The organism is Deinococcus hopiensis KR-140 (assembly GCF_900176165.1).
GTDB classification, from domain to species: domain Bacteria; phylum Deinococcota; class Deinococci; order Deinococcales; family Deinococcaceae; genus Deinococcus; species Deinococcus hopiensis.
Window position 1 is genome coordinate 206,596 of record NZ_FWWU01000009.1, and the last position, 218,236, is coordinate 424,831.

General features: G+C 65.8%; 233 protein-coding genes, 8 tRNA genes, 1 other RNA gene, 1 pseudogene and 1 riboswitch (2 of these 244 running past the window's edge). Of the genes and pseudogenes, 124 read left to right on the top strand and 119 right to left on the bottom strand.

The features are described 5' to 3' along the window. The 4 genes from cax to B9A95_RS14325 all read right to left on the bottom strand — a co-directional run. A protein-coding gene (gene cax / locus B9A95_RS14310; RefSeq protein WP_084047933.1) for a calcium/proton exchanger crosses the window boundary here: on the bottom strand, positions 1–69 show its start. The gene continues 1,086 nt to the left of window position 1, outside the view; only the first 69 of its 1,155 coding nucleotides appear in the window; it begins with the start codon at positions 67–69; its stop codon lies off the left edge, out of view. 68 nt (positions 70–137) lie between these two features. Further along, positions 138–1,505, bottom strand: a complete 1,368-nt coding sequence (locus tag B9A95_RS14315) for a TldD/PmbA family protein (protein WP_084047934.1) — start codon at positions 1,503–1,505, stop codon at positions 138–140. Next, the gene (locus tag B9A95_RS14320) at positions 1,502–2,896 is read right to left on the bottom strand and encodes a TldD/PmbA family protein (RefSeq protein ID WP_084047935.1); all 1,395 of its coding nucleotides are present in this window, start codon (positions 2,894–2,896) and stop codon (positions 1,502–1,504) included. The genes B9A95_RS14315 and B9A95_RS14320 overlap by 4 nt, the downstream gene beginning before the upstream one ends. A gap of 594 nt (positions 2,897–3,490) precedes the next feature. Next, complete coding sequence (locus tag B9A95_RS14325; RefSeq protein WP_084047936.1) at positions 3,491–4,036, bottom strand: GNAT family N-acetyltransferase; 546 nt, start codon at positions 4,034–4,036, stop codon at positions 3,491–3,493. A gap of 74 nt (positions 4,037–4,110) precedes the next feature. Between B9A95_RS14325 and B9A95_RS14330 the strand changes: the two genes are divergently transcribed. Next, positions 4,111–4,416, top strand: coding sequence for a DUF3006 domain-containing protein (locus B9A95_RS14330; protein ID WP_084050741.1), 306 nt, complete (start codon positions 4,111–4,113; stop codon positions 4,414–4,416). Beyond that, on the top strand, positions 4,413–5,444 hold the full coding sequence (locus B9A95_RS14335; protein ID WP_084047937.1) for a ComEC/Rec2 family competence protein: 1,032 nt from the start codon (positions 4,413–4,415) through the stop codon (positions 5,442–5,444). Before B9A95_RS14330 ends, B9A95_RS14335 begins: the two co-directional genes overlap by 4 nt. A 62-nt stretch (positions 5,445–5,506) precedes the next feature. Here B9A95_RS14335 and B9A95_RS14340 read toward each other — a convergent pair. After that, positions 5,507–5,581, bottom strand: a tRNA-Thr gene (locus tag B9A95_RS14340). A gap of 226 nt (positions 5,582–5,807) precedes the next feature. Here B9A95_RS14340 and rpsO point away from each other — a divergent pair. Then, complete coding sequence (rpsO, locus tag B9A95_RS14345) at positions 5,808–6,083, top strand: 30S ribosomal protein S15 (protein ID WP_084047938.1); 276 nt, start codon at positions 5,808–5,810, stop codon at positions 6,081–6,083. Between the two features lie 61 nt (positions 6,084–6,144). Here the strand turns inward: rpsO and B9A95_RS14350 are convergent, their stop codons facing one another. Beyond that, positions 6,145–7,533 carry a DUF2252 domain-containing protein gene (locus B9A95_RS14350; protein WP_212648331.1) on the bottom strand — a complete coding sequence of 463 codons (1,389 nt, stop codon included), beginning with the start codon at positions 7,531–7,533 and terminating at the stop codon, positions 6,145–6,147. A 45-nt stretch (positions 7,534–7,578) separates the two neighbouring features. Next, a complete protein-coding gene (locus B9A95_RS14355) occupies positions 7,579–8,031 on the bottom strand; it encodes a gamma-glutamylcyclotransferase family protein (protein WP_084047940.1) in 453 nt (150 codons plus the stop codon). Between the two features lie 141 nt (positions 8,032–8,172). On the opposite strand from B9A95_RS14355, the gene B9A95_RS14360 reads away from it, so the two are divergent. Further along, a complete protein-coding gene (locus B9A95_RS14360) occupies positions 8,173–9,330 on the top strand; it encodes a S1C family serine protease (protein ID WP_084047941.1) in 1,158 nt (385 codons plus the stop codon). 137 nt (positions 9,331–9,467) lie between these two features. Further along, the gene (locus tag B9A95_RS14365) at positions 9,468–9,956 is read left to right on the top strand and encodes a multidrug DMT transporter (protein ID WP_084047942.1); all 489 of its coding nucleotides are present in this window, start codon (positions 9,468–9,470) and stop codon (positions 9,954–9,956) included. 381 nt (positions 9,957–10,337) lie between these two features. Here the strand turns inward: B9A95_RS14365 and B9A95_RS14370 are convergent, their stop codons facing one another. Further along, complete coding sequence (locus B9A95_RS14370; RefSeq protein WP_084047943.1) at positions 10,338–11,063, bottom strand: GNAT family N-acetyltransferase; 726 nt, start codon at positions 11,061–11,063, stop codon at positions 10,338–10,340. 76 nt (positions 11,064–11,139) lie between these two features. Between B9A95_RS14370 and B9A95_RS14375 the strand changes: the two genes are divergently transcribed. Further along, entirely contained in the window at positions 11,140–13,599 is a 2,460-nt protein-coding gene (locus B9A95_RS14375; RefSeq protein WP_084047944.1) for a glutamine--tRNA ligase/YqeY domain fusion protein, read from the top strand. A 154-nt stretch (positions 13,600–13,753) separates the two neighbouring features. Here B9A95_RS14375 and B9A95_RS14380 read toward each other — a convergent pair whose 3' ends face one another. Together B9A95_RS14380 and B9A95_RS14385 are read right to left on the bottom strand one after the other, a co-directional pair. Beyond that, complete coding sequence (locus B9A95_RS14380) at positions 13,754–14,002, bottom strand: hypothetical protein (protein ID WP_084047945.1); 249 nt, start codon at positions 14,000–14,002, stop codon at positions 13,754–13,756. 328 nt (positions 14,003–14,330) lie between these two features. Beyond that, positions 14,331–15,731, bottom strand: a complete 1,401-nt coding sequence (locus B9A95_RS14385) for a tetratricopeptide repeat protein (protein WP_084047946.1) — start codon at positions 15,729–15,731, stop codon at positions 14,331–14,333. 186 nt (positions 15,732–15,917) lie between these two features. Between B9A95_RS14385 and ftsH the strand changes: the two genes are divergently transcribed. Further along, positions 15,918–17,783 (top strand): ATP-dependent zinc metalloprotease FtsH, encoded by a 1,866-nt coding sequence (gene ftsH / locus B9A95_RS14390; protein ID WP_084047947.1) that lies wholly within the window; start codon positions 15,918–15,920, stop codon positions 17,781–17,783. 57 nt (positions 17,784–17,840) lie between these two features. Here the strand turns inward: ftsH and B9A95_RS14395 are convergent, their stop codons facing one another. Then, a complete protein-coding gene (locus B9A95_RS14395; protein ID WP_084047948.1) occupies positions 17,841–18,359 on the bottom strand; it encodes a DinB family protein in 519 nt (172 codons plus the stop codon). A gap of 105 nt (positions 18,360–18,464) precedes the next feature. Further along, positions 18,465–18,995 (bottom strand): DinB family protein, encoded by a 531-nt coding sequence (locus B9A95_RS14400; protein ID WP_084047949.1) that lies wholly within the window; start codon positions 18,993–18,995, stop codon positions 18,465–18,467. Between the two features lie 129 nt (positions 18,996–19,124). Between B9A95_RS14400 and B9A95_RS14405 the strand changes: the two genes are divergently transcribed. The 5 genes from B9A95_RS14405 (at position 19,125) to B9A95_RS14425 (ending at position 23,190) form a co-directional block, all read left to right on the top strand. Beyond that, a complete protein-coding gene (locus B9A95_RS14405; protein ID WP_084047950.1) occupies positions 19,125–20,123 on the top strand; it encodes a helix-turn-helix transcriptional regulator in 999 nt (332 codons plus the stop codon). After that, the gene (locus tag B9A95_RS14410) at positions 20,086–20,640 is read left to right on the top strand and encodes a (4Fe-4S)-binding protein (RefSeq protein ID WP_084047951.1); all 555 of its coding nucleotides are present in this window, start codon (positions 20,086–20,088) and stop codon (positions 20,638–20,640) included. Before B9A95_RS14405 ends, B9A95_RS14410 begins: the two co-directional genes overlap by 38 nt. Before the next feature lie 167 nt (positions 20,641–20,807). Continuing rightward, complete coding sequence (locus B9A95_RS14415; RefSeq protein WP_084047952.1) at positions 20,808–21,065, top strand: hypothetical protein; 258 nt, start codon at positions 20,808–20,810, stop codon at positions 21,063–21,065. A gap of 37 nt (positions 21,066–21,102) precedes the next feature. Further along, positions 21,103–22,410: a thymidine phosphorylase gene (locus B9A95_RS14420; RefSeq protein WP_084047953.1), complete on the top strand. Its 1,308-nt coding sequence runs from the start codon at positions 21,103–21,105 to the stop codon at positions 22,408–22,410. Between the two features lie 327 nt (positions 22,411–22,737). Further along, positions 22,738–23,190, top strand: coding sequence for a LapA family protein (locus B9A95_RS14425; protein ID WP_084047954.1), 453 nt, complete (start codon positions 22,738–22,740; stop codon positions 23,188–23,190). 78 nt (positions 23,191–23,268) lie between these two features. Here the strand turns inward: B9A95_RS14425 and B9A95_RS14430 are convergent, their stop codons facing one another. Together B9A95_RS14430 and B9A95_RS14440 are read right to left on the bottom strand one after the other, a co-directional pair. Further along, on the bottom strand, positions 23,269–23,496 hold the full coding sequence (locus B9A95_RS14430) for a hypothetical protein (protein WP_084047955.1): 228 nt from the start codon (positions 23,494–23,496) through the stop codon (positions 23,269–23,271). 545 nt (positions 23,497–24,041) lie between these two features. Next, on the bottom strand, positions 24,042–24,224 hold the full coding sequence (locus tag B9A95_RS14440) for a hypothetical protein (RefSeq protein WP_084047957.1): 183 nt from the start codon (positions 24,222–24,224) through the stop codon (positions 24,042–24,044). 382 nt (positions 24,225–24,606) lie between these two features. Here B9A95_RS14440 and accD point away from each other — a divergent pair, with 382 nt between their 5' ends. The 3 genes from accD to B9A95_RS14455 all read left to right on the top strand — a co-directional run bounded on the left by accD (position 24,607) and on the right by B9A95_RS14455 (position 27,504). Beyond that, positions 24,607–25,464: an acetyl-CoA carboxylase, carboxyltransferase subunit beta gene (gene accD, locus B9A95_RS14445; RefSeq protein WP_084047958.1), complete on the top strand. Its 858-nt coding sequence runs from the start codon at positions 24,607–24,609 to the stop codon at positions 25,462–25,464. Further along, the gene (locus B9A95_RS14450) at positions 25,461–26,402 is read left to right on the top strand and encodes an acetyl-CoA carboxylase carboxyltransferase subunit alpha (protein ID WP_084047959.1); all 942 of its coding nucleotides are present in this window, start codon (positions 25,461–25,463) and stop codon (positions 26,400–26,402) included. Before accD ends, B9A95_RS14450 begins: the two co-directional genes overlap by 4 nt. A gap of 121 nt (positions 26,403–26,523) precedes the next feature. After that, positions 26,524–27,504: an aldo/keto reductase gene (locus B9A95_RS14455; protein ID WP_084047960.1), complete on the top strand. Its 981-nt coding sequence runs from the start codon at positions 26,524–26,526 to the stop codon at positions 27,502–27,504. Positions 27,505–27,708: 204 nt separating this feature from the next. Here the strand turns inward: B9A95_RS14455 and sugE are convergent, their stop codons facing one another. From sugE to B9A95_RS14475, 4 genes are all read right to left on the bottom strand, one after another. Then, a complete protein-coding gene (sugE, locus tag B9A95_RS14460; protein WP_084047961.1) occupies positions 27,709–28,026 on the bottom strand; it encodes a quaternary ammonium compound efflux SMR transporter SugE in 318 nt (105 codons plus the stop codon). 25 nt (positions 28,027–28,051) lie between these two features. Continuing rightward, a riboswitch (guanidine-III (ykkC-III) riboswitch) is annotated at positions 28,052–28,119 on the bottom strand. 100 nt (positions 28,120–28,219) lie between these two features. After that, positions 28,220–28,525 carry a hypothetical protein gene (locus tag B9A95_RS14465; RefSeq protein WP_084047962.1) on the bottom strand — a complete coding sequence of 102 codons (306 nt, stop codon included), beginning with the start codon at positions 28,523–28,525 and terminating at the stop codon, positions 28,220–28,222. A 537-nt stretch (positions 28,526–29,062) separates the two neighbouring features. After that, on the bottom strand, positions 29,063–29,572 hold the full coding sequence (locus B9A95_RS14470) for a transposase (protein WP_084047963.1): 510 nt from the start codon (positions 29,570–29,572) through the stop codon (positions 29,063–29,065). A gap of 53 nt (positions 29,573–29,625) precedes the next feature. Next, positions 29,626–30,042 (bottom strand): winged helix-turn-helix domain-containing protein, encoded by a 417-nt coding sequence (locus B9A95_RS14475; RefSeq protein WP_139806588.1) that lies wholly within the window; start codon positions 30,040–30,042, stop codon positions 29,626–29,628. A gap of 201 nt (positions 30,043–30,243) precedes the next feature. On the opposite strand from B9A95_RS14475, the pseudogene B9A95_RS14480 reads away from it, so the two are divergent. Further along, positions 30,244–31,089 (top strand): annotated as a pseudogene (locus tag B9A95_RS14480) (IS5 family transposase). Positions 31,090–31,437: 348 nt separating this feature from the next. Here B9A95_RS14480 and B9A95_RS14485 read toward each other — a convergent pair. From B9A95_RS14485 to B9A95_RS14510, 6 genes are all read right to left on the bottom strand, one after another. Then, positions 31,438–31,701 carry a cold-shock protein gene (locus tag B9A95_RS14485; protein WP_084047964.1) on the bottom strand — a complete coding sequence of 88 codons (264 nt, stop codon included), beginning with the start codon at positions 31,699–31,701 and terminating at the stop codon, positions 31,438–31,440. 184 nt (positions 31,702–31,885) lie between these two features. Beyond that, the gene (locus B9A95_RS14490; RefSeq protein ID WP_084047965.1) at positions 31,886–32,593 is read right to left on the bottom strand and encodes an ABC transporter ATP-binding protein; all 708 of its coding nucleotides are present in this window, start codon (positions 32,591–32,593) and stop codon (positions 31,886–31,888) included. After that, positions 32,586–33,401 (bottom strand): ABC transporter ATP-binding protein, encoded by an 816-nt coding sequence (locus tag B9A95_RS14495; RefSeq protein ID WP_084047966.1) that lies wholly within the window; start codon positions 33,399–33,401, stop codon positions 32,586–32,588. Before B9A95_RS14495 ends, B9A95_RS14490 begins: the two co-directional genes overlap by 8 nt. Beyond that, on the bottom strand, positions 33,394–34,377 hold the full coding sequence (locus B9A95_RS14500; protein ID WP_084047967.1) for a branched-chain amino acid ABC transporter permease: 984 nt from the start codon (positions 34,375–34,377) through the stop codon (positions 33,394–33,396). The genes B9A95_RS14495 and B9A95_RS14500 overlap by 8 nt, the downstream gene beginning before the upstream one ends. Beyond that, positions 34,374–35,240: a branched-chain amino acid ABC transporter permease gene (locus tag B9A95_RS14505; protein WP_084050742.1), complete on the bottom strand. Its 867-nt coding sequence runs from the start codon at positions 35,238–35,240 to the stop codon at positions 34,374–34,376. The genes B9A95_RS14500 and B9A95_RS14505 overlap by 4 nt, the downstream gene beginning before the upstream one ends. A 79-nt stretch (positions 35,241–35,319) precedes the next feature. Beyond that, positions 35,320–36,456 carry an ABC transporter substrate-binding protein gene (locus B9A95_RS14510; RefSeq protein WP_084047968.1) on the bottom strand — a complete coding sequence of 379 codons (1,137 nt, stop codon included), beginning with the start codon at positions 36,454–36,456 and terminating at the stop codon, positions 35,320–35,322. 612 nt (positions 36,457–37,068) lie between these two features. Between B9A95_RS14510 and B9A95_RS14515 the strand changes: the two genes are divergently transcribed. The 3 genes from B9A95_RS14515 to B9A95_RS14520 all read left to right on the top strand — a co-directional run bounded on the left by B9A95_RS14515 (position 37,069) and on the right by B9A95_RS14520 (position 38,584). After that, on the top strand, positions 37,069–37,860 hold the full coding sequence (locus B9A95_RS14515; RefSeq protein ID WP_084047969.1) for an ABC transporter substrate-binding protein: 792 nt from the start codon (positions 37,069–37,071) through the stop codon (positions 37,858–37,860). Positions 37,861–37,933: 73 nt separating this feature from the next. Next, complete coding sequence (locus tag B9A95_RS36310; protein WP_281255872.1) at positions 37,934–38,068, top strand: hypothetical protein; 135 nt, start codon at positions 37,934–37,936, stop codon at positions 38,066–38,068. Between the two features lie 75 nt (positions 38,069–38,143). Further along, positions 38,144–38,584 (top strand): acyl-CoA thioesterase, encoded by a 441-nt coding sequence (locus B9A95_RS14520; protein WP_084047970.1) that lies wholly within the window; start codon positions 38,144–38,146, stop codon positions 38,582–38,584. 39 nt (positions 38,585–38,623) lie between these two features. On the opposite strand, the gene B9A95_RS14525 is transcribed toward B9A95_RS14520, so the two are convergent. Beyond that, positions 38,624–39,052, bottom strand: coding sequence for a response regulator (locus B9A95_RS14525; RefSeq protein WP_084047971.1), 429 nt, complete (start codon positions 39,050–39,052; stop codon positions 38,624–38,626). 156 nt (positions 39,053–39,208) lie between these two features. On the opposite strand from B9A95_RS14525, the gene B9A95_RS14530 reads away from it, so the two are divergent. Then, positions 39,209–39,475: a hypothetical protein gene (locus B9A95_RS14530; RefSeq protein WP_084047972.1), complete on the top strand. Its 267-nt coding sequence runs from the start codon at positions 39,209–39,211 to the stop codon at positions 39,473–39,475. Between the two features lie 82 nt (positions 39,476–39,557). Here B9A95_RS14530 and B9A95_RS14535 read toward each other — a convergent pair whose 3' ends face one another. The 6 genes from B9A95_RS14535 to B9A95_RS14555 form a co-directional block, all read right to left on the bottom strand. Further along, positions 39,558–40,940: a recombinase family protein gene (locus tag B9A95_RS14535; protein WP_084047973.1), complete on the bottom strand. Its 1,383-nt coding sequence runs from the start codon at positions 40,938–40,940 to the stop codon at positions 39,558–39,560. Between the two features lie 137 nt (positions 40,941–41,077). Then, positions 41,078–42,796 carry a type I restriction endonuclease gene (locus tag B9A95_RS14540; RefSeq protein ID WP_212648332.1) on the bottom strand — a complete coding sequence of 573 codons (1,719 nt, stop codon included), beginning with the start codon at positions 42,794–42,796 and terminating at the stop codon, positions 41,078–41,080. Between the two features lie 142 nt (positions 42,797–42,938). Beyond that, complete coding sequence (locus tag B9A95_RS14545) at positions 42,939–43,451, bottom strand: hypothetical protein (RefSeq protein WP_084047974.1); 513 nt, start codon at positions 43,449–43,451, stop codon at positions 42,939–42,941. Between the two features lies 1 nt (position 43,452). Then, positions 43,453–44,085 (bottom strand): hypothetical protein, encoded by a 633-nt coding sequence (locus B9A95_RS32300; protein WP_139806797.1) that lies wholly within the window; start codon positions 44,083–44,085, stop codon positions 43,453–43,455. A 9-nt stretch (positions 44,086–44,094) separates the two neighbouring features. Next, entirely contained in the window at positions 44,095–44,742 is a 648-nt protein-coding gene (locus B9A95_RS14550; RefSeq protein WP_084047975.1) for an ImmA/IrrE family metallo-endopeptidase, read from the bottom strand. Positions 44,743–44,748: 6 nt separating this feature from the next. Further along, positions 44,749–45,297 (bottom strand): helix-turn-helix domain-containing protein, encoded by a 549-nt coding sequence (locus B9A95_RS14555; protein ID WP_139806798.1) that lies wholly within the window; start codon positions 45,295–45,297, stop codon positions 44,749–44,751. Positions 45,298–45,462: 165 nt separating this feature from the next. On the opposite strand from B9A95_RS14555, the gene B9A95_RS14560 reads away from it, so the two are divergent. From B9A95_RS14560 to B9A95_RS14605, 13 genes are all read left to right on the top strand, one after another. Further along, complete coding sequence (locus tag B9A95_RS14560; protein WP_084047977.1) at positions 45,463–45,687, top strand: hypothetical protein; 225 nt, start codon at positions 45,463–45,465, stop codon at positions 45,685–45,687. Next, a complete protein-coding gene (locus tag B9A95_RS33780; protein ID WP_170928653.1) occupies positions 45,684–45,854 on the top strand; it encodes a hypothetical protein in 171 nt (56 codons plus the stop codon). The genes B9A95_RS14560 and B9A95_RS33780 overlap by 4 nt, the downstream gene beginning before the upstream one ends. A gap of 59 nt (positions 45,855–45,913) precedes the next feature. Continuing rightward, the gene (locus B9A95_RS14565) at positions 45,914–46,138 is read left to right on the top strand and encodes a hypothetical protein (protein WP_139806799.1); all 225 of its coding nucleotides are present in this window, start codon (positions 45,914–45,916) and stop codon (positions 46,136–46,138) included. Beyond that, entirely contained in the window at positions 46,135–46,341 is a 207-nt protein-coding gene (locus B9A95_RS14570) for a hypothetical protein (RefSeq protein WP_084047979.1), read from the top strand. The genes B9A95_RS14565 and B9A95_RS14570 overlap by 4 nt, the downstream gene beginning before the upstream one ends. Beyond that, a complete protein-coding gene (locus B9A95_RS33785) occupies positions 46,338–46,481 on the top strand; it encodes a hypothetical protein (protein ID WP_170928654.1) in 144 nt (47 codons plus the stop codon). Before B9A95_RS14570 ends, B9A95_RS33785 begins: the two co-directional genes overlap by 4 nt. Continuing rightward, on the top strand, positions 46,478–46,648 hold the full coding sequence (locus tag B9A95_RS33790) for a hypothetical protein (protein WP_170928655.1): 171 nt from the start codon (positions 46,478–46,480) through the stop codon (positions 46,646–46,648). Before B9A95_RS33785 ends, B9A95_RS33790 begins: the two co-directional genes overlap by 4 nt. Further along, positions 46,648–46,842 (top strand): helix-turn-helix domain-containing protein, encoded by a 195-nt coding sequence (locus B9A95_RS14575; RefSeq protein ID WP_084047980.1) that lies wholly within the window; start codon positions 46,648–46,650, stop codon positions 46,840–46,842. The genes B9A95_RS33790 and B9A95_RS14575 overlap by 1 nt, the downstream gene beginning before the upstream one ends. A 103-nt stretch (positions 46,843–46,945) precedes the next feature. Beyond that, positions 46,946–48,106: a phage recombination protein Bet gene (bet, locus tag B9A95_RS14580; RefSeq protein ID WP_084047981.1), complete on the top strand. Its 1,161-nt coding sequence runs from the start codon at positions 46,946–46,948 to the stop codon at positions 48,104–48,106. Positions 48,107–48,117: 11 nt separating this feature from the next. Beyond that, complete coding sequence (locus B9A95_RS14585; protein WP_084047982.1) at positions 48,118–48,360, top strand: hypothetical protein; 243 nt, start codon at positions 48,118–48,120, stop codon at positions 48,358–48,360. Then, a complete protein-coding gene (locus B9A95_RS14590; protein ID WP_084047983.1) occupies positions 48,357–49,250 on the top strand; it encodes a hypothetical protein in 894 nt (297 codons plus the stop codon). The genes B9A95_RS14585 and B9A95_RS14590 overlap by 4 nt, the downstream gene beginning before the upstream one ends. Further along, positions 49,247–50,566, top strand: coding sequence for a replicative DNA helicase (locus tag B9A95_RS14595; protein ID WP_084047984.1), 1,320 nt, complete (start codon positions 49,247–49,249; stop codon positions 50,564–50,566). Before B9A95_RS14590 ends, B9A95_RS14595 begins: the two co-directional genes overlap by 4 nt. A gap of 17 nt (positions 50,567–50,583) precedes the next feature. Continuing rightward, on the top strand, positions 50,584–51,393 hold the full coding sequence (locus tag B9A95_RS14600) for a hypothetical protein (RefSeq protein ID WP_084047985.1): 810 nt from the start codon (positions 50,584–50,586) through the stop codon (positions 51,391–51,393). Positions 51,394–51,604: 211 nt separating this feature from the next. Continuing rightward, positions 51,605–52,441, top strand: a complete 837-nt coding sequence (locus tag B9A95_RS14605; protein WP_084047986.1) for a hypothetical protein — start codon at positions 51,605–51,607, stop codon at positions 52,439–52,441. A gap of 29 nt (positions 52,442–52,470) precedes the next feature. On the opposite strand, the gene B9A95_RS14610 is transcribed toward B9A95_RS14605, so the two are convergent. Continuing rightward, positions 52,471–52,743 (bottom strand): hypothetical protein, encoded by a 273-nt coding sequence (locus tag B9A95_RS14610; RefSeq protein WP_139806800.1) that lies wholly within the window; start codon positions 52,741–52,743, stop codon positions 52,471–52,473. Positions 52,744–52,823: 80 nt separating this feature from the next. Here B9A95_RS14610 and B9A95_RS14615 point away from each other — a divergent pair, with 80 nt between their 5' ends. After that, positions 52,824–53,459: a RusA family crossover junction endodeoxyribonuclease gene (locus B9A95_RS14615; RefSeq protein WP_084047988.1), complete on the top strand. Its 636-nt coding sequence runs from the start codon at positions 52,824–52,826 to the stop codon at positions 53,457–53,459. Then, positions 53,456–53,617 (top strand): hypothetical protein, encoded by a 162-nt coding sequence (locus tag B9A95_RS33795; RefSeq protein ID WP_170928656.1) that lies wholly within the window; start codon positions 53,456–53,458, stop codon positions 53,615–53,617. The genes B9A95_RS14615 and B9A95_RS33795 overlap by 4 nt, the downstream gene beginning before the upstream one ends. Positions 53,618–53,661: 44 nt before the next feature. On the opposite strand, the gene B9A95_RS14620 is transcribed toward B9A95_RS33795, so the two are convergent. Further along, positions 53,662–53,997, bottom strand: a complete 336-nt coding sequence (locus B9A95_RS14620) for a hypothetical protein (RefSeq protein ID WP_084047989.1) — start codon at positions 53,995–53,997, stop codon at positions 53,662–53,664. Between the two features lie 42 nt (positions 53,998–54,039). Here B9A95_RS14620 and B9A95_RS32305 point away from each other — a divergent pair, with 42 nt between their 5' ends. The 30 genes from B9A95_RS32305 (at position 54,040) to B9A95_RS14765 (ending at position 83,474) form a co-directional block, all read left to right on the top strand. After that, entirely contained in the window at positions 54,040–54,537 is a 498-nt protein-coding gene (locus tag B9A95_RS32305) for a hypothetical protein (RefSeq protein WP_139806801.1), read from the top strand. A gap of 97 nt (positions 54,538–54,634) precedes the next feature. Then, positions 54,635–54,892: a hypothetical protein gene (locus B9A95_RS32310; protein ID WP_139806802.1), complete on the top strand. Its 258-nt coding sequence runs from the start codon at positions 54,635–54,637 to the stop codon at positions 54,890–54,892. Between the two features lie 177 nt (positions 54,893–55,069). Then, positions 55,070–55,837, top strand: a complete 768-nt coding sequence (locus tag B9A95_RS14630; protein WP_139806803.1) for a hypothetical protein — start codon at positions 55,070–55,072, stop codon at positions 55,835–55,837. Beyond that, entirely contained in the window at positions 55,806–57,362 is a 1,557-nt protein-coding gene (locus B9A95_RS14635; protein ID WP_084047992.1) for a DEAD/DEAH box helicase family protein, read from the top strand. Before B9A95_RS14630 ends, B9A95_RS14635 begins: the two co-directional genes overlap by 32 nt. 3 nt (positions 57,363–57,365) lie before the next feature. Next, positions 57,366–58,826 (top strand): hypothetical protein, encoded by a 1,461-nt coding sequence (locus B9A95_RS14640; protein ID WP_084047993.1) that lies wholly within the window; start codon positions 57,366–57,368, stop codon positions 58,824–58,826. Further along, on the top strand, positions 58,795–60,327 hold the full coding sequence (locus B9A95_RS14645) for a S49 family peptidase (RefSeq protein ID WP_084047994.1): 1,533 nt from the start codon (positions 58,795–58,797) through the stop codon (positions 60,325–60,327). The genes B9A95_RS14640 and B9A95_RS14645 overlap by 32 nt, the downstream gene beginning before the upstream one ends. 50 nt (positions 60,328–60,377) lie before the next feature. Further along, the gene (locus tag B9A95_RS14650; RefSeq protein ID WP_084047995.1) at positions 60,378–60,773 is read left to right on the top strand and encodes a hypothetical protein; all 396 of its coding nucleotides are present in this window, start codon (positions 60,378–60,380) and stop codon (positions 60,771–60,773) included. Positions 60,774–60,849: 76 nt separating this feature from the next. Continuing rightward, positions 60,850–62,070, top strand: coding sequence for a phage major capsid protein (locus B9A95_RS14655; RefSeq protein ID WP_084047996.1), 1,221 nt, complete (start codon positions 60,850–60,852; stop codon positions 62,068–62,070). A 57-nt stretch (positions 62,071–62,127) separates the two neighbouring features. Then, on the top strand, positions 62,128–62,475 hold the full coding sequence (locus tag B9A95_RS14660; protein WP_084047997.1) for a hypothetical protein: 348 nt from the start codon (positions 62,128–62,130) through the stop codon (positions 62,473–62,475). Positions 62,476–62,478: 3 nt separating this feature from the next. Next, the gene (locus B9A95_RS14665; protein WP_084047998.1) at positions 62,479–62,889 is read left to right on the top strand and encodes a hypothetical protein; all 411 of its coding nucleotides are present in this window, start codon (positions 62,479–62,481) and stop codon (positions 62,887–62,889) included. Next, entirely contained in the window at positions 62,886–63,272 is a 387-nt protein-coding gene (locus B9A95_RS14670) for a hypothetical protein (protein ID WP_084047999.1), read from the top strand. The genes B9A95_RS14665 and B9A95_RS14670 overlap by 4 nt, the downstream gene beginning before the upstream one ends. Next, the gene (locus tag B9A95_RS14675; protein ID WP_084048000.1) at positions 63,269–63,646 is read left to right on the top strand and encodes a hypothetical protein; all 378 of its coding nucleotides are present in this window, start codon (positions 63,269–63,271) and stop codon (positions 63,644–63,646) included. Before B9A95_RS14670 ends, B9A95_RS14675 begins: the two co-directional genes overlap by 4 nt. Further along, positions 63,643–64,026 carry a hypothetical protein gene (locus B9A95_RS14680; RefSeq protein WP_084048001.1) on the top strand — a complete coding sequence of 128 codons (384 nt, stop codon included), beginning with the start codon at positions 63,643–63,645 and terminating at the stop codon, positions 64,024–64,026. Before B9A95_RS14675 ends, B9A95_RS14680 begins: the two co-directional genes overlap by 4 nt. A gap of 23 nt (positions 64,027–64,049) precedes the next feature. Then, positions 64,050–64,268 carry a hypothetical protein gene (locus B9A95_RS14685; RefSeq protein WP_084048002.1) on the top strand — a complete coding sequence of 73 codons (219 nt, stop codon included), beginning with the start codon at positions 64,050–64,052 and terminating at the stop codon, positions 64,266–64,268. Between the two features lie 2 nt (positions 64,269–64,270). Continuing rightward, positions 64,271–64,738 (top strand): hypothetical protein, encoded by a 468-nt coding sequence (locus B9A95_RS14690; RefSeq protein ID WP_084048003.1) that lies wholly within the window; start codon positions 64,271–64,273, stop codon positions 64,736–64,738. Positions 64,739–64,747: 9 nt separating this feature from the next. Then, positions 64,748–64,966: a hypothetical protein gene (locus B9A95_RS14695; protein ID WP_084048004.1), complete on the top strand. Its 219-nt coding sequence runs from the start codon at positions 64,748–64,750 to the stop codon at positions 64,964–64,966. After that, on the top strand, positions 64,963–65,292 hold the full coding sequence (locus tag B9A95_RS14700; RefSeq protein WP_084048005.1) for a hypothetical protein: 330 nt from the start codon (positions 64,963–64,965) through the stop codon (positions 65,290–65,292). The genes B9A95_RS14695 and B9A95_RS14700 overlap by 4 nt, the downstream gene beginning before the upstream one ends. After that, the gene (locus B9A95_RS14705; protein ID WP_084048006.1) at positions 65,267–65,752 is read left to right on the top strand and encodes a hypothetical protein; all 486 of its coding nucleotides are present in this window, start codon (positions 65,267–65,269) and stop codon (positions 65,750–65,752) included. The genes B9A95_RS14700 and B9A95_RS14705 overlap by 26 nt, the downstream gene beginning before the upstream one ends. A 51-nt stretch (positions 65,753–65,803) precedes the next feature. Beyond that, complete coding sequence (locus B9A95_RS32315) at positions 65,804–66,373, top strand: hypothetical protein (RefSeq protein WP_139806804.1); 570 nt, start codon at positions 65,804–65,806, stop codon at positions 66,371–66,373. A 111-nt stretch (positions 66,374–66,484) separates the two neighbouring features. Then, positions 66,485–74,659, top strand: a complete 8,175-nt coding sequence (locus B9A95_RS14710) for a phage tail tape measure protein (RefSeq protein WP_170928657.1) — start codon at positions 66,485–66,487, stop codon at positions 74,657–74,659. 13 nt (positions 74,660–74,672) lie between these two features. Continuing rightward, positions 74,673–76,109 (top strand): hypothetical protein, encoded by a 1,437-nt coding sequence (locus B9A95_RS14715; protein WP_084048008.1) that lies wholly within the window; start codon positions 74,673–74,675, stop codon positions 76,107–76,109. Continuing rightward, positions 76,106–76,957 (top strand): hypothetical protein, encoded by an 852-nt coding sequence (locus B9A95_RS14720; RefSeq protein WP_084048009.1) that lies wholly within the window; start codon positions 76,106–76,108, stop codon positions 76,955–76,957. The genes B9A95_RS14715 and B9A95_RS14720 overlap by 4 nt, the downstream gene beginning before the upstream one ends. Then, on the top strand, positions 76,957–78,423 hold the full coding sequence (locus B9A95_RS14725; protein ID WP_084048010.1) for an SGNH/GDSL hydrolase family protein: 1,467 nt from the start codon (positions 76,957–76,959) through the stop codon (positions 78,421–78,423). Before B9A95_RS14720 ends, B9A95_RS14725 begins: the two co-directional genes overlap by 1 nt. Positions 78,424–78,478: 55 nt before the next feature. After that, positions 78,479–78,850 carry a hypothetical protein gene (locus B9A95_RS32320; RefSeq protein WP_139806805.1) on the top strand — a complete coding sequence of 124 codons (372 nt, stop codon included), beginning with the start codon at positions 78,479–78,481 and terminating at the stop codon, positions 78,848–78,850. A 1,379-nt stretch (positions 78,851–80,229) separates the two neighbouring features. Then, positions 80,230–80,562, top strand: coding sequence for a hypothetical protein (locus B9A95_RS14740; RefSeq protein ID WP_084048013.1), 333 nt, complete (start codon positions 80,230–80,232; stop codon positions 80,560–80,562). After that, complete coding sequence (locus B9A95_RS14745; RefSeq protein ID WP_084048014.1) at positions 80,562–81,035, top strand: hypothetical protein; 474 nt, start codon at positions 80,562–80,564, stop codon at positions 81,033–81,035. The genes B9A95_RS14740 and B9A95_RS14745 overlap by 1 nt, the downstream gene beginning before the upstream one ends. Then, positions 81,028–81,429, top strand: a complete 402-nt coding sequence (locus B9A95_RS14750) for a hypothetical protein (protein ID WP_139806806.1) — start codon at positions 81,028–81,030, stop codon at positions 81,427–81,429. The genes B9A95_RS14745 and B9A95_RS14750 overlap by 8 nt, the downstream gene beginning before the upstream one ends. A 128-nt stretch (positions 81,430–81,557) precedes the next feature. Then, on the top strand, positions 81,558–82,178 hold the full coding sequence (locus tag B9A95_RS14755) for a glycoside hydrolase family 19 protein (RefSeq protein WP_245808314.1): 621 nt from the start codon (positions 81,558–81,560) through the stop codon (positions 82,176–82,178). A 111-nt stretch (positions 82,179–82,289) separates the two neighbouring features. Continuing rightward, entirely contained in the window at positions 82,290–82,811 is a 522-nt protein-coding gene (locus B9A95_RS14760) for a hypothetical protein (RefSeq protein ID WP_084048017.1), read from the top strand. Positions 82,812–83,261: 450 nt separating this feature from the next. After that, positions 83,262–83,474 (top strand): hypothetical protein, encoded by a 213-nt coding sequence (locus B9A95_RS14765; RefSeq protein ID WP_084048018.1) that lies wholly within the window; start codon positions 83,262–83,264, stop codon positions 83,472–83,474. Positions 83,475–83,479: 5 nt separating this feature from the next. Here B9A95_RS14765 and B9A95_RS33800 read toward each other — a convergent pair whose 3' ends face one another. Genes B9A95_RS33800 through B9A95_RS14775 form a run of 3 tightly spaced genes read right to left on the bottom strand, consistent with a single transcriptional unit; the run spans position 83,480 to position 84,275 of the window. Beyond that, a complete protein-coding gene (locus B9A95_RS33800; RefSeq protein WP_170928658.1) occupies positions 83,480–83,632 on the bottom strand; it encodes a hypothetical protein in 153 nt (50 codons plus the stop codon). Then, the gene (locus tag B9A95_RS14770) at positions 83,629–83,847 is read right to left on the bottom strand and encodes a hypothetical protein (protein ID WP_084048019.1); all 219 of its coding nucleotides are present in this window, start codon (positions 83,845–83,847) and stop codon (positions 83,629–83,631) included. The genes B9A95_RS33800 and B9A95_RS14770 overlap by 4 nt, the downstream gene beginning before the upstream one ends. Continuing rightward, positions 83,844–84,275: a hypothetical protein gene (locus tag B9A95_RS14775; protein WP_084048020.1), complete on the bottom strand. Its 432-nt coding sequence runs from the start codon at positions 84,273–84,275 to the stop codon at positions 83,844–83,846. Before B9A95_RS14775 ends, B9A95_RS14770 begins: the two co-directional genes overlap by 4 nt. Positions 84,276–84,411: 136 nt before the next feature. Between B9A95_RS14775 and B9A95_RS14780 the strand changes: the two genes are divergently transcribed. Further along, complete coding sequence (locus B9A95_RS14780) at positions 84,412–84,636, top strand: XRE family transcriptional regulator (protein WP_084048021.1); 225 nt, start codon at positions 84,412–84,414, stop codon at positions 84,634–84,636. Positions 84,637–85,126: 490 nt separating this feature from the next. Here the strand turns inward: B9A95_RS14780 and B9A95_RS14785 are convergent, their stop codons facing one another. After that, on the bottom strand, positions 85,127–85,432 hold the full coding sequence (locus tag B9A95_RS14785; protein WP_139806807.1) for a hypothetical protein: 306 nt from the start codon (positions 85,430–85,432) through the stop codon (positions 85,127–85,129). A gap of 46 nt (positions 85,433–85,478) precedes the next feature. Between B9A95_RS14785 and surE the strand changes: the two genes are divergently transcribed. Next, positions 85,479–86,252, top strand: coding sequence for a 5'/3'-nucleotidase SurE (surE, locus tag B9A95_RS14790; RefSeq protein ID WP_084048023.1), 774 nt, complete (start codon positions 85,479–85,481; stop codon positions 86,250–86,252). Between the two features lie 759 nt (positions 86,253–87,011). Here the strand turns inward: surE and B9A95_RS14800 are convergent. Next, positions 87,012–87,254: a hypothetical protein gene (locus B9A95_RS14800; RefSeq protein ID WP_084048025.1), complete on the bottom strand. Its 243-nt coding sequence runs from the start codon at positions 87,252–87,254 to the stop codon at positions 87,012–87,014. Positions 87,255–87,310: 56 nt separating this feature from the next. After that, positions 87,311–88,270: a LysM peptidoglycan-binding domain-containing M23 family metallopeptidase gene (locus B9A95_RS14805; RefSeq protein WP_245808315.1), complete on the bottom strand. Its 960-nt coding sequence runs from the start codon at positions 88,268–88,270 to the stop codon at positions 87,311–87,313. Between the two features lie 89 nt (positions 88,271–88,359). Here B9A95_RS14805 and truA point away from each other — a divergent pair, with 89 nt between their 5' ends. After that, entirely contained in the window at positions 88,360–89,175 is an 816-nt protein-coding gene (gene truA, locus B9A95_RS14810; protein WP_084048026.1) for a tRNA pseudouridine(38-40) synthase TruA, read from the top strand. A gap of 979 nt (positions 89,176–90,154) precedes the next feature. On the opposite strand, the gene aguB is transcribed toward truA, so the two are convergent. The 9 genes from aguB to B9A95_RS14850 form a co-directional block, all read right to left on the bottom strand. After that, positions 90,155–91,039 (bottom strand): N-carbamoylputrescine amidase, encoded by an 885-nt coding sequence (aguB, locus tag B9A95_RS14815; protein ID WP_084048027.1) that lies wholly within the window; start codon positions 91,037–91,039, stop codon positions 90,155–90,157. Continuing rightward, entirely contained in the window at positions 91,036–92,214 is a 1,179-nt protein-coding gene (locus B9A95_RS14820) for a GNAT family N-acetyltransferase (protein ID WP_084048028.1), read from the bottom strand. The genes aguB and B9A95_RS14820 overlap by 4 nt, the downstream gene beginning before the upstream one ends. Further along, on the bottom strand, positions 92,211–92,594 hold the full coding sequence (locus B9A95_RS14825; RefSeq protein WP_342744622.1) for an MBL fold metallo-hydrolase: 384 nt from the start codon (positions 92,592–92,594) through the stop codon (positions 92,211–92,213). Before B9A95_RS14825 ends, B9A95_RS14820 begins: the two co-directional genes overlap by 4 nt. A 10-nt stretch (positions 92,595–92,604) precedes the next feature. Further along, positions 92,605–92,967: an MBL fold metallo-hydrolase gene (locus B9A95_RS37175; protein WP_139806809.1), complete on the bottom strand. Its 363-nt coding sequence runs from the start codon at positions 92,965–92,967 to the stop codon at positions 92,605–92,607. Beyond that, positions 92,957–93,982, bottom strand: coding sequence for an agmatine deiminase family protein (locus tag B9A95_RS14830; protein WP_084050745.1), 1,026 nt, complete (start codon positions 93,980–93,982; stop codon positions 92,957–92,959). The genes B9A95_RS37175 and B9A95_RS14830 overlap by 11 nt, the downstream gene beginning before the upstream one ends. A gap of 76 nt (positions 93,983–94,058) precedes the next feature. Continuing rightward, the gene (locus B9A95_RS14835) at positions 94,059–94,532 is read right to left on the bottom strand and encodes a hypothetical protein (protein WP_084048030.1); all 474 of its coding nucleotides are present in this window, start codon (positions 94,530–94,532) and stop codon (positions 94,059–94,061) included. Positions 94,533–94,588: 56 nt separating this feature from the next. Then, a complete protein-coding gene (locus tag B9A95_RS14840; RefSeq protein WP_170928660.1) occupies positions 94,589–94,936 on the bottom strand; it encodes a hypothetical protein in 348 nt (115 codons plus the stop codon). 51 nt (positions 94,937–94,987) lie between these two features. Continuing rightward, positions 94,988–95,248, bottom strand: a complete 261-nt coding sequence (locus tag B9A95_RS14845) for a hypothetical protein (protein ID WP_084048031.1) — start codon at positions 95,246–95,248, stop codon at positions 94,988–94,990. Positions 95,249–95,401: 153 nt separating this feature from the next. Beyond that, entirely contained in the window at positions 95,402–96,796 is a 1,395-nt protein-coding gene (locus B9A95_RS14850; RefSeq protein WP_084048032.1) for an RNB domain-containing ribonuclease, read from the bottom strand. A gap of 192 nt (positions 96,797–96,988) precedes the next feature. Between B9A95_RS14850 and B9A95_RS14855 the strand changes: the two genes are divergently transcribed. The 3 genes from B9A95_RS14855 to B9A95_RS14865 all read left to right on the top strand — a co-directional run bounded on the left by B9A95_RS14855 (position 96,989) and on the right by B9A95_RS14865 (position 99,008). Beyond that, positions 96,989–97,855 (top strand): DUF4097 family beta strand repeat-containing protein, encoded by an 867-nt coding sequence (locus B9A95_RS14855; RefSeq protein ID WP_084048033.1) that lies wholly within the window; start codon positions 96,989–96,991, stop codon positions 97,853–97,855. Between the two features lie 40 nt (positions 97,856–97,895). Next, positions 97,896–98,570 carry a hypothetical protein gene (locus B9A95_RS14860; RefSeq protein WP_084048034.1) on the top strand — a complete coding sequence of 225 codons (675 nt, stop codon included), beginning with the start codon at positions 97,896–97,898 and terminating at the stop codon, positions 98,568–98,570. An 81-nt stretch (positions 98,571–98,651) separates the two neighbouring features. Continuing rightward, entirely contained in the window at positions 98,652–99,008 is a 357-nt protein-coding gene (locus B9A95_RS14865; protein WP_084048035.1) for a DUF2089 domain-containing protein, read from the top strand. On the opposite strand, the gene B9A95_RS32335 is transcribed toward B9A95_RS14865, so the two are convergent. Next, positions 99,005–99,415, bottom strand: coding sequence for a hypothetical protein (locus B9A95_RS32335; protein WP_139806810.1), 411 nt, complete (start codon positions 99,413–99,415; stop codon positions 99,005–99,007). The two genes, B9A95_RS14865 and B9A95_RS32335, sit on opposite strands and share 4 nt — an antisense overlap. Before the next feature lie 135 nt (positions 99,416–99,550). On the opposite strand from B9A95_RS32335, the gene B9A95_RS14870 reads away from it, so the two are divergent. Then, on the top strand, positions 99,551–100,642 hold the full coding sequence (locus B9A95_RS14870) for a GGDEF domain-containing protein (protein ID WP_084048036.1): 1,092 nt from the start codon (positions 99,551–99,553) through the stop codon (positions 100,640–100,642). Between the two features lie 56 nt (positions 100,643–100,698). Further along, positions 100,699–101,034, top strand: coding sequence for a COG3415 family protein (locus B9A95_RS14875; protein ID WP_281255900.1), 336 nt, complete (start codon positions 100,699–100,701; stop codon positions 101,032–101,034). Between the two features lie 585 nt (positions 101,035–101,619). On the opposite strand, the gene B9A95_RS14880 is transcribed toward B9A95_RS14875, so the two are convergent. Next, on the bottom strand, positions 101,620–102,291 hold the full coding sequence (locus tag B9A95_RS14880) for a flavin reductase family protein (protein WP_084048038.1): 672 nt from the start codon (positions 102,289–102,291) through the stop codon (positions 101,620–101,622). A 65-nt stretch (positions 102,292–102,356) separates the two neighbouring features. Between B9A95_RS14880 and xseB the strand changes: the two genes are divergently transcribed. From xseB to B9A95_RS14910, 6 genes are all read left to right on the top strand, one after another. Then, positions 102,357–102,602 carry an exodeoxyribonuclease VII small subunit gene (gene xseB, locus B9A95_RS14885; protein ID WP_084048039.1) on the top strand — a complete coding sequence of 82 codons (246 nt, stop codon included), beginning with the start codon at positions 102,357–102,359 and terminating at the stop codon, positions 102,600–102,602. A 102-nt stretch (positions 102,603–102,704) separates the two neighbouring features. Next, complete coding sequence (locus B9A95_RS14890; RefSeq protein WP_084048040.1) at positions 102,705–103,337, top strand: lysophospholipid acyltransferase family protein; 633 nt, start codon at positions 102,705–102,707, stop codon at positions 103,335–103,337. A gap of 15 nt (positions 103,338–103,352) precedes the next feature. Beyond that, the gene (locus B9A95_RS14895) at positions 103,353–103,997 is read left to right on the top strand and encodes an MBL fold metallo-hydrolase (RefSeq protein ID WP_245808316.1); all 645 of its coding nucleotides are present in this window, start codon (positions 103,353–103,355) and stop codon (positions 103,995–103,997) included. 320 nt (positions 103,998–104,317) lie between these two features. Then, positions 104,318–105,343 (top strand): FecCD family ABC transporter permease, encoded by a 1,026-nt coding sequence (locus B9A95_RS14900; RefSeq protein ID WP_084048041.1) that lies wholly within the window; start codon positions 104,318–104,320, stop codon positions 105,341–105,343. Next, positions 105,336–106,175, top strand: a complete 840-nt coding sequence (locus B9A95_RS14905) for an ABC transporter ATP-binding protein (RefSeq protein ID WP_425429949.1) — start codon at positions 105,336–105,338, stop codon at positions 106,173–106,175. The genes B9A95_RS14900 and B9A95_RS14905 overlap by 8 nt, the downstream gene beginning before the upstream one ends. A 176-nt stretch (positions 106,176–106,351) precedes the next feature. After that, the gene (locus tag B9A95_RS14910; protein ID WP_084048042.1) at positions 106,352–106,690 is read left to right on the top strand and encodes a (2Fe-2S) ferredoxin domain-containing protein; all 339 of its coding nucleotides are present in this window, start codon (positions 106,352–106,354) and stop codon (positions 106,688–106,690) included. Between the two features lie 51 nt (positions 106,691–106,741). Here the strand turns inward: B9A95_RS14910 and B9A95_RS14915 are convergent, their stop codons facing one another. From B9A95_RS14915 to mutY, 4 genes are all read right to left on the bottom strand, one after another. After that, complete coding sequence (locus tag B9A95_RS14915) at positions 106,742–107,329, bottom strand: M15 family metallopeptidase (RefSeq protein ID WP_084048043.1); 588 nt, start codon at positions 107,327–107,329, stop codon at positions 106,742–106,744. A gap of 79 nt (positions 107,330–107,408) precedes the next feature. After that, the gene (locus B9A95_RS14920; protein WP_084048044.1) at positions 107,409–109,091 is read right to left on the bottom strand and encodes an HRDC domain-containing protein; all 1,683 of its coding nucleotides are present in this window, start codon (positions 109,089–109,091) and stop codon (positions 107,409–107,411) included. Between the two features lie 242 nt (positions 109,092–109,333). Beyond that, on the bottom strand, positions 109,334–110,164 hold the full coding sequence (locus tag B9A95_RS14925) for an isoprenyl transferase (RefSeq protein ID WP_084048045.1): 831 nt from the start codon (positions 110,162–110,164) through the stop codon (positions 109,334–109,336). A gap of 373 nt (positions 110,165–110,537) precedes the next feature. Continuing rightward, positions 110,538–111,623, bottom strand: coding sequence for an A/G-specific adenine glycosylase (gene mutY, locus B9A95_RS14935; RefSeq protein ID WP_139807024.1), 1,086 nt, complete (start codon positions 111,621–111,623; stop codon positions 110,538–110,540). A 9-nt stretch (positions 111,624–111,632) separates the two neighbouring features. On the opposite strand from mutY, the gene B9A95_RS14940 reads away from it, so the two are divergent. Both B9A95_RS14940 and B9A95_RS14945 read left to right on the top strand, forming a co-directional pair. Then, entirely contained in the window at positions 111,633–112,514 is an 882-nt protein-coding gene (locus tag B9A95_RS14940; RefSeq protein WP_084048048.1) for an SMP-30/gluconolactonase/LRE family protein, read from the top strand. A 217-nt stretch (positions 112,515–112,731) separates the two neighbouring features. Continuing rightward, positions 112,732–114,738, top strand: coding sequence for a hypothetical protein (locus B9A95_RS14945; protein WP_084048049.1), 2,007 nt, complete (start codon positions 112,732–112,734; stop codon positions 114,736–114,738). A 176-nt stretch (positions 114,739–114,914) separates the two neighbouring features. Here the strand turns inward: B9A95_RS14945 and B9A95_RS14950 are convergent, their stop codons facing one another. Continuing rightward, entirely contained in the window at positions 114,915–115,121 is a 207-nt protein-coding gene (locus B9A95_RS14950) for a YwbE family protein (protein WP_084048050.1), read from the bottom strand. Between the two features lie 91 nt (positions 115,122–115,212). On the opposite strand from B9A95_RS14950, the gene B9A95_RS14955 reads away from it, so the two are divergent. Together B9A95_RS14955 and B9A95_RS14960 are read left to right on the top strand one after the other, a co-directional pair. Next, positions 115,213–115,455: a hypothetical protein gene (locus B9A95_RS14955; protein ID WP_084048051.1), complete on the top strand. Its 243-nt coding sequence runs from the start codon at positions 115,213–115,215 to the stop codon at positions 115,453–115,455. 98 nt (positions 115,456–115,553) lie between these two features. Continuing rightward, positions 115,554–116,159 carry a histidine phosphatase family protein gene (locus B9A95_RS14960; RefSeq protein WP_084048052.1) on the top strand — a complete coding sequence of 202 codons (606 nt, stop codon included), beginning with the start codon at positions 115,554–115,556 and terminating at the stop codon, positions 116,157–116,159. Positions 116,160–116,219: 60 nt separating this feature from the next. Here B9A95_RS14960 and purF read toward each other — a convergent pair whose 3' ends face one another. Next, entirely contained in the window at positions 116,220–117,653 is a 1,434-nt protein-coding gene (gene purF, locus B9A95_RS14965) for an amidophosphoribosyltransferase (RefSeq protein ID WP_084048053.1), read from the bottom strand. 106 nt (positions 117,654–117,759) lie between these two features. Between purF and B9A95_RS14970 the strand changes: the two genes are divergently transcribed. Next, positions 117,760–118,008 carry a DUF559 domain-containing protein gene (locus tag B9A95_RS14970; protein WP_170928663.1) on the top strand — a complete coding sequence of 83 codons (249 nt, stop codon included), beginning with the start codon at positions 117,760–117,762 and terminating at the stop codon, positions 118,006–118,008. A 119-nt stretch (positions 118,009–118,127) separates the two neighbouring features. Here B9A95_RS14970 and purL read toward each other — a convergent pair whose 3' ends face one another. From purL to purC, 5 genes are all read right to left on the bottom strand, one after another. Next, a complete protein-coding gene (gene purL, locus B9A95_RS14975) occupies positions 118,128–120,374 on the bottom strand; it encodes a phosphoribosylformylglycinamidine synthase subunit PurL (RefSeq protein WP_084048054.1) in 2,247 nt (748 codons plus the stop codon). Beyond that, the gene (locus B9A95_RS14980; RefSeq protein WP_084048055.1) at positions 120,371–120,841 is read right to left on the bottom strand and encodes a DinB family protein; all 471 of its coding nucleotides are present in this window, start codon (positions 120,839–120,841) and stop codon (positions 120,371–120,373) included. Before B9A95_RS14980 ends, purL begins: the two co-directional genes overlap by 4 nt. Continuing rightward, on the bottom strand, positions 120,838–121,506 hold the full coding sequence (purQ, locus tag B9A95_RS14985) for a phosphoribosylformylglycinamidine synthase subunit PurQ (protein ID WP_084048056.1): 669 nt from the start codon (positions 121,504–121,506) through the stop codon (positions 120,838–120,840). Before purQ ends, B9A95_RS14980 begins: the two co-directional genes overlap by 4 nt. Then, positions 121,503–121,754 carry a phosphoribosylformylglycinamidine synthase subunit PurS gene (gene purS, locus B9A95_RS14990; protein WP_084048057.1) on the bottom strand — a complete coding sequence of 84 codons (252 nt, stop codon included), beginning with the start codon at positions 121,752–121,754 and terminating at the stop codon, positions 121,503–121,505. Before purS ends, purQ begins: the two co-directional genes overlap by 4 nt. 95 nt (positions 121,755–121,849) lie before the next feature. Next, complete coding sequence (purC, locus tag B9A95_RS14995) at positions 121,850–122,566, bottom strand: phosphoribosylaminoimidazolesuccinocarboxamide synthase (protein ID WP_084048058.1); 717 nt, start codon at positions 122,564–122,566, stop codon at positions 121,850–121,852. A 468-nt stretch (positions 122,567–123,034) separates the two neighbouring features. On the opposite strand from purC, the gene B9A95_RS32345 reads away from it, so the two are divergent. Continuing rightward, a complete protein-coding gene (locus tag B9A95_RS32345; protein WP_139806813.1) occupies positions 123,035–123,526 on the top strand; it encodes a hypothetical protein in 492 nt (163 codons plus the stop codon). Positions 123,527–123,813: 287 nt separating this feature from the next. Here B9A95_RS32345 and ffs read toward each other — a convergent pair. The 11 genes from ffs to hflX form a co-directional block, all read right to left on the bottom strand. Then, positions 123,814–123,912, bottom strand: an RNA gene (gene ffs, locus B9A95_RS15005) — signal recognition particle sRNA small type. A 94-nt stretch (positions 123,913–124,006) separates the two neighbouring features. Continuing rightward, a tRNA-Leu gene (locus B9A95_RS15010) sits at positions 124,007–124,090 on the bottom strand. A 298-nt stretch (positions 124,091–124,388) separates the two neighbouring features. Beyond that, positions 124,389–124,475 (bottom strand) — tRNA-Leu (locus B9A95_RS15015). A 24-nt stretch (positions 124,476–124,499) separates the two neighbouring features. Then, on the bottom strand, positions 124,500–124,688 hold the full coding sequence (locus tag B9A95_RS15020; protein WP_084048060.1) for a hypothetical protein: 189 nt from the start codon (positions 124,686–124,688) through the stop codon (positions 124,500–124,502). Between the two features lie 891 nt (positions 124,689–125,579). Further along, complete coding sequence (locus B9A95_RS15030) at positions 125,580–126,287, bottom strand: PHP-associated domain-containing protein (RefSeq protein WP_139807025.1); 708 nt, start codon at positions 126,285–126,287, stop codon at positions 125,580–125,582. Between the two features lie 25 nt (positions 126,288–126,312). Further along, positions 126,313–127,278, bottom strand: coding sequence for a diacylglycerol/lipid kinase family protein (locus tag B9A95_RS15035; protein WP_084048062.1), 966 nt, complete (start codon positions 127,276–127,278; stop codon positions 126,313–126,315). A 230-nt stretch (positions 127,279–127,508) separates the two neighbouring features. Further along, complete coding sequence (gene rfbD / locus B9A95_RS15040) at positions 127,509–129,740, bottom strand: dTDP-4-dehydrorhamnose reductase (protein ID WP_084048063.1); 2,232 nt, start codon at positions 129,738–129,740, stop codon at positions 127,509–127,511. A 719-nt stretch (positions 129,741–130,459) separates the two neighbouring features. Continuing rightward, positions 130,460–130,588: a hypothetical protein gene (locus B9A95_RS36315; protein WP_281255873.1), complete on the bottom strand. Its 129-nt coding sequence runs from the start codon at positions 130,586–130,588 to the stop codon at positions 130,460–130,462. Between the two features lie 218 nt (positions 130,589–130,806). After that, positions 130,807–131,868, bottom strand: a complete 1,062-nt coding sequence (locus B9A95_RS15045) for a spore photoproduct lyase family protein (protein WP_084048064.1) — start codon at positions 131,866–131,868, stop codon at positions 130,807–130,809. A gap of 75 nt (positions 131,869–131,943) precedes the next feature. Further along, positions 131,944–132,747 carry a substrate-binding periplasmic protein gene (locus tag B9A95_RS15050; RefSeq protein ID WP_084048065.1) on the bottom strand — a complete coding sequence of 268 codons (804 nt, stop codon included), beginning with the start codon at positions 132,745–132,747 and terminating at the stop codon, positions 131,944–131,946. 266 nt (positions 132,748–133,013) lie between these two features. Then, a complete protein-coding gene (gene hflX, locus B9A95_RS15055) occupies positions 133,014–134,723 on the bottom strand; it encodes a GTPase HflX (protein WP_170928664.1) in 1,710 nt (569 codons plus the stop codon). A 436-nt stretch (positions 134,724–135,159) separates the two neighbouring features. Here hflX and queF point away from each other — a divergent pair, with 436 nt between their 5' ends. Together queF and B9A95_RS15065 are read left to right on the top strand one after the other, a co-directional pair. Beyond that, entirely contained in the window at positions 135,160–135,624 is a 465-nt protein-coding gene (queF, locus tag B9A95_RS15060; RefSeq protein ID WP_084048067.1) for a preQ(1) synthase, read from the top strand. Continuing rightward, positions 135,624–136,163 (top strand): VUT family protein, encoded by a 540-nt coding sequence (locus tag B9A95_RS15065; protein WP_084048068.1) that lies wholly within the window; start codon positions 135,624–135,626, stop codon positions 136,161–136,163. Before queF ends, B9A95_RS15065 begins: the two co-directional genes overlap by 1 nt. A gap of 53 nt (positions 136,164–136,216) precedes the next feature. On the opposite strand, the gene B9A95_RS15070 is transcribed toward B9A95_RS15065, so the two are convergent. Then, positions 136,217–136,306 (bottom strand) — tRNA-Ser (locus tag B9A95_RS15070). A 193-nt stretch (positions 136,307–136,499) separates the two neighbouring features. Here B9A95_RS15070 and murJ point away from each other — a divergent pair. Continuing rightward, entirely contained in the window at positions 136,500–138,047 is a 1,548-nt protein-coding gene (gene murJ, locus B9A95_RS15075) for a murein biosynthesis integral membrane protein MurJ (RefSeq protein ID WP_084048069.1), read from the top strand. Between the two features lie 518 nt (positions 138,048–138,565). Here murJ and B9A95_RS15080 read toward each other — a convergent pair. Continuing rightward, positions 138,566–139,150, bottom strand: coding sequence for a YdcF family protein (locus tag B9A95_RS15080; protein ID WP_084048070.1), 585 nt, complete (start codon positions 139,148–139,150; stop codon positions 138,566–138,568). 266 nt (positions 139,151–139,416) lie between these two features. Here B9A95_RS15080 and topA point away from each other — a divergent pair, with 266 nt between their 5' ends. The 3 genes from topA to B9A95_RS15095 all read left to right on the top strand — a co-directional run bounded on the left by topA (position 139,417) and on the right by B9A95_RS15095 (position 143,989). Beyond that, positions 139,417–142,338 carry a type I DNA topoisomerase gene (topA, locus tag B9A95_RS15085; RefSeq protein ID WP_084048071.1) on the top strand — a complete coding sequence of 974 codons (2,922 nt, stop codon included), beginning with the start codon at positions 139,417–139,419 and terminating at the stop codon, positions 142,336–142,338. 16 nt (positions 142,339–142,354) lie between these two features. After that, a complete protein-coding gene (locus tag B9A95_RS15090; protein ID WP_245808319.1) occupies positions 142,355–142,663 on the top strand; it encodes a hypothetical protein in 309 nt (102 codons plus the stop codon). A gap of 144 nt (positions 142,664–142,807) precedes the next feature. Beyond that, positions 142,808–143,989, top strand: a complete 1,182-nt coding sequence (locus B9A95_RS15095; RefSeq protein WP_084048073.1) for a CofH family radical SAM protein — start codon at positions 142,808–142,810, stop codon at positions 143,987–143,989. Positions 143,990–144,055: 66 nt separating this feature from the next. Here B9A95_RS15095 and B9A95_RS15100 read toward each other — a convergent pair whose 3' ends face one another. Further along, entirely contained in the window at positions 144,056–144,295 is a 240-nt protein-coding gene (locus B9A95_RS15100) for a hypothetical protein (RefSeq protein ID WP_084048074.1), read from the bottom strand. A 43-nt stretch (positions 144,296–144,338) separates the two neighbouring features. Between B9A95_RS15100 and B9A95_RS15105 the strand changes: the two genes are divergently transcribed. After that, the gene (locus B9A95_RS15105; protein ID WP_139806814.1) at positions 144,339–144,605 is read left to right on the top strand and encodes a hypothetical protein; all 267 of its coding nucleotides are present in this window, start codon (positions 144,339–144,341) and stop codon (positions 144,603–144,605) included. Positions 144,606–144,797: 192 nt separating this feature from the next. Here B9A95_RS15105 and B9A95_RS15110 read toward each other — a convergent pair whose 3' ends face one another. Beyond that, on the bottom strand, positions 144,798–144,980 hold the full coding sequence (locus B9A95_RS15110; protein WP_084048076.1) for a hypothetical protein: 183 nt from the start codon (positions 144,978–144,980) through the stop codon (positions 144,798–144,800). Between the two features lie 849 nt (positions 144,981–145,829). Between B9A95_RS15110 and B9A95_RS15115 the strand changes: the two genes are divergently transcribed. Further along, the gene (locus B9A95_RS15115) at positions 145,830–147,080 is read left to right on the top strand and encodes a glucose-1-phosphate adenylyltransferase family protein (protein WP_084050750.1); all 1,251 of its coding nucleotides are present in this window, start codon (positions 145,830–145,832) and stop codon (positions 147,078–147,080) included. A 43-nt stretch (positions 147,081–147,123) separates the two neighbouring features. After that, positions 147,124–148,194, top strand: coding sequence for a tRNA dihydrouridine(20/20a) synthase DusA (gene dusA, locus B9A95_RS15120; protein WP_084048077.1), 1,071 nt, complete (start codon positions 147,124–147,126; stop codon positions 148,192–148,194). Positions 148,195–149,041: 847 nt separating this feature from the next. Here the strand turns inward: dusA and B9A95_RS15125 are convergent. Further along, the gene (locus B9A95_RS15125; protein WP_084048078.1) at positions 149,042–150,274 is read right to left on the bottom strand and encodes a TCR/Tet family MFS transporter; all 1,233 of its coding nucleotides are present in this window, start codon (positions 150,272–150,274) and stop codon (positions 149,042–149,044) included. Positions 150,275–150,418: 144 nt separating this feature from the next. After that, positions 150,419–151,492: a M42 family metallopeptidase gene (locus B9A95_RS15130; protein ID WP_084048079.1), complete on the bottom strand. Its 1,074-nt coding sequence runs from the start codon at positions 151,490–151,492 to the stop codon at positions 150,419–150,421. Positions 151,493–151,523: 31 nt separating this feature from the next. Here B9A95_RS15130 and apaG point away from each other — a divergent pair, with 31 nt between their 5' ends. Further along, on the top strand, positions 151,524–151,916 hold the full coding sequence (apaG, locus tag B9A95_RS15135) for a Co2+/Mg2+ efflux protein ApaG (RefSeq protein ID WP_084050751.1): 393 nt from the start codon (positions 151,524–151,526) through the stop codon (positions 151,914–151,916). Between the two features lie 241 nt (positions 151,917–152,157). After that, complete coding sequence (locus B9A95_RS15140) at positions 152,158–154,167, top strand: M14 family zinc carboxypeptidase (RefSeq protein ID WP_084048080.1); 2,010 nt, start codon at positions 152,158–152,160, stop codon at positions 154,165–154,167. A 163-nt stretch (positions 154,168–154,330) separates the two neighbouring features. On the opposite strand, the gene B9A95_RS15145 is transcribed toward B9A95_RS15140, so the two are convergent. Continuing rightward, complete coding sequence (locus B9A95_RS15145; protein ID WP_084048081.1) at positions 154,331–156,079, bottom strand: sensor histidine kinase; 1,749 nt, start codon at positions 156,077–156,079, stop codon at positions 154,331–154,333. A 75-nt stretch (positions 156,080–156,154) separates the two neighbouring features. Between B9A95_RS15145 and B9A95_RS32350 the strand changes: the two genes are divergently transcribed. Together B9A95_RS32350 and B9A95_RS15150 are read left to right on the top strand one after the other, a co-directional pair. Further along, positions 156,155–156,499, top strand: a complete 345-nt coding sequence (locus tag B9A95_RS32350) for a hypothetical protein (RefSeq protein WP_139806815.1) — start codon at positions 156,155–156,157, stop codon at positions 156,497–156,499. Continuing rightward, on the top strand, positions 156,465–156,683 hold the full coding sequence (locus B9A95_RS15150; RefSeq protein ID WP_084048082.1) for a hypothetical protein: 219 nt from the start codon (positions 156,465–156,467) through the stop codon (positions 156,681–156,683). The genes B9A95_RS32350 and B9A95_RS15150 overlap by 35 nt, the downstream gene beginning before the upstream one ends. Before the next feature lie 412 nt (positions 156,684–157,095). Here B9A95_RS15150 and B9A95_RS15155 read toward each other — a convergent pair whose 3' ends face one another. From B9A95_RS15155 to B9A95_RS15165, 3 genes are read right to left on the bottom strand one after another with little or no spacing between them, the layout of a single operon-like run. Then, on the bottom strand, positions 157,096–157,848 hold the full coding sequence (locus B9A95_RS15155; protein ID WP_084048083.1) for an RNA methyltransferase: 753 nt from the start codon (positions 157,846–157,848) through the stop codon (positions 157,096–157,098). Between the two features lie 46 nt (positions 157,849–157,894). Further along, on the bottom strand, positions 157,895–158,584 hold the full coding sequence (locus B9A95_RS15160; RefSeq protein WP_084050752.1) for an aspartate/glutamate racemase family protein: 690 nt from the start codon (positions 158,582–158,584) through the stop codon (positions 157,895–157,897). A gap of 47 nt (positions 158,585–158,631) precedes the next feature. Next, positions 158,632–159,453 carry a hypothetical protein gene (locus B9A95_RS15165; RefSeq protein ID WP_084048084.1) on the bottom strand — a complete coding sequence of 274 codons (822 nt, stop codon included), beginning with the start codon at positions 159,451–159,453 and terminating at the stop codon, positions 158,632–158,634. A 719-nt stretch (positions 159,454–160,172) separates the two neighbouring features. On the opposite strand from B9A95_RS15165, the gene B9A95_RS15175 reads away from it, so the two are divergent. The 6 genes from B9A95_RS15175 to B9A95_RS15200 all read left to right on the top strand — a co-directional run bounded on the left by B9A95_RS15175 (position 160,173) and on the right by B9A95_RS15200 (position 167,289). Then, the gene (locus tag B9A95_RS15175; RefSeq protein WP_139806816.1) at positions 160,173–162,512 is read left to right on the top strand and encodes a PAS domain-containing sensor histidine kinase; all 2,340 of its coding nucleotides are present in this window, start codon (positions 160,173–160,175) and stop codon (positions 162,510–162,512) included. A 332-nt stretch (positions 162,513–162,844) separates the two neighbouring features. Continuing rightward, a complete protein-coding gene (locus B9A95_RS15180; RefSeq protein WP_084048087.1) occupies positions 162,845–163,618 on the top strand; it encodes an IS982 family transposase in 774 nt (257 codons plus the stop codon). Positions 163,619–164,377: 759 nt separating this feature from the next. Further along, complete coding sequence (locus B9A95_RS15185; protein WP_084048088.1) at positions 164,378–164,638, top strand: hypothetical protein; 261 nt, start codon at positions 164,378–164,380, stop codon at positions 164,636–164,638. A gap of 844 nt (positions 164,639–165,482) precedes the next feature. After that, positions 165,483–165,932, top strand: coding sequence for a hypothetical protein (locus B9A95_RS15190; RefSeq protein ID WP_139806817.1), 450 nt, complete (start codon positions 165,483–165,485; stop codon positions 165,930–165,932). Between the two features lie 536 nt (positions 165,933–166,468). Next, positions 166,469–167,014, top strand: a complete 546-nt coding sequence (locus B9A95_RS15195) for a hypothetical protein (protein ID WP_084048090.1) — start codon at positions 166,469–166,471, stop codon at positions 167,012–167,014. Positions 167,015–167,073: 59 nt separating this feature from the next. Then, positions 167,074–167,289: a hypothetical protein gene (locus tag B9A95_RS15200; RefSeq protein WP_084048091.1), complete on the top strand. Its 216-nt coding sequence runs from the start codon at positions 167,074–167,076 to the stop codon at positions 167,287–167,289. A 465-nt stretch (positions 167,290–167,754) separates the two neighbouring features. Here B9A95_RS15200 and B9A95_RS15205 read toward each other — a convergent pair. The 3 genes from B9A95_RS15205 to B9A95_RS15215 all read right to left on the bottom strand — a co-directional run bounded on the left by B9A95_RS15205 (position 167,755) and on the right by B9A95_RS15215 (position 168,682). Further along, positions 167,755–167,831, bottom strand: a tRNA-Met gene (locus B9A95_RS15205). Positions 167,832–167,894: 63 nt separating this feature from the next. Continuing rightward, a tRNA-Ala gene (locus tag B9A95_RS15210) sits at positions 167,895–167,970 on the bottom strand. Between the two features lie 37 nt (positions 167,971–168,007). Continuing rightward, complete coding sequence (locus B9A95_RS15215; RefSeq protein ID WP_084048092.1) at positions 168,008–168,682, bottom strand: TrmB family transcriptional regulator; 675 nt, start codon at positions 168,680–168,682, stop codon at positions 168,008–168,010. 221 nt (positions 168,683–168,903) lie between these two features. On the opposite strand from B9A95_RS15215, the gene B9A95_RS15220 reads away from it, so the two are divergent. Both B9A95_RS15220 and B9A95_RS15225 read left to right on the top strand, forming a co-directional pair. Continuing rightward, positions 168,904–169,665 (top strand): transporter substrate-binding domain-containing protein, encoded by a 762-nt coding sequence (locus B9A95_RS15220; protein WP_084048093.1) that lies wholly within the window; start codon positions 168,904–168,906, stop codon positions 169,663–169,665. A 126-nt stretch (positions 169,666–169,791) separates the two neighbouring features. Next, positions 169,792–170,463: an amino acid ABC transporter permease gene (locus B9A95_RS15225; RefSeq protein WP_084048094.1), complete on the top strand. Its 672-nt coding sequence runs from the start codon at positions 169,792–169,794 to the stop codon at positions 170,461–170,463. Between the two features lie 45 nt (positions 170,464–170,508). Here the strand turns inward: B9A95_RS15225 and B9A95_RS15230 are convergent. Next, positions 170,509–170,583, bottom strand: a tRNA-Val gene (locus tag B9A95_RS15230). 8 nt (positions 170,584–170,591) lie between these two features. Then, positions 170,592–170,667, bottom strand: a tRNA-Ile gene (locus tag B9A95_RS15235). A gap of 137 nt (positions 170,668–170,804) precedes the next feature. Here B9A95_RS15235 and B9A95_RS15240 point away from each other — a divergent pair. Continuing rightward, complete coding sequence (locus B9A95_RS15240) at positions 170,805–172,136, top strand: glycogen synthase (RefSeq protein ID WP_084048095.1); 1,332 nt, start codon at positions 170,805–170,807, stop codon at positions 172,134–172,136. 98 nt (positions 172,137–172,234) lie between these two features. After that, positions 172,235–172,549, top strand: coding sequence for a hypothetical protein (locus tag B9A95_RS15245; RefSeq protein WP_084048096.1), 315 nt, complete (start codon positions 172,235–172,237; stop codon positions 172,547–172,549). A 113-nt stretch (positions 172,550–172,662) separates the two neighbouring features. Here B9A95_RS15245 and B9A95_RS15250 read toward each other — a convergent pair whose 3' ends face one another. Together B9A95_RS15250 and B9A95_RS15255 are read right to left on the bottom strand one after the other, a co-directional pair. Continuing rightward, the gene (locus B9A95_RS15250; protein WP_084048097.1) at positions 172,663–173,373 is read right to left on the bottom strand and encodes an alpha/beta fold hydrolase; all 711 of its coding nucleotides are present in this window, start codon (positions 173,371–173,373) and stop codon (positions 172,663–172,665) included. 57 nt (positions 173,374–173,430) lie between these two features. Continuing rightward, a complete protein-coding gene (locus B9A95_RS15255) occupies positions 173,431–174,960 on the bottom strand; it encodes an alpha-amylase family glycosyl hydrolase (RefSeq protein WP_245808320.1) in 1,530 nt (509 codons plus the stop codon). 319 nt (positions 174,961–175,279) lie between these two features. Between B9A95_RS15255 and B9A95_RS15260 the strand changes: the two genes are divergently transcribed. Next, entirely contained in the window at positions 175,280–176,854 is a 1,575-nt protein-coding gene (locus B9A95_RS15260) for a catalase (RefSeq protein ID WP_170928665.1), read from the top strand. A 272-nt stretch (positions 176,855–177,126) separates the two neighbouring features. After that, positions 177,127–177,372 carry a hypothetical protein gene (locus tag B9A95_RS15265; protein ID WP_084048100.1) on the top strand — a complete coding sequence of 82 codons (246 nt, stop codon included), beginning with the start codon at positions 177,127–177,129 and terminating at the stop codon, positions 177,370–177,372. On the opposite strand, the gene B9A95_RS15270 is transcribed toward B9A95_RS15265, so the two are convergent. The 3 genes from B9A95_RS15270 to B9A95_RS15280 all read right to left on the bottom strand — a co-directional run bounded on the left by B9A95_RS15270 (position 177,359) and on the right by B9A95_RS15280 (position 180,803). Further along, positions 177,359–178,426 (bottom strand): bifunctional nicotinamide-nucleotide adenylyltransferase/Nudix hydroxylase, encoded by a 1,068-nt coding sequence (locus B9A95_RS15270; protein ID WP_084048101.1) that lies wholly within the window; start codon positions 178,424–178,426, stop codon positions 177,359–177,361. The two genes, B9A95_RS15265 and B9A95_RS15270, sit on opposite strands and share 14 nt — an antisense overlap. A gap of 110 nt (positions 178,427–178,536) precedes the next feature. After that, a complete protein-coding gene (locus B9A95_RS15275) occupies positions 178,537–179,334 on the bottom strand; it encodes a VC0807 family protein (RefSeq protein ID WP_084050753.1) in 798 nt (265 codons plus the stop codon). 56 nt (positions 179,335–179,390) lie between these two features. Beyond that, positions 179,391–180,803, bottom strand: coding sequence for a DR2241 family protein (locus B9A95_RS15280; RefSeq protein ID WP_084048102.1), 1,413 nt, complete (start codon positions 180,801–180,803; stop codon positions 179,391–179,393). A 213-nt stretch (positions 180,804–181,016) separates the two neighbouring features. On the opposite strand from B9A95_RS15280, the gene B9A95_RS15285 reads away from it, so the two are divergent. Beyond that, positions 181,017–181,442, top strand: a complete 426-nt coding sequence (locus B9A95_RS15285; RefSeq protein ID WP_084048103.1) for a hypothetical protein — start codon at positions 181,017–181,019, stop codon at positions 181,440–181,442. A gap of 128 nt (positions 181,443–181,570) precedes the next feature. Next, positions 181,571–182,656, top strand: coding sequence for a M20/M25/M40 family metallo-hydrolase (locus tag B9A95_RS15290; RefSeq protein WP_084048104.1), 1,086 nt, complete (start codon positions 181,571–181,573; stop codon positions 182,654–182,656). 65 nt (positions 182,657–182,721) lie between these two features. On the opposite strand, the gene csaB is transcribed toward B9A95_RS15290, so the two are convergent. The 4 genes from csaB to B9A95_RS15310 all read right to left on the bottom strand — a co-directional run bounded on the left by csaB (position 182,722) and on the right by B9A95_RS15310 (position 187,426). Beyond that, positions 182,722–183,693 (bottom strand): polysaccharide pyruvyl transferase CsaB, encoded by a 972-nt coding sequence (gene csaB, locus B9A95_RS15295; RefSeq protein ID WP_084048105.1) that lies wholly within the window; start codon positions 183,691–183,693, stop codon positions 182,722–182,724. After that, entirely contained in the window at positions 183,690–185,597 is a 1,908-nt protein-coding gene (locus B9A95_RS15300) for a DUF5693 family protein (RefSeq protein WP_245808321.1), read from the bottom strand. Before B9A95_RS15300 ends, csaB begins: the two co-directional genes overlap by 4 nt. A 118-nt stretch (positions 185,598–185,715) precedes the next feature. Then, a complete protein-coding gene (gene udk, locus B9A95_RS15305) occupies positions 185,716–186,330 on the bottom strand; it encodes a uridine kinase (RefSeq protein WP_084048106.1) in 615 nt (204 codons plus the stop codon). A 61-nt stretch (positions 186,331–186,391) separates the two neighbouring features. After that, positions 186,392–187,426 (bottom strand): Glu/Leu/Phe/Val dehydrogenase family protein, encoded by a 1,035-nt coding sequence (locus B9A95_RS15310; RefSeq protein ID WP_084048107.1) that lies wholly within the window; start codon positions 187,424–187,426, stop codon positions 186,392–186,394. A 271-nt stretch (positions 187,427–187,697) separates the two neighbouring features. On the opposite strand from B9A95_RS15310, the gene B9A95_RS15315 reads away from it, so the two are divergent. The 4 genes from B9A95_RS15315 (at position 187,698) to folE (ending at position 192,254) form a co-directional block, all read left to right on the top strand. Further along, positions 187,698–189,167, top strand: coding sequence for an E3 binding domain-containing protein (locus tag B9A95_RS15315; protein ID WP_084048108.1), 1,470 nt, complete (start codon positions 187,698–187,700; stop codon positions 189,165–189,167). A 113-nt stretch (positions 189,168–189,280) separates the two neighbouring features. Then, positions 189,281–189,886, top strand: coding sequence for a transposase (locus tag B9A95_RS15320; protein WP_212648333.1), 606 nt, complete (start codon positions 189,281–189,283; stop codon positions 189,884–189,886). Between the two features lie 414 nt (positions 189,887–190,300). Further along, on the top strand, positions 190,301–191,515 hold the full coding sequence (locus B9A95_RS15325; RefSeq protein WP_084048109.1) for an adenylosuccinate synthase: 1,215 nt from the start codon (positions 190,301–190,303) through the stop codon (positions 191,513–191,515). Positions 191,516–191,642: 127 nt separating this feature from the next. Further along, entirely contained in the window at positions 191,643–192,254 is a 612-nt protein-coding gene (gene folE, locus B9A95_RS15330; protein ID WP_084048110.1) for a GTP cyclohydrolase I FolE, read from the top strand. Positions 192,255–192,426: 172 nt separating this feature from the next. On the opposite strand, the gene B9A95_RS15335 is transcribed toward folE, so the two are convergent. From B9A95_RS15335 to B9A95_RS15355, 4 genes are all read right to left on the bottom strand, one after another. Continuing rightward, positions 192,427–192,714 (bottom strand): metal-sensitive transcriptional regulator, encoded by a 288-nt coding sequence (locus tag B9A95_RS15335; protein ID WP_342744624.1) that lies wholly within the window; start codon positions 192,712–192,714, stop codon positions 192,427–192,429. A 43-nt stretch (positions 192,715–192,757) separates the two neighbouring features. Beyond that, positions 192,758–192,967: a DUF305 domain-containing protein gene (locus B9A95_RS15340; RefSeq protein ID WP_170928666.1), complete on the bottom strand. Its 210-nt coding sequence runs from the start codon at positions 192,965–192,967 to the stop codon at positions 192,758–192,760. 258 nt (positions 192,968–193,225) lie between these two features. Next, positions 193,226–193,435, bottom strand: a complete 210-nt coding sequence (locus B9A95_RS15350; protein ID WP_084048114.1) for a CopZ family metallochaperone — start codon at positions 193,433–193,435, stop codon at positions 193,226–193,228. A 228-nt stretch (positions 193,436–193,663) separates the two neighbouring features. Beyond that, positions 193,664–193,873, bottom strand: a complete 210-nt coding sequence (locus tag B9A95_RS15355) for a hypothetical protein (protein WP_084048115.1) — start codon at positions 193,871–193,873, stop codon at positions 193,664–193,666. A 121-nt stretch (positions 193,874–193,994) separates the two neighbouring features. On the opposite strand from B9A95_RS15355, the gene B9A95_RS15360 reads away from it, so the two are divergent. Then, positions 193,995–195,173 (top strand): M20 family metallopeptidase, encoded by a 1,179-nt coding sequence (locus B9A95_RS15360; protein WP_084050755.1) that lies wholly within the window; start codon positions 193,995–193,997, stop codon positions 195,171–195,173. Positions 195,174–195,193: 20 nt separating this feature from the next. Here the strand turns inward: B9A95_RS15360 and B9A95_RS15365 are convergent, their stop codons facing one another. After that, positions 195,194–195,571, bottom strand: a complete 378-nt coding sequence (locus B9A95_RS15365) for a cupin domain-containing protein (RefSeq protein WP_084048116.1) — start codon at positions 195,569–195,571, stop codon at positions 195,194–195,196. A gap of 82 nt (positions 195,572–195,653) precedes the next feature. Here B9A95_RS15365 and B9A95_RS15370 point away from each other — a divergent pair, with 82 nt between their 5' ends. Beyond that, positions 195,654–196,124: a MarR family winged helix-turn-helix transcriptional regulator gene (locus B9A95_RS15370; protein ID WP_084048117.1), complete on the top strand. Its 471-nt coding sequence runs from the start codon at positions 195,654–195,656 to the stop codon at positions 196,122–196,124. 10 nt (positions 196,125–196,134) lie between these two features. Here the strand turns inward: B9A95_RS15370 and B9A95_RS15375 are convergent, their stop codons facing one another. The 4 genes from B9A95_RS15375 to B9A95_RS15390 form a co-directional block, all read right to left on the bottom strand. Further along, positions 196,135–196,599 carry an SRPBCC family protein gene (locus tag B9A95_RS15375; RefSeq protein ID WP_084048118.1) on the bottom strand — a complete coding sequence of 155 codons (465 nt, stop codon included), beginning with the start codon at positions 196,597–196,599 and terminating at the stop codon, positions 196,135–196,137. Between the two features lie 170 nt (positions 196,600–196,769). Next, on the bottom strand, positions 196,770–197,465 hold the full coding sequence (locus B9A95_RS15380; RefSeq protein ID WP_245808322.1) for a CHAD domain-containing protein: 696 nt from the start codon (positions 197,463–197,465) through the stop codon (positions 196,770–196,772). Between the two features lie 26 nt (positions 197,466–197,491). Beyond that, entirely contained in the window at positions 197,492–198,316 is an 825-nt protein-coding gene (locus B9A95_RS15385) for a metallophosphoesterase (protein ID WP_084048120.1), read from the bottom strand. Position 198,317: 1 nt separating this feature from the next. Beyond that, positions 198,318–198,599 (bottom strand): hypothetical protein, encoded by a 282-nt coding sequence (locus B9A95_RS15390; protein ID WP_084050756.1) that lies wholly within the window; start codon positions 198,597–198,599, stop codon positions 198,318–198,320. A gap of 133 nt (positions 198,600–198,732) precedes the next feature. Between B9A95_RS15390 and B9A95_RS15395 the strand changes: the two genes are divergently transcribed. Continuing rightward, positions 198,733–199,635: a metallophosphoesterase gene (locus B9A95_RS15395; protein ID WP_084048121.1), complete on the top strand. Its 903-nt coding sequence runs from the start codon at positions 198,733–198,735 to the stop codon at positions 199,633–199,635. Positions 199,636–199,756: 121 nt separating this feature from the next. On the opposite strand, the gene B9A95_RS35480 is transcribed toward B9A95_RS15395, so the two are convergent. The 6 genes from B9A95_RS35480 to B9A95_RS15415 all read right to left on the bottom strand — a co-directional run bounded on the left by B9A95_RS35480 (position 199,757) and on the right by B9A95_RS15415 (position 206,130). Further along, positions 199,757–199,975 (bottom strand): HD-GYP domain-containing protein, encoded by a 219-nt coding sequence (locus B9A95_RS35480; RefSeq protein ID WP_245808323.1) that lies wholly within the window; start codon positions 199,973–199,975, stop codon positions 199,757–199,759. 146 nt (positions 199,976–200,121) lie between these two features. Further along, on the bottom strand, positions 200,122–200,547 hold the full coding sequence (locus tag B9A95_RS35485; RefSeq protein ID WP_245808324.1) for a hypothetical protein: 426 nt from the start codon (positions 200,545–200,547) through the stop codon (positions 200,122–200,124). Between the two features lie 450 nt (positions 200,548–200,997). Continuing rightward, entirely contained in the window at positions 200,998–202,242 is a 1,245-nt protein-coding gene (gene glyA / locus B9A95_RS15405) for a serine hydroxymethyltransferase (protein ID WP_084048122.1), read from the bottom strand. Positions 202,243–202,326: 84 nt separating this feature from the next. After that, entirely contained in the window at positions 202,327–202,968 is a 642-nt protein-coding gene (locus tag B9A95_RS32355) for a hypothetical protein (RefSeq protein ID WP_139806819.1), read from the bottom strand. Positions 202,969–203,074: 106 nt separating this feature from the next. Beyond that, the gene (locus B9A95_RS15410; protein WP_084048123.1) at positions 203,075–204,532 is read right to left on the bottom strand and encodes a potassium/proton antiporter; all 1,458 of its coding nucleotides are present in this window, start codon (positions 204,530–204,532) and stop codon (positions 203,075–203,077) included. Between the two features lie 242 nt (positions 204,533–204,774). Beyond that, positions 204,775–206,130, bottom strand: coding sequence for a lamin tail domain-containing protein (locus B9A95_RS15415; RefSeq protein WP_084048124.1), 1,356 nt, complete (start codon positions 206,128–206,130; stop codon positions 204,775–204,777). On the opposite strand from B9A95_RS15415, the gene B9A95_RS36320 reads away from it, so the two are divergent. The 3 genes from B9A95_RS36320 (at position 206,129) to B9A95_RS15425 (ending at position 210,060) form a co-directional block, all read left to right on the top strand. Continuing rightward, positions 206,129–206,260 (top strand): hypothetical protein, encoded by a 132-nt coding sequence (locus B9A95_RS36320; protein WP_281255874.1) that lies wholly within the window; start codon positions 206,129–206,131, stop codon positions 206,258–206,260. The genes B9A95_RS15415 and B9A95_RS36320 overlap by 2 nt on opposite strands. Before the next feature lie 150 nt (positions 206,261–206,410). Beyond that, positions 206,411–207,430, top strand: coding sequence for a phenylalanine--tRNA ligase subunit alpha (pheS, locus tag B9A95_RS15420; RefSeq protein WP_084048125.1), 1,020 nt, complete (start codon positions 206,411–206,413; stop codon positions 207,428–207,430). A 170-nt stretch (positions 207,431–207,600) separates the two neighbouring features. Continuing rightward, on the top strand, positions 207,601–210,060 hold the full coding sequence (locus B9A95_RS15425) for a phenylalanine--tRNA ligase subunit beta (protein WP_084050757.1): 2,460 nt from the start codon (positions 207,601–207,603) through the stop codon (positions 210,058–210,060). Between the two features lie 64 nt (positions 210,061–210,124). On the opposite strand, the gene B9A95_RS15430 is transcribed toward B9A95_RS15425, so the two are convergent. Both B9A95_RS15430 and rocF read right to left on the bottom strand, forming a co-directional pair. Beyond that, positions 210,125–211,444, bottom strand: a complete 1,320-nt coding sequence (locus tag B9A95_RS15430; protein WP_084048126.1) for a S41 family peptidase — start codon at positions 211,442–211,444, stop codon at positions 210,125–210,127. A 144-nt stretch (positions 211,445–211,588) separates the two neighbouring features. Beyond that, the gene (rocF, locus tag B9A95_RS15435; protein ID WP_084048127.1) at positions 211,589–212,485 is read right to left on the bottom strand and encodes an arginase; all 897 of its coding nucleotides are present in this window, start codon (positions 212,483–212,485) and stop codon (positions 211,589–211,591) included. Between the two features lie 351 nt (positions 212,486–212,836). On the opposite strand from rocF, the gene B9A95_RS15440 reads away from it, so the two are divergent. Next, entirely contained in the window at positions 212,837–213,286 is a 450-nt protein-coding gene (locus tag B9A95_RS15440; RefSeq protein ID WP_084048128.1) for a pyrophosphohydrolase domain-containing protein, read from the top strand. Positions 213,287–213,531: 245 nt separating this feature from the next. Here B9A95_RS15440 and B9A95_RS15445 read toward each other — a convergent pair whose 3' ends face one another. The 6 genes from B9A95_RS15445 to B9A95_RS15470 all read right to left on the bottom strand — a co-directional run bounded on the left by B9A95_RS15445 (position 213,532) and on the right by B9A95_RS15470 (position 217,520). Beyond that, positions 213,532–214,077, bottom strand: coding sequence for a single-stranded DNA-binding protein (locus B9A95_RS15445; protein ID WP_084048129.1), 546 nt, complete (start codon positions 214,075–214,077; stop codon positions 213,532–213,534). Between the two features lie 127 nt (positions 214,078–214,204). Beyond that, on the bottom strand, positions 214,205–214,474 hold the full coding sequence (locus B9A95_RS15450; protein ID WP_084048130.1) for a hypothetical protein: 270 nt from the start codon (positions 214,472–214,474) through the stop codon (positions 214,205–214,207). An 81-nt stretch (positions 214,475–214,555) separates the two neighbouring features. Beyond that, entirely contained in the window at positions 214,556–215,173 is a 618-nt protein-coding gene (locus tag B9A95_RS32360; RefSeq protein WP_139806820.1) for a hypothetical protein, read from the bottom strand. Positions 215,174–215,445: 272 nt separating this feature from the next. Further along, positions 215,446–215,811, bottom strand: a complete 366-nt coding sequence (gene paaI, locus B9A95_RS15460; protein WP_084048132.1) for a hydroxyphenylacetyl-CoA thioesterase PaaI — start codon at positions 215,809–215,811, stop codon at positions 215,446–215,448. 9 nt (positions 215,812–215,820) lie between these two features. Further along, positions 215,821–216,660, bottom strand: coding sequence for a transglutaminase domain-containing protein (locus B9A95_RS15465; protein WP_084048133.1), 840 nt, complete (start codon positions 216,658–216,660; stop codon positions 215,821–215,823). Then, entirely contained in the window at positions 216,657–217,520 is an 864-nt protein-coding gene (locus tag B9A95_RS15470; protein ID WP_084048134.1) for a MerR family transcriptional regulator, read from the bottom strand. Before B9A95_RS15470 ends, B9A95_RS15465 begins: the two co-directional genes overlap by 4 nt. Before the next feature lie 102 nt (positions 217,521–217,622). Between B9A95_RS15470 and B9A95_RS15475 the strand changes: the two genes are divergently transcribed. Continuing rightward, positions 217,623–218,236: the 5' portion of a M42 family metallopeptidase gene (locus B9A95_RS15475; protein ID WP_084048135.1), read on the top strand. The gene runs 460 nt beyond the window's last position; the window shows 614 of its 1,074 coding nt (coding positions 1–614); it begins with the start codon at positions 217,623–217,625; the stop codon falls past the right edge of the window.

The following is a 218,236-nucleotide window of genomic DNA, read 5'->3' on the forward strand; positions in this document are numbered from 1 at the left end:
TGGTGCCTTGAAGACGTACTCCAGCAGCAGGCTGATCGGCAGGAAGATCAGCAGCAGGTTCATGATCATGGGTGGGAGTGTAATGGGACGGAGGGCAGATGGCGAAAGGCTGAAGGCCAACCGCCACCGCTCGCGGCCTACATTCCCCCGATGGCAAGCGCTCCCACCCGCACGTCGGGCGCGTTCACCGCGTATTGGGTCTCGCGCAACTCGCGCCCCACGGCCTCAATCCCCACGAGCAGATCGAGGATGTTGCCCGCCACCGTGAAGACCTCCAGCGGATGTGCCACCTCGCCGCCCTCCACCCAGAAGCCTTCGGCCTCCAGCGAGAAGTCGCCGGTGATGGGCTTCGCGCCCGCGTGGCCGCCCGACACGCCCGTCACCCGCACGCCGGTCAGTCCGGCGCTCAGGCGAGCGGCCTGCGCTCCGCCCGCGTGCAGGACGAGGTTGCTGGGAGCCACGCCCACAGTCCCCTGAATGCCCTGGCGGGAAGCGTGGCCGGTGCTGACCGTCCCCGCCCGTGCCGCCGTCGCCGCGTTGTGCAGAAAGGCCGAGAGTCGTCCCCCTTCGATCAGGGTCAGGGGCACGCTGGGGCAGCCCTCGGCGTCGAAGGCGCGGGACTGTAGGCCGCGCAGCAGGGTGGGGTCATCGGTCAGGGTGACGAGCGGGGAGGCAACGGCCTCACCGAGGCGTCCAGCCAGGGGGCTCTTGCCTTCCTCCACCATCTGTCCGCTGAACATGGGGGCGAAAAGGGCAAGCAGTTGCCCCAGGCACTCCCCCGAGAGGATGGCGGGAAAGGTGCCGCTCGGGGCGGCTTTCGCGCCCAGCAACGCCACGGCCTTTTCCACTGCCGAGAGGGCAGTGCGGGTGGGGTCCAGTTCCGTGAACTCGCGGGTAAACTGCCAGTCGCCCTGAATCTTGTGCTGTCCGCCTTCCGTGACCAGGGGGTAGGCGTAGCCCATGGCGTACAGTTCGCGGGCCTCGCGGCCGAGCCCGGCGGTGTTGCCCACCAGGCGCAGGGTGTCACCGTCCTCATAGCCGCCGTAGGGCACGCTCGCCACGCGTGGGTCAGCGTCCCGGGCGGCGCGGTCGAGTTCCAGTGCCACGTCCACCTTTTGCTCCACCGTCACGCCGCTCAGGCCCTCACCGTACAGGTCGAGTTCGGGTGGGGGCGGCCAGTGCTGCACGCCCGCCCCAGCCTCGGGCGCGACGAGTTCGGCGTTCTCCACAGCCATATCCAGCGCCCGGTCCAGCGCGGGCCGGGAAAGGTTTTCGGTGTAGCTGTGCCCCCACGCGCCGCCGACCACCACGCGCAGCGCCACGCCCTGCCGCGCCGAGAGCTTGAATTCGCTGACTTCGCCGCCAAAGGCCTGCACGCCCGTAGACGTACCGCGCTCGCCGTACACCTCCAGCGTCACGCCGCGCGCCCGCGCCCGGTCCAGCAGGTAGGCGCGGGCGCCTTCGAGGCTGAGCTGGGCGGTCTGGACTTCTGCACTCTTCGTCATGCGCGGCCTCCGACGGTAATTTCCGAAATTAGGATGTGCGGCTGCCCCACATCGGTGGGCAGTGAGCCGGACACGCTGCCGCACATGCCCTGACCAAGCGCGAGGTCACCCGCCACGCCCACGATGTGTTGCAGGTCCTGCGCGCCATTGCCCACCAGTGAGGCCCCCTTGAGCGGTTCGGCGATCTCGCCGTCCCGGATCAGGTACGCCTCGTTCACCGCGAAGTTGTAGTCGCCGGTGCCGGGCGTGACGCTGCCGCCGCCCATCGTGCGGGCGTAGATGCCGTGAGACACCTGGCGAATCAGGCGTTCTGGCGTTTCAAGGCCGTTGTCGATAAAGGTCGAGCGCATCCGGCTGGCGGGCGCGAAGGTGTAGTTCTGCCGCCGCCCGCTGCCCGTCCGGGCGTACCCTGTCTTGAGTTCGCCCACCCGGTCCACCAGAAAGGATTTCAGGACCCCGTTCTCGATCAGGACGGTGCGCTGTCCAGCCATGCCCTCGTCGTCAACATTCACCATGCCCCACGCACCCGGCAGGGTGCCGTCGTCGATGGCGGTTACGGATTCGTGCGCGATCTTCTGCCCCATCTTGTCGGCAAAGACGCTGGCGTTTTTCTCCACCGAAGTCGTTTCCAGAATATGCCCGCACGCCTCATGGAAGATCACGCCGCCGAAAGCGTTGCCTATGACCACGGGCAGCTTGCCGGCGGGTGCGTAGGAGGCGTGCAGCATCGCCCCCGCGATCTGGGCAGCCTCCGCGCCGATGCTCTCCGGCCTGAAGGTCTCGAAGAATTCCAGGCCCTGCCCCGCGCCAGGGCTGCAGGTGCCGGTTTCACGCAGGGTGCCGTCCTGGGCGATGGCGGTCACGCCCATACGGGTCCAGACGCGCTCATCCTCGGCCCACATGCCCTCGCTGTTCGCCACCAGCACGCGCTGCACGCGGTCCGAGTACGTTACGTCCACCGTTTTGATCTGGGGTGCTCCGGCGGCGGCTCTGTGGGCGCGGCGCATCAGGGCCAGTTTTTCCCGGCTGGAAGCGTGCAGGGGGTGTTCGCGGGCCACGTACAGGGGAGGGGCGTCTACCCGCCGGAAGTCCAGCCCGCCGGTTCCGGCGCGGTCCGTCTCGCCCGAGCCTGCCCGGGCGCGGGCCACCTGCCCCGCGAGGTCGCGCAGGCCCGTTGCCGTCACGTCGTTCGTGTAGGCGTACACCACACGGGAGCCGTACAGCAGGCGCAGCCCGGCTCCGAAGAGGTTGCCGCCGCCCGCGTCCTTTACCTCGCCCTGATGCAGGCGCAGACCTGTTGTCACGGTGTCTTCCACAAACAGTTCGGTAAAGTCTGCGCCGCCCGCACGCGCGAGCGAGAGCACTTCACCGGCCAGGGTTTCATTCAGCATGGATGGGCCTTTCGGGGTTTGCAGCGGTCCCGGTCAGCGGCGACGTGTTACCGGGATGGTGTTGATGAGAGCGGCCAGCAGGGAGGCGGACGAGGTCGCGCGGCGTGCCGGGCACGGCGAAAGAGGGCGGTGCCAGACCCTTCTGGCCAGGGCTGGACCAGTGCTCGGCCAGCGGAGGCCCGGCAGCGTCCAGAAAAGCGTTCCTCAGCGTTTCGGGAAAGGACTGAACCATCCTCGGCTGTGGCAGGGACTGCAACCCGGGAGCCACCAGGCGCACGACCACCGGCCGCAGCTGCCGAACGGGGTAGTGCGCGCAGCGGGCTGACCCAGCCTGCGCGCGGCCTCGCTCGCCCTGGCCCCATTCCCGAGCGGCGTGAGCAGGTGCCCGCCATACCGCCCGCGCAGCAGCGCCGTAAGCTGGTCCTCACGCTCGACCGCGGAGGTGGTGGATGGTGGAGCACCCCCCTACTGTGACGCTTCTTCCTTTCAAAGGAAAGCAGTCTTGTTGAAAGCGCTCGGCTTCACTGGACCGGACCGCCGAGCGGGTTCACCACCTGACTGCAGGCTTTTTTTGGCGGGAGGACAGTCTGACCTTTAGACGGTCAGACGCCTGCGTACCTCTGGCCACCCGCTCCGCGTGACCGCGTACATCACCGTGTCGCGCATGGTGCCGTCCGGGCGGCGCATATGCGAGCGCAGCACGCCCTCACGGGTCAGGCCCAGCTTCTCGATTGCACGCTGCGAGCGTGTGTTCAGGATGTCGGTTTTGATCTGCACCCTTTCCATGCCCATGACTTCAAAAGCGTGGGCCAGCAGCAACGCTTTCATCCGGCGGTTGACGCCGCTGCCGTGCCAGCGTGGATGAAGCCAGGTCCAGCCAATCTCCAGCCCGGCGTGGGCTGCCCGGATGTCGCCGTAGCGGGTGGTGCCCGCCACCTCCCGGCCCACATACACGGCGAAGGGCATGGCGTCGGGCGCGTCCAGGGCCAAGCGGTAGTACGCGGGGTGACTCGGCGGGGTACTCATGTGCTGCAACTCGGGCAGGCAGTCTTGCGCGAGCAGGCACAGCGGCAAGATGTCCGCCTCCCCCAGAGGCCGCAGGGTCAGGTCACCGCCGTTCAGCTGAAGGTCGTGGTGCATGGAGGCAGTGTAGGGCGGGTCCCCGGTCCAGTGGGGGGAGAGACAGAACGGGACAGGGACGCTACGCTGTGAGCGTGAAGGACAACGGGGGAGGCACACAGGGCGGGCGGCAGGAGCGCTGGACGGTGGACGGGCTGGAAGACACGCCGCGTGGCCCGGTGGCGCGGCTGGAGCGGGAGGACGGTTCCACCTTCGATCTGCCCAGGCAAGCGCTGCCGCCGGGTGTGCGTGAGGGTGACCTGCTGGGGGTAGAGGACGGCCCCGACGGTGCGGTGGTCCGCGTGCTGGAGGCTGAGACGCGGGCCCGGCGCGAGGAGGCCCAGCGCCGCCTGGACGTGCTGAACGCCGCAGCGGTGGGAGACGGGGAGATCAACCTATGAGCGACAAGAAACCCGCCTCCCGCAGAGCGTCGGCGCCCAAGACGACTTCGCCCAAAGCGCCTGCCAGAACCTCCAAGAGCGGTGGAACGAAAGGGGCGCGCGCCTCTTCCAAACGTGCTGGGGCAGGCCGGGGTGGCCTGCGTCCCAACGGACCCACGACTTCCGACAAGCTGGGCCTGCTGGTGCTGGCGCTCACCATCGGCCTGGCCGCCTGCACCGACCGGATGGGTCACGGCGGGGGCCAGCAGAAAGCACCAGATGGGCCCACTGGTCAGGTCACCATCCGTTTTCTGGATGTGGGGCAGGGCGACGCCGTGCTGATTCGGAGTCCAGAAGGCAAGACGCTGCTGTATGACGGGGGCCGCAGCAGCGAGCGGATGAAAGGTCACCTCCAGACCTACGGGGTGGACAAGCTCGACCTGATGGTGGCGAGCCACGCCGACGCCGATCACATCGCCGGACTGGTGGTGGCCGCCGAGCAGGCCAAGCCGACGCTCTTTATCAACAACGGCCTGGCGGGCACCACCCGGACGTGGGAGCGCCTCGTCTCGGTCCTGAAGGACGCGGGTACCACCTTTCAAAAGGCCAACGGGCAGCTCATCAACCTGGGCAGCGTGAAGGTGCGCGTCATCGCCCCGCCCCCCGGCATGGGTGACGATCAGAACGAGAACAGCGTGGGCCTGCGCGTGGAATTCGGCGACTTCCGGGCGCTGATGACCGGCGACAGCGAGAAGCCCGAGACCGCGGCCTGGTTGGCAGAGGACCGCGCTGAGGTCAAGGGTCCCTTCCAGGTTTACAAGAGCATTCATCACGGGGCGGCCAACGGGGACCACGCTGCCTGGCTCGCCGCCGTGCGCCCCGAAAACGTGGTGATCGGCGTGGGTGAGAACAGCTACGGCCATCCGACGAAGACGGCACTGGACCTGTACAAGCAAAATGGCATCCGGGTCTACCGCACGGACCGTCAGGGTACGGTGACGTTTACGGGCAACGCCGACGGGACGTACACGGCAACGACGGACCGCTGAGGAGAGGGGTTCCGCCTCTGCGAGCAACGAAAGACCTCCGCCTAGGCGGAGGTCTTTCGTTCTGGAGCCAGAGGTCGGATTTGAACCGACGACCTACTGATTACGAATCAGTTGCTCTACCCCTGAGCTACACTGGCGTTTGCCGGTCTACCGCAGCCCTGGGGCAAAAATGCTGCACGCACAAGGGTAGACGATGGGCCAGCACTTGTCAAACGCGGGTTGAGCGGGGGCCGCTGAGAGCAGTGGTTTCTGCAGGCGAGACGCAGTGCGGCCCAGTGTGTTACCCTGGCGTTTGCCGCCGCAAGTGGTCGAGGCCAACTTTGGCTGCTGCGCGCGGGACTTCACAACAGTAGAGGGTACAACGTGATCGACAAGCAAAAGACCATCCAGGCCCACGCCAAGAGCGCGAGCGACACCGGCAGCACCGCTGTGCAGATCGCCCTGCTCACCGAGCGCATCCAGAACCTCGCCCGTCACCTGACCGAGAACAAGAAGGACAAGCACGGCCAGCGCGGCCTGCAGCTGATGAACGGTCAGCGCCGCCGCCTGCTGAAGTACCTGGAGCGCACCAGCTACGACGAGTACATCGCCCTGACCGATCAGCTCGGCATTCGCCGCGGCCAGCGCATCGTCCGCTAAAGCTCACCGCACCTGCAGCGCCGCCCTCCTCGTGGGGGCGGCGCTGCAGGTGTCGGTCTGGTCAGTCCTCCGGGTGGGCCTCAGCCTCGATCTCGCCGCCACGAATTGCCTGCACCAGCTGAGCGTGGTCGCGCTCGGCCTGGTCAGCGTAGGCGGCGGCAAAGGCGGTCACGGCGCAGTCGAAGCGCTCGCCGCCGCCCATGTAGGCGCCCGTGACCGCCGCGTCGCCCGTGCGGGCGTGGGCCCGGGCCAGGGCCCAGCCGCACAGCTCGCCGATCTCCTCCAGGGTGCGGGAGCGTACGCGTTCCAGATCGAAGCGTCCCTTCATATCCCGCAGTTGCCGGACATAAAAGGTGTGCGGCCCGCACGTCGCCCAGCCCAGAAAGGGATCGGTGGCCGACTGCATCAGCTGCTGGCCGAACACCACGCGGTGTGCCGCACTGCGGGTCTCCGCCGCGCCGGCAAAGGGTTCAAGCACGCTGGAGCGGGCCTCCTTGGCCTGTAGGAATATCACGTCGTCGCCCTCTGCGGCCAGAAGCAGCACCAGCACGCGCCGTCCACAGCTGCCCACGCCCGTGACCTTCATCGCCCAGTCGGCGAGGTGGTAGCGCGCGAGCAGCGCCCGGCGGTCCGGAGGTACCGTGTCCAGATAGCAGCCGCGCACCTCGTCCAGCCAGCCGGAGACGTCCCAGCCCTCCAGGCGTGGGTCGTCGGTGTGGACCAGCAGCGGGGGATCATCCCGCAGCCGCCAGCCGTTTGGCGTCCGCTCGGCGAGCTTGCGCAGGGTATGCAAGTGGGTGCGCTCCCGCGCCCGGCTGAACATCTCGTGGCCGTGCCGGCGGGTGTCGGCCCCCATGTCCGCGAGCGCCTCGGAAGCGTCGATGCGGTCGTACCACACGTCGAGGTGCGGCAGCGTGGCGTAGGTGCGGGTGTGGAGGCGGTAGGCGCGCACGGCCCCCTGCGCCGATGCGCGGGCCTCGCGCTCGGTATGCCCAGCGGTGCGTCCGGCCAGGACCAGGCTGGCGGCCAGCCGCTTGATGTCCCATTCCCAGGGGGCCCGCAGCGTCTCGTCGAAGTCGTTGAGATCGAAGACCAGGTGGCGCTCGCCGGTGGCAAAGGCCCCGAAGTTGGCACAGTGGGCGTCGCCGCTCGCCTGCACCCGTTCCCCGGTGACGGGCGTGCGGGCGAGATCTGCGGCCATCCGCCCCGCTGTGCCCCGAAAAAAGGCGAAGGGCGAGGCGGCCATCCGCCCGAAGCGCAGCGGCACGAGGTGCGGTAGGCAGCCCTCGGTTCCGGCCCGCAGCGTGGCCAGTACGTTGCGGTCTTCCTCTGGCGGCAGCAGGACCTCATGGGCGCTGCGGGGCAGGACGTGGCGCAGGTGGCGGCCCCAGGCCGTACGTTCCTCACGGGAGGGCAGGGGGCGCGAGGGCAGGACATGGGACACGGTCACTTTTCCAGCGTGCCACACCAGCAAGGCGCGTGCCAGATGGGGCCCTCAGTGCTCGCTTGCCTGGGGCCAGTCCCTTTCTTTCCTCATTCGCCAGTCGCCTTCGGGCACCGGGCGCACCCCTGGGCGGGAAAGCCGCGCCGTGTCCGCATACACGTAGACCCAGGCCGAAAGTTCCCGTCCGCCCTCCAGCCCCACCGTTACCTGCTCGCGGATGTACAGGGGCGGGGTGTCGTTGACGCCCTCCAGTTCGTCGAGGAAGGGCAGGGCACGGTCCCAGTCAGCGGGCGCGTAGGTGAGCACCTCGCCCAGCACCGTGTCTTCGGGGGCACCGGGCACGACGCCCGGGTACGCCTCAGGCAGGAGGTGCAGCAGCCGGTAACCGGACAGGAGGGCAGACACCGCCGTAAATGTGCCGCCCCGCCGCGCCACCGCCGCGTTGCGTTCGCCGGGCCGCAGGGTGCCGTACACGAATACACGGGTCAGGAGGGCCGCCGTCATGGTCCTGATGCTAGCGCCCACTGCATTTCTACGGCTGACGTGTTGTCCCGCCAGGACGAACCCAAATGGTAAAGGCGGAGTCTGGTGAGAACGAAACGAACGGCACACATGTCTGGGGTTAAGCGGCACAGACTGGAGCGCATGAATGCCATTCGACTGGCCGCTTCGCGCGGCCTGGCGCTCACGCTGTCGCTGCTGCTCACGGCAGGGGCGCAGACGACGCCTTCCGCTGCCGCAACGCCCGGCCTGAAGAGCAAGATCCAGACGCAAGAACCTGCGAAGATCGCTCCCAAAGCCCTGAGTGCCGCCGAGGCCTCTGCCCTCCGCGCCCTGTTCCAAAAGCTGCGCCCAGCCACCCTACGTCTGGAAGATTGCCCACCCACCAATTGCAGTGATCCCGGCGGTGTGGGCACCGGCTTTCTCATTGGGGACGGTTACGCGCTGACGGCCTATCACGTCGTTGCCGGGTCCAAGACACTCAGCGCGCAGACCCTCGACAAGAAGCGTTACGCCGTGGAAGTCGTCGGCTATGACGAGCAGGCGGACATCGCCCTGCTGCGCGTCAACGTGCCGGGCGCAACGCCATTCATGCCGCTCGCGGCCCGGGGACCGGTTATCGGAGACCCCCTGCTGGGCATCGGCAACGGGGGCGGCGCATTCCTGACCTCCAAAACGGGCCGCCTCATTGGTCTGAACGCCGATGCGGGCCGCGCGGACTTTCCCCCTGGCACTCTGGAGATGAATGCTCCCCTCGTGCCGGGTGACAGCGGCGGCCCCATCCTCAACGCGCAGGGCGAGGTGGTGGGCGTGGTGAGCTATATCCGCGTCAGGGGCGAGGACAACACCCCCGATTCCTTCGCCGTGCCGATTACGCGCGAAGATGCCCGGATTGCCAGCTTCCGCCAGGGCGTCAAGCGCAACGCGCCGATGATCGGCATCGGTCTGAACCTGCCGGGTGAGTTGCAGGGCGTTAGCGCTCTGCCCGCCGAGCACTTCGCTGATTTCAGCAAGTACTTTGATTTGGGTGAGACTCCCGGAGCGTTTTTCACCGACGTGACCAAGAACAGCCCTGCCGCCCGCGCCGGGCTGCAACCCCTGAACTACGATGCAAATGGCAAGCGGCTCTCCGGCGACATCGTAACGGCGGTGAACGGTCAGCGGGTGACCAACTTCTCGGACTTCCAGTACGCGGTGCGCCGCTACCAGCCTGGCGATACGGTCACATTGACCGTCCTCCGGGAGGGCAAGGAAATTCAGATCAAGTTGACGCTCGTGCCCAGCACGCAGGTCCGCAGCTAAACGTCCGGACCAACCGGTTCGGAGGAGGGGGACTCCCCTCCTTTTTTTGCCGGGGTGTTCTGTTGTGGAAAGAATAAGCGAGAAGTATTAAGCCGATGCCCTCTTGACAATTCTGTCCAAAACAGAAAAATACAGACATGGAGAATCTGCTGAAAAAAGCCGGTGCGATGCTCGCGCACCTCGACATGTTCACCCACATGCTGCATCTGCGCGGGCTGCTGCAGCTGGCCGCCCATATGGAGGAGCGCGGTGACCGCGTAACCCTGATCTCGCCGGAGGCAATCACGCTGGTGGGCAACGACATGACCACCGATGCCAGCGTCACCACCACCAAGGGCGCGCTGATTGAGGCGGGCACGGCGTACAGCGTGCTCCGAACCCTCAAGGGGCACGACGCACCCGAGTACGCCGTTACGCGTGAGGAGCTCAAGGCGCTCAACGCCCGCGCCGTGTCCGAGCTGGAGGCGAGCGACGCCATGCGGGCCTTTGGGGACACGCTGGTCAAGATCGGTGTTCCGGCCTCGGCTCCTGCGCCTGCAGCTCCCGCCGACGCTGCTCCTGAGCGGCCTGCTCGTGGGCGGCGCACGGCAGAGCCGGATGGCGCGGGCGAGCAGCCTGCGGCGTAAAACGGGGAACGCTTCAGCATCACGCTTCCTTCGGGGGGCGTGATTGCTGTTGGAGGCAGGGTACCTTGCTCCGGCTTCCCCCACCGGGGCAGGGGGAGCTCATGGTGGGGCGCGTCATTTTGCTCGCCTCCACCATTCTTTTGAACGCGAGGCTGCGTTACCCAGTAGGAAGAGGCCTGTGCGCTGTGCCTAGGGGCGGTCTTCATGGGTTTTGTTCCGTGACGCTGCTGAGAAGCGGTGTGGTGGTTTTTGACCCTCTCCCCTCGTACAACCCGCGGCGCTGCGAAACGGACCCGTAGAGCTCCGCAGGAGGGAGGGCCTGGCGCGGCCAGGGGTGACCGGTACAGTTCGGAGAGGGGGGACCACCCCGCTGGCCCAACCTCACCTCCCCCGCCAGTACCCCGGCGTCTGCGTCGCAGGCAGCAGTGCGAGCACGCCTGTTCCCGCCCGCTCAGCCAGCGCTTCCGCTTCCCGTCCGGCGCGGCCCTTTCCCAGCCAGCCGCTCCAGTAGGCGCGCATCGTTTCGGCGACGAGGGCGGTGGCTACGGTGTTGCCGCCGTTCAGGGGGGCGTACAGCAGGTCCAGATCAGTCAGCGGACCGCCATTGGGACCGCCCACGGGCTGCCAGTAGGGCACGTCCACCGTGCGGTAGCCCAGGGCGTTCAGGGCGCGGCGGCGCACGAGCGGGTTCATGCCCACCTGGGCCTCGGCTTCGCGGTCCTCGGCGTCCTGGCGCTCGGGAAACACGCTGTCGGCAAACAGACCGGCGAGGCCGTGGGTCCGCACATCGTCCATTCGGGCGGTGTGAATCAGGCGGCTGATCCCCCGGCCCCTCGCTTCAGGGGCCACGGCCACGAAGGAGCTGAACGCGGCTTCAGGCAGCAGGTGGTAGATGCTGCCGCCCAGCACCTGCCCTGCTGGACCTTCGGCCACCACGATGCGGTTGCGCCTCCCACCCTGGCCTCCAGCGGAGACGAGGTGCCCGAAGGCTTCCGGCGGAATCAGCGTGTCGGGCGCGTAGTAGCTGCGCTCCTGAATACGCCCGAAGGCGGCGAGGGCTGGGTCATCTGGACCGGTCACGTGACGGACGGTTACGGGTGAGGTCACGAACGTACCGTACCCCTCGCCCCCACTCCCCGTCTGCCCCCTCTTCGTTTGCGGCCTGAACGGTATCCTGACCGTTATGACTGCCCCCGACTCTCCGGCCACCGCTGCGCGCGGGGACACTGCCTATGGTGGTACTGCCGCCGCTCGCGTGGCCCCCAACTTCATCACCGAGATCATCGAGCGGGATTTGAAGGGCGGCAAGTACCCGCAGGTGGTCACCCGCTTTCCGCCGGATCCCAGCGGGTACGCGCACCTCGGGCACGTGTTCGCTTCCTTTCTGGATTTTCAGATGGCCCTGCAGTACGGCGGGCGCTACCACCTGCGGATGGACGACACCAACCCCGAACTCACCCGGCAGGAATACGTGGACTCCATCGCTGACGATCTGCGCTGGCTGGGCTGGGACTGGGGCGAGCATTTGTACTATGCCTCAGACAACTTTGGGCGCTACTACGAGTACGCCGAGCAACTCATCCGAATGGGAAAGGCGTATGTGGAGTCCGTCAGCGGCGACGAGATGGCTCGCCTGCGCGGCAATCCCACCACGCCCGGCACACCGAGTCCCTACCGGGACCGATCGGTAGAGGAAAACCTGGACCTCTTCCGCCAAATGCGCGCGGGCGAATTCCCCGATGGTGCCCACGTTCTGCGCGCCAAGATCGACCTTGCCAGCTCCAACATGAAGCTGCGTGACCCGGTGCTGTACCGCATCGTCAACCACCCACACTACCGGCAGGGCGACGCGTGGCACATCTACCCCATGTATGACTTCCAGCACCCCCTGCAAGACGCGCTGGAGGGCGTAACGCACTCGCTGTGCAGCCTGGAATTCGTGGACAACCGCGCGATCTACGACTGGCTGATGGAGACGCTCGGCTTTTCTCCCCGTCCCCACCAGTATGAGTTCGGGCGGCGCAGTCTGGAGTACACCATCGTCTCCAAGCGCAAGTTGCGGCGGCTGGTGGAAGAAGGCGTGGTGACGGGCTGGGACGATCCCCGCATGCCCACCCTGCGCGCTCAGCGCCGCCTGGGCGTGACGCCCGAAGCGGTGCGCGCCTTCGCCTCACAGATCGGCGTGAGCCGCACCAACCGCACGGTGGACATCAGCGTGTACGAGAACGCGGTGCGCGGAGACCTCAACCACCGCGCTCCCCGGGTGATGGCGGTGACCGATCCCGTGCGCGTGGTGATCGCCAACCTGCCTGAAGGGGAGACGCAGACCTTAACGCTGTCCTACTGGCCCCACGACGTAATTCGGGACTCGCCGGACGGGCTGGTGCTGCTGCCCACGGGTGAGCGCGTCTCGCCGGAGCAGGCGGTGCGGGACGTGCCCCTCACGCGCGAGGTCTACATCGAGCGCGAGGACTTCGACGCCGATCCGCCGAAGGGCTACAAGCGGCTGACGGTGGGTGGGAATGTGCGCCTACGCGGTGCCGGAATTATCCGTGCGGATTCCTTCGAGACGGACCAGTCTGGGGCCGTCACCCTCATCCACGCCACCTTGCTGGAAGGTGACGCGAAGGCGGGTGGCGTGATTCACTGGGTCAGCGCCGAGCGAGCCGTGCCTGCCGAGTTCCGCCTGTATGACCGCCTGTTCCGCGTGGCCCACCCGGAGGGAGAGAACGAGGACGACATCGCTCCCGACTTCGATCCCGAACGCATGAGCCACGAAAGTGAAGCCGCGCCCCTCAAGGAGGACTTTTTCCGGTTTCTCAATCCCCACAGCCTGCGCGTGACGAGAGGCTTTGTGGAGCCGAGCGTGCTGGGCGCCCCCGCCGATACCCGCTATCAGTTCGAGCGTCAGGGCTATTTCTGGCGTGACCCGGTGGACAGCCGGGAAGGCGCTCTGGTGTTCGGGCGCATCATCACGCTGCGCGACACCTGGGCGAAGGAAGTGCAGCGGGCAGAGAAGGCAGAGGGCGCAGGGCCGAGCGCACAGGGCAAAGCGCCAAGGGCGGAAAAGCCCAGGGCCGCCACATCGCCTGCTGCCCAGCCTTTCCAGGTCCTGCCGCCCGAGCAGGAGGCCGAAGTTGTCCGCCTGACCGCTCAGGGCGTGCCCGAGGCCGACGCGCGCACACTCGCGCGTGACGGGGCGCTGGGGACGTTCTTCGCCTCCGCCGGGGCCGGGAAACACGCCGCGCAGGTGGCTGCCTGGACCGTCAACGATCTCGCGCCGGGCCTGCGTTCGGGCGAGAGCCGCCTCTCCGCCGCCCATCTGCCCGCCCTCGCCGCGCTGCTCGCGGGGGGGCAGATCAGCACCCGAATGGCCAAGGAGGTGCTGGCCCGCGCCGCCGCCAGCGGAGAAGCGCCCGCCGAAATCGTCGCGCGCGAGGGCCTGCGTGTAATGACGGATACCGGGGCCATCGAAACCGCCATCCGCGAGGTCATGGAGGCCAACCCCGACAAGGTGGAGGCGTACCAGGGCGGCAAGACCGGCCTGATGGGCTTCTTTACCGGGCAGGTCATGCGCGCGACGGGCGGCCAGGCAGACCCCAAAGTGGTCGCCGCCAAGCTGGGCGAATTGCTGAGGGGTTAGGGGATACAGAGGGCGGAGGGTGAAAAGGCGCTCCGCTCTCTGTATCCCCAGGTGGTCACGTACACCGCATTCCCCGCACCCGCGCTGGCCCACGGCACGCTGCTGTAAGCCAGCGCGGCGGTGAAGGCCATCACGAGGAGCGGTGCGTCGCCCGTCAGCTGCAGTCCAGCTTCTCGCCGCCCAGGCGTCCCTGCACACCGGAGACGGTGTGCGTCAGGGCCGCGTCGAAACCGTTCACGCGCCCGCCAGAGCGCCCCGCCACGCTGCGGGCGCCGGCCGTCAATTCCATCTCCATCCCAACGTGTTCCCCGACGAAGCGTCCGGTCCGCGTCTGCGCGTCGCCGCTCACCTTCACGCCGTAGCCCTGAGAACGTCTGCCGCTCCGTCCCGCGATGGTGGTCATGAACCAGCGTCTGCCAGAGCGGACGCCGAAGCGCGAACAGCGTTGCGCGGTAGCGCCGGTCCTATGTGGGCCTCGCCGGTTCTGTTGTTGACCCTCTCTCATAAACCCCTACAGGGACGGGTACAGCTCTCCGAGTCCACAGAAGGGAGGGCCTTGCGAAAGCCTGGAGTGGCTGGAACAGCTGCGGAGCGGAGGGGCCCCAGCGCACGGGGAGAATGGGGAGCCCTGAGGGATGCCCTTCCACGCGCGGTCCCCCATTCTCCCCCATGTGCATTCCAGTTCGCTCGCCGGGCCCAGTCAGAAAGGAGTCCTCTTCTCGGCACATGCTCTAATTCAGCATCCGCCCGCTGTTCGCGCCCATCAGCCCCTCGGCCTTTTTCAGGTGGTCTTGCAGTGTGCCGTGCCAGTCGTCGCTCTCAGGCGTGTGTTCCAGCGCCTGCTGCGCGTGGGCGTAGGCGGCGGCGGGGTCGCGGAAGCCCTGCTGGGCCATCACATCGGCGGCCATTTGGTGTGCCGTGATCCAGTCGCGGCTTTGCGGCGCGGCCTCGCGCACCACGCGCTCGTAATGCTCCAGCGCCTCGTCGAGATGATAGTAGTCCAGCGCCACGCTGCCCAGCACCAGGCTGGCGGGGACCACGGCGCCCTGCGCGAGCGCCTGCTCGGCTGAGGTCTGCGCCTCCTGCAGCCTGCCCAGGCGGTAGTCGCACTCTGCCAGGTCCGCCAGCACCTCCGGCGCGTAAGGGTACTCGGGGTCCGATAGGGCCGCCTCCAGCCGCTCGCGGGCTTCTACTGGCCGGTCCAGGTCCAGCAGGGCGACGCCAAGTTCGTGCTGCGCGTAGGGCTTGTCGCCCTCGCCCGCCAGCGTCAGCGCCCGCTCGAAGTGTCCCAGTGCCTCCTCAGTCTGGCCCAGGTGGGTCATGACCTGCCCCCACACCAGCGCCACCCCATAACTGGGATCGCCGTGAAGCCGTTCCAATCGGTCCGCCTCGCGGATGGCGGCCTGCGCGTCTTCAGGCTTGCCGAGGTTGAGCAGCGCCTGGGCGTGCAGGTAATTCCAGGTGGCCAGATTCAGTCCCTCTTCCGGGTCCTGGCCGGTGTACAGCCCCCGGGCCTGTTCCAGCAGTTGCGCGGCTTCGGCGGGTTGTCCGAGTTGCAGCCGCAGCGCCGCCTGTTCCTGAAGCATCACCGCGCGGTTGAGGCCCTGGGCGTGGTGCGCGGCTTCGGCGTACAGGTTGGCGGCTTCCAGCGGGTGCCCGAGTTGCTCCTCGGCGTCGGCCTGCCAGCTTCTCAGCCGCCACTTCAGGTGGGATGGCAGTTCGGAGGCGGGCAGATGCACCTCCAGCGCTTCCTGCGGGTGTCCGGCGAGGGCCAGCGCCGCCTGCGCGTGGAAGCGGGCCAGGGGCTCCGCAGCATTCACGGCGGCGGGCGGTGGCGGAGCAGCGTCGGGGCCGCGCAGCCGGGCGTCGAGTTCGGCGCTCAGGGCGAGGTACAGCGGGTCTTCGCGTAAGGCTGGGTCCAGCGTGCGGGCCTCGCGCAGCGCCGCGCCCGCCTCGGTGGTGGCCGCGTCGCCGTACAGGGCGTGAACGGAGGCGAGGTAGAGGGCCAGCCGGGCGCGCACAGACTTGTTCGCCTCGCGCATCGCCGCCTCCAGCACGACGAAGGCCGCGTCGTAGTCGTCTCCCGCGAGCGCTGTGCAGGTCTGTTGCCAGGTGGTGACGACGTCGATCATCACCCCCCAGAATAGCGTGACGGCAGCGGCCCGCGGGGTCCCGGCCCTGCGCGTGCGCTTTCTGGACGGACGGTGAAGGCGGCTCTGTAACCCCCCCCACGCCCCCCGAGGTTGAGTCTGGTACACTCAACTTCAGTGGGACGGTCTGCCGTCCCGATTCTTCTCGTCATTCTCGGAGGACCACACTTGAGACGGCTCAATCCCTGGCTGATCGTCCTGTTCGTACTGGCGCTCTTCCTGATGTTCTCTCAGACGCCGCGCAGCACCAGCGTCAACTACAACGTGTTCAAAGACCTGCTCTCTCAGGGCAAGGTCCAGCAGGTCGTCGTGCGGGAAGGCCAGGCCGAGGTGTTCCTCAAGGAGCCAACCCCCGTCGCTGTGGGCAACCCGGCTCCCAGCGTTCAGCCCAAGGCCATCCAGCGCTTCAATGTCCGCCTGCCCAACAGCCAGGCCGCGCCCGACAGCAGCCTGATCCAGCAGCTGCAGGCCCAGGGCGTGAACTACCGCTTCGAGCAGGCCAGCCAGTGGCTGGGCATTGTGCTGAACTTCCTGCCGATCATCTTGCTGTTTGGCATGATGTACTTCTTTTTCATGCGTGCCCAGGGCGGCCAGAGCGGCGTGATGCAGTTCGGCCAGTCGCGGGCCAAGAAGTACGGCAAGGAGAACCGCGTCCAGACCAAGTTTACCGACGTGGCGGGCCATGAGGAAGCCAAGCGCGAACTGATCGAGGTCGTGGACTTCCTGAAAAACCCCGGCAAGTACCACCAGATCGGCGCGGAAATTCCCAAAGGCGTGCTGCTTGTGGGTCCTCCCGGCACCGGTAAGACGCTGCTGGCCCGCGCCATTGCGGGTGAGGCGGACGTGCCCTTCTTCTCGGTCAGCGCGTCGGAGTTTATGGAGATGTTCGTGGGCGTCGGCGCGAGCCGTGTGCGTACCCTGTTCGAGGACGCCCGCAAGAGTGCCCCGGCGATTATGTTCATCGACGAGATTGACTCCATCGGCCGCAAGCGTGGTGCGGGAATCGGTGGTGGCCACGACGAGCGCGAGCAGACGCTGAACCAGATCCTGTCCGAGATGGACGGCTTCGACAAGGCCAGCAGCGTCATCGTGCTGGGCGCAACCAACCGCCCCGACGTGCTGGACCCCGCGTTGCTGCGCCCGGGCCGCTTTGACCGTCAGGTGACCATCGATCTGCCCAACCTCAAGGAGCGCGAGGCGATCCTGAAGGTCCACCTCCGCAACAAGCCGCTGGCGACGGGCGTGGATGTGCCCGAAGTCGCCAAGAGCACGCCTTACTTCAGCGGCGCGGACCTCAAGAATGTGACCAACGAGGCCGCCCTTGAAGCCGCCCGTCTGGGCAAGACGCAGATCGACATGAGCGACTTTTACCGCGCGCTCGACAAGATCACGCTGGGCCTGGAAAACGCTTCTCTCACCATCAGCCCTGAGGAGAAGAAGGCCATCGCCTACCACGAGGCCGGACACGCCGTAACCGCCGCCGTGATCCCGGGCAGCGACAAGCTCCAGAAAGTGTCTATCATTCCGCGTGGCCGCGCGCTGGGGGCCGCCTTCTACCTCCCCGAAGAGCGGGCGCTGATGAGCCGTGAACGGCTGGAAAACCAGCTCGTCGTGTCGCTGGGGGGCCGCGCCGCCGAGGAAGTCTTTATGGGCAGCGTGACCTCAGGGGCCGCAGATGACTTTCGTAAGGCCACCAACATCGCCCGCAAGATGGTGCTGGAGTGGGGCATGGGCGAGAACTTTAAGAACATGGCCCTGCACACCAGTGGCAACGGGCCGGTGTTCCTGGGCGAGGACATGGCGCAGCCCAAGGAGTTCAGCGAGCACACCTCGCAGCTCGTGGACGAAGACGTCAAGCGCATCCTGAGCCGCGCCTATGACCGCGCCAAGGGCCTGGTCAGCGAATACTCGCAGGCCATGCACGAGGTGGCCGACGCCCTGCTCACCCAGGAACTGATCACTGGCGACGTGGTGCGCGAGGCGGTGGCCCGCATTGGCGGCAGCCAGCAGCCCATGCCCCAAACGACGGCGTAAGTCAGAGGCAAGGACGAAGCCCCCGCTTTCCGGCGGGGGCTTCGTCCTTGCCTGCGGTCAGGGCTTCCAGACGTTGGGGAGATAGAAAACCAGATCCAGCGAGGGCGGCCGGACGCCCTGCGTGCGGAGGAGCGCGGCGATCTGCGCAGTGTGCCGGACCTCGTGCAGCAGGACGTGCCACAGCAGACCGTCCAGCTTGAAATGCTCCTGGGGCCCGTCTTCCACGGTGCGCTCCAAGTCCGCCTCGGTCAGCGTGGCAAGGTAAGTCAGGGTGCTCTGCTCCACCGCCCGCCAGTAGTCCAGCAATTCTGAAAGTGGGAACCGTGCGTAGACGGGGCCGTTTCCCGCCTCTTTCAGGGCAGGAAAGGCCTCCTCCACAGGCGCGTCTCGCAGGACCGTGAAGTGAATCCAGCCGTCCTCCACGTTGGCCGTGTGAAACGCGAGGTCCTTGATGGAGTGGAAGCGCTCGCCTTGCAGCAGTGGTCGGGACAAAATTTCGTCGGGCACAGCCTCTAGCGTGGCCCAGAGGTCCCGCCGGGCGCGGACGAGGTAGGCGTAGAGCTCGGAAATATGCATGGAGGCTCCTCCGGAGGGTCAAACCCGTCGCGCCGGTCTAACCGCTGGGGTGCAAAGAGCTTCTGGCAGTGAGGCCGGGGGCCCTTAAACGATCAGACGTGCCACCTATTCCCGCCAGATCGCCCAGTGGTCGTCGAGGCGGTCCATGTCTTCCTTGCTGTGGCCTCCCAGGCGCAGCAGGCTCAGAACCTGTCCCCGGTGGTGGCTGTCGTGAACAATGATGTGCTGGAGGAAGTGGGCCGGGTGGGAGCGGTAGGCCCCCTCGTTCCACGCATCCGCGAAGGGTTCCCCAGACGCCAGATGGGCCTGCACCGCTGCCAGGGCCGCCTCGTCGCCCGCCGTGAACGCGGCGCCTAATTCCGTCGGCAGGCTGTTTTGCCAGCGCCACATGGGGTCGCCGTCTTCATCTTTTTGCGTCGTGTCCAGCAGGGGCAGGGCGTGGTCGCGCGAGAGGTTCCACAGCCAGCCCACCCGGAAACCCGCCATGTGCCGCAGGTGCCGCTCAATGGGCCAGCCGCCCTGGCCGTCGCTCAGAGCAAAATCTTCGGGGGTCAGGGCATCCAGCAGAAACTGATTCACGCGCGCGTTGCGGCGAAAAGATTCGAGGGTCAGGTCGGTCAGGGCAGTGTAGGACATGGCTGGAAGTTCCTTTCCGCAGGGAGGCAAACCGTCCAACAGCGGTTAGACCGTCGGATGGATGACCTGCTCCCAGCCTAGCCCACATTCCCGTCAGGAACTGACGCTTTTGCGTGTCATGCTGTTCCCATGTATGACCCCTCCATGCGGGTGCTGACCGTGCTGGAACTGCTCCAGGCCCGCGAGTCGGTCACGGGTGCGGAGCTCGCCCGGCGGTTGGAGGTCAGTCCGCGCACCGTGCAGCGTTACGTGACGCGGTTGCAAGACCTCGGCATTCCGGTGGAAGGGCGGCGGGGTGTGGGCGGGGCGTACCGCCTCAAGCCTGGCTTTCGGCTACCGCCCCTGATGTTCACGGGCGAGGAGGCCCTGAGCCTCGCGCTGGGGCTGAGGGCGCTGCAACACCTCGGGCTCGCTGCGCTGGCCCCCGCTGCCCAGGCCGCCAGCGCCAAGCTCAGCCGGACCCTGCCCCAGACCCTGCGCGAGAACGTGAATGCCCTCGAAGACGCCGTGCAGCTCGACCCGTCTCCCTGGGTGGTGACGACGGACGCCGAGCTGCTGGCCGAGCTGCTGGGCGCGGTGCGGCGGGCACGAACGGTGGAGCTGGTCTACCGTTCGCTGACTGCTGACGAAACCATGCGGCGGGTGAATGTATACCGCGTGGTGCATCTGGCCGGGCGCTGGTACGCGGTGGGGCACTGCCATCTGCGCGGCGAGAAGCGCTGTTTTCGCCTGGACCGCATGGTGGGGCTCAACGTGCTGGAGGACGTGTTCACGCCGCCGGAAGCTTTCGACGCGCTGGCCTACCTGCGTTCCAGCATGCCGCACCTGCCCACCTCGCACAACATCAGCGTGTGGCTCGCCTGTCCGCCCGAGGACCTGCGGGGCGAGGTGTCCGCCTGGCGCACCGAGATTCGCCCTGAGAACGGCGGCACCCGGCTGCGCTGTCAGCGGGAGAACCTGGAGGGCTTCGCCGCCTTTCTGCTGGGTGTGGGGCGTCCATTCCGGGTAGACAGTCCGCCACAACTGCTGGACGCCTTTGCGGTTCTGAAGGAGCGCTGCGCCGAGGTGCAGGCGGCGCGTACCATACCGCATGACCCAGAATCCTCTTCCGTCAGACCGGGGGACTGACCCCGTGCTCGAAAGTGCTCTCCTGCGCGGCAAGGCGTACGCGGGAAGCGGCGTGACGGTGTACTACGACGCCCCGCGTTGCGTCCACGTCGCCAACTGCGTGCGCGGTCTGCCTGAGGTGTTTCGCCCCAGGGAGCGGCCCTGGATCCAGGCAGGGAGCGCCGCGGCGCAGGAGGTGGCCGCGGTGGTGCGGACCTGCCCGACGGGCGCGCTCCACTACGCGCTGGAAGGGGGAGAGGGCGAAGCGCCCGAGCGCCCCACCCGCATTGTCCCCGTTGTTGATGGCCCCGTCGGTCTTCGGGGGGATTTGGTGATCGAGACGGCTACAGGTGAAGTCCGGGAAGTCCGCGCCGCCCTGTGCCGCTGCGGGGCGAGCAGCAACAAACCCTTTTGCGACGGCACCCACGCCAAGATTGGGTGGAAGAGCGGTGGAGAGGCCCCATCCGAAAAACGTGGCGATGACCGGCACGGTGAGGGCCAGCGTGCGGATGGGGCCCAGGCATTGGACGAGAGGTAAAGCCCTGCTCAAGGGTGTGCCCCGAGGTTCGCCCACCGTCCCCACCCACGATCAGGAACAGGGGACGGAAGAAGAGTCAGGCCGACCAAAAGAGGGCTGACGCGGGAGGGCGTGGGCTGTCTCCACGCTTGCGCTGTACTCCGCCGTTTCTTGGGGGAGCACCATCTATGGAGATTTCGCAAGTCGCCGCCGCCCTCTTCGATGTGGGTGAACTGGTTGTGGAACTCCTCGCCCGCTTTGACGGCTGCGGAGAACGCTTGCGGCAGGGGGTGGAGGCGTGGAATATGGACACCACGTTTCGTGTGGTGGCGCCGTGGGGTGCGCGGCAGACCTCCTCGCCCGCCGTGCCCGTGTGCGTGGAGAACGCGCGGTGGCTCGCGGCCCTCGGCGCGTCCATCGGCGTGGACCGCTCTCCCCCCGCCTGAAGTTCGCCTCGCTCCACTTCCGGTCTAGACTGCCTCCATGACCTCTGCCTTCAATGTCCCGGATCTCATCCGTAAGAAGCGCGACGGCGAAGCGCACACGCGCGCCGAACTCGAACAGCTCGTGCTGGGATACACACGTGGCGACGTACCCGATTACCAGATTAGCGCCTGGCTGATGGCGGTGTACCTCCGGGGCATGACTGCCCAGGAAACGGCGGACCTGACCCTGGTGATGGCCACCAGCGGAGACGAGATGAACCTGGGGGACTTGCCCCGCACCGTGGACAAGCACTCCACCGGCGGCGTGGGCGACAAGACCAGCCTGATCCTGACGCCGATGCTGGCCGCCCTGGGCCTGACCGTCGCCAAGATGAGCGGGCGCGGCCTGGCCCACACGGGCGGCACCATCGACAAGCTCGAAAGCTTCCCGGGCTGGACGCCTGAGCTGCGCGAGGACCGCTTTCTGGCCCAGGCGCGCGACATTGGCCTTGCGCTGGTGGGGCAGAGCAAGGACCTCGCCCCCGCCGACGGCAAGCTCTACGCCCTGCGCGACGTGACGGCGACCGTGGACTGCCTGCCCCTGATCGCCTCTTCCATCATGAGCAAGAAACTCGCGTCCGGCGCGCACACCGTGGTGTTGGACGTGAAGGTGGGGGCCGGAGCCTTTATGCGGACGCTGGAGGATGGCCGGAGGCTGGCCCGCGCGATGGTGGACATCGGCACGCGGGCGTCTCGACTGGTGCGTGCCGTACTGACCGACATGGACACGCCCCTGGGCCACATGGCGGGCAACAGCCTGGAGGTGATCGAAGCGCTGGATACCCTGCGTGGCGAGGGCCCGCAGGACCTCACCGAACTGTGCGTGTCGCTGGCGGTGGAAGCTCTTGCCGCCTACGGCGAGGACGAAACCCAGGCCGAGGCCCGTGCCCGCGCCACCTTGACGGACGGTACCGCGCTGGCGAAGTTCCGCGCCTTCGTGGAGGCCCAGGGCGGCGACGCCTTGCTCGTGGACCACCCCGAGCGCCTGAACGTGGCCCCTGGACGCGAGGACGTGCTTGCCCCGGCGTCGGGCTTCGTGCAGAGTGTGGACGCCCTCGCGGTGGGCCGCGCCGTGCTGGCCCTCGGCGGCGGACGCGAACGCAAGGGCGAGGCCATTGATCACGGCGTCGGGGTCGAACTCCTCAAGAAACCCGGCGAGGCCGTGCAGGTGGGCCAGGCGGTACTGCGCCTGTACCACCGCGACGGACGTGGGCTGGACGCTGCCCGCACCTTGCTGGAAGAAGGCTTGAAAGTGGCGGAGGTGGCTCCGGCGGCCCAGCCCCTGATTCTGGACCGGGTGTTCTGAGCGCCGATACGGACTCCGATGAATTCGTTTGCAGAGCGATTGAACCCGGGCAGAGCGAGAAGGAGAGAAGCGGGTTCCGGGGGTGGAGTTGGCAAGCTGGTGGTCTTCCCGTTTGTTAACGAAACAGGCGAAACCCGGAGGAGAGGGCAGGAAGCCCTCTCCTCCGAGGAGGCATAGAGCTGCGCAGCAGCGAAGGGTGTGGGACGGCCACGCTGCTCGGACGCCCCCCACCCCAGACCCGGACCAAAGCGGTCCGACCGTCGACCGTTAGGCCTCACTCCCTTAACCCTCTCCCATCCCTGCCGGACGGTGCGTTACCCTCAGCCCATGCGCACCGCCTTGCTGATCGTCATTCTGGTGCTGGGCGGGTTGTTCGCCTTTCTCAACCGCCACGCGCTGATGTTTCCACACACCCTCAACCTGGGCTTCGTGACGTACACCGCCGTACCGCTGGGCCTGATCTTGCTCGTTGCGGCAGGCATCCTGGCCCTGATCTTCTACTTCTGGGCGGGGGTATCCAGCCTGCGGGCCCAGGCCGATACGGCGCGGCTCCTGCGCGACATGGAGACCCTGCGCGTCAGCCTCGACAGCCAGGAGGGCAGCCGCTTTGCCCAGCTTCAGACCCACCTCGACGAGCGTTTCCGCGTGCTTGGCAGCGGCACGCCGGACCGCAGCGGTGAGGAAGTGGCGGCGCTGACCGCCCGCATCGACGCGCTTCAGCGCGATATGAACGTACAACTCGCGCAGATCGATGATTACCTCAAGCGTCGGCTGGGGTAGGTTCGCGCTGAACAGCAGCTGGGCGGGCGGCTCCACCGTGGGCCGCCTCCCTTCGTCTCGGTTCCCTGGAAAGAAGCTCTATTGGCCACCGGTCCCGAGCCTGATGTTGACGCCGGTCCCCACACTGACGCCAACGGCACTGCCACCGCTACCGCCATTGCCCGGGGCCGTGGTGTTGCCCGCTCCCGCAGAAACGCCTCCGGAAGCGGCGCCTGTGTTCGGTGCGCCGCTGAGGGCGTTGCCCGTCTCCGCGCCGCTCGCCTGTCCCGAGGCGCTCAGGTTGCCGAGGAAGCCCACCAGCGCCACCGTGCCCCCCGCTCTGTACCGTCACGTTCCGTGCGCTGAGGGCGGAATTGACCATGCCGTTCCGAAAGGCGGACAGCTCCGGGCGCACCTGCTGGCCACTCCTGTGGGAGACCAGAACCTGGGTGGCCTGGCGCAAGTCGCCGCGGGCCTGAACGCTGCCGTCCCACCAAGCGGCCCCGGCGGTCCGCCAGCGTGACCGTCTTGCCGAGCAGGGCCGTCACCGTCCGATCACGATTCCTGTGAATCAGCGGTGAAATAACGGACCAACCCGAGCGGAGCGAGCAGGAAAAGCGGTGGCGAAGAGGCGTGGCATCACCGAAGCAACGTGGAGGGGATGTAGTGGATTCTCCGGTGACCGTATGAATGTCTGTCAGGAGGACCTGTCGCAATGAAGGGGCGGCGTTGCCGCTCCGCACGGTCAGCGTCTCGAGCGGGACCCCGGCACGGGACCTGCCCGGCGAGGGTGTAGGTTCGGCCGCCGGCCTATTGAAACAGGACGCGAATCTGCGTAGTGGCGCTTATGGTGCCGGAAGTCACGACCTGCCCTACGCTGAGCAGCGTACCGACGGTGTGGCCCTGGGCATCCCCAGGGTGGCGGAGCGCGGGGCAATCTGGGCCGCTGCCGAGGCGGCGGCGCTGCCTGTGGCTGAGGGCGTCTGGGGGCGGGTCACCTGCGCTCCACCCAGAAGCAGAACACCGAGGACGATGAGCCAAAAGTTTTTGTGCATGAAGCTCCTTTTGGAGTCGCCCGAAGGCAGAGAGCCGGAAATACGGGGGCAGCAGGTGCGAAGGTCACGGGCAAGTGCCCTTATTTGGAGGAGATGACGCGAAGTGGGTGACAGAGCGCTGAGGCGGGCGGGAAAGACCCTCACCCGGTGAGCAGCCCAGGGAAACGGGAGGAATCCTCTTTTGCCCGCCCCTGCGGCAAAGTGACGGGTGGGAGGCGCAAAAGAAGCACAAAAGGCTGCGCTCACGCGCGTGCCGTCTCCAGCGGAAAGGCTTGCACCGGGTACACGTGATGGGCTTGTGTTCCTTCATGCCCCCGTGTCTAGACTCATGCCTCTACAATGGCCCCCGGTGGAGTGAGCCACCCCAGGAGGAGCAGAGCGTATGGCGCTTGACCGTTTTTTCCGCAGACGACGTCCCCAGTCGCAGCCGGGGGCTGAGGATCTGCCGGACTTGTGGACCCAGTGCCCCCAGTGCAAGGCGGGGCTGTACAACCGTGATCTGGAGGCGGGCAGTTTCGTCTGCCCCAAGTGTGGGCATCATTTCCGGCTGGACGCCGGGCAGCGCCTGACCATGCTGTTGGACGAGGGCAGCTTCGCGCAGCGCTCTGGAAAGGTGCGGCCCACCGATCCGCTGGGCTTCCGAGACACAGAAACGTATCCTGAGCGGCTGAGCCGTGCCCAGCGCAAAACTGGGCGTCCGGACGCCATCTTGACCGGCACGGGGTCCATCCAGGGTATTCCCGTCATGGCCGCCGCGATGGACTTCGCCTTTAGTGGGGGCAGCATGGGCAGCGTGGTGGGCGAGGAGATTGCCCGGGCGGCCGAGGACGCGGCGGGGATGAACCTCCCCCTCGTTCTCGTTGCGGCCAGCGGTGGCGCCCGGATGCAGGAAAGTGCGCTGTCGCTGATGCAGATGGCGAAAACGACGGTGGCGCTGGAAGGGCTGACGGAAAAGGGACTCCCGTACATCTCCATCCTCAGTGATCCCACCACCGGCGGCGTCACAGCCTCGTTCGCCACCATCGCGGACGTGATCATTGCCGAACCTGGGGCCCTGATCGGCTTTGCCGGGCCGCGCGTGATTCAGCAGACCATCCGCCAGAGCCTGCCCGAGGGCTTTCAGCGGGCCGAATTCCTTCTGGAACACGGCATGGTAGACGATGTGGTGGACCGCCGCGAGCACCGCGCCTACCTGACCCGACTGCTCGGCGTGCTGACCCGCCGCGAGGTGCCTGCATGAGTGCCGAGGCCCTGCGCAAGCTCGAAGCCCGGGTGCGTGACCTGGAGGCCACAGCCCGGGAAACGGAACAGGACCTGGGGGCGGCGCTGGAACCGCTGCGGGCCGAGATCAAGCGCCTGCGTACCGAGTTGACGGCGAAGCTCACCCGTTGGGACCGGGTACAGCTCGCGCGCACCCCGGGCCGGCCCACCGCCCTCGATTACGTGGAGCGGCTGTGCAGCGACTTTACCGAGCTCCACGGGGACCGCAAGTACGGCGATGACCCCGCCCTCATCGGTGGGCCGGCCCGCTGGGGAGACGTGCCCGTCATGCTGCTCCTCCAGCAGAAAGGCCGCGACACCAAGGGCAAGATCAAGCGCCGCTTTGGTTCTGCCAATCCCGAGGGCTACCGCAAGGCGATCCGCCTGATGGACCTCGCTGACCGCTTTGGCCTGCCCATCGTGTCGCTGATCGACACCCAGGGCGCGTACCCTGGGATCGAGGCCGAGGAGCGCGGGCAGGGCTGGGCGATTGCCGAGAGCATTCAGCGGATGGTCCGCCTGAAAGTCCCCGCCGTCTGCGCCGTGATTGGTGAGGGCGGCTCGGGCGGCGCGCTCGCCATCGGCGTCGGCAACCGCGTGCTGATTCAGGAAAATGCCTGGTACTCGGTCATTTCGCCTGAGGGGGCTGCCAGCATCATCTGGAAAGACGCGGGCAAGGCTCCGGAAGCCGCCGAAGCCCTGAAGCTCACCGCGCCCGACCTGCTGGGCCTGGGCGTCGTGGAGGAAGTGGTGCCCGAGCCCCCCGGCGGCGCGCACCTCGACATGGACGAGGCCGCCCGTGCGCTGGGCGAGGCCGTGGGCCGTCACCTCAAGGCGTTGAGCGGGCGGGACGGCGAAACACTGCGGGCCGAGCGGGCCGCGCGATTCCGGCGGCTGGGAGCGTTCGCGGAAGGGTAGCAGAGGACGGACGGGAGGAGGGCCCAAGAAGAGGATGCCTCCTCCTTTCTCAACGTTCTCTCAAGGTCGGCCGTGTCTGCTGCTGAAGTTCGGGGCGCACGCTCGGGCGCAGGAGGCACCTATGGAACACCGCAATCTGCAAGACCTCACTGTATCCGCCCTTGGCCTGGGCTGCATGGGTATGAGCGAGTTCTACGGCGAGGCCGACGAAGCCGAGTCCATCCGCGTCATTCACCGGGCACTGGACCGGGGCGTGAACTTCCTGGACACCGCCGACATGTACCGTGTGGGCCGCAACGAGGAACTCGTCGGCCGGGCCATCCGGGATCGCCGGGACGATGTGGTCCTCGCCACCAAGTTCGGCAACGTGCGCGGCCCGAACGGGGAGCGCCTGGGCATCAATGGCCGTCCCGAGTACGTTCGGCAGGCGTGTGAGGCCAGCCTTCGTCGGTTGGGCGTGGACCACATCGACCTGTATTACCAGCACCGGGTGGACCCCGACACGCCCATCGAGGACACCGTGGGCGCGATGGGCGAACTCGTACAGGAGGGCAAGGTGCGCTTTCTGGGCCTCTCGGAGGCGTCCGCCGCCACCGTCCGCCGCGCGAACGCCGTGCATCCCATCGCTGCCCTCCAGACCGAATACTCGTTGTGGAGCCGTGATCCGGAAGCCGAGATTTTGCCCACCTGCCGCGAACTCGGCGTGGGCTTCGTGCCCTACAGCCCTCTTGGGCGCGGCTTCCTGAGCGGCCAGTTCAGGTCTCCGGACGATTTCGCCCCGGACGACTTTCGCCGCGTGAGCCCCCGCTTTCAGGGCGAGAACTTCACCCGGAATCTGGAGCTGGTGCGCGCCGTGGAGGACATGGCAGTGGGGAAAGGCTGCACGCCGTCGCAACTGGCCCTGGCGTGGTTGCTCGCGCAGGGGCAGGACATCGTGCCCATCCCCGGCACCAAGCGTGTGAAGTACCTCGAAGACAACCTCGGAGCAGTTGAGGTCCACCTGAGCGCGGACGACCTCGCCCAACTGGAGGCTGTGTTTCCAGTGGGCGCAGCGGCGGGCGAACGCTATCCGGCGGCAGCGATGGCGTCGCTCAACCGCTGAAGGGTTTTGCCGTCTAGCTGTCTATGGTCTGACTGTCGGATAAGGATTCGGCTTCATCGGTGATGAGATAACGGGTGAAGCCGAGTGGAGCGAGCAGGAAAAACGGTGACGGATGGGCATGGAATCACCGGAGCGGAGCGGAGGTGGCGGATGATCCGGAAACCGTATGACCGTCCCAGGGCGGTGAGGCGGGGCGCGGGCCCCTTATCCCCCTGTTGCCTTCAGCCCCACAATCGCCACCACCATCAGCACCAGGAAAAAGAGGCGGGCGGGAGTAGCGCTTTCTCCGAACAGCACGATGCCGAAGATGGCCGCGCCTACGGCGCCTATACCCACCCAGACGCCGTAAGCCGTGCCGATGGGCAGCGTCTTGGCGGCCAGGCCCAGCAGGCCCATGCTGCCCACCATGCTTAGCAGGGTCAGCGCCGTGGGCAGCGGGCGGGTAAAGCCCTCCGTGTATTTCAGGCCAACGGCCCAGCCGACTTCCAGCAGTCCCGCGACAAACAAGAAGATCCACGCCATGACGTACCCCCCCCTCCTCTGGGGCGGCGCGCCGTCTTGTCGTGACCGGGTACGGCGGTGCTCTCGTCCGGAGTGCTGCCCCTCCGTAGAGTCTTACGGAGGGCGAACTGCGCGAAGTCTAGCGGCGGCCTATGAGCATAGGGCGAGCGTCTTCAGCGCGTATAGACCCGGTAGCGCACAGCCAAATCGAAGGTCACGCAGTGCGTCTCCCCGCGCAGGACTGGGGAGACGCATGCGGCCATGCCTGCCGCCCACGCTGATCGTACCGGGCCTGGCTTCCGCCGCCACGCTGCTGGGTTTGCCCGGTCGCCCTGTCAGTTTCACGGCCCCGTACTCGCGCGAAGCTGCGGTGCGTGGGGTCCTCGCCCGGGCTGACGAGCGGCGTGAGGGGCAGCGACTGGCCCTCGTCGCGGTTGTCCTTGGCGTACAAGGTGGCCGAGGCGCGTGGAATGGAATAGAAGGTCTGCTCGCAGGAGAGCAGGAAGTTCTGCCGGGGCAACTGAAGTCGGTGCGGGTGTCGTCCGGGGCCTCACCCAGCCGTTCCAGCGTTTGCCGTCGGCGCTGAGTTGTCCCTCCACTTCCCGCAGGTCTGGAAACGTGAAGCCCTCACGCGCCAGCTGAAAGCGCCGGGTTGGCGGTGCCACTGCCCGTGTCGTCGGCTGGGGCGCCGCCGGGCCGCTACAGCGCCCCCTCCACCCCGGAGCCAAGCAGCCAACCATTGCCCGGACACCCACCACGGGCGGGACTGCAGCGCTGAACGCACCCTGCCGTAGGCGTGTGCGGCCAGCCGTTGACGGGCGCGTTCCTCTCCACCGGCTGCGGCGCGCGCTGCAGCCAGCTCCTCCGCCTCGAGGCGGCGCATCTCCTCGTCACTCGGCTTACTGAGCAGAGGAATAAGGCTTCCAGGTGACCAGTGAGGCAACGGCTGCTTCACCCGAGCGGAGCGAGCAGGAAAAACGGTGACGTAGAGGCGTGGAATCACCGGACCCGAGGGGATGGAACCGATAATCTGGAAGCCGTATCATACGGTCTCCGATTAATGACTTAACAGAGGCCACCAATGAAAGAGGGTGTGGTGCGAGAGAAGATCGGGCTGGGTCCCCAACCACGCACACTGTTGAGCGAGCGTCTGGGAGAAGTCGTGCAGCGTGTCAAAGTAGCGATTGGCGACGGTGCGATCGGTCAAGGCCCAAAGCCGTTCGGCGGGTTGCAGCTCTGGGGCATACAGTGGCAAGGTCAGGGGTTCAACACCCGGTGGATGTCCCTGCGGTGCAGGGACATGGAACCCCCCGCCGTCCTGAACGACGAGGACTTGGGGGTCCTCACCCGCTCCCACACTCTTGGCGAAGGCTGCCATCACGGCTTGGTAGGCCTCCTTGTTCAGGACCGGAACCAACCAGAACCGGCTTTCTCCGCTCTCGGGGTTGACGAACGCGTAGATGTAGCGCCGCTCATCGCGTGGATGGACGGGACGGACGAGGGGCTGCCCCGTCGGCGCCCAGACCGTACGGAGAATCGGTTGTAAGCCCAGACGATGTTCGTCCATGGCCCACAACGACACTCGGGGGTGGACAAGCTCCGCCGTGCGGAGCTTCTCGACTAACGCTTTGTTTTGGACGCCTCTTTGGCTTCCTCGTCGCCCTTGACGTGTCGTGGGCGTGGTTTCTGTGGTGAAAAACCGGCAGCACGCATGAACTCGTAGGTGCGGCTGAGGTAGACGTCTTTGCCGAATTCCTGCTTGACCCAGGCCTGCACCTGCTTGCCTTCCCACACGATGCCTTGCTCGAAATCCTTATGAATTTGAGCCGCCAGACGTTGCTGCTCCTCAGGGGTCAAGAGGGTCGGGGCACCGCGGTTGGTCTGTCGCCCGTCTCGTAACGCGGCGAGGCCGACTTCCCGATACCGCCCGAGGAGGTGGTAGGCCGTGACCCGGCTGTAGCGACTGATGGACAGCACTTCCTTCACGGGGCGCTGCTCTGCGAGCAGCGCGAAGAACTGGGCCCGGCGACGCTCCACCGCGCAGGTACTGACTTCAAAGATCTTCCAAAATTCTTCGGCGGAATGCTCCGGGGGATGGGTAAAAGCAGACTGTTTGATCCCTCTATTGTAAACGATTTATTCGGAGTCCGTATAAAGTGCGTCTGAAAAACGTGCTGGTGCATGTTTTTCAGACGTATGGGATGGAGGAATGATGGGGCGGAGGTGGTGCGCGAATGATTGGGGCGTCCGTACCCAAACGACCTCACCGATGCCGAGTGGAACGTCCTCCAACCGTTCCTCCCTCCTGAATCGCTTGTGGGTCGACCCCGCAAGTGGTCTTTGCGGGAAATTCTGGACAGCATCTTCTATGTCCTACGCGGAGGCCGTGGCCTGGCGGGGTACGGCCTCACGATCTTCCCCCCTGGCAAACGATCTACCACTATCACAGGATGTGGAGACTGCAAGGCGTCTGGGAGACGCTCCACACGACTTTGCGTGAACTGGTTCGGCTGCGAGAAGGACGAGAAGCTACACCAAGTGCTGGAATGATTGACAGCCAATCGGTCAAAACCACCGAGGCGGGTGGGCCACGTGGTTACGACGGCGGTAAGAAGGTCAATGGACGGAAGCGTCATCTGCTCGTGGATACGCCCTGCCTCGTCATGGCGATCAAAGTGCATGAAGCGGACATCCTTCCCCCGCGCGGGCGCGGTCCTCCTCTTGCGAGACCTGCCGAACGTCTTTCCCCGAATGAAGCACCTGTGGGCAGATGCGGGATACACCGGAAAATTGGCAGGAGAAATCAAAACGTTTCTCGGCTGGACGTTGGAAATCGTGAAGCATCCGTGGTCAGGCTGGCAGACTACTTGGGCACCAAAAGACGCACCTCCACGCCACGTGGAGGTGCCCGCGGGATTCGTGGTGTTGAAACGGCGTTGGGTCGTGGAGCGGACCTTTGCCTGGCTGGGAAAATCCAGGCGCATGGCCAAGGACTATGAAGCTCTGCCGGAGACAGCGGAGAACCTCGTCTACGAGGTGATGATCCGCTTGATGGTCCGCCGCTTGGCCAAGGGTCCACCCTGACCTTTTTCAGACGCACTTTAATGGTACTCCGTTGACTGGCGGGAACCTGATGGATGGCGCCCGTGTTTCTGGGGTCAGCGCGGTACGGAAAGGGTGGGAATCCCCCGTGTTCTTCGCCAGCACTTTCAGACCCAACGGAGTACCAATAAGAGGTTCAGGGCGAGCGGACGTCCGGCAAAGGTCGCAAGACGGGGTGCGCCGTTTCCCATATAGGAGTGCCGCCCCACGCGGAGCGCCCGTCCCAGCAGGTGGCAGAAAAAAGACGTCCCCATCTGCACGCCTTTTGGGAGGCGTGCAGAAAGGGACAAAAAAAAGAGCCCGGAGGCCCTTTTCCAATTCGGGTGATGCTTACCAGCGGTCGTCGCGGCGCTGGGGGCGGTCACCGTAGGCGGGGGCCGGAGCGGCCTTCGTCACAACGATGTTCTTGGCCTGCGGGCCCTTGCCGCGCTGGCCTTCTTCGACGTCGTACTCAACTTCATCGCCCTCATTGAGCTTTTTGAAGCCGCTGCCCGAGATCGCGCTGAAGTGCGCGAACACGTCCGGGCTTCCCGGCGTCTCGATAAATCCAAAGCCTTTTTCCGCGTTAAACCATTTCACTTTACCTGCAGCCATGTTCCACTCCTCATCTTCCCAGCACGAAAGCGCGCGCGGCCTCATTCACCACGCGCACCCTGTTCGTTGCGTCCTTGGAAAACTACACGTGTACAGTACACGCTCCTGGATTAGCCAATACCGGCCTGAACTACAGAGTTGTGAAGAAGGAGCTGCCAGCACGTCCGATCTGCGGGCCCTGCGCTTATACCCCCAGGTACGCGCTCCGCACCCGGTCATCGCCCAGGAGCTCGGCCTGGGTTCCGGTGAGCGACACCCGGCCGCCCTCCAGCACGTAGCCCCGGTGGGCAATGCCCAGGGCGGCGTAGGCGTTTTGCTCGGCCAGCAGCACGCACACACCTGCCCGGTTGACCTGCTGCACCGCCGCAAACACCTGCTCCACTACCAGCGGCGCGAGGCCCAGCGAGGGCTCGTCCAGCAGCAGCAGCTGGGGGCGGGCCATCAGGGCGCGGCCAATCGCCACCATCTGCTGTTGCCCGCCCGACAGGCTGCCCGCCGGGACATGGCGTTTTTCCATCAGGGCGGGAAAGAGGGTATACACCCGCTCCAGTTCGGTGGCCACCGCATTCCGGTCCCGGCGGTGGACGAAAGCCCCCAGCCGCAGGTTCTTCTCCACGCTGAGATCCGGAAACAGCAGGCGGCCCTCCGGGCACTGCGCCACGCCGCGCGCCACGTTGAATTCGGGCCGCCCGGCCGTCAGCGGCGTGCCGTTCCAGGTGGCCGAGCCGCCTGAGGGCCGTCCCAGACCGCTGAGCGTTCGGAAAAGGGTGCTCTTGCCCGCCCCGTTCGCGCCCAGCAGCACCACAATTTCGCCGGGTTGCACCGTCAGGCTCACGCCGTGCAGCGCGCGGAAGGAGCCGTAATTCACGCTCAGGTCGCGGACCTCAAGCATGGGCTGCGCCCTCCCCGCTCTGCCCCATCTGCCCGCCGTGCGCGTGGCCCCCCAGGTACGCCTCCACCACCGCCGGATCCCGGCTGATCTGCCCGGGTGTGCCCTGCGCGATCTTCTGGCCGTGGTGCAGCACCAGGATCTCGTCGGCCAGGCCCATCACCAGGCTCATCTTGTGCTCCACCAGGGCCACCGTCAGTCCACCCGCCACCAGTTCGCGGATCAGGGCCATCAAGCTGACGGTTTCTTCCGGGTTCATGCCCGCGGCGGGTTCGTCCAGCAGCAGCAGCCGGGGGTCACTGGCGAGGGCCATCGCTATTCCGACGCGCTTCTGGCCCTCCTGCGTCAGCGCTCCCGCGGGACGTCGGGCTTGAGGAGCGAGGCCTACCCGTTCCAGGGCGCGCATGGCTCCTTCGCGGCTGGCCGCCTCATCTCGGCGTTCGCGTCCCGTCCTCAGCAGGGCATCGAGCAGTCCCGCCCGCGTCCGCACCCGGTGCCCGATCATGACGCCTTCCAGCACGCTCAGTTCCCTGTAGATGGTGGTGGTCTGGAAAGTTCGGGCGATACCGCGCGCCACCACCTCGTGCGTTCGCAGCCGGGTGATGTCCTCGCCCAGAAAGCGAATCTGGCCGGATGTGGGCCGGTAGAAGCCCGAGATCAGGTTGAAGAAGGTGCTTTTGCCCGCTCCGTTCGGCCCGATGATGGCGGTGATCTGCCCGGGTCTGACGGTGGCAGTCACGTCCCGCACCGCGTGGAGGCCCCCGAACCGGATGCCGAGGTCCTGAACTTCGAGCAGCGGCGCTTCAGGCATGGTCCACCACCTTTTCCATGCGGGCGGTGGCGCGGCGCAGACTCCAGCGGTCCCACAGTCCGGCCAGCCCCTGCGGCGCGAACAACACCAGCAGCACCAGCAGCGGCCCGAACACGAGGTACTGCGAGTCCTGCAGCCCCTTCATAAATTGCAGCGCCACGAAGATCAGCGTGGTACCAACGAGCGGCCCGGCCAGCGTGCCCACGCCGCCCACCAGCAGGTACAGCAGCACGGTAAAGGTGGTGGTAGGCCCCGTCACCGCCGAACCCAGAAAGCCCACATAGGCGGCGTACAGCCCACCCGCGAAGCCCGCGATGGCCGTGGAGAGCATCAGCGCCCGCAGCTTGTGGGTGTAGACGTCGATCCCCGCGCTCCTCGCCAAGTCCTCGCCCCCGCGGATCGCGACGAGCGAGCGCCCGAATACGCTGCCCCGTGTGCGCGCCACCACCAGCAATGTGACGGCGAGGGCGGTCAGCGCGAGGTAATAGAAATTTGGCGCTTTGGAAAAGTCGATGCCCAGCACGCCCGACACGGGCGGCACTCCGTTCAGGCCGTCGTTGCCGCCAGTCAGTTCGTCCCACTTGTTGATTACCAGGGTGATGATCACGCCGACGCCCAGGGTAAAGATGCCGAAGGCGTCACCCTTTGTCCGAAAGGCCACCAGCCCGAGCAGGAGGCCGGCGAGGGCGCACAGGGCCACAGCTACCGGCCACGCCGCCCAGAAGTTCCACCCATGCTTGAGGGTGAGGATGCCCACCGTATACGCCCCAATACCGAAAAAGCCCGCGTGGGCGAGCGGCAACTGCCCAGTGTACCCCAGCATTACGTTTAAGCCGTAGGCCAGCATGGCCCACAGCATCGTGTTGATCGCCACGTCCAGCACGTACCCACTGGGCCGAAGCAGCGGAAAGAGGGCCGCCAGCGCGAACACCGCCAACCAGCCCAACAGCCCAGGGTGAAAACTGACCCGGTTCACGTCCCCCTCCGGAACAGCCCTTCGGGCCGGATCGCCAGCACGAGCACCAGCGCTGCGAAGCCGATGACGTCCGCAAAGTCCAGGTTGATGTAAAAGCCCCCGAACACCTCCGCGAAGGCCAGCAGGAAAGCCCCAACGATCGCGCCGGGAACGCTCCCCATGCCTCCCAGGATGATGATCGCAAAGACCTTGAGGTTCATCACCTCACCCATTGAGGGCGACACCGAGACCAGGGGCGCGATGAGGGCGGCGGCGGCGGCGGCGAGCGCCCCCGAGATGCCGAAGGTCAGCATTCCGACCCGGTTGACGTCGATGCCCACCAGCCGGGCACCCTCACGGTTCTGGCTCATTGCCTCGATGGTGGCTCCGGTGGTGGTGCGTTTCAGGAAGAAGTTCAGCCCCAACATCGCCAGCACGGAGGCCGCCAGCACAATCAAGCGCTGCTTGCTCAGAATGACTCCGCCCACGTTCAGCACGCCGGGCAGCGGCTCGGCAATCTGCTTGAAATCGGGGCCGAAGACGCGGGGGTGCGAGATCAGCGCCTCCAGAAAAAACAGTACGCCGATGGCCGCGATCATGGCGTGGACGTGCGGGGCGTTTCGCAGGGGATGAAACACCAGCCGCTCCAACAGCGCGGCGAGCAGGGCCACCCCCAGCGCCGCGAGCAGCAGCGCGGCAACGTAGGGTACGTGCAGGCGGTCCAGCGCTGCGAAGGTGAGGTATGCGCCGACCATGTACAGGCCACCGTGCGCGAAGTTGGGAATTCGCATCACGCCGTACACCAGCGTCAGCCCCAGGGCGACGAGGGCGTACACCCCGCCCAGCGCCAGCGCATTGAAGAGGTTTTGCAGAAAGAGGGTCAAGGGTGCGCCTCCGAGAAGGGAACGGGCGGGTAGGAAAAAGCCGCGCCCCATGACAGAGATGGGGCGCGGCGGGCAAGACTTACTTCAAGTTGGGCAGGCGCAGCCGGGTAAATTTGCCACCCTTGACGCTCGCGGCCACCACGTTGGCGTCGAGGTGCCCCGCCGCCGTGACGCCCTTGAGGCTGTAGATCGCCACCGATTTGGGCAGGGCCGCCACCGCCGCGCCGAGCTTGGCGCGAATCGCCTTGGGGTCCTCGGTGGTTCCCGCCAGGGCCATCGCGCGTGCGACGGCGTGCATCCCGACGTAGTTCAGCGCGGCCTCGCTGGTGGGAATCTTCTTGTATACGCGCTGGTACTTGGCGACGAAGACCAGGGCTGAGGGGTACTCGCGGGTGGGCAGCACGCCCACCGAACCGTCGAGGTAGCTCTGGGGCACCACAGTGTTCATCTGCTCGAACTTGGCCTGGTCCATCACGATAAAGCCGCCCTTGAAGCCCTGTTCGCGCGCGGCCTTCACCACCAGTGCGGTGGGCTGGCTGGGACCGCCGATAAACAGCACGTCGGGCTTTTCGGACAGGGCCTTGGTCACGGCGCTGGAATAGTCCACGGTGGTGTTGTAGTCCACCCCGTTGTTGCCGCCCACCGTGCCGCCCTGCTTTTTCCACTCGTCGGTGATCGCCTCGGTCCACTGCTTGCCGTAGGCGGTGGTGGTGCCCACCAGGCCCAGCTTCTTGCCAAAAGCCTTCATCTGCGTGCTGACGAAGGGGGCCACGTAGTTGTCGTAGCGGGGCGGCAGCATGAAGGTGAGCGGATTGTTGGCCTCCAGAATCTTGGGTTCGCTGGAGTAGGCCACGAGCAGGAAGTCCGGATCACGCGTGGTCAGCGGCTGCACCGTCAGGATGCCCCCGGCGTGCGGCACGAACACGACGTCGATGCCCTGACCGGTTAGGCGCCTGACGTTGGTGGCGGTCTCGTTGGGCAGGTAGCGGTCGTCGAGCGCCACGAGTTTGAAGGTGGTCTTCTCGCCGTTCACCATCACCCCCCCCGCCTTGTTGATCTCGTCGATGGCCATGTCCAGCCCCGTCTGCACGTCCTTGCCATAAAAGGCCGCGCCGCCCGACAGCGGGCCGCTGTAGCCGATCGAGACCACCTTGTCGGCCAGGGCCGAACCGGCCAACAGCGTGAGGGCGAGGGACATCAGGGTGCGTCGCTTCATAGAGACCTCCAGCCTTCTCGGTGGGGCCGGGCGGGTTCCCCAGACAGGGGCACCGCGCCGGGCCGTGAAAAACGCCTGATCGCCAGCTTCTGAAATGTGTACGTTCACGTAAATTCTACACGTGAAGGTACAGGAGTCAAATACCCGGCGCACAGTTTTATTGCTACCGGCCCAGGTGCGGGGCGTGCTGCAGGACAGGAGAGCTTGCTCGGGAGGGATATGGAACGGACACCGCGCCGGGCAGAGTTCAAGCGGGCCTTGAATTCGGCCTGTTCCTTTCAGCAGAAGTTACCGAGGACGCAGCCTTTGATGGAACTCCACGGAGCTCTACCGCTTGCCGAGCTGAATCCAGGAGCTTCCAGGGGCAGGTACCGTGCGGCGAGACGGTGTTGCTGCCGGGCGAAGACGCTTTGCGTCTTCGCCCGGTGAAGGTGGGCACCGTCCAGTACCGCAACGACGCCGGCATTCACGTATCGGAGGAGATGACGAAAGAATGGCAGGAGAATGTCCGGCCCCGCGAGGGAAACGCCTCTCAGCATTGGGTCTCAGACGCGCTTCCAGATGAAACATACCCTACCTATTGTCCTGAGCAAATAAATTGGTAGGAGAAACATGCGGCAGATTTCCAGCCTTACCCTTGTTCTGACCCTCGCCGCCTCCGCCATTGGCGTCACGCACCTGGGCGGTACCACCGCACTGAAAAACACACCGAAACGCATCGTCGTTCTCGAATTCGGCTTCATGGACGCCCTGACCAAGCTTGGTGTGAAACCTGTCGGGATCGCCGCCGACGGTGACGCGGCCGATGAGGTTCTCCCTCACCTCAAGAAATACTCCGGGCCGGACGTTTCCACCGTGGGGAACCGTCATGCGCCCAGCCTCGAAAAGATCATGGCCTTGAAGCCTGACCTGATCATTGCAGACGAGAATGACCACAAGCAGATCGACGCGCAGCTTAGCAACATCGCGCCCACACTGCTGTTTCGGTCCTACCACGCCACCTGTCAAGACCAGATCGACCAGTTCAGCGTCATCAGCAAGATCGTGGGGAAAGAAGCGGCCGGGAAGACGGCCCTCGCCGATTACACCCGTCTGTTCAACAAGGTCGAGGCGACCAGCAGCCCCAAAGCGGGAAAGATTGTGGTCGGGGTCCCGACCCCCGATGGCTTTTACGTTCACAGCGACAAGAGTTATATCGGCAGCCTGCCGAAAATGGCTGGCCGGAATAACCCCACCCCGTCAAGGACGGCCAGACGCAGTACCTGCTGTCTCTGGAAGGCCTCAGCCGGCATCAAGAGTGTCGCCACGGCCAGCAGGGAGACGCACACGCCGCTGTACTTGGGAGTGGGGGAGTACGCCGCAGTTCACGTTCTCCTGACGATCTCCATTCACCCTGGGGCATGAAGGTCACCAGGTACAGCGGCTGTGGCGTCAAGCTGGAGGTGGACGGAAAGACCCTGCGCGCGGGGCGCGGCAGATGGACCGGTATGGCAAACCGGGTGGCTGGTTGCGCCCCCAGGAGCACCTCGAAATCTGGGCGCTGGAAGATGGCCGTGAGGTGCGGCTGAGCCGGGCACGGGCCAGCGAACCCTGGACGGCACGCTGGCGGTAAGACCCACTCTGCCCCCGGGGCCTCTACACTCACGGCGGGCCCAGGCCCAGAGGCGGAGAGAAGGGGGGTACAAGGATGACGCAGACAGTGAATAAAGCCCCACGCAGTCGGGCGCGAATGCTGGAGCTGGTGTTTCCGAAAGATACCAATTATTTGGGCACGGCTTTCGGGGGCTTCGTGCTCTCGCTGATGGACAAGGCGGCCTCGGTGGCGGCGGTGCGGCACGCGGGGGGAGCGGTGGTCACGGCACGCATGGACGGTGTGGACTTTCATGTACCAATCCGGGTGGGCGACGCGGTGGCCCTGGACGCACGGGTGGTGCGCGCAGGCCGCACGAGCATGACCATTCAGGTGGACGTGTACCGCGAGAACATGGCGTCGGGTGAGCAGCAGCTCGCTACGACGGGCTGTTTCGTGTTTGTGGCGGTGGACGAGACGGGGAAGCCGCGGCCCGTGCCACCCGTGGTGGGCGAGGCTGACGCTGCGGCGCTGCCTGACCCCGAGGAGCGGCCCTGAGGGGGTGGGCGCGGGTTCCTTGCGGCTGGGCCCTTTTGCTCAGGAGGAGCCGGGCCAGTTTGTCAGGCGCGCGTTGCTCCAGAATTCCAGGAAGCCCTCGACCTGCGCCACAAAATCCTCGAAATTCACTGATTTGATCAGGTAGGAGCTGGCGTGCAGGGCGTAGGCCTGCGTCACGTCCTGCTCCTGACTGGATGTGGAGAGCATCACGACCGGAATGCGCTGAAGCTGCGGGTGGCTCTTCATGGTGTTCAGCACATCAAAGCCCGACAGGCCCGGCATATTGATGTCCAGCAGCACCACGTCTGGCAGCGTCGCGCCGGGCGTGAGCATGGTATCCAGCGCCGCGCGACCGCTGGCCGCCGTGGTCACGGTGCAGCGTTCCGGGTACTCGCCGAACACTTCCTCAGCCAACTGCCGGTCCATCGCGCTGTCGTCAATCACGAGGAGTCGCAAAGGACGTGTCATGACCGGCTCCCGATGGGGCAGGGGCTTGGCTGGAGGAGAAGGGGCCGTCGCGTCATGGTTCTGACCCCAGTGTAGCGGACTGGGCCCGCAGGACAAGGTGAATGCACGCCCGCCGGGCTTGCCTTCTCCCTGAGAAGAGCGGCGTGTGGCCGAGACATGCGGATTGTCTGGGGGATGGCCCTGCACCTCCTCGCCACGGTGCTGCTAAGCGCCCCTGACGCTTCTCCTGCCGCCACGCTCCGCGCAGCGTCCACCGCCCTGACGGACTTTCGGCAGCGGTGCCGTCGATTGGCGGTGGGCCTGGCCGAGCGCCAGGTATCGGCCCTGGCCCGCTTCAGCCGTTGGGCGCCGACAAGGCAAAGGACGGACGGCACGGCGGCGACCGGTGACATCTGGCGCGGCTCCTTCCTCGAGGGGCGCTAGCCTGAGGTATGACCGATAAGCCCCTGATCCTTGTCGCCAACGACACGAGAACAAGACTCTTCTTTTAAAAAATTCTCAGAAACTACCGTCCCAGCGGGCGGAACTGCACCAACTCCACTTCACCACCATGCGGCAACCGCAGCTTCACTTCCAGAAGGTCTAGCAGTTCAGCCAGTTGCTCGGAGGTGCTGGCCCGCACATCTTCCGCGAGTTCCAGCATGGCCGGAGGCAGGGTCACGTTCTGCGGCTTTGGCGCCAGCGCCCGCTCCCGCCCCTTCAACTCCTCGCGCAGGTTGAGGTAGTCCCGCTCCTCGATCTGTCCCATGACCCGCAGTCGGGTCAGGTTGCTCAGGGCCGAGGCGATCTCCTCCCGCTCTTGGGCGTGCAGGTCTGCCAGGGGGTCTGGTGGCGCGGTCAGCGCGCGCAGGGCAGCCGGGTCTGATGGGTCACTGAGCACGCGGGCCAGGAGGGCACGGGTTTGTGCTTCCAGCTCATCGGCCCGCCGCATGGTGCAGTTGCAGCCGTAGCTCTGTTTGAGCCGGGCCGTGACGTGGTAGGTGCGGAAACGGGCCACCACCTTGTGCTTCTCCCAGGTGATGGCCGTGGTGCCGTTCAGGGGTGCGCCGTGCTCACAGCGGAAGTGGCCGGTCAGCGGGTACTTCTCGGGTCTCGCGCCGCCGGCGTGTCCGGGGTCACGGCCCGCATGGATCAGCGCCCACTCCTCTCGCGTGAGCAGCGGCGGGCAGGGAATGATGATGCGCTCACCGTCGCTGGTGTACACGGCCTCCCCGATGTACGCGGTCTGGGCGGCCATGGAGAAGAGCCGCGTCGTAGACCAGGTGGGCTTGCCAGTGGGGGAGGGGAGTCCAATCTCCTGCAGGTGCTCTTTGGCCGCTTCGTAACTCCTGCCGATCAGGGCGCGCAGGGCCGTTCGGGCTGCCTCCATCGTCTCTGGGTTCAGTTCGAGGCGGCGCTCGGCGTTGCGGCGGTACCCATAGGGCACGCTGCCCTGAGGCCAGGCTCCCGACTTGGCGGCCTGAGTGCGGCCAATCAGGGAACGCTCCCGCGTTTGCTCCAGCTCGAATTCGGCGAACGTCGCGAGGATGGAGAGGACCACGCGGCCGAACGGCGTACTGGTGTCGAGGCTCTGATCGATCAGGATCAGTCGCCCGCCCCGGGCCTCGATGTCGCGGATGATGGTCAGGGTCTGGACGATGCCGCCGCGGGCAATGCGGGAGAGGTCCTTGGCCAGCACCGTGTCGCCCGGCTTGAAGGCAGCCATGAGGGCCGTCCAGGCGGGGCGCACGTCGCGCTTGCCGCTGATGGCGGGGTCTTCAAAGTGCAGTGGGGTGTCCCAGCCGTGGAACTGGGCGTAGGCGGCCAGGCGCTCGCGTTGGGCAGGTAGGGAGTAGCCGTCGACTTGATCACGGGTGCTGACGCGGCCATAGGAGAGAACGCGGGTCATGGGTTAGGGATGGAGAGGGGAGAGGTCATCAGTTCCAAACTTTCTTTCTGCCATCACTTTCGCTTTGCCCTTCACCCCACCCTTCACCCCCGGCGCGAATTGGGCTTTCTGCTGTAGGCAGGACGACTGTGGATGCCTCATCTCCCATCCAAAGTTTTTGCTGTTTGATGAAGACGGGCTGCATGCTTGAAAATGTCATCTAAGCTCTCAAGCGTTACACGAGACTCCTGACGATCTGTCTTTTCAAATAGACCGAGTTGAAGTCTCTTCTCAGTAAAGTAGAGACGCGCAACGGTCCGCCTGCGATTATTATCTAAAAGAATGGCGCAATAGGACTGATGCTTGCGAAGGTGGAGCCGAGCGTAGTTGATGTTTTCACGTAGGACCGAACGGATGATGTAGAAAGCCTGCCATTCCTCAGTCGTTATGAGCAGCCCAGCCTCATCTGAGTCTTGATCGTCTGGCTCTTGCGTTCCCATCTGGTTAGGTGAGGCCGCTGTGAAAGCGTCACGGAGTCGATCGCTGATCAGTTGGGCTACAAATTCGTTCAGTGCTTTTTTGGTGTAAAGGGCAAAGCGATTGCGTACGCTAGAAGTTAAGCGACCTTCAAACACACGTGCTGTTAGTAGTCTGATGAAGTCGTCGGAGGGTTCTGAAAACTCCTGTTCAAGGTGTTGCTTGATGGCCTTGACATATTTCATTTCACTGGCAAGGCTAAGGATGTTTTCCTGATCAAAGGCATGCTTTGCAAACTTCAACAGCTCTACTAACTCGTTCTCCTGGATCTTGAGGAGATCCACTTCAAGGAAGGGGCGGCCGTCCATAGTGTTGGGTTTCTCAAGATCAGTGTAGAAGCGGTATGTGACGCCATTGGTTAAGACGGCAAAGCGAGCTTCTGTAACACTGAAGTATCGGTAGAGCTGGGAGGCGTGCTCCAAGGTAGGGGAAAAAGCGTGGTGTTTGCATTCGACAAGAATGATTGGCTTTCCATCCTGCAGGATGGCGTAGTCAACCTTCTCACCCTTCTTCACCCCGACATCCGCCACCAGCTCAGGCATGACTTCAAGAGGGTTAAAGACGTCATATCCTAACGCCTGAATGAACGGCATCACCAAAGCATGTTTTGTAGCCTCTTCAGTCTGCAGCTGTGGAATCAAGGCAGGAATTCTACGGGTAAGTTCCAAAATCTTGGCAGAAATTTCCGCATCTTGGGGCTTCAGACGGCTAATGGGTATTGTGATAGTTTGCTCGACCTGGGATGGCGCTGGGGTAATAGGCGTAGGTGTTGCTGAGACAAACTCCTCTGCTTGAGTGGACTCTGCTGGAGCCGGTGCTTCATCTTCTGCCGCAGTGCCACCGAAGTGATGCAGCAGCCCCCCAAGGTCGTTGGCAAACGGTTCGCCCATAGGGCGAAGTTGCCAGCTTCCTGCAACTTGCGAGAATTCAGCTAAAAAGGCCGATGGTTCTTCTGTGTTAAATGGAATGTTGAAGGATGTCTTAAGCTCCTGATCTGCCCCAAAAATGCGAAGATCAATGCTCTCAAGCTTCTTTAAACAGTCGTCTGAAGACAAGGTAACGCTAATACGTCGTATATGTGATGGCAGCTCGGATAAGGCCAAAGAGAACTGTTTTTCTCCACCCTTTTGTTCTGGAAGAAGGCATAGTTCTTTCCTTGGACTTGCTTGCTGGTTGTAGAAGACAAAATAACCTTCGTCCTTGAGTTTGCGGCGTTCAGTGATACCAAAGAGGCTGACATCTACTTCAATGGGAGGATTTGTCTGGATGCTAAGGCTAATTACTCCAGCAACGTCATCAGAGGCGAGGGTAAAAGGGGCAGCGCTGGCCTGTTTGGTCATTGTTGGTCCGAATTCCTTTGTTGACTAGATGACGTTAACCAAATTCGATCTGGGCTGGCCCTTAATTTCAGCAGAAAGCATCGGCCCTGTCGCGCAACTTTAACCATCCCTCCGTCGTCACCCCCATCGTGGGAAAAACCTCTCAGTTCCAGACCTTCTTCGGCCCCTTGGCTTTCCCCTTGCCCTTCGGGGGCCGACGCTTCGGCCCGATCTGTGTACTCATCGCCCGTACCACCAACTTCGCACTGAACTGTGGATGCGGCCGGCCCAAGCTGATCAGCCAACCAATCAACATCGCCCGAACCGGCTCCTCAGGCGTCCCCTGCTCAATCAGCTCATAGCACTGCTGATACGTCGGCTCCATCAAGGTGCTGGGCAGCAACAGCAATTCCTGAAGGGGTTCCAGCAACTCAAACGTCAGCCAGGCCATCAGCTCCTGGAGTTCAGCTTGTGCCGCGTCCAACTCCACCTTCTTGGCGGGAGGGTGACCAACACTGGACATGCCGCAGAGGACGAGGGGGACCAATATCTCTCGTCGATCAGCCATGAGTTCGATCAGGTAGTCGAGTTTGCCGAGTTCCTGGGCACGCAGCAGCAGGCGCGATTGCAGATTCTCAGCGGGGTTGCGGTCAGGTTTGCTTGGGATGTCAGTCATTTCAGAACTTGTTCAATTGATTGGAATCAACCACAAAAGTTTCTATGCCGCTGCCTGCGCTCACGATTGCTGCTAAACTCGTCCCTTTCAAAATCTTGGCCTTTACAGCAGCAGGAATTTTCGACGTATCAAAAATATAGACATTGCTGCCTGTCCATACACATACACTGGAAGAACAGTTGGTTCTCCAGTAAGAAGAATCTCCTTCTATCTGGGTTGAAGGTGTGAGCCGCGCTAACTCTTTCCCTCTAATGTCACGAATGCTTAGAACGGCAGCCCAATCTTTCACCCCACTTATTCGGTCTGAATCTGTAGAACCTGCAAGGATGACGGCAATCTGTTTAGGCAAAGTGTTTGGATTAGGCTTCGCTTCAAGGTTTCTTGCTCTTTTGTTACAGGTACTAATTACACTTCCTTGAACGTTTTGCAAGCTGTAGCCATTGTCAAGCGTTCCTTTGAGAAGGTATATGTAAGGGGCAATCGAGACCTCAAAACCACCTTGGGCATACAGGTATCCATCATCACAGGCGCGTTGTAGATCTGTCGCTGTAGGTGCGAGAAGAGCAGAAGGCTTGACGGGCGCAGCCAAAGCCGTGAAGAAAAATAGGCCTAGCAGGGAAATTAACTTCTTCATGGCATCTCCTTAAACCACAGTCCCCATCACGCGCCCGTCGCCCAAGTACACGAGATTCACGTCGGGGTGAACGATGTGAATCTCGGGCACCCGATCTCCCCGTTTGAAGGGCAGGCGAGCGCGGCAGCGCACAGCATCTTGGATGTAATTGCCCTGGGCGGTGAACGCAGCCCGATACTCGTGAATGTCCTGCCACGACCAGCGGCGCATGGCTGCCGCCTCACTGGCCCCGCTGACCTCCATCAATCGCAGGATGACGTTGGGGCTATCCCCGAACTCGCGTGTTGCCTCGTACAAGTCCTGAGCTGTCATTAGTAACCGGCCACCGCCGTAATTCACGATCAGCTCAATGTGCTTCCGCATATCCGGGACGCTGGCGTGGTAGTACCGGATTAGCTTGATATACCCTCCGCGCCGCGCAAGCACATGCACGAACTCGTGCGAGACAGAGAAGAGGTGGCGGCTACCGTACTCTTCTTCGGTCACGCAGATCAGGTCATTTCGCATGTCATAGTCGCGGCTGCGAGCCAGGTAGCGCGGGCCGACCTCGTACCGGATGCCCCACGCCTCAGCCAGCTTCACCGGGTCACGTTCGTAGTTGGTCGCGGCGTGCTGCTCCTCGATGTAATCCAACAGGTCAGAGATCAGGAGGTCCACGGCGGCCTACTTCGGGTCTATCAACTTCGAGAGGCGGACGTAGAGGGCAAGCCAGTCTTCCGGCGTTTCTGGTTCCTCTCGAAAGTCGAGGTCGGCCAGTTCGAGCAGCCACCGTTTTTCAGCGAGCGGCGCATTCTTCCCGTGGCCGTACATCTCGGCAGCCTCGCGTAGAGCGTCAGGAATCTCGATCTCTGGCTCTTCTTCGGGCAGCACCCAACCCCGGCGCTCAGCATCCGTAAGGGGGCGTAAAGGCGTTGTGGGGGCGGTCGGCTCTACCGGAGTGCCCGTGTATAGGCCGGTCTCTGTGTGCCACTCTTCGAGGCTGATGCCCAGCACCTTGCGTAGCGCTTCCCTGACGGGGAGGGTGGCCTTTGCCAAGGGGTTGTGCCCTCTTTTGATTTTTGAGAGGTAGTCCGCTGTGACCTTTACCCCGTAGTGAAGCTCCATCTGTCGGGCTACTTCAGGCCATTTCAGCCCTTTGTCTGCACGCCGCTCATCGATGAACGCGCCGTGCTTCTGGGCTACTTCAGTTTCACTCTGTGTGACGGATGCCATGAGTACCCCTAGGGGAAAACTCGGCGAGCGATGCGGACTGATCATGTCGCCTGTACGCATACGGTAGCGTTTTGGTTCCATATCGCTACATTTTCCGCACCTGTCACAGACTAATCGTGTATTGATATTGACACACTATCTTTACCGGACTAGAATCGGATTCAGATGAACAAGGCGGAGAAGATCGTGCAAATCCAGAAGGAAGTCGAGCGCTTGAGTCTGTCTGCGCGCGGCATTGCACGCGGTACGGCACTCACGCCCAACACCGTTCTGGGCGTGCTTCGCGGGGAGGAGAAGGTGCAGGAAGCAACCGTCAATCTTATTTGGTTTTTTCTCGGACTGGATCACGACTGCACACCTACCAAAGTCGGACAATCGGTGCCCGCATGACCTCGCGTCCTCCCCTCCGCTCCTATCCCTCGCGGCTTGCCTGGGCGGCTGATCTGTTCGCTCGGATGCATGCCTCTCGGCTGGAGCGCGAGGCCAACGCCACCCCAATTACTCAGCCCGCACCCCAGGTGCGTGAAGAGCAGGCCGAAGCGAAACGCCCGGCCTGAGACCAAAAAAGAGGACGCGGGTGCCACCGCGTCCTCACTCCTCGGAAGGAATGCCTGCCATGAGTGTACACCTGACCCCCGCGCACATCGCCTCACCCCCCCCGACGATCAAGACCGCAGACGGCCTGACCTGGACTTACGAGAAGCAGGATTTCGAGGGCCAGTTCACCCGGCGCTACCGCTGCGGCGCGCGCGTCGCCAACCTGACCAGCCACCGGGGCAGCGAAGTGGTGCGCTTCGTGACCGCCAGTGGTAAGCGCCTGGAAGTGCAGGCGGCGGCGTGAAAGCGAACGCCTTCTCGATCAAGGCCAACGTGTACACCGACGGCGCGCACGTCAAGTTGGCCTTTGAGCGCACCTTCGCCTTCTCGCGCCCAATGAATCAAACCGAGCAGGAGGCCGTCGTAGCCCGCGTGGCACTGGTCACCACGCGGCTGCGGGAAGAACTGGCAGCGGAGATTGCACGACTGCTGGAAGGCCCTCAGTGAAGCGCCCCTACCTCCCTGCCGATGCACTCGCCCGCCACATCTGGCAGTGCGCCCTGACCACCGCCTTCTGTCAACCGGTGGTTGGCGTCCTCCTGTGGACCGCTGCTGCCCTCGCCCTGCTACTGGAGGTGCTGTCGTGATCCGTACCCTGCTGATCCTGTGGCCGCTGCTGGCCGCCGCCTCATTGCTCCTGTTCTGGGCCTGCTGCCGTGTGGGCGCACTGGCCGATGGGCGCAGCTGCACCGACTGTGGGCGCACGACTGAAGAAGGCATCTGCGACGGGTGCCTGAACCGGGAGCTGAACTGATGCGCCGGGCCCTGATCATCCACAAGATCCGCGCCCTGCTGGCCTCCGGCTTGGCCTTCACGGTGCCCGAGATTGCCCAGCGGGTCTCGTGCCACCGCACCGCCGCTTACAACTGCCTTGCCGTCATGCAGCGGCACGGTGAGGTGCGGCGGCAGCGGCAAGAGAAGTTCTACGTGTACCGGCGGGCCGCATGAAGCCCGAGCCCGACTTCAGCCTGCCCGTGTGGCTGCTGGCCCTGCTGTTCCTCGCGGGGCCCGTGGCCCTGCTCGCCCTCGCCGACTGGATTGGAGCCCTGCTGTGACTGCCCTCGAATACGCCCGCCCCGAGTCCATGCCCCTCGTGCAGCACAGCGATTACAACCGGGAACAGATCGCCCTGATCAGGAACATGCTGGCGCCCGAAACGAATGACCAGGAATTCCAGCTGTACATGGAAGTGGCACGCGCATTAGGCCTCAGCCCCCTACAACGCCAGATCCACGCGGTCATGCGGTGGGACGCTGCTAGCAAGCGGAAGAAGATGGTCATTCAGACGGGTATCGACGGCTACCGCTTGATCGCTGCCCGCACTGGCGCACATGTCGGCACCACCGACGCCGTGTATGGCCCCACGAACAAAGACGGGTACCCTGCCTGGGCGCAGGTGACGGTGAAGAAGCTGGTTCACGGCCACATCGCCGAATACCCCGCGACGGCCTTCTGGGATGAGTACGTGCAGACCACGAAGGAAAACAAGCCGAACAGCATGTGGGCCAGCCGTCCCAAGGGGCAACTCAGCAAGTGCGCGGAAGCGCTGGCGCTCCGGAAGGCATTCCCGGCTGAACTCTCCGGCGTCTACACCGACACCGAAATGGAGCAAGCGGACAGCCCAGCCCCCGCAGCTGCTGCCCCTGCTCCCCAGACCCGCCGCGCCGACATCACCCGCGAGGTGGCCGAGCAGGCAGGCGTGCCCGCCAAGACCCTGCCCGATCCTCACCAGGAAGAAGCCCTGAAGGCGTGGGCCAGCAAGATCGGGGACCTGGCCGCGCGCGTCCGCAAAGTGTCACCGGCTGACGACGTGCAGCACATCCTCGAAACCTACGAGTGGCGTACCAGCATCGACGGCGCGCGGGCCTGCTACGACAACCTCAAAGAGCTGGGCCTGAAGCACGCGCAGCCCGCACAGCAACCCCAGGAAGCGGCCCCCGCACAACCTGCCGAGGTGACGCTCAGTGACGCCCAGCGCAAGGCCCTGTGTGCCCACGCAAACCGCGCGAACGCTAAGACCAGCGATGACCGTGCCGCCCTGTGGGGCTACGTCCTGAACGCAGGGCAGCCCCTCGGTACGAAGAGCCTGACCGAGCAGCAAGCCAGCGTCCTGCTTGACACTTTCAGCGCCTGGTCGAACGAAGAAGCCGCCCGCGCCCTCACCGAAGCGTGGGGCGTATTCCCTCCTGTTGAAGAAGACCTTCCCTTCTGAGGCTGCTGACCATGACTGCCCCTGACTACCTGGAACCCACCGCATGGACCGTCTACCCGGACGATGTGGCCGAGTTCCGCGCCACCTACCAGATGCCCAACACGCGCGCCCCCGAAGGGCGTGCGGAGGGCCTGGCGAAGATGACTGACGACGAAGTGCTCAAGCTCGCTGAAGCCCTGCGCCTCGCGCTGCTGCGCCGTCCCTCCGAGATCCCGCGCTTGTGGGGCCTCGTCTGTGATCGGAGCTTCTCGTGAACGCCGCCGTCATCAAGTTCCCCGCCCCTGCTCAACAGCAACAGAAACGCCGTGAAGCAGGCACCTTCACCACCACCGACAGCGCCGTCGTCGAATTCCAGAAGAAGAACGGAAGCGCCGCCTCCCGCACCCTCACTGCCCTGGCCGAGCGCTCCAACTACACCCACAAGCCGCCCATGAGTGTCGCGGAGTTGCAACAGGAAACGGACCTGGGGCAGCGCGCCGTTGAGAAAGCCTTGGCTGCTCTGTCCTCTCAGGGGTTCTGCGCTCAGGTGGGGAAGCTCTGGAAATACACGAATCCGAACGCAGATGCGAACGGAAATGCGAACAGCCGTTCGCACGAGCGTTCGCAAAACGAGCAGGAAAACATCGTTCTGGACAGGGAAAAAGAGCCCCTGAAGGAAGTAGAAGGAAGTAGAAGAATAATGAACAACAACACCCCAGAGAAGGAACCCAGTTACGGGGACGCCCTGCGGGCTGTTGATGGTGCTGGGCTCTTGGAACTTTGGCGGAACTGGGTGGCCCTGCAGGGCATTCGGAAACCCACCCAAGACACGCAGATCAAGACCTGGGCGGCTTGGGTGGAGGAAGGCAGAGCTGACGCTCTGCGCGCTGCCGCGCAAAACATCATCGGCATGGGTTCGTACGCTCACCCCTTCTCAGCGCTCAAAAAACACATGACTGCGGGGGCAGGAAACGTCAACGCCCCAGGCACTGAAACAGGTTCCGGCCCGGCGCGGCCGGCGCTGAGCGTGGGCCAGTTCGTGCGGCACTCAGACGGGGTGGAAGCCCAGATCGTTCACGTCGGCTCACGTTGCGTGACAACCACGCATCCGGATTTTCCCGACGTGCCGCTGGCCCAGGTCAAGACGCTGACGGTGCTCGAATGACCGCTCGCCCGCTGCCCCAGAACCACGACCTGGAGCGTCAGGCCCTCGCTTGCGTCCTGATCGACACCAACGCCTGGACGCACCTTGCAGACCTCGCCCCCGCCGCTTGGCACAACCCCGCCACCCGGGAACTCGCAGGCCTGATGCACGAGCTGCACGCCGCCGGGCAGCCCCTCGACGACCTGGGCCTGATCCTCCAACGTGCGGCCGACAGCAAGCGCGGCCAGACTGTGAACACCGCGTTCCTGCAGGCCGTGATGGGCATGGAAGTCAGCGCGTTCTACGCCGAGCGGTACGCCGCCGAGCTGCGCCACTTGCACGGGCGGCGCGAGGCCATCCGGCGCGCTCACCAGCTGGTGCATCACGCCAGCGAGGGAGACCTCAGCCCTGACGAACTGGCGACCATGGCCAGCCAGGTGGGCGGGGCCCTCGATGTCCGCTCCCGGTCCGGGTTCACCAGTCACGCCCAGGCCATCGACGAAGCCCTGGCTGACATGGAAAGTGAAGCGCCGAACGCCATCAGCACGGGCTTCGTGGACCTGGACGCGCAGCTGCTCGGCTGGGAACCCGGGGCGATGTACGTGCTGGCCGCCCGGCCCGCGATGGGCAAGAGCGCCCTGGGGTACAGCTTCGTGACCCTCGCCGCGCAGAACGGGATGCACGCCGCCGTCGGCAGTCTGGAGATGCCCGCCAAGGCGCTGACCACCCGGTCCATTGCTACCGCGGCTTCGGTGGACCTGAACCGGATCCGGCAACGCATCCTGACGCCTGCCGAGAAGCAGCGGTGCCGCAACGCCGCCGCCCGCCTGCGCGGTCTACCCATCACCTTCATGGACGCGCCGGACCAGACGGGCAGCAGCATCGCGCGGGACGCCCGCAAGTTGCGCGCCGCCGGGAAGCTCGACTTCCTGATGATCGATTACCTGCAACTCATCGAGACCGGCAACGCCGACAGCGGGAACCGTGTGCAGGAAGTCAGCCAGATCAGCCGGACCCTCAAGAAGCTGGCCATGGAACTCCAGATCCCCATCGTGGTGCTGAGCCAGCTGAGCCGCGCGGTGGAAGCCCGCCCGAACAAGCGGCCCGTGCTGTCTGACCTCCGGGAGTCCGGGGCCATTGAGCAGGACGCCGACACGGTGATGTTCATTTACCGAGACGAGTACTACAACCCGAACACCGATCAGCAGGGCATTGCCGAGGTCATCGTCGGCAAGCAACGAAACGGCCCCGTGGGCAGCGTGAAGCTCGCCTACAACAGCGAGTTTGTGCGGTTCGCCAATCTCTCCCGTCAACCCGACTTGTACGGCGCCGCGTGAGCGCAAAGGAGACCATCATGGAAGAGCGTACCTACGGCATCTACAGCCTGGAATTCAAAGGGTTCACCACGAAGGAAATCCGGGAGATCGGATTCGTCCATGACGTGAAGTGGGTCTTCAACCGCAACGCGAAGCCAGACTGGAAATTCGAACTGGACCACACGCATGTGCTGTTTGGTGCGGCCGAGACAGACGGCCTCAAGCTGGAAATTCGCCCGCGCGTCAATGGGGAGCACCTGCCCGGCATCCTGCTGCCGACCACGCTGCAGGGGAACCTGACCACGGTGCCGGAGGGCGTTACGCGGTTCGTGACGCGGATAGCGGATGAGACCTTGACGGCAGCGGGTCTGTCCTGTGCGGCGTTCCTGAATTGCAGTTTTGCCCTGGAATGCACGGTGGGCGATATGCCGACGCTGGAAGAAAGCATGATCCAGCAGGAACTGCAGGCCGAGAAGCAGGTGCAGCAGGACGTGCAGGACCTGGTGGGCCAGATCGACGGCAGCCCGATCTTCGGAGGGCAAGAGGCACCCGACGCCCATGAGCAGAACAGCGGGCCCGAGACCCCTGAGCAGTTCCTGGCCCGGGCGCAGTTCGGGCAGCTGAGCACGCTGCTGCAAGCCATCGGGCGGGATCCCGGCGAGTGGTCAGACCCGAAGCAGACTGATGACGAGGCCGCTGCCGAGTGGCGGGCACTGCTGTTCGAGCACTGGCCGCAGCTGGTGGAGAGCGGCGCGTTGGAAGGCATGTACGAAGTGGCCGAGCCCGAGGAAGAGGACATGCCCTTCCCACCCAGCCAGCCCGACAGCGGCACGCAGCCCAGCGCCTAAGAGAGAGGGGGCGGGTGCAGGCCCGCCCCACTGGTGAACCCATGACGATTCAGCTACGACAAAAACGACAGCAGTTTCACGAGCCGATCAACGAACAGCCCAAAGAGGTCAGGCAGAAGATTCCGCAACCTCTTCCTACGGCTCTCTTTCTTCTGGACTGCCTGAGCAGTGTCTTTGGGTTTCGTCATGTGGCCACTGTACTGGGAGCCGCATGACTGCCAAGGTGCAGGTGCGTGAGATTCAGCCCTTAGCTCCCGAGGAACGCGCAGACCTCGTTACCTTGGAGTCCCGCATCAAGGCAGGCTGGCAAGAGTTCGTGGCCGTGGGAGAAGCCCTGCTGACCATCCGAGAGCGCCGCCTGTACCGCGCCGAGCACAAGACCTTCGGCGATTACTGCGAGCACGTGTGGGGCTGGTCTCGGCAGCGTGCCCAGCAACTGATCGACGCGGCGGCAACCTCGCAGGTGCTGACAACCGTTGGTTTACAACCCGAGAACGAACGGCAAGCGCGTGAGCTGCGGGAAGCGGCGAAGATCGTTGAGACGTTGGAGCCTGAGAAAGTCATCGCGGTGGCGCAGTATCTGAAGACGGCCACCGGCAGCGAGCGGCCCAGCACCTCGCAGGTGAAGGCCGCGGCTGAGGTGGCAGCGAGCATCGATGCGCACGGGACGGTAGCGCACCCGGAGACTGGGGCAGAGGTGCCCCTGCACGAACTCACGGGCGAGCAGCGGGCCACGGTCCTTGTCGAGAACGTCACCACCGGCACTTACGAACGGCTGCAGCGGCAGCAGCAGCACATCGCGGAGAGCGTGGCCCAGAGCAGCACCACGGGGCGGGGTGGGTGGACGGACTGGTGCATGACCTACGCGGCCCAGCACCTGACGCCCACCCAGGAACTGCGCATCGTGGTGAAGCAGGACGAATCCGGCAACCCCTACGCCGAGGCGAAGATCGTGGACACCGAGAGTCACGCGACCATCGCCTTTGGTGACCGCGCGCCGTACTTGAAGAAGGCTGTGCTGAACCTGGTGGAAGAGGTGAAGGGGTGAACTATTCCTTCCCGTCCTATCAGCCTCTGCTAGCTGGGCCCCCATTTGGTCAGGACGTTAAAGGTAATAGCCAACATCAGGACCCATCCAAAAGCACGACGCCAGACAGGGGACTTGTGGTGCCTCGCATATGCCTCCATGTACCAGGTGTACCCCAACACGCCCATCAGGCTCATGACGGTGCCAATCCCTTTCCTCATGGTCTGACCGGATACATCGTCTTTGGGCCACCAATCTGTCTCGATGGTACCTGTGAGCAGCCAACCGGCAAGCAGAAGCAGCAGGCTGATGATTTGCACCATAGTCATCCTGGGTGTCTGTTCAAACCATCCGCGGCTCATGGCCTCGTCATATCACTTCGCCTACGACGTTTGGAGCGAATGTGAGCGGCTCGGAACCATGGCGAAGCGGATGGAGTAGTCGGGCAGCGGCTGAGGCGTACTGCTCGCGCATCGCAGACCCGGCCTTGCGCGAGTCCACCCGAGCGCGGCTGGGACTGGTGGACCAAACGGCGAAACCTGCTGAAACTAGTCCACCTGCACAGCCCTTCCAGCACGCAATGTCTGCACCAATGGGACTAGCGCTGCCTAAACCGGTCGAATTCGACCCAATTAGAACCCTGACCTTCACGCTGCCCTACCCACCGTCCCTGAACAGCATCTGGCGGGCCATCATCATCAAGACCGCCAAAGGCCCCCAGGCCCGCATCCTGCTCAGCCTACAGGGCCGCGCCTACCGCCGCACCGTCAAGGACCGCGTGCGCGACATGGGCCACCCCAGCACGCCGCCCGGCGCTCGCCTCGCGCTGACCCTGACCGCCTGCCCGCCGGACAAGCGGCACCGCGACCTGAGCAACATCCCGAAGGCCTTGGAAGACGCCTTGACCCACGCCAAGGTCTGGGCCGATGACTCGCTGATCGACGAGCTGCGGGTGATCCGGGGCGAGGTGTGCCCGGGCGGCCGCGTCGTGGTGCAGATCACGCCCCTCACCAACACACTTTTCGAGGTGACCTCGTGAACAAGCCCGTTGACCCCATCGTCCGCAAGGTGCTCGACGATCTCTACCCCTCGGGGGCAGTGAAGGTAGCGCGCGACTTGCAAGTTGCCTTCACTGGCATGACCACCAGCATGAAGTCCGCCGGTGAAGTCCTGCGCCGCCTGGGGAAGCACCGATGACCCTCGCCCTCTCGCGCCCGGAGGTGGCCGAGTTGTCCGAACCGTCAGAACGCTTTAAAGACCAGGCTCAAGAGCACAACGCCAAAGAGGATCACCAAGAACAGGGTCCACCCAATTTGAAAGTCCTGTTGCCAATTGCGCGTCCAGATGGAGTCGCCTCGCGTCCTCTGGGCCTCTTGAATCAACGGGAGCCGTTCGAGAACGCCCCTGACCAAGAAGCCAGCAATGACGCTCACGATAACCAACAGCTGATCCAAGGGGTTGGGCAGCAGATTTCGGTAGGGCCAGATGGTGAAGATTCCACCCACGGCAATGAGGTAACCGGCCAGACCCGGCAGCATGATCAGAAGCCACTTCCGAAAGGTCAAGCGCTCTTGCATGCTCCCGAGTCTAGGGGAGTCCAGGGAGAATCTCCCGCAAAGATGCGCACCCGCCCCACCAACTGGCGCACCCTCCGCACGCCGGACGGCACGCGTGGCCCCCGCGAGCAGCAGCGTGAGGCACGCACCTACGCTGAAGCGTGGCTTCAAGCCATACGCGACTGGGACACAGTGACGCGCAGCGACCTTGTGCTCCCTAGTCATTCAGGAGGAAGTGGAAGCCGTCTGCGTCCTGTTGGGTTAGGGATGAGCAGCAACGGCAGCATGGTGGGGTTCGTCACCTACACCCGCGTCAGGACCCCAATGGGTGACGTGTCCGCCTCGGCCCTGGGCAGCGCGATTACAGCAATGGCAGACATCCGACTGGACCGCACCCGGGCCGGGACAGGCCTCGCCAGCCTCATTGATGAACGGGGCGGATGGGCCAGCCCGAAAGACCGCGCTTTGGACTATGCCGTCGCGGTCTTGACTCTGGCCACCCGATTGGGGGACACAAAGGCAGAGAATTACCTTTCCCAGTTGCAGAAATCCGGGGATTGACCTACCATTTCTGTAGGTTGGCCGTTCCTTCGGGGGCGGCCTTTTCCGTTGGGCAAAGTGGCAACCGCTGGTTTACACGAAGGGGTAGGCTGAGGGCATGGCAATGCCTGATGACATGATCTTCTTTGCCGAAAAACAGCCTTCAACTGCCGATGAGAGGACCGAAACACTTCTTGTGGTTCTCCCCCCCGCCGTCTGGGCTCTCTTTGCGGACGTAAACGCTGGAACATACAACGTGAAATACGTTGATGAAGCTGGAAAGGTGCAGGGAGAGTCCTTTCGACGGCCAAGTCGCGCAAGGTATGTTCAGCGAGGCGGCTTAAGAGACATAGTCGAAGTTGAATTCGATCTGTAAACCGTGCCCCACCATCACCCCGCTTCGGCGGGGTTTTTCATTGCCCGCGTATAACTTTTTTCCCGACTTGCACAGTTGCGTATAAGGGAAAAAAGAACGCCTTCCCCTTACCTCCAGGAGGTGACCCACGATGCCCACCCCACTACCCCATGGACGATGCAGGTCGTGGGGAACCCCATGAAGGATGCACCGAAGCGCAAGCCCGCCCACCAAGGCACCACCAAGGCCGAGCGCGCCAAGCTCCCCACCTGCGGCGCCAAGACCCGGAGCGGGAAGCCCTGCAAGAAGCCCGCCGGACATGGCACAGACCACCCAGGGGAAGGCAAGTGCCGCAACCACGGCGGCGTCGGTCAGAAGCCCAGCACCCGCTACCAGTTGACCAACGCCAGCCCCACGCTCCGGCAAGCCATCGAGGCCCAGCAGGCAGACCCAGACCCACTCAACCTCCTGCCGGACCTGCTGCTCGCCCGCTCCCTCCTGCAGGAAGGCATCCAGCGGCACAGCGAAGTCACCGCCGCCATCATCGCCTGGCACGCCAGCCACACGAGCGGGTACGAGGAAGCGGTGAAGCTTTGGCGCGAGCAGCTGGCGAAGTACCTGGAAGCCGCGGCGCAGAGTGGCAGCGAACCCACCGAGCCGCCTCCACCGCCGCCCATCCCCGAGGCGTTCGAGAACAAGCCCCGACAGATGCCAGACCTCTCGGGCTTCATCACCCTGATTGACCGGGTGACCGGCATCGTGGAACGCATCCAGAAGCGCGAGGGCGAGCGCAGCATCACGCTCAACGAAGTGGATCGGGTGTTAGGCGAGCTCGGGTTGAAGACCGTTCTGGCCTTGAGGGAGGTGATCGCAGATGACGCAGACCTATCGACGTACACACCAGCGGAGCTGCGGTCTGAACTTGCAGGCGCTATTGAACGACACTCCCGCAGCGTCCGTTACTGAACCCGTAGACGACCTCTCGCCCTACGCGCGCGGCCTCAGGCAAGGCGTGCAGCAGGCTGCTCCCAGGGTGATCCGTACTGACGAGAACCCGTTCGCCAAGTACCGTGACGACCCGGTGGGCTTCGCCAAAGAGGTGCTGGGCCTGCAGGTCTGGGCCGCCATGGAACGCATCCTCCTGGCCATTCGAGACCACCGCAAAGTGGCCGTGCGCTCCGGCCACAAGGTCTCCAAGTCCACGACGGCCGCCATCATCGCCCTGTGGCGCTGCCTGAGCCGGGAAGGCAGCCGCACGGTCCTTAGCGCCCCCACCGCGCGTCAGGTCAAGGCCATCATCTGGAAGGAACTCAGCAAGCGGCACCGGGAAGCCAAACTCCCGGGTGACCTCTTCCTCGACCCCGCCAGCGGCCTGCGGTACCGGGACAGTGAAGTGTTCGGGTTCAGCACTGCCGACGCTGAGAAGATGGCCGGCATCTCCGGTGCGGACCTGGTGTTCATCATCGACGAGGCGTCCGGGGTGGACGAAGAAATCTTCGAAGCCATCGAAGGGAACATGGCGGGCGGCGCAAGCATCCTGCTCATCAGCAACCCGACGCAAACCAGCGGCACCTTCTACGACGCCTTCACCACCAAGCGTCACCTCTGGCACACCATCCACGTCAGCAGTGAGGACACACCGAACGTCCAGACCGGCGAGATGCTCATTCCCGGACTGGCCACGCGGGCATGGGTGCAGGAGAAGCTCAGCGAGTGGGGAGAGGACAGCCCGCTCTTCCAGGTGCGTGTGCGCGGGAACTTTCCCGATCAGGCCGAGAACTCCGTCATCGGTCTGGGCCTCGTCGAAGCTGCGAGGGCACGGCATCAGAACGAACAGGAGACCCTCACCGGTCCATTCACCCTCGGGGTGGACGTGGCCCGGTTCGGTGACGACCTCACGGTGCTGTTGCCCGTCTTCGGTTCCCGCCCTGGCCCAATCAAGACCCATCGAAAGCAGGACAACGTAGAGGTGGCTGGGCACGTCATGGATTACGTGGAGGAACTGCGCCGCAAGCATGACTACCCAGTCAGCGCTGGACGCGTCCGGGTGAAGATCGATGACCTGGGCAACGGCGGCGGCGTGACGGACCACCTCAAGCACAGCGAGCGGGCCCGCAAGCTCGGCATCATGGTCATTCCCGTGAAGGTCAGCGAGAACGCCACCACCGAGGGATACCACCGCTTGCGCGATCAGTTGTGGTTCGCCATGCGCGACTGGTTGAAGGAAGGGGGACAACTTCCTGCAGACAGTCACCTGGAAGGGGAACTGGTGGCCGTGCGGTACAGCTTCGACACGCAAGGCCGGGCGAAGGTGGAAAAGAAAGAGGAGTTGAAGAAGCGGTTGGGCCGCAGTTGTGACCGTGCGGACGCCCTCGCCCTGGCCATCTACGATCCACCGCCTGAAGAGAAGAAACCCACCGCCACCGGCCAGCTCGCCGCAGCCCGCGCCGCTGCAGCCGTGGCGGCCCGACTTCAGCAGGCCAGGAGGTAACCCTTGGACAGTCCCCTACAGCGCGTCCTCGCCGAGAAGTACGCGGGCAACGCGCCACCCCTTCAGGCGGCCACGCCCACCGTGCGCCGCGCCCGCGCGTCCCCCGTCCTCAGCTCCCAGCAGCAGATCACCCGCGCTCTCAAGGAACTGCCGAAAGGCCGCACCTCCCGCGTGCCCAGTGACGGCAACGGCGCATGGTGGACGCTCGCCACCTACGAGAACCGAGACCGCCTCGACACCATCGCCTCCTGCCGACGCCTCTGCATTGAGGACGCCGACGCGGGCGGCGCGCTGGCTGACCTGGTGGCCCTCGCTATTCCACCGCTCCCCGATGGTTCCCCCGGCATCCGCGTGGAATTCGAGGGCAGCCAGAGTGCCATCAGCCGGGCAGAGCGCGAGATCGATGCCCTGATCGAACGCCTGCACCTCCCGCTGCATGAGCTGGCCGCGAACGGCATGCGCGAGGTGTACCAGGGCGGCGGCTTCGGAGCCGAGTGGTACCCGAACCCGGGCCGCACCGGCGTCCTTGGCATGGAGATCGTCCCCGCTGAGGAACTCATCCCCCGGCGGCGCGACAACGAACGGTTCTGGCAGCAAATCAACAACCCCACGCCCCTCAGCCCGCAGACCTTCTGTTACACCTCCTACGGCACGCGGGGCCGTGACGAGTTCGGTACGCCCGCCATGATCGCGGCGCTGCGCGAGTTGGAGCGCAAGGCCAACATCACGCTGGGCATCGACAAGGTGATTCGCCTGCTGGCTCAGGGCGTGTTCCTCACCGTCGGGATTCCAACGAAGAGCCCCCAGGACCTGAACTTCGAGGACGAGAACGACCCGGGGTACGCGGAAGCCTTGGCCGCCCACTACGAGGCTTACGTGCAGATGGCAGCCACCGCCCGAGACCTCGGCATCGGTGCCTTCGAGGACGGCACCGAGATGAAGGCCGTGCCGCTGACCGGCAACGTGGGCGGGCTCAGCGATCTCGAAGAGATGAACGCCCTCAAGGTCTGGTCCGGTCTGCTCACGCTGCCCTTCATGCGCGGGAAGATGGACAGCACCACGCAGGCGCTGGCCCAGGTCGTGTACCCGATCCTGCTCGCTCATGCTATGGGCCTGCGTCAGGCTGTGACGCGCACCATCGAGTTCGGCCTGAACTTGCACCTGAGATTGGCAGGCGTTCCCGCCCGGGCCATCCTCGCCTTCCAGGAACCGCCCAATCCTTTCCGGAAAGATCACGCCGCCGCCGCGCTCTCGCAGGTGGAGGTGGACGAACGCTACACCGCGCTGTACGGCGAGGAATACGTGCGCTGGGCAGCGGAGCGTGACGGCTTCGACGCCGACAAGGTGGTGGCTGCCTGGAAGAAACGTCAGGCGCAGCCAGCACTACCCCCACCGCAACCCAACCCCAATCCACCGCAAGGAGGTGAACCGAATGCCCCAACCGAGAACGACCCGGAACCTTGACCACATCGCGGCCATCGTCTTCGGACGGCCCTGGGCCATCCTGCCCGCCGACATGGACATCGTGATCGGTGTTGTGAGCATGTACATGGAAGGGGTCAAGCCCACAGCCCAGGAAGCCGAGACAGCCGCAGCCAGCCGCCCCTACGGTGCTGAGCGGACAGGCGAGAGCACCGACACCCCGCAGACCGTGCGCGTCATCCCCCTGCACGGCACCATCAACAACCGGGCAGACGAGATGGACCGCATGTCCGGCGGGGGCGGCACCAGCCCCCAGGCCTTCGCTCGCAAAGTCCGCGCCGCTGCTGACGATCCGAACGTCGTGGAACTGATCATCGACGTGGACAGCGGTGGCGGAACTGTGGACGGTACCCGGTCCATGTACGAGGCGGTTCAGTACGCGGCCAGCAAGAAGCCCGTGACTGCCGTTGCGAATGGGTCAACGGCCAGCGCCGCTTACTGGGCGATTGCTCCCGCCTCGCGCATCGTGGCCGCTCACACGTCCACCGTGGGCAGCATCGGGATCATCGCGGCGTGGCGGGACGTGAGCCAGGCCATGGAGCGGGACGGCATCAAGGCCCATTACTACCGCTCCGGCGAGCGGAAGGCGGTGGGCGGCCCCGGCGAGGCGATGGGCGAGCAGCTGGACGCCACCCTGCGCGAGATGGTCGACGACATGTTCGAGGTGTTCATCGGTGACGTGGCGGCAGCGCGCGGCGTGAGTCCAGCGGTGGCCCGGGACAAGTGGGGCAGCGGCCGAACGTGGATCGGGCAGCAGGCCGTGACCGTCGGGTTGGCTGACGCGGTGAGCACCCTCCAAGAGGAGATCGACCGCGCCACCTCCGGGCAGCGCCCACCCCAACGGGGGCGCATGGCCGCGCAGGCCCCGCCCGGTGACTACCTCATGGCTGCTGCGACTGCTGCCGCTGCGCCACCCTCTCCCGCTGCCCAGGCCGCCCTTCAGGACCTGGGCCTTCAACTGCCCGCCCAACCTGCCGCCCTCTCACCCTCACAGGAGGCATCCACCGTGAAGATCCGACTCCAAGCCGCTGACGGCACCTTCCACGAGTTCGACCCCAGCGATACGGCTGGCCTTCAGGCCTTTGTGCGCACCCAGATGCAGGCCGCTTCCACCCAGGTGATCCTCAGCGCTTACACCGCCTTGGGCGTCGCCGTCGAAGCGGGTACCACGCCCAGCGCACTCGACACCAAGGCCCTTCAGGATCTGCGCCTGCGCGCCGCTGATGGGGCGGCCTACCGCACGGGCCTGATCGAGCAGATCGCCTCCCTCACCATCACCACCCAGGGCAACGACGAAGCCGGGCAGAAGGCCGCCGAACGTCAGAAGCGCGTGTGGGCCAACGCCGAGGTCGACGACTTGAAGGCGGAAGTGGAGCGTCTGCAGGGCGTGCGCGACGGCATGTTCCCCGGCGGCCCCCTCGGCAAGCCTGGGGGCGGCGACAAGCCCAAGACGGCCCCCCGGGCCTTCTACGGACGCCGGTAAGCGCAGCAGCCCGGACACCTCGCCTCACTCTCTGACCTCGGAGGTCACCCATGCCCAGCAAGGAAAACATCAAGGTTGGCAGCAAAGGCATTCGTTATGGCGGGCAGGACCCCAAAATGGGGATCACCTACGCCACCACTGACACCGTCGAGCTTGGGGACATCGTGGCCCCGAGCGGCGTGGCGGGCACGGTCTCCCGTCCCGCGGACGGCGGCAAGATCCTCGGCCTGGTCATCAGCAAAGAGCGCGACGCCGTGTGCGGTGTTCGGACGGGACTGGTCCACATCGCGCGGGCCACCGGCGCGGTAACGCCCGGCTTCACTGATCTCGCCGGCGATGGTGCTGGCGGCGTGAAGGCCGTGGCGGCTGGCTCCGGCACCCCTTGCCACGTCCTGGGGACTGAGGTGGACACCGGCCAGACCTACGTTGCGTTCCACGTCCTTTAAGCCCTCCAGTCCGCCCACAACTGACGCCCGGCGCGCACCCCTGAGGTGACGCGCCCTTCTTCTGGAGGAATCCCGCATGATTCGAAGCCTCAACCAGCTCACCGCTGAACTGATCCAGGACGCCACCCGCACCGGCCCCGGAGGCCGCGCCTTCGTGGACGTGAACGCCCACCTGATGGACCTCTACCTCGGTGGAGACATCGGCGACGGCCTGATGCGCGAGGAAGCCACCCGCGCGGGCATCAGTCCCGTGCAGCAGATCCTGGCCCACAGCGGTATCCGCCTCTCCGGCCTGAACGCGCACACCCTGGACGTGTTCGCTGACGACAGCAACCGCGATGCAACGTTCGCAGGTGCCAGCGTCCTCTTCCCGGCCCTCGCGCAGGAATGGTTGTTCAGCGGCCTGGGCATTCGCGCCGCCGACGGCTTCGTGAGTAACCCGTCGCAGCCCGGCGACACGGTGTTCCCTACCGACACCCGCGTCATGGTTGACCAGCGTGTGCCGCTGCCCAACCGCGTCCTGACGCTGGACGAGATGGTCAGCATCGTGTTCGGCATCGACTCGGACCAATTCAAGACGGCCACCATCAAGCGGGCCGAGCGTGACAAGGACCGCGAGGCCAGCCGCGTGGCGGAAGGCACTGAACCGCCCCTATACACCATCGAAACTGCGGACCGGGCGGTGGCCATCTTCAAGTACGGCACGCGTATCAAGGCCACTTACGAAGTCATGCGCCGCATGCGCATCGATAAGGTGCAGCTGCTGATCGGCGAACTGAATGAAGCCGAGCGCCGGCGCCTGATCAAGGAAGCCTTGAAGACCCTGTTCAACGGCGACGGCAACGGGAACGGCATCATCCTGTCCGCCAACGTGCCCGCGGACTGGACCGTCCAGGCGCTCGACGAATGGATCATGGAAGTGGCCTACAACCAGAGCCTGGACCTGAACCGCTTCGTGGGTGACCTGACCGAAGTGAAGCGCGTGCGGGCCCTACGGTACCCGGCCAACGGCAATCAGCTGACGCCGGACCAACTGGCGATGTATGGCGCGGGTGACTACGTGATGCCTGACGGTTCGCCCCTGCGGCTGGGTCTGAAGGGCAGCGTGCTGGATGGCAGCAAGACCATCATGGGCTGGAACGCGGCGCGTGCGCTCGAGCAGGTGATCGAGAACGGCTCGCAGATCAATGAAACCCAACGGTGGATCACGAACCAGACGCAGGAGTGGGTGCAGACGGTCAACACCGGTTTCGGCAAGCCCTACGAGGACAGCGCGCAGGGCATCGCCCGCCAGTAAGCAGCCTTCCCATCATCACCCCCACCCGGCCGCCAGCTGCGGCCTGAGGAGCGCACCATGGCAAAAGCAGACACGATCAAGGACATCAAGACCGCGAATGGTCAGGATGTCCCCGACTCCCTGACCCAAAAGCAGCTTGGCGAGCTGCTTACCCTCGCTGAGAGGGGAGATGAGGGCCGTTCGGCGTTCGACGCCAAGCTGACCGAATTCACTAGCGCGGAAGCGGAAGAGGACACTTCCAGCAAGATCCGCGTGCGGGTCACCGACGGGAAGGGCAGCGGCAGTTACATCCACCCGGAGAGCAAGCAACTGCTGCGCCGTGGCGGTGAGCCGGTCTTGGTGCCGAACGATGACTGGACCGACACGATGATTCGCAACAAGTACCTCACCGAAATCCGGCGGTGAGGCGTGGCCCTCTCCGTGTCCCCGGATGATGTGGCTGAGTACGCCCCGGACGCGCCGGAGGTGACTGATCTGCAGGTGGAGGAAGCGTTGGACTGGGCAGAACCTCTGCTGGAGCGGGCGGGCATCGTGTTGGTGGCGAACTCGCGGCAGGAGCGGGAGGCGCGGCGTGCGGTGTGCGCCTACGCGCTTTCGGTGGCGACGGGCATCAACGCCAGCACCAAACGCACCAGTACGGCGAAAGCAGCGGCGAAGCGCATCAAGGTGGGCACCATCGAATTGGAGAAGCCTGCAATAGATGTGCAGACGCAGGCGGCGGGGTTTGTGGTCAGTGCTGGCGAATACCGCACGCGGGCGTGGCGGCATCTGCGCGCAGCTGGCGTCATCGTGCCTCTCGCGGTGGGGGCCTCCCGATGACCGGCACCGTGACTTTGGAAATCCAGGAACTCACCCGGCCCGAGCTGGAAGAGATCTTCGAGGATCTGGGCCATGATCTCGTGATCGTGCAGCCTGCTGCCCCCGCCAACCAGTGGGGGGAGTCAGGTAGCAGCAACACCACTGACGTCCGGGGCATCCTCATGCCCGCCAGCGAGTACACCCAGCGCTCCGCCGCCGGTGCTGGCCTCCCCATCCCGTCCTACGAGGCCTACCTGCCCTTCGACGCGCCCGTCAACACGCCCGGCTGGCACCTCACGCACGAGGGCACCCCGTACCACCCGACAGCGGATGCGCGAGACGAAGGCGGGCAGGGCGTGGTGTGGATCGTGCCCCTGCGCGCTCCTGGACAGGTGACCTCGTGAGGATCGAGACCAACGAAAGGGCCCTCGATGCTGACCTCGAACGTCTGGCCACCGTTGCGGGCAACGCCGCCACCGAGGCCTTGCGCGCCAGCCTGGACGATGAGGGGACGGGCCGCCACTACCCGCACCTGCCCCACCAGAGTTCACGGGAAGGCGAGTACCCGAGCTACCAGTTCGGGGACCTGCTGGAATCCGTGGCCTTCGAGGTGGACGGCACCACCGCCCACGTCGGTGCCATTCAAGACCCGCCCGATCACGCCTTCTGGCTGCACGTGGTGGAAGAGAGCGCAGGTGGGCGCCCCTTCTGCCTCTACGCCATGCACGACCGGCAGCACCGGCAAGACATCGAAACGGCGTTGAGGGAGGGCCGATGAACCTGCCCGATTACCTCAATGACCTCTTGCCCGGCCGCGCCTTTGCCGCCGCCCCGAGCCCGCTGCCGTCTCAGGCTTACGTGGTCTGGGAGCAAGGCCCCAGCAGTGACTCACAGCCCCTCTACGCCGAGGAAGGGCGCAAGAAGGCGGTCAAGGCGCTGACCCTCTCCGCTTACCTGCACTTCCCCGGTACCGACGGCTTCAAGCCCGCCGACGCGCTCACCAGGCAGATCGTCGAGGCCGAGAACACCGTGACCGAACACCCAGGCCTGAGCGTGATCAGCCTGGACGAATCCAGCACCGTGGGCCCCATCTGGAACGACGTGACCAAGCGTTGGGTCAGCACGGTGCGCTTCACCCTTCTGTACTTCAAGACGTAAATCCACTCCCCCGGAGGTTTGTCATGACCACGAAGAAAGACACCGAGCAGAGCACCACCGAGGCCGCCCCGAAGAAGGTGGCCTCAACTCCTGAGCCCATGGAGTTCGAGAGCACCCCGGAAGGTGACGGCGTTCGCGTGAGCACCGTCTACCAGGGTGTGCGCGCGAACGCCTATGGCAAGACGGAAGAAGAAGCCCAGGCGGCCCTTCGCAAGGCTCTCATTCCTGAAACGGAGAAATAACCATGCCCGATCCCACCTTCCAGGCCAACACGCCCGAGAGCGCTTCGCAGGACAAGCTGGAACTGGCCTTCCGTGAGGCCCCCACCGCCTTCCTGACCGTCCCCACGAAGGGCGAGCAGACCCTCACCATCAGCCCCAACACGGCCACCTACGACGCCTACGCCGAAGGGACGGACGATGCGTGGCAGTTCGCCGTGAAGACCGGTGCGAGCGGCACGCTGACGGTGCGCACCGCGGCGCCCGCCACGAACGCTGTGGTGAACAAGATGCTGGCCACTTCCTACAAGCTGGGAAGCGCGGGCAACGTGCTGTTCAAGTACACCCGCAAGGACGGCATGGTCTTTCAGGGTGAGCTCGTGCTCGGCCATGGCAACCCTGTGAGCGCGGCGCGTGGTATCGCCGAGTACACGTTCGCTGGCACCACGACGGGCCCTGTGACGCCGGTGCTGCCCACCGTTCCCACCCCCTAAGGACGTCCCATGATCCCGGAACTGCACCTGCGCCGAACGAAACGCGGTGAGCCCATCGTGACCGTGTTCGGCGCGGTCATCCGGGACGGCGTGCTGACCGGGGAGGCCCTTTTCGTCGCCTCCCCGGTCAGACCTCGAACCCGACTCCAACACGATGGAACCAAATACGAGATGCCCCGTCTGGAACGGGGATTTTTCCTGGGCAAACTTCAAGTGGAGGCCGTGTGACCGCGAAGAAGAAGTACACCTGGCAGGAAGTCACCAACGAACCCCGAGGCCAGTTTCGCGTGGGGGACCGCGAGTTCAACGACCAGGACTTCACGCGCCGCGAACGGGCGGACCTCTACAAGGCGTTGCCTGGTGACCCGCCCCTCGAGGAGTTGCTGCTGGCCATCCTGAATGCGCGGAAGATTGACCCGCTGCACAAGGACGTGGATCAGGAGTGGTTAGACGCGAACCTCAGCGACAAAGCCGTGATGCGCGTGCTAGAGCGCGTGGCCCCGTTGATTGGGCTGAAGTTGACGACGAATGAGCAAGCCGCCGAATCCTCTTGAGTTCACCCCGGCGCGCACGTTCGCCATCATCTGCGCGTTTTACCCGGGGATCGTCGAACGGTTCCTGGATGGCAAGCTGACGGATAAACAGATCAGCATGTTGATGGAAGAGTTCGGCTTTGTCCGGTACTTCAGGGATCAGCAGGGCCTGCGGTATGCCTTCAGCAAGATGCAGCCGGAGGACCGGGAGCGCTTGGCGGCTGGGCCGAAGCCGGAAGAGCAGCAGAATCCCATCGACTTGCTGGCGTGGCAGGAGTTTGCGTACCGGCCTTATGGGTTGCTGGGGGGCGAGGGGGAGACGGCCAGCACGGCCGCGCCTATTCCTGGCCTGAGTCCGGAGGCCGCGCAAGCCATCTGCACCTGGTGGGGACGGGGCGACTGTCCGGAGGATGTGTGGGTGACCATGGTGCCCTACTACGAACGGATCGTGGCGACGGCAGCAGCAGATGCCCCGGGCTGACAACCGCTGGTTTACGCCGTCCTGGGAAGCCGGGACGGTGTACTTTGGGATATGCAACGTCTTGTGCTCGGCTGCCTGTTCACTCTGGCTTCAAGCGCTCTCGCTTCTGGATTTCTAGGCACGTCAGAAAATAATGTGAGTAAGTTGCTATGTCAGAAATACGGCTGTAAACAGCTATTCACCTCTTCGTATGATTCTATTTCTATGGGAATATTGAAAGAAACGGGCTATCAGCTCTTAAAAATCAATGCAAAGGTCATAATTTCTTCAAGCGAGAGTGGCCATGTAGTTATAGCTGAAACACTAACCCCTCAAAGCCCTCCTGATGAGCAGAGCCTAAACTATTTCATTCAATTCGTTGAATCGGCTATGGGTTCTAAATATAGAAGGGATTTGTATTACAAGTGCTTTGATAATCTTGATATAGATAGAGCCTTGAAGGAGGATGAGGAAATACGGCAGATGCGTTCGCGTGGCGGCGTAGAAGAGAATCCTAAGAACCCAGCAATTGGGGAGGATAGGAGAAACATCGCTTCTTCGCAAGAGATTGCCGTTGACTGCTTCTTGAGGCCTTACCGTAACTCAGGAGTGACAGGAATTAGGGTGTATTTCCCTGACTAAGGTCGCTTTAAAATGTTTCGCCGCCCCTTCCCGGGCGGCTTTTTCATTACCCAGGGGAGGTGTCACATGGCTGACGGGATTCGAGTAGGGGGCGTCTTTTATGATGTCGGTTTGCGGCTGGAAGATAACGCGCTTCCGAATATTCGCGCACAGCTTGCCAAGCTTGACCAGAACACTACCCTCACCGTCAAACTGCGCGCGGAAGGGTCAGATCAGGCCACTAAAAGCGTCAAAGAAGCCCTGAAGCAGACCGAGCAGGCCGCGTCCGACATGCAGCGTCAGGTCAGCAGCATGTTTAAGGAGGCCGGGAGCAGTGCCCGTGCGTCTGCCGAGAGCATAAAGCAGGCGTGGCGTGAACAGGCGGAAGAGGGCAAGCGGACCGCACGCGAACAGGCAGCAGCCCAGCAGATTCAACTCTCTGTTGCCCGTGCCCTGGGGACCGAGGTCAACGAATTGCGCCGCCAGTGGCGTGCGGGGAAGATTGACGCTGACCAGCTGGAAGCGGGGATGCGCCCCCTCGTAGTCCGAGCCGAGCAGCAGAAGGCCGCCTTCCGCGCTCTCGGCCTGGAAGTGGACCACAACCGGAAGGTGTTCGAGGCGTACGGAGTGGCAGCGGACCGGGCCGTGAACACGGTGAACACCGCTCAGGGCCGGATGACACCGGGCGGCTTCAGTGCTGGGATTGCCCAGGGCCTGAACTCCTCTCTGAGTCAGTTCGGGCTGGCTGGTGACCTGATCGGGGGACTCGCTCAACTGATAGCAGCGAAGCGTGCCGCCAGCGCCAACGCGGCACAGGATCTGGGTCGCAGCACCTTCGAGGGCCTAGTCCAGGGCATGAAGAGCGAGCAGGTCACGGTCAAACGGGTGGCAACGGACACGGCCAACAGTGTGGAGGCTGCGGTTAAGGCCGAGCTGGACATTCACAGCCCGAGCCGGGTCATGGACTATCTCGGCAAGATGTCAGGGGCTGGGTTCGCGTCCGGCATTCGTTCGCAGGGCGATGAGGCCCGCGCGGCAGCTAAAAGCCTGGCTGATGCAGCTCAGGCGGGGGTAAGTGGCACCCGCCTCAATGTTGCTGGGGCTGGCATAAGCGGTGGAGGAATTGGAGGTTCTCTGGCTGGGGTGGGCGCAGGGGTCCTCTCAGAAGCGCTGGACGCTGGACGTTTGACCGGTACCTCACAAGCCCTGGGTGACCTGAACAAGCAGCTCAAGGAAAACGCGAAGGCAAGCCAAGACGCGGCCACTGCTGGGGCAAGCACCGAGGTTGCCACAGAGGCCCTGGGCGGGGCGGTGGAAGGTGCTGCTGAGCAGGTGCAGGCGTTCACAGAGGCCCGACGCGAGGGTGACGAGGAAGCCCGGCAGCAGGCCCTAAACGAGGCCAAGACAGCCCTGGCCTTCACTGCTGTTGCTGCTGGTGTGACCGCTGTTACTGCTGCACTGGTAGTCAATTTCAACGCGGCGGCCGACTACGAAGCCGCGATGAGTAAGGCCGGTGCGACAACCCAGGCCACGGCTGGGCAGATGGAGCAGTTGAAAACAGCCACCCAGAGCAATGATCTGGTGAAGCTCGGCATCGACGCCACAACGGCGGCGGGCGGTGTCGAAGAGTTGGGCGGCGCAGGGCTGAGCACTGCTCAGATCGTGGGAGGGGGCCTGATCAGCAGCCTCACGCTCGCAAAGGCCGTCAGCACCGACGTAGCCACGGCCGCTTCGGTGGCTGCTGCCTCAGTGAAGGCCTTCGGTCTGGACGCCAAGGACCTTGCCAAAGTGGCCGACATCGTGACTAACGCGGTGAACGGCACTTCGATCAAAATCGACAACTTCACCGATGCCATCGCCGCTGGTGGTTCCACGGCGAAGAGTCAGGGTGTCAACCTGCTGACCTTCACGGCCGCTGTCAGCCTGATGACCGACAAGGCCATTGGCGCGGCAGACGCGGGCACCTCGCTGAAGACATTCCTTATGTCGCTGACGCCCAACAGCAAGGAGGCCACGGCTGCCCTGCATGATCTGGGGTTCTCGGCGTTCGACGCCCAAGGCAACTTCAAGCCATTGGGCCAGGTCATCGGCGAGCTGCGCGAGAAGTTCGCCAAGCTCACCCCCGAGCAACGTGCCATGACGGCAGAGACCGTGTTCGGCTCAGATGGGATCAGGGCCTTCAACATCCTGGTAGATGCTGGAAGTCAGGGGCTCGAAGAGCGCATTCGGTTGCTGGATGAAAACGGCAGTGCCACCAAGGCGGCAGGTGACAAGCTGAACGGCACGCGCGGCGCGCAGGAACAGTTCAACGCCGCACTGAAGAATTTCGAGATCACAGCAGGCCAGTCGTTTCTTCCCACGGCGGCGAAGATGCTCAACTGGTCCACGTCGTTCCTGCAAAACCTCCAGAGCATCAACAAGGAATACGGCGCACTGGCCCACAACAAGCCCGCCTTCGGTGCCGAGACGTTTAACCTCGGCATCTGGCTCAATCAGGTGGGTCTACGGAAGGCAGACTTGACGCCCGAAGAAGTGAAGGCCGCCCGCGAGATCCTGGGCCACATGCAGTACGCGGCCAACGTGGGTGCGAAAAACGCCGAGCAGTGGCGCAAGCTGGGCCGTAACGACGTTGCGGATGCCCGGGACCGCACCACGGCTCAGGAGATCGGCCGTCTCGGCGTGATGCTCACCGAGATTCAGCGCGAGGCCAGTACGCGGGCGCGGCCTATTGGTCCACAGAAGGATGGGACGGGCGCAGCGGTACGGGTTGAGATCGTGGATGGAAAGAACCTTGTGGACCTGCTGGGCATGTCGGGGCGAAAGGTCCTGAACGACTTCGGCGTGTCGGGTAAGGATTACCACCATGACGGTGCTGTACGTGCTGATGCTGTCCACAACGGGATCGACTATGCAGCGCCACGCGGTGCCCCCATTCTCGCCCCCTTCTCGGGCACGCTGAGCGTCCGCGAGAACAAGACCAGCGGCAAGATTTTCGAGCTGATGGACGCCGCCGGCAACAAGCTGGTAGGTATCCACCTGGACCAGTTTGACGCGGGCATCCTGCGCGCACTGGAGGAGGGCGGCAAGAAGGCCATCACCATCGGCCAGGGCACACGGATCGGCGGTGTCGGCAACAGCGGCACCACGGCGGGCAGCGCAACCCACCTGCATCTGATGGGCTACCAGAAGGGCGATACCAAGCCCCGAAACCCCACCAGCATTCAATATCAGGGCATCGATAGTCCTGCCTGGGGCGTGAACGGGGCCTCAGCGCTGCCGGGGGCAGCCCCCCTGATCCCCGAGAAGACCTGGCAACAGTACGAGAAGGAAGCGCGCCGCCTCGTGGCTCTCGTGGAGAAGTACGCTCCTGGTGGCGCGGCACCCAGTGGGGAAGAATGGGGCAAGGCAAGCGTGAACCTCGACAAATTCCGGGACAGCAGCACCATGGCCGGTCAGGCGGTGGCTTACGTGCAGCTCGAAACGAAGAAGGCTGGACAGGAGGCCAGCAAGCTGGGGGCGGACTACGATCAGCTGAAAGGCAAGCTCAACATCGCCGAGAGCCTGGACGACGCTAAGCGTCCAGCGTCCGAGGTGATCGGCATCCTCGAAAAAGTGCGTACCAGCGCGCAGGCCGCTGCAGATGCTGAAAAGCGGCTACACGGCGAGACGGACCGCTACACAGGCCTCCTCAACCTGGTAGGTGAGGCCACCAAACGGGTTGATCAGATCCGCAGCCGCAAGCCCGAGCAGACCGAACTTCAACGTGATCAGGCTGTTCAGCGTGAGCGCGTGGCGATGGAAGGCCTTGAAAAGAGCATCCGTAGCGCGGGGAAGGCCCGACTGGAAAGCATCGTGCAGGGCGGTGTGACGGCCGAAGTTAGCCTCGCCAAGTGGGAGGCCGCTCGAAAGGAATTGGAGCGCCGCGCTGATCTGGAGAAGAATCCGAAGCTCTCGAACCTCGACCGTGAGCAGCAGGCCCAACGCGAGGCGGCGGCTCAGGAGAAGCTGGAAAAGAGTATCCGCGGGGCGAGTGCCGCTCGCCTCAAGGACATCGTGGCGGCCGGGGTTCAGCAAGTGGGTGACCTGGCCCGCTGGAAGGCTGCCGACGCCGAGCTGAAGCGACGTGAGGGGCTGCAACAGACGGCAGACCGTCAGCGGAAAACGAATCAGCAGGAGGCGAACCAGCAGGAACTGGCCCTCGCCCTAGCGTTGCGGGAAGGGCGCGTGAAGGATGCCGAGCGCCTGGTGTCCGAGTTGAAGCGGTTGCAGGGCGAGGAACTTGATGCGGCGGGCGAGAATCTCACCCAACGTCAGCGCATCGTCGAACAACGGGGCACAGCCATCGTGAACGCCGAGAAGACCCTTGCGGCCCGTTCCCGCAACGCTGCCATCGAAGCGGCCCGGGTTTGGGCAGAGGGTGAGGACACGAAGGCGAAGGCTACCCTCAAAGGTCAGGCCCTCCAGGACCGTTTGGCCGAGATCGAACGCCTGCGGGTGGATAAGGTGCATGACGCTTACGCAGACGAGGCCGAGGCAGTTGCCCGCAGTGAGTCCACCCAGACCCAGGCGGTCACAAAGGGGCATGCAGACCGCTCGAAGGTGCTGGAAGGCTTGGTACAGAAGTACGCTGATGCGCGGCGGGAACTGGCGAAGAGGGTCGATACGGGCACGCTCACGGCTCAGGACATGGTCGAATATGCCCGAACCCTCGCTGGATATTGGAAGGAGGCTGGGAAGGCGGGGATGACAGCCCGGCCCGAAATCCAGGCGGCCCATTCGGCAGCCGTAGCCTTCGGGACCACTGCCCGACGGACCTCAGACCACCTGGCAGCCCTGAATCAGAACCTGGAAAGCAGCGGCGCGGCGAACAAAGCGGCAGCTGAAGGTGTTTCTGATCTGGCGGACGAACTGGTGAAGGCAGGGGACCCTCTGACGGCCCTTCAGATGCTGGAGACCACCCTTGATGACCTGATGGACGCTGCTGCGCGGGGGGAGTCGGTGGGCGAGGGCATCAGCATCGTGCAGGCCAAGATCAAAAAGATCAAAGAGGACATGAGCGAAGAGGATGTCGCCACGATGCAGGCGTGGCTGAAGACGTACCGCGACATTCAAAATGCTGTCCAAGGCAATGAGACCTCCTTCGACCAAGGCAACGAAGAGGTCAAGACACAACAGGGACAGGAGACTCAGATCCGCAAGCTGTTCCAGGGCGGCCCGAAGGATGTGGCGCAGTTCCTCTTGGGTACAGACGGAAAGACGTTCGCAGAGTCGTTCTGGTTTGACTTCAGCGAGAAGAGCCAGCAGGAGTTCATGCAGCGCCTGAACGGGCTGGATAACGAGCAGCTGGCAGGCCTGGGCACTGACATGCTTCAACGCCTGTTGGACGGCATGGGGGATGACGAAGCCTGGGATGACTGGCGCACGCGTATCACCCAGACCCTCAAGGGTTTGAAGCAGGATGTGCTCGACACGCAGGGCAAGCTGTTCGAGGGTCTGGCGGATGACGCCATTCAGACGGCGCGTGACCTAGCTGAAACGGGGGACTATGGGGCCGCATTCGACTGGCTGAACAGCACCCGTGCTGACATGGAGGAATTGGGCGCGGCCGGTGCGAACGCGGGTGGGGGCGTCCTCAAGCTGGCTGCTGCCATTACGGAACTGAAGAAGCAGCGTGACGCCCTGGCCGGGGACGCTGCTGCTCGGGCGGCCTGGACGGAGCTGACAGGGGCACAGCGGCGGGGTGAGGCGGTGGACGTACCCACGAGTGGGCCCATTGCCTCAACTGGCCCCCGTCCGAAAGTGAAAGACCCCTACCACCCGGAGCCCGAACCGGAAGGGGAGCCAGGGCGGCGCACTGATCCTGTCTTGAAAGCGGACAGAGGTTATGCCCGGGGGGACAGTCCCGAGAAACAGCAAGCGCGGGACAGCATCGCGGCAACGAAAGCGATGGACGTGTACCGGATCAGTCTGGAAGCTATGACCCTCTCCCAGCTCCAAGCGGCTGAGGCGACGGCGGCAGCGAATGGGAACGTTGAGAAGCAGAAGCTGTTGGCGGCTCAGATCGCCAAAGTCCTCGACGAGGAAGGCAAGAAGGCAGACGCCCAACTGGCCCTAGGCCTCCTCGATCAGTCCCTCACCGATCAAGTCACCGCTGTTCTCAAGCTCACCGACGCCTACCAGGCGGGGACGTTGGGAGCAAAGGACTACACGGAGCAAGCCTTCGCCCTGGTCGACATACTGGAAAGGCAGGCAAAAGCGGCAGAGGCCGCGCATCATCCCGAAGCCGCTGCTGCCTTTCGAGAGCAGGCAGCCCTACTGCGGGACCTCGTTCCACCTGCTGCGGCTGCCGCCTACTCACAGGAGAAGCTACGCGCGGCCAGCGATGAGATGGCGACCGCTCAGGGCAAGACGAAGGCTCCTTTTGCCGACACCATCAAGAGCTTGGAAGCCTTGCGAGGTGCAGCAGGGTTGGATCAGAAGGCCCTGGAAGGCCTCATTGCCAAATTCAAGGAACTGAGCCGCCAAGAGGCGACAAAGCAGGAACTGGCAAAGCTGGGTTCCGAGTTCGACAAGCTGGCCGGGTACATCGACCACGCCGGATCCATCTTTCGGAAGTTCACCGATGATCAGGCGAACTACGCCAGCATTGCCACCGATTACATATCAATGAACCTGAAAGCGACGTCGCAGGCGATGCAGGGGGACATCGCGGGGGCCGTGTTCACCAGCATCGAGGGCATCCTGAACATCGGGGAGAACATTGCGTCTCTGTCCCCTGGCCTGAAAGCCTGGAAGAAGGGCTTGTTGGAAGTGGCCGAGGCAGAGAAGAAAGTCGCGCAGGAGAGCGTGGGGATGTTCAAAAACCCATACGCAACCGCACTCAATCAGGACGCCATCAACCGTCAGAAGCTCGCTGACAGCAGGTGGTATCAGCGTCTGGGCTGGGACCTGTTCGGTGGAGCGCCCCAGGTGCTGGAAGATGAAGCAGCCAAGCTCAAGACCCGTGCCGCCGAGATCTTCAACGACCTGGCCGGCACGATCAGCAACACCTTCACTTCGGCCCTGATGGATGCCTTTGGCTCTGGGGACTGGACCGGGGTGCAGAAAGCGATGGACAAGAGCCTGAATGAATTCGTGGCCCATGCGGCCATCGAAGCCATGGTGAAGGCTTCCAAACTTCAGGACCTGATCAAGGCCTACGCAGATGCGCGGGCAGCCGGTGGGGACGGGGCCTCGCAACTCGCGGCCCTGCGCCTGGAACTCGGACGGCTTAGGGCTGAAGCTCGGGGCGTGCTCTCCGGACTCCCCGGTTACGGTGAGGGTCTGGCTGAGAAGGCTCGGAATGACGCGGAAAAAGCCCTGGATCTCCAGTACAAGGCCGGGCTGTTGAGTACAGCCAAGTACGAGGGCGAGAAACTCAAAATCACACTGGCCCGCATCAAAGCTGAACTGGAGGCCGAGCTTGCTGTGAGCGGTTTGACTGAGGAGGAAAAGGCCAAAATTCGCGCACGGTACAACTTGGAAGGGCTGGCGGCACAGGCGGAGTTTGACCGCGCCGAGGCCGAGCGTGCCCGGACCCTGGCCAGCACCCAAGCCGATGTGGCCCAGGCCGCCCTAGAAGGCCAGTACCGCAACGGCACCGTGCTGACTCAGGCGTACCAGGCGCAGCTCCTGCAGATGACGTTGGACCGCCTCAAGCGGGAGAAGGAAACGGCGCTCGCTGTGGCAGGTCTGACGGCTGAAGAGATCGCAGCCATCAACGCGAAATTTAGTCAGCAGGAAGCCGATGCGAAGAACAAGCAGCGGGATGAGTTGCTGGGGAACTGGGCCGATGCGGCGGGGCGTGGCCTACTGGACGGCTTGAAGAACGGGGACCTGTCAGGGTTCGGGGCAAACCTACAGAAGCAGGTGTTCGAGTCCACCGTCACTGGCCTCGTGATGGGGCTGGCTTCGGACATCGTGCGGGCGGAGCTGAAGCCGCTGGCAGACAGCGTGGCGGCGGCCTTCCTGACCCCGGACAAGGCGGATGACCTGCTGGCGCTGGGCAACCTGAAGGGGGGTTTTGAGCTGGCACTTCCGCAGCTGATGGACCTTGGACAGACCTTCCTGCCCTTCTTCCAGCAGTTCGGCTTCGTGAAGGAGGCGCTGGACAAGAATGCGGCGGCTACTGAGAAAAACACGACGGCCACGCAGCAGAACAGCGAACAACTGGCGACGAAGTTGGACGTCATCGTCACACAAGTGGGACTGCCCAGCGGGTTGTCTCTGGCGGGCTCGGGCAACGCTTACACCGATGGATTCGATTGAGAGGGGGTGAGAGATGGACGTGGACAGCTGGCAACTCGTGATCTATCAGGCCCGCACCCAGGTGGTGCGGGATTCGCTTTCCAGCGACGCGCGCGCCTCCCGGCTTAAGGCCCTGGACTTTGAGTTGCGGGCCAGCCCGTTCGGCCCAACGTGCTGGGGCATGAACTTCACGACCGTGCGCGGCCCGGATGTGCCGCCGTTCAGCGCGGCGTTGCTGGATACGGTGGCGCTGTACCTGAACGGTGCAGCGGACCCGGTGTACACCGGCCGCGTGAGCAAGCTGCCCGGGCTGGGCAGCGCCGAGGATGCCTTCGAGGTGCAGGGGCATTACCGGCTGGCGAAGGTGGTGTTCCCAACGGTGCCGATCAGCAACTACAGCGGGCAGTTCTGGCCGAAGGTAAAGGAGGTGCTGGAAACGAAGTTGGGTGCGGGCAACGTCCTGGTGCCTGACGATCCCAGCGTCACCGTGCAGGACTGGACGGTGGAAGAAACGAACGTGAAGCTTGACGCCCTGGCCCGGCGGTTCTCGGATCTGTTGGGCGGCGGCATCGCGTTTGGCTTCCGGGCAGACGGCAAGTTTGTCATGGGCAGGCGTCCATTGGACCCGGTGCGGACCCTGGGCCTCGGGGCCTTCGAGCCGCGAGAGGCGCAGCTGGCGAACCGTCTCTTCGTCACCACGGGCTTCGAGCGCGCGCCCCAGGTGATCTACGAAGAGGCGGCCAGCCTCGCCCGGGATGGGCCGCTGGAAGAGACAGAGGACCTGTCCGGGCTGACCCAGCGCATCCCCATCACCCTCACGCCAGACGGGTCCATGCCGGGCCTGTTCGCCCTGGGTGGCACGCCCTATGGGCAGGACGATTACCCCGAGTTCCTGTATGTGCTTCCGCCCGATGCAGGGGCGGCCGGCTCAGCCCCTGTTCTGTATGAGTTCTACGCCACGACGCCGGGCGGCGCACCCACGCTGATTCGCAACGCCTACCTCACGGCCTCCACTACGGATGAGGTGCGCCTCGTGATTGAGAACCCGCTGCCGGTGGACACCACCCACATCCAGGTCCGCAACGCCTACCAGGTCAACACGCCGAAGCAGGGGACGTGGCAGGTGGATGGGAGCACCTACCAGCCTGGAACGCTGACCGGCACTGTCACGCGACTCAATGCACTGCGCGAGGCTGCGCAGAACCTGTTCCTCGAAAAATACGGGCCCACCCTTAGGGCCACCGCGACACTCCCTGACGCATTCGTGCCGGTGGGCGGGCGAGGCCGGTACCGGTACGGCGACGGAGAGGACGTGCTGCTGATCGATTACAGCGGGAAGTACACGCTCTCGGATGGCCGGTTTCAGACCGTCATCACGGGGGGCAGCAAGAGCCGGTACAACGCCGCGCAGCAGTCACGGCTGACAGCGGAGGACTTGAACCGACGGCTGAGTCGACTGGAGGCATCATGACCGCTCCCCCTGTGCCCACCTTCGGACTGGACAACGGCCGCCCCCTGGTCTTCGGACTCCCCAGCGGGCGGTACGAGTTGGTCAGCAGCACCGGCGCCTTCCCACTCCCGGCCTTCATCGCGCAGGAGGATGAATCATTGGAGAGTGGGGACGCCCTGCACCAAGCCCCAGCGAGTCCCGGTGGGGTACGGGCAGGGTTTGGGATGTGGAAGCCGCTGGTGTTGAACTTCGGGACGGAAGCGGCCAGCATCAACGGTTTGTTGGAGTTCGGCACGGAAGCGCTAGCGGTGGCCTGGAAGCGGGCTTTTCTGGCCGCTGCTCGAAACTCTCTCCCTTTCCAGCGCATTCGTGACACGGTGACCAGCGAGGAATACGACGGCTGGGTCAGTAAGGCTGTCGTGAAGCGGCAGAGGTTGGGAAGCCTGCTCAAGCTGTCTTTTACCTTCTCGGCTCTCGACTCGCACGCCTGGCTCTCCACGTTGCGTGTCATCAACGGCAACCCAGCGGTGTGCCCGAACGGCGCCGCCGAGCCTGCCTATCCCTACATCACCTGCACGGCCACTGGCCCGGTAGTGACGATCAGCGACGGCACGCGCACCCTCACGATCAACACCACCGCCGGGCACGTCATCACGGCAGACAGTGGCCGTGCGGACGGCGAGACGAAGGACAATGGCGAGCTTGCAGACGTGCGGGGCCGTTACCCACGGATCGCACCTGGCGGCTCAACGATCACGGTGACCGGCGCGAGTGGCGTGCAGGTCCGGTACCGGGAACCTGCGTTCGGTACGCCCGACATTGAGCCGCCAGAGGGCGCTGGCCTCGTGTGGCAGGAAAAGGAGTGGTAATGCAGGCCGTCAAGTTCTTTGCAGTAACCGAGCTGCCCAGCGTTCTGGTGGCGAACGCCCTCTACTTCGTGCAGGCCGCGTCTGGGGAGCCGGTGACCCTGTACGTCACCAGCAACACCACGCCAACCATTACCAGCCCAGTAGGGCAGGTGAGCGACATTCAGGCAGGCGCGGGCATCACGCTGGAAGAGGACCCGGACATGGGCAAGCTGGTCATCAGTTCCACCCCCGGCTCATGGAGCGGCAGCGCGGAGGCCAGGGGGCTGGGAGACAGCCTCATGTACGGGGACCAGGTGGGCGGCCCTGCTAATTCCTGGCTCGCCAAATTCGCAGCGTTGCGCGGCTACACCGTGGCAGCAAATGCCGGTATCAACGGCTCAACGCTTGCCAACGGGACAGGCAGCAGTAACCCGATGGTGGACCGCTGGCCGGCGGCCGTCCCACTCGGTTTCAGCGGCCACGTCCCGCTGATGGGCAGCACCAACGATTACACGCTGTCCCTTCCCCTGGGGGCACCCGGCAGCACGGACCCCGGTACGATTTACGGCGCACTGCTGACCATCGGGCGTGGCGTGTTGGAGCGTGGCCCTTGCTTCCTGCACCTCCTCACGCCGAGCTGGCGTGGCGACATTGCCGAGGGGACGCGAAACAGCGCTGGGTACACGATGGAACAGGCGCGGCAGGCCGTGCGCGACGTGGCCGCCCAGCTCGCTCGGGAGTATCCCGGCCGGGCGGAACTGATCGACGTCGGGCGGGATTTGGCAGACGGACTCCGGGCTGCAGGGATGATGGGGGCAGACCAGTTGCACCCCACGCTCGCCGGGCACACGCTGATGGGGCAGTACGTGGCCATGCATGCCGCTGGGACCGTTGGGACTGTGCTGCCCCCACCAGCTCCCAACTACAGCCGCACGTTCAGCACGCTTACGCCGGGCAACCTCTCCGGGCAGGATGGGTGGGTTGTGTACGGCGAATCGGGGACGGTGACCGCCTCCGGGTTGGACGTGGCTGCGCCGTTCGATACGCAACCCAGAGGCGTCCTGCACCCTCTTCCAGTGGGCGTGACGCGAGTGGCCATGCGGCTCACCACTGCCAACTTCCTTGCGGCGGCGGGCAACGGCATCATGCTGCGGGCCTTCCACCAGCTCTCCGACAACCGGGCGATCTGCGCCTGGCTCTACAAAGCGTCGGCGAACCCCGTCGCTCGCCTGGATTGCGGCATCGTTCAAGGCTCCAACGTCGCGTTCTGGATCGGTTCGAACGGCCCGGACATCCCCAGCGATGACGTGTGGCTGGAGGTGCTGCGCGCTGGGGGACAGATCGAGGTGCGGATGTGGGATGCAAGCGGCATCCGCCCTGCTGCGGCGACGTACACGCACACGGACGATTCCCTCGTCGCTGATGCTTTCGGCGTCTCCACCATCGGGCCGGGCACACGCCTGGTCAAGGCCGTCAACGCCCAGTAACCCCGTCCCTTCTCTCTGCCTCAGTCCTCACCGGCTGGGGCTTTTGCGAGGTGCCATGCTCGAACTCACCCTGACCCCCGCACACGGCCTGCACCAGAGCGTGGACTATCCGCTGCAGGTCACCTACCCCGCAGACCGGGCCATTCAGCCCACTCACACCGCCCGCATGGAGCTGCGTTATGCCCTCGACGATCCCGAGCCAGTGGACATCCTGACCACCGAGAACGGCCGCCTGGTCCTGAACGCCTCGGGGGACGGCAGCGCGAACGTCTGGATGACCAGTGCGTGGTCTGACGGTGCCCACTGGGCTGACGTATGGGCTTCCTCTACCTGCGTTCAGCGTGACGGTCTGACACCAGAACGTATCGGCCAGCTATTTCCAGCGGAGAGTCCAGGGTTGAGAAGAATGCACACGGCTCAACCGTAACTGCCGTCCATTTGCCATCTCCCAAATCTCAACTTCTTCGCGTGGTCTGAGCCAGGATTTGGGCTTGACGTACCGGTCGATACGGTAGGTGCTCCATAAAACTTCCCCGTCCACCTCCAATTCCACCCCAGCGTCATTCGCGCGAACCAGTCTCATGTCTCAACATAATGTGCAACTTGTCACATTAATGTGACACGCCTTTTCACCCGCTTAGGCCCCGGCCCTGGGCGGGTTCTCTCTTCGCGTCGGGAGAGGAGGTGTAAGAAAAGCGATAGGGGATTAAGGTATTATTAATACACCAATGGAATACATCTCCTCCAGCCTGATGGCTTGGGGTGGATTCAATGCACTCGTTCTCGCTGTCCTGGGACTGGCTGCATTCCTCCGCCGCTCTGAGCCCCTGATCGTCGAAGACGAGTAATCCCACTGCCCCTGCCTCACGCGGGGGTTTTTCATCCCCGCCCAGGTGCCTACCCTGGGGGATTTACCGTTTTCCTACTTATAAAGGTGTTCCGCGCGCGTTTTGCGATTTTTTTATATTTGGGCTGTCAACCTGAAGCCATGATTCAGTTCCCCAACCCCTTCCAGCGGTTAGCGATGGCAGTCCACCGCCCGGTTCCCGCTGCGCCTGCTGTTCAAGCAAGCGTGGTGGTTCGGGAACAGGCACACCAGCCTGTGAGACCTCTTCAGGCGCAACGTCCCATTGACTTTGACGATGTGATGCGCGCCTTTGGCTGCGAAGGCTAAATCACCTCAAACATCCACTGCCCCCGCCCTGCGCGGGGGTTTTTCATTCCCCACCGTCCCCGGCGCGGTGGGGTTCCCGTTGGCCGCGAGCGAGAAGGGGACACGCTACCCCAATGTTCAGCCCCAAAGGTTCGCGTGCCAAGAACTCCCTGGTCCCTTGCGAACGCTGAGACGGTATGCCACACCGGCCGCTGTTTCCCAGATTTCCACGTGTTCCTCTACAGGCCACGTCTTGTAGTTCGCTATGTGGGTATACCGATCTACGCAACGAACGAGGCGAACCTCCTGCTCGCCTTCTTCTAGAACGACTTGGTCTCCGTGGTAGAACACATTCACTTCCTAAATCTAAACGGGGTGCCTACATTGAATTGGTTTACGTATCTTTAAATATGAAGGATATATTTATGTAAAAGTAAGATTTACTAAACTAAGGCTGTGAAGTGTATTGCTTTCTGGCTGCTTCGGCGAATTGAGCAGAGCGAAGGCTTTGCCCTCTCCCTTGTAATCCTTGTCGCCTTCCTCATTACCTTGGCAATGCTGCCTTTCCTTCTGCGATAGTCCAACCCCATTTATCCCGCCCGCTCAGGCCCCGGCCCTGGGCGGGTTCTCGTTTGCCGGGAGAAGAGGTGCCCATGCTCCGATCCCTGCTCCTCGCTCTCCTACTCATCGGGGGCACCCTTGCTCTTCCCCTCGCCGCCCTACCGCTCAAGCCTCCACAGGCGCTTTACTGCACACCCACCGTTTACCGCGATCAGGTGACACCCATCGGTTATCAGGCAGTCATCTGGCCCGCTCCCGGCTGCACACGCCCGGCCAAAGTCCGCAAGGAGAATCGCCGTACTGGCAGCGTCATCGGTGAGCCCAGCACCATCCCTGTGGGACAGATTGTCCGGGTCTGGGTCTTCACGCACCGCCTGAGCTACACCCTGGACGGCCGCACGTGGCAGCGACTGGGGGTGCGCTGATGCCGATCCTGCTCGGACGTTGGGACCCCCTGCACCCCACCAACATCACTGCGGCCGTTCAACTCGGCTGGGCCTTCACCGTCTATCACCGGCCTCACCTCCCGGAACTGCTGCCCAGTTACAGCCGATTCACCGCCATCTGCCCCTGGCCCGTCTGGGGCTGGGTGGCCTTCCTCGTGACCTTGGGGCTCCTGTTCACTTCCCGTTCTAGCGGCTGGCGGATGTTGGCACACGCCGTCAGCGGCATCTACTTCGCAGCGGCGGGGACAGCTTTCGCGGCAGGTGTAGGCCTAACCACTGCTGTCACGACCCATTTCATCCTTGCCGCCATCAGCACCGTGTTGTGGGCCCGCACGGTCGTGTATTGGCAAAGTGAGCGGGTGTGGTGGCGGCGGCTGGTCTCACGCCCTCCCAGGTGGCTGCGCTGGCTGGCCAAAGTCGGCGAGTACGGCCGGGAGCGGGAGGATGGATAGCGTGGACCTGGGTCAACTGGTCAGCATCGTAACCAAGGGCGGTCCGGCCGCCATGATCCTCGCTTTCTTCTACGGGCTGGCCATGCTGGTGCGCGAGGTGCGCAGCGGCAAAGTAGGCGACGCGGAAAAAGCCAACCTCGCGGGGGAAGTCGCCAAGCTCAAAGCCCAAGTGGAAACCCTGACCGAGGGAATGGAGCGCATGGAGTCCGAGTTGGAACGGGCGCTCGACCTGGTGCATTCAATGCGTTACCAGCGCGATCAGGCGCGCATCCGGGTGGAGTTTCTGGAGCAAGCCCACAACGTGGACCCCCGAACCGTCTGGCCGCCCGAACCGGGTGGATTGGCCCCTGTCCCTTACAGCACGCCGCCGGAGGGCGGCGGAGGTCCTACATGATCACGGCACAACTTCTGAACACACTCTGCCCCCGTCTTGCTCCTGCCCGTGCTACCGAGATTGCCCAAGGCCTTCAGACGGCAGCTATCCCTGCAGGGATTACTACCCCGGCACGTGCCGCTGCTTTCGTGGCGCAGCTCGCCCACGAGTCCTGCGCTTTCCAGTACAGCGAGGAGATCTGGGGACCCACGGACGCGCAGCGGCGGTACGAAGGCCGGGCGGACCTGGGGAACACCCAGAAGGGCGACGGGTACCGCTACCGGGGCCGTGGCTGGATTCAGCTCACCGGGCGCCATAACTACCGCAGATTTGGGCAGAAGTTGGGTCTGGACCTGGAAGGGAATCCGGACCTTGCTGCGCGTGCAGATGTGGCAGCGAAACTCGCGGCAGCCTACTGGACGGACCGGGGCCTGAACGCTTACGCCGATCAGGGCGACTTCCGGGAAATCACGCGGCGGATCAACGGCGGGTACAACGGCCTAGCGGACCGGGAGCGGTATTACGGCCTCGCCAGCACCTTCCTGGCCTCCCAGCCCGCCCAAGCGGGGCGCGTGTTCCTGATCGACGGGGGCGGGAAGGAAGTGCTGTGGAACGGCCAGCCCACGAAGTACGGCGGGGTAGACCTGAACAAAGAACTGGTCGAGCAACTGCGCCTCGTGTATCCCGCGCCGGGTGGACCCTGGACCTACGAAGGTCTGAAGGTCTGGCGTCGGCAGAACGGGGACCTGGTGCTCGAGCGCGCGAAGTAAGGCGCGGCGCGCAACAGCGTTACAAGTTCCTGGATCCTCTTCCGCAATTCCGTTGCCCCCTTCTCGCCAGCCCCTGCCCACCGCGGGGCTGTGTCCTTTTAGGAGCACCTCATGACCCCTCCTGCTGGCTCTGACCTCGTGAAAGCCATCCTCGAAGCCCGCCGCAAGGCGGGCACTGTCATTCTCTCCGCACCCCCTGCGCCGATCACGCCTCAGCGGACCCCTGAGGGCATCCCAACCCTGCCCAAACTCGTGCCGCCACCCACACCTCTCCCGCCTGCACCGCTCGGGGACTCAGACCTGGCCGCGCTGCTCACGCGCCTGCTGCCCCAGGTGGTGGGTGGCATTGATCAGATCAAGGCCGCGCTCGGTGACCGAAAGCTGAGCTTCCCCGAGGCCCTGTCCCTCGCCACCACGGTGGCCGGAGTGGTGAGCCTGGCCGTGCGCGACGGTGCGCCGCTGGTCAAAGGCAAGAGCGCCGACGCCCTGGTGGTTCTGATCTTCGGCGTGGTGTTCGACCGGTACGCGGTGCCCCTGCTGCCCGGCTGGGTCCGCCCGTTCGCACCGGCGCTCAAGGCTGGCGCTGTTGCAGGACTCGAGGCGCTGTATCGGGCAGTGATGAAGAAGCGGTAGGTGTCGGACAACTCACGTTGTCGTGAGCACCTTCATACCCCCATCGGGGGTATGCGCATGTGCGGCAACGGAAACGTGAACTTCTTCATACAGTGACTTCGAGTTCACCTCAGGAGGTACAGCATGAAGAAACTGATTCTGACCGTCTTCGCTCTCACCCTGGTAGGCACTGCCGCCGCTGTTGAGCAACAGAACAACCCGAGCACCAACATGGCTGTCATCCGCAACCTCGCCTAAGCAAGACCAAAGCGCCCCACCTTGCCTCGCGGCGGGTGGGGCTTGTTTTACTGCCTTCAGTTAAGACATAACCAAGGGTATATTTTTTGTCCACAACCTTATCCACAGCCTGTGCACAACTTCAGGTCCACAGCCCCTGAAATAGAACCCCATCCCTGCAAGTCGGCGGGGTAGGGCCTTTTTTAATGAAGCGAGGGCCTGCCGGAGAATTAGATGAACGGGCGTCAATACCGGACAGAAATACTGGTTGGTCACAATTTTCACACTGAGCCGATGTCCGTCCCCGTGCTGCTCCTAGGCGCGTTGGCCTTGGCTTTCTTCCTTCTGGGCCTGGCGTTGTTCCTTCGCGGTTCCATGGTCCGGTATGCCCTCTGGGGATTGTCCCTGCTGTCGGGCCTGTGTTTTTTCGTGGCCTTCCTGCTTTGAACCCTTCACGCCAGCCCGCCCCAAGTTCCACGTGCCGCGCGGTAGGTAGGGGAGACGCGGCACAGGTCTCGCTGGTACTGGACCGCATCCCAGGCGATCAGGAAGGCACCGGTCCGGCCCGCCCAGCACCGCCCGCTCATGTCCCGCGCCTGGCTCACGCGGTCACCTCGGCATTCACGTTCACGAAGATCACGCTCCCGTCGGTGGCCCAGCACGGTGCCACCTCCACCGTCATGCCCTTCAACTCGAGCAGCGCCGCGAGGAGGGAGGCGCGCACCTCCGCATCCACTCCATCGACGGCCGCCGCGAGGTGAACCATGCCTCCGGCCTTCCAGCCGGAGAGGGTCATGCCCATCAACTCAAGCTGCTTCACGCCGCCACCTCCGTCGCCAGGCCGAGCTGCCCGAAGGCGTAGCTGCGCACCGTAGCCGCATCCTCCGCCGTCAGGGCGGCCAAGCTGGTCACCGTGCGGCCCAGGACCTCACTGGCCAGCGCGTAGTGGTTGCGGTAGCCCAGGCCGCCGAGGGTGCGGTGCAGCTGGTGAGCCGCGGGGTTCCCGATGGGAGCCGGAACGGGGAGGATGACTTCCTCAATCTTCTCGACCTGGGAAGCGCGGTCAAGCAGGCGGGAGGCCTCCACGAAGTCCATGTTCTCGCCGTCCACAATCGCGCTCAGGTTGCCGCTGTGGTCCCGGGTCAGCGTCACGAAGTGGGTAGTGACGCTGCGGATCACGCCGTACTCAACGTCGGCAACGCGGGCCTTGTAGGTGATGGTCTTGGCGCGCGGGGTGGTAATGTTCATGGTGCTCCTTGTGCTAGGTGCTAGGGAGTCAGGAAGGGCGCTTCTCTTAGCGGGGTTGGCGCCCTTCTCTGCTAAAGTAATAATAGGCAATGTGCCGATAGTTGTCAATAGGCGAAACGCCGATTAAACTAAAGCCATGGATGACCTAACCCCCACTGATCACGAAATTCGGGCCGCCATCCGAAAGGCGATCCAAGCACAAAAGGTCACGCAAAATGAACTCGCACAGAGACTTGGCGTGAAGCAGCCCAGCGTGGCAGACCTCCTCAGCGGACGCCGGGGGCGCGTACCCCAAAGCTTGGTGGACTTGCTAGAAGTTCTAGGCCTAGAGCTCATGGTGCAGCCCAAGGGCCGGCAATGACTGACTCTCTCTCACCATCCCAGCAAGAACTACTGGAAGCCATTCGGGCAGGCGGGGTACTTGAACTTGTCTTCCCCACATCCATCAAGAAATCCGCTTATTACACGCTGAACGGTTCCAAGATTCGCGACGCTGCACCCAAGGCACTTATTAGCCTCGGATTGATTCGGCGCGACCCTGGCAAAACGGTTTTCTATATCCCCGAGTAAGCTCCATGAAGCCTTCTCTGCGTGAGTTATAGACCCAGCTGGCGGAATGAAAAACGCCCCCTCGTCGCAGGGGGCTTCTTTTATCGCGTCCGCACGTGTTGGAGGCTTGCTCCGCATCCGCGTGATGAAAGTTTACGGGAGGGCGAGTCGTAGGGCTGTGAGGATTTGAGCGAAACAGGAGAAAAGAAACGAAGACTAATCCTTCACCCAGCTAAAGGACTTCTAAGGATCCACAAAGGACCGTGGTTCTCCACAGCCTATGGATGGTGTTGTGGACAACCTCAGTCTTCCAAGTACTCTTCCGCCTCGATCCCTTCCATCACGTTCCCCATCATCTCGCCGATGGCCTTGCGCACGTCGCCCGGCTTCTCCGGCTTCCACCCATCGAACCGGATCTCCTGGGCCCGGGCCTCTACTACCTCGAACTCCACATCCGGGTACGCCTCGCCCATCATCGGTTCCAGTCCCTCCTGCAGGAAGCCGATTAGCTTGTCCACCTTCCAGGTCCGTAGCCGCGTGCTCTTCGGACCGTTGGGAACCTTAATCGGTGCGGGTGGAACAAAGCGTATGAGGATTCTTTTGTTCATGACGTAATTGTAACGAGAGACTGAAGGGCAGGGGTAGGCTGAGGGGATGACGAAGAAAAAGAGTCTCATTCTCGTGGCCAACGACGACGGTATTTTCTCCCCCGGTATCAAGGCGTTGGCCCTGGCGATGGCTGCGGTGGGCGACGTGGTGGTGGCCGCCCCAGATGTCGAGCAGTCGGCGGTCGGTCACGGCATCACCATCCGGCGGCCCCTGCGTTTCAAGCACACGGCCTCGGCGGGCTTTGGGGACGTGCCTGCTTACCGGGTGGACGGCACCCCCGCCGACTGCGTGGTGTTGGGCGTTCACCTGCTCGGGCGGCCCGATCTGGTGGTCAGCGGCATCAACCTCGGCCCCAACCTGGGCGACGACCTGACGCACTCGGGCACCGTCGCGGCGGCGATTGAGGGGCTGGCGCTGGGCATCCCATCCATCGCCTTCAGCCAGCAGGGCGCACCCGGAGGCGAATACGACTTTGGCCCCGGCGCGACTTACGCCGCCCGACTGGCCCGCGAGGTCTTGCGCCAGGGCCTGCCGCCCAGGGTGCTGCTCAACGTCAACTTTCCTGCTGGAGCGGCCCAGGGCGTGCGCGTCACGCGGGTGGGCGAGCACCGCTGGGAAGACAGCATCGTGACCCGCGAGGATCCCGAGGGCCGCGAGTACCACTGGGTTGCGGGCACCAGCCAGGCCCCCGACGCGCATGACCTGGAGACCGACTACGGCGCAGTAAACGCAAGTTACATCAGCGTGACGCCCGTGCGCCTGGACCTGACAGCCCGCGACCTACTGGAAACGGTCGCAGGCTATGTGCCGGAGGTGTAGGGCTGGGGATGCAGCTCACGGCTTGGCCGTCACAGTACGGGTTTTGGAATGAGCAGAATGATGGGGTGAAGCGGCGTGGCTGCCCCAGCGATGTAGACGGCGACACGTACCGGCTTTCGGTTGCCCTACCTGCTCCTGAGCCCTGAGGATGCTCGGCAGCGGAACTACCCCATCCGGGATGTTTTAAACGCCCTGATGTGGAAGGCACGGACGGGAGCGCAGTGGGCGTAGCTCCCCCATGATTTCCCAGCCCCGGAGACAGTGCGCCAACAGGCACACCGTTGGTTTACCGCCGAGTATCTCCTGTTGGACAGCACACGGGCTGCGCCTGTTTTCCCGTGTAGAACGCGGAAAAACCAGTGGACTTGCCGCTCTTGTGATCGGTGGCCGTGGTACTCCGTTGACTGGCAGGAACCTGATGGATGGCGCCCGTGTTTCTGGGGTCAGCGCGGTACGGAAAGAGTGGGAATCCACTGTGTTCCTCGCCAGCACTTTCAGACCCAACGGCGTACCAATAAGACCTTTTGAGTCCTTGTCCAAATTGCGCTGTGAGTGCAAGGGCGCCCCTCACGGCTTCATTCTCCCAGGGCGCATTTCGCTTGCTGGACTCGGTCAAAAAGAAGTCCGCACTTTGACGCATGCTCCAGGGCGGGATCTCGAACGACTTCCAACCGCGCTGATCGGATTTTATTTCCTCACGGCTTGCGTTTTGTTCTCCAACAAACTTCGCCCACTTTTGCATCGTGTTCTTGGCAGCTTCTAGCGGGCCTCGCGGACCTTGAAGGTCCAGGCCCGCGCATCTGTGGGCAGGGGCAAGGGCGGCACTTCCCCCGCCCAGCGGCTGGCGACGAGGGCCAGGTCCGGCTGGTCAGGGCTCACGAGCAACGCTGCTCCGAGAAAGCCGGGCAGGATGGGGAGGGCATCAAGAAAGGCACGCAGCGCTGTCTCCGCCGCCACCCCCCTGACCTCGGCGTAGTGGATGGTGGTGGGATGAGGCGTCATGCCCTCAGGCTACCGCCCTGTCCCAGGCCCCTCTGACCGCCGATGCTGGCTGCCCCTCAGTACAGCGCCAGCGGGTCTCTGGGGTTCCACCGCAGGTAGGTCCCAAAGTGCAGGTGCGCGCCAGTGCTGCGGCCGGTGCTGCCCACGCGCCCGACGGTCTGGCCCCGGGTCACGTACTCGCCCGCCCGCACCAAGTTCTGGCTGAGGTGCGCGTAGCGGGTGATCCAGCCGCCCTCGTGCTCCATTACCACGGTCCAGCCCCAGCCGCGCGCGAAGTCAGCGCGGGATTCCAGCACCCGGCCTGCGCGTGCGGCGCGCACAGGGGTGCCCTCGGGGGCCACGATGTCCACCCCGTAGTGCATCTCGTGCTCGCCCTCCAGCGTCCGGTCCCCGAAGCCGCTGCTGATGTAGGCGTGCCCCGCCACGGGCCACAGCCACCCGGAGGCGGCGGGACCCACCGAGACGCGGATAGATGCGGGCCGGACCGTTGCGCCTCTTCCCCGTGCCGGGCGGCTGGCCTGCACCTCGGGCCGCTCGCCCCCCTGACCATTCCCTATCCGCGCCGCGACGGTGCGCCCCGGAATCTGAAGGACGGCTCCCGCGCGCAGCAGCCGCCCGCCCTGGAGCTGAGGATTGGCACGCAGCAACTGCCCCACCGTCATGCCGCTTCGGTGGGCGATCACGGTCAGGTTTTCTCCGCTTCTGACGCGGTAGGTCTTGCCGGGAAGCTGGCGGTTGGGCACCATCAGCGTCACTCCGGCGCGCACCTGATCGGCATTTCGTAGGGACGGATTGGCGGCCCGCAAAGCCGAGACGCTCACTCCCGCTCGCCCCGCGATGGAGGACAGGTTGTCGCCCGGCTGCACCCGGTAGGATGTGGCGGCGCTTCCCCAACTCCCGAGGAGCGAACCGGCCAGCACCAGGGCCGCTGTTGCCAGCTCCTTTCGCAGACCCTGCTTCAGGAAGGCAGATCGTGCCCAGGACTCGGAGGAGCGCCGGATGAGGACGGAATTCACGCGCCTTAGCTTAAAGGTGTAAGCATTTCTTTTTATGTGAAGCCGTCTTCATCGAGTGAGGCCGTTCTTCCCCCCGCTACCCTGAGGAGATGACGGCTCCGCTCCGCTTCGCTCCGCCCCCCGGCTTCCTTCGCCTTCGCCTGCTGCTTGCCTGGGACGGCACGGACTATGCGGGCTGGCAGGCCCAGCAGAACGCGCCCAGTGTGCAGGACACCCTACGCGCCGCCTTCCTGCGCCTGGGCGCTGAGGACGCGGCAAGGGCCGTGGCGGCTGGCCGGACGGACGCGGGCGTTCACGCTGCGGCGATGCCCGCCCATGTGGACGTGCCGGAAACGTTCCGCGTGCCGTTGCCCCGGCTGGCCCGTGCCCTGAACGCACACCTGCCTCCCAGCGTGTCGGTGCTGGAGGCCGTACCCGCCCCGCCCGGCTTTCATGCCCGCTTTTCCTGCACCGAGCGGCGCTACGCCTACCAGCTGCTCTGCGCGCCCCAGCGCCATCCCCTCTGGACCGGGCGGGCGCTGCATCTTCCCGGCCCCCTGGACGTGCCCGCCATGAACGCGGCGGCGGTGTGGCTGCTCGGCACCCACGACTTCGCCGCTTTCGCCACCCAGGAAGACCGGCAGACCGTGCGTGAGGTCAGGGTGCTGGAGGTGGTGCCCACCGACCCCGTTCCATGCGGGCAGCTGTACGAGGTCCGCGTGGCGGGCGAGAGCTTCCTGCGCCACATGGTGCGCGGGCTGGTGGGCACGCTGCTCCTCGTGGGGCAGGGTAGGCTGAGGCCGGAGGAAGTTTCGAACATCCTCGCCGGACGCAAGCGGGCGCGGGCTGGAGCGAATGTGCCTGCCCACGGCCTGACCTTCACGGGCGCGACCTACGGGGGCTTTGACGAGACGGCCAGCAGGTGAGCGCTGACGCCGAAGAGGGAAGGGTCCTCCTCAGTTCGGCGCACCGACTCCAGCAGGCGCTCCCACCGCCCGGGATCGTTCCAGCATTCCTCGAAGTCGGGGACGGTGCTGCCCTGGCCCTCCACCGCGTACGCACGGGCTGAAACCCGCCTCCTCCACCTCCTGCCGCAGCTCTTCGGGCGGTGGAAGTACGCGCTCCGTCCGGTGGGTCATGCAGGCCGCCCTCCAGCGTCCGGTCCCGCATCTGCCGAAAGCGTTCGTCAGCGTCTATTCGGGTCAGCAGGCCCCGTCAGCGTGCTCGCCGTGCGGGTGATGCGGCGAGCAGCATCCCGCCCGGTCGCAGGCCCCGCCGGCATCTCCCTCAGCGCCCGCAGCCGGTCCTCACGCCCGGTCAGGTGGTACGTCAGGCTCCCTCCTGCAGCCGGGTGGCATCGGCGCAGGCGTCTGTGGAGAGCGGGGCGCGGGCATCCCCACCCGCACAGAGGCCAACGCGTTTAGAGCATCTGTCAAAGTGCAGACTTCTTTTTGAGCGAGCCCGCCATTCTCCCCAATGCTCTGGTGTGGGGCAGCACGGACCCGCCCGATGTGCAGGGGCATCGCGCCGAGCAGATGGCGGAGCGAGCCGCGCGAGAGTAGGGCCCGGCGCCACCGCCCACATCCAGCACCGTGGCGGGAGGGGCAGGCAAAAAGCGGGTGGCGAGTTCTTGCACCCAAATTCCAGTTGGCTGCTGCCCCGGCTAAGCCGCAGGTGTTTACGGTCCTGCCCCGTGGTCACCCGCAACCTCGTCCGTGGCGCAGGGTAGGGGAGGACAGGGCAGGAAGGCGTCGGCCAGATCGCCCATACGGTTTCCGGGCAGTCCGTTACAGTCTTTCCACTTCCACTCCTATCCGTTACCGTTGTTCCTGCTCGCTCCGCTTGGGTTCAGCAGCGACGCAACAACTGAAGAACCGAACGTCTTATCAGCCGTGCTTTTTCCACTCAGATGCGCCGCGTCACCCCGTCTGTCGTCAGCAAGGTGCCGTACAGCTCAGGGCGTCGGTCACGGAAAAAGCCCATGCCCGCGCGGAACTTTCTGGCCTCGGTCAGGTTCAGCGTGTGCGAGATGGCTCCTTCCTCCGTTTCGCCGAACTCGGCCACGATCTCGCCGGTGTAGTCGGTGATGAAGGAGTGGCCGTAGTACGTCTGGGTCAGGTCCCCCACCCGCTCCACGCCGACGCGGTTGCACGAGCCGACATAGGTGGAGTTGCTGACCGCGTGGCCCTGCATGGCCCGCTGCCACATCTGGTAGTTGTTGGGCGTCTCCACCTCGGCCGGCTCGGTGCCGATGGCGGTGGGATACAGCAGGAAGTCCGCGCCGAGCAGCATGAGGGAACGCGCCGTTTCCGGATACCACTGGTCCCAGCAGATGCCCACGCCCACCTGCCCGAAGCGCGTCGGCCACACCTTGAAGCCGGTGTCGCCGGTGGCGAAGTAATACTTTTCCTCGTACCCAGGGCCGTCGGGGATGTGCGTCTTGCGGTAGTTGCCCAGCACGGAGCCGTCCGCGTCGATGCACACCAGCGAGTTGTAGTGCGCCTGCCCCGCACGCTCGAAGTACGACAGGGGCAGCACCACACCGAGTTCGCGGGCGAGGTTCTGAAAACGGCCCACGAAGGGGTGCTCTGTCAGGGGGTGCGCGAGTTCGAAGTATTCCTCGCGCTCCACCTGACAGAAATACAGGTTTTCGAACAGTTCGGGCAGCAGCACCACCTGCGCGCCCTGCCGCGCGGCCTCGCGCACATGGACCTCGGCGCGGGTCACGTTGTCTTCGAGCTGGTCAGTCATGTGCATCTGGACCACGGCGAGATTCACGGTCTGGGTCATGCCTCATCCTCGCTCAAATGGAGCCCGATGCGGCGGGCCGCCTCACCTTTGGGACGGGTCAGGCCGCTGCGAAGGTCCATGTAGTCCTGGTAAACCGGGTCGAAGGCGCGAATCAGGACCGCCATCACCCCGTGATCGTCCACCTCGAGCCCTTGCAGGCAAAAGCCCGCGCGCAGCTTGGGAAGGATGACCGCATTGTTGGTGGCGTGGTGGTGGCTGCGGACAAGCCGGTAACCCTGGGTCTCCAGCGTCCCCAGCACGAGGGGCAGCAGCCGGGTGTAGAGGCCCTGCCTCCGGTGCGCGGGCAGAAACGCCGTGTTGACCATATAGGCCGTCCGCGCGTCCCATCGCCGGGAGAAGTGCCAGCCCACCACCTCGCCCGCGTGCGCGACGAGCCAGGTGTAACGCGGGACCTCGGGTGCGGGGAACGGGGTGGGGGCCTGCCAATCGAAGGACACCGAGGTGTAGGCGGCGCCTGCAAGCTGGTGATAGACGCCCAGATAAGTCTCGTAGGGAACCCGGTGCAGGCTGTACCCGCCGCCCAGGTCCTGCCCTTTGCCGGCTTCTTCCGGCAGGGGCAGGGAAACAGAGGGAATCGCCGCCTCTGTCCCTTCTCTCCCCGCCATCAGTGAGAGGCCCAGTCGCCTCGCCGCCTCGCCGCTCGCCTGTTTTAGCCCGCTGCGGACGTGCATGGACTCACGGTAGGTCTCGTCCAGGCTGAGGGTCAGGGCCACATTCAGGCCGCCCTCGTACAGGTTCAGACCCTGAATGGAGAAGCCCACACGCAGCTTGGGCACGACGACGCGGTTGTTGGTGGCGCGGTGGTGGCTGTGCACCAGTGTGTAGCCCGCTTCCCGGTAGGTCTCCAGCACCAGGGGCAACAGGCGGGTATACAGGCCGTGCCCCTGGTGCTCCGGCAAAATCCCCGTGTCGGCCATATACACCGTGCGCCCGTCCCGCGCGTGGGCGTGGTGCCAGCCGATCAACTCCTCTCCGCGGTATAGCCCCCATTGAAACGTCTCCCCGAGGGGTGGGGGAGGCTTGGTGGCCGGGCCAAAGGCATACAGCCAGTTGCCGCCGAAGATGCGGTCCTCCAGCCGGGCGCAGGCGTCATGGTACGTCTCAAACGAGATGGAGCGGGCCTCGTAGACGCCGCCGAGAGGCAGCGTGCTCACGCCTTCAAGCCCTTCGGGGACAGGGTTTCACCCGGTTGCGCGTGAACCTGCAGGTTTGGAAGCTTCCGCGTGGCCTCGCGCAGCGCTTCCGGGGTACCCGTCAGCGTGGGCATCAGACCGGAGTGGAACGGCAGGGCGCGGGGCACACCCAGCAAGCGAATGGCGTGGGCGGCGTCTCCCGGTCCTATCGTGTGGTGGTCCCCGAGGGGCAGCGCCGCCAGGTCCGGACGGTAGATCTCGCGGATCAGCGCCATAACCCCGAATATCCCGGTATCGCCCGTGAAGGAGAGGGTGGGGCCGCCCGGCCTCCGGACCACGTAGCCGGAGGCTTCGTGCGGCCACGTCGGGCCCGTAGGCGTCTGAATGTGCGAGTGGTGCAGGGCGCGTGGATCATGGTGACCTGCACGCCCGCCACCTCAATGGTGCCGCCCTTGTTGATGGGCCCGATCGCGCCGGGCCGGATGCCCCGCTCCAGCAGATAGAAGCGCATGGGGGTGGGCACGGCGACTTTGGCCCCGCGCTCCGCCGCCCGAAGGCGGCGCCGAAGTGGTCCTCATGCCCGTGCGTCACGAGGATCAGGTCCACCCGGGGAGAGTCCTTCAGGGCGGACGCAGTGGGTTCTCGGCGAGCCAGGGGCCAATCAGGATGATTTCGCTGGCCGGCAGAGCGAGCTGAAAACTGGCGTGGCCGAGGAGCGTGAGGGAAGGCTTGACCGCCCGGTTGTAACACGGGCCTGCCCCGCTCAGCCCTCACCCCGCCACCCCTCTCCCGCCGGTTGCTGCTGCGTCATGCAGTGAAAGGACCCGCCGCCCTCGATGATCGCGCGGCTCATCAGGCCGATCACCTCTCGGTCCGGGAACAGGGGCCGCAGCACCTCCAGCGCCCGCTCATCGTTGGGGTCGCCGTACAGGGGCACGGCCACGAAGCCGTTGCCGATGTAGAAGTTGGCGTAGGTGGGCGGCAACCGGCCCTCCGCGCCCTCCAGCCTGTTCGCGGGCAGCGGCAGCTCCACGGTGCGGAAGGGCTGGCCGTGCACGTCTGCCATGCCGCGCAACTCGGCCAGGTTCTTCGCCATGACGGAGAAGTTGGCGTCGGCCTCGTCCTGCGCCACGCTCGTGACGAGGGTCCGCCCGTCCACGAAGCGGGTGATGGTGTCGATGTGGCCGTCGGTATGGTCGTTTTCCAGGCCACCGTCCAGCCACAGCAGTTTCTGGATGCCCAGCGTCTTCCGCAGCAGTTCGGCGTACCCCTCCTCGTCCAGCCCCGGGTTGCGCGTCGGCGTCAGTAAGCACGAGCGGGTGGTCAGGCCCACGCCCGCGCCATTCACCTCCAGCCCACCGCCCTCCAACACCTCGGGGCGGTCCCAGTGGGGAAGACCCAGCGTTTCTGCGACGTACTCGGGCACCCGGTCATCGTTCTGCCACTCGAACTTGCCTCCCCAGGCGTTGAAGCGCCAGTTGACGAGCGACACCCGCCCCGCCGCGTCGCGGATGAAGAGGGGGCCGTTGTCCCGAATCCACACGTCGTCGAGGGGAACGCGGTGCAGGGTGATCGGGAAGGGAGACGCAGTGCTGCCGGGAAGCGCTGCCCGCGCCGTGGACCCGCTTTCCTCGTCCCGGACAAGCAGGTGGACCGGCTCAAAGCGGGCGATGGTCCGTACGAGTTCGGCGTATTCCGCCCGCACGCCCGCGAGGTGGCCGAACCACAGGTCATCGTCACTCGGCCAACTCATCCAGGTGGCGGCGTGCTCGGCCCACTCGGGGGGCATGGCAAAGCCCAGGCTCTGCGGGGTGGGGTCAGCAGGAGAGAGGTGACGCACGAGGCGTATTAGACCAGACCTGGCCTCAGCGGAAGTTGAGGCCCACGCGCAGGCCAGGGGAGAGAAAGCCCACGGCGTCGTAGCTGCTGTTGAGCAGCGCGTAGCCCACGCTCGCCTCGCCGAACACCGAGAAGAAGCGGGCCAGGCGGTACTCCCCGTTTAGGAGGACGTGGGGCCGCACCACCGTCAGCGCGCCATTGTGCCGCTCCACGTCCACCCCGGCGCCGACCAGCACGCGGCCCGCCGTTTCGGTATTGCCGGAAAGCGGAAAGAGGGCTGCCACATCGCCCCCAAAGCCCAGCGTGAAGCCCAGGATGCTCTTGGCGTTCAGCCCCAGGCGCACGGCGTAGCTCCCCACATCGTAGGTGACCTGCGCCCCCACCCCCACATTTACTGGCGACTCGGCCATCGCCCGCACGCCGAGGTAGACGCTGGGGGCCGCCTGTGCTGCAGAGGACAGACCGAGGCTGAGGGTCAGCGCGAACAGAGCCTTTTTCACATTTCGCAGGATAGGCGGAATGGGAACTGTTTCGGGTCACAGATGCGCCCTCAGCTTCAGGGGTGCTCGTCGGTCAGGGTCAGCCGAAGGGGCGCCTTCTTGCCGATCTCGACTTCGGTGGCTGACGCGAGGCGGAGCCCGGCCCAGGCCGTCCCCGGCTTCTCGGGCAGCGTCAGCGTCAGCAGGCGGCTCCTGCTGGTCTTGCCCTGGATGACGAGCACGCTCGCCTTGAGTTCACCCGCCTGGATGCACCGGGCGTTGATGGGGCAGCGGCTGTCTTGCACCCGCAGCACAGTGACGGTCTGGTTACCGAGTTGGGCCGTTTGCCCGGGAACCAGGATGACGCGGGCCGCTCCCGCCACGGAAAGGAGCGTCAGCAGGAGGGCCGAAAAAAGGGAGCGCATGGCCGTACTGTGCCCGCGTTCCCTGAAGGAAAGCTGATGGTTTTCCGGTGGTCAGCCCAACAGCGGCAGGTCGCCGGAACAGGCCAGGGCCCGGAACTGCGCGGCTTTGTCGTGAAAGCCCATCTTCTCGTAGCAGCCTGCGAGCTTCAGGGCAAAGAACTCGATGGCGCGAATGTCCTCGCGGCGCTCGGCCGCTTCAAGGCACTCGCGGTAGTGAAGGACAGCCAGGTGGTACTGGGCTCCCAGGGCGGCGTGTTCGGCTCGGCAGTGGCTCATCCGGAGGGACACGATGTCGGTTCGCACGCCGTTCATGGCCCTGAGTGTAAACATGCCCCCCGGGACATGAATGAAAGGTGAACCGGATTTTGAACGTGGTACAGCCAGATCTGTACGCCCACAGCAGCAAAAATTTGTTCTGTCCTGCCAGGCACGTACTTCTGGCCCTTCTCCCTGCCACAGCGGCTCTTACACCGTTCTTGCACGCAGGCTTAAGGCGGGGAGGTTCACGTCCGTCAGGCGGACCCTCAGGGCAGTCCCTGGGGCTGCTGGGGTGCTCAGGGGCAGATCCAGCGCCAGGTCTGGAATCAGCAGGGTGGCCTGCGGGCCGCGGCGGTCCACAACTACGGCGTCCCATTCGCGCTCCGGTTGAGCGGCCACATAACGCAGGGTGTGGTGTTTGCGGCTGAGGCGCTCGGCCTGGCGGGTCGCGTCGGCGTTCATCCCGGCTTCGGCCACGCGGGCGGCGACTTCCTTGCCGGTCAGCGGCTCCTTGCCGGTCAGCTGCGCGCGAAGTTGCTGGTGGACCACCAGGTCCAGATACCGCCGCATGGGACTGGTGGCCTGAGCGTACAGGTCCAGGCCCATGCCGTGGTGCGGCCCCGGCGAGGGCTGAAAGCGGGTGCGGGCCAGCGTCTTGCGGCGCGCCCAGTGGGCGGGCAGTGTTTCGCCACGCACGTCGCGGGTCGGCGCGTCCTGCGTGGCAAAGGGCAGGGGCAGCCCGTGATCGTCGGCGTAGATGGCGGCGGCCCAGCCCGCCAGCGTCATGCATTCCTGCACCACGAAACGCATCTCTGGCTTGGGGAGCGGCAGCACAGTCGCGCCAGAGTCGTCCGCCTTCACGCGCACCTCGGGGAGGTCGATGCTCAGCGCTCCCTCGGACTCACGCAGCGCGCGGCTCGCGTGGGCGAGGCGGGACAGGGTCACGAACGATTCCTCACCTGCCTCCAGCCTCGCTTGGGCCTCGCCGTAGGTCAGGCGCGTTACGCGCACCCGAGTCAATGCCACATCCACCGCGTCGGCGTTGCCGTCCGCGTCCAGATCGAGCGAAATGGAAAGGGCAGGCGTGGTTTCGCTGAGTCCCAGTCCGGTCCGTTCCACCAGGGCGTCAGGCAGCATTCCGATGGTGCGGTCCGGCAAGTAAAGCGTCGCGCCGCGCGCCCGCGCTTCCCCGTCCAGAGGGCTGTTCGGCGGCACCAGGGCCGCCACGTCGGCGACATGTACCCACAGCCGGGTGCGTCCACTGCCCAGATCCTCGGTGCCCACCGCGTCGTCAGGGTCCCGGTTGCCCTCGTCGTCGATGGCGTAGGTGGCCAGGTGCGTCAGGTCCAGACGGGGCTCGTCACCAAAGTCGGGCATCTCCAGCGTCACGGGCGTGAGGGCCGCGCCCAAGCGGTCCGCGTAGGGGGTCCGGGCCTCGGTCCACAACTCCAGGCGTAGCAGCAGGGTGTGGGCAGCTTCCGGCGTCTCGGCCTGGCCCAGGTCCCGCAAGGTCCGGCTCTTGTCCTGCTTGCCCCGCGCGACGAGTTCTACCTCGGTCCGCTGGACGGGCGTGAGTTCGGGAAGGGGAGAGGAGGCAGTCATACCCCGAGAATACGCGGCCAGAGCGTGGTTCGGGAATGTAAAGAGTGACTTTATATTTTTCTCCCCATCCTGCGGCAAGTGCGGATTCTGCTCGGTTAAACTGGCCGAGTTTACCTGCGCGCGGGACCAAATAGAAACCCATACTTGACAAAATTAGAAATTGATGTTTCCATGGTGCCAAAGGAGGAGCACATGAATGAACACGCGAATGAGGGTTTCCGCGCCCAGGTCGAGCGTCTGGTGGCCGAAGGCAAACTCACCGCCGAGGAGGCCGCCGGCCTGCTGGAGGGCACCCATGCAGAAGTGGGCCCAGCGGGACTGTTTCTCACGTCCACCTCGGCGGGCGGAGAGGACGTGCCGCCGGACCTGGACCTGCACGTCAGCGGCTACAACCTGACGGTGCTGTACGACGCCGGGGTGTCCCAGCCGCAGCTCAGCGCCAACCGCGAGGGCGAACTCTCGCTAACGGCCACCCCGGAAGGCTGGCGGGTGACGCGCATCGGCCGCAGCCATTACCACGGCGAAACCCTGCGGGCGATCCTGACAGTCCCCTTTGCTCCCCGCCATGCCCGCACGAAAGTGGAGGGCGGCAACTTGACGCTGCCGGACCTGGGCGGCGGGGTGGTGGCTGAGGTCAACGGTGGCAACGTGCGGATGGGCCGGGCCGCAAGCCTGGAGGCCAACGTCAACGGCGGTAACCTCAACGCGGCCGAGATGGGCGGTCCCACCCACCTGACCGTGAACGGGGGCAACCTGACGCTGGAGGGCGCGCGGGCGCTGATCGCGAGCGTGAACGGCGGCAATCTGCGCTGGACCGGTCAACTGGTTGGCGGCGAGCACCGCCTGGAGGTCAACGCGGGCAACGCCACCCTGCACCTGCTGCCAGGCTCCAGCCTCAATGTGCAGGCCGAGGTCACCGTGGGGGCGTTCAAGGCGGACTTTCCCACACACAAGAGCGGCGGCTTCCTCAACAACCGCTACACCGGGCAACTCGGGGGCGGCGAGGCGCAACTCTCATGCCAGGTGGCGGCCGGGCAAATCAAGGTGGTAACGGCATGAAGGCCGGGTCGCCCTTCCCCAGAAAGGCCGGTGACGGCAGATGAAAGAAAAAGTCAAACGGCTCTTGGACCTCGTGCGCGCGGGGAGGCTGAGCCTGGAAGATGCCGCGCCTCTGCTCGCCGCCCTTAGCCCCCGGCTGGCGCTGACAGACAGTGACCGCGAACTGATCGCCTCGCTGCTGGGTCGGGAGGACCTCGATACTGGGCAGGTTGCCGAACACTTGCTGCTGCTGCGCGGTGTGAAGGACATCCCCGTGCCGCCACAACCTCCCCGACCTGTGCAGCCGCCCCGGCCCCCACGTGTGGTGGTGGGAGGCCGTACGGTGGGCGGACTCGACGAACTGATGGACCGCGTGACGGGCAACATCGACGGCTTCGTGGACCACCTAACGGGCGCAGTGGAGGGTGCCTTTCACGGCGGGCCGCCCTGGGGACGCCCGGCACCCGGACCCCACTTCGGTGCGGGCATGGGCACCGCCCGCATCCTGAACGTGCAGGTGGAGTCGAGCGCAGGCGACGAGTACAACGCCAATCTGCCCGTCAGCCTCGCCCCGCATCTGAACAAGCTCATTCCCGCACACGGGCAGCAGGCCCTGGAACGCGCGGGGTTGAGCATCGAGGCGCTGCAACTCCTGATTGAATCGTCCCCACCCCCCGGTGAGCTGATCAACGCCGAGGACAGCGCGGGCAACAGCGTGCGGATCTCACTGAAGTGAGGCCGAGGGTGGAAGGCGGCGAGAGCTTAAGCTTCAGGTTCGCGATGCTCCGGCCCTTCGCCCTCTGCCTAGAGTAGAGCCATGTCCAGACCCCTTCCCCTGCCCTTTCCCGACGAAACCGAGTCGCCCCTTGTCACCGAGTTGCGCTTTCCCACCAGCGGCGTTACCGTGCGGGGCGTCTTCGAACTCAACGAATTCGCCACCCTGACGCCAGAGAACCTGGAGTTTCTGCGCCTGTACATTCGGGTGCGCGGCAACCTCAAGGAAGTCGAGCGGGTGCTGGGCCTGAGTTACCCTACCGTACGCGCCCGCTTCGATACCCTGCTGCGCGCCATTGGCTACGAGCCCGAACTGGCAGATCCCCAGGCCGAGGTCCTCGCCAGCCTGGAACGCGGCGAAATCACGCCAGACGAGGCGGCGCGCAAGCTGCGGCGCTAACAACCCTCTGCCAGCAGCGGCCCCAGATGGCTCCAGACCAGCTGGGCCTCGTGTGGCCCGCCGCCACTGGAAAGGGGGACCCGGGTTTTTCCCACCTCATGGCTCCTGGAGCTACCACGCCCCGGTGTGCCTGGCCGCCGAGACCTACAGGGCCAGCGACTGGACTTCCCCGACCGGTGCCCCCTTGCGTACAGCCCCCGTACCACGCCGCGCAGCAGCGCGCCGGTACCCTGCCCGTGAGCGGCTTTCGGGGCGTACAACGTGTACGGCTCGGCCCCCACCTCCAGGTGGGTGGGGGCCGAGCCGTTTTGCATGCAGCGGGCCGCGCCGGTCATGTCCTCCAGAAAGTCGGGCGGCATTAGAGCGGGGTAGGTTTCCCGCCAGCTCACCGTGTGGATGTGGGCCAAGGCGGGATATCCCCCACGGCAGCACCCCAAAGAATGAAGGCGGACTTGACGAATTGTAAAGCTACAATTTGAATCATGAATCAGCGGGTACGGACGTGGCGGGCAACCTGGCCCTGTCGACCGGGGTAAGGCAGTATGCCGTGGCGAGATCGCCGGGACGTGACATCCTCGCCGGAGTTTCAGTTCCGGCGAAATTCACTGCTCGTCATCCTCGCGTGTGTGCTGATCGCGTCCATCGTCACGCTGGGCTTCAGTAACCGCTGGCTGTTTTCCCCGTCCGATCAGGGAGCGCTCGCTTTTATCGTGGTCAAGAACGCCGTGCTGTTCACCTGGCTGTGGTTCCGGCCCCGGGCGCTGGCGGTGGTGGGCGTCGCCGAACTGCTGTTCGAGGGGGTGGGCGGTGTGGCGCGGCTGGGCGAGACCCTGCTCGTTCGTGGCGGTGGCGGCGCTGCTGGGCTGGACGGATACGCGTTCTGGCTGGCGCTGAACTACTTCGTCGCGGCGCTGGTGTTTCGGCGCTCGGTGGCGCTGGGCGTTTCGCTGGGGTGGTTCGCCCTGCTGCTGGCGGTGGGGGCGGGTTTCTGGTTCTCGGCTGCGATTCCAGCCTTCATCAAGGAAGAGCATGGCAACGCCCTGATGCAGATGTACCTCACCCACGCCACCTTCATCGCGTTTCTGTACCTGCAGGGCGGTTTGCTCCGACAGTACCTGTACGCCATCGTGCGGGCCGAGCGGGCGGCGCGGCTCGCGCATGTGGACGGCCTGACTGGGCTCGCCAACCGGCGTCAGCTGGAGACCTGGCTGCACGCTCAGCACGAACGGGCCGCGCGGACGGGCGAGCCGTGGAGCGTGATTCTGTTCGATCTGGACCACTTTAAGGAGGTCAACGACACCCACGGGCACGCGGTGGGCGATCAGGTGCTGCAGGCTGTCGCCAGCATCTCGCGCCAGACGGTGCGCGAGGAAGACCTGCTGGGGCGCTGGGGCGGCGAGGAATTCCTGGTGATCTTGCCCAACACGGACCGTACCAGCGCGGGCGCGGTGGCGACGAGGTTGCAGGTGGCCGTCGCCGGGTCGCGTCACCCCACCGCCGGGCACGTCACCACCAGTTGTGGCGTGGCCCAGGCCCGGCCTGCCGAGACGGTGGAGGCCGCGCTGGAACGGGCCGACGAGGCGCTGTACGCCGCCAAACGTCAGGGCCGGGCGCGCGTGAAGTTGGCGCACTAGAGCATTTGTCATAATAAGAGCATGAAACCAGTTGGGGGCGAGGGTACAGTCTGGATCTGCGGGAACGCGTGGTGGCGGCGGTCGAAGGCGGACAGCCTCGGAAAGAGGCCGCCCGGTTGTACCGAATGCGCATCGAAACCGTAGACACCTATCTGGAAAAGCAGCGCCTCGGAACGTTGCATGAGGTCGGTCTTCTGGACGTCCCCCACGGGTCACACTCCTGCACGAACAGCAACTGCTCAAACAACTCGAAGCGCATCAGGACGCGACGTTGGTCGAGCATGCTCGAAGAAGCGACAGGGTTGAAGGTCAGCTTTAAGACTGTCGACCGGGTGTTCCGCAAGCACCACATTACGCGTAAAAAAAACGCTGGTCGCGTGCGAACGAAGTGAAGAAAGGCGACGGCAGTCTCTCAATGACCTGAGTCCGGAGCGCACTTATCCAGAACAGCTGGTCTTCTCGGACGAAAGTGGCCTGAACACGGCCACGACACGTGGATATGCGCGTGCTCACAGGACTGGGTGAACCCATGTTCCCAGGAATCAGGGACGCAACCAGACACTGATCTGTGCCCTACAGCTCACGGGACCGGTGGTCCCCTTCGTCTTGACTGGGGCTGTCAACGGTTCGTCGTTCGAGTGATACATCTGCCATTTGCTCTGTCCTGCCTTACACCCAGGATGAATCGTTGGCATGGACAATCTGTCGGTTCATCATGGAGCGTCTATTCAAACGCCCATTGAGGCACAGGGTTGTCGGCTCTTGCTCCTTTCATCCTGCGGCCTGGACTTTAATCCTATTGAGCTGATGTTCTCTGAGGTTTGAAGCCGTAAGGGCAGGGTCTTGTCGAGCAGTCGACGGCCTTATCTGTGCCATACGAACCGCTTTGCAAAGCGGTTCATGCGCAGGACATCAACGCCTGGTTCCGACATGCTCAGCCTTCAATATCTTTAGGACAAATGCGCTAAGGGAGCGGTTCAGTCCTGCGGACCTTCCCTTTCCTGGGCCTGCTGCCACTGTGCATAGGGGATGCGGTCCAGCACGAAGGTGTCGCGCGTGCGGGTGTATGTTCCCCGCCCTCCCATCCGGCCCACCAGATCAAGGGCTGTGGTATCCACATAGAGCTTCGCCGGGTCTGTCAGGGCGTCCGCGCGCAGCAGCAGGCCCAGCACCTCGCCCAGAATGACGCGGGTGCGGCCGATCGTTACGGTGCGCGCTTCGCGGCATTCCAGCGCGGCGGGGCTCGCGGCTACGCGCGGCACGCGCACATACGTGCCGGGCGCGAGCGGGATGCCCAGCACCCCCGCCTCGTCCGTGCCGTGGGGAAACTCGGTGGCCGTGGCGTTCATGGTGGCGGCGAGTTCGTCACTTACCAGGTTGACGGTGAACTCGCCGCCGGAACCGATGTTCAGCGCCGTGTCTTTTGGGGTGCCGTCCGGGCGGTCTCCGGGAGCGAAGGCCACCACGGCGGGGTCCGAGCCCATCAACCCGAAAAAGGAATACGGCGCCAGGTTCACCGCTCTGCCCACGCCCAGCGTGCTGACCCAGGCAATGGGCCGGGGCACCACCACGCCCGTGACGAGCTTGTAGCGCTCGGCGGCCGAGAGGGCGGCGAAGTCGAAAGAATGAATCTCGGAGGCGTTGGACATGCCCCCAGGGTAGGGTCAGGCGGCGCTATCTTCGCCGGGTGTCTCCTTCCCGCGTCCCCGAGCCCATGACCTACCGCGAGGCCTACGCGCGCCTCTCGCGCATCGCTGCCGAGCTGGAGGGCGGCGAGGCAGACCTGGACCGCGTGCTGCCGCTGCTCGAAGAGGCCCGCGCCGCGTACGCCGCCTGTCGGGAGCGCATCGAGGCCGTGCGTGCCGTGCTGGCCGGCGAGTGGGCGGAGGAGGAAGAGGCGGACGCGGCTGCGCCTGCACTGGAGCAAGCTGCCACGGACGAGGGAGACAGTCCATTCTGATGAATGGGTATGGAAGGCGGTCCGGCAGGCTGGCGTAACCCCCGCAGCGTTCAGGAGGGCTTCCCGGCTGCAACGCGGCGAACGTGGGCGTATCCTCGCCCCATGAGTGAAGTCCGTTCTTCCGCGTCCCATGCTCCGGCCACGGAAGGGGTGAACGTGCCCCGGGTGAGTCTGCCGGTGTACCGCCTGGTGGTGTTCGTGATGACGCTGCCGGTGTTTCTGCGCGGCATGCGGTTGGAGGTGCATGGCCGCGAACATGTGCCGCCGCCCGGTACCCCCTTGGTCGTGGCGGGCAACCACCGCACCAGCCTGGACCCCTTCCTGATCGCCCGCGCCCTCCCGCCGGGCCGCGCCCTGCAGTTCATGGCCAAAAAGGAACTGTTTGTGCCGGTGATTGGCGACATCATCCGCGCCGGGGGCTCCTTTCCGGTGGACCGTCAGGGTAATGATCTGGGTGCGGTGCGGACCAGCCTGCGCATTCTGCAGTCGGGCGGCACGCTGGGCATCTTCCCGGAGGGCACGCGCGGCGGCGGTGAGCTGCAGGGCGGCGTGGCGCTGCTGGCCCTCAAGGGCAAGGCGCCAGTCCTTCCGGTGGGCCTCAGCCGTGAAGGAAGACGCTGGATCATCCGCTTCGGGCCGCCCATCCCCGCATCGGGCGGCATCAAGGCCCTGACCGCCACCATCGGTGAGCGCATCGAGGAACTGGCCGGAGCGGTGGGAAACCGGGTGGGGTAGCCTGACGCCATCCGGATGAGCGAGCACGTCTCCGCCGTGCCCGCCGACGCCATGATGGGAACGCCCACCGTGGTTGTTCCGGCCCTGATTCTGGATCCGGCGCACGGGGCAACCCTGGTGGTCACCGGCCTTCCCGGCATGGCGGACATCCTCGGGCGGCGCTGGCTGAGCTGGCATTGGCCTGGCCGCGTCGGGGCGGAGGTGCCCTGCATGCAGGGGGAAGGGCAAAAGCAGCCGGCGCCCGAGATGCTCGCGGCTTTGCCGTCGGAGCGGCACGGCCCGCTCATCGCCCTCTTCTCCGACCCACCGCGCGCCGCCGTCACCCGGGTCTTGCAAGGCGGCGAGGTAATGGACTCGGCGGGCGGCGTGCTCGTGGTCGCCACGCCGGGACGCCCGGTGGGTCGCCTGAGTCTGCTGGGGGAGGGCGTATTGATCGCGGGCGACGCCCTCACTGCCCAGGAGGGACAGCCGGGCGGACCGCTGGAGCGCGCCACGGTGAACCTCCCCGAAGCCCTGCGCAGCCTACAGAAGCTGGCGGCCCTCCCTGTAACGACCGTGCTGGCCTACCACGGTTGGGTGGTGCGGGAAGACACGCCGCCGGACAGCTCGCCCGGCTGGCAGAGGGCACCCTGGCCTGAGCGGGAGGGCCGGGCGGTATAGTCGGCGAGGCGGGCGCGGGGAAAGACCGGTGAGAATCCGGCACTGTCGCGCAACGGTTACGGCCCCGGGCAAACGGGGCCGAAGTCCGAACACCGGTTCCCGCCCCGGCCCTTCCCAGACTGGCGGGGGGTTCGGCGGCCTGACTTCCCGCGGAGTGGAGGGATGCGCCCCGCCTCACGCCCTTCCGGTCGGAGGCCCAGGACGCTCTCCCCAGCCGCCCCCACCCGGGCGGCGCTTTCCGTGTGGACCGGAGGTGCCTTCCCTATGCCCCAATCCCGTTTCCTCCCTTCCCCGCCCCTCGCCGTCCCCACCCGCCTCCCATGAGCCTGGAGCGGGTGGCAGCCGAGGCCGTCCGTCCGGCCCGGCAGTTGGGGCGCACGGGCCTGCTCGCGCTGCTGCTCGCCGCCATCGTCGTGCTGGCAGTGGCGCTGGGCAGCGTGAACATCCCGCCGGGTGAAGTGCTGGGGGCGTTGTGGCGCGGGCTGCTGTCGCTGGGAGGAGGGCGCGCGGAACTCGCGGGCAATGACGTGATCGTCTGGCAGATTCGCCTGCCCCGCGTGGTGATGGGGCTTGTGGTGGGCGGGTGCCTGGGGCTGTGTGGCGGCGCCTTTCAGGGGGTGTTTCGCAATCCACTGGCCGATCCCTACCTGCTCGGCGTGGCGAGCGGTGCAGGGCTGGGAGCCACGGTGGGCATCGTGGCGGGGTGGCCGCGCGTGATCATTCCCCTCGTCTCACTCGTCACGGCGCTGGGAGCGGTGGCGGCCACGCTGGCCCTGGCGCGCGAGGGGCGGCGCTTCCCCACCACGCGCCTGATCCTGTCGGGCGTGGTGGTGGGCAGTGTGCTGAGCGCCACGTCCACCTTCCTGATTTTGCGCGGGGAGGACCGGGCCCGGCAGGTGCTGGCCTACACGCTGGGCGACCTGGGCTTCAGCGGCTGGCACGATGTTGGCACGGTGCTGCCCTACGCGCTGGTGGGCTGTGGAGTCCTCGTGGCCCTGGGGCGCGCGCTGGACACCCTGCAACTTGGAGACCTCACCGCCCGCAGCCTCGGCGTGCCCGTCGAGAGGTTGCGCCTGCTGGTGGTGATCGCCGCGAGCGTTGCCACCGCCGCCGCCGTCGCCTATGTGGGCATCATCGGCTTCGTGGGCCTGATGGTGCCGCACCTCGTCCGGCGAGGCTGGGGCGCGGGGCACCGCGTCTTGCTGCCTGTCTCAGCGCTGGCGGGCGCAGCGCTGCTCGTGCTCGCAGATCTTGTGGCGCGCACCACCATCCTGTCGCAGGTGGGCGTGGTCACGACGCTGATCGGAGGGCCATTTTTTCTGTGGCGGATGAGGCGGGGTGAATAGGGCGGTCGGTCGCCAGTCGCCAGTCGCCAGTGGAGGCACGCTGGAGGCGCTGGACGTGCACGTTCGGGCGGGGGATTTTCCGGCGGTGCGGGGGGTGAGCGTCTCATTCAAAGAGGGTGAATTTGCCGCCATCGTCGGGCCAAACGGAGCGGGCAAGAGTACGCTGTTGCGGGCGCTGCTGGGGTTAAATGGAGTGGATTCGGGCGAGGTGCGGCTGCTGGACCGGTCACTGCGGGGCTGGGCCCGGCCCGAGCGGGCGCGGACGGTCGCCTACCTCGCGCAGGACGAGGCGCTGCCCGGTGACGCCCGGGTGCGCGACGTGGTGGCGCTGGGGCGCGGGGCCGGGGAGTGGCGCTGGGGCCTGATCCCGATGCGGCCCTGGACCCAGGTGGACGAGGAGGCGGTGGCGGACGCCCTGAAGCGCACCGACACCCTGCGCTTCGCCGGGCGGCGGGTGGCCGAACTCAGCGGCGGTGAGCGCCAGCGCGTCTCGCTGGCCCGGGCGCTGGCCGCGCAGCCGCGCTTTCTGCTGCTGGATGAGCCCACCAATCACCTCGACCTCGCCTATGGTCTGGACGTGATTCGCCACGTTCGCGCCGAGGCCGCCCGGGGGCTGGGTGTGGTGGCCGTGCTGCATGATCTGAACCTGGCTGCCCGGGCAAACCGCTTGGTGCTGCTGAACGCCGGGCAGGTGGTGGCGCAGGGTGCGCCGGACGAGGTGCTGACCCCCGGGAACCTGCTCACCGCTTACGGCGTCCGGGTCCGTATCCTGTGGGACGCCGGACGCCCCCTCGTGGTCCCTGAAGATGAGGCAGAGGGACCGACCGGCTGACACGGTTGCCGGACCATCCGTTCCCTGGTTCCTCCGCTCCGGTGCTTCCACGCCTCTGTGTCACCGTTTTTCCCGCTTGCTCCGCTCGTGTGAACCAGCTCTATTGCACAACGGATAAACCGGAATCCTTCTTCAACCGCGCTCCGCCCCTCGCTCACCGAAAGTTTGCCCTGTCCATGCCCCCCAAATACTTTTCCACACGCGGTCACCTCCTCGTCTGCCAGGGCCCCAACTGCCAGGCGCGCGGCTCGGTGCTGCTGCAAAAAGCCCTCTGGAACCACCTGGAGCGCTCGTCACTGGCCTATTACAAGAGGGGTGGCAGCGTCCGCCTGACCGAGAGCGGCTGCCTGGGGGCCTGTTCTTTCGGCCCCACCCTCTGCGTGTACCGTCACCGAAACGGGGCCCTGGAGGAGGGCTGGTATGCGGCGGTGGATTTTCCCCTCGCCGTCCAGATCGCCGGAGCCCTCCACGAGGAGGCCGCGTTGCCGGGCGAGGGGAAATACGGGCCGGAGTAGGGCCCGGGGAGCGGGCCACCTCCCTGCTTTCGCGCGGCGCCTGGCCCTGCCTCACCGGCACTGCCACGCCCCGGTCAGTTCTGGGCGGTACTCGAAGTGCACCGCGTCATGGTGGTACCAGCGCCCGCCCCAGATCCACCCGTGGCGCTCGAACACATACACGGGGGCGGGGGGCATCCGGTTGCGGTCGCGGATCCCGCGCTGGCCTTCCCGATCGCCCTTCCAGAGCCAGGAGTCCGAGAAACGCAGGTTCAGGTCGGTGGCCGCTCCGTAGGCGTGCACGCTGCGGCGAGCGTAGGGCCGCAGCCCAGGCTGCCGGGCAAGGTCCGCCGCCACCGCCCGCAGCAAGGCCGCCGCGCCGTTCACCCGCAGCGGCTGCCCGAACCAGTTTATGGTGTCCAGTCGCGGCGCCACCTGCGCCGGAGAGTCCCCGTACATCCGGCTGAAGAAGGCCTCGGCGCGTCCCCGGCCTGGGTCCTCTTTCCAGGCGGGGACGTGCAGGGGCTGACAGGCGGGATACCGCGCGGCAAGTTGATCAAGCAGGCCGGGGTGGTCCAGCAGCGCGGGGTAGCTCGCGGCCTGGGCATGCTGCAGCGGGGTTCGCGTTCCACCGCGCCAAACCAGCGCGGCGCCGTCCACCGGGATCAGAAATGATGGATAGGCCCGCGCCAGGAAGCAGCAGCCCGGCGGCGAGGAGCGAGAGTGCCCGGCGCAGCGCCTATCCCCGCACCACTTCCAGAATCTTCTCGCCGTACTTCTTGAGGCGCTCGGGCCCCATCCCGCGCACGGCGCGCAGGTCTTCCAGGGTGTAGGGGACCCGCCGGGCGATCTCGGCCAGGGTGGCGTTGCTGGCGATGATGAAGCGGCTGACCTCCTGGCGTTTGGACTCGGCGTTGCGCCACTCGCGCAGCCGGGCAAAGACGGCGGCCTGCTCGTCGGTAAGGTCGGCGGTGGGGTCGGGTGCGCCGCTGCTCGCCGCCGGCAGGTCCGGAGCCAGTTCGGGCCCGGGGGTGGGCCCGGCGACTCCGGCCTGCGCATCTTCCGGTTCCGGGGCTTGCGCTGCGTTCTGGGGATCAAAGGCGGGATCCTCGGCTTCTTCCTCCCCGCTGGTCTCTTGCGGTTGCGGAGCGGAGGCCAGGGGAGGCGTTAATTCCAGCTCGGGTGCGTCGGGCCCCGCACTCACCGGCATGGGCAGGGGAGCGGGCGCATCGGGCACGTCGCCGCTGAACACGATTTCGGGGGTCCAGGTTTCCTCGCTGGCCGGTTCCTCGGCCGCTGGGTCGCGCTCTTCCACCTGGGTCTGTTCTGCCGGTTCCTCCCGCTGCTGCGGCGCGCGGTCTACCGGTACGGGAGCCTCAAAGGTCATGCGGCCCAGCGCGCCAGATTCGGCGGCGTCGGGAACAGGCACATCGGTACTGGGCACATCAGTGCGGGGGAGGGCAGGCTGGGAACGCTGGAACCCGCTGCGGCCGAACTGGGCGCGCTCAGGTGCGGGACGCGGGTCCGGAGAGGCCAGGGGCGTTTCCTCCTGGCGTGGGGCGAGGGCGGGGGCCGCCTCCACCTCTTCCGCATGGGGTGCGGAGCTGGGGCGTGTGGAGTCGTCTCGCCCGCCGTGCAGCAGGGCGAGGGCCGCGTCCACGTCCTGTAGGCCGGGGGCAAGCACCACGCCGCCGTCCACGCTGCGGGTGGCGGCCAGCACGCCGCCGGGGAGTTGGGGCGTGTCGGGGGCGGCGTCGGGCGGCAGCAGCAGGGCGGTGGGCCCGAGGGGCAGCGCGCGGCCCCCCAGGCGCTCGGCCAGCAGACCGGTCGTGCGGGCGGCCCGCGCCAGACGCAGAGGCAACGTGGCGACGTCGCGCAGGGCCAGCGCCACGGTGATGTCGGCGGGGGCGGGGGCGGCGGGGGCGGGGGCCGCGCCGTGGCCGAACAGCAGCGCCAGGCGGGGTTCGGCGAAGCCAGTCAGGGTGACGCCGCTGCGGTAGGTCACGTAAGCCGCGCCCTGCGTGAACCACTGGCCACCCGGGGCGAGGGTGCCGTCCACAATCACCGGCACGCCCGCCCGTTCTGCGCGGCGCAGCGTGCGCTCGTCGGGTTCGGCCAACCACACGGCCCGCGCGCCGGTCCAATCGGCCTCCAGTCCGGCGGCGGCCAGCCCCTGCTCGGCCAGGGCGGCCCGGTCCACGCCGAGGCGCTCATCCACGCGCAGCACGCCGCTGCCCAGCAGCGCGGCCAGTTGCCGGGCCAGCGCTGCCTCGCCGGCCAGGGTTAGTCCCCAGTCCGCGCCCTCCAGGTCGGCCAGGGCCTCGGCCAGTCGTGCGTGGGGATCGCCGCGCTCGGCGTGCAGGGTCACCATCCGGGCGTCTGGGCGCAGGGCGGAGCGGGAAGGGATGCGGTTGCCAGTCATGCCCCCATTGTGCCGCACGGGGCCCCCGGGCTGGGGTAGGACTCTCTTGGGGAACGTGTCCGTGGGGAGGGGGAGCCCTGGGAAAGAGGAGCTGTTCGGCATGTTCCCGGAGCAGGCGCTCCCTCAGAAAGTGTTTTGCCAGCGGGACGCTTCGCCGGCGTGCAGCCACCCGTTGACCGTCCTTGGTGACGGGCTGGACGTCCGGCGTCGTTCCTGTCCCCGCCCTGTTCCTCTGCCCGCGCTCACTTCCCGAAACGGCGGTCCCGGCCCTGAAAGTCGCGCAGGGCACGCAGAAAGTCCACCCGGCGAAAGCCCGGCCAGTACACGTCGCAGAAGTAATACTCCGAATACACGCTCTGCCACAGCAGGAAGCCGCTCAGGCGGATTTCGCCGCTCGTGCGGATGATGAAGTCGGGGTCCGGGGTGCCCGCCGTGTACAGGTGCGCGCTGACGTGCTCAGGCTTCAGCGCGGCCGCCACCTCCTCCAGCGTGCGCCCCGCCGCCGCCTCGCCGCTCAGGAAGCGCTTCACCGCGTCCACGATTTCCTCGCGGCCCCCGTAGCCCACGGCGATATTAAGCTGCATCCCGTCGTAACCGGCGGTCTTGCGTTCCAGTTCTTCCAGGGCGTCGAGCACATGGCCGGGGAAGTTCTCGTGCTGTCCAATGGCGCGCACCCGCACCCGGTTGGCGTGGATGCGCGGATCGGTGGCGAGGTTTCTCGCCTCGCGCTCCAGCAGCTTGAGGATGTGCGCGATCTCTTCCGCGTCCCGGCTGGTGTTGTCGGTCGACAGCACCCAGATGGTCACCGCCGGAATGCCGAGTTCCAGACACCACTGCAACACCTCGTGCGCCTTGTCGGCCCCGAAGGAGTGGCCGAGTTCGCGTTGCAAGCCGCTGGCACGGGCATAACGGCGGTTGCCGTCCAGAATCAGGCCGAGGTGGCGGGGGAGTTTGCCGTGGGCCTTTACGTCGCGGGCGAGACGCTGCTCGTAGCCCCACAGCAGCGCGCCGCGCACCGCGTCCCGCGTTTTTTGTACGGTGCGGAGGGCGAGCTTGAGGGGGGGGGTTGGCATGACGGGGGTCAGTTTAACGTGTGGGGTTGAGGGAGGCTTCAACCGAAAGGGGCAGGAGGGAGGGTTGCGTTGTCTGGGGTTGGAAAGGTGGGGCTGGAGGGGCAGGGAGAGGCAGCGCTCTGCTCCGCAGCTCTACAGGCCCGCGAGCCAGGTTGTGGGCGCCTCCTTTTGCCCCGGCTCAGCCGCGCTCCTGAAGGCGTATGCGGCTGTCCCGTTCCGTCGGAAGAGGTCCGTGCAGTTCGCGTAGGGGCGGCCTTGGTGGGCTTTGGCCAGTGAAGTGGGCAGCGCGGTGGAGGCGGTGTTGCCCCTCTCCCGCGGAGGGCCTCGCACAGCCAGGGGTGACCGGGACAGCCCGCAGAGAGGGGGTCACCCCTCAATGCGTCCCGAACAGCGAAGCCTCCCGCCGTGTCCACAACTCCAGCGCCTTGTGGTCCAGGCGGGGCAGAGGCTCATCCGCCACTTGGCTTCTGCCTGGGCCGCCCACGCCCGTAAAGACAGTCAAGGTCACGTGGCGGTGCGTCATGGTGTGGGTGACGGTGCCCAGTTCGCCGGTGACCCGCGCGCCAAGGCGGGTGACCAGGCGGGCGAGGGCCTGGTCGGGGGTTTCCCCCTCGTCCACGACTTCCGTGGGCAGGCCCATCAGGCCGCCGAGGAGGGTGCCTTCGCGGCGTTCGAGGACCGCTTCCCGGGCATCCCCGAGCAGCAGCGCCACGGCCCGCATCTCACGCACGGCGGAACGCACCTTGGGTGCAGGGTAGGCCGCCGGCTGGCCGGACTGGAAGGCCGCGCACCACAGGGACACCGGGCAGTCGGGGCACTTCGGCACTTTGGGGGTGCAGACTGTGGCCCCCAGGTCCATCACCGCCTCGTTGAAGGCCCCAGGCCGCTCGGGGTCCAGCAGGTCGTCGGCGCGGGCCTGCACCCAGGGGTCGGTGGGTTGTTTCTCGCCGTGGAGGCGGGCCAGCACCCGGCGCACGTTGCCGTCGTTCACGGCCCGCGCTTCCCCCAGTGTCAGGCTCACCACCGCCGCCGCCGTGTAAGGGCCCACGCCGGGGAGGGCCAGCCAGCCCTCATAGGTCGTCGGCAGCCCCTCCCCCACGACCTTACCTGCCGCGCGGTGCAGGTTGCGGGCGCGCGCGTAGTAGCCGCAGCCCTCCCAGGCTTTCAGCACGGCCTCTATGGGCGCGGCGGCCAGGGCCTGCACCGTCGGGAACGCCGTCATGAAGCGCTCGAAGTACACCTGCCCGCGCACCACCTGCGTCTGCTGCAGCAGCACTTCCGACACCCATACGCGGTACGGATCGCGCCGTCCTTCCGGTCCCACGCGCCACGGCAGCGCACGGCCTGAGCGGTCAAACCACGCCAGCAGCGCCGCACGGACGGCGGGGAGGTGAGGGGAGGAGGGCGTCACCGCGCGAGTGTAGCCGGAGCATGCCGCGAGGACCGTGGGGGGAAGCATCATGGTCCCGTGACCGCCATCCTCGCCACACGTCCCGAAGTCCTCAATTTGTTCGCGCCCGGTGCTGTCCTGACCCACCTCGGCAGTGGCCTGACCTGGGCCGAGGGTCCCGTCTATCTGCCGGGCCGACAGGCCGTCTTGTTCAGCGACGTGCGCGAAAACCGTACCTGGCGCTGGACCCAGGAGGGCGGCATGGAGGTGGAGATGCACCCCAGCCACCACCAGAACGGGCACACACTGGACCGGGAGGGCCGGTTGATCGCCTGTTCTCACGGCCTGCGCGCCCTGATGCGGCAGGAACCGGACGGCACCTGGACCACATTGGCTGACCGCTTCGAGGGCCGCCGCCTGAGCAGTCCCAACGACGTGGCGCTGCACCCGGACGGCAGCCTGTGGTTTACCGATCCCACCTACGGCATAGACCAGCCTGAGGAAGGGTACGGTGGCGAGAAGGAGCAGCCCGGCAACTTCGTCTACCGCCTCGCGCCAGACGGGACCCTGACCGCGCCCATCCGGGAGCGTGTACAGCCCAACGGCCTGGCCTTCCCCTCGGCGGACCGCCTGTTGCTGGCCGATACCGGGGACGGCGAGGGCCACATCTACGCCTACCGCGTGACGCCCGGAGGGACAGCAGAGCTGCAGGGCCGCTGGGCCACTGTGCGCCCCGGCCTGACCGACGGCCTGCGGGTGGACGAGGCTGGGCACGTCTGGAGCAGCGCGGGCGACGGCGTGCACATCCTGTCGCCGGACGGGGAAGAGCTGGGGCGCGTACCGGTGCCCGAAACTGTCTCCAATCTGTGCTTCGGCGGACGGGACGGTACGGACCTCTTCATCACGGCCACGGGCAGCCTGTACCACATTCCCACGCGGGTGCGGGAACGCCGTTTCTGATTGGAGGGGTTCCCGCTGGCCCTCCTTCTGATCCGGTCTGTGACAGAAGGAGACAGGGCTGTCCATGAAGGACTTCACTTCCTTTTGTGTCAGCTGCCCATCAAGTTTTAAAGCTCTGGCGGGGCATCTTCAAATGAATTTGTGCTGAATAGCAGCCTGGAGGGAATGGGTCTAAGTTGGTGTTACCGCAACCAACGCCTCCCGAAAGGAAACGAAGATGAAAAATGTGCTTTTCATTTCTGCTGCCCTCTGCCTCGTGTCCCACGCCTTTGCCGGTGGAGCCGGTCCCCAGGTTCAGGCCCCAGCGACGGCCACAGCTCCCATCCGCACCGCCGCCCCTATGGCGAACGTTGTCGTCAGCGCCGAGGACCTGGTGCGTGAGGGGCGCGCGCCCGTGCTCCTGAGCGGTCAGGGAACACGCCTGGCCCAACTGAGCGGTCCGGTTGTGACGCTGCCCGCCGGCAGTGCTCCGGGCACCGCCCTGCTCGTGACCCGGGGCGGCCAGACCCTGCGCTATCCCCTGCGCCAGCCTGTGATGGCGGGCCGGACCATGATGCTGCGCGACGTGCTGGTGGTTCCGGGTGCGGTGGCCGTAGTCCAGGGCATGGCGGGCACGCCGCCCGACACAGCGGTTGTCATGACCGCGGGCGAAGTGCTGCAAAACCTGTCCCCCTCGGTCATGGCCGCGCTGCTGGACTGGAAGATGCGCCCGGTGGCCACCTATCGGGGCGGCCTCTTCGTCCCTGTCGCCGGCGCTTCCGGTCCCGCCGCCTACCTGGTCCATGTGGAAAACGGGCGCACCACCCGCTACAGCCTGGCCCGGCCGGGGGGCGTGCCCGCACCCATGCCGGTCGGAAACGTGCGCCTGCTCCGCGGCTCCGCGCAACTCGTGCCGCCCCAGCCCCAGGTCGCGCGAGCCGTCATGGCCCAACCTGGGGCCCAGCCCGGGCTCACGTCCACGGCTCCCGGGAAGCCTTCCGCCGCAGTGATCCGGGACGACCACGACCGGGTCACCCTGTGCCACCGGACGGCGAGCGAATCCAATCCCTACGTGAGCGTGACGATCAGCCGAAATGCCCTGGACACCCACACCGGACACGGCGACATCATTCCCGTTCCGGCTGGGGGATGCCCCACCGACACGCGTTTTGCAACGGGCGCCACGAATGGGGGGAACGCGGCTCTTCCCGCCACCACGGTCCCCGCTCTTCCCGCGAAGGCCGTCCGGGCAGGCACTCCGCAGGACGGAGCGGCCCCGCCGGAGAATGGCAACGAGAACGACAAGGTCACCCTGTGCCACCGGACGGCGAGCGAATCCAATCCCTACGTGAGCGTGACGGTCAGCCGAAGTGCCCTGGACACCCACACCGGACACGGCGACATCATTCCCGTTCCGGCTGGGGGATGCCCTACCGGGGCAAACGCCACGACGGGAGACGCCGCGCTGACACCCGCAAACGGCAATGTAACGGCTTCCCCGGCCCAGCGGGGCGAGGGCAACACCAACGAGAACGACAAGGTCACCCTGTGCCACCGGACGGCGAGCGAATCCAACCCCTACGTGAGCGTGACGGTCAGCCGAAATGCCCTGGACACCCACAGTGGGCACGGCGATATCATTCCTGCGCCCGCGGGAGGATGCCCAGCGGGGACCGACGCTGGGAATGGCGGTGGAGCGGGCAACGGGAACGCTGGCGGCAACGGCAATGTCTCTGCGCCGCCCGCCGGGACGACTCCCCCGGTCCAGCGGGGCGAGGGCAACACCAACGAGAACGACAAGGTCACCCTGTGCCACCGGACGGCGAGCGAATCCAACCCCTACGTGAGCGTGACGATCAGCCGAAATGCCCTGGACACCCACAGTGGGCACGGTGACATCATTCCTGCGCCTGAGGAAGGCTGCCCCACAGGCGGCAACCCCGGAAACGGCAATGGTGGAACGCCGCCTGCCCAGCCTGGAAACGGGAATGGAAACGGCGCAACGCCACCCGTCCAGCCGGGCACACCACCCGCGACACCGCCCGCGCAGCCTGGAAACGGGAATGGGGGAGGCAATGGTGGAACGCCGCCTGCCCAGCCTGGAAACGGGAATGGAAACGGCGCAACGCCACCCGTCCAGCCGGGTACATCACCCGCGACACCGCCCGCGCAGCCTGGAAACGGGAATGGGGGAGGCAATGGTGGAACGCCGCCTGCCCAGCCTGGAAACGGCAATGGACGGTAGAGGGTCCCTGGGCATCTGAGCTGGGCAATGCAGGGGACCGCGGCTGAAGGCGGAGTGACCTGACGTTTCCCAGCTCAGGCAGAGTGCAGGCGCCACACAAGAAACAGGTGCGTAGGGAAAGCTCGCCCGAAAAGGAGCTTTCCCCGCGCACTTGGCCTGTTTTGGCCAGGACCGCTCTACGCCCCCAGGTCATCAGGAGCGGTGGCCTGCACCCGGCCCACCTGCCCGGTGGTCAGCCTCACTTTGATGCCGTGCGGATGCGTGGGCGATTTGGTGAGCAGGGCCGCCACCACGCCGCGCGTGAGCTTGCCGCTGGGCTGGTCCTGCTTCTGCACGATGTCCACGGTGATTCCGGGGCGAATTTGGGCACGGGTGGGAGGCATGGGGTCAGCTTGCCATGCGCTTCGCTCCACGTCCCTCAACGCCTAACGAACGGGAAACGTGGCGCTTCCCGCATCCTCCTATGCTGACGCCATGCAAGTCCTCTCGCGCGTGGTGGTCATTCTGGGCGTGCTCGTCACGCTTGGGGCGGTGTTTTTGCTGTTTAAGAACGTCATCGACATTAACCAGCTTCACGCGGTCGCCAACGCCAACCGCGGTCAGGACTACCCCAGCCCCACCAACAACGTTCTGTTGATGACGGCCCTGGCCCTGGTGGGCGGCTTTCTGGCCGGGTTGGGTGTGAGGCTGGCCCCTCGGCGCTCTGCGCCTCATTGACCCTCTCACCTCGAGGGAGAGGACCCGGCGAAGCCAGGGGTGCGGGGGCCACCCAGCCAACCCCATCTCCCCCTACCCCGAACGCTCTACACTCCCCCGTGTCCCCCGCTCCCCTGCGCCTGACCTTGGTTCGCCACGCCGCCACCGCCTGGAACGAGGGGGGCCGCTGGCAGGGCCTGACTGACAACCCCATCGGCCCGAATGGCGAAGCCCAGGCCCGCGCCCTGGCTGCCCACCTCACCCCGCCCTACGATCTGGCCTTCAGCAGCGACCTGTCCCGCGCCGTGCAAACCGCCGAACTGGCCCTGCCCGGCCACCCGCTGATTCTGGACCCCCGCCTGCGCGAGTACCACCTCGGTGAGCTGGAAGGGCTGAGCGCCGCCGAGATGCAGGCCCACCCCGGTTTTGCCGCGTGGCAGGCGGACCCGTGGCGTACGCCCGCGCCGGGGGGCAACAGCCTGCACGCCCTGGCTGCTTCTGTCCGCGGCTGGGCCGAGGACTTGCCGGACGGTGCGCGGGTGATCGCCTTCTCGCACTCCATCGCCGTCCGCACCCTGCTGGTGGATCTGTTTGGCCTGCCGCTGGTGCCGCAGCCCAATTACCCCATTCCCTACAGCTTGAGGGTGGGGCATACGGAGAGGGTGGAGTTGGAAAGGGAAGGCCAGGTATGGCGGAAAGCAGAGAGCGGCGGCGGAACGGCTTAATAAGCGAAAAGAAAGCTGCCTGTGAGGAGGGCAGCTTCTTTCGAGGTTGGAGAACTCGCCTCAAACCTCCAGCGCCAGCTTGTCCACATCGTTTAGCAGCGGCGTCCCCGCCGGGTATTCCCCCGTAAAGCAGGCGCCGCACAGCCCCTGCCCGCCGATGGCCTGCCTCAGCCCGCGCTCGCTGATAAAGGCGAGGGTATCCGCGCCGATCAATTCGCGGATTTCCTCCACACTGTGCGTGCTTGCCACCAGTTCCTTGCGGGCGGCGGTGTCGATGCCGTAAAAGCATGGGTGCGTGATGGGTGGGCTGGACACCCGGAAATGCACCTCCGTGGCCCCCGCGTCGCGCAGCAAGTTCACGATCTGACGGCTGGTGGTGCCGCGAACAATGGAGTCATCCACCAGAATGACCCGGCGGCCCCGCACGGCGCTGGTGGGCGAGAGCTTCATCTTGACCTTCAGCTCTCGCGCCTCCTGCGTGGGAGCGATAAAGGTCCGGCCCGCGTAGGGGTTTTTGTACAGGCCGTAGTCAAACGGAATCCCGCTCTGGCGGGCGTACCCGATGGCCGCGCCGATACCGCTGTCCGGCACGGGCACCACGATGTCGGCCTCGACCGGCTTCTCGCGCGCCAACTGCTCGCCCATGCGGATGCGGCTCTCGTGAATGTCCACCCCGTCCAGCGCCCCGTCGCTGCGGGCAAAATAGATCCACTCGAACGAGCAGGGTGTGGGCCGCTTCGGCTCCACCATCAGCGAGTGCATGCCGTCCCGGTCCATCCACACCAGCTCGCCCGGCTGCACGTCGCGCACCAGCCGCGCGCCCACGGCGTACAGCGCACACGGCTCGGAGGCCAGCACCCACGCGCCCACGTGTCCGTCCGCTCCGGGCCGCTGCCCGATCACCAGGGGCCGCACGCCGTGCGGATCGCGGAAGCCCAGCAGTTGCGTGCGGCTCATCAGCACGCAGGCGTAGCCGCCCTTCAGCTCCTTCATGGCGCTGGCGGTGGCCTCCACGAGATCCATGTGCGACTCGCGCGCGATCAGGTTCAGCATAACCTCGCTGTCGTTGGTGGTCTGAAACAGCGCGCCTTCCATCAGCATGCCGTTGCGGACCTCGCGAGCATTCACGAAATTGCCGTTGTGCGCCAGTCCCAGAATGCCCTTGTTTGTGCGGGTGGTCAGCGGCTGCGAGTTGAAGCGCAGATTGGAGCCGGTGGTGGAGTAGCGCACGTGGCCGATGCTCACGCGGGCATTGGGCAGGCGCAGGCCGTCCAGCCGCCGCTCGTCGAACACCTGCGTGACGAGGCCCAGGTCCTTGTCCACGTGGAAGCGCTCGCCGTCGCTGACGCACATGCCCGCTGCCTCCTGCCCCCGGTGTTGCAGGGCAAACAGGCCCAGGTAGGTCAGCCACGCAAGATCGGCGGGTTCGGGGGAATACAGGCCGAACACGCCGCACTCATCCTGGGGCTTGTCGGTGATGGGGTCAAAGATCATGGGTGGCTCCTGGGGAGGGGTGGCGAGAATGGAGTGGGTCACACGCCCCCTCACCCCCGGCCCCTCTCCCAACAGGGGAGAGGGGCGCAAGGCGGTACGTTCTGCTATGGCGACCCGGAACGGGACGAGAGGGACGCAGCAGGCGCGCGAGTTGCGTCGCCCCCAAACGTCCGAAGAGACGATGTTCTGGCGCGTCTTGCGAAGCCGTTCTCATACCGTCAAGGTCCGCCGCCAGCGACCTGTCGGCCTCTACATCGTTGGTTTCGTCTGTCACGAAGCGAGGCTGGCCATTGAATTGGACGGCAGCCAACACGCCGAGGAAGCCGTCCGAGCCTATGACGCCATTCGGACGTAATTTCTGAAAGCAGCTGGTTGAGAGGCAATCCGCTTTTGGAACAACGCGGTGAGGGCGAAGCTGGAAGGCGCCGTGCAGGCCGTTCAGACTCACCTCCCCCGGCGCTCCAGTCCCCACCATCACCCCAGAATCTCCTTCAGGGGCGTCTCGTAGGCAACTTTGAGCGTATCGAGGTTCACACTTAACTGTACGTTCGCCCCTGTCACAGAAATGGCAACCCTGTCACCCCCGGGCACGCTGTCCCCCAGAACGGTATAGGGGACTTGCAGGCCGTCGAGTACCGCCTGCGCTTGCTGTTCGTGGCCCAGCGGCACGGCCACCACCACGCGGCTGTGTGCCTCCCCGAACAACAGCGCGTCTGGGCGTACACCTTCCGGTGCTTCCAGCATCACCTTCAGGCCCTGCCGCCCGGCAATCGCCATTTCGGCCAGCGCCACGGCGAGGCCACCTTCCGAGCAGTCGTGCGCGGTGTCGGTCAGGCCCGCGCGAATCAAGGCCAGCGTGCCGTTGATCACCCGTTGTTCCAACCCCAGGTCCAGTTCCGGTACCTGTCCGGCTTCCAGCCCATGCACCGTTTCCAGATACTGCGAAGCCCCGATGGTGGTAGCGTGCTGGCCCAGCAGGTAGAGGGTATGCGGCCCGGGCTTCAGGTTCATGGTGGCGCGCTGGGCGATGTCGGGCAGCACCCCCACCATGCCGATGGTTGGGGTGGGGTGGATGGCGACTTTGCGATCGCCCTCAGTGTACTGGTTGTAGAGGCTGACGTTCCCGCCCGTGACCGGCGTATTCAGCGCCCGGCAGGCGTCCGCGATGCCCTGCACCGATTGCTGAAGCTGGTAGTACACGTCGAGGTTATGCGGGTTCCCGAAGTTCAGATTGTCGGTGATCGCCAGTGGCGTCGCCCCCACGCAGGCGAGGTTGCGGGCGGCCTCAGCCACGGCGGCGGCGGCTCCAGCGTAGGGGTCCAGATACACAAAACGTGGGTTGCAGTCGCTCGTCGCGGCCACCCCCATCCCGCTGCCCTTCACGCGCAGCACGGCGGCGTCGGCGGCTCCGGGAACCACCACGGTGTTCGTCATGACCTGATGGTCATAGCGCTCGAAGATGGGCCGCTTGGAGGCAATCGTGGGGTGCGAGAGCAGGTCCACCAGCACCGCGCCCAGGTCACCGGGCACCGGCACGCCGCTCAGGTCACGCTGACGCCGGGCCTGGATGTCCTCCGACTCCACGCCCTCGCGGGTGTATTTGGGGGCCTCGTTCAGCAGGGCCACCGGCAGGTCACACACCACCTCGCCCTTCCAGGTTAGGCGGTAGTTGTTGTGGGCTTCCACCTCGCCAATCGTCACCACGTCCAGTTCCCACTTGGCGAGCAGGTCCAGCAGTTCCTGTTCGCGCCCCGGCACAGGTACCAGAATCATGCGCTCCTGCGACTCGCTCAGGCACAGTTCCATCGGCACCATGCCGCTCTCACGGGTGGGCACGAGGTCGAGGTTCATGGTGATGCCCAGTTCGGCGCGGTACGCCATCTCGCACGTTGAGGACACCAAGCCCGCCGCGCCCATGTCCTGTACGCCCGCCACCACACCCGCCTGGATGGCTTCCAGCGTGGCTTCCAGCAGCAGTTTTTCCATGAAGGGATCGCCCACCTGCACCGCCGGGCGGTCTGCCTGTGAGGCGTCGCTGAGGTCCGCCGACGCAAATACCGCGCCGCCCAACCCGTCGCGCCCGGTCTTGGAGCCGACATACACGATCTGGTTGCCCACTTCGCCCATCGTCCCTTTTGCCAGGTCCTCGTGCCGCAGCAGGCCCAGGGCCATCACGTTGACAAGGGGGTTTTCCTGATAGCTGGGGTGGAAGGTGACCTCGCCGCCCACCGTGGGCACGCCAATCGCGTTGCCATAGTGGGAGATGCCCTCCACCACGCCGTTGAGCAAGAAGCGGGTGCGGGGGCTGTCGGGGTTGCCGAAGCGCAGGGAGTCGAGCACGGCAAAGGGCCGCGCACCCATCGCAAAGATGTCGCGCAGGATGCCGCCCACACCCGTGGCCGCGCCCTGTACGGGTTCCACAGCCGAGGGGTGGTTGTGGCTTTCCATCTTGAAGGCCACGCCCCAGCCTTCCCCGATGTCCACCACACCCGCGTTCTCGCCGGGGCCTTGCAGCACCTGGGGCCCGGTGGTGGGAAAGGCGCGGAACAGGGGCCGCGAGTTCTTGTAGCCGCAGTGCTCGGACCACATCGCGCCGACGATGGCGGCTTCCAGCGCATTCGGCTCGCGCCCAATGGAGGAGACGAGCAGGTCGAATTCTTCGGTGGTCAGGCCGAACGTGGCGGCGCGGTCACGGAGGGATGGGGCAGCGTTGGTGGTCATGCGTTGTCCTTCAGCGAAAGCTTGAGTTGTCCCCGGTGGTAGGCAATGTGCCGAAGCTGCATGCCCAGGCCCGTCAGTCGGGCACGTTCTCCGGTGGGGGCGGCAGGCGCGCGGAGCATGTCGCCCAGCTGGTCGTCTTGCAGTTCTCGGATGTGGGCGACAACCTGGGCACCGATACGGTCCAGTTCAGCCAGTACGGCGGCCTTGCCGTCCGTTTCGCTCACGGGCGGAGTGCCGCGCAGGGCGGTCATCCAGTCGGCGTTTTCCCAGCCGAGGTGCGTATAAGTCGCGCTGAAGTCCTGCAGGGCGAAGAAACGCAGCCATTCGGCGATGTGCAGCGCGTGCCAGGCGGGGCTATGGCCCAGGCGCGGCGCGGCGAACGTCTCTTCCAGTACGCTGCCCAGTCCGGTGCGGAACATGCCCAGCTCCTGCTCAAAGGCTTCCGCCAGGAAAGTCTGGGCGTTCATTTCGCGCCGCCCGTCTTCAGCGACTCAAACAGGCCCAGGCCGTCCCCACTGCCCAGCAGCATCTCCACTGCCCGTTCGGGGTGGGGCATCATGCCCAGCACGTTGCCCCGGCCGTTCACGATTCCGGCGATGTCGTTCAACGAGCCGTTGGGATTGTCCACGTAGCGGAACACCACCCGGCCCTCGCCCTCCAACCGCGCGATGGTTTCGGGGTCCGCGTAGTAGTTGCCCTCACCGTGCGCGATGGGGATTTCGATGACCTGACCCTGCTCGTAAGCGCCCGTATACGCCGTCTTGTTGTTCTCCACCTGCAGGTGAGCAGGGGCGCAGTGGAAGTGCAGGTCACGGTTGCGTGATAAGGCTCCGGGCAGCAGTCCCGATTCAGTCAGCACCTGAAAGCCGTTACACACGCCCAGCACAAAACCGCCACGTTCGGCATGGGCCTTCACCGCAGCCATGATGGGGCTGCGGGCGGCAATCGCGCCGGAACGCAGGTGGTCGCCGTAGGAAAAGCCACCGGGCAGGAACACCAGTTCTGTGCCCTGGGGCAGCCCGGCCTCGGTGTGCCACACGAACTGGGCGTCTGGGTCCAGGATCAACCGCGCCGCGTGCAGGGCGTCGGCGTCACAGTTGGAACCGGGAAACTGGATGACGGCAGTTTTCATGCCTCGGCCAGCTCCCAGCGCGCGTCCTCCATCACGGGATTGCTCAGCACGTTGGTCGTGATGTCGGCCAGCTGCGCCTCCACTTCCGCGCGCTCGCCGCTGAGCGTCAGTTCGATGTACTTGCCCACGCGCACGCCGGACACATTGCTGTGGTCCAGGTGCGACAGCGCCCGCTCCACGGTGCGCCCCTGTGGGTCGAGGATAGAAGGCTTGAGGGTGACGAAGACTTTGGCTTGGTAGGTGGGCATTGTGGCTCCTTCGGAGAGGCAGATGGTCGCGGGGAGGTGCAGAGAGCGAAAAGCGTAAAGGGCAGAGGCGTCCAATAGCCCTCTGCCCCGCGGTCTCAGCCCTGTGCCGGCGTGGTCACGCGCCGCAGCATCTCCGCGTAGGCGTCCTCAACGCCCCCCAGGTCGCGGCGGAAGCGGTCTTTGTCCAGCTTCTCGTTCGTCTCGGCGTCCCAGAAGCGGCAGGTGTCGGGGCTGATTTCGTCGGCCAGAATTACGGTCCCGTCAAGGGTTTTGCCAAATTCCAGCTTGAAGTCGATCAGGCGCGTGCTCCGCGCAGCGAAAAAGGGCACCAGGAAATCGCGGACTTTGAGGCTCAGTTCGCGGATGCGGCTCAGCTCTTCGTTGGTGGCCCAGCCCAGGGCGATGGCCGTGTCGGTGTTGATCAGGGGATCACCCAGCGCGTCGCTCTTGTAGCAGTATTCGACGACAGGGCGGGACAGGGCGGTGCCCTCCTCGATCCCCAGACGCTTGCAAAAGCTCCCGGCCGCCACGTTCCGCACGATCACTTCGACGGGAATGATGGTCACGGCCCGCACGCGCTGCTCGCGCTCCGACAGCTTCTCGATGAAGTGCGTAGGAACTCCGGCCCTCTCCAGCAGGGGAAAGAGGTGCGCCGTAATCGCATTGTTGATCTCGCCCTTCCCGCCGATCTGGGCCTTTTTTACGCCGTTGAAGGCGGTGGCGTCGTCTTTGTATTCCACGATGTATTCGGCGGGGTTTTCGGTGGCGTAGACCTTCTTGGCCTTGCCTTCGTAACGTTGTTCAAGCTTCATAAGACCTCCCGGTTCATCTCCTGATGAACCCGAGTGGAGAAGGAGAAAATGGAGACGGGCAGAAGTGTGAAGGGTCATTCACAAATATGGGCCCGAACGCTGGACCCTGTCTCCACAGGCATGCTCCTTGCGGGAAAAAGTAGGGCGAGCGCCATCCCAGTCAAAGAGGGAAGGCGCTCGTTGGACGCTTTGGTGGTCATGTGGGCCTCCATCGCCGCCTCTCGGGCGGACTTACCGCGCATGGGGCGCGGGGCGTCTCTCAGGACACGGGTGGAAGTGCTGTTTAGAGAAGGGGGTGGGGTGCGGATGTACCCGGTGCCGGATGTACCCGGATCAGGCCGAGGCCGCCGTAACCCACCTTAACATCCCCTAAAGAGGCCTGCGTGAAGTCGTTCAGGCGGCGAGGACATGGCCTGGCCCTGACCCTACGCGCCCCCCACCCTGACGGAGGGTGGCGACGCTGCGGACATGAAGGTTTCCCTGCCCGAATGGTTCTCGCCCGTCGCCGGACACGCGGCCGTGCCCACCACAATCCACGCCGAAAACAGCTCGGCCTGGTGGCACGCGGGGGAATACGTCACGCCCCGGGGACACATCCTGACCGAGCGGGAGGTGCGTCTGGGGCGCAGTTGTCGTCCCAGCCCGAGCTGGAGCGCTTCACCCGCTGAGGCCCTGCGCCGCCTTACCCAGCAAGACCTCCACCGTGATCACATCGCGCTACACGCCGTCCAGACGGGCGCGCCCCAGGTAAACGCACACCTCTCGAAAACTGCGGCGGATGTGCAGGTGACGGCGGGCGACGTTCTCCACAAAAACGCGGCGGCTCAGCGTGTGCAGCCTCGTCCGCTCGGCCGCCAGTCGTCCGCGCAGCGCCGCTTCCCCATGGCCCTTCCCCCGGGCCTCGCGCGCCACATACACGTCACGGTCCCCGATGCCCACGTCTACTCGCGGTGGCTGTAGGGACTGCTCCAGGCAAAGGCCACCACCTTGCCCGCCCCATCCAGGACCACTACGGTGGGGGAACGCCGCGCGGCCACTCTTCAATTTCAAGCACCGGGTGATCACGCGTCTCGAAAGTGACGGTGCGGTCTGCGGTTCCCACTTGTCGGTACGGGTGACGGCGGGAAGGTCTCCGGGAGTGGCAGGCCGCATGTGGGGCATGGCTTAAGGGTCCGCGTCACTGGAATGTCAGAGAAGGCGAGGGCGGTCAGACCTTTGAGCGGTCAGACACCCAGCCCAATAAAAAAGCATTGCCGGGAAGCAACGGCACCCGCAGATCATCCCTTATGGCTGCTGCCTTCCGGCCCTGACCAGGTTCAGGCGTCTACGCTGCGCTGCACCAGCAATGCAAGGGGGACTATAGCACTCCCCGCCATGTCCGTCGAGACGGGCCCACAACGAAAAACCGCCGGTGGTCACGGTGGACTCCGGCGGCTCTCATGGTGCTCGGGATGGGACTTGAACCCACACAGGAAACCTACACGCCCCTCAAACGTGCGCGTCTACCAATTCCGCCACCCGAGCAGGGTGAAGGGCGTGTAGGATGTTACGGGCCGGGGCGAGATTTGTCAAGGCATGGGGGAGAATCCGGCGCTCGGCGTGACCGGCAGGAGGCGCCCCAAGGTGGCGTTTCCGCCCGAAGGAGCCTCCGCTTCTCAGCCCGGCTGCAGAGGGAAAGGTTTAGCAGCGGGAAGCTTAGGGCCAGCCCCCTGAGCAGCGTGCGCGTCGCCTCTGCGCAGAGGCGCAGGGGTGGCAACCCGCATCCGTCTGGCAGTGGAAAGGGGAAGCACAAAAGCCTCGTCTCAGACGAGGCTTTTTCCTTTGGTGCCGAGAACGGGACTTGAACCCGTACGCCTTTTGGGGCGTTCGATTTTAAGTCGAATGCGTCTACCGATTCCGCCATCCCGGCACGGGCTGGAGTATAGCAGGCGCTCTAAGCGACGAAGGAAACGGTGGAGATGGCCTGGGGTCCTGCGCCCGCCGCTTTCAGGGCGTGCACCTCGGCCAGCAGGCGGCGGATAGTGGCGGCGTGGACCTCCGGCGAGTGCCGTCCCTCCGCGAAGTCGTTCAAGGTGTCCACAAAGGTCTTGAGCACCTGCTGCAGCCGTTCTTCTCGCGACATGGCCGAGTGTAGGCTGCTTGCACCTACAGCAATGGCACGCCTATAGGGTGAAATAGATATGAGAAGAGCGTCATCTTCCTTTATTCTGTTGAGAGCCATAACAACCCCCACCACCCTGGGCAGGTGGTGGAGGTGGGCCGAGTCGAACCGGTGTCCAAAAGTCCTCTCGGCGTGCGTCTCTCTTTGATTGTCGGGCCACGGCTCACCTGGGGGCGGGTTCTCCCGGACCTCCTCCACATTTGGTTTCGCCTTCAGCCATAAGGTGTCGCCAGCGCGAGTTATCTGCCCATTGGCGCGCGTAACGCCAATGGCCGGACTTCACGGTTGCTGTCTCACTTGAGCGGCGAGAGCGAGGGTGGTGTTGAGGTCGTCATACGGTCTCCGGATACGTCCCCTCCGACGCGCTGATTCCGCGCCTCTCCGTCACCGTTTTCCTGCTTGCTCCGCTCGGGTTGGCCCCTGGTTTCATCACGGATGAACCGGGATCCTTCCCGGTGACGGGCTTTGCCGTTTTTGAACGAGGCCAGCAGCGCCTGGGCACGCAACATCACCTTCGGTTCCCCTGTCGAAACCGGGTCTCCCCAGTTCGGACCACATTCCGGCACAGAGGCGTGGGCCAAAAGGCGTCACAGAGTATCTTGACCTTCGCCACAATCCTCGCTCACGTTCTACGCTGCCGTTCATGCACTCCCGAATCAGCGAACTCGCCCAGCGTTTTCCCCATCCGGCAATCTGGCGCCGGATGGGGACCTGCTGCTTGCCGCGCGGAAGGGAGCGTATTCGGGAGCATGTGCCCGGGGCGCGCTTGCTCCCCACCCGGATTTGCGGGCGGCCTGGGCCGGCTACAGGGTGGAGGGCATTGATTCCCCACGATGGGGAAACGCACGGTCCCTAACCTTCCCGCCGAAACCGTCCATTGAGGTTTCGCCACTGCTTTAGGCCGTAGGCGTGCAGGGGGTGGGTCCAGCGGCCCTGTACGGTGCCCTCGTGCAGGGCCGCGAGGAGGTCCGCTGGCGTGCGGATCAGGCGAAAGGGCGTTTCCACCCACGCCTCCCCGATGTCGCGCATCGTATGCGCGTCGCTGCCCGCGCAGGTGGGGAGGTGACGCTCTGCGGCCCAGGTGGCGGCCACCCGGTTCCAGCGCTGACGCGAGAGGCGGGAATTGAAGGTCTCAACAATGTCGATCTGCTCGGCGATGCGGCGGGTGGCCTCCGGCTTCAGCCGGTAGCGTTTGAGGGGATCGAAGCCGTGCTGCAGCATGACCAGGCCGCCCTGGGCCTTGATCTGGACCACAGTTTCCTCAGGCGAGAGGTCGGGGGCGATGCGCTCTTGCAGAAAGAGGCCGATCAGCTCGCCCTCGCGGGTGGTGATTTCCTCGCCGGGAATGATGCTCAGGCGGTCACTGAGCCCCAGGTCCGCCACGATGCGGGTGAGTTCGGGCCCGCCACGATGCTGGTCGTGGTCGGTCACGGCGATCACCCGGGTGTTCGTCCGCAGCATCCAGGCGGGAATGTCTCGGAGGCGGGTGTGACAGTCGTGGCTGACTTCGGTGTGGGTGTGCAGGTCCATCCGCATAACCTGCACGCCTTCCCGGAACATGAGGTTGTTGGGCAGGGGCACGGCTTCAGCCCTCCTGCTGGCCCTGGGCGGGAAGCAGCACGCGCAGGGCACCAGCCCAGACTTCAATCTGTACCTTGCCGGAAACGCCGGGTTGGGGCGGCCGGACCTCGCCGTCCACGTGGAACGCCTGCCCCACGTAGGGAATGCCTGCGCGGGTCACGGTATCGTTTTGCACGCTGGGCAGGGCGTCAAACTCGCCCCGCGCGAGGGCCGAGAGGTACGCGAGGATTCCGTCGCGTTCTTCCGCATCTACCCGGACCAGGTTCAGCTGGCCGTCGCAGGGGCTGGCGTTCGGCGCGAGGCGCAGTCGGGGGCCGGTCGCGTGGGTGTTCATCACCTCCAGCACGGCGTGGTGGCGCAGGGGCTGCGCCTGGCCATCAATCGTGAGGGCGAGGGCGGGGGGGGCCAGGTCCCGCAGGGTGGACACCAGTGCGCCCGCTGCCCGCAGCGGGCTCTTGCCTTCTTCCGGGTCGTACTCGGCCAGCACGTCCGCGAACGCGCCGCAGCCGCAGGCCTCCAGAAAGAGGTCCTCGCCCCAGGGCGCTGTGACGCGGCCCAGGTCGAGGGGCGCTGTCTTCCCCCCGGCGTAGGCCGCTATCACCTCCAGCGGATCACCGGTAATTCCGAGGGTCCGCGCGATGTTGTTGGCCGTGCCCATCGGGATCAGGCCCAGGCACACCCCGCTGCGCCCGGCGAGATGCAGGGCCGTTGCCCGGATCGTTCCGTCGCCGCCCGCCACGAAGACGGCGCCGGACACGTCTTGCAGCGCGGCTTCGATGTCCGCTTCGTCGTCAGTGGCGCGGTAGACCGGGTGGTAGCCCAGGGCGTGCAGCCCCTCGACCAGCATGTCGGGGCTAAAGCGCTCGCTGCCGCCCGCCCGGCCGTTAAAGATCAGTGTGGCGTTTCTGGGCGCCGCGTTCTCCGCGGACGGTGCTTCCTGCGCGTAGGCCGCCTGCAAGTCGAGGGTCATGGCTCCAGGGTAGCCCAGGAGTTCCGCACACCGCTTCCCCCGGTGTGTGGAGGGCGTTTCAAGACGGAGGCGGGAGGGTGAAGTCAAATCTGGCCCAGGTCCAGTTTATCCGCGCCTGTTGGGGAGGGGGAAGCGGTGTTCCCCGGGCTTTGCCAGACCCCGTCTCCTGCGGAGCTTTGCAAGTTCCGCCAATGGAGAGGGTCAGAACAGCGCACGCCTGCTTCCCATTCTCAGTCGGCGGCCAGTTCCTCCTCGTCCGGGACGTGTGCGTGGTGACTCCAGTGCAGCAGGGCGCTGACGAAGGTGGGCATCAGCGCGCCGCGCTCGCTGCTCAGCACGCTGTAGGCAGGACGGGCGGCCCGCTGCCCGAGTTCCGCGCCGGGTACAGCCTCCACCAGCCCCGGATCGAGGTCCAGCACCTGCGCCACCTGCCGGGCGAAGTCGGCCCAGCTCACAGCTCCGTCGTTGGCGAGGTGCCACACCCCCGATTCGCCGTCGATCAGCAGTTCCAGCACTCCCCGGGTCAGGTCCGGCACATAGGTGGGCGATACCACCTGATCGGCCGCCACGCGCACCCGGCGGTCCGCCAGCAGTTCACGGCGGACGAAGGCGGCGAAATTGTGCGGATCCCAGGGACCGAAAAAGGCGCTCGTGCGGATCACCAGGGCCTCCGGCATCCGCGAGAGCACCTCGCGCTCGGCGGCGAGTTTGCTGCGGCCGTAGGCGTTCAGCGGGTGAGGTGCGTCGGACTCCACGTAGGGGCGGCCCAGCGTGCCGTCAAATACCAGGTCCGACGAAAAGGTCACCAGCCGGACACCCGTTTCCGCGCAGGCTTGCGCCAACAGTCGCGGTCCGTCCATGTTCTCGTGCCCGTTGCGGGGATCGTCCTCGGCCTCGTCCACCCGCACGTACCCGGCGGTGTTCACGACGGCCCAGGGGTCATGCTGCTCCAGCGCCCGGGCCACCGCCCCCGGATCGGTGATATCGAGTTCCTGCCGCGACAGCAGGCGGTAGGGCAGGCCACGCAACTCGCAGGCGTGGGCCATCGCCATGCCCAGCGTGCCGGTCTTGCCGGTGATCAGCAGCGGTCTGCCAACTGGCGTCTCGGCCTGCACTGGGCCGTAGGGCGTGAACAGCAGCCGCTCCGAGCGCCGCCACCAGCCAGGCCCGGCCAGGACAGGGTGTGAGGGCGTCTGCCCGGTCGCCAGTTCGCGCGCCAGCGTCGCCAGCGCGGTGGGCCGCGGTGTGACGGGCTGCCCAGGGTGGATCTGCGCCTGGGGGGCCCGCACGTCCCACAGGCCGCTCTCGTAGTGACCCTGGCGGCGGGTCAGTAGGCTGTTCCACTCGTAGGCCCCGAAGGCCGCCCAGGTGGTAATGGCGCGCACGTCTGCGCCTTCTTTCCGCACCCGCTCGGCTCCGCGCCAGGTTTCCAGCAGCCAGCGCAGCTGCTCCTCGCGGGTGCAGCCCAGGTGGACTTCCGTGATGGCCATGGGCAGGCCGTAGCGGGCGTGGGCCTCACGCAGCCGCGTTTCGGCCCCGCCGATAAAGTCGCCGCGCGCCCGCACCGCCTCTACGTCGGCGTAGCGCTGGCGTCCGTTGCCCCCATGGGTGTGGGGCGGGTAGCGGTGGACGTGCCCGTCCAGAAAGCGCTCGCTCGTCACGTACACGTTCAGGCCCAAGAGGTCCGGGGGACAGGGATTCTCGGCGAACCACCCCACCTCTTCTTCCGTGGCCCCGGCCCACAGCAGGTAACTCCAGACCGGGTGGGTGTGGTCCACCCGTCCCAGCAGCAGGTCGTAGGTCAGCCAGCGGCGCTCGTTCTCAAAGTCGGCCTGGTGCTGCAACTCCGGCGTGGCCGATACGCGCCCCAGGTCCTCGGTCTGGATGAGGCGGGCAGCTGGGTTCACCGCGCGAATCTCACGCATGGCGAGAACCGTGGCCTGCAGCTGGTGCATCAGTGCCTTCCAGAAGCTGCGCTCGTCACGGGCGTGCGGATACCAGTGGCCGTACAGCGCGGAAAAGCGGGCGGTGGTGAGCGGTTCGTTGATCGGGGTGTAGGCCGTGAGGTGAGGGTAGCGCTCGGCCACGGCGCGGGCGTAGGCTGCCACGCCTGCCGGAAAGCCGGGGTCCAGCAGGTGCGTGGAGAAGGGCCCGCTGCCGTGGTGAACGAGGCCCAGGATCGGCTCGACGCCGAGCTCTTCCAGCCGCTTGAGACGCGTCTCCGCCCAGGACCATTGGGCCTGCTCCAGGCCGTCCGGGGCGGTGCGTTCCCACAGCAGGGGAAACCGCAGGGCGGTGATCCCCAGGGATGCCAGGCGGTCCAGATCGTCCAGACGTTCGTGAAAGCCGCCCAGCACCAGCTGGTCCATCGTCTCGTCGCCCACCCGGCTGACGGTGGGCTCCACCCCCGCCCACAGTTCCAGTCGGTCTGATGCGGCCCTACTCTGTTCCGGTCTGCTCATGTCACCTCCGCGGCGGCTCTTCGTTCGAGCTGTCGTGCCCTTATGGCCCACCGCCAAACGGAGGGCAAAGCACACGGGCACGCCGCCCCCGGCCAGGACGCGGCCAGCGGCGGAATCTCGTGCATTCTGAGGGGCCTCCCGGCCGAAAGGGCCCAGAAAGAGGGACGGGAAACTTAATGTTTGTTGGGGGCTGCCATGAGAGGAAGCGGGTGGGCACCTATGAAAAGGGTCACGATCAGCCGCTGCCTGGGGAGAAGCACCGCGGCGCGCTGTGCCTGCAGGCTCCGCGAGAGCCGGTGACCGTTCCGCAAATACAGCTGTGGAAAGGTGCAGCCTGCATCCCGTCCCGACACCCATGAGGCGGCGGTAGAGCGCTCCACGCGGCGTTGTGTTGAGGTCACCGCCGGTCAGCCGGCACAGCGGGCCCACCTGCCATACCCGCGTCCGGTTGGTGCGGTGCAGGGCGGCACCGTCACCCCCGCAAGGGGCCTTCCGTCCCGCGCACCGCTGCCTCCAGGACCGTAGGGGAATGGGGCATGCTCTCGGCTCTCCAGCCCCGGGAGGCGCGAGAGGGTCATCACCGCAGGGCGGCGAGGAGGACGGCGCGGTCCCCGGCGGAGATAAGGTTGGTCTTATGCGGCAGCACGCACGTGCAGCAGACCTGCGCCGAAGGCTGCCAGCAGCGTTGCGGCCAGGGCCTCCGCAAGGCCGCGCCGCCGTCACAGCGTACGGCCCGGGACCAGTGGCGCGGGAAGAAGCCACATCACGGCGGGCAGGTACGTGAGCAGCAGCAGCAGCGGTAGGATGGTGCGTTCGCCCACTCCGGGACCCAGCGGCCCAGCGACCATACGGCCGCCACGAGGGCCAGCTGTCTCCAGGCCACCCTCAAGCGAAACGTGAAGGGGAACCTTCCGGGGGCAGGAAACGTCGCCCATCGGAAGGAGGCGTGGGTCGTAGCCTCTGCTTGCGCTTCCCCCATCCTTGCGAATCCTGGAGGTATCTGCTGGGTCCCCGGCACCCTGTTGCGTTGCGGCGGTTCATCTCGGCACAAGGGCCTTCACGGCCTTCAGAACGCATAGCGCACCGGGCATTCCGGTAACTCGCGGGCGAGGAGTTCCGTGAAGCGGGCCACCGCCTTGCCCTTGAAACCGTAACGGTAGCGCAGATTCTGGCCGCCGTACTGCGAACGCTTGGCTTCCTGCCACTCGGGCCGCCACAGCAGACGCTCAGCGCGTGGGTGCCAGCCCAGATTGACCTCGTGCAGGGCCTCGTTGTGGGTCAGAAAGATCACCTCGGCGGCCAGCTGGCGGCGGGCGCGTTCGGGCACGGCGTCGCGGACCTCGCGCAGCAGTTCCGTGTAGTCCGCCGTCCAGCCCTCGTAGATCACCACGGGCGAGAAATTGAGGTGAACCTCGTACCCCGCCTCCACAAAGTCCCCGATGGCGGCGATGCGCTCCCGCATGGGCGAGGTCCGTACGTCCAGGACCCGCGCCACCCGCTGCGGCATCAGCGAGAAGCGAACGCGCGTTTTGCCCGCCGGGTCGTAGCCCAGCAGGTCGCGGTTGACGTACTTGGTGGCGAAAGACGCCTTGGCGTTCGGCAACTCGCGGTAGAGGGCCACCAGGTCGCGCACATTGCCCGAAAGCAGTGCGTCCACGCTGAGGTCGCTGTTCTCCCCGATGTCGTACACCCACCGTTCCGGATCCACTTGGTTGGGTTCGGGCTTGGGGCCCAGCTTTTCGGCGTGGCGACGCAGGGCCCGCAGCGCGTCCCCGGTATTCACGAAGGTGGTGATCGGATTGGCGAAGCCCTTGTGCCGTGGCACGTAGCAGTACGCGCAGGCCAGCGCGCAGCCGTTGGCGAGCCCTGGGGCGATCCAGTCTGCGCTGCGTCCGTTCTCACGCAGGGCGAAGGTCTTGCGCACGCCCAGCACCAGCACCTGCCGCTTGATCCGTACCCACTCCTTGACCAGTCCCGCGTTGCCGTGCAGCCCGGGGATGTTCTGGTGTGAGCGCACCTCGGTGCGCTGGGCATCTGGAAAGCGCGCCAGAATTTCCTGCCCGCGTGCATACGCCTCCACCCCGGGTTCGAGGTAGATGTGCCGGATGTCGAGCAGAGGCGGGGACATGCCCGCAGTCAAGCGCAGGGCGGGGAGGGTGTCTGTGACTTTTGCGCCCTGCTTTCCCTTCCGTTGCCCGCTGTGTCAGCGCCAGCCCGCGCAGCGCACGTCCTGAGCGAAGTGCTTCTTGCTGAGTTTGGCGTAGGTGCCGTTCTCCTGCAGCTTGGTGAAGGCCTGGTTGATGGCTGCCTGCAGAGCGCTGTCGCGGCGCGCGGTGCCGGGAATCGTCACCTGCAGGTACTGGTTCCACAGCAGCGGGCTGACCTGGAGCTTGCTGGCACCCACGCGGTTGTACATCTTCAGGGCATCGAAGCGGTCGAGCACCAGCGCATCGATGGAACCCGACAGAAAGGCGAGCAGCGCCTGGTCTGGGGTAGCGAACACGTGAACCTTCTTCTCGAAGGGCAGGTTCCGGACATAGTAGAAGTAGGGGCTGTTCGTCGCCACGGCCACGCTCTTGCCCTTGATGTCCTCCTCGAACTCAGGGCCACCGGGACGACTGAGCAGCACGCCGCCCGTGCAGGTGAAGGGGGCCGTGCGGCCCACATCGGTGAGTTGGAGGGGCAGCTTAACGTCGAAAATAGCGTCGAGTTTGCCATCACGCATGTTCTTGATCAGCAGGTCCGCGTTCTCCACCTTCTGCCAAGTGACCCCCTTGACCTTGATCTCCCGGGCCAGCATATCCATCAGCTCGACCGCAAAGCCGGCCACCTTGCCGTTTTGCTGCTCGATCAAGCCGGGGGTATCGGTGGAAAAACCGATCCTGAACCTGCCACTGCTCTGAATTTTCTGCAGGTCGCCCGCCTGCGCCTGCGCTGAGGGGAACGCCGCCCCCAGAAGGGTGGTCAGCAGGAGGAGGGAGCGGCGGGACACACGGGGAATAGACATGATCAACCTCTTCTGAAGAGAAGAACTGGCCCCTGGGCCGCACTCTGTCAGGGTGAAACGTTTGCCAGGACGAGAACGGGGCAAACGGGATTGGGGAATGTTTCTGGCTTAAATAATAGAAACACCCTCTGTCTGATTTATGACAGTCCACTTCTGGACCAAGCGGACCACGCAGAAGATACGTAAAGCGGCGTAAACCACAATAGGAAAGACACCCAGTTTTCTCGACTGGGTGTCCTGAAGGCGGAGCCTGACGCGGCCTGGTTCTACCGGTACTCGGTGGCCCTTTCCCGAGCCTCTTCCCGCTGGGCGAGCTCCTGCCGCTGCACCTGTGAGGTGGCGTCGGCCAGGGCTTCTTTGAGCTCTTGCAGCCCCATATTCTGCAGAGCGCTGACCGCAATGCCGCCGGTACGCTCCACCTCGCGCGCCAGGGCCTCGGGGTCCGCCGCGTCGGCCTTGTTCAGCGCCACGACGGTGGGCATGTTGCGAAAGCCCAGATCCTCCAGAATGCGGTTGACGGCGTCGAGGCGGGTGTCCGCGCCGGGAGTGGCCGCGTCCACCACGTGCAGCAGCACGTCGGCGTCCCCGATTTCCTCCAGCGTGGCGCGGAAGGCGCGCGACAGGTCCTTGGGCAGGTCACGGATAAAGCCCACCGTGTCGGTCAGCACCACCGGGCCGATGCCCTCCAGGTACCCCTGACGGCTGGTGGGGCGCAGGGTGGCGAACAGCTTGTTCTCGGCCAGCACCCGGCGCGGTTCCTCCGCCGCGTGCGTAAAGGCGTTGAGCAGGGTGGACTTGCCGGCGTTGGTGTATCCGACGATGGAGATGACGGGCACGTCGTTGCGGGAGCGGCCCTTGCGGCGTTCCTCGCGCCGGACCGCGACACCTTCAAGCTGCTTTTCCAGAAAGGAAATGCGGTCGTTGATGCGGCGGCGGTCCAGCTCCAGCTTCGTTTCGCCCGGCCCGCGCGTGCCGATTGCACCGCCCGCCGCGCTGCCCGCCGAGCCGCCGATGCGCGAGAGTTGTGCGCCCGCGCCCAGCAGCCGGGGCTTCATGTAACGCAGCTGCGCGAGTTCCACCTGCAGCCGCGACTCGACGCCCTGCGCGTGCAGCGCGAAGATGTCGAGGATGAGCTGGGTTCGGTCCAGCACCTGTAGGCCCGTGGCAGCCTCGATCTCGCGCGCCTGGGCCGGGCCGAGTTCCTGCCCGAAAATGAGGAGGTCGGCGTCGAGGTGGTACGCCTTGCTCGTCAGTTCTTCGAGTTTGCCGGCGCCGATCAGGGTACCGGGCTTGAGGTGACGGCGGAAGATCAGCTCCTGGTAGACGACTTCCGCGCCTGCCGTGCGGGCGAGTTCCGAGAGTTCCGAGAGCCGCTCCTCGGCGTCGAATTCCCCCTGGTCAATCTGGACCAGCAGGGCACGCTGGCGGTCTTTTTTCGCTTCACGGGTGCGGGCGGCGCGGGCGATTTCTTCCTCAAGCGCCGAAACCTGTGCGCCGAGGTCGAACTCGTCGATCTGGAAAGACGGCGCGGGATCGAGCAGGCGCCAGTCTTCTTCCTCGCCCACCGTGCCGGGCGGGGTCAGGTGCGCGGTGTGGACCAGACCGGGCTGTCCCTGGTCCCGCACTTCTATGGCCGAGACCGCGTCCAGCCGCCTCAGGAACAGCGTGGAGAGGTCACCCTTGCTCAGCGCTCCGCCCCGCGGGTGGGTGTGCAGCAGGTGGAAGCCCGAGAGGCGGTTTTCGCCGAGGCGCAGGTCCGGCAGTTCCGCGCCCTTCGCGTCGGCCACGGACACGCTGATCACGCGCCCCCGGCGGTCAATCAGCACGCTGACCTCACGTCGAATGTCATGTGAAAGCTCGGCGAGGTTGCGCGCGAGTTCGGGCGAGCCTACCCGTCCCGGCTCGATACGGCGGCGGTACAGGTTGCTCAGGGATTTGAGTTGGGCCGGGCGCAGGCCCGAGGTGTTGCCATGCACTTTATCTATGGTGGGTCACTTCCTTACGTGGAAAGGGGCAGGGCTCGAGATGCACTCCGCGCCACCCGGACAGCGTCCGCGCGGCGGGGTGGAGGCACGTTCCGGCATCACCCCAGGGTACGGCGGGGGAGCAGCGGAGAACGTGTGCCTTTACTTGAGGTTCTTCAGCATCGTGTCGCCATTTTGCCACACGGGCGGATGAGGAACATTGGCCGTGTGGCGTACGTAGCTGCCGGGTGATGCCCTGGCCATCCTCGCAAGCGAGGCGAGCAGGCGAAAGTGGTGGGTGGTGGAACGCCTCCCGCTGCCGTTTTCGGGAAGAGTGGAATTGAAACGGACCCGCCGCTTGGAGGGTGCGCTACCCTGTGGACGGACCGACCTGTGCTGTCGGTCCGTTTCGCCGCAGCGTGACGGCGGCGAGGCAGAGGAGGACCACATGAAGACGACCGCTGAGAAGCCCGCACAGCAGGGCTTTGACCGCCGCTACGACGTTCAGGGCCTGGACGCCATCGACGTCGCCGTGCTCGACACCTTCGCGTATGTGCGCGAAGATGACCTCGCCGCCTACCCCGGTGAGCCGATGGAGATCGAGATCACCACGGACGAGTTCAGCCCGGTGTGCCCCTGGAGCGGCCTGCCGGACTTCGGGCAACTGCATATCCGCTACCTGCCGCGCGACCGTTGCGTGGAACTCAAGAGCCTGAAGTACTACCTGACGAGCTACCGCTTCGTGGGCATCTACCACGAGCACGCCACCCGCCGCCTGCTCGCGGACCTGGTGAAGTTGCTCGATCCACTGAAGATGGAGGTTCGCTGCGACTACGGCATGCGGGGCGGACTGAACACCGTCTGCACCGTGCGTTACGCCGCGCCCGCTCCGGACGCTGTGCAGGAGGGCTGATGCAGGCCTCTTCGCAGACGGCCCTGAACCGCTCCGGCGGCGTTCAGGCGGCGGTCCTGACCGCCGCCTACCTGGCTGCCATCGTGAGTGCGAACCTCGTCATCGCCGCGTTCGGGCCCGGCCTCGCGCCGCTCGTCGCCTTCCTGTTCATCGGGCTGAACCTCGCCGCACGTGACCGCCTGCACGACCTGTGGGGCGCGGCGGTGGGGCGCAACATGCTGGCCCTGATCGCCGCCGGTGGGGTCCTCTCGTACCTGTTGAACGCGGGGGCCGCGCGGGTGGCCCTGGCGAGCGTGGCGGCGTTTGCCCTCAGCGAGACGGCCGACGCGCTGCTGTACCACGCCCGCCGCCACCGGCCCTATTTGGAGCGCAGCAACACCTCCAACGTGCTGGGCGCGGCCGTCGACAGCGTGATCTTTCCCGTACTGGCCTTCGGCGGCTTTCCCCTGGCGATCATCGCGCTGCAGTTCGTCGCCAAGACGGCGGGCGGCCTGGTTTGGAGCCTCGCGCTGCACGCGCTGCGCCGCCGCTCGGCCTGATCGGTAGCGAAAAAGCGCCGCCCCCAACTGAAGTGGTGGGGGCGGCGCTCTGCTGGCGAAGAGGGTGGGATTCGAACCCACGGTAGCCTTGCGACTACTTCGGTTTTCGAGACCGACCCATTCAACCACTCTGGCACCTCTCCGCGCGTGGTTGCTTGACGGCCTGGGGCCGGTGGGCGACAAAGAATATAGCACACCCCAGGGAGAAAAGGAGGGCGGGGGCGCTTCCGGGACTGCCGCTCCCCGGCCCATTGCACTACAGTGGGCCGCGTGACCGTTCCGCGCCCCGGCCCGCCGTCCGATTCTCCCGAGCGCAGCTCCCCCCTGACGCTCGATATGGACTTTCCGGCGGTGGACTCGGGCCCTCCGCCTGCCGGGCGCAGGTCATTGCGGGCCAACACCCTGATCGTGATGGCCGGGACGCTGGGCTCGCGGCTCTCGGGGATCGTGCGCCAGCAGATCATCAACCTGTTCGGCAACACGCTGCTCGAAGCCTTTCTGGTGGCGGTGCGCATTCCCAGCCTGCTGCGCGAACTGCTGGCGGAAGGCGCGCTCGTCAACTCCTTTATTCCGGTGTACAAGTCGTTGCCCGTGGCAGAGCGTCACAGCCTGGCCTCGGCCTTCAGCGGGGTTTTGATCGCCGTCAACCTGTTGTTGATGGCGCTGGGCATCCTGGCCGCGCCGTGGCTGGTGGACCTGCTGCTCGCCGGGCACTCCAACGTGGACCGGGGCCTGGCCGTGTACATGACGCAGCTCGTCATGCCCTTTCTGATGCTGATCAGCCTGTCCTCGGTGGCGATGGGGCTTCTGAACGCCGACGAGCATTTCCGGGAAAGCAGCTTCGCGCCCGTCGCCTTCAATATCGCCTCCATCGCCGCGCTGCTGTTGCTGCCCGACACGGCCACCTGGCTCGGCTTCGGCTGGCTGGTGGGCGGGGTGGCGCAACTGCTGGTGCAACTGCCCGCGTTGCGGCGGTTCGGTTTGCTGCCCACGCCCGCCTTGGTGCGGCACCCGGCGCTGGGGCGCGTGCTGCGGCAGATGGCGCCCTTCACGCTGACGGCAGGGGCGCGGCAGATTCTGAACGTGTATGTGCAGCGCCTCTTGACCAACGCGCAGATGTTTCCCCAGGGCACCCAGGGCGGCTACAGCAACGCTGAAGCCCTCTTTACGATGGTCAATGGGCTCTTTGTCGTCTCGCCCGCGCTGGCGCTGTTTCCGCGCTTCTCGCAGTACGCGGCGGAGGAAAACTGGCCGGAGTTCCGCACGCTGACCGGGCAGGCCATCCGCACCACCACCTTTCTCGCCGCGCCCATGAGTGCGCTGCTGGTGGCCCTTGCCCCCTACGCCGTCAGCATGATGAATCTGCGCGCCAACTACGACGTACCGCGCTTCCACGCCGGTGCGCAGATCCTCACTGGCTGGGCCCTGGCCCTCGTCCCCTGGGCGGTCGTGACCATCCTGCTGCGGACCTTCTATGCCCGCGAGCGCACCCGGATTGCCGTCATGGTCAGCGCTGTCGGCTTCGTCCTGGAGGTGCTGCTCTACCGCCTGCTGGTGCCCTGGCTGGGCCTGATCGGCTTCGGGCTGAGCACCACCGTCAGCGGTCTCCTGATGGCGATAACGCTCGCCTGGCTGTACCAGCTCAAGCTGGGTTTTCCCACGCGGACGGTGGGCACCCATCTGGCGAAGGTCCTGCCACTCGCGGTGCTAGCGGGATTGGTGGCGTGGTTCGTCTCCCGCCCGCTGCCCACGCCCGGTTTTATCGTGCCCGGTGTGCTGGGCCTCGCCGTGGCCGGGGGAGCGGGTTTGAGCGTGTACCTCGTGGGCGCGGCGGTGTTGCGGATGCCCGAGATGGGAGGCGTGCTGCGGCGGCTGCGGCGGTAGACAAGGGAGCGTTACGCGTGGGGAAAGCACTCGCCCATCGGATCGCTCCTTTTCCGGCTCCCCCAAACCGCTCCCCCTCTGCTTCGCCGCTTTGCCAGTCCTCCCAGACAGCGCAGGGACAAAAACTGTGCAATCTGAAGCCGTATGGCCCATCTCGCGTCCGCTTCCCCTGCGGTCCACACTCCACTGAAATGGAGGAGGCGCGTCCCGCAAAAGGCCAGCGGTCCGAATGGCATCCTCTGGTCCAGAAGAGCCGACTGCCGAGAAGGGCAGCGGTAGAAAACGCCGGGAGGGCAGAGGCGGGGATCCGGTGCAGCTTGGCGTTCTGGTAAACCAGAACGGCCCAGGGCCGAACCGACCAGGTTGGCCAGGCCGTGACCCGCACCGAGGAGAACAGCCCCCTCTGGATGGACACCAGCCACAGCAAGACCGAGAGAACCACGGTGCCAATGCTGTGCCTGCTGAATCCGTGCAGGAAGGAGCGCGGCGTCTTCGCCTGCCCAGCGGGGAGGCAGGCTCTACCGCCTCACTCCAATCACCGCATACGCCAGCAGCGCCAGCCGTTCGCGCAGCAGGTAGCGTCGGTCCGGCCTCGCACTCAGGGGGCTGGGATTGGCCGTGGCAGTCAGGCCCAGGGCGTGGGCGAGGCTCAGGGCGCGCGGCGCGTGGGCCTCATCGGTCACCAGGGTCAGCGGCGTGCCGGGGGGGAGCATCACGCGGGCGCCGCGCAGGTTCTCGATGGTGGTGCGGCTGCGGGTCTCGGCGAGCAGGTTCTGCCGGGGGACGCCCCGCAGCCGCAGGTACTCCACCCCCACCTCGCCCTCGCTGTGGGGATCATCGGGGCGGCGGCCTCCCGTGACCACCACCGTTTCCACACCGCCCGCCCGGTACAGCGCGAGGGCGTGATCGAGTCGCCGCCGAAAGGCCGGACTGGGGTGTCCGGCGTACTGGGCAGCGCCCAGCACCACCAGGGTGGGGTAGGGATGAACGGCCCGGGGGGCGCGCGGCGCGGGCAGCAGCACCAGGCCCAGGGCCAGCGCGGCCAGGATCACCAGGGGCAGCGTGACGGTGGACCCCCGAACGGTGCATCTGCGGGCGCGCATCGGCGAGCAGGGTAGCATGGAACAGGAGAGGAAAGCTGTCCTGGACGCCGTTGGGGCCCACGGTCCAACGCCAGCTTTGCCTGGGAAAGTTGGAACGTGGTGAGCAACCCGACGAACCGCGGCGTGCAGATGCCTTAACCTGACGCTTCCTGATCCCGCAGGTATTGCCCACCTTGAGGTGAACCTCATGGGGCCGGCAGGGGAAAGCGGCCATGCTACGCTCACCGTCACTTCCCACCGGGCGAGAACCACCGGAGCGTATACCTATGTCCAAGACCCTCGTGATCGTCGAGTCGCCCGCCAAGGCCAAAACCATCGAGAAATACCTCGGAAAGGGGTACGCGGTGGAGTCCTCCATTGGGCATATCCGCGACCTGCCGAGGAGCGCCGCCGACATCCCCGAGAAGTACAAGGGCAAGGCCTGGGCCAGGTTGGGCCTGGACATCGAGGACGGCTTCAAGCCGCTCTACGTGGTGTCTCCGGAGAAGCGTCAGCACGTCGCCCGTCTCAAGAAGCTCGCGGCCGACGCCGACGAGATCATCCTCGCCACCGACGACGACCGCGAGGGCGAGAGCATCGCCTGGCACCTGTACCAGGAGCTCAAGCCCAAGGTGCCCGTCAAGCGCATGGTCTTTCACGAGATCACCAAGGACGCCATCCAGCAGGCCATTACCCACCCGCGTGAGATCGACACCAACCTCGTGGAAGCGCAGGAGGCCCGCCGGGCACTCGACCGCCTGTACGGCTACGAGGTCAGCCCGGTGCTGTGGAAGAAGGTGGCCCCCAAGCTCAGCGCGGGCCGCGTCCAATCGGTGGCCACCCGGATGCTCGTGGAGCGCGAGCGCGAGCGGATGCGTTTTGTCAGCGCGACGTGGTGGGACCTGCTGGCCACAGCCCAGACAGCGGGGCAGGTCACCTTCCCCGCCCGCCTCACCGATGTGGCGGGGCAGCGCCTGGCGACCGGCAAGGACTTCGACCCGCTGACCGGCAAGATCAAGGGGGGCACCGAGGTCCGCCTCCTGACCGAAGCCGAGGCGCGCTCACTCGCCGAGGGGCTGACTGGAGAGCCGCTCACCGTTACCTCGGCCGAGGAAAAACCCTTCACGCAGCGTCCCTACGCGCCCTTCATCACCTCCACCCTTCAGCAGGAGGGCAGCCGCAAACTGGGCTTTGCCGCCACCCGAACCATGCGCGCGGCGCAGCGGTTGTACGAGCAGGGCTACATCACCTATATGCGCACCGACTCCACCAACCTCTCGCAAGAGGCGATCAATGCGGCCCGGACGCAGGTGAAGGCGATGTACGGCGGGGACTACCTCAGCCCGCAGCCGCGCGTGTACGCGAAGAAGGCCAAAAATGCCCAGGAAGCCCACGAGGCGATTCGCCCGGCTGGATCGAGCTTCCGCACGCCTGACTCCCTGCGCGGCGAACTGAGCGGCGACGAGTGGCGACTCTATGACCTGATCTGGAAGCGTACCGTGGCCTGTCAGATGGCCGACGCGCGGGGCCGCAGCCTGCGCGTCCGCCTGGCAGGACAGGCCAAGACGGGCGGGACAGTGGGCTTGAGCGCGTCTGGGCGAACCATCGATTTCCCGGGCTTCCTGCGTGCCTACGTAGAGGGCAGCGACGATCCGGCTGCGGCTCTGGAAGACCGCGAGACGCCCCTGCCTCCCCTGAAGGAAGGCGAGCGGGTCACGGCAGAGGCTGTCAAACCCGAGGGCCACGAGACGCAACCGCCCGCCCGCTACACGGAGGCTTCGCTGGTGCAGGCGCTGGAGGGGGCGGGCATTGGGCGGCCCTCCACCTACGCCTCCATCCTGGGGACCATTCAGGACCGGGGCTACGCGATCAAGAAGGGGCAGGCGCTGGTCCCCACCTGGACGGCCTTCGCCACTTCCGCCCTGCTGGAGCACCACTTCGGGCGGCTGGTGGACTACGACTTCACCGCCCGGATGGAAGAAGACCTTGACGACATCGCGGGGGGACGGGCGCAGAGGGTGCCCTACCTTCGCCGCTTCTACCTCGGCGAGGACGGCGAGGGCATGGCCCTGCGGCCCCTGATCGACTCCAAGATGGGCGAGATCGACGCGCGCGGCATTGCCACCATCTACGTCCCCAAGCTGGACGGCACTGGCATCGAGGTGCGGGTGGGCCGCTACGGGCCGTACATGCAGCGCGGTGAGGACAAGGCCAACTTGCCCGAAGACCTCGTGCCCGACGAGCTGACCAGCGAGAAAGCCAATGAAATCATGAGCCGCCCCACGGGGGACCGCGTGATTGGTGTGGACGAGTCCACCGGTCATCCAGTCGTGGCCCGCGCTGGGCGGTACGGCCCCTACGTGACCCTGGGTGACGGCAACCCACCCATTCGCTCCGCCAGCCTGTTTCCGGGCGACGAGCTGAACACGCTGACGCTGGAGCGGGCGATGCGCCTGCTGAGTCTGCCCCGGCTCGTGGGCGTGTCCGAGGGCGAGGAAGTCTGGGCGCAGAACGGCAAGTTTGGTCCCTACCTCAAGCGCGGGAACGACTCGCGCAGCCTCTCCACGCACGAGCAACTGTTTACGGTGACGCTTCCCGAGGCCGAGGCGCTGTTCATGCAGCCCCGTTTCCGGGCGAAGGGGGCCGCCGCCCCACCCCTGAAATCATTCGAGTACGAGGGGCGAGCGCCGATTGTGCTGAAGTCGGGCCGTTTCGGACCTTACCTGACGGACGGCGAGCGCAACGCCACGCTGCGCAAGGGCGAGGAAGAAGGCAACCTGAGCGCCGAGCGTGCCCTCGAAATTCTGGAGGAGCGCGGCAAGGTGCCCCAGAAGAAGCCCGGGCAGAAGTCCGGCCGTAAAGCGGCGGCGGGAACAGCCAAGGCGGGGAGCAAGGCCCCCACAAAGAAGGCAGCGGGACGCACGACCACCGGAACCGCGACGAAAAAAGCCGCTCCTTCCAAGAAAGTTCCGGTCAAGAAGGCGGTGGGTCAGGCCCCAGCGGTGGCCAAGACAGCCCTGACCTGGGCGGACCTCAAGCCCCACCTCGGCGTGCTGAGCGACCAGGAGCGCGCCCTCGTCACCGCCACCCGGGATCAGGGCCGCAAGGTGGAGGACGTGGCCCCGGGCCTCGGTCTGGACGTGAAAAAGGCCAAGGGGATGGCGCTCCAGGCAAACAAGAAGCTCAACCAGGCGGCGCGCGGCGGGTAAGGAGGTGCTGCCCCGCGTGCCCCGGCCTGAGCCGCCGCAAGCCCTGCACCTCGTCCGGCTGGCGCTGGGCACACCGGGAGAATGGGTGATCCTGCCGGGCGGCGGCCTGCGGGTGTTGGCGCTGGCCGGGAAGGTGGGCGGCCTCCCCGGTTCCGGTTGGCTCGTCTGCCTGAGCGGTGAGGCGATCGTGGACCTGCCCCAGCGGGACTTTGTGCGCCTGCGTCCGGGCGAAGGGTACGCCGTCAGCGCCGGGCAGCCGTGGGAGGCGCTGCCGGTGAAGGCGGGGACAGTGGTACTGCTGGTGGGATGGGGGGGGGCAAGCTGAGGCGGTTGCCTTCCTCCTGGGTCCTCCGAAGGGCGACGCGGCGGGAGGACCAAACACACAGGGCCAAACCGGAGCAAGATGCCCCACCACGGTGAAGCGTCTGGCCGGGACGCATGCTGCCCCCACGGGTGCTAGCGTGAATCCATGACGGCGAGCGCCCAACCGACGGGAACCGAACTGCTCCAGAAGGCCGCTTCCGGCGAGCGCCTGAACGCTGCCGAGATCGAGGCCCTGTACCACCTGCCCCTCCCCGACGTGGCGGCGGTGGCCCACGGCCTGCGGCTGCAGCGCTCCAATCCCGACGTGGTGACGTTCCTGATTGACCGCAACATCAACTACACCAACGTCTGCAACGTGGGCTGCAACTTCTGCGCCTTTTACCGTACGAGGCGGCAAGCCGACAGTTACACCCACGACTACGCCACCATCAGCGCCAAGATCACGGAGCTGGAGGCGGTGGGCGGCACCCGCATCCTGATGCAGGGCGGCGTGAACCCCGAACTGCCGCTGAACTACTACACCGGCCTGCTGCGCCACATCAAGGCGCACCACCCCTCCATCCGCATTGACGCGTTCTCCCCCGAAGAAGTGCTGTTCATGGAAAAGGCCTTTGGGCTGGCCCTTGATCCCCTGCTCGATACGCTGATTGAGGCGGGGTTGGACGGCTTACCGGGTGCGGGCGGCGAGATTCTGGAAGACGACGTTCGGAAAAAGGCCGCTCCGGCCCGCATCCGCTCCGCCGACTGGTTTCGCATTCTGGACGCGGCGCAGCGCAAGGGGCTGTACACCATTTCCACGATGGTGATCGGCTTTGGCGAGAGCTATGCCCAGCGCACCCGCCACCTCCTGCAAATCCGCGAGCAGCAGGACCGGGCGGGGCAGCTGTACGGTGGCAACGGCTTTTCGGGCTTCGCCATGTGGACCCTGCAAACCGAGCACACCCGCCTGCACGGCAAGGCTCCCGGCGCAACGGCCCACGAGTATTTGCAGCAACTCGCCATCGCCCGCATCGCCTTGGACAACGTGCCCAACATCCAGGCGTCGTGGCCGGGGCAGGGGTTCAAGGTGGCGCAGGCATCGCTGTACTACGGGGCGAATGACCTGGGCTCCACGATGATGGAGGAGAACGTGGTGAGCGCAGCGGGCGGGCACGGGCGGCACAAGACCACCGTGCGCGAACTGATTCGCAGCGCCGTGGACGCGGGGTTTACCCCCGCCATCCGCAACAGCCGCTTTCAGATCATCGAGTGGCCGGACGTGGACGCGCACCTGAACCGCACCGAGGCCAACCCGGAAGCCGAGCGGGCGGTGGGAGCGGCAGGCTAAAAGACTCCGCTGCGTGGCAAAGAGGGCCGGACGCTGCACGCTCCGGCCCCTTCTGGTCTGTCCCCCTTACGCCGCGCCGTCGAAGTGCGCCTGACGTTCCAGGTCTGCTACGGCCTGCTCATAGAGTCGCTGGGGCACGTTCGATACGGCGGCCAGAAACGTCGCGGCGTCTTCCAATGTCGCGTGGACACTCTCATGGTGCCAGCCCGGGCCCTCGGCCACCAGCCACACCTGACCGCTGCCGAGAAGAAACCGGACGCGGCCCTCTCCGGTTCGGGTGTCGCTGAAGTGGCGGGTCACGTTCATGGACCCAGCATAGACAATGGGAGCCGCCGGGCCATCCGCCAAAATGATGATCGGCCTGGAGGTCACGCGCGGCAGAATCGAGGAGACGAGCTCCGAACCGATCACCATCCTGCAGCCCATCATCCCTGACGGGCGCTCCACCGTGCTGGAAGAGCGCCCGACGCCCGAACAGGTGGTCTTTGCCGGAAAGATGCCCGCCCTCGAGGCCGACGCCCAGGGGGTGCCCATGTGCGTCCTCGGCGGGGACGAGGTGGTGGGTTGTTTCCGGCTCGATTCCACGCCCAGTGGGACTACGGACCGGGTGGCGTAGGCCTACGCGCTTTTTTTATCATTGGCGGTGGACGGGCCCCCGGGAACGGCGGCCCTTCTGAATGGGTCAACATCGCCCGGACGCGCGGCGGGTTTAAAGGTTGGCTTTACGTTGGACGGCGGGACCGTACCTGGGCGGCTCTGCCGGACCCCAGGACCCGATGGGATTGAAGTTGCGAGGTGGGCGCAGCCTTTAGGAAGGGCGCGCCACCCGGACCGGGACAGGCACGTAGGCCGGTTCGAGGACGGGCCCAGGCAGAGGGGGAGCCTCGCCGAGCAGGCGCTCTTCCAGCAGGGTGTCGCGACGCACCTGACGGGCAGCGAAAAAGGTCAGCACAGCCAGGGCAAGGGCGGCGATCAGAAAGAGCAGGACCATGGGGGCCTCCTTCCCCGTAGCCTACGCGCCGGGGTCTTGCCGCTGTCTTTCAGCGCCTTGAGGAAACCTGCCGGAAAACGGGGTTTCCCGAGACGCTCAACTTCTTCGCGAACAGTGTCCCCCGGCGGCGCGGACGGGCAGGCGGGTCAGGCGAACGCGCAGGGTGACGTGCGGGTTCCTCGTCTCTTCTGGGTGTGTCTGGGCATGCGCCCGGGGAGATCCCACACCGAAAAGCGGCGCACCTGATGCCAGCGCCGTCACGATGTGCAGTTCGCGCTGCGCGCCCGACCTCCGGTTGCATCCCCAGCAGCCGCGTGGCCCGGCCAACAGCCCGCGTTCTGCCGCGCCTGCCACCGTTGCCCCGACAGCGGCGCATCAGGAGCGCGCGCCGGCCCAATACCCACCACCTCCACGCCCAGCAGGGGTGGCACGGAACCAAAATGATTCCTGTATATGGCTAGCTGGCTGATGAGGATACAGACCGCGTCTAAGACGACTTGAATAGATATGATTCTCATAAGCGAATGAGCGAGAATCATTATTATTCCGTATGATACGGCTTCCGGATCATCCGTTCCGTCCCCTCTGCTGCGCAGCTTGCAGGTCCGCTCCGCTTGGCTCCGGTGATTCCACGCCTCTCCGTCACCGTCTTTCCTGCTCGCTCCGCTCGGCCCCTTATTGCATCACCGATGAAGCCGGAATCCTGATGGGACGTGCGGGAGGCGTGCTTGCGGCGTTCGCCAGCAGTGAGTCGGGGAGAAGGCGCGGGGTTATTGCCGTTTTGCAAGATGAAGCGCCCCGCAGTCTCCCCTCATATGCCTGCCTGTGTTCCCCGGCACACTCGCAGGCGTGGCCTACCGTATTGCCGGTCAGAAGGTGCTCGCCATTGTCCTCGCGGGGGGCAAGGGCAGCCGCCTTGCTCCGCTGACCACCGAGCGTGCCAAACCCGCCGTGCCGTTTCTGGGGACGTACCGGCTGATTGACTTCACCCTGTCCAACCTCGTCAATAGCGGGGTGCAAGACGTGTGGGTGATTGAGCAGTACCTGCCGCACGGGCTGAACGATCACCTCTCGGGCGGACGGCCCTGGGACCTGGACCGCACACGCGGCGGCCTGTTGGTGATGCCGCCCTTTTCCAGTCCTGACAACGAGGAGGGCGAGTTTGCCCACGGCAACGCCGAGGCCCTCGCGCAGCACGCGGGCCTGATTCGTGAATTCGGCGCAGAGGTGGTGCTGGTGCTGAGCGCGGATCACATCTACAAGTTCGACCACGCGGCAGCCATTCACGCCCATGTGGAACGGGGCGCGAGCGTCACGATGGTGACAACGGAAGTAGGGGAAGCCGAGGCCACGCGCTTCGGCAATGTGCGCGTGGACGGGGAAGGCCGCGTGAGCGAGTTCGCCTACAAGCCTGATGAGGCGCTGGGCCGCACCGTGACCGCAGAGATCTTCGTCTACAGCGCGGGCGTCCTGCTTTCCACGCTTGAACAGCTGGCGCAGCAGGGCGGACTGGGCGACTACGGCGAGCAACTTCTCCCGGCCCTGGTGGCGCGTGGCGACGCCTACGTGCACCCCCTGGGCGGCTATTGGAAGGACGTGGGCACGCTGGAGGCGTACCTGACCGCCCACCGCGATTTTCTGGAGGGCCGGGGCTTCGCGCTGAACACGCCCGACTGGCCCTTCATCACGTCGTCCGTCTCGCGCCCGCCCACGCGGGTGGAGGCCAGCGCACGGCTGGACACCGCCTTCGTCTGCGGAGGAGCGGTGATTGCGGGCGAGGTGCGGCGTAGCGTGGTGGGTCCCGGCGCGGTGGTGGAGGTGGGGGCCGCCGTCGTGGACAGCGTGATTCAACCGGGAGCCGTCGTGAGGGCCGGAGCACGGGTGCAAAACGCCATCGTGGATACAGACGCGGTGGTGGAGGCGAGCGCGGAAGTGGGGGCCTCGGAAGGCCCGCCCGCCGTGGTGGGGGCCAGGGCGACGGTGGGGGCTCAGGCCCGGGTGGAGGGCGGCCTGCTCGTGCCTCCTCGCCAGACAGTGCGGGCAGGCGAGGAAGGGCAGACGGTGCAGGCCCCGGAAACGGACGATAAAGCAGGAAAGTAACCGCACCTTTTGGCCCACCGTCGCCCCGTACACTGGTGGGCTGATGACGGCCTCTGCCCGCCTCCCCCACACCCTGCCACCCCATCGGCTCAGCGTCGCGCCCATGATGGACTGGACGGACCGGCACTGCCGCGCCTTTCACCGCACGTTGAGCCGCCGGACCCTGCTGTATACCGAAATGGTCACGACAGGCGCGCTGCTTCATGGGGACCGCGAGCGGCACTTGGGCTTTTCGGCGGTGGAGCACCCGGTCGCCCTGCAACTCGGCGGGAGTGACCCGGCGGCACTCGCCGAGTGCGCCCGAATTGCGCAGGACTGGGGCTACGACGAAGTGAACCTGAACTGCGGCTGTCCCAGTGACCGGGTGCAGAGTGGTGCGTTCGGGGCCTGTCTCATGGGCACGCCGGATGTGGTGGCCCGCGCGGTGGAGGCGATGCGAGGGGCAACGCATCTCCCCGTCACCGTGAAGCACCGCATCGGCATCGACGATCTGGACAGCTACGAACACCTCTCCCACTTTGTACGGACGGTGGAAGCGGCAGGCTGCGAAACGTTGATCGTGCATGCCCGTAAGGCGTGGCTCTCGGGCCTCTCCCCGAAAGAAAATCGCGAGATTCCACCTCTCCGCTACGAGGTGGTGCGGCAACTGAAGGCGGACTTCCCGCACCTGACCCTCGTTCTGAATGGCGGCGTGCTGTCACTCGAAGACGCGCAGGAACACCTGACCTGGGCCGACGGCGTGATGATCGGGCGAGCAGCCTACAGCGGTCCTTACATCCTGGCGACGGCAGACCGCGACGTGTTCGGTGAGGACGTGACGCCGCCCACCCGCCGTGAAGCCATCGAGGCATATCTGCCCTACGTGGCGGCGAGGCTGGAGGAGGGCCAGCCCCTGAACCGCATGATGAAACACACGCTGGGCCTCTTTGCCGGGCAGCCCGGCGCGCGCCACTGGAAGCGGACGGTCAGCGAGCAGGGCCACCGACCCGGCGCCGGGCTGGAAGTGGTGCGGGAAGCGTTGGCGGGGGTACCGGAAAGTGTCCTGGACGCGGGGCCGGGGGGGGGAGAGAAGCGGCCGGCACCGGATGGACCTTCGCAGGGGTCGCAACTCTAGTTATCCCATCACGTATTTTATATGTCACTTTTAAGATTTGAATTTTAAGAAGAGCGCTGCAGGGCCTGTTTTCTAGAGCGGCGTATTCTTTTGGTGCTCTTTCCACCTGTCCCATTTGAAATGGACTCCAAGATGCGGGTTTCTTGTCCTTAGGCCGGTGAGATGCTTTTACATCACCTCGTGAGAAGGCAGGAGGTGGTGGATGGTAGAGACAGAACACAGTCGGACAAATCTTCCTGGAGGAGCGTGCTGGAGACTTCTGTCAGCCAGGAAGAATAACGTCTGGCCATATTTTTAGGCAACTGTATTTGGCTATTTTAAGAAGGCATATTTAACATCATCGCCTGTGATAAGTTTATGTGGATAACTTAAAACCGATTAAGAACTCTTTAAAGAATCTCATGCCCCTCCTGAGTGAAATAAGCCATTGAATCTTATGAGATTATAAAAATATCATTGATAGAACAAGAGGGAGCTGGGGTATTCTTCTGTGTCATTTTTCTTGACGGCTTATATATCTTGCCTCTTCCGTTATGTACCGCCTGGAAAAATCTAAAACAATAGAACCACAGAGACAAAAAAACTTCCTCAAGGATAGAGGAGGCGTGATGTCATATTCCTGTCTGAACCTAAAAAGATTTCGAAACTTGTTATTATTTGACGAGTTTAAAGCTTGAAATTCATCTTTTCCCTAAGCTCATTGGTCATGGCCATGTGGATGACGTGCTGGGGCTGACTTTCGCTCCTCACATCCACATCGCTACCCTCACACTCTTTCCCGCACTCTTTTCTCAGTGGACTGGGGGTACGTTGATCTTCTGAGAGGCGACATCGATGACATTTGACTTCAGGTCTGCTTCCCCGCCCTGCGGAGCACCACGCCCGCCACGACGGTGCCGGCGAGGCTGAACAGCGCTCCCATGTAAAAGGCCGCTCCGGGCTCGTGAACAGGTGCATCCGCGCGGGTGAAATAGGCGAAGACGGCGGTGGCGGCCAGCGGTCCGAAGATCCCCACCAGGCTGTTGATGCTGGTCAGGGCTCCCTGAATGCGTCCCTGCTCGGTGGAGTCCACGGTGCGGCTGATCAGCCCCTGGATGGCGGGTCCGGCAATCCCTGCCAGGGAGCCGAACACGATGGAGGCGTACAGCACCGTGCCTGAGCGGGCCGCGCCCAGCAGCACGTACTGCACGGTACCCAGAATCAGTCCGGTCAGGATGGCTCCGCGTTCCCCCAGCGCTTTCATGGCGACGCCCACCAGCCCGCCCTGCACGACGGCGGAGAGCACGCCTACCACCGCCAGTGCCACCCCGTTTTGCGCCGGGGACCAGCCCAGCACCTTCTGCGTGAACAGCACCCAGGTATTGAAGATGACCTGTTGCGCCAGCCCAATCAGGAGAAATGCTGCCGCCAGGTTCCGCACCAGTGGGTAGCGCCCCAGGTCTCGCAGCGGCAGCAGCGGATTGAGGACGCTGCTGCCCACCGCCGCGCCCCGTTTCTCCAGTGGCAGCGATTCGGGCAGCACGAACAGGCCGTACAGGGCGTTGAGCAGGGCCAGCCCGGAAGCCGCCAGAAAAGGCAGCCGCAAGTCGATGTTTCCCAGCACGCCGCCCAGCACAGGCCCGAGGATAAAGCCCACCCCGAACGTGGCCCCCAGCATCCCGAAGCTTTTGGCCCGGCCCTCGGGCGGCGTCACGTCCGCGAGGTAGGCGTTCGCCACCGTGATGCTCGCGCCCGTCATTCCCGCGATGAGGCGGCCCACAAACAGCCACCACAGGTTCGGCGCGAAAAACTGCAAGAGGTAGTCCAGCCCCATTCCCGTGAGGCTGGCAAGCAGCACCGGACGGCGACCATAGCGGTCCGACAGCGCCCCCAGAATCGGCGCGAACACGAACTGCATCAGCGCATAGATGGCGGTAAAGACGCCGACGAGCTGTGCCCCCTGCGCCGCTGACGGGGCCAGCTTCGTGATGAGCAGCGGAAACACTGGAATGATTAGCCCCACCCCCATCACGTCCAGCAGCACGGTCAGCAGGATGAAGGTCAGGGCGGCGGGCCGCCTGTGGGGGGAGGGCGCGGTCATCTGCGGGCAGTGTAAGCGGGCCACGCCGTCAGGGACTGTTCCCATTTGTGCTGTACGGCAAGGGACGCGCTCCCGCCCAGCCGGAGCCGAGAGGGCTTTGCAAAAGCTTGGGGTGACGGGAACAGCCCGCAGCGAGGGGCCCGCTTACCGCGTAAAATCCAGCTCTCCCTCCAGCCCCCGAATCCACGCTGCGATGATGTCGATACACGCCTGCACGTCACGGGCGTCCACCATCTCGCTGGGCGAGTGCATGTAGCGGTTGGGAATGCTGACCACGGCCGTAGGCACGCCGCCGCGCGTTAGCGTCAGGCCGTCGGCATCGGTGCCTGTGTAGCGTCCGCTGGCGCTGAGGGTGTAGGGAATTCCTCCCGCCTGCGCCGCTGCCGTTATTTGACGCAAAATCACCGGGCTTTGCATCGGACCCACGCTCAGGTTCGCACCTGAGCCGAAGGGCACAACGCCGTACTTCTTCTCGCTCACGCCGGGCTGTTTTGTCTCGTGGGTCACGTCTACGGCGACGCCCGACACCGGATTGAGCGTGTGGCCGCTGACCTGTGCCCCGAACACGCCAATTTCCTCCTGGCTGGTGCCCACGGCGACGACGCGGTGCTTGAGCTCGGCACCTTGCAGGGCCCGCAACGCCTCAAGCACGATAAACGCCCCCACCCGGTTGTCCAGCGCGCGGCTGACGATCTTGTCGCCGACGCGAATGGGGCCCTGCTCGATCACCGCATATGTCCCCACCGGCACCTGGGCCTGCACTTCTTCCTTGCTCAGGCCCAGGTCAATCCACAGGTCCTCGATCTTGCTGGCCTTGGTGCGCTCCTCGGCTTCCATCACGTGAATGGCCTTTTTGCCAATCACGCCAATGAGATCACCACCAGGGGCAAGGACGCGGATGCGCTGACCCACGAGCACCTGCGGGTCCCAGCCGCCCACGGGGAGCACGGCGAGAAAGCCCTCGTCCCCGACGTGAGAAACGATCAGGCCGATCTCGTCGAGGTGACCCATCAGGGCAATGGCAGGGGCATCTTCAGGGCCGAGTTCGGCGTACACGTTGCCGTAGTGGTCCTCAGAGACGCGGGCAAAGGAAGCGGCTTCGCGCTTCCATACGTCAGCGGGGCGACGTTCAAGGCCGCTGGGGCCTGCCTCGCGCAGAAGGGCGAACAGGAAGTCCTCGTTGAGAGAGGCCGTTTTGGCGGGGTCAGGTTGGGTCATGGCGGAAAGTCTACGCGGCTATCCTGCTGCCATGAACCGTTTCGCCCCTCTTCCAACTCCCGACGTTCGCGTGGAGGTGGACGCGTCCCACCTGTCCGGCCACTCGGTCCCCGGACGGCAGGTGTTCGCTTACGTCATCCGCATCGAGAACCGCAGCGATCAGACCTGGCAACTGCTTGCGCGGCACTGGCACATCGTAGACGCTGGGGGCCGCGAGACGGTGGTGGACGGCGAGGGCGTGGTGGGCGAGCAGCCCGTCATCCCGCCGGGCGGAAGTTTCATGTATGACTCCTTCGTTACGGTGGAAGACACGCCGGGGCGGATGGTCGGACACTACGTGATGCAAGACGCCTGGGGCGCCCGGACCGAGGTGCCCATTCCGCCATTCATGCTGGAAGTCCCGGGCGAACGAACACTGAATTGAAAAGTAAAGTTCAGATAAAGATGGGAGGCTGTTGTGCTCCTTTCTCGCCCTCTTCCTTGCAGACAGGAGAAGAAAGGAGAGTGCGGCCTCTCAAGCGGCAGGTGGCGCCGCAAGGAGAGGCCTGCCTGGAGGTTTCTCCCTGCTCCGGTGTGAGAAATTCCCCAATTTCCTCACAGCTCCATCACAGGCTGGGCTTCAAGCTGAGGCGATCCAAATTCACCTGCGTTGCCCCGGAGGAAATGTGAAGAAGTCGCCGTCTCTGGCCCTGCCCCTGAGCGCCCTGCTGCTGCTCAGCGCCTGCTCCACCTCACCCACTCCCGCGGCCCAGGCACCTGTGCCTGCCGTCTCGGCCACCGCAAGCCCCTCCGAGTGCGCGACCTTCGCGGCGAACGACATCGTGATCACGCGGATTGACTTCAACACGGACCGCGACTTCATCGACATCGCCAAGACCTTCGAGCCTGTGGGTGGCGGCAAGGCGCAGCGTTACGTGCTGGTGGACGTGAGCAAGGACGACTTTGAGCGGCTGAGGGTGACGGCCCTGACGCGCGGCTGGAAAGTGCAGATCGACGAGACCGAGACGGCAAAACAAAACGCCGCGCTGCGTCAGGTGAACGCGGGCGGCGTGACGTCCCAGAGCATCAGCGGCTACGCGTGCTACCGCACGGTGGAGGAGACCTACGCCTCGGCGCAAAGCCTCGTGACCCAGTACCCCAATCTGGCGAGCTGGAGCCCTATCGGTCAAAGCTGGCTCAAGACGCAGGGGCGCGGCGGCTACGACATGAACGTGCTGCGCCTGACCAACAGGAACACGGGCGGCACCAAGCCCAAGATGGTGGTCACGGCGGCCATCCACGGGCGCGAATACACCACCGCCGAGCTCGTGACGCGCTTCGGGGAATACCTGCTTGCCAACTACGGCAAGGACGCCGACGTGACCTGGATGCTCGATACCCAGGAAGTCGATCTGATCCTGCAGACCAACCCCGACGGGCGCAAAAAGGCCGAAGCGGGCGCGCTGTGGCGCAAGAACGTGAACCCTTACGGCTGCTCGACGGCCAGCAAGCAGGGCACGGACCTCAACCGCAATTTCTCGTTTGCCTGGGGCGGCGGCGGCGCGAGCACAGATCCTTGCAACGAGACCTTTCGGGGTGTCTCCGGCGGCTCCGAGCCCGAGGTGCAGACCGTCCAGAACTTCCTCAAGGCCACCTTCGCAGACCAGCGTGGGCCGGGCCGCACGGACGCTGCGCCCGCAGGCACGCCCGGGATCTATCTTGATATCCACAGCTACTCGGACCTCGTGCTGTGGCCTTGGGGGGATACCAGTACCGTCGCGCCCAACGGCACGGCCCTGCAGTCGCTGGGACGCAAGCTGGCGTACTTCAACGGCTATACGCCTGAGCAGGCCGTGGGCCTGTACCCCACCAGCGGTACCACCGACGACTTCGCCTACGGTGAACTGGGCGTGGCCGCCTACACCATCGAGCTGGGCAGCGCCTTTTTCGAGTCGTGCTCCAGCTTCACGAGCGACGTGCTGCCGAAAAACCAGGCCGCCCTGCTGTACGCGCTGCGCACGGCCCGCGCGCCCTACCAACTGGGCAGTGGCCCGGACGCGCTGAACGTCTCGGCCCCTGCCAGCGTGGCGACGGGCGCGAGCTTTACCCTGACCGGCACCATCGACAGCACCCGCTTCAACAACTCCAACGGCAGCGAGCCCTCGCGCCCGGTGTCGGGCGCCGAGTATTTCGTAGACACCGCGCCCTGGGCAGGTGGCACCGCGCAGGCCATGACTGCCAGCGACGGGGCGTTCGGGGGCACCCAGGAGGGCGTGCGCGCCACCGTGGGTACCTCGGCCCTCGGTGCGGGCCGCCACACCATCTACGTGCGCGGCAAGAACAGTAGCGGCACGTATGGCCCAGTCTCGGCCCTGTTCGTGACGGTGGGCGGCACCACGCCGACCACGACGACGTACACGGGCAGCCTGGGCTCCGGAGCGAGCGCGTACCAGCCGAACGCGTCCGGCTTCTCCTACGCGGGCGGTACGCTGAAGGGCAGCCTGACGGGACCGGGCACCGCCGACTTCGACCTGTACCTCCAGAAGCTGAGTGGCAGCACCTGGAGCAATGTGGCCGCCAGTGAGGGCAGTACGAGCACGGAGAGCGTCTCCTACGCGGCGGCGAGCGGGACGTACCGCTGGAACGTGCTGGCCTACTCGGGGAGCGGGGCGTATACGCTGACGGAAACGCGTTAAAGCTGGTAGAGGGGTGGGGCGAGGGAGGCCGTAAGGAGCGCTTCCTCGCTCCGCTTCATTTGGGATGGAGGGGCAAGGGGGGGCTTGATGCGGTTTACTCCTCCCCTCAGGGGGACGGCAAGCGCCGCTCGCCCTCTGCTTTCAGCGCTCTGCGGCGCAGCCCTTACGCCTGCGGCATCTCCGCCTCCACCACCGTGCCGTGGCCAGGTGCGCTCAGCACGCGGTACTGGCCGCCCCGGCTTTCCACGCGCTCGCGCATCTGCATCAGGCCGAGGCCGCCCGCGCTGCTCACGCGTCCGGTGGTCTGGGCAAGGTCGAAGCCCTGGCCGTCGTCCTGTACGCGCAGGGTGACGTGGGTGCCGCCGTGGAGGGTCACCGTTACCTCACGGGCACGGGCGTGCTTGGCGACGTTGTTCAGGCTTTCTTGCAGGATGCGGAACACCACCGCCTCGTCTCCGGGAGCGAGGTGAATGTCGCCCGTCACGTTCAGCACGGTGCGGAGGTTGTTCTGCTCGCCGAAGTCCTCCACGTAGCGCCTCACGGTTTCCAGCAGGCCGTAGCGTTCGAGGTCGATGGGGCGCAGCGCGAAGATCGAGCGCCGCACCTCGCGGATCTGCTCGCGCAGCAGGGCGGTGGCGGCCTTGACCTCGGCCTCGGCCTTCTCTGGCTCGGCGTGCAGTTGCCGGGCCACGATGTCGAGCTTCAGGGCGCAGAAGGCCAGCGACTGGGCCACACCGTCGTGAATCTCGCGGGCGATGCGGGCGCGTTCGTCGCTGATGGCGAGTTCTTCCGAGTACAGGTAAGCGCGGGCGTTGCGGACCGCCAGTGTGGCCTGCCCGGCAAGCAGGGCCAGCAGCGGAAGCCGCGCGTCCTCGAAAGTGTCGGGGCGGGTGTCGCCCAGCACGAGCACCCCCACCAGCCCCTCCTCGTCACGCATGGGAAAGCCCAGCGCGCTCGCGGCTTCCGGGCCCGCCTCTGCGGGAAAGGCTTCGGCAGCCTCCTCCCGGGTCGCCACCAGGGGTGTTCCCGCCTGCGCCACCCGCGCGGCGAAGGCCGGGGCCAGGGTGCCGCTGCCGCTGATTTCACCCCCCAGGTCTCCGGCGTATTCCAGCCGCAGGGTGCCGTCCTGATCACTCAGGTACGCGGCCCGCGCGCTCGCCCGCACGCGCTCGGCCATGTTGCGGGTGATGCGGCCCAGCAACCGGCGCATGTTGCGCTCGGCGCGGATGGACTGGTCCACCGAGTACAGCGTCATCAGGTCCAGGGTCCGCTGCCGCGCCGCCTCCACGCCGGTCGCGACCTCGGCGGCGAGGGCCTGGGCGAGGGCGGCGGTTTCGGGGGTGGGCGGCGTGTCGAAGTGCAGGGCGAGCGCGCCGCCGCCCGGAATGGGCACGCGCAGGGGAAAGCGCCCGGCGTCCGCCTCGGCGGCCTGCGTTACCTCGCCCGAAGCGGACGCGCTCAGGCCGCCGGGGACGGTCAGGGTGGCCTGCACCGCGCCCGTCGCCCGCACCGCGCCCCGCGCCGCCACCTCCACCACCGCGCCCATATCGGGAGCCTCGGTCAGGTCGCGCATGAGTTCCTGCACGGCGCTGAGGCGTGCGTGTGAGGCGCTGAGCTGGGCGTAGGTCAGGCGCAGTTCGTGCTCGGTGCGCTCGCGGGCGCGGGTGCCTTCCGCGATCCACTCCACGCTGAAAAAGGTCACGGCGGGGCCGACGAGGCCGTAAAACAGCAGGTGCGCCCACTGCTCTCCGGTGGCCGTTCCCAGCTGCCCGATGGCAAATTCCACCACCGCCACCACGAGCACGATCAGGGGCGGCAAGACGTTACGCACCAGCCGCACCCGGTCCGACAGCGGAACCCCGCTCGGTTCGGGCGGTGGTGGTGAGGGCAGGGCGGCGGGCGGGTCCATCATGGGCCACAGTCTAGGGAGGGGTGGGGAAAAGCGCCGTGACGTTCGGCCCCCTCAGCGCGCGGCCTGCACTGGAGCATGACCGCACGCATCTGGCGGAGCACCACGTCCGCGGAACATGCGGAGGACGACCTGCGGCTGATGTGGGCGGTGGCCCTCCCGGACGACCGAGCCGCACCAGGCAACCGGGGTGCCTTTGCCCTGTACCGTTTGGAGGGCGACACGGCCCACTTCCTCACGCTGACCCACTGGGAGTTGCTGGAGGCCATCGGTGCCTTTGCCGCAGGCAGCGTAGAGGCCGCTACTACGGTTTCGACGGCGGGTATCCGGTCATTCGTGGGCCCGTCGTTGAGCTTTTCAAGCCGTTTTCGGAGTAGAGGGAGGTCGCATGCGGCAATCCACCGAACTTGCCCGTCGCCGTGAACTGTTGCGCCGCCTGGAAGGCACCTGGACCGGAGAAGAAACCCTGGCCCCCTCGCCCTGGGCCGCCACCGGAACGGCAACGGGTCACATGATCTTCGCCCCTGCCCTCGGCGGCGTCATCCTGACGCAGCAGTATGCCAGGAACGTCCGGGACAGACCGGCTTCGCCCTTCAAGGCGTCCTGACCGTGGACCCGGAAGGCGGAGACGTGCTGCCACCTTCGATACCTTCGGCGTTCTCCCGCTGGACCCAGCGCGCGGCGTTTGGGCAGTGAAAGGTGGGGCGGGCGATACCCTGCGGCTGAGCAAACGTATCCCACGCGGGGAGGACCGGCACACCTTCGTCTGCTCCGGGGACCGCCTGCCGAACAGGGTGGAGAATTGGCCGCCAGGTCAGGCAGAGTTCACGCCCTTCCTCAAAGCCACCTATTTCCGCCGGCCCTAGCGCATCTGTCTGAATGGCGCCCCATTCTCCCCATGCGCATGCAGGTTTGCTCGCCGGGCCGGTCAAAAAGAAGTCCGCACTTTGACGCATGCGCTAAGTCTTTGGCCCCGCTCTCCTGGAGGGACCCTAGAGCGGTGAAGGGGCCCCCAGCCCTCAGTCCTCGGCCGTCTCCCTCTCCGTCCCTACCGGAAGGGCCTCTGCCCCCCGCCTCGCCCCGTCCTCCACCTTCCACTTCACCTGACGCAGAAAGCCCCGAAACAGGCGACTTTCCGCGCTGCTCATCAGCGAGCGGTCCAGCATCGCGCGCCACAGTCGCAGCGTATGGCGCGCGCGCACAGCGTCTGTGTAGCCGATGAGGTGCATGGTGTCGTGCAGGTGGCCGTACATCGCCTCCATCTCCTCGCGGGTGGCGGTTTTGCGAGTAGGATCGGGCACGTCGTCCTGCGCTTGCAAGAACTCGTAACACACCAGCAGCACGGCCTGCGCGAGATTGAGGCTGGCGTAGTCGCCGGTGGGGACCCGCACCGTTACCTGGCACTGTTCCAGATCGCTGTTCACCAGCCCCGTCTCCTCCGGCCCGAACACGAGGGCGGGCGCAGCGGCGGCGCGCACGAGGGGCCGTACCTGCGCCGGATGCCGGGGCGCGGGCAGGTCCGCGCGGAGGCGTGCCGAGGTGCCCACGCTGAGGTCCCGGTCCGCCAGTGCCTCGCGCAGGGTGGGATAGATGCGCGCTCCGCGCAGCAGGTCCGCCGCGTGGACGGCCATCGCCACCGCACTGCTGTCGAGATAATCGCAACGCGGCGCGACGATACGCAGGTCCCGCGCGTCCATGTTGAGCATCGCGCGGGCCGCCGAGCCGATGTTGCCCGGCGTTTTCGGAGAGACGAGGACGACGGCGAGGTTCACGCCCCGATGCTAGCGCGGGAGGCGGCAGAAGGCGGATCGCTGACCGCTACTCCAACAGCCACCGCGCCGCCGCCTCCACGTGCAGCCGCGTCGTATCGAACACGGGCACGGTGGTGTCCTCCCTTCCGACGAGCAGCATGATCTCTGTGCAGCCCAGGATGATGCCCTCGGCCCCCCGCTCCACCAGATCGGCCATAATTCGGCGGTAGGTGTCCCGCGAGCCGTTCAGCACGGCGTTCTGACACAGCTCTCCGAAGATGACGCGGTGGACCTCGGAGCGGTCCTCGGCCTCCGGCACCAGCACTTCCAGGCCGTAGCGCTCCAGCCGCTCCCGGTAGAAGGGCTGCTCCATGGTGAAGGCAGTGGCGAGCAGGCCGACACGCTTCAGGCCCGCCGCCTGTATGGCCGCCCCCGTGGCGTCGGCGATGTGCAGCAGCGGAATCCCTACAGCGGCCTGAATCTGGTCTGCCACCTTGTGCATGGTGTTTGTGGCGACGATCACGGCTCCGGCCCCGGTCTGTTCCAGCCCGCGGGCCGCATTCGCCAGCAGCGTGGCCGCGTCGTCCCACCGGTCCTCGCGCTGCATCCGGGCCACCTCGGCAAAGTCGACGCTGTGCAGCAGCAGGGGCGCGGAGTGCAGCCCACCGCGCCGAGCGGCGACTTCCTCGTTCAGCAGGCGGTAATACTCCGCCGTACTCGTCCAGCTCATGCCGCCCAGCACGCCCAAGGTCTTCATGGGGGCCATCGTATCCGGCCCGGTGGGAGCGCGTCCCGGCAGGGCGATCAGGGCGCGGCGTAGATCGGATTCTCGATCTCCACGCCCAGCCCGAGCGCGAGGTCCGCGGCCAGTTCCTCCGGTGTATCGCCCCATCCCTCCACGCTGACATGTTCCAGGGCGCGCCCACGCACCCGGGCGCAAACGCCCAGCAGCAGGGCAGCGCGCAGGCCAGAAGTCCGCAGGTCCGGGCGCACCCCCGGCGCATCGATTCGCGCGTAACCGTCTTCCACCGCTGCGCGGCAGATTCCGGCGGCCTGTCCCTGCGCGTCCAGGGCGAGCAGGCTGAGTTCCCCGTCGAAGCCCCCAGCGCCTTCTGCCGCCGCTTCGGGCGTGACCGCGTGGTGCCCGATCCGGTCCTCGTAGGTGGCGAGGGCGTCCAGACGCAGGGCGGGGTCCAGCACCTCGGTGAGGGGCAGAAGCTGGAACCCTGCGGGAAGGGGAACTGTACCGGTGGGCGTCGGCCCCGCGAGCAGGCGGTAGGCCGCCACCTCCCGGAAGCCCGCCGCTTCCAGCGCTCGCGTTGGAAAGAGGGTGCCGTCCGCGAAGGCGTAGGCGCGCCCTGCCGCCCCGCGCGCGGTCTGGGCGAGTGCCGCCGCCGCTTCCAGATATTCGGGTCCCGGCAGCGCCCCACCCACCAGCTCCGAACCGTGTGCCGGGCTGGGGCGCAGGCCCACCGCTCCCTGCACTTCACCGTCCTCGTCATGGGCGGTCCACGCTCCGGTCAGGGTCCCGGCCATCCACGCCACAGCTTCCTCCGGCGCGCCATACAACGCGGCGAGGAGGGGCGGCAGATCGGCAGGCCGGGTGGGGAAGACGGTCACGGGCATGGGGAGGAGGGTAGAGCATCCGCAGGAGGGCCAAAGCGAAAACCCTACCCGGAGGGGAGGGGCGATGCCCGGACCTGAACCGGGGACCTGACGATGAGGTGTACGGAGGCCCATGTCGGCCTCTCCTGCCTCAATTCGGGTATTCCCGTCTCCTTTTTTCTGAAACACTGTTTTTCAGCCTCAAGCAAGGCGGCATGGTCCGGGACCAGTCGGACCATGCCGCCTTTCCCGTGGGGGTTGGGCACGCGTTGGGCACGTTTGAACTTCTGGCCCGCCCAGAGGCTGCCCGAGTTCTGCAAGCGCCAGAGCAGTACTGCTTTTCTTTCCCGTTTCGGACATCGCGACTCAACCAAGTGCTGCAGGCCACGCAGTGGGCCGGGTCATCGGGGTTGCCAATGATTTGAGAAACCTGCCTCGTGCGCGCGGCCGCAGGGAGCAGCCTCAACCAGCCCGGCTTCCTGCCCTCGGGATGCCGAACTTGGGAGAGTTCGTGCTGGCTTGCGCGGCCCTGTCTGCCTGCGGCTGCGGTCCTGAACGGCAACTGCCCCACAGGAAGGGGGTTGGCGGAAAATTTTAAGTTTCCATTCTGAACCTGTCGCTTCATCGCCCTTGCGCCTGCTCTTGCGCTCTCCCCGCGCCCCTGAACAATCTCCTGTGGGCACCTTTACGCCCCGGTGCTTTGAAGGGATTGCGAAAGACCTGGTCTTCTACAGTGAAGTGTGACGAGGCCAGTGTGGGAGACGCCAGAGAGCGGCGCGGACGGTCCCTTCAAGCAGCTGTTTGCCGGGATGCCGATTGCCAGCGCCATTGCCCGTGCCGAAGATGGGTGTCTCCTGGACGCAAATAATGCCTGGCTTACCCTCCTTGGCTTTTCCAGGGATGAAGCCGTCGGCACGCCGACACCCCGCCTGAACTTATGGGTGAACCCAGCGGACCGGGAGCGCGTGGGTCATCTGCTCAAAGCAAATGGACGGGTGCAGGACCTCGAAGTCCCAGTTCGCTGCCGGGATGGAAATACCGTCGAAGTGCTTCTGTCCATTGAAGCCATGTCGTTCGCCGGTGAAGCGAGCTTGCTGTTCATGATGGTGAATATCACCACCCGCAAACGGATCGAGCGGGAGTTAAAGGAAACGCGGGAGTTGTTTGAAGCGCTGTTCAAGGAGTCCCCAGACGCGATCTTGCTCATGGATCCACACGCGACGGACGTGAATTGGAAGATCGTTGCCTGCAACGAGGCGGCGTGCACCATGAACGGCTTTGTGGCTGGAGAGTTGGTTGGGCAGTCCGTGCGGGTGTTGGACGCGGTGAACGTCATCGCGCCAACAGAGGCAGAACTTCAGGAGCAGCAGCGTTTCCTGGAACAACTCCGCCAGAGCGGCCACGTGCATTTTGAGAATGTGCACCGCCGTAAGGACGGGAGCGTCTACCCCGTCGAGATCAGCACCACCGTGGTGTACGTGGGTGGGCGGGAGCTGGTGCTGGGGATTGATCGAGACGTCACCGAGCGCAAACGGACGGAGGAAGTGGTCGCGCAAAGTGAGGTGCGTTTCCGCTCGCTGGTGCAGAACAGCACCGACGTCATCAGCGTCCTGAACCGTGGCGGATACTTCATGTATGCCAGTCCATCCATGACGAGGTTTCTCGGGTACAAGCCTGAAGAGCTTCATGGCCGTACATCGCTTGAATTGATGCACCCGGAGGAGCACGGGGCAATCCTGCAGACGTTCTCGGAAGTGCTCCAGGGTGGTCCGGGCGCTACGCGGCAACTTACCAGCCGCTTTCAGCATGCGCTCACCGGGGAATGGCGGTGGGTGGAGTGGGTCGCGTCAAATTACGTGGATGATCCAAATGTTCGGGGTGTGGTCTTCAACTCCCGTGACGTGACGGAGCGTAAGCTCGCTGATGCGGAACTTGACGAAAGCAGACGGACCCTCCAGGCGTTGTTCGACCACTCCCCAGACGGCATCATGCTGATTGATTTTACGGAGGAGGAGATGCCTGTGTTGCGCTGCAATGAGGTTGCGGCGAAGATGAACGGCTACCTTCCTCACGAGTTGGTGGGGCGAAGCGTATACGCCCTTCTGCCGAATGGAGACGCGCTGCTGGCCAACCCAGCGGCGAACAACGATTTTCGAGAACGCGTGCGTGCTGAGCGCATCATGCGATTTGAGACGGAACACAGGCGCAAGGACGGAACTCCATATCCCCTGGAGGTTCACTTGACGCTTCTGACCATTGGGGGGCGGGAGGTACTTCTCAGTCTGGAGCGGGACATCACGGACCGCCGCACAGCGGAACAGACGTTGAAAGCCAGCCAGGAACGTCTGATGCTCAGCGAGAAACTTGCTGGTCTGGGACGGCTTACCGCCGGTCTTGCGCATGAGATTAACACGCCATTGGCAGCCACCATGAATTACCTGCGTGAAGCAGAACACCTCACGCGGGAGTACCTGGATTCGATTGGCAATCCTCAAGTCACTGACGACGACCATCGTGAGATCGGACGTGAGTTACAGTCATCTGTAACTGAAGCGGGCAAAACAGTGTCGCGGATCGGCGAGTTTATCCGCTCCATACGAGGACATACGCGGGATACGGTAACGGGGATGCAGGAGTTTGATGCGGTTAAACTCGCTTCAGAGACCCTCCTGATGATTGCCCATCAGGCCAGGAATGCCAAAATTGATCTTCTGCTGGAACAGACCAAGGAAGCAGTTATGCTCCACGGAGAGCCTTCGCGTTTCACACAGGTGGTAACAAACCTCGTCGTAAATGGCATCCATGCGTGCGAGGATAGTGGGAAACCGAAAGGGAGCGTCACTGTCAGCTTCAGTGTAAAAGACGGCAGGCATGTAATGAGCGTACAAGATAGCGGAACAGGTATTCCTCCGGAAGTGTTGCCACGCATCTTCGACCCTATGTTCACCACTAAAGAAGTCGGGAAAGGCACAGGATTGGGCCTTCCTATTATTAGAGACATTGTCACAGGTCACTTCCACGGAGAAATCGCTGTGGAAACACACTTGAGCGAGGGCACGATATTTACGGTGATCTTCTAATATGGTGATACGGTAATTTGGTAATTGGGGCAACTTTTGATTTGAAAAACAGGAAACAACCTATCTCTCCTTCGTTTATGACCAATCCGTAAGAAATGCTCCCTCATTCCAAGTTATTCACCTAAGATCTATTTTTGGTATTGATTTGTCATTCAACATAAATCAAGCTCACTATAACTAACCCCGGTCCCTTATTCGAAAGGGTAAGCGGACTGCTTACTTACGAGTAGCATCATTCCTTGAATAGACACTTCAAGTGAGTTCTGTACGCCGTTTAGGGCTTGAGGCTGGGGTAGCCGAGTAGGACGGAGACGAGGAAAAATGGAGACGGTATGTGCAGATACCGTCACCATCATAGTTTAGGTCGTCGTGCGGTGATTCGTCAGCTCCACCGTTGGGCGAAGCGGCACTTCAGCGATCTGAAGCGATTTAAGCATCAGAAGCTGACGGATGCCCTGCTCGTGGCCCTCTTGCTCGCTCGCTTCGTGTTCAAGCAGCCGTATCGCTCGATCTGGTGGAACATGTTGAGGGAAGACCGCGTCGGTCTTCCCTCCTACACCCAGGCGTACATGCGAAGCGTGCGTCTGCTGGAACGCCTCGAAGCCTTGGTCAGCCCCGCCAAACGCTGTGCAGAAGTGATCATTGACTCCATGCCGCTCCCGGTGTGTCGCTCGAAACGAGGCAAGCGGTGCAAGTTCCCGGGAGCGAAATGGGGGTTTGGGACCCAGGGCGACGTGTACGGGTACAAGCTGCATGCCTGGGTGACACCCGCAGGGGAGATCGTCCAGTACCTCCTCAAACCCGCCAATCTTCACGACACCACCGTCAGCTATGAGTTGAACCGGAGGTGGCCTGAGTTCGGCGGGCCAAAGATCATTGGGGACAAGGGCTATTGCTGCCTGGGCTACCTGTTCCCACCCAAGAAAAACACCCGCTATGACAACGGGTGGCGGCAAGACCGCCACCCAAAGCTCCGCAAACGCATTGAAACCGTCTTTTCACAATTGGTCGAAGCTCAAATTCGCTCCGTTCAGACCAAAACACTTCCCTCTCTCCGGCTCCGCGTCGTCCTGGCCGTCCTCGCCCATAACCTCGCTCAGCCCTAAACGGCGTTCTGTGTCATTCGTAGAAGACGTAAAGCGGGGTAGATTCGCAGATGCTCACGTAAAGGTAGCCCTCCTGTTGAGGAGTTGTCTCTATTTCACCCATCCGGCCTGACGTACCAGGGGGGCATTTTGTACCATGCGGGCGTAAGCGCTCAGAGCCTTCCAGGGCGGATCGAGGAAGCCCAGAAGGAACTCGAAGCCCTTCGCACGGATGAAGCCCAGAGCGCCCAGCTTCCGGGGAGAAGACGGGAGAGCCAAACGTCATGCGAGGCAGCAAGTCCTGCGACTTTGTCAGCATGGCCGCCCCGGAAGGCCAGCGTGCAGCCTTTTAGACGATGCTGGAGGAGCAGCGCAGCGAGACTTCCAGACCCAGAGGCGTCTGCGCGATCTGGAGCAGCCGTAAAGGCCACTTGGAACGGACCGAACAGGCCCCCTCTCGGACCGGGCTGAAGCGTGCAGAACGACACGCCGTGTTGCTGGCCCTGGTCGACAGGGTGACAGGCAGGTTTGAACGGCTGATACGGAACCAAAGTGATTCCTGTATATGGCTAGATGCGGGATGAGGACGCAGACTACATCCATGAGGACTTGAATAGGTATGACTTTCATAACCATATGAGTGAGAATCATTACTGTTCCGTATGATCGGCCTTCGAGAAGGGTAGAAGGCCCCGGGGCGAGCTTTATCGAGAACGCCCAGGTGCCTGGCGTGCCGATCGTGCGGCAAGGGCACGACCAGACCAAAGGCGGGGAGGTACCGTGAGCTGCCTCGAAGAGCGTGACGTGGATACAGACGCTCTGCGGCTCACCCCCTGTGGGGAGGACTGGGCACAGGAGACGCGTCTGGAGCACACCGACGGCCTGCCGCTCCACAGGGGGACGCTGTCCTGTTCGGCGACCTTTGAGGAGCGTGTGGGCTCCCTGGTGGCTGTCCTCTCGGCGAGTGCGGTTGTTGCCCACCTCGAAGCCAACAGCCCGAAAGTGCTGGCCCACAGGAAGCAGAGGGAAGGGGCCACCTGAGCGGAAAGCGACTTATCGCCCCTCTGTGAAAGGAATATGGCTCACTCCAACGCTCAGGCCCGTATGGCCCAGCGCAAGGCACGCACCCTGAAGGACGTTGCTGGGAGGCCCTAGGAGCCGCCCGTGACCTCCTGGGAGACGAAGACACGGAAACGCGAAGGCCATTTACACCCTTTCCCAGACGGTGAGCAGCTCGCGGGTATACGAAGTCGGAGAGCTCGAGGCCGGTCTGGAAGCCTTGGAGGCAGCTCAAGAAGCCAGCAGGGGCCGCATGATCGCGGCGCGGGGCATGCCAGGCAAGCAGACATCCCTCTGCGGAAGGAGGTGCTGGCCGGACTGCTGAAGAAAGCGTGGGGGCAGGTGTCAAACACCTCCAGCGCGGCCCGTGTGACGGCGTGGCGGCTGATCGGGGAACGCTGTGGCAACCGGAGAAGGACGCGCGCCCTCAGAGCGGGTTGGAGTGAAGCGCGGTGTGGAGAAGCGGCTGCCAGAAGTCGAAGCCCGGCAGGCATGGCCGCCGGAGCGGGTAGACTCTATTGATCACGGCATAAATTGATATGAATCCCAGTCGAACGATTTGTGTGTTGGCCAGTTTCCTCATGACCCGGGGTGTGGAGAGCCGAGGCGAACTTACGCCGGCATCAATGGAGGAGAAGCGCTCATGGGTGAGGTTCGCGGGTCGCTGGCCTGCCGATCTGAGAGCCAGCGTGGAGGAAGCTGGAGCGTGGGCGAGGTGCTCGAGCGCTATTGAAAACTGTGTGCACCGGCTGACGATCTGCCCGCCTTTGCCCTGAAAGCGTACCGGCCGGCCTTCAAGAGGCAGCCCTGAGCACGGTGCATAGACTTGCAGCGCCGAAGCAATCGGCACACTGTGCGGCGGGCAAAGGCCGCCCGGATAGCGGCTCAGGAGGACAGGGCATACCGGACGGGCGAACTCCTGCCAAGTCAAGCTCTGGATGCCTTGCTGAAGTGGATCGAGGGAGCAGAGCGCGACGTGGAAAACGTCATACGCATGATGGGCACTGGAGCGGTGAGCGCCCGCCCGCTGGAACACCCCGCCAGGGAGGCAGTGTGCTCCTGGAAGGATGCCTTTGAGGTGGCTTCTGAAGAAGGCGTCTCGCCTTCGCCTCCGGCGGGGACAGTGGAGTACCTGGAAGCGGAAGCAAGAGCCCGGGAACGTGCCCTGACGGAAGAGGCGAGCGGTGCGAAAGACCTGAGGGCGGCGGCCCGGTGGCGCGCGGCGCGGTTCTGGTTCTTCTCAACGGGGGCCCGAGTGATGGGAGAACATCCGTGAGGGCGCCGAAGTCTGAGGCAAGCCGTTGTACATCTTCATCTAGCGGGGGTTCTCCCCCCGCTCAGCAGAGAAAGCTGGTCACAAGTGTGAAAAATCTCATAGAATGACGCGAGTAGTTTCCCCGTGGAGTAAACGGCTCAGCCGGCTTGTCGGCTGTCCATGACGCTGTCACGCCACATGACCTTTCACCCAGCTTCCCCAGACCACCGACTGTCTCAAGGTCGGAGGTGTCCCGCTGGAGTCGCAGTGGGTTAGAAGGGTAGCGAGTATCAAAGTGCAACTGCGGAAGTCAAGCACAGGCGGAATGGCTGGGGTCTCAGGCATTGCGCCAGGAGGCTCCTATGCAAAAATTTTCTGCTTATGCCGCTTAGCGCGTATTCCTCCTCCCCCTTGTCTTCGTCGTCGGCTGTGGGCAGACATACACAAGCACGCCCCCGACTATTGCTACCGGGGGCGTCAGCAGCCTGGAGATGAATTCAGGCCACAGTGATCCCGCTGCAAGCAGTCTCCAATTGCGCGGACAGTTAAACAGCCGCATGACTGGCAGCGTTCAGTTGCGGGTGGTGAACAATGGCGCAGTCCGCTGGGAGACGATCGGCAGTGTAAACGGAGGAAGCTTTGTCACTGTCATCACCCCCGAGCAGGCCAGACGCAACTCCACCTATTATGACTACGCCCGCACGGAACTATTGCGTTACCGTCAGGCCGACTGCAAGTTCAACACCTTGGCGACCTCGTCCTTACCTTCCGGTGGGTATTGGGTGCAGTATCTGTACGTAAATGGACAGGAAGGCTTCTATCGCCAAAAACAGGAGCGTCTTGCTGGGGACGTCTACCGAACTCGCAACTCCGTCTACATCTATGCCGAGGGCACTGCCGATCTGACGGGTAGCGCCGACTGCAACGTCACGACGAGCAGTGGCTCCGTACGCCAGGTTTTCCAGGCGGATGTTCACCTGCGTCCTGGCTGGAACATGATCACCACCGAGAGCGACCGCCTCCCTGACAACCACCTGGAGATCAGCGTGCGGATGGGCGACGATCCTGAGGTGCATTGGAGCGGTAGCCAAGACCAACAATAAGCGGCACGCGACGCGGTTCTGTGCCGGTTTGCAATGGCGGGAGCGACGGGGGGCCAGCCGTGGGCATCTCGGAAGCAGGGCCGCTTCTGAAGGCCCGTACCACGGACGACGTGCTGTGCTTGACGGCCCTGAATGCCGCACGCCGTGTCCGGCTCCTGGCTGTGAACCTGCTGCTGGAGGCAAAGCGGCGCGTGGTGCTGAACACCTGCGGCAGCCTGGTGATGCTGCCGGGGGGCTTCCTCGATGGGTGTCCAGTCCAGAAGCGCGCGCCTTGAGCGCTTCCACGGCGTACGGGAAGCCGTAGGAGTAAGAGCAGAGGACTTGTCCTACTTGGAGTGAGGGGAGAATTGTTCTACATGCCTACTTATAAAGACTCCGGTTCATCAGTGATGAAATGGCAGGCCAACCCCAGCGGAGCGAGCGGGAAAAACGGTGACGGAGAAGTGTGGAAGCACCGCAGCGGACGGAACGGGTGATCCCGCAAACCGTAGCAGAGGGCGCGTAGACTTCATTTTTTAGATGATGTTAAACGGATATGCCGATCAATGGATGCCGGGTGATTTCTCTTGGTAGAGGTACCTTTGGCGCACGTGAGCCACGCCCTGGCCCTAAACTTCTCCTCACCCATCAGAGACCCAGAATCAGCCACCTAAAAAGCCCGTTGGGCACCGCAGGTGAATTGGGAGGGATTGGGTCTGAATAGAGAAACAAAAAAACTCCGTACCAGACGGAGTTTACTTTGGTGGCGATGCCCGGACTTGAACCGGGGACCTAACGATTATGAGTCGTTCGCTCTAACCAGCTGAGCTACATCGCCTTGCGGTTGCCCAAAGGGGCTTCCTTTGAGAGCAATGCCCCGCACAGTGGCGGGGCCTCTCTTTGGTGGAGCTGAGGGGATTCGAACCCCTGACCTTCTGAATGCCATTCAGACGCGCTCCCAACTGCGCCACAGCCCCGAAGGCCCAATTAGGTTAGCAACGCTTCCCGCTCTTGTCAACGCCCCGCGCCCACACGTTCGGCGGCGAGCTGCACATAGCCCTCAATGAGGTGGACCACCACGGGGTTATGGGTGTGAACGCCGTGTGCGTCGCCCACCCCGCCCTCCTCCATGAAGTGGGCGATCACGGCGGCCTCACCGTCGCGGGCGAGCAGGAAGGCGCGCTGTCCGTCGGCGGCCACCGAGGGGAGCGACACCAGTGAGGCGCGGTGCAGGGCCACGCCCCGGGGTGTCAGGCGCTCCAGCCGCTCAGCGAGGGCGGGTTCGCCCGCCATGTACACGCTGCGGCGGGCATTCAGCGTCAGGTCCTCGCACAGACTGCGGATGGCGGCCTCACCGTAGAGGTGGTACACCGCTTCGGGTGCCGGGTCCGGGGCCAGGCGAGAGAGGTCCCGGTCCAGCGCCCCCAGACGGTCGTCGAACGAGCGGCGGGCCCGGGCAAGGTATTCGCGGGCGCTGAGTGGCGCGTATTCCAGCGGGTTTTGCCCCACCCGTGCGGCCAGCCCCCGGCCTTCGAGACGTTCGAGCGTCTCGTAGATCTTGGGACGGGGAATACCCGCCTGACGCGCCACACGCGCGGGAACGGCCCGGCCCAGCGCGAGCAGGGCGGTATAGGCGCGCGCCTCGTACTCGGTCAGGCCCAGCGCTTGCAGGTGAATCACGGCGCTCATCTGCCCTCAGCATACGGGAAAGCGGGAGAATGTAGGGTGGGCACAGCAGGACCGTCTGCCCTTGAGGAACAGGAGGTACGGTCCTCGGAACAGCACGAGCCTCTGGATCTGATCAGCAGGCTCTAATGTTTGTAAAACAAACTGCTTTATAATTCGTTGTGTAGAGGCTGTCTCTCTGTTGTTCTCTCCTGTGCGCCGTTCGGCGTTAGAAAAGAGGTTCTATGCGTTTTGTGAAACTCCTGCTTCCCCTGGTCCTTACGGCCGCTGGCACCGTGCACGCCGCTGTCCCCACGTTGACAAACGGCACGCTCAAGGTTGCGATGGAAGGCACCTACCCGCCCTTTACCTTTAAGGACGACGCCGGAATCCTCACGGGGTTTGACGTGGACGTGGCCAAGGCCGTGGCCGCCAAGCTGGGCCTCAAGCCCGAATTTGTGCTGACCGAGTGGAGCGGCATCCTGGCTGGTCTGCAGGCGAACAAGTACGACGTGATCGTCAACCAGGTGGGCATCACTGCCGAGCGCCAGAAGACCATCGGCCTGAGCCAGCCCTACGCCTACAGCAGCCCCCAGATCATCGTCCGCAAGAGTGGCAGTTTCGCGCCCAAGACCCTGGTGGACCTGAAGGGCAAGCGGGTGGGTGTAGGCCTGGGCAGCAACTTCGAGCAGCAGCTGCGCGCCGCCTCTGGCATCAATGTGGTGACCTATCCTGGCGCGCCCGAGTACCTGGCAGACCTTGCTGCCGGACGCCTGGACGCCGCCTACAACGACCGCCTGCTGGTGGGCTACCTGATTACCAAGAACAAGCTTCCCATTCGCGGCGCAGGCGTGATCGGCCAGCCTGAACCCGTCGGCATTGCCTTCAAGAAAACGAACACGGCCCTGGGAACGGCCATCAACCGCGCCCTGCTGCAGATCAAGGCCGACGGCACCTACGCCAAGATCAGCCGCAAGTGGTTTGGTGAGGACGTCAGCAAGCCGTGAAGTCCAGCCCGGCTTGCTTGACCGGGAGCTGGATTCAGGCACAATCAGGCCCAGGGGCAGGGGAGCGGGAACGCTGACCCTGCCCACCCTTGTTCCGCTCATGCCTGCCGCAAAGGACCTTTTCACATGAACGCCGAGCAGCTGCAACTCATCGCCCAGAGCGCGTGGCAGGCCCTGCCCACCCTGCTCGCCGCCGCACCCATCACCCTGGGGTACGCGTTGGCATCGATGGTGCTGGGTTTGCCGCTTGCGCTGCTGGTGGCCCTGCTGCGGCTCTCGCCGGTGACTCCCCTGCGATTTCTCAGCAGCCTGTATGTCTCGTTTATTCGGGGCACGCCGCTGCTGGTGCAGATTTTCGTCATTTATTACGGCCTGCCCTCGTTCGGGGTCACGCTCAGCCCGCTGTTGGGCGGCGTGCTGGCCCTGACGCTCAACGCAGCGGCCTACCTGTCCGAAACCATGCGGGCCTCCATCCTCAGTGTGCCGCGTGGGCAGCGGGAGGCCGCGCTCAGCTTGGGCCTGACGCCCCGGCAGACCATGCGGCTGGTGGTGCTGCCCCAGGCGGCGCGGGTGGCGCTGCCCAGCCTGAGCAATACCCTGATCGGGCTGGTCAAGGACACCTCGCTCGTCTCGGTGATCACGGTGGTGGAACTGCTGCGAAGTGCCCAACTGGTCATCGCCCGCACCTTCGAGCCCTTTGGGCCCTACCTGGCCGCCGCCCTGATCTACTGGCTGATCAGCAGCGTGCTGGAACTCGCGCAGCGCCGCCTGGAAGCGCGGTTGTCGCGGCAGGGGTAGGCAACAAAAATCACGTCCCTCAGCTTTGACTGAGGGACGTGAAGGTGGTGGGCGGTATAGGATTTGAACCTACGACCCTTCGCGTGTGAAGCGAATGCTCTACCACTGAGCTAACCGCCCATCTGTGATGGTGGGCCCTGCCGGATTTGAACCGGCAACCAATCGGTTATGAGCCGACTGCTCTGACCGTTGAGCTAAGAGCCCGGGCCGATGAGCGAGGGGAAGTGTACCAGCGGTGCGGGAGGTTGTCAACGAGGCCAGGGGCGCAGCCACCGGAAGCGGCCTGCTCCTGCCTACAAAGCGATGACGCCCCGGCACCCGCAGCAGGGTAGAGTGCAGCCATGCGGGTCGTTCACGTCGGTTCGGAAGTGTTTCCATTCTCGCGCTCGGGGGGCCTGGGCGACGTGTTGGCGGCACTTCCCGCCGTTCAGGCGCGGCAGGGAGCCGACGTGGCTGTGGTGTCACCCTGGTACGCCTCCCTGGTGGGCGCGCCGCAGGTGGTGTGGGAGGGCGATGTGCCGGACGCGGGCCCGGTCACGGTGGGCGAACTGCGTGAGGGCGGCGTGCGCTTCCTGTTCGTGGGCCTGCGTGCTTTCGAGCGCCCCGGCTTGTACCACGACGATGACGTGGAGCGGTTCTGCGCCTTCGGACGGGCGGTGCTGCCTGTGCTGGACGCGCTGGAAATCACCCCCGACGTGCTGCACGGCCACGACTGGCAGGCTGGGCTGGTGGTGGCACACGCGAATCTGCGCGGCTGGCGCACGGCCTACACCATCCACAACCTCCAGTACCAGGGCCGCTGGACCCTGCACGAGGCGTGGGGATGGACGGGCCTCCCCGACTGGGCGATGCAGGCCGAGGGGGTGGAGTTCCACGGCGACCTCAACCTGATGAAGGCGGGCCTGTGGTTTGCCCGCCACGTCACCACCGTCAGCCCGACGTATGCGCTGGAGATTACCACTCCGCGGTACGGTGAGGGGCTCGACGGCCTGCTCGTGTCCCTGGCGCGGCAGGGGCGGCTGAGCGGCATCCTCAACGGACTGGACCAGGCGCGCTGGGACCCCCGCACCGACCCCGAAATTCAGCCGTACAAGAACGCCCTGGGCAAGGCGGTGAATACGGCGGCCCTGCGGGGAGAGTTCGGCCTGGACGCTGCGCCCATCCTCGGTGTGGTGAGCCGCCTGGCCGATCAGAAGGGCATGGACCTGCTGCTGATGGCGCTGCCCGATCTCGTGCGCGAGTGGAACGTGGTGGTCCTGGGTGGCGGCGATCCGCTCCTGACGGCCGCACTGACGGGTTGGGGCCATCATCCCCGCGTCGCCTTCGTGCCCGGACTGAATGAGCCGCTGGCGCACCGGGTGTATGCGGGCGCGGACGCCTTCGCCATGCCCAGCCGCTTCGAGCCGTGCGGACTGTCGCAGATGATCGCCATGCGCTACGGCACCTTGCCGGTCGTGCGCGAGACAGGCGGATTGGTGGACACCGTGCCGCACGAGGTGGGCTTCCGCTTCGCCGACGCGACGCCTGAGGCCCTCACCGCCGCCTGCGCCGAGGCCCGCACCGTGTACAAGAAGCGCGCCGTCTGGAAGTCGCGGGTCAAACGCGGCATGGAGCTTGACTTCAGCTGGGAGAGCCCCGCGCGGCACTACCTGGAGCTGTACGCGCGGCTTTGAGCCCTCTCCTGCCGGGGTAAAACGCCTCTTGCTGCCGTCGGTACTGCGCCTGCGCTCCAGCCTCCGCATTCACGCTCCGGGCTGTTCCGGGAGAAGTTATGGTGGAGGCGGTGTCGCCGCTGGTCCCGGCGCAAAATGAACCGCTCTCGCCCAAGGACGAGGCTGGTGTTGTGGAATTTGCCATGCCCTGCGCCGTTTTGCTGACCCTCACGCCCCAGGAGGCCAGCCTACCGGCCGGATATGGGCGCTTCTCCTTTCCAGAGGGCGAGGAGAGCGCCGCTCACCTGTGTGCCAAGGACGCGCCCCTGTACCTGCGGATGGACTGGCGCTCCGCCAGGAGACGGCGGGCAACACGGTGGCGGCCCGCTGGGAATCACGGTCCCTGGGAGGCCAGTACCTCAGCGTGGTTCTGAAGGTGAGTGCCCCGGACGCCCTGCTCAACGCGCGGCAGACCGAGGACGGCCTGATGCGCGCCTTTCTCGCCAAACCTGGAGTTGGGTTGCCGCCGCGGGGACGCCGGCTTCCGTTACAGCAGAAAGGCCAGCAGCGCCGCATTGAACGCCCCCGGGGCGTCCAGGTTGGAGAGGTGCCCGGCCCCCGGCAGTACGTGAAGCTCGCCGCGCCCCAGGTCCGCAATCTCCCGCACGCGTTCCGGCGGCGTGATGGTGTCCTCCTCGCCCACAAGGGCCAGCAGGGGGACGCGCAGATCCCGCAGCGTCTCACTGTAGTCTCGCCGCGCCGCCATTGCCCGCAGCGCCCCCGCAATGCCCTCGCGCGACGCCGCTTGCATCATGGGCTGGATGCGCGCGAAGGTGCGCGGCAGGTGTTCCTTGCGCGCGGCCTCCACGATAAAGCTGGAGCCTTCGCGCAGCGCGCGGCCGGCCTGTTCGCGCCGGTCTTCGGCTTTTTCGGGGGGATCTGCCCGGGTGGTGGTATCGGCAAGCACCACGCGGGCGAAGCGCTCCGGAGCCTGGGTCAGCAACTCCTGCGCCACGTAGCCGCCCATGCTCAGCCCCACCACGACCGCGGGTTCGGGCGGCAGGGTGCCCAGCAAGTCCCGCGCCGTCTCCGAGAGCGAGACCATACTCCCCAGCGCTCCGCCGAAGCCGGGGAGGTCCGGAACGATCACCCGGAAGCCCTCCACCTCCAGCGCCGCCCTTTGTTCGTCCCACATCGCGGCGGAAAAGGGGTAGGCGTGAAGCAGGAGGGCGGTCCGGGGGCGTTCGGAAGTGGACATGTGCCCAGGCTAGGGGGCCCGGGCGCGGGGAGCCTTGAGCTTCGCTTGCTGCTCGCCTCAGCGGGCCCTGTAGATGGCGAAGGTCTTGGCCGGTAGATTCACGGTCAGGTTGCCGCCGCTGCTCGTGGCGGTGGCGGGCGCGCCCTGTCCGGCCTGGTCATCGAAGGTGCGCGCGGCCAGGTACGTGCGGTCCGCGCTGCTGATGCCGGTGTTCGCGCCGATGTTCAGGGTCACGCTGGCCGAGGAAGGGTTGTTGTTGAACACCACGATGATGCGGCTGGCGGTGGTGCTGTCGCTGTAGCCCCGGTAGAAGGAATAGACGTTCGTGCCGCCATTGGGCCGCCACAGCTCGGCATACGTACCTTTCCAGAGGGCAGCGTTGTTCGTCCGCACCGAGGCCAGCTTCTGCACCAGGTTGTAGGTCAGCCCCGGATTGGGCAGGAAGCCGCTGTAGGTGCCCGCGCGGCCCGTGCTCGTCCATGCCCAGGAGGGCATGTCGCGCCGGTTGTCGGGATCCGCGCCGCCGTACATGCCGATCTCGTCACCGTAGTAGAGCTGGGGAATACCCGGCAGCGTAAACAGCGCGCCCAGCCCGAGGTGGTAGCGGCGGCGAATCTCGTCCTCCGCCACACCGAAGCCGGGTTCGTTGAGGAAGCGGGGCACGTCGTGGTTGTCCAGAATGTTCACGGTCAGCAGCGCGCGGTTCAAGCCCAGTGTGTTCACGTAGTCCTGGGTGCTGGCAGCCACCGCGTCCAGGCCACCGGCCCTGGCAAAGCCGCTTACCAGCGCGTTTCGCAGCGGAAAGTTGAAGGTGGAGTCGAAGCCCGCGTCGTAGAAGGGCTTGAGCTGCGACGCGCTGCCCGTCAAAAAGGCTTCCGCGAGCAGGAAGGTATTTGGCCGCGCGGCGAGGACACCCGGAATCCACGAGCTTTGCCAGTAGCTCAGGGGCACGTGTTTGGCCGTGTCCATGCGGATGGCGTCGATCGCGTAAGTGCCCGTCCAGCTCCTGCTGAGGTTGGTCAGGTAATTCGCCACCGTGCTGTCCTCCTGCCGGAAGTCGGGCAGCCCGGCGAGGGGACAGTTGATGTCGTCGCCCGTGCAGGTGGAGTGGAACCAGCCCGGATTGGTCTGCGCCACGCTCGCGGCGTAGCCCGCGTGGTTTGCGACCATGTCCATCATGTACTTCATTCCGTTGTTGTGCAGGTCCGTGATCAGGCCGGAGAGGTCTGCACCTGTGCCCAGTTTGGGCTCGGTGGCCGTGTCGGCTGGATTCTTGAAGTTTGGCCAGTAGCCGTGATAGCCGCAGGCTGCGTTGCTTGTGCCCCCGTTGACCTCGCCCACCTGGGCGTACACGGGGGTGGTCCATAGGGTGCTCGCGCCCATGCCCTTGATGTAGCCGAGTTGCTGGCGCAGGCCCGCCAGGTCCCCACCGTGAAACTTGGTGGCGCTGGCCTTATTGAAGCAGTTGGGTGCGCCTGCATTGTCGTTGGAAGTAGTTCCATTGTTGAAACGGTCCGGCAGCGTGAGGTAGATGATCTGCCGCCTCCAGGTATCGATGTTCGTTCCGCCAACTGCCTGAGCGTGCACTTCGCCCGTTGACGCTGTGGTGGAGGAGCCTGAAGGCGTGGAAGTGATTCCACAAGAGGCAAGAGCAAGGCTTAAGGCCAGTAGGCCGCCAAAAGTTCGTTTCGACATACGTCTCCCAGATGCGCCTGCACGCACAAGTTGAATTTTGTGAACGTTGCGATCTTAAGGTGCTCTTCGCTGCTTTGTCCAGCGCTGCTCACTGGGGTGGATGGAGAAATGGAGCTTCAGCGCCCTTCATGTGCAGGAAATGGAGATTTTCTCAAGGTCTAATTAGACGTCTAAATAGCGAGGTCCCCGTTTGAGCAGGCACGATATGGTCATGACCGACCCGCGAGATCAGGCGCACCAATCGTCCACGGGAGAGCAGACCCTGACTACCCGCCAGGGCCACCCCGTCACCAACAACCAGAACCTCCGCACTGTGGGGAGCCGCGGCCCCACGACCCTGGAGAACTACCACTTCCTGGAAAAGATCAGCCACTTCGACCGCGAACGTATTCCCGAGCGCGTGGTACACGCGCGGGGAGCCGGGGCGCACGGCGTCTTTGAGGCCTACGGCACGGTGGGCGATGAGCCTGTGGGGAAATACACCCGTGCCAAGCTGTTTCAGGAGAAGGGCAAGCAGACCCCGGTGTTCGTGCGCTTCTCCACGGTGGGCCACGGCGGCCACTCCCCGGAAACGTTGCGTGATCCGCGCGGCTTCGCGGTGAAGTTCTACACCGAGGACGGCAACTGGGACCTGGTGGGGAACAACCTCAAGGTGTTTTTCATCCGCGACGCCATCAAATTTCCCGACCTGATCCACTCGCAAAAGCCTGACCCCATAACCAACCGCCAGAGTGGCGAGCGCATCTTCGACTTCATCTGCAACACGCCGGAAGCCATGCACATGGTCACCCTGCTGTTCTCGCCCTGGGGCATTCCCGCCAACTACCGCCACATGCAGGGCAGCGGCGTGAACACCTACAAGTGGGTCAACGACAGGGGCGAGGGGGTGCTCGTCAAGTACCACTGGGAACCCCTACAGGGCATTCGCAACCTGACCCAGCCTGAGGCAGAAGCCATTCAGGCCAAGAACTTCAACCACGCCACCCAGGACCTGTTCGAGGCCATTGAGCGCGGGGACTATCCCCAGTGGGAACTGTGTGTACAGATCATGGAGGACGGCGAGCACCCCGAACTCGACTTTGATCCGCTGGACGATACCAAGATTTGGCCCAAGGAGCAGTTCCCCTGGCTGCCGGTGGGCCGCATGACGCTCAACCGCAACCCCGAGAACTATTTTGCCGAGGTGGAGCAGTCGGCCTTCGGCACCGGCGTGCTGGTGGACGGGCTGGACTTCAGCGACGACAAGATGCTGCAGGGCCGCACCTTCGCCTACTCGGACACCCAGCGCTACCGGGTGGGGCCCAACTACCTGCAACTGCCCATCAACGCGCCCAGAACGCACGTGGCGACCAACCAGCGCGATGGCCAGATGGCTTACCGGGTGGACGCCGCGCCTGGCCAGAACCCCCACGTGAATTACGAGCCCTCCAGCCTGAATGGACTGAAAGAAGCCCCGAGGACGCACCCCGACCACACCCCCTGGGTGGAGGGCCACCTCGTTCGTCAGACGCTGGAGCGCACGAACGACTTTCAGCAGGCGGGCGAGCAGTACCGCAACTTCGAGGACTGGGAGCGCGAGGACCTGATCGGCAACCTCGTCGCCAACCTCAAGGACGCCGCGCAGGTCATTCAGGACCGGATGATCGACCTGTTCACGCAGTGTGACCCGGACTATGGCCGGCGTGTGGCGGAAGGCCTCGCCCAGGTCCGCCAGAGCGCCGAGGAGAAGAAAGAGCAAGGCGTGCAGCAGGCCGAGGAGCGCAGCCACGAGGCCCAGCCCTACTGACCGTTTCCAGGGGTGAGGCCGCTCCACTCGGGAAGGGAGCGGCCTCACCCACACACGCGGCACACTCAGCAGACCATGACGGACTGCCTGTTTTGCCGTCCTGACCTGGGGCCAGTACTGTCGGGGAGGGCCTGGAACGTTGTTCTCAACCGCAACCAGAACCTCCTGGGAGGGCCGTGACGCCGGTGTTGGCGCGGCACAGGGAGCGGGGAGAGTGGACCTCCCCCGCGAGGAGTGGGAAAATCTGCACCTTCAGCTGAGGCGCCACAGCGGTGCTTGCTCCCGAGCAATTCAACTCCGCCTTCTTGCAAAACCACGACCTGCAGGCTCTTCCGAGGTATGCGTCGGCCCGGAGCTTTGCCGGGCGGGTGTTCGAGGACCTGGATGTCTCCTCACACCAGGCTGCTCTTTCGCCCGTGCGGCTCCTGACGGTGGAGCAGCAGGGCCGGCTCGCCAAGCGCCTGAGGCGCGCCGAAGGAGAATGGGAGCCGCGGGAGGGCTCCCTCAGCCCCGCATGAGGAAGTGCTCGATGATGGCGTGGTGGTCCTCGAAAAACAGCTCGGGCCGGGCCAGGGCCTCGGACAGTGGCATCCAGAACGCCTCGGCGGCGTCGGCAGCCGCGCGCAGCACAGGCAGCTGGCCGATCCCGAGGTCAAAGTGGTAGGCGTGCGTCACCGTGCGCCCGCGCTGGCTGCGGCTGGGGTAGTCGAACACCGCCTGCGTCCGGACCCGGGTGGCGAGGTCCAACGTTTCGCTGAGGCCCGTTTCCTCGGTGGCGCGGCGGGCGGCGCAGGCGAGCAAGGTCTCGTCCGGTTGGAGGAAACCGCCGGGCATGGCGAGGCGTCCGCGTCCGGGCAGCCCCGCACGGCGCACAACCAGCACGTGCCCGCTGCGGGTGACCACGGCGTCCGCCGTCACAAACACGGGCGGAAAGGGTGTGCCTGCCCACGCCGCGCGGTACTCGCGCAGATAGTCGTACTCGGCGCGCAGCTCGGCGTACTCGGACGTGCTGTGAAACGCACCCAGAAAGGCGTGGACGGCGGGCGGCACCATGCCCTGCACGTCGCCCAGTCGGTCTTCGAAAAAAGCCTTGCGGACGTCGGTGGCGTTCAGGGAACTGACCACGTGGGTGGGAATGAACTCCCAGGCGGGAAAGGAGCGCAGGTAGTAGCTGCTCTCGTCCTTCATGTGGCCGATCAGGGCCACGTCGCTGCTGCCCCGCGTGTGCTCGGCCACGCCGCCCTGCACTTCGGACAGCCACAGGCTCTCATTGTAGAAGTAGTCGCGCACATGCACGAACAGCACGCGGCTGCGCGCCACGCCAGCCTCAGCGAGCATCCCCGCGATCACATCCTGACGCTCTTCCGCTGTGAAGGGATTTTTGGTGTTGCGCGCCGCCCGGGCTGAGCCGATCACCACGATCAGCTTCTGCACACTTTGCAGGGCTTCGAGCATCACCAGCAGGTGCGCTCCATGCGGCGGCTCGAAGCGGCCGATATACACCCCAAAGGTCCGCCGCCGGGTACGCGTGGGTGGAGGAGGGGCAAGCGCCAGGTCACGCGGCTGGGTCATTCCTCATGATTCATTCCTGGGTAGATTTGAAGGATGAGAAGATCAGGGTGCCGGTGGGTCCAAGGAAAAGACCTTTGAAGGCGGAGCTCAGGCGTGGAGAGACGGCAGCGTTACGCCCGCAGTTCCCCACCCTCGCGCATCTTCTCGGTCAGTTTGCCGGGCTCCAGCAGGCTGGCCTCCGCTCCGTAGCGCCGCTTGACCGCGCGCTGCACCAGGGCGATGGCAAGGCCAATGCCGATGAGGCCGATGGCCATGCTGGGCAAACGCATGATGGCGTTGACCTGCGCGATTTGCTCGTTGAAGGTATCTGAGCCGAACTTGGCCGTGACCCGCTGGTAGTTCACGATGCTGTTCACCACGCCGCCGATCAGGTCAAGGGCGGCATAGACGACGGTTCCCAACACGAGGGCGCGGTGCACCGTGGGATCGCGCATGGCCTGCTGGGTCGCGGCCCGGTCCTCGGGCTTCTCGCCGATGCTGAAGGCGTCGAGCAGCACGCGCAGCAGGGGCACACTGGTGGCGGCGCTGATCAGAAACAGCAGGCCGGTGAGGTAAGACCGCGCGCTGTCCTTGACCGCATACCAGAAGCCGTCCACGTACCAGAAGGCGAGCGCCCCGCTGAGAATCGCCCCCGCGCCGCCGAACAGGGCCACTGGGCTGAGGTTCCTGTTGACGAGGATGTCCCACAGCACGTATACCACCGGCACAAACGCCGCGAGCAGGTACGCGCGGACGTTTCCTGCGGTGCCGCCTCCCAGCAACTCCGCCACGCTGATGCCGCTGCTCAGCATGTCCTTGCTGAGGATCAGGATGGGAACGGCGAGGGTGAATACGAGGTCCCAGACAGTTTTCGGCACGCGGGCACGGGACTTGGCCGGTGTGGGGGGCGAGGCTTGCGGGGCGGTCATGGAGCGCATTCTCTCACCCCAGGGTGAGGAGCGGGAAGGACACCCTCACTGCGCCTCTATCCGTGGTCGTGCCCGCCCTGGCTCCGCTTGCCGCTGACCTCCTCACGGGCCTCCGCAATGAAGTAGGTGCAGGCCTCGGGGCAGGGAATCGCGCCGGGCACGCGGGTGAAAAAGGTTCGCGGCAACTTTTCCCCGGCCCACAGGCGGGTCTTGAGACAGCGGCTGCACACGTCCTTCGCCACAGCCTCCACCTGCTCGGGCGTGGCGCGGCTGACTTTGGCGTAGATGCCGGTCTGACGGCGGGCGGTGGTGGGCCAGGGCGTGGCCCGCAGGCTGTGGCAGTGGTGGGCGTAGCCTTCCTCCACCACGGCGGGGTAAAGGTTATGCACGCCCTGGGGCAGGTCTGTCACCGACAGCACCGCCCGCCAGCCACGCGGCAGATTGCGGAAGGTGTGGACCGGACGGTGGCGTCCGCCCTCGTCCTGCCTGGTCAGGTCCCGCAGACCCTCTGGAGTGACGACGGTGGTGAGCGCATCGGAGGGGCGGCCCTCGTCAAGCGCGTGCCTGATCTCGTACAGGCTGCCGTGGGGCGTGATCAGCGCCTCGCCCAGGCGCACGCCCTCCTGCGCGAGGGCCATGAAGGCGTGCCAGGCCTCCGCGTGGGTGCGGTCCTCGTCGCCGCCGCGTTCCGACGCGCCTCTCGCCTCCTCGGCGAGGTGCAGCACCACCTCGGCCACGAGGGCGTGGGTGCCCACGGGTCGGGCGTAATACACGGTCTGGGAACCGGAAGGGTGGTCCTCAAACACCGTCACCTCACCCGTCAGGCCCATGTCCTCGGGAATGGTTTCCAACGTGTGCCAGCCTTCGGACGCGAAGAAGGGGACCACCACCACCCTCGGTGAGCGGACCACTTCCGGCCAGGTGCCTACCCTGGGGTCCTCGTCGAGAAAGAGGGCGTGCACTTCGGCAAAGTGGCCCGATTCGCGCAGGCGGTCCGCGTTCTGGTAGATCACGCGGTTGGAGTTCTCGTTGCGGGTGGTGCCGTGGCCCAGCACGATCAGGGCGGTGTCCCCCGGATTCAGGTCTGGCAGCGCCTCATGGGCGCGGGCCAGAATCACCTCCGACATGGAGGGATGCACGCCGTAGGGCAGCGTGTAGCGCACGGTGCGACCTCCCAGCACGCGGGCGATGCCCTCTCCGGGCACGGGGCCCTGATGGCCCAGACCCAGTTCACGGGGAATCACAGTCTCAGTGAAGTAACCCTCGGAGATGAACATGGGAATGACCGTCACATCGGTGCTGCGCGTGGTTTTCAGGACCTGGCGCAGGGAGGGTTCTTCCTTCCAGTAGCCCTCCACCACCTCGTCGTAGAGGCCGCGCTCCCGGATCAGCTCGGCGTAGCGGTAGACGGCTCCCGCCGACTCGCCGTTGAGGTGGGAACCGTGACCGATCAGCACGAGGGAACGCATACGGGAGGCAATCTAGCAGCGCCCGCCGGCCCGGAATGTCCTTCCGCACGCCCTTGTGCCCGCCTTGGCCCCGCGTCCCGGCATAAATCCCGGTAAAGCGTGCCCTCACTCGCGCCGGGGGAGCGCTGCTTAAGGTAAGGCCGTTTCTGCGTTCAGCCCTGGACGGTCCCGCCGTGGGACGGTCAGCTGCTCCATTCCTCAGGAGGTACAAGGATGTTTTTCGATCAGACCGAGCGTCACCAGCAGATGGCCAATATCGACCCCCGCGACGTGAACGGCGACGGCGTTGTCAGCCCGCAGGAAGCCGCCGCCTACGTCCGCGACTACCTGCAAAGCGCCTCGCCCCAGGAGCGCCAGCAGGTGCTGGGCGACTATTTCGGCCAGATGCCCCAAGACCAGCGCCAGCAGATGGGCGACGCCATCGTGAACAGCCCCGCCAACCCGGTCCAGAGCGTGCGCCACGACGATCCCAATGACCTTGCCAACGCTTACACCCAGGTGGCCCAGGCTCCTATGCAAGACGGCCGTAGCCCGCTGGAAGCCGCCTTTGCCCCCGGCGGCGCGCTGGGCAATCCCATGGTAAAGGCCGGGCTGGTGGGCCTGGCCGCCATGATCGGCAGCAAGATGCTCCGGCGGTAAACGGTCGCGTTCGGTAGACCCTCGGCCCCTGTGGCGCGGGGGTCTTTTTAATCGGGGCGTGAAAAATGCGCTGTTGCTACAGGCCACACCCACGTCCCACACCCCCTTGACCCGGTACAATCGCCCGAATGCCCCTGACGTACCTCACGCGCATCGCGCAGACGCCCGCACCCACCTTTGGGGAGGGCGAGCGGGCGTCGCTTGTCGCGCGGCTGTGGCAGGACCTGGGCTACGTGGTGACGCGCGACGAGGTGGGCAACGTCCTGACCCGCCTGACGCCACCAGGTACCGAGGGCCTGCCCGCGCTGCTGCTCGCCGCGCACCTCGACACCGTGTTCGCCCACGGCACCGACGTGACGGTGCGCGAGGACCGGGGCCGCCTTGTGGGGCCGGGGGTGGGTGACAACAGCGCCAGCCTCGCCGTCGTGACCGCTCTGCTGCGGGACCTGCGCGGCGCAGAAGGAATGCTGCGCCGCCCGCTGTGGGTGGCCGCCAACGTGGGCGAGGAGGGCCTGGGAGACCTACGCGGGGCCAAGCACCTCATCGCGCAGCACCGTTCACAACTCGGGGCCTTTATCGCGGTGGACGGATACCTCGGCGTGGCCGTCACGCGGGCGGTGGGCGTGCGGCGCTACCGGGCCGTGTTCCTGGGGCCGGGCGGGCACTCCTGGGGAGACCAGGGGCCCAGCGCCCTGCACGCCCTGGGCGAGGCCATCAGCGCCCTGTACGCCCTGCACCGCCCCACGACGCCGCGCACCACCCTGAACGTGGGGCTGGCCCACGGCGGCACCAGCGTGAACTCCATCGCCGGAAGCGCCGAACTGCTGCTGGACCTGCGCTCGCTGGACCCGGTGGCGCTGGCAGACCTGGACGCGCGGGCGCAAAACGCGCTGCACGTGGCTGCCCGCTCCACCGGCGTGTCGCTGCGGCTGGAGCGGGTGGGAGACCGGCCCGGCGGGGACCTGGGCGCCGAGCCCCTCCTCGCCCTGGCGCGCGAGGCTGCCCGGTTGGGCCGCACCGAGCTGCGCCTCGCGTCCAGCAGCACCGACGCCAACGCCGCCGCGCCCCACCGCCTGCCCGCCATCGCCCTCGGTGTGTACCGCGGCGGCAACGCCCACCGCGAGGACGAGTGGGTGCAGGCGAGCAGTCTGGGACCGGGCCTGCAATTTCTGCGGCAGATGGTGGAGCTGTACCAGCGGCGTCCGGTGGTGTAGGAAAGGCGGGCAAAAGGGACGGGGCAGCCTTTCTCAGCATGTCCCCGCCCCTTTTGTGCCCGGCGCTATCGTCCCAGCGCCCGCGTAAAGCTCCGCTCTGCCCGAGCTTTCATCTCTGCTACGGCGTCCCAGTCGGGAGCTGTTCGGGCGAGGGCCTGGGCCGTGACCGCCTGCGCGCCAAAGGCTGTGGGGTGAGCCGGCGCCCCCGCGTCGTCGCAAAAGCCCTGCACCTTGGGGTCATAGGCCACGCCCGCAAAGGGCACGCCTGCCGCCGCCGCCAGGATCACTGCGTGGAGCCGTACACCGATCACAAAGCCGCTGGACGCGATGGCGTCGAGGGCCACCTGGGGATCGCGGGTGCCAAGCACTTCGTCTGCGCCAAGGCTCCGCGCGGCCCCATCGTCGTGGTCCGGCATGAAACTCAGGGCAGTCACGTGGCGGCCCTGAGAACGGAGGGCTGCGGCCACGGACCTCAGGCCCTCGGTCGCGTCCGTCACGTCGCCGCGTGGGGCCAGGATCACCCGCCTCGGGTCCGGCGTCAGCCCAGGCGTAGGGGAGAGGAGCAGGGCCGGATCGCCGCCAAGTTCGCCCTCCAGCCCCAGGGCGCGCAGCGTCTCCAGGCTGCCCCGGTCCCGCACGATGACCGGCACGCCCCGAAGGGCTGCCGCCACCCGCCGCCCACCTTCCGGCGAGAGGGGACCGATGCTCTGGTTGAAAACCACCACTCGCTTTCGCAGCAGTCGCGCGGCCCGGATCACGCCGAGGTAGTACGTCAGGTTGCGCGCGCTCGTCCGGTCTTGCAGCAACCCACCCCCGCCCGAGAGCACCACCCCGGAGCGGGCCAGCGCGGCGAGCAGGCCCAGCGGTTGCATCCGGGGCGCGCTCTCGCAGCCGTAGGTGCGGGCCGTCTCCTCCGGCGTGTTTGAGAGCAGCAGCGGCTCGGCTCCCCGGGCCTTGAGGGCGCGGCTGATCGCCAGGGCAATCGCCTCGTCGCCCGTGTTGCCGAAGCCGTAGTAACCGCTGACCGTCACCCTCACGCCTGGCCCTCTGACGCTCCGGCCACCGGGCGGCGGGCCCCGTATCCGGCCCAGAAGTTGAGCGCCCACTTCAGTGCAGGGGTCAGGACCAGCCCCACCAGCAGCCCGATCCCGAGGCCCAGAAAGCAGCGCTGGGCGCTGATCAGCAGCGGCGTGTGAAAGTGCGAGAAGGTGTTGAGGATGCTCGCCTGCCCCACCACACCGCCCAGCACCATCATGGTGCTGAAGTAGCCGGGCAGCACGCCGCCCAGCCCGATGATGCCGAGGGGATGCCCGGCAAGTTCCTTGAAGCGCGGGCGGACGATGGTGTCCTGAAGTTGTTGCCGCACACTGGCCTCCGCGTCGCTGACGCCCAGGCCCGTCGCGTTGCCCCGCCGCAGGAAGACCAGCGCGAACACGCCCAGCGCGGCGGCCATCACGCCGATATCGCCCAGCCGCAGCGGCGTGTTGTACAGGTCGCGGGCCGTCTTGCGCACGTCCTGCCGGGGCAGGAAGCTCAGGCCCACGAGAAGGAGCGGCACCAGCAGCGTCAGGCCCACACCCTTGAAAGGCTCCAGCCCCAGCACGCTCTCGCGGTTGGCCCCCAGGGCCGAGACAAACAGCACGCCGATCAGCGACAGGCCCGTTGCCAGGAACCAGTCGGTGACCCGGGAGCGCCGCAGTACCAGTCCCAGCGCGGGAAAGGTGATCGCGGCGATCAGCGCGCCACCCTCGAAGGGGTGAAAGCCGTTGAGGCCAAGCGCGGCCAGTCCCGCCAGCACCGCCACCGCCAGTCCCAGCCGGGGCAGCGGGAAGCTCAGGCCCAGTAACACGAGGGCGGCGAGCGGGCCCAGCAGGCTCAGGACGCGCAGGATGGCACTCGGCTCGAAGGGCGTGACCACCGGCATCCCCACCTTGACCCCGGACTTGGCAAGCAGTTCGGAGGTGCGCTTCAGGAATTCCTTCGTCTCGTACACCGTGGGAAAGGGGCGCAGGTACAGGATGCGCTGGCTGCGCTCGCGTGCGGCGAGGTTGAATTTGCTCGCCACCGCGTCTGGCCCCAGCCGGTTTTGCCACGAGGGGTTGAGTGCGAACATCCGCACCGCGCCGTGCGCCTTCACCAGCGTGTCCAGTTCTCGCTGCACCGAGCCCTCGATCACCGCAGGGAGGCGTCTTCCCAGCGCCGCGTCCACCTTCGCCAGCCGCTCGGGGGTGCGCGCGCCAATCACCTCGTCGCCGTTGAAGGCGATGAAGGGCACGTCGGGCCAGTCGGCGGCAGGCTCACGCAGCGCCTCATCGTCGTAGGGGCGGTAGACCAGCACCAGACCCTGCTTTTTCAGGCCCGCGATCAGCGCCTCGTCGGGCCCCGAGGGCAGGAAGTCGGGGTCTGTGGGCCAGCCCTGCCAGGTCTGTCCCCCGGCGGTGATGTTCTGTACGGGAATGGTGTAGCGCGCGGGCAGGCGGTCCGTGGCCCCAGGCTTGAGCGGGCGCAGGTAGATCCACTGCGGCTTGAACCCGGCTCCGGGATGCTCGGCGGCCAGGTCCGCGCCCCGGCGCTCGTAGATCTCGCCCCGCTGCACGAGGTTGCCGATCACGTCCTCGTACAGTGACACTCCGTTCACGCCCAGCGCCTTGTACTCGTCCAGCAACTGTTGCGGCGTCTTGCCCACCCGCTGCGCCTGCACGCCCATCGCCTGGTAGTCCATGACCAGCGAGACCGTTTTTTGCGCCTGCTCGAACTGCACGCGCTGCCACGCCAGCAGCAGCGCTGGAATCAGCGACAGCAGGATCACGCCCAGCAGGGGCCGCAAGAAGCGCGTGCGGGTGGGCGCGGGAACGGGCGGCGCGGAGGCGGGCAGGAGGGGGCCCGCCCGGTCTTGCAGGAGGGGTGGGCGGGTGGGGTTCGGCTCGGTCACGGAAGACATCCTAAGAGGCAGAGGAGAGGGGCGGGGGGAAGGAGGCCGGCAGGTGCCGCGCCCAGCGTGACGGCCTCCGGGCCCGGAAGTCGTCCCTCCAAAGGAGGAGGCGGGACGGGAGCCAAGGTCAGATCGTGGTGCGGATGCGTGCGGCGAGCATGTCGAGCGCGGGTTCGTTCATGCCGCCGTGGGGAATGATGACGTCCGCATAACGCTTGGTGGGCTCCACGAACGACAGGTGCATGGGCCGCACGTACTCGAGGTACTGGCCGATCACGCTCTCGGATGAGCGCCCGCGCTCCTGCGTGTCGCGCAGCAGGCGGCGGATAAAGCGCACGTCGGCGTCGGCGTCCACAAAGACCTTGAGGTGCATCCGGTCGCGCAGTTCGGCGTCGTACAGGGCAAAGAAACCTTCCAGCACCACCACGGGGGCGGGCAGCACAGTGGTGGTCACGGGTGAGCGGTTGTCCTGCGTGAAGTCGTACTCGGGCATGGCGATTGGCACGCCCGACAGCAGCGCGTCCAGATGCTCGCGCAGCAATTCCCAGTCGAAGGCCGCCGGGTGATCGTAGTTGGTCTTACGCCGCACCTCGGGCGCGATGTCGTCCTGGGCGCGGTAGTAGTTGTCCTGGCTCAGCACCGCCACGCCCCCCGGCCCAACCGTCTCGATCACCCGCCGCGTCACGGTGGTCTTGCCGCTGCCCGAGCCTCCCGCCACGCCGATGACGAAGGGGGAGGTCACGGGCGCCTCCAGGCGCGGCGGTCAGCGGTCAGCAGACCCCCCCAGTTCCCAAACACGCTGCTCACGCTCCCCGCCCCAGGTTGCCGATCAGGTCGATGCGCCGCTCGGCCATGCGCCGGGCGACCAGGTGCGGCGGCTTGCCCAGTTGCTCGGCCACGGCGGTGATGCGCGAGACGGTGGCGTAGACGCGCTCGGCGGCCTGCTCGGGGGTCAGTGAGGAGGCCGCCGCAATCAGTCCCGCCGCATTGATGGCGAAGTCGGGCATATACACGATGCCCGCTTCCTTGACGGCGGCCTCGCCGGTTCTCGAGAGGGGATGGTGCTCGCCCCCCGCGATCAGGCGGCACTGCAGCCGGGGCACCTGGGCCGAGCGGATGGAATGCCCGTACCCGCACGGCGCGAAGACGTCGCAGGGCACGTCGAAGAGGTCCTCGGTGCTCAGCACGCTCAGCCCGCCGAGTTCGTCGGCGAGGTCCTCGGCACGTTCGGAACGGGCGTCGGCCACCGTCAGGCGCGCGCCCTCACGGTGCAGGTGCTCGGCCAGGGTGCGCCCCACCGCGCCGACGCCCAGGATGGCGACGCGTACGCCGCGCAGACTCTCGCTGCCCAGGGCGAAGCGGGCCGCCGCCTTCATGCCCCGGTACACGCCGTAGCCGGTGACGCGGCTGGTGTCGGTGTTCACGCCCAGGGTGGCGGGCGTTTCCTGCGCCACAAAGGCGATGTCGCCCGGCGTTACGCCGATGTCTTCGGTGAGCACCACCCGGGGCGCGAGGGGCCGTACCTGCCGCCCCAGGGCGCGAAACAGCGCTTCGCGCGCGTGGGGATCGTCCACTCCCGCTTCGGGCATCAGCAGCACGCATGCGCCCCCACCGTAGTTCAGCCCGGCCAGCGCCGCCTTGAGGGTCAGGCTCTCGCTGAGGGCGAGCGCGCCGCGCAGAGCTTCCTCCTCCGGCAGCGGGCGCAGCCGCACACCGGCGATGGCGGGTCCCAGCACCGTCGAATGCACCGCCAGGGCCGCCTTGAGGCCGCTGGGGGCGTGGTGGAGCAGCGTGAGGGCCTCATGCCCGCGCGATTGCATCTCCTCGAATATCTGCATCTTCTCCCTGACTCCCTGACCTGGCTATGCCGGGGCGCGGCCTGCCTGCGTGAGGGGCGCGTCCGCACGGTAACTTCCTGAGCCTATCACCGCGCGGCCCGGCGCGCGCGAAATCGGCCCATACCGGCGCAGGCTCCTTTATGCTTGAAAGAAGCCTGTCAGGCCCGAGACGCCACTCTGGCGAAGATGGCACAATACCTGCACTTCGCGACGCAAAACGGCATCACCCCTGGCCTACACGTGGCCCGGGGCGCGCAAAGGGGGAAGTGATATGGAACAGATTGCTCCGCTCGCCAAGATCCTGGCAGAAGCAAACGGCCTCGAATGGCGGAACCTGCGCGGCACCGGCCCGGGCGGCACCATCGTCGAGCAAGACGTGATCGATCACCTCACGCGCATCATGAGCGGCGAGGAAGAGCCGCCGTCCACCCCCGTAGACGCCCCACCGCCCGAATGGACCGGCACCGAGCTGCCCCCCGGCGGCGGCCTGCTCGCGCCTGGTATGCCCTCCATGGACATGCTCAGCAGCGCGGGCGTGGATTCAGACCTGGCCGCGCTTGTCAGTCAGCCCGCGCCCGCCGCCACGACGCCCCCCGTGCCCCCCGCCGCGAGCGCTCCCGACGACGATCTGGAATTCGAGCTGGAAGACGAGCAGGAGCCGGCACCCGTTCAGCCGACGCCACCCGCCATGCCCTCCTTCTCGGCTCGCGTGGAGGAAGCGCCCGCCCAGCCCGCTCCGGTGCAGACGCCTGAAGTGGTGCCCGCCGTGCCGGACCTGCCCACGCCCGCTGCGCCGGTTATGCCGTCCCTCGGCGCGGCCCCCACACCGGCGGCTTCCGCCCCCACGCCGTCTCCGTCCGCACCCCCTGCAGGCGGCGCAAAGGCGGGCCTGGGCAGCTTGCTCTCGCGGTTGTACCAACCTGGCGCCGGCCAGCCGACACCGCCTCCCGCCCAGACCACGCCCTCCGTGCCGATGCCCAGCGCTCCGATGCCCAGCGCTCCTACGCCCAGCGTCCCGGCTCCCGCCGCTGCCGCGCAGAGCCCGGTCACGCCGCCCCTGCCCACGCCTATGCCGGAAGTGGCGGCGGCTGCACCCACCCTCCCTGACGCGCCCCGTGTGGTGGAGGCCGAGGAGGAAGCCATCCCGCTCGCTCCCGCTGCTGAGGCGGTGCCCGCAGCGGTGGAAGAGGTGCGTGCGCCCGAGGTGGCCCCGCCCGCGCCAGTTGCCGAACAGGCCCCCGCGCCTGCTTCCATGCCCGTTCCGGCTGCTCCCGTGCGTGACGCGGTGTGGTTCGGCACGTACCTGCGCCGTGACGCCAACGTCTCCGCCCTGTCGGACCTGCGCCGCCAACTCGTCAGTGCGCTCGGGCAGGACGTACCGCTCGGCCTGCTCGTGGCCCGCGCCGCCCAGCGTCACGCCGACGGTCTGGGCCTGAGCGCGGTGGCTGTGCAGGACCTGAACGCCTCGGTGGCCCGTCCCGTGGAGGGCGGCACGCTGCGCGGAGCACTCTCGTCCTTCACAGGAGAGCAGGAAGGCACTGCAGACCTGCTGGTCATCGACGCGGGCACGCTCGACCTCGACGACCTGCACCTGCCCCATACGGTCACCCTCAGCGTGGGCCGCGTGCAGAACGGCCTCGCTGCCCTGACACTCAACGGTAACGTGGACGCCGCCCAGGGCGCACGCTTCCTGGCAAATGTGGCCGCGACGCTGGAAGAGCCGATCATCCTGGTGCTGTAAGGGCGGTTGGGTTCAGCAACACCAGCAGGAAGCCCCCGCCTAGGCGGGGGCTTCCTGCCTTTGTCTTTTGCTGACTGCGAAGCTCGATTTTGGCCATCGGGAGGGGCAACAGCGTGCTGTTGCCCCTGGCAGACTTGAGCAGGTCAGCTCTGCCGCAGGGGTTCACCCGCAGTGTTGATGCCTTTGCGCCGGCGTTCTCTCGCAGAACCTGGCCGCAGGTCCAACGGCTGATCATCGGCACCCTCCTGGCACCCGGGAGGCGAGCAGTGGCGGCCTTGAACGTCTTGGGTTTGGCCGATGATTCCAGATTCGGCACCTGCCACCGCGTGCTGAACCAGGCACGCTGGTTCAGCCTCCACCCCAGTCGCGTCTTGCTGGGCCTGTGGGTCACCGCCTTTGTTCCCACTGGCCCGCTCGTCCTCGGCTTGGACGGCACGGTCGAGCGTCGCACAGGCGTGAACATCAGCGCCAAGGGTATCTACCGTGATCCTGTTCGCTCCAGCCATGGTCACTTCGTGAAAGCCAGCGGTCTTCGCTGGCTGAGCCTCATGCTGCCGCCTCCTCTTCCATGGGCACAGCGCATCTGGGCCTTGCCGTTTCTGACGGCACGCGTGCCGTCAGAAACGCTCTCACCAGCAACGCAGACATCGGCGCAAAACCTTGCTGGACTGGGCACGGCAGATGCTGCGCCTCGTTCAGCGCTGGTGTCCCGAACGTGAACGGACCGTTGTGGCCGGCAGCGCCCAGACTTTGATTGCCTGGCTTCACCACCTCCGCCAAGGTCAACCCATCACAGGCCTGCACCCGGTTGCGTCTGGGCGCAATTCCCCCAAAGTACAGCGAAGAGCTGATGGCTGGAGAGCTGATGGCTGGCGGCTCCCTGGACAGGCCCACCCCACTCCGCCTCCACATCCGGCTACACTGAGGTACGGTGCTGCGCGCCGTGCTTTTTTTGCTCCAGGTGGATGAAGAGAGGCAAGTCTGAGCGCGCGGTGGGAGACATGAAGGAATTGACTCTGGTTCCTGAACCGGGCAGAAAGGGCGCTGTCCCGGTTCATCCACCGCCGCCCAACCCTTGTGGGTGGCACTCGCTTCGCTCGGCTGGGCCTGTGAGCCCAGCACCAAGGAGAATCATGCCTGGAATTGCAATTATCGGCGCGCAGTGGGGAGACGAGGGCAAGGGCAAGATCACCGATTTCCTCGCCCCGCAGGCGGGGTACGTGGTGCGCTATCAGGGCGGTGCGAACGCTGGGCACACCGTGACGGCGAAGGGACAGACCTTCAAGCTCAACCTGCTGCCCAGTGGCGTTCTGCATCCCGGAACCGTCAGCGTGCTGGGCGACGGCATGGTGATTGACCCCGAGAAATTCCTCGCCGAGCGTCAGAACCTGCTTGACGGTGGGCTGACCCCGGAGCTGCGGATCAGTGACCGCGCTCACCTCGTGCTGCCCCACCACAAGTACGTGGACGGCCGCAAGGACTTCGTGGGCACCACGGGGCGCGGCATCGGCCCGGCTTACGCGGACCGCGCCCGGCGGGTGGGCATCCGCTTCGGGGACCTCGCCGACGAGACCACCCTGCGCGAGCGCGTGGAGCGCCTGCTGGAGGCCAAGCCCAACTCCACCCGCGACGCGGGCTGGACCAGCGTCGCCGACGCCCTCGGCTACCTGCTGCCCATCCGTGACGCCCTGCTGCCCTTTGTGCGCGATACGGGTACCGACCTCCGCCAGGCCATCAAAAACGGGGCCAACGTCTTGTTCGAGGGCGCGCAGGCCACCCTGCTCGACCTGAACTACGGCACCTATCCCTTCGTGACCAGCAGCCACCCCACCGTGGGCGGCATCCTGGTGGGTGCGGGCGTAAACCACAAGGCCGTGGGCAAGGTCTACGGCGTCGCCAAGGCGTTCAACACGCGCGTGGGCCATGGCCCCTTCGCCACGGAGGTTTTCGGTGAGATGGAAACCCGACTGCGCGGTGACGGCTCCAAGCCCTGGGACGAGTTCGGCACCACCACTGGCCGCGCGCGCCGGGTGGGCTGGCTGGACCTGGAGCTGCTGCGCTACGCGGTAGACGTGAACGGCTTCGACGGGCTGGTTATCAACAAGATGGACATTCTGGCCGGTCTGGACACCATCAAGGTGTGCACGGCCTACGGCTCCGAGGGCCAGCCCGTCTACCGCGAGCTGTCCGGCTGGGCCACCACCGATGGGGCCACGAGCCGCGAGACACTGCCGAAAGAAGCCCAGGCTTACCTCGACCTGATTGAGGAGACGGTGAACTGCCCCGTGGTGATCTTCTCGTGTGGCCCTGCCCGCGAGCAGACCTACGGTGAGGTGTCTTGGGGATGAGCTGCCGGTCATCAGCCTCTATACGGATGGCTGACAGCCCACCGCTTTTCCCACAGTCCCTGCTTCTCCCGCCCACTACACTTTTCTCCATTCACTCGCGCCCCTCGGTGCGGGAAGGAGACATAATTTGACCATTCATCCCACCATCAGTGCCGACGACGAGGGGCAGGAGGTGCCGGGACTGCGTGACCTGACGCACGGCTGGCTCGCGGCCGTCGGGGAAGACCCTGAGCGTGAGGGCCTGCTCAAGACGCCCCACCGCGTCGCCAAGGCTTGGGGCTTTCTGACGGCCGGCTACCACAAGAGCCTGCAAGACGCTGCCGGGGACGCCGTGTTTGAGGCTGACGGCAGTGAAATGGTGATCGTCAAGGACATCGAGTTCTACTCCATGTGCGAACACCACATGCTGCCCTTCTACGGCCGCGCCCACATCGCCTACATCCCTGACGGCAAGATCCTGGGCCTGAGCAAGTTCGCGCGCATCGTGGACCTGTACTCGCGCCGCCTGCAGGTGCAGGAGCGCATCACCACCCAGATTGCCGACGCTGTGAGCGAACTGCTCGACCCCAGGGGCGTGGCCGTGCTGATGGAAGGCGTGCACCTGTGCATGGCGATGCGCGGCGTGCAAAAGCAGAACTCGTCTACCACCACCAGCGCGATGCGCGGCCTTTTCAAAAGTGACGCCCGCACCCGCGCCGAGTTTATGAGCGCGGTGCAGGGAACGCTGCGGTCACGGTAGGTAAGCCCAACGCAAAACGAGAGGGAGCCGCATGAAGGGCTCCCTCCCGCTGTTTCTACACGTCATACGGAACTAAAGTGATTTCCACCTTTTGGTGCATGAGAGCCACTCCGCACTGGGTATTCACAGACGAGTTTTACAGCCTCACCACCGACTTTGCCACATACGGGAATCACTTTGGTCTCGTGTCATACCGGTACCGCAGCGCCTCCATCAGTTCCTCTGCCATCTCCACCGTGTCGCCCCGGGGGATTGCCGTCGCCACGCGGACTTCGAGGTGGCCGCGCAGCGCACCCTCTCCGACTCCGGTCAAAGCGCTCTGCACGGCCTTGATCTGGCGCAGCACGTCCACGCCGTAGGCGTCCTCTTGCTCCAGTACTCGCACGATGCCTTCGGGGTGCCCCCACGCAATGCTCAGGCGGTGGATGGCGCGCTCGTGGGCACCTTCCGGTATGCGCAGCTTGGCCTCGGTGTGGCAGAGGGGGGAGCGGTGGGCGCGCCGGTCATTTCACGTCCTCCAACGAGGTGTGGTACCTGTTGATCTCGGCCGTCTGGCCCCGAATGATGGTCGTGACGAGCTTACGCAGTTTGGCGCTCTTCTTCCGGGTAAATCCGGGCTTCGCCATCTCGACCGCGCCCTGGCGATGCGCGATCATCGGGGTCAGAAACCAGCGGTCCCAGGCCCACCTGGGGTGGCCCCCACCTTGCGCCACACCTCCATTTGAGCGGTCCCCCGACGCTGCGCTGTAATCACCCGCTGGACTCCCGCCTTTACCCGGATATCCCCGCCTGCCGCGAACTCCGACTTCGCCATACCCACGGTTTCCCGGTGGTGGGCGATCACGCGCCCAGAAACGCCTGAGCGAAGGCCTGTCCTGGAGGTCCTTCAACCCGCTGGGAGGACGCAGGGAAGAGGGGCGATGTTCCGCGTGCCTGCCCATGTGCTTGTGTCCACCTGTCAGCGGCGCGACTCACCGCTGGTTTGCCACCGCCGCTCCGTACCCTTCCTCGGTCACGGCGGTGATCAGCGCCTGCGTCCCGGCATCGCCCTGCACAGTGGCCTTGCCGCCCTCCAGGTCCACCCGCACGCCCTGCACACCGGGCACGTCGCCCAGGGCCTTCTCAACGGCCTTCACGCAGTGGCCGCAGCTCATTCCGCTGATGTTCAGTTCCGTGGTCATGGGGTTAGGGTAGACCCGGGTGGAGGGGGGGTCAAGGCGAGGAGGGGTGAGGCCCCGGGAAAAGCAGAATTCCGAGCGCCTCACAAGGACTCCGGTTCATCCGTGATGAAGTCATGGGCCAACCCGAGCGGCGCAAGCAGGAAAAGTGGTCACGGAGAGGCGTGGAATCACCGGAGCGGATGATCTGGAATCCGTATCACGCCTCAAACCCTGTTTCCCAGGGCACCCCTACCAGCGCCTCGCGCCCTGCTTCTTCATCCGCTTCTGGGCTTGCCCCAGCAGGAAGTCGAAGGCGCGGTCGCGTTTTCGGGCCTTGGTGTATTTGCCACGTCTCTTGCCCTGGCTACGCCGCATCAGCGTCAGGAGTTCGAGGGCGATGGGCGCATACATCATCACCTTGCCGAGGGTGCCGCCGGACCTGCTGCGGGGAGTCTTCATACCCTGTATTACGACACGACGCGCGGGAAAGTTGCTGAGGGGCGGCTCAAGTTTCCCCCGCGGCCGGCGTGTGTCCAGTCTCACGGAGCGGCGGGTGGGCTCTGCGGCCTACACTGCGTTCATGACACAAACCGTGGACCCGGTGGCAGACCTGCGTGACCAGCTCGTGGCTTGGCGGCGGCACCTGCACATGAACCCCGAAGTCGGCTTCGAGGAGCACGAGACGGCGGCGTACATCGAGGCCGAGTTGCGGCGGATGCGGGGGCTGGAAGTCTCGCGGCCCACAGCCACCAGCGTCCTCGCGGTCTTGAAGGGCGCGCAGCCGGGCCGAACGCTGCTGCTGCGCGCCGACATCGACGCCCTGCCCATCGAGGAGGAGAACACCTTCGAGTTCCGCTCGCAAAAGCCCGGCAAGATGCACGCCTGTGGGCACGATGGGCACACCGCAATTTTGCTGGGCGTGGCGCGGCTGCTCTCGGCGCAGCGTGAGGCCGTACCGGGAGAGGTCCGCATGATCTTCCAGCATGCCGAGGAGATTGGGCCGGGCGGGGCCGAGGAACTCGTGATGAAAACGGACCTCATGAACGGCGTGGACGTCGTGACGGGCCTGCACCTCAACAGCCAGCTGCCCGCTGGGGTGGTCGCCGTCAAGCCGGGTGCCTTTATGGCCGCGCCCGACAGCCTGCACCTCACCATTCGCGGCAAGGGAGGGCACGGCGCGCACCCCGAGCAGACGGTGGACCCCATTGCCGTGGGCGCGCAGGTTGTGACCAACCTCCAGCACGTGGTCAGCCGTCACGTGGCCGCCCTCGACGCGCTGGTGGTGTCCATCACCTACTTCCAGAGCGGCACCACCCACAACGTCATTCCCGACACGGCTGTCCTGCAGGGCACGGTGCGGACCTTTGACCCGGAGCTGCGCCAGCGCGCTCCTCAACTGATCGAGCGTGTGATCAAGGGTGTGTGCGAGGCGCACGGCGCGACGTATGAACTGGGGTATGAGTTTGGCTACCGGCCCGTGATCAACACCGCCTGGGTGGCCGAGCGGCTGAGGGAGATCGCGGTGGAGACGGTGGGCCCCGAGCAGTATCAGGACGCCCAGCCAACGATGGGCGGCGAAGACTTCAGCGCTTACCTCGAAAAGGCTCCAGGCGCGTACTTCAACGTGGGTTCGGGCAGTGATGCGGAGGACAGCCGCTGGCCGCACCACCACCCCCGCTTCACCATTGACGAGGTGAGCCTGGAAACGGGCGTGCGGATGCTGCACGCCGCGGCGCTGCGGCTGACGCAGCCCGGCTGACGGTATGGAAAGGGGAGGTGTCAGGCGATCCAGCCTGGGCGCATCTCCTCTCCATCCTCTCGGAAAAACTGCATGCCGGTGGGCGAGACGATCAGCCACTCCGCGTCGGTGGAGCCGGTATTCACGATCTGGTGGGGTGTATGGGCCGGGACGATCAGCGTGTCCCCCGCGAGAAGTTCGCTCCGTTCTTCCCCGCTGCCCACCGTGACCCGGCCGGAGAGCAGCACGAGCACTTCCTCACGGCTCTGGGTATGGGTGGGGTTGAAGCCGCCGGGAACCTGCCGCTGGCGAATCACCGTAACCTCGCCCGCGCCCAGGCGGGGCGTCGCCAGGGGCGTGACCCGGTTGCCATTGGGGGTATCTACCGTATGTTGCTGCTTGGTACGAAGAATATGCATGGGAGCCTCCTGGCTGGCCTGCAGGCCGAACCACCCAAATGGTAAAGTAACCTGTCCAAATGGTCAAGGAGGTTGACCAAAAATGGAGAATGGACCCGATCCCGCTGCCCTTGAACAGGCCCGGCAGGCCCATGTGGGCCGCCGCCTGCACCGCGCGGCCCGCGCATACAACGTGCTGGCTCTCGAACAACTTCATGCGCGGGGGCATACGGCCCTGAGCCTGGCCCACACCAACCTGCTGCCCCACCTGGGGACGGAGGGCACGCGCATCGTCACGCTGGCCGAGCGGGCCGGGATGACGAAGCAGGCCGCCAGTCAGCTGGTAGGCGAACTGGAAACCTGCGGATACGTGGAACGCCGCCCCGATCCGGCAGACGGACGGGCCACCCGGATTCAGTTCACAGCTTCCGGCTGGCAGTACTTGCTCGACGCCCAGGAGGTCAAGCGGGCCATTGAGGCCGAGTACCGCGCCCGGCTGGGAGAGGATCTGTGGAACAACCTGAACGAGGCCCTGGAGCAGCTGAACGCGATGGACGGCGACGGGAACAGGTAGTGCCCTGGTTCTAGACCAGCATCACGCCCTGGGTCCGCAGCTGGTTGCCCATGTTGCGGAAGGTCTGACGAATCAGGCCCTGAAGGCGGCCGTCCAAGGAGCGTCCCCCAACTTTCGCCACCGGCCCGCTGAGGCTGGCTTCACCGTTCCAGTCCAGTCGGGTGGTGCCGCCGCCGTTGTCCACCACCGTGGCCCCAGCGTTCAGCTCCACATTGCTGCCCAGGCCGCCACCCCGCACCCGCACCCGCACGTGCTGGGCCGAGGCGTCGGGAAAGACCTCCACGCGCAGCTTGAACTTGCCGCGCAGCATCCCGACGCCCACCTGCACGCTCGCCTCGGCGGCTCCCTCGCCCCGCGCGTCCACGTCCTGCACGTGGGGCAGGCAGCGTGCCACCCGCGCCGCGTCGCACACAAAGGCCCACACCACGCCGGGGGGGGCCTGAATCTGTTCCTGTCCTGTCTGATTGAAGTTCATACTGCACCTCCTGAAAGCCGCTCTATTGTGCCGCACCGGTTCCCTGCCGAGGGGGTGCGGTTTTGCATTGAGGTGGCCTTCAGGGCCTTCGTGCAGAGGAACCGACCGGAACCCGTCTCGGGGAGTCCAGTCCAGGCCTGCTCCGGGATATTCGCGTTGGAGGTGCCCGTTTAGTCCCCGGACTGCACGGGGAAAAGACCCGTCAGCGCGGGAAACAGTTCGCGCACCCGTTCCTGCGCGGCGTGCCGGGCGGCCTCTTCCCGCGCGATCAACCGGGCCCGTTCGTAACGCAGCAGCGCCGGCTCAGCATGTAGCAGCGCGAGGACCAACTCGGCGTCCTGCAGACGTCCCAGCGCTTTAAGCACCTCGGTCAGGACGGGCGGCACCTGACCGAGCAGCTCCAGCGTGTAGCGGTAGCGCTTGAGCCGTTTTCGCCAGTCGTGCCACGCCTGGGGCTCGCCGCCGTTCAGCGCGGCCTGGCCCTGTTTCAGCAGGTGTCGCCCGTCCCGCTCGGCGAGGTGGCGGGCCTCTTTCCTCCAGCCGCTTTTCAGGTCGAAGCCGCGGGGCCGCTCGGGCCAGACGGTCTGTGCCAGCAGGCGGGAGCGGCGCTCGGCCCAGGTTTGATCGAAGTAGGCCAGGGTGCTGTCCTCGACCCCCAGTTCCGTCAGCGCCGCGCGCAGGTGTTCGCCCGTCACATCGTGGTCGCGCAGTGGCGCGGCGGCCCGGCGCAGGTCCCGCCACGCGCGGCGCTTGCGCCCCCCCGCGTCCGATACCCGCAGTTCGGCCTGGGCCCGTCGCGAGAGCTTCCTCGCCTCGTGAACCGCCACCTCGTCCCCGGCGCACAGCTCGTCCCAGGTTGCTTTCATTTCCCGTCCTACCCGGCTGCGTTTACTCATCGTTCTGGTCTCCCCAGGAGTGTAATGGTCCGCGCGGCCAGCGGCTCACCAAAGACCGCGTACCGGCGCGCCGCGCCCGGGTTGCCCGGGCCTTCCAGCACCGTGACCTCGGGGCGGCCCTGCACATTCACGGCCAGCAGTGCGAGTCGTCCGGTCTCATAGGTGCCCAGGTCCAGGTACACGTGCCGCCCGAGCCGGGTGGGCGTGCGCACTGGGGTGTGGCCATGGACGCTGTAGGTCACCCCCTCAGGCAGGGGAAAGGGACCGTCGAAGGGCCGCAGCCACAGCGCCGCCGATTCGGGCGAAGGGTATTGCGGGTGGCGCACAGGGGGACTGGCGTGCGAGACGAGCACGCTTGGGCCCTGCGGGGCCTCTGCGTGGATTTCTCCATCGGCCGTCACGTATACCACCCGGCGCAGGGCGTCGAGGTACTCGGCCAGCGCGGGGGGAAACTGCTCCAGCGTCAGTCCCTGCACCTCGCGGCGCACGCTCTCGCCGCCGTTGCCCATCCACCAGCGAAAGCCCTCCAATGCCTGCCGGTAGTGGGCCGGGTTCCCGGTCGCCGAATATTCGCGAAACCACTGCAACCCTTCTTGCGCCATGCGCTCGTGGTTGCCCATCAGCAGGGTGGCGCGGCCCTGACGTTGCAGCGAGAGCAGCAGCTCGGCGCAGCGGACGCTCTCGGGCCCGCGGTCGATGGCGTCGCCCAAGCTCAGCAGGTGCCCCTCGGGCCCGTAGCTGTCCTCAACGTGGGCCACAGCCTCGGCGAGCAGGTCTGCGCGGCCGTGCAGGTCCGGCACCACGATGACGGTTCGCGGCACGCTAACCCTCCCCACCCTCACCGGGCGCGTCCGGGCCAGGAGCATCCGAGAAGGCGAGCAGGGTCTGCTTGCTCCGCTCGCGCAGCAGGCGCGCGCCGCCTGGGTCCGGGGTAAAGGTCACGCCCGCCCCCGTCACCTCCACCCGGTAGGCCGCGCCGTCGCGCACTTCCGGCAGCCATTCGGCTGGAAGCTGATACGTGCGGCCCCGCGCGTCCTCCACGTCGGCCAGGCCCGCGTCCTCGTCCAGTACGTCCACCACCAGCACGTCTCCCGCCCAGGTCATGCGGGCAGTGTAGCCCGCACGCTGCGCAGAAGGCACAAGCGTGAAGGCGAAAGCCCCCCGCTCCCCGTACGGTTTCTCCCGCCTGCAACCTTTGCCGGACGGCCCCCTCACCCGCCTCCGCTACCCTGGGTGTATGAACGGCTCGCCTTCTTCCTCTTTCTCCTCCACGGCCCGGGTGACCCGGCGGCGGGTGTTGCGCGGCCTGCTGGGCGGCGGCCTGGGGGTGGGAGCCCTGGCCGGTGTCGGCGGCGCGCAGGCGTACCGCTTGACCACCGAGCGGGTCAGCGCCACCCTGCCGGGTCTGCGTTCGCCCCTGCGGGTCGCTTTTCTGACGGACCTGCACTACGGGCTCTACGTGTATGCGGGCAGCGTGCGGGCGTGGGTGGACGCCGTGAACGCCGAGCGGCCGGACTTGGTGCTGTTCGGCGGCGATTTTCTGGACCTGCCCTCGGGAGACGACCTGCCGCCGCCCCTGTTCGCCGAGCTGGCCCGGCTGAGCGCTCCGCTGGGCAAGTTCGGCGTGTGGGGCAACCACGATTACGACTCGTTCGGGCAGCAGGCCGTCCGCTGGCGTGGAGCGCAGCGGGATGACTGGCTGGTACGGCAGCAGGAGGCCGCCTCCGCCTTCGCGCAGGCGGGTGTGACCATCCTGCGAAACGAGGGCCGCTCCCTGCGGGAGGACCTGCACCTGGGTGGGGTGGACGACTACTGGCACGGGCAGATCGACGTCGGCGCGGCGCTGAAGGACGCGGGCGGGCGGCCGACGCTGCTCCTGAGCCACAATCCGGACCTGTTGCCGGACCTGCCTCGACCCGTGGGCCTGGTTCTGTGCGGCCATACCCACGGCGGACAGATTCGCCTGCCGCTTGTCGGAGCCATTCACGTGCCCAGCAAATACGGTCAGCGCTACGCGATGGGCTGGGTGCGCGGCGCGCACAACACCCCGGCCTACGTCAGCCGGGGTTTGGGCATGAGCGGCGTCCCCTTTCGCAACCTCTGCACGCCGGAGATCACGCTGCTGACGCTAAAGGGCTGAGACCCAGGGCTCACACCGCCGTGTCCGGGCGCTTCCCTCAACGGTCGCAGCAGCGTTTCCACCAGCAGTGGATCAAAGTGGCCGCCCTCGGCCTGGAGGTGGGCCGGGGTCTCAGCCTGGGTCAGGCACGCTTGTCGGCGCGTGCGCTCGTCAGCGCGTCATACACGTCACACACGGCGAGGATGCGCGCGGAAAGGGGAAGATGCGCACCGGACAGCTCCTGGGGATATCCCGCTCCGTCCCAGTGCCTGTGGTGGGCGGCGGTCACGTCCAGCGCTGCGGACGGCAGGAAAGGCAGCCGTGCGGCAAGGTGCAGGCCCTTGGCGACGTGCTTCTCCATGCGGGCGGCGGGGGTCAGGGGCTAATGCAACGTGGCGTCGGGAATGGCCATCTTCCCCGTGACGTGCAGCTGCGCGCCCCAGTGCAGGGCGCGCAGCTCGGACCCAGTCAGGTCCAGCGCCCGGTCCAGCCGCACTGCCATGGTTGTCACCCGGGGGTGTGGCCGCGCGCCTCTGCGTCCCCCTCCAGCGTCCGTCCCAGGGCACGCAGCCGCCCCTCGTGGGCGTCACGCTCGCATTTCTGGGCGGCGAGCAGGGTCAGCAGGCTGGTCGCTCTCCCCACCAGCCGCCCCTGCGGGTCGTGAACGGGAGCGGCGGTCAGGGCCAACACGCCCAGTTCGGTGCGGCGACGGCCGGGTGTCCTCGAAAAACAGCACCTCGTCTGCCCGCTGCCGCGCCCGGAGCAGCGGGCAGCTCCAGCGGCAGACCGTGGGGCACCGTGAGGGCTGCCCGCACGGAGGCGGTCGCTCAGGCCCTCCTCGACCAGCTGAAAATACCTGGCGCCCACCGCTGCCGTGCGTTCCACCAGGGTTTCCAGCACAGGCGGCATCGCGCCGCCCAGCCTTGCCGCCATCAGCTCCAGGCGGGTGAGTTGAGGCGTCCGGCCGTGGGCATTGGGCAGTGCCTGCCCCGCCTGAATGAGAACAGGCCCTCATTGCGCCGAGCCTGGAGCGTGTGTCAACGTGCGGACTTCTTTTTGACCGAGTCCGGCAAGCGAAATGCCCATGGGGGAGAATGGGGCGCCGTGAGGGCTGCCCTTCTATTCGCAGCGCCGCTCGGACAAAGCTCTTGGGTGAAAAACCTCCCATAGGATTTCCGGACCATCCGTTCCGGCCCGTCCGCTTCGGTGATTCCACACCGCTCCGTCGCCATTTTTCCTGCTCGCTCCGCTCGGCTTTATCAGTGATGAAATAACCGATGGGCCGGAATCCTTATCGGAAAGCTGGCGTAGAAGTGCGGAACCTGAAACCCCCCTTCAGCAACAAGCGGAAGGGAGGGGGGCTGAAAGCGCGGTGAACGGAATTTAGGGCAGCGGAAAGCCTGCCGCGAAGGCGTGTACTTCCGCCTTCACGTCCTCCCCCTTCAGGGCGCGGTCGATCAGGTCCGCGATTCTCGGCATGTCGGCCTCCACCATGCCGCGCGTGGTCACGGCGGGCGTGCCGATCCGGATGCCGCCCCCGTGCAGAATCTTCTCGGTGTCGTAGGGCAGCGTGGATTTGGAGATGGTGATGTGGTTGGCGTCCAGACGCTTGGTGGCCTTGGTGCCGTTCAGGCCCTGGGGCCGCAGGTCCAGCACGAAGAGGTGATTGTCGGTGCCGCCCGACACCACCCGGTAGCCCCGCTCCTGAAAAGCGGCGGCGAGGGCCTGCGCGTTCTTGATGATCTGCGCGGCGTACCCGCGGAACTCGGGCTTCAGCGCCTCACCGAAGGCCACGGCCTTGCCTGCGATGACGTGCTCCAGCGGCCCGCCCTGGTAGCCCGGAAAGACGGTCCGGTCCAGCCGCGCCCCGATCTCAGGGTCGTTCGACAGGATGATGCCGCCGCGCGGCCCACGCAGGGTCTTGTGGGTGGTCGAGGCCACCACATGCGCGTGCGGTAGCGCGTTGGGATGTACGCCCGCTGCGATCAATCCCGCGATGTGCGCGATGTCCGCAAACAGGATGGCCCCCACCTCGTCGGCCACCTGCCGGAAGGCCGCGAAATCGATGGTGCGGCTGTACGCGCTCGCGCCCGCAATGATCATCTTGGGCCTGTGCTCGTGGGCAAGGCGGCGCACCTCCTCCATGTGGATGAGTTCGGTTTCGGGGTTCACCTTATATCCCACGATGGTGTAGCGCAGGCCCGAAAAGTTGACCGGATTGCCGTGCGTCAGGTGTCCGCCGTGCGAGAGGTCCATACCCAGCACCACGTCGCCGGGCTCCAGGAGCGCGTTGTACACGGCCAGGTTGGCACTGGAGCCCGAGTGGGGCTGCACGTTGGCCCACTCGGCCCCGAACAGCTCTTTGACGCGCTCAATGGCGAGTTGCTCGACCCGGTCCACCACCTCGCAGCCGCCGTACCAGCGCTTGCCGGGGTAGCCTTCGGCGTACTTGTTCGTCAGCACGCTGCCCTGGGCTGCGCGCACCGCCGCCGAGGTGAAGTTTTCAGAGGCAATCAGTTCCAACCCCACGCGCTGGCGCTCGGCCTCCTGGGCAATCAGGTCAAAGATTTCGGGGTCATGGGCCGCCACGTCGGGGGCAGCGATGGGCTTCTCGGCGGCGCTCGTCATGGGGGTACGGTAACATCCGGGCGAGTGTGGGGCGGGGAGGTTGTCTCCGCAAAGGGGACGGGCGGAGGGCGAACGGTCTACGGCTCAGCCGTTTTGCGCTGGGCGCTCGCGCTCCACTGCTCCCGCCGTCCGGAGGACAAACGCCCGCACCTGGGCGGGGAGTGCAGGGTCTACAGCGTTGTCGGTGCGCGACTGCCCGGAACCCGTGACGAGGCTCCGCCACCATATGGGGGAACGTTCGCTCGGCCCAGGCCACCGCTTCCGCCTTGCTGCCCTGCCGCCCCATGCAGGGTCGGGAGCGCCCGGCACACCGTTTCGATGACGTGGGCGCTGTGGAAGCCGGGGCTGTGCCCTGCTGGCGTCCTCCGGAGTGCGGGCGAAGGCTTTCCAGTCGTTCAGGCGGTTCGTCACGTCGGCGCGCCTCTCTGCCGGGGGAGCCGGAGCGAAGAGGGTATGGGGAGGTGGTCCAGCGCGCGCGTCTCCACGCTCGCAAAGGGCCCAGCGTTCCAGCCGCCAGTTTCTCGCAGTGCAGCACCCATCCAGGGCTTTGCTCGGACCACGTGAGGGCGTGGGACGACGTTTCTGGGCCCTCACGTGGGTGGCGGAAGAGGAGCAGTGAGGTGATTTCTGCGCGTAGGGATTGCCCAGCCGGTCCAGTTCCCGGCGCAGCTCGGCCATGGGCCCGAACTCCCGCTCCGTCAGGGGTTCACAATCGCCCAGGGCCATGGAGCAGTGCACGGAACTGCCGATCCGTCTCCCAGCATGTGTCGCTGCCGCTCCACCAGGGTGTTCAGCAGGACCCCTTGGCGGATGCGGGCCACATACGGGCAGTCTACGTGTCCAGCCGCCGCCGCACCTCCCGCAACTCCTCTCCACCCGCCAGCACGAGCACGCTGTCGCCCGCCAGCAACTCGGTGGCCCCCTTGGGAATCAGGAACTCGCCCGCGCGGTGGATCAGGATCACCAGCGCTTCGGGAGGCAGGTGCAGGTCCACGATGCGCGCGCCGTCGGCGTCGCTGCCGGGACGGACTTCCACCTCCACCATTTCGTTCTTGTTGTGGCCGGTGGGCGTGTAGGTGATGGGGGAGGCCGTGCGGGTGGGCAGCTGCTCGCGAACGTTCAGCGTGCGGGCCACCAGCGTCAGCGTGGTGCCCTGAAGCAGCACGCTGGTCAGCACGATAAAGAAGACCACGTTAAAGAGGGTCTGCGCCTGGGGCACGTCCGCCAACAGTGGAAAGGTGGCCAGCACGATGGGTACCGCGCCCCGCAGTCCCACCCAGGCCACCATGCTCTTCTCGTTCAGGGGCATCCGCGCCCGCATGAGGCTGAGGTACACGCTCAGGGGCCGCGCCAGAAACACCAGCACCAGCGCGCAGGCGATGGCCAGCCCGGCACTGGGCAGCAGCTCGTGCGGGTTTACCAGCAGTCCCAGCGTGAGGAACATCGCCACCTGCATCAACCACGACAGCCCGTCGTGAAAGGCGATCAAACTGCGTTTGTGGATAAAGTCGGCGTTGCCCAGGATCACGCCCGCGATGTAGATTGCCAGAAAGCCGCTGCCCCCCGCCACCGCCGCCGCGCTGAAGATGGTCAGCGCCAGCGCGAGGCTGAGGACCGAGTACAGCCCCTCGAACTGCAGTTGCAGTCGGTTGAGGGTCCACAGCGCCGCCCGCCCGAGCGCCGCGCCGAACAGCGCGCCCAGCAGCATCTGCCGCAAGAACAGCGGCACGATCTCCCATACACCCATGTCCGGGTGCGCGATCAGTTCCAGAATCCCGATCGTCAGGAAGACGGCCATCGGATCGTTGCCGCCCGACTCGAACTCCAGCAGCGGCGTAATGTCGCCCTTGAGCCCCAGTGCCCGCTCGCGCAACACCGAGAAGACCGCCGAGGCGTCCGTGCTGCTTACCACTGCGCCCAGCAGCCAGGCCACCGGCCAGGCCCAGCCGAAGACCACATGCACGAACACAGCCATTACGCCGGCGGTCACGAGGACGCCCAGTGTGGCGAGGCTCAGCCCACGCTTCACCACCGGGCGCGTCTGGCCCCAGTGGGTCTCCAATCCACCCTGAAACAGGATGAAACACAGCGCCACGGTGCCCAGCACCTGCGCAAGCCGGTAGTCGCTGAACTCGATGCCCAGCCCGTCGGACCCGGCGAACATGCCCACGCCCAGAAACAGCAGCAGCCCCGGAATGCCCAGCCGCCCGCCCAGCCGGCTGACCACCAGGCTGACAAGCAGCAGGACTCCGGCGGCCAGCAGGTACAACTCGGCATGATGTCCTTCCACGCCCGCATGGTGTCACGGGGGGAGGGCGAACGGTCAAACCGTCTGACCGTCAAACAGCAAGAGGCTGCAGTTTCTCCGTGTGGTTGGGCGGTTTGACCGTTCACCCTTTGAACCAAAGAAGCCCCTTCTTTGCTCCGGCGTCCTTGCACCGCGGGGAAACTGGCCGAGTGAATTTCGATGAGCAGGCCCGAGGATAGGGGCCCACCTCGTTTGGAGGCCTGCTTCAGACGGCCGCACTACCGTTAAAGGTCGCCCGCCAGCCACCGCACCACGTTCTTGCCCAGATTGGCATTGCTGAGGTTGCCCCAGTTCTTGTACTGGCTGGTGGTGCCGTCGCTGAACGTGCCGTCGCTGAAGGTGCTCGTATCGCCCCAGGCGGCCACCCGGCCCGCGCCCACCGTGTTCACGCCCAGGTAGGTCTTGCCATTCGCGCCCATCACGCCCGTCCCCGAGCGCACGTCGATGCTGGTGCCCACATACACCCCCGCGCTCACCACGTCGTCGCCCGTGCCCGCACTTCCAATGACGACCGGGTGGGCGCTGCCTGTCGGCGTGGCGGTATACACCGGGTCACTGAAGCTGGAGCCGAAGGAGTGGTTCAGGCCGAACAGGGTGCCGCTGTCCAGGCTCCGCTGGTACGCGCTGCTCACGCTGGTGGGCGTGGAGCTGTCCCAGCCCCCGAACACTTCTGGACTGTCCCAGCCGTCGCTGTCACGGTCGGAGTCGCGGTGGTCGCTGACCATAAACAGCCCGCCGCCATTTTGCACAAACGACTGGATCGCCGCCCGCTCACTGTCCGAGAAGGGATTTTGCGGCTCGGCGATGACGACGACTTTCGCGCCGCCGAGTGCCGCGGAGGTGATGCCCGTGCCGGTCACCGCCTTTACGGTGTAGCCCAGGCCGCGCAGCGCATCCGCATAGTCGCTGTATGCGCCGTCGATGCGCCAGTCGGCATTTCCCGCGTCCTCACGCTTGGTCAGGTCAAACAGCACGGTCTTGCCCGTCGGCGTGCTCCCGCTCCCCGGGGCACCGTTGGGCGTGCCTGGGGTCGCCGCCTGCACCCGGAAGTCGGCGCTGTTGGCGTTCGTGTCCTGACCGTCCGGTACGCGGGCCAGGGCCGAACCCGCGCCCGTCGTCGGGGCGGGAGTCCCCTCGCCGCGTCCGCCCGAAGGGGTGCCGTAGGCCGCCGCGTCGATCACCGTGCCCGACTTAAGCAGGCGCAAGCTGCCGCTGCCGTTGTTGAGGTCTGCACCCGCGTTGACCAGGGTCCGGTTCAGCACGGTGCTGTCCTGCGCCACCACGTAGTACCCACTGGCCGGAATGGCGCCCGAAAGCGTGATGGTGCGGTACGCCGTGCCCGCCGTGTCATAGGCGGTCAGGGTGTAGCCGCTGAGAGCCAGTCCCGCGGGGCCCCGCAGTTCAATAAACATTCCGGCGTCGGTGCTCGGCGCGTCGTAGTACAGCTCATTCAGGACGGGTTCGCCTGCTGCCGCCTGGGCCGTCAGCCTGGTGGGCTGCCCGCTGGAAGGCACAGCGCCACATGACGCGAGGGTCAGGGAGAGTGTGAGCAGCACCGGGAGTCGGAGGGAGGACGCCATGCCCCTACCCTGCCAGCCGAGGTGTGATGGGCAGGTGATGGTGAGGGGCAGCGCCGGGGTCACCCTCGCCCGGCTCCGCCATCCCGCCGCCTTGACCCCCGCGCCCCCGCCCGTTACCCTGACCGCATGACTCCCCGGGCCGGTCTACTTTCGCCGTTTAACGGCTTTTGGGGCACGCCCGCCTGAGCCCAGCTCAAGAGTTCAGGCCGAGCGCGATACCCCGCCATGACGAGTGGCGGGGGTTTTCTTTTTCCCTTCCCGTTTCGTTTCAGGAGCACCCATGAGAGAAGAAGCTCTGCAAGCCATCCAGTCCGCACCGGACCTCGAAACCCTTCAGGCCGTCAAGACCCGCTATGTGGGCAAAAGCGGCCTCGTCACCAAAGAGCTCGGCACGCTTGGCAAGTTGCCCCCCGAGGAGCGCAAGCGCCGGGGTGCAGAGATCAACGCCGTTCGCCAGGCCATCGATGCGGCCCTGCAAGGGCGCGAGGCGGTACTCAAGCGGGCGGCGCTGGACGCCAAACTCGCCAGTGAGGCCGTCGATGTGACGCTGCCCGGCCTCCCACTGCCCTCGGGCGGCCTGCATCCCATCAACCGGGTGTACGAGGACCTGATCGGGATTTACGAGCGGATGGGCTACGTGGTCGTGGAGGGGCCTGAAGTCGAGGACGAGCACCACAACTTCGAGGCGCTGAACGTGCCGTGGTATCACCCCGCCCGGGACCTGCAAGACACCTTCTGGCTGGAAGATGGCCGGTTGCTGCGGACGCATACCTCCCCGATGCAAATCCGCTATATGGTGGACCACGAGCCGCCCATGAAGGTGGTGGTGCGCGGCAAGGTCTACCGCTACGAGGCCACAGACGCCACCCACGAGGCGATGTTTCACCAGCTCGAAGGGCTGGTGGTGGGCGACGGGGTCAGCATGGCGGACCTCAAGGGCACCATCGCGGAGATGGCGCGCGGGCTGTACGGTCCCTCCGCGAAAGTCCGCTTTCAGCCCAGCTACTACCCCTTCGTGGAGCCGGGGGCCGACTTCGCCGTGTGGTGGGACAATCCCCGGGGCGAGAGCAAGTGGCTGGAGCTGGGGGGGTGCGGCATGATCCACCCCAACGTCTTTAAAGCCGTGGACGACCTGCGCGAGGTGCAGGGTAAGCCGCGCGTGTACGGGGGCAAGGCGGGCTTTGCCTTCGGCCTGGGACCCGAGCGCATCGCCATGCTGAAGTACGGCATTCCCGACATCCGCTACTTCTACGCCAACGACCCGAGGGTGCTGGGCCAGTTCCGGGGGGAGTTGGGGTGAGTGGGGAGGGGCTTATCTCCCCCTTCCTCCTGATTTAAGCCCTTTCACCGTCAAGTCCAGAAGCTGAAGCGCTTTCCTCCCTCTCCTCGTGGGACTCATAGAGCCGCGCGGCGGAGAGGGCCGGGGTGAGGGGCGTACATTCCAACGTCTTGCTCATCCGAGGTTCCCCCATGAAACTCCCCTACTCCTGGCTCAAAGAACTCATCCCCCAACTCCCCCCCGTCTCCCAACTCGAACCCATCCTCGCCAGCCTCGGCCTGCCGCTGGAAGGCGTGGAGGAAGTGCCCGCTCCCGCTGAGGGCGTGCTGCTCGCCACCGTTAGGGCTGCCGAGGCCATGCCCGGCACGCAGCTCACGAAATTGACGCTGGATGTAGGCCCGCACGGTGAAAGGACCATCGCCAGCGGGGCGTCCAACGCTGTCGGTCTGCTTCCTGGCACGGTGGTGGCGTTGGTCGCGCCAGGCACCAGGCTGGGCGACGTGGAATACGGCGTGCGGGCCCTGCAAGGGGTGGAGTCCTGGGGCATGGCCGCCAGCGCCAAGGAACTCGGCATCGGTGAGAGCAGCGCGGGGCTGATGCTGTTCCCGGTGGGGACCGCGCAGCCCGGAACTCCGATGAAGGACCTGTGGGCTGCAGACAGCGTGCTGGACGTGGAGGTCACGCCCAACCGTGCCGACGTGCTGAGCGCCCTGGGCCTCGCGCGGGACCTCGCGGCCTTCTTGAAGCTGGACCTCGAGCCACCGCCTGCCGGACCCACTTCGAGCGGTGAGGGAGAAATTCGCGTGGCGCTGCCGCCCAAGGGCATCGTCATCGAGCGTGACCCCTCGCGCAAGGTGCGGACCGGGTGTGACCACTTCGTCGCCCGGACGGTGGGCGGGCTCCAGAACGGCCCCGCGCCCCTGTGGATGCAGCGCCGGATCACCCTGGCGGGGATGCGGCCCATCAACCTGATCGTGGACACCAGCAACTACGTGATGCTGGAACTCGGTCAGCCCACCGCGCTGTACGACCGCCGCACCGTGCGGGGCGACAAGATCGTGGTGTCGTTCGGCCTGCGGCAGGGCGAGGTGGTGCGCGACCTGCTGGGCAACGCGCACGCCGTCGGCCCCGAGGACCTCCTGATCCGCGATGGGCGCGAGGTGGCGATCCCCAGCGTGGCCGAGGCATTCGCGTCGATGGGCGAGGCGCAACCCGGCGACGACACCCTGGGCATCGCGGGCATCGTGGGCGGGGATCACGGGCACGTCCAGGCGGACACGCGGGACGTGGTCATCGAGTCCGCCCACTTTGATCCCGTCCTGCTGCGCCGTACGAGCACCCGCCTCGGCCTCAAGACCGACGCCGTGTACCGCTACGAGCGCGGCGTGGATCCCCTGCTTGCCCCCCGTGCGGCGGACCGGCTGGTGGGCCTCCTCGCACAGCATGGCGGCGGCCAACCCCACCCCGGAGCCACGGTGGTGGGCGAGCCCGAGGTGCCCGGCGTCCTGGAGGCCACCGGCGAGCAGATTCGCGCCCTGCTGGGCATGGATGTGGCAACGGAAGAGATGGCGGACATCCTCACCCGCCTGGGCTGCCAGGTAAAGCGGGCGGAGGACCGCCTCACCGTGACGCCGCCCTCCTGGCGGGTGGATATGGCGGTCTGGCAGGACCTCGCCGAGGAAGTGGCCCGCCTGCACGGCTACGCCCACCTTCCCGAGACGCTGCCCACCCTGCGCGTCCACGAGAGCAACATCGGGGCCGAAAAAGAGAGTGTGGCCCGCGCGAATCTGCGCCGCGCCCTGACCGGCCTGGGCTTCCAGGAAGTCGTGACCTACACCTTCACCAGCGACGAGGAGGCCGAGAAGACGCGCACCGAGCGCCCCGGCGTGCGGCTGCAAAACCCGCTGACCTCGGACAGGACAGGGCTGCGGACGGCCCTCTATCCCAGCCTGCTCAAGGCGGCGGCGGCCCACCCAAAGGGTGAACGCGTGCTGATTTTCGAGGTCGGGCGCATCTTCCCGGCGGCCGGGGAGACCGAGCGGCTGGGCTTACTGATGCGCGGTCCCCTCGCGCCGAACACACACGCCCCGGGTGTGGCCGGGTCCTTCGGGGTGTTCAAGGGCCTGCTGGAATCGCTGGCGGCCGGCCTGGGCGCCAGCCTGGAGGTGCGGCAGGTACGCGGCGAGTCGGTGCCTCCAGCCCTCCACCCCGGTGTCGCGGGCGAGGTGGTGTGGAATGGGCAGTCTGCCGGCTGGTTGGGAGCCCTCCACCCCGAAATCGCCCAGATGGTGGGCCTGAAGGGCGAGACGTTGCTGCTGGAAGCGGCGCTGCCCCTGCCCGGCCGTGACTGGGCCTTCCGCGATCCCAGCCGTGCCCCCGCCGCATGGCGTGACCTGGCCGTTATCGCGCCCCAGACCGTGAGCTACGGCGAGGTGGCCGCCCTGCTCAAGCGGGAGGCGGGCGAGTTGCTCGAAAGCGTGGAACCCTTCGATGTGTACGTCGGCACGCCCATTCCCGAGGGCCAGCGCAGCCTCGCGGTTCGACTGGTCTTCCGGGGGCAGCGCACCCTGACCGACGCCGAAGTCGATCCCGTGATGGAGCGCCTGATCGCCGCCGTCCGCGCCCAGGGCTGGAGCATCCGCGAGAAGTGATTGCCAGCAGAAGGGGCCAGCCGCAACTGCGTGGCTGGCCCCTTCCGCTGGCGGTTGGCCCCCCCTACGGCCTCACCCGGTCCTGCGCAATCGTGGGTGCCGTCGTCAGCGCCTCCACGCCCAGCGCCAGGAGCGGGTCTTGACCCCGCGTCAGGGCGCGGATATCGTCTTCGGTCTGGGCGCGCAGACGATCGGGCGTCACGCGCACCGGGTAGGGCTGGCCGTCGGGCTTGGCGTAGTTCAGGATCGTGAGTTGCAGCGCGGCGTCCTCACCCACGGGGAAAACGCGGGTGGCCGTGTTGCCCACACCTGCCGTCGCCTGTCCGATGATGGGGCCGCGTCCGGCATACTGGATCTCATACGCGAAGAATTCCGAGCAAGACGCGCTGCCCTCGTCCACCAGCACGTCCACGGGACCCGTCCACAGCTGTGGATTGCGGACGCCCCCGGCGTTGTGGCCGTCTTCCATCCGCGCGCCCCGGCTGACCAGCGTGCGGCTGTTGCCCTCGGGCCCGCGCGCCATCCGGGTAAAGGTGGGCACAAAGGCGCTGACCGAGCTGTCGCACTCGCTGAGGCTGCCGCCCGTGTTGCCGCGCAGATCCACGATGAGGCCCTGCGTCCCACGCCGCCGCGCCTCGCCCACCAGGTCATGCACGCGCTGGGCCACGCCGCCGCCCGCCAGGAAGGTAGGAATGCGCAGCACGGCCACGTTGTTCGCCGCGCCGGTAAAGCTCAGCCGGGGCAGGTCCCGGGTGCTGCTCTCGCGAGAAGCCAGGGTCAGGGTCAGGGGCTGGCCCTGCCGCTCCACGCTCAGCGTGATGCTGCGCCCATCCAGACGGGCGGCACGCAGGGCGTCATAGGTGTAGGGCTTGTCGTCCAGCCGCACCAGCAAGTCGCCGCGCTGCAATCCCGCCTCCTCGGCGGAACTTTGCGGCACCACTTCCAGCACCACCCGGTTCTCGCCGTCCAGGCGCGCGAGCTTCACGCCAAACTGCCGGCGGTTGCCGCCCGTGGCGCTCGCCATAAAGTCCTGGAAGTCCTCGGGCGTCTGGAAAAAGCTGTGCTCGTCGCCCAGGGCGTTCACCTCGGCTTCCAGCACCGGGTAGGCCTTGTCAACAGGACAGGGAGCGGAGACGGCCTCACACGCGGCGTCCAGTTTGGCCTGGTACTCGCGCGTCAGGGCTGTGCGGTCCACCTTTGACAGGCCACCGTATTCGCCCTGCAGCAGTTCATTGACCTCGTTGAAGGCCGCCTGGGCAGGTGAGGGGTCTGAAGAGCTTTGCGCGAGCGTTGCGGGCGCAAACGGCCCGGAGGAGAGGAGAAAGGAAACGGCCAGAAATACCGACGGGCGCAAGGCCGAGGCGCGGCGCGGATTCGCGTTCATGTGTGCGCCTATTGTGCGCCCCGCGGGTGGCCGGGACTCCGCGTCAAGTTGCAATCCGGAGGTGCAGGCACTGGCGCGTCTGACCACCGAAAGACCCCGCTCCAACGGCCAGACGGTAGAAGGTCAGGCAGTTTGACCTTCCCACTAGAGGATGCGTTGCCCCAACAGGCTCGCCGCCATGCCCACCATCACCTCGGCGGTCTGGTTGCGGGTGTCGAGCACGGGGTTGACCTCCACGATGTCGAGGCTGGTCACGCGGCCCGATTCGGAGAGCAGTTCCATCAGCAGGTGGCCCTCGCGGTACGTCAGTCCGCCGGCCACGGGGGTGCCCACGCCGGGCGCGACGGTGGGATCAAGGGCATCCGCGTCGAAGGAGACGTGCAGGCGCGTTACGTCACTGAGCCGCTCCAGGGCTTCCTCGGTGATGCGGGTGATGCCGAGCTGGTCCACGTCCTTCATGGTGTAGGCCTTGATGCCGGCGTCGCGCAGCAACTCGCGCTCGCGGGCGTCCACGCTGCGGATGCCGATCATCACCACGTCTTCCGGGCGCAGCGTCCAACCGCCGCCCAGGCCCATGAGGTGCGCGTCACCTCGGCCCGTGAGGTGCGCCACGGGCATTCCGTGGATGTTGCCGCTGGGGCTGGTTTCAGGCGTGTTGTAATCGGTGTGGGCGTCCACCCAGATCAGGCCGGTGCGCTGGGCCGCGCCGCCGCGTAGGGCGTTGCCCGTCACTGTGCCCATGCTCACCGAGTGGTCCCCACCCAGCGTGATGGGGAATACGTCCTCGGGGAGGTGCTGTAGCCGTTCGGAGGCGGCGCGGCAGGCGTCCAGAATGGGCTCCAGAAACACCAGTCCTGCCGAAGCGTGCTTGTCCAGCGTTTCGGGCAGGGCCACGTCCACGTCGCCCAGATCGCGGACCGTATGGCCCAGTTCGCGTAAGGTTCGCGCCAGGTGTGCGTTTCTCAGCGCTGACGCGCCCATGTCCACGCCCCGGCGACCCGCGCCGAGATCCATCGGAATGCCCAAAATATTGACGTTCATCCCGTCCAGCGTAGGGCCAGAACGAGGATATGCCTCAGCCCTGCAAGAATATGTCGTTCCACACAGGATGAGGAGCGTCTGGAGCGCCGCTCTGTGAATATTGATGTAAGCCAGTTGTCTTAAGGCTGCCTGGCCGAGTGGCACACGAAGCGCTGACATGGGCGCGGCATACTTCGCCCTGGCTCAGCGGGAAACCGCAGGGCTGGAGGGAGACGCCCACCTCCACACCAACGGGCGCGCGAGCGGGCCGGAAGTAGGCTGCCGGTGGGTTCGATTCCTGCCACCCGCACCCCAAAGCAGACGAGGGAGCCCCCAAAGGCTCCCCTCTTCGTTTTGCCCTAGCATCGGGGCGTGACGCCCGCGCCCACCAACGCCGTCCGCCTGCGCGAGTTTCACCGCGCCCTGGACCTCCCCCTGCCGCAGCGGCCCACACCGCCAGACATCGCGCTGCTCACGCTCCGCCGTACCCTGATTCGTGAGGAGGTGGCCGAGGTGGAGGAGGAGTGGACCGCCCTCGAAATCCGGCTGCGGGCGGGTGAGGCCGTGCCCCCCGCCGACCTCGCCCCGCTGGCCCACGAACTCGCGGACCTGCTGTACGTGACCTACGGAGCGCTGGACGGGCTGGGCATCGACGCCGATGCCGTCTTTGCCGAGGTTCACCGCGCCAACATGAGCAAGCTCGGCGGCCCAAGGCGCGCTGACGGCAAGCAGCTCAAGCCGGGAGGCTGGCGGCCTGCCAACGTGCGGGGCGTGCTGGAAGAACAGGGGGGCAAAAAGGGGGAGCGTGAAGAGCTGGGGTAACCCTGGTGCTCCCCACGCTCTCCCGGCGCGACGCGCTTTCTCCGCTTCTCGACCTGCTGCGCAGTTGTGCACCTCCGCCGCGGTTGATCCGAATACCAACCGCGGCGGACTGATACGGTTTCCGGATCATCCGTTCCATCCCCTGCGCTTCGGTGTTTCCGCGCCTCTGTGTCACCGTTTTTCCTGCCCGCTCCACTGGGTTGGTCCGTTATGAAATAACGGACCAACCCGAATCCTTATTCGAACTAGAAGGGAGTTTCCTCGTCTGCGACGGCCACCGCTGCGGGGCGAACTGCAGGCTGGGACCGGGCGGGACTGGGACGGGCAGGAGCCGTGGCTGGACCCGCCATGCGGGGGCCGCCAGGTGTGGCGAAGCGCTCCTGGCGCTTGCCGCCCCGGAAAATGGCGAGGGTGACGTACTCGAACTCGCCGTCCGCCTTCTCGCGCACGTGCTCGGGGTCCGTATTCTTCGCGCCACGGCTGTACTTCACGGCGGCCGGAAGCTTCATCTTGCGGCTGTCCACCGCTTCCAGCTCGCGGCGGCGGTAGGCGTGGCCCTTGTGCAAGACCATTTCCTCGCCTTCGGGGTTGGTCCACTTACGCGCGCCGATAAGGGTCCAGTCGAAATCGGGCTCGTTGTCAAGCGGAAACTGGTAGCCGCCCAGGGGCACCTCGCCGCTCGTCCAGCCCAGCCGCCCGTAGTGGCGCTGAACGTCCAGCAACTTGTCGGCACTTTCCACGTCTACGGTGACCCGCGCGCCCAGATCGGTGATGAATTCGATATGCAGCATGTCCTCGCCTCCTTATGTAAATAACATAATACAGCATGAAGAGACGGGGAACAAGTCGGGGCTGACGTCGCCTTAGCTGCACCTCCGGCGTAGAAAGGCCAGCATCAGAAAAAAAGGGTCCGTGGCCTCACGGTGGTCCGGCAGCCCCGTCTCCAGCGCAGGCAAAGGCGCGCAGGTGGGCGGTCGTCTCCGAGAAGAGGCTGGGCAGGCCCTGGGGCTCACGTCGGCCGCGGTCCGCGGCGCATACCACCCCGTTGTCGGCACGGAAAAGCTTGTGTCCGTACAGCCCGTTTTGCCCCAGTATGCGGGCATAGGCTGCGATGAGGTGGGCAAAGGGGGGCCGCGCCTGCACCTCCACTTCGGCGAGTGTGGCGTAGGGCGCGACTCCGAACGGCACGAGGGAGGCGCCGTGAACCGAGCGGTAGACCCTGATCCCCCGCCCTCCATAGCACCCGCAGGTGCGCCTGCCGGCGACCGGTCACGCGGTGGAGGCCACCTGAATCTGGGGACGCCATTTGAAGTAGGGTACGCGCCACCGTGCGGACAGGACGAGTTTGGCGGCGGTTTCCCTGTGGCGAGATGTCCCCTTGATGCGGGTCTGGTGGGCAGGCCTGATCTCGCGGGTGGGCAACGGAGCCCTGTTCGCCACACTTCCTGCGGTCCCAATCTGGCCCTGACGCTGCTCGCCTCCACGCCTCACGCCTCGGTGGAGCAATTTCCGGGACCTGCCGAGCACGCGCTGCTGCCGACGTAGGTGCCGGAGGAACGGCTGGGCGAGGCGAAGAGCCTCAATGCCATGAACGGCGATCTCGCCCGCCTGCCGGAGCCCACGCTGGGCGGCGTGCTCCTGGCCTGGGGCGGATTGGCGGTCGTGGCCACGTTCGGCGCTGTGACGTACCTGGGAGCGGCCCTGGTGCTGTGTGGGCGCGGTCCGCCGTCCGCCTTCGGGGCGAAGAGGGGAGAGGCGCAGGCTCACGGGCGAGTGGCAGGCTGGGCTGAAGGTGGTGCGGGGGAGTGCGCCGATGCAGGTGGTCTTTCCGGCGGTGGCCCTTGTGGGCCACGGCCAGGGCTTTTTCTCTACCCTTGAGGGGCTCATTGGTGGAAGCGCGTCGGGGAGGCGGAACTGGGACGCTGCCCGTGCCCATCTCCAATGCCCCGCTGGCGTTCCCGGCGCTGTGGCCCGTGCTGAGGGGCGCGGCGGGCCTGCCCTTCGCCGCGTTCGGCACAGTGCGGCTGCTCTCGCTGCAACGGAGCGCGCCGTCATCAACGTGGACGCCGGGACGTACCTGTTGGCAGAGGGCCCCGCGCTGTCAGGCTTCTGGTGGAGCGCCCGCCGCTGCGCCTGAGCGGAAATGAAGCTGGATGGGGTCAACTCACCCCCGCTCGCCGTGACACCGTGCCCAGAAAGAGGGCGAGTACCTCACCCTCCTCGCCCCGGCGGACTTCCACCCGGTACGTCGCCAGGGTGCGGCCCACCCGCTCGGGCGTGGCAACGGCCACGAGTTCGTCGCCCGGGCGGGCGGGCCGAAAGAAGCTGAGGTGCGTTTCGACGGCCACCGCCTGGGCTTTCAGGTTGCTGATGATGGCGAACGCCTCATCCGCCAGGCTGAACAGCAGGCCACCGTGGGCAGTGCCGTGCACGTTCAGTCCGGCTTCCGTAACCCGGAGGCGAACGCGGGTAGATTCGGGTGAGGCGTCCAGCACCTGCATCCCCAGCGTCTGTGCGAGGCCCATGGAGGCAGATTAGCGCCGCAGTGGGGTCCGCCGCGCACCACCCTCAAAGTCGTAGGTGTCCACCTCGTCTGGCACCCGCAGGTCCGGGTGCGCTGCCAGTCGCTGCCAGGTCAGGGCGTCCTCCGTCCCGCAGGCCTGCGCCACCCCGTCCAGCAGGGCGAGTTGCGCCTCGCTCAACTCTTCGAAACGCACGTGCATCAGGCCCCAGCTGTCCCACAGCAGCAGTTCGTGTCCGGTCAGGGCGGCGAGTTCGCGTATCACGTAGTCGCGCAGCATGGTGGGACCACCAAACAGCCCGGGGGCCACGCCATACCGGGTGGGACTGAGGGTCCCGGTGCGGAAGGTTAACCACGCCTCGCCCGCCGTCTGGAAGGTGCCTGGCGGCAGGTCCATGGTGTCGAAGGGAAAGCGGGTGGGGTCCATTTCCGGGTCTCCCCGCACCCAGTGCGTGCCCCCATACCACTCGGCCACCACATGGTCATGCACGAAGTCCGGGTTGAGGTACGGGGCCCAGCCGATGCGGAGGCGTGCGGGAACGCCACGTTCGCGCAGACCTGCCACGAGCAGCAGGGCGTCGTCCCGGCAGCAACCGGCGAAGCGCTCGGAGGGGGTCCGGGGTTGCGTGAGCGGCTGCCCGCTGCGGTGAAGCAGGCAGGCCAGGATGTCGGCCACCCACCGCGCCTGCTTGTCCTCCTCCCGGCCAGCGGGAAGGTCCGGGGTGGCGCGGTAGTGGGCCGTCAATCCGCGCCAGCATGCCGCCGCCGCCCGTGGGTCAGCGGGCAGGGCGCGCAGCAGGGCCGCGTATTTGCCCGGCGCGGTGTAGGGGGTGTGCGCGGCGAAGGCGTTCACTTCGCCGCGCCCCTTTCTTCCCTCTGGGGCACGAACGGCCAGGCCACCTCTCCGGCGAAGTCGTCTGCCTCCAGCCCTTCCCAGGCCACGGGATAGATCTCACGGGGGGACAGCAGACCGCACTCGCCATGTTCCCTCGCGTAGGCATTCGTGGCGTCGTAGGCCCGCAAGATACCCGGGAACTCGAACTGCGCGCGGGTCAGGGCCACGAATGCTTCGGCGTGGGCAGGTTCCTCGCGCACCGTGACGTCTTCCGGCACGGTCAGCGCGCCCAAGACGGGCAGACAGACCTCCACCGGGCCGTCGCTGTCGGCGTTGACTTGGCCGTGGTACAGGACGAAGGCTGGGCCCGATGCCTGCTCGCCCGCCAGCTCGGCCAACCGGCTGCCCGCCTCGCCGATGTAGTCGCTTAACCTGGCCACATAGACGCGCTGGGTCAGGGTCACCACCCGCACGGCGGGCACGAAGCGTTCCTGAACCTGGAACTGCTGGGTCATGGTGTTCTCTCCTTGCAGGGTTTCAATGAGGTACTGCGCCAGCGCCCGGCGCTGCCCATGTTCACGCTCGGTACGGCCCCACAGCTCGTTCAAGCGGGCGGGACGGGTAAAAGCGGGCGCGTCCAGCAACGTCTGGATTTCCGAGAGGGGCAGGTCCAGCTGGCGCAGCAGGCCGATGAGCCGCGCGGTGCCCAGCTGCTCTGGACGGTAGAAGCGGTAGCCCGTGGCGGGGTCCACCCACGCGGGGCACAGGAGCCCGAGCTCGCCGTACAGCCGCAGGGCCTTGAGGCTCAGGCGTGAGGCCCGTGCGAACGCGCCGATGGTGAGGCCCGTCTGGGTGAGGCCGGTGTCCGTATTCGTCATGTCGGCACCTCCGGAGGCTGATCCCTATAGGTAAGGGCAGTGTGGGGGCTGCCCCTGGGGCAGGGTCAAGAGCCATGCGGGAGAGGCCGGTATCATGCCCGCATGTCCGCCACGCCCACCCCTTCCGATTCCGCTGGGTCCACGTCCCTCTCCGATCTGGCCTTTACCCTGGACGTGCTGCTGCGCCTGCTGCGTACGCCGAGCCCCACGGGTTTTACCGAGGCCGCCGTGAGGTTGATCGAGCGCGAACTGGACGCCCTGGGGGTGAGCAGCCACCGCACCAAGAAGGGCGCGCTGACCTGGGAGGTTCCGGGAACCGGTGAGGGGCACGTCGCCTTCAGCGGTCACGTGGATACGCTGGGCGCGATGGTCAAGGAGATCAAACCATCCGGGCGGTTGCGCCTCGCCATGCTGGGCGGCTACGACTGGGCCACCGTGGAGGGCGAGTACGCGCAGGTCCACACGCAGGCGGGCGGAGTGGTAACCGGTACGGTGGTGAACACCCACCAGAGCACCCATGTCCATGGCCCGGCCCTACGCGAACTGAAGCGCGAACAGGCCGTGATGGAGATCCGGCTCGATGCCCGCACGCAAAGTGCCGAGGAGACGCGGGCCCTCGGAATCGAGGTGGGCGACTTCATCTCCTTCGACCCGCGTGCCGAACTGACCGACGCGGGCTACCTCAAGAGCCGCCACCTCGACAACAAGGCCGCCGT

What these genes read in the sequence shown, in the direction of transcription:
- B9A95_RS14315 (WP_084047934.1), bottom strand. Translation starts at nt 1,505, where the DNA reads ATGACGAAGAGTGCAGAAGTCCAGACCGCCCAGCTCAGCCTCGAAGGC.
- B9A95_RS14320 (WP_084047935.1), bottom strand. Translation starts at nt 2,896, where the DNA reads ATGCTGAATGAAACCCTGGCCGGTGAAGTGCTCTCGCTCGCGCGTGCG.
- B9A95_RS14325 (WP_084047936.1), bottom strand. Translation starts at nt 4,036, where the DNA reads ATGCACCACGACCTTCAGCTGAACGGCGGTGACCTGACCCTGCGGCCT.
- B9A95_RS14335 (WP_084047937.1), top strand. Translation starts at nt 4,413, where the DNA reads ATGAGCGACAAGAAACCCGCCTCCCGCAGAGCGTCGGCGCCCAAGACG.
- B9A95_RS14355 (WP_084047940.1), bottom strand. Translation starts at nt 8,031, where the DNA reads ATGACGGCGGCCCTCCTGACCCGTGTATTCGTGTACGGCACCCTGCGG.
- B9A95_RS14360 (WP_084047941.1), top strand. Translation starts at nt 8,173, where the DNA reads ATGAATGCCATTCGACTGGCCGCTTCGCGCGGCCTGGCGCTCACGCTG.
- B9A95_RS14365 (WP_084047942.1), top strand. Translation starts at nt 9,468, where the DNA reads ATGGAGAATCTGCTGAAAAAAGCCGGTGCGATGCTCGCGCACCTCGAC.
- B9A95_RS14375 (WP_084047944.1), top strand. Translation starts at nt 11,140, where the DNA reads ATGACTGCCCCCGACTCTCCGGCCACCGCTGCGCGCGGGGACACTGCC.
- B9A95_RS14380 (WP_084047945.1), bottom strand. Translation starts at nt 14,002, where the DNA reads ATGACCACCATCGCGGGACGGAGCGGCAGACGTTCTCAGGGCTACGGC.
- B9A95_RS14385 (WP_084047946.1), bottom strand. Translation starts at nt 15,731, where the DNA reads ATGATCGACGTCGTCACCACCTGGCAACAGACCTGCACAGCGCTCGCG.
- B9A95_RS14395 (WP_084047948.1), bottom strand. Translation starts at nt 18,359, where the DNA reads ATGCATATTTCCGAGCTCTACGCCTACCTCGTCCGCGCCCGGCGGGAC.
- B9A95_RS14400 (WP_084047949.1), bottom strand. Translation starts at nt 18,995, where the DNA reads ATGTCCTACACTGCCCTGACCGACCTGACCCTCGAATCTTTTCGCCGC.
- B9A95_RS14405 (WP_084047950.1), top strand. Translation starts at nt 19,125, where the DNA reads ATGTATGACCCCTCCATGCGGGTGCTGACCGTGCTGGAACTGCTCCAG.
- B9A95_RS14410 (WP_084047951.1), top strand. Translation starts at nt 20,086, where the DNA reads ATGACCCAGAATCCTCTTCCGTCAGACCGGGGGACTGACCCCGTGCTC.
- B9A95_RS14415 (WP_084047952.1), top strand. Translation starts at nt 20,808, where the DNA reads ATGGAGATTTCGCAAGTCGCCGCCGCCCTCTTCGATGTGGGTGAACTG.
- B9A95_RS14420 (WP_084047953.1), top strand. Translation starts at nt 21,103, where the DNA reads ATGACCTCTGCCTTCAATGTCCCGGATCTCATCCGTAAGAAGCGCGAC.
- B9A95_RS14425 (WP_084047954.1), top strand. Translation starts at nt 22,738, where the DNA reads ATGCGCACCGCCTTGCTGATCGTCATTCTGGTGCTGGGCGGGTTGTTC.
- B9A95_RS14440 (WP_084047957.1), bottom strand. Translation starts at nt 24,224, where the DNA reads ATGCACAAAAACTTTTGGCTCATCGTCCTCGGTGTTCTGCTTCTGGGT.
- accD (WP_084047958.1), top strand. Translation starts at nt 24,607, where the DNA reads ATGGCGCTTGACCGTTTTTTCCGCAGACGACGTCCCCAGTCGCAGCCG.
- B9A95_RS14450 (WP_084047959.1), top strand. Translation starts at nt 25,461, where the DNA reads ATGAGTGCCGAGGCCCTGCGCAAGCTCGAAGCCCGGGTGCGTGACCTG.
- B9A95_RS14455 (WP_084047960.1), top strand. Translation starts at nt 26,524, where the DNA reads ATGGAACACCGCAATCTGCAAGACCTCACTGTATCCGCCCTTGGCCTG.
- sugE (WP_084047961.1), bottom strand. Translation starts at nt 28,026, where the DNA reads ATGGCGTGGATCTTCTTGTTTGTCGCGGGACTGCTGGAAGTCGGCTGG.
- B9A95_RS14470 (WP_084047963.1), bottom strand. Translation starts at nt 29,572, where the DNA reads ATGGACGAACATCGTCTGGGCTTACAACCGATTCTCCGTACGGTCTGG.
- B9A95_RS14485 (WP_084047964.1), bottom strand. Translation starts at nt 31,701, where the DNA reads ATGGCTGCAGGTAAAGTGAAATGGTTTAACGCGGAAAAAGGCTTTGGA.
- B9A95_RS14490 (WP_084047965.1), bottom strand. Translation starts at nt 32,593, where the DNA reads ATGCTTGAGGTCCGCGACCTGAGCGTGAATTACGGCTCCTTCCGCGCG.
- B9A95_RS14495 (WP_084047966.1), bottom strand. Translation starts at nt 33,401, where the DNA reads ATGCCTGAAGCGCCGCTGCTCGAAGTTCAGGACCTCGGCATCCGGTTC.
- B9A95_RS14510 (WP_084047968.1), bottom strand. Translation starts at nt 36,456, where the DNA reads ATGAAGCGACGCACCCTGATGTCCCTCGCCCTCACGCTGTTGGCCGGT.
- B9A95_RS14515 (WP_084047969.1), top strand. Translation starts at nt 37,069, where the DNA reads ATGCGGCAGATTTCCAGCCTTACCCTTGTTCTGACCCTCGCCGCCTCC.
- B9A95_RS36310 (WP_281255872.1), top strand. Translation starts at nt 37,934, where the DNA reads ATGGACCGGTATGGCAAACCGGGTGGCTGGTTGCGCCCCCAGGAGCAC.
- B9A95_RS14520 (WP_084047970.1), top strand. Translation starts at nt 38,144, where the DNA reads ATGACGCAGACAGTGAATAAAGCCCCACGCAGTCGGGCGCGAATGCTG.
- B9A95_RS14525 (WP_084047971.1), bottom strand. Translation starts at nt 39,052, where the DNA reads ATGACACGTCCTTTGCGACTCCTCGTGATTGACGACAGCGCGATGGAC.
- B9A95_RS14530 (WP_084047972.1), top strand. Translation starts at nt 39,209, where the DNA reads ATGCGGATTGTCTGGGGGATGGCCCTGCACCTCCTCGCCACGGTGCTG.
- B9A95_RS14535 (WP_084047973.1), bottom strand. Translation starts at nt 40,940, where the DNA reads ATGACCCGCGTTCTCTCCTATGGCCGCGTCAGCACCCGTGATCAAGTC.
- B9A95_RS14540 (WP_212648332.1), bottom strand. Translation starts at nt 42,796, where the DNA reads ATGACCAAACAGGCCAGCGCTGCCCCTTTTACCCTCGCCTCTGATGAC.
- B9A95_RS14545 (WP_084047974.1), bottom strand. Translation starts at nt 43,451, where the DNA reads ATGACTGACATCCCAAGCAAACCTGACCGCAACCCCGCTGAGAATCTG.
- B9A95_RS32300 (WP_139806797.1), bottom strand. Translation starts at nt 44,085, where the DNA reads ATGAAGAAGTTAATTTCCCTGCTAGGCCTATTTTTCTTCACGGCTTTG.
- B9A95_RS14555 (WP_139806798.1), bottom strand. Translation starts at nt 45,297, where the DNA reads ATGGCATCCGTCACACAGAGTGAAACTGAAGTAGCCCAGAAGCACGGC.
- B9A95_RS14560 (WP_084047977.1), top strand. Translation starts at nt 45,463, where the DNA reads ATGAACAAGGCGGAGAAGATCGTGCAAATCCAGAAGGAAGTCGAGCGC.
- B9A95_RS33780 (WP_170928653.1), top strand. Translation starts at nt 45,684, where the DNA reads ATGACCTCGCGTCCTCCCCTCCGCTCCTATCCCTCGCGGCTTGCCTGG.
- B9A95_RS14565 (WP_139806799.1), top strand. Translation starts at nt 45,914, where the DNA reads ATGAGTGTACACCTGACCCCCGCGCACATCGCCTCACCCCCCCCGACG.
- B9A95_RS14575 (WP_084047980.1), top strand. Translation starts at nt 46,648, where the DNA reads ATGCGCCGGGCCCTGATCATCCACAAGATCCGCGCCCTGCTGGCCTCC.
- B9A95_RS14585 (WP_084047982.1), top strand. Translation starts at nt 48,118, where the DNA reads ATGACTGCCCCTGACTACCTGGAACCCACCGCATGGACCGTCTACCCG.
- B9A95_RS14595 (WP_084047984.1), top strand. Translation starts at nt 49,247, where the DNA reads ATGACCGCTCGCCCGCTGCCCCAGAACCACGACCTGGAGCGTCAGGCC.
- B9A95_RS14600 (WP_084047985.1), top strand. Translation starts at nt 50,584, where the DNA reads ATGGAAGAGCGTACCTACGGCATCTACAGCCTGGAATTCAAAGGGTTC.
- B9A95_RS14605 (WP_084047986.1), top strand. Translation starts at nt 51,605, where the DNA reads ATGACTGCCAAGGTGCAGGTGCGTGAGATTCAGCCCTTAGCTCCCGAG.
- B9A95_RS14610 (WP_139806800.1), bottom strand. Translation starts at nt 52,743, where the DNA reads ATGGTGCAAATCATCAGCCTGCTGCTTCTGCTTGCCGGTTGGCTGCTC.
- B9A95_RS14620 (WP_084047989.1), bottom strand. Translation starts at nt 53,997, where the DNA reads ATGCAAGAGCGCTTGACCTTTCGGAAGTGGCTTCTGATCATGCTGCCG.
- B9A95_RS32305 (WP_139806801.1), top strand. Translation starts at nt 54,040, where the DNA reads ATGCGCACCCGCCCCACCAACTGGCGCACCCTCCGCACGCCGGACGGC.
- B9A95_RS32310 (WP_139806802.1), top strand. Translation starts at nt 54,635, where the DNA reads ATGGCAATGCCTGATGACATGATCTTCTTTGCCGAAAAACAGCCTTCA.
- B9A95_RS14630 (WP_139806803.1), top strand. Translation starts at nt 55,070, where the DNA reads ATGAAGGATGCACCGAAGCGCAAGCCCGCCCACCAAGGCACCACCAAG.
- B9A95_RS14645 (WP_084047994.1), top strand. Translation starts at nt 58,795, where the DNA reads ATGCCCCAACCGAGAACGACCCGGAACCTTGACCACATCGCGGCCATC.
- B9A95_RS14650 (WP_084047995.1), top strand. Translation starts at nt 60,378, where the DNA reads ATGCCCAGCAAGGAAAACATCAAGGTTGGCAGCAAAGGCATTCGTTAT.
- B9A95_RS14655 (WP_084047996.1), top strand. Translation starts at nt 60,850, where the DNA reads ATGATTCGAAGCCTCAACCAGCTCACCGCTGAACTGATCCAGGACGCC.
- B9A95_RS14660 (WP_084047997.1), top strand. Translation starts at nt 62,128, where the DNA reads ATGGCAAAAGCAGACACGATCAAGGACATCAAGACCGCGAATGGTCAG.
- B9A95_RS14670 (WP_084047999.1), top strand. Translation starts at nt 62,886, where the DNA reads ATGACCGGCACCGTGACTTTGGAAATCCAGGAACTCACCCGGCCCGAG.
- B9A95_RS14680 (WP_084048001.1), top strand. Translation starts at nt 63,643, where the DNA reads ATGAACCTGCCCGATTACCTCAATGACCTCTTGCCCGGCCGCGCCTTT.
- B9A95_RS14685 (WP_084048002.1), top strand. Translation starts at nt 64,050, where the DNA reads ATGACCACGAAGAAAGACACCGAGCAGAGCACCACCGAGGCCGCCCCG.
- B9A95_RS14690 (WP_084048003.1), top strand. Translation starts at nt 64,271, where the DNA reads ATGCCCGATCCCACCTTCCAGGCCAACACGCCCGAGAGCGCTTCGCAG.
- B9A95_RS14695 (WP_084048004.1), top strand. Translation starts at nt 64,748, where the DNA reads ATGATCCCGGAACTGCACCTGCGCCGAACGAAACGCGGTGAGCCCATC.
- B9A95_RS14705 (WP_084048006.1), top strand. Translation starts at nt 65,267, where the DNA reads ATGAGCAAGCCGCCGAATCCTCTTGAGTTCACCCCGGCGCGCACGTTC.
- B9A95_RS32315 (WP_139806804.1), top strand. Translation starts at nt 65,804, where the DNA reads ATGCAACGTCTTGTGCTCGGCTGCCTGTTCACTCTGGCTTCAAGCGCT.
- B9A95_RS14715 (WP_084048008.1), top strand. Translation starts at nt 74,673, where the DNA reads ATGGACGTGGACAGCTGGCAACTCGTGATCTATCAGGCCCGCACCCAG.
- B9A95_RS14720 (WP_084048009.1), top strand. Translation starts at nt 76,106, where the DNA reads ATGACCGCTCCCCCTGTGCCCACCTTCGGACTGGACAACGGCCGCCCC.
- B9A95_RS14725 (WP_084048010.1), top strand. Translation starts at nt 76,957, where the DNA reads ATGCAGGCCGTCAAGTTCTTTGCAGTAACCGAGCTGCCCAGCGTTCTG.
- B9A95_RS32320 (WP_139806805.1), top strand. Translation starts at nt 78,479, where the DNA reads ATGCTCGAACTCACCCTGACCCCCGCACACGGCCTGCACCAGAGCGTG.
- B9A95_RS14740 (WP_084048013.1), top strand. Translation starts at nt 80,230, where the DNA reads ATGCTCCGATCCCTGCTCCTCGCTCTCCTACTCATCGGGGGCACCCTT.
- B9A95_RS14745 (WP_084048014.1), top strand. Translation starts at nt 80,562, where the DNA reads ATGCCGATCCTGCTCGGACGTTGGGACCCCCTGCACCCCACCAACATC.
- B9A95_RS14750 (WP_139806806.1), top strand. Translation starts at nt 81,028, where the DNA reads ATGGATAGCGTGGACCTGGGTCAACTGGTCAGCATCGTAACCAAGGGC.
- B9A95_RS14760 (WP_084048017.1), top strand. Translation starts at nt 82,290, where the DNA reads ATGACCCCTCCTGCTGGCTCTGACCTCGTGAAAGCCATCCTCGAAGCC.
- B9A95_RS14765 (WP_084048018.1), top strand. Translation starts at nt 83,262, where the DNA reads ATGAACGGGCGTCAATACCGGACAGAAATACTGGTTGGTCACAATTTT.
- B9A95_RS14775 (WP_084048020.1), bottom strand. Translation starts at nt 84,275, where the DNA reads ATGAACATTACCACCCCGCGCGCCAAGACCATCACCTACAAGGCCCGC.
- B9A95_RS14780 (WP_084048021.1), top strand. Translation starts at nt 84,412, where the DNA reads ATGGATGACCTAACCCCCACTGATCACGAAATTCGGGCCGCCATCCGA.
- B9A95_RS14785 (WP_139806807.1), bottom strand. Translation starts at nt 85,432, where the DNA reads ATGAACAAAAGAATCCTCATACGCTTTGTTCCACCCGCACCGATTAAG.
- surE (WP_084048023.1), top strand. Translation starts at nt 85,479, where the DNA reads ATGACGAAGAAAAAGAGTCTCATTCTCGTGGCCAACGACGACGGTATT.
- B9A95_RS14800 (WP_084048025.1), bottom strand. Translation starts at nt 87,254, where the DNA reads ATGACGCCTCATCCCACCACCATCCACTACGCCGAGGTCAGGGGGGTG.
- truA (WP_084048026.1), top strand. Translation starts at nt 88,360, where the DNA reads ATGACGGCTCCGCTCCGCTTCGCTCCGCCCCCCGGCTTCCTTCGCCTT.
- aguB (WP_084048027.1), bottom strand. Translation starts at nt 91,039, where the DNA reads ATGACCCAGACCGTGAATCTCGCCGTGGTCCAGATGCACATGACTGAC.
- B9A95_RS14830 (WP_084050745.1), bottom strand. Translation starts at nt 93,982, where the DNA reads ATGCCCCCCGAGTGGGCCGAGCACGCCGCCACCTGGATGAGTTGGCCG.
- B9A95_RS14840 (WP_170928660.1), bottom strand. Translation starts at nt 94,936, where the DNA reads ATGCGCTCCCTTTTTTCGGCCCTCCTGCTGACGCTCCTTTCCGTGGCG.
- B9A95_RS14845 (WP_084048031.1), bottom strand. Translation starts at nt 95,248, where the DNA reads ATGAACGGCGTGCGAACCGACATCGTGTCCCTCCGGATGAGCCACTGC.
- B9A95_RS14850 (WP_084048032.1), bottom strand. Translation starts at nt 96,796, where the DNA reads ATGACTGCCTCCTCTCCCCTTCCCGAACTCACGCCCGTCCAGCGGACC.
- B9A95_RS14855 (WP_084048033.1), top strand. Translation starts at nt 96,989, where the DNA reads ATGAATGAACACGCGAATGAGGGTTTCCGCGCCCAGGTCGAGCGTCTG.
- B9A95_RS14860 (WP_084048034.1), top strand. Translation starts at nt 97,896, where the DNA reads ATGAAAGAAAAAGTCAAACGGCTCTTGGACCTCGTGCGCGCGGGGAGG.
- B9A95_RS14865 (WP_084048035.1), top strand. Translation starts at nt 98,652, where the DNA reads ATGTCCAGACCCCTTCCCCTGCCCTTTCCCGACGAAACCGAGTCGCCC.
- B9A95_RS14870 (WP_084048036.1), top strand. Translation starts at nt 99,551, where the DNA reads ATGCCGTGGCGAGATCGCCGGGACGTGACATCCTCGCCGGAGTTTCAG.
- B9A95_RS14880 (WP_084048038.1), bottom strand. Translation starts at nt 102,291, where the DNA reads ATGTCCAACGCCTCCGAGATTCATTCTTTCGACTTCGCCGCCCTCTCG.
- xseB (WP_084048039.1), top strand. Translation starts at nt 102,357, where the DNA reads ATGACCTACCGCGAGGCCTACGCGCGCCTCTCGCGCATCGCTGCCGAG.
- B9A95_RS14890 (WP_084048040.1), top strand. Translation starts at nt 102,705, where the DNA reads ATGAGTGAAGTCCGTTCTTCCGCGTCCCATGCTCCGGCCACGGAAGGG.
- B9A95_RS14895 (WP_245808316.1), top strand. Translation starts at nt 103,353, where the DNA reads ATGAGCGAGCACGTCTCCGCCGTGCCCGCCGACGCCATGATGGGAACG.
- B9A95_RS14900 (WP_084048041.1), top strand. Translation starts at nt 104,318, where the DNA reads ATGAGCCTGGAGCGGGTGGCAGCCGAGGCCGTCCGTCCGGCCCGGCAG.
- B9A95_RS14910 (WP_084048042.1), top strand. Translation starts at nt 106,352, where the DNA reads ATGCCCCCCAAATACTTTTCCACACGCGGTCACCTCCTCGTCTGCCAG.
- B9A95_RS14920 (WP_084048044.1), bottom strand. Translation starts at nt 109,091, where the DNA reads ATGACTGGCAACCGCATCCCTTCCCGCTCCGCCCTGCGCCCAGACGCC.
- B9A95_RS14925 (WP_084048045.1), bottom strand. Translation starts at nt 110,164, where the DNA reads ATGCCAACCCCCCCCCTCAAGCTCGCCCTCCGCACCGTACAAAAAACG.
- mutY (WP_139807024.1), bottom strand. Translation starts at nt 111,623, where the DNA reads ATGCTTCCCCCCACGGTCCTCGCGGCATGCTCCGGCTACACTCGCGCG.
- B9A95_RS14945 (WP_084048049.1), top strand. Translation starts at nt 112,732, where the DNA reads ATGAAAAATGTGCTTTTCATTTCTGCTGCCCTCTGCCTCGTGTCCCAC.
- B9A95_RS14950 (WP_084048050.1), bottom strand. Translation starts at nt 115,121, where the DNA reads ATGCCTCCCACCCGTGCCCAAATTCGCCCCGGAATCACCGTGGACATC.
- B9A95_RS14955 (WP_084048051.1), top strand. Translation starts at nt 115,213, where the DNA reads ATGCAAGTCCTCTCGCGCGTGGTGGTCATTCTGGGCGTGCTCGTCACG.
- purF (WP_084048053.1), bottom strand. Translation starts at nt 117,653, where the DNA reads ATGATCTTTGACCCCATCACCGACAAGCCCCAGGATGAGTGCGGCGTG.
- B9A95_RS14970 (WP_170928663.1), top strand. Translation starts at nt 117,760, where the DNA reads ATGGCGACCCGGAACGGGACGAGAGGGACGCAGCAGGCGCGCGAGTTG.
- purL (WP_084048054.1), bottom strand. Translation starts at nt 120,374, where the DNA reads ATGACCACCAACGCTGCCCCATCCCTCCGTGACCGCGCCGCCACGTTC.
- B9A95_RS14980 (WP_084048055.1), bottom strand. Translation starts at nt 120,841, where the DNA reads ATGAACGCCCAGACTTTCCTGGCGGAAGCCTTTGAGCAGGAGCTGGGC.
- purQ (WP_084048056.1), bottom strand. Translation starts at nt 121,506, where the DNA reads ATGAAAACTGCCGTCATCCAGTTTCCCGGTTCCAACTGTGACGCCGAC.
- purS (WP_084048057.1), bottom strand. Translation starts at nt 121,754, where the DNA reads ATGCCCACCTACCAAGCCAAAGTCTTCGTCACCCTCAAGCCTTCTATC.
- purC (WP_084048058.1), bottom strand. Translation starts at nt 122,566, where the DNA reads ATGAAGCTTGAACAACGTTACGAAGGCAAGGCCAAGAAGGTCTACGCC.
- B9A95_RS32345 (WP_139806813.1), top strand. Translation starts at nt 123,035, where the DNA reads ATGAAGGTTTCCCTGCCCGAATGGTTCTCGCCCGTCGCCGGACACGCG.
- B9A95_RS15020 (WP_084048060.1), bottom strand. Translation starts at nt 124,688, where the DNA reads ATGTCGCGAGAAGAACGGCTGCAGCAGGTGCTCAAGACCTTTGTGGAC.
- B9A95_RS15030 (WP_139807025.1), bottom strand. Translation starts at nt 126,287, where the DNA reads ATGTTCCGGGAAGGCGTGCAGGTTATGCGGATGGACCTGCACACCCAC.
- B9A95_RS15035 (WP_084048062.1), bottom strand. Translation starts at nt 127,278, where the DNA reads ATGACCCTCGACTTGCAGGCGGCCTACGCGCAGGAAGCACCGTCCGCG.
- rfbD (WP_084048063.1), bottom strand. Translation starts at nt 129,740, where the DNA reads ATGAGCAGACCGGAACAGAGTAGGGCCGCATCAGACCGACTGGAACTG.
- B9A95_RS36315 (WP_281255873.1), bottom strand. Translation starts at nt 130,588, where the DNA reads ATGGTCGCTGGGCCGCTGGGTCCCGGAGTGGGCGAACGCACCATCCTA.
- B9A95_RS15045 (WP_084048064.1), bottom strand. Translation starts at nt 131,868, where the DNA reads ATGTCCCCGCCTCTGCTCGACATCCGGCACATCTACCTCGAACCCGGG.
- B9A95_RS15050 (WP_084048065.1), bottom strand. Translation starts at nt 132,747, where the DNA reads ATGTCTATTCCCCGTGTGTCCCGCCGCTCCCTCCTCCTGCTGACCACC.
- queF (WP_084048067.1), top strand. Translation starts at nt 135,160, where the DNA reads ATGAAGACGACCGCTGAGAAGCCCGCACAGCAGGGCTTTGACCGCCGC.
- B9A95_RS15065 (WP_084048068.1), top strand. Translation starts at nt 135,624, where the DNA reads ATGCAGGCCTCTTCGCAGACGGCCCTGAACCGCTCCGGCGGCGTTCAG.
- murJ (WP_084048069.1), top strand. Translation starts at nt 136,500, where the DNA reads ATGGACTTTCCGGCGGTGGACTCGGGCCCTCCGCCTGCCGGGCGCAGG.
- B9A95_RS15080 (WP_084048070.1), bottom strand. Translation starts at nt 139,150, where the DNA reads ATGCGCGCCCGCAGATGCACCGTTCGGGGGTCCACCGTCACGCTGCCC.
- topA (WP_084048071.1), top strand. Translation starts at nt 139,417, where the DNA reads ATGTCCAAGACCCTCGTGATCGTCGAGTCGCCCGCCAAGGCCAAAACC.
- B9A95_RS15095 (WP_084048073.1), top strand. Translation starts at nt 142,808, where the DNA reads ATGACGGCGAGCGCCCAACCGACGGGAACCGAACTGCTCCAGAAGGCC.
- B9A95_RS15100 (WP_084048074.1), bottom strand. Translation starts at nt 144,295, where the DNA reads ATGAACGTGACCCGCCACTTCAGCGACACCCGAACCGGAGAGGGCCGC.
- B9A95_RS15105 (WP_139806814.1), top strand. Translation starts at nt 144,339, where the DNA reads ATGATGATCGGCCTGGAGGTCACGCGCGGCAGAATCGAGGAGACGAGC.
- B9A95_RS15110 (WP_084048076.1), bottom strand. Translation starts at nt 144,980, where the DNA reads ATGGTCCTGCTCTTTCTGATCGCCGCCCTTGCCCTGGCTGTGCTGACC.
- dusA (WP_084048077.1), top strand. Translation starts at nt 147,124, where the DNA reads ATGACGGCCTCTGCCCGCCTCCCCCACACCCTGCCACCCCATCGGCTC.
- B9A95_RS15125 (WP_084048078.1), bottom strand. Translation starts at nt 150,274, where the DNA reads ATGACCGCGCCCTCCCCCCACAGGCGGCCCGCCGCCCTGACCTTCATC.
- B9A95_RS15130 (WP_084048079.1), bottom strand. Translation starts at nt 151,492, where the DNA reads ATGACCCAACCTGACCCCGCCAAAACGGCCTCTCTCAACGAGGACTTC.
- apaG (WP_084050751.1), top strand. Translation starts at nt 151,524, where the DNA reads ATGAACCGTTTCGCCCCTCTTCCAACTCCCGACGTTCGCGTGGAGGTG.
- B9A95_RS15145 (WP_084048081.1), bottom strand. Translation starts at nt 156,079, where the DNA reads ATGATGGACCCGCCCGCCGCCCTGCCCTCACCACCACCGCCCGAACCG.
- B9A95_RS32350 (WP_139806815.1), top strand. Translation starts at nt 156,155, where the DNA reads ATGACCGCACGCATCTGGCGGAGCACCACGTCCGCGGAACATGCGGAG.
- B9A95_RS15150 (WP_084048082.1), top strand. Translation starts at nt 156,465, where the DNA reads ATGCGGCAATCCACCGAACTTGCCCGTCGCCGTGAACTGTTGCGCCGC.
- B9A95_RS15160 (WP_084050752.1), bottom strand. Translation starts at nt 158,584, where the DNA reads ATGAAGACCTTGGGCGTGCTGGGCGGCATGAGCTGGACGAGTACGGCG.
- B9A95_RS15165 (WP_084048084.1), bottom strand. Translation starts at nt 159,453, where the DNA reads ATGCCCGTGACCGTCTTCCCCACCCGGCCTGCCGATCTGCCGCCCCTC.
- B9A95_RS15180 (WP_084048087.1), top strand. Translation starts at nt 162,845, where the DNA reads ATGTGCAGATACCGTCACCATCATAGTTTAGGTCGTCGTGCGGTGATT.
- B9A95_RS15195 (WP_084048090.1), top strand. Translation starts at nt 166,469, where the DNA reads ATGACTGGCAGCGTTCAGTTGCGGGTGGTGAACAATGGCGCAGTCCGC.
- B9A95_RS15215 (WP_084048092.1), bottom strand. Translation starts at nt 168,682, where the DNA reads ATGAGCGCCGTGATTCACCTGCAAGCGCTGGGCCTGACCGAGTACGAG.
- B9A95_RS15220 (WP_084048093.1), top strand. Translation starts at nt 168,904, where the DNA reads ATGCGTTTTGTGAAACTCCTGCTTCCCCTGGTCCTTACGGCCGCTGGC.
- B9A95_RS15225 (WP_084048094.1), top strand. Translation starts at nt 169,792, where the DNA reads ATGAACGCCGAGCAGCTGCAACTCATCGCCCAGAGCGCGTGGCAGGCC.
- B9A95_RS15240 (WP_084048095.1), top strand. Translation starts at nt 170,805, where the DNA reads ATGCGGGTCGTTCACGTCGGTTCGGAAGTGTTTCCATTCTCGCGCTCG.
- B9A95_RS15245 (WP_084048096.1), top strand. Translation starts at nt 172,235, where the DNA reads ATGGTGGAGGCGGTGTCGCCGCTGGTCCCGGCGCAAAATGAACCGCTC.
- B9A95_RS15250 (WP_084048097.1), bottom strand. Translation starts at nt 173,373, where the DNA reads ATGTCCACTTCCGAACGCCCCCGGACCGCCCTCCTGCTTCACGCCTAC.
- B9A95_RS15260 (WP_170928665.1), top strand. Translation starts at nt 175,280, where the DNA reads ATGACCGACCCGCGAGATCAGGCGCACCAATCGTCCACGGGAGAGCAG.
- B9A95_RS15270 (WP_084048101.1), bottom strand. Translation starts at nt 178,426, where the DNA reads ATGACCCAGCCGCGTGACCTGGCGCTTGCCCCTCCTCCACCCACGCGT.
- B9A95_RS15275 (WP_084050753.1), bottom strand. Translation starts at nt 179,334, where the DNA reads ATGACCGCCCCGCAAGCCTCGCCCCCCACACCGGCCAAGTCCCGTGCC.
- B9A95_RS15280 (WP_084048102.1), bottom strand. Translation starts at nt 180,803, where the DNA reads ATGCGTTCCCTCGTGCTGATCGGTCACGGTTCCCACCTCAACGGCGAG.
- B9A95_RS15285 (WP_084048103.1), top strand. Translation starts at nt 181,017, where the DNA reads ATGTTTTTCGATCAGACCGAGCGTCACCAGCAGATGGCCAATATCGAC.
- B9A95_RS15290 (WP_084048104.1), top strand. Translation starts at nt 181,571, where the DNA reads ATGCCCCTGACGTACCTCACGCGCATCGCGCAGACGCCCGCACCCACC.
- B9A95_RS15300 (WP_245808321.1), bottom strand. Translation starts at nt 185,597, where the DNA reads ATGTCTTCCGTGACCGAGCCGAACCCCACCCGCCCACCCCTCCTGCAA.
- B9A95_RS15310 (WP_084048107.1), bottom strand. Translation starts at nt 187,426, where the DNA reads ATGCAGATATTCGAGGAGATGCAATCGCGCGGGCATGAGGCCCTCACG.
- B9A95_RS15315 (WP_084048108.1), top strand. Translation starts at nt 187,698, where the DNA reads ATGGAACAGATTGCTCCGCTCGCCAAGATCCTGGCAGAAGCAAACGGC.
- B9A95_RS15325 (WP_084048109.1), top strand. Translation starts at nt 190,301, where the DNA reads ATGCCTGGAATTGCAATTATCGGCGCGCAGTGGGGAGACGAGGGCAAG.
- B9A95_RS15350 (WP_084048114.1), bottom strand. Translation starts at nt 193,435, where the DNA reads ATGACCACGGAACTGAACATCAGCGGAATGAGCTGCGGCCACTGCGTG.
- B9A95_RS15355 (WP_084048115.1), bottom strand. Translation starts at nt 193,873, where the DNA reads ATGAAGACTCCCCGCAGCAGGTCCGGCGGCACCCTCGGCAAGGTGATG.
- B9A95_RS15360 (WP_084050755.1), top strand. Translation starts at nt 193,995, where the DNA reads ATGACACAAACCGTGGACCCGGTGGCAGACCTGCGTGACCAGCTCGTG.
- B9A95_RS15365 (WP_084048116.1), bottom strand. Translation starts at nt 195,571, where the DNA reads ATGCATATTCTTCGTACCAAGCAGCAACATACGGTAGATACCCCCAAT.
- B9A95_RS15370 (WP_084048117.1), top strand. Translation starts at nt 195,654, where the DNA reads ATGGAGAATGGACCCGATCCCGCTGCCCTTGAACAGGCCCGGCAGGCC.
- B9A95_RS15375 (WP_084048118.1), bottom strand. Translation starts at nt 196,599, where the DNA reads ATGAACTTCAATCAGACAGGACAGGAACAGATTCAGGCCCCCCCCGGC.
- B9A95_RS15380 (WP_245808322.1), bottom strand. Translation starts at nt 197,465, where the DNA reads ATGAAAGCAACCTGGGACGAGCTGTGCGCCGGGGACGAGGTGGCGGTT.
- B9A95_RS15390 (WP_084050756.1), bottom strand. Translation starts at nt 198,599, where the DNA reads ATGACCTGGGCGGGAGACGTGCTGGTGGTGGACGTACTGGACGAGGAC.
- B9A95_RS15395 (WP_084048121.1), top strand. Translation starts at nt 198,733, where the DNA reads ATGAACGGCTCGCCTTCTTCCTCTTTCTCCTCCACGGCCCGGGTGACC.
- B9A95_RS35480 (WP_245808323.1), bottom strand. Translation starts at nt 199,975, where the DNA reads ATGGAGAAGCACGTCGCCAAGGGCCTGCACCTTGCCGCACGGCTGCCT.
- B9A95_RS35485 (WP_245808324.1), bottom strand. Translation starts at nt 200,547, where the DNA reads ATGGCGGCAAGGCTGGGCGGCGCGATGCCGCCTGTGCTGGAAACCCTG.
- glyA (WP_084048122.1), bottom strand. Translation starts at nt 202,242, where the DNA reads ATGACGAGCGCCGCCGAGAAGCCCATCGCTGCCCCCGACGTGGCGGCC.
- B9A95_RS32355 (WP_139806819.1), bottom strand. Translation starts at nt 202,968, where the DNA reads ATGGCCCTGGGCGATTGTGAACCCCTGACGGAGCGGGAGTTCGGGCCC.
- B9A95_RS36320 (WP_281255874.1), top strand. Translation starts at nt 206,129, where the DNA reads ATGCCCCTACCCTGCCAGCCGAGGTGTGATGGGCAGGTGATGGTGAGG.
- B9A95_RS15415 (WP_084048124.1), bottom strand. Translation starts at nt 206,130, where the DNA reads ATGGCGTCCTCCCTCCGACTCCCGGTGCTGCTCACACTCTCCCTGACC.
- pheS (WP_084048125.1), top strand. Translation starts at nt 206,411, where the DNA reads ATGAGAGAAGAAGCTCTGCAAGCCATCCAGTCCGCACCGGACCTCGAA.
- B9A95_RS15425 (WP_084050757.1), top strand. Translation starts at nt 207,601, where the DNA reads ATGAAACTCCCCTACTCCTGGCTCAAAGAACTCATCCCCCAACTCCCC.
- B9A95_RS15430 (WP_084048126.1), bottom strand. Translation starts at nt 211,444, where the DNA reads ATGAACGCGAATCCGCGCCGCGCCTCGGCCTTGCGCCCGTCGGTATTT.
- rocF (WP_084048127.1), bottom strand. Translation starts at nt 212,485, where the DNA reads ATGAACGTCAATATTTTGGGCATTCCGATGGATCTCGGCGCGGGTCGC.
- B9A95_RS15445 (WP_084048129.1), bottom strand. Translation starts at nt 214,077, where the DNA reads ATGCTGCATATCGAATTCATCACCGATCTGGGCGCGCGGGTCACCGTA.
- B9A95_RS32360 (WP_139806820.1), bottom strand. Translation starts at nt 215,173, where the DNA reads ATGAGCCCCTCAAGGGTAGAGAAAAAGCCCTGGCCGTGGCCCACAAGG.
- paaI (WP_084048132.1), bottom strand. Translation starts at nt 215,811, where the DNA reads ATGGGCCTCGCACAGACGCTGGGGATGCAGGTGCTGGACGCCTCACCC.
- B9A95_RS15470 (WP_084048134.1), bottom strand. Translation starts at nt 217,520, where the DNA reads ATGACGAATACGGACACCGGCCTCACCCAGACGGGCCTCACCATCGGC.